This is a genomic window from Alphaproteobacteria bacterium GM7ARS4 (assembly GCA_014332745.1).
Classification (GTDB): domain Bacteria; phylum Pseudomonadota; class Alphaproteobacteria; order GM7ARS4; family GM7ARS4; genus GM7ARS4.
Genome location: JACONL010000001.1, coordinates 1 through 230,686, shown reverse-complemented (window position 1 = coordinate 230,686; position 230,686 = coordinate 1). Strand labels below are relative to the sequence as shown.

The following is a 230,686-nucleotide window of genomic DNA, read 5'->3' as shown; positions in this document are numbered from 1 at the left end:
CGAGTTCATTGATTCCTCTTTGTCATCATCTTGCCTTGTCCCATGTGGCGGTTGATTTTTCTTTTGACGATAAGGCGCGCACCGTCCATATCCAAGGGTCATGTCGTCTCTGGGGACGGACGGGGGCGGAAATGGAAGCCTTGACGGCTGTCTCTGTGGCAGCATTGACGCTCTATGACATGTGTAAAGCCTTAGATAAGGGCATAGTCATCACCGACATTATGCTTCTCGAGAAAAAGGGGGGGACATCAGGGACATACCGCCATGATACCTTTGCGTGAGGCCTATCATCGCCTAGACGAGGGATTGTTGCTGGCGTGGGGGCGCAAGGACAGGGCATGGGAGACAAGAGCGCTGAGGCAGTGTCGCGGGAGGGTCTTGGCCGAGTCGATTCATGCTGTCCGTCATGAGCCTCCCTGCGCTGTGTCGTCTATGGATGGGTATGGTGTCTCGCCATATTTTAGGCGTCATCAAGGCGTTTATGGCTGGACATTGGTGGGGGAGTCGCGGGCGGGCGTGCCTTATGATGTGTCATCCCCATTGGAGAGAGGGATGGCGGTGCGTCTTTATACGGGGGCTGTCGTTCCAGAAGGGAGCGACAGGGTGTTGCTCCAAGAGGATGCGCAAGAGAAGGACGGCATGGTGACATGCGCCCATGTACCGCCAAAGGGGGCTTATGTTCGTCAGCAAGGGAGCGCGATGAAAAAGGGGGATATGTTATTGACAGCTCCCCTATGGTTGCAGGCGCGTCATCTTCTGTTGCTGGCGTCTCTCAATCGGGCGACATTGTCTGTTTTTAAGAAGCCTCGTATTGCGTTGCTTGCCACTGGCGATGAATTGGCAATGCTTGGAGAGAGAGATGTGCCATCTCATCGTGTGATCGCCTCGACATTGGTGGGACTCGCTGCCTCTATCGAGGCGTGGGGGGGTGAGGTCGTGTATCAAGGTATTGTTCGTGACGATAGGCAAGCCTTCCGTGACGTGTTATGGGATGTGCTTTTGCCACAAGTGGACATGATTGTGACGACGGGAGGGGCGTCTGTGGGGCGCTATGATGTTGTGGCGCGTGTCCTTGAGGAGCAAGATGAAAAGGAGGCGTGTCTTTTTTTCCATAAAGTCGCCATACGTCCGGGCAAGCCTGTGCGTTTTGCTGTCATTGCAGGGTGTCCTCTCTTATGTCTTCCGGGCAATCCTGTATCGTCTATGGTATGTGGTCTTCTTTTTTTGCGTCCTATGATAAGGCGTTGGTTTGGTCTCTCTGGTGATTTATCGGGGTGGCGTTCTTACCCTCTGACGCGCGCCTTGCCTGAGGAGGGGACGCGCGAGCATTATCGTCGCGGGATGTTTGTGGGTGAGGGGGTGCGCGCCTTTTCCTCTCAGGATAGCGCAGGCCTGAAGGAATTTGCCCATGCCGACGTTATGATACGTAGACAAGCGGGCGCAGGTCCAGCCCGTGTGGGGGATATGGTCGATGGTCTTCCCCTTATCAGTGACGAGGGATGACAGGCTGGCGCTGTGGTTTAGCGGAGCATGCGCATGAGGTTTTTGAGTCCACTTTCATAGACGCCAACCATTGTTTTTTCGGCTTTCTCTTTCGACACGCCATCAGCGGGCTCAAAACGCGCTGTCCATATGACACGGGTGCGCGTTCCTTCATCCTCCACAGAGAGCGTAGAAATATAGTTTTTCACAGGAAAGGGGCCGTCAAGAATTTTGTATGTATAGGCATTGTTTTCACGATAATCGATGAGCTCTTCACGAACAATACGCCCATCCTTGAGGATAAGGAGGCGTGTTGGCACGTCAGCTCCCGCCATTTGTGTTGATGACACAGCAGGATGCCACCTCTCCATGGCGTTGAAATGTCCCATTCTGTCCCATACGACGTTCTTAGGCTGATTGATGACGACATCTCTCGACAGATTGATAGAGGCCGCCGCTGCTATCCCATTGAGGCTGAGGCATGACACGCCACATAACGACAGAAAAAAGCATAGAGAACACACACGACCTACATAGTGCCTCATCGCACACCTTCCTTTTTCTCAATGGTTAGCGTTTGGTTATAGGAGAAAGCCCTCGCCTATCGTATATCTGTGCTAAAGACATTGCAACGTGAAAGGACATTCTCTATGGTGGCTCTATGGTAAGGGACACAGACAAGAGAGGAGATGAATCGTGGGAAAAAAGCATTATTCTTACCGTGGGGCGGTGATAGCGTGCTGTCTTGTGATGGGATGTGGCAATCCATCTATGGAGGAGGCACAAGCCTATCATGACCTCATCAAGGATAAGCATGCGGTGCTAGGTTATGCCTTGATTACCCATGGTCAGCTCCTCGAGAGGCATGCCATCGATAGCAAGGCTATCGATACGGACGCTTTTAAGGCCCGAGAAGACGTTCTCTATGACTATCTTGAGGCGCTTGGCTCTGTGGAAGAGCTCAAGGGTTTAGTGCTTCCGTCAGAGTCTCTTATGCCTCTCCATGAGTCATTGGTGGAGAGCGTGCATTATCTCAAGGAGTCGGTGCGGGTTGTGGATGAAGGTGCGTATACCATGCGCGCCTCTTTCGATGCGGAGATTTTGTGGGAGGAGTCGCGCACGGCGTATTTAGACTTCACGGGCAGGATATTGTCGCTGACGGGGAGAGAGGAGGATGTGTTAGCCCCTGTGGACAGGACGCCTCCTGAGGCGGGAAAGGTGTTCATTCCTTCTTCGCCGTGACGATGATGGCTGAGGGGACGTTCGGTGCGTTGCGCGCTTCCCATGCGCGTCCTTCTCAGGCGCGTCCTTCTCAGGCGCGTCCTTCCCATGCGCGTCCTTCCCATGCGCGTCCTTCTCAGGGGTCAGAGGGCATGCTCTCAGCAGAAGAGGTTGAGTCTCTTTTTCGGCATTTCGAGGATGTCGATGCGTCACCGAAGGGCGAGCTGTTCTATACGAACAGCTATACCCTTTTGGTGGCTGTTGTGCTTTCGGCACAAGCGACAGATAAAGCTGTCAATGGCGCGACGAAGGGTTTTTTTGGAGAGCGCGACTCCCCTGAGAAAATGCTTCAATGGGGTCTCTCGAACTTACAGGATGCTATCAAGACCATAGGACTCTATAGGAGCAAGGCGCGCTATATCATGGCATTGAGCCGTCAGCTGTTAGAGAGACATGGCGGCGAGGTGCCGTGTGATAGGGATGCGCTACAGCGTCTTTCTGGGGTTGGGCGTAAGACCGCCAATGTCGTTCTGAATATCTTTTTTGGTATGCCGACGATTGCTGTTGATACCCATATTTTTAGAGTATCGAACAGGATGGGATTAGCGCGAGGAAAGACGCCGCAGGAGGTGGAAGAGGCGTTAGAGGCGCGTGTGCCTTCGTGGGCAAAGAAACGTTGTCACCATTGGCTTATTCTCCATGGGCGTTATACATGTCTTGCGCGCGTCCCTCGATGTGGGCGTTGCGTTGCCTATGATGTGTGCATGTGGCCGCATAAAGCAAAAAGATAGGGAGGACACCATGATGGGTGATAAACGCTACCATGTTGTTGGTATTGGCAATGCCGTTCTTGATGTGCTTGTGGATGTGGATGATGCCTTTTTGGCGAAGGCGGGCATTCTCAAACATCGCATGACGCTTGTTGGGGAAGAGGACTCCCAACGTCTCTATCGTCAGCTTGTCCCTCAATTAGAGATATGTGGTGGTTCTGTTGCCAATACGATGGTAGGGCTAGCATCATTGGGCGGGCGTTGTGCTTTTCTTGGCAAGGTTGCTGATGATGGGTTAGGCAGAGCATTCTCGGCAGATATGAGTCGTTGTGGTGTGACGTTCACTGTCAAGGCGTTGACGGGCTCTGTCTCGACGGCGCGTTGTTTAATTTTTGTGACTCCTGATGGTCATCGCAGTATGCAGACGTTCTTAGGGGCGAGCAGCTTTTTGGGCGTGGAGGATGTGGAGGATGGGCGTCCTATGTTAGAGGATACGTCCTATCTTTTTTTAGAGGGGTATCTGTGGAGCACAGACCATGGCGTGCCTCTTATGGAGAGGGCTGCCACCATTGTGCGTGGCGCTGGCGGGCAGGTTGTTTTTTCACTCTCTGATGTAGGGTTAGCCGAGACATATCGAGACGGGCTCATACCTTTCATCAAGGAGCATTGTGACATTGTGTTTGCCAACGAGCTAGAGGCCTATGCTCTCACGCGCACGCAGGATGTCGCACAAGCGCAAAAGGCGTGGCGTTCGTTCCATAGGCGTGGTCTCGCCATCATCACCCGTGGCGATAAGGGCTCTATCGTCATGGATATGGCCACAGAACATCATGACAAGGACGAGGCCATTGATGCTGTCGTCTGGAAGCGTGTCGTTGATAGCACGGGGGCTGGCGACCTCTATGCGGCAGGATTTTTACATGGGCTTGTGGGTGGGCATGCCCCATCTGTCTGTGGACATTATGGCGCTTTATGTGCGGCAGAGGTCATCAGTCATTTTGGCGCGCGTCCTCAGACGCCGCTCCTCGAGTTTTTAGACGCAAAAGCGTGAACGTCATGTCTGGTGCTTCGTGGCATCATATCTATGCCATTGTGGCATCGAGACGTCTCTTCGTTATTTTCCTTATGGGGGCGTCCAGTGGTTTGCCTCTCTTACTCACCAGTTCAACGCTCTATTGGCGTCTTGCCAGCGAAGGTGTTGATAAGACAACCATAGGATTTTATAGCCTTGTGGGTCTTCCCTACACGTTAAAATTCCTGTGGTCTTTCGTCTGTGATGGCGTGCGTTTTGACATGTCTTTTTTAGGGCATCGTCGTTCATGGATTATCATCACGCAATGCTGTCTCCTTGCCTCTTTGTTGCTTCTTGGGCGTATTAATCCCATCGAACAGCCTTATGGTGTGGCGTTGGCGGCATTGCTGGTGGCGTTTTGGTCGGCGAGTCAAGACATTGTCGTCGATGCCTATCGCATCGAGATGTTAGCGGCGGACGAACAAGCGGCGGGGTCCATGGCGACTCAATTGGGCTATCGTTTGGGATTGCTTGTATCGGGGGCTGGCGCCTTATTCTTGTCCGACCATATGGCGTGGCATCATGTCTATGATGTGATGGCGCTTTGTATGGTGGTGGGGATGGCGGCGGTGCTTCTTGCGCCATCGCCGCCACGTCCTGTGGGGGACGGGGGACGCCATATGCCATCCTCTTTCCAGAGGGTCGTCATGAGTCCCTTCATGCAGTTCATGGAAAAGCCCCATTGGTGTCTTTTGCTGATATTTATCGTCTTGTATAAATTGACGGATGCGACGTTAGGCGTGATGGCGAATCCTTTTTATTATGAATTGGGCTTTCAAGCATCGGAGGTCGCCCTTATCAGCAAGATTTATGGCGTGCTTGCTACATTGGCGGGGGTTGTCGTGGGGGGATTTCTTTGTTTGCGTTGGGGTCTCTATGGCGGGCTGTTGGCATGTGGTCTTGCGCAAATGTTATCGAATCTTGTGTTTATTTGGCAGGCGGCGGTTGGCAACCATGCGGGGTGGCTCTATGTGACGATCACCATCGAGAATATGACGGGTGGCATGGGCTCGGCAGCGTTTGTTGCCTTCCTATCGGCGCTCTGTCATCCTATGTGGGCGGCGACTCAGTATGCCCTCTTATCGTCTTTTATGGCATTCGGGAGGAATGTTTTATCGTCCTTCAGCGGTGTGTTTGCCGATATGTTGGGGTGGCCTCTGTTTTTCCTGTTTTCCGCCATCATTGCTCTCCCGTCCCTGTGGATGATGGTGGCATTACGTGCCACCTTTAGGCGTTGGCTTGCTTCAGAGTAGGTGTTTGCTGAACGGCACGCCTTTTCGATAGTAGAAAATAGACTCCGCCACATTTTTAAAGTGGTCGCCTATGCGCTCCATATCCTTAATGATAAAGATGAAATGGGTGCAGATGGCGACATGGGCTTTATCTTCTTTCAGGCAGAGGGATAAAGTCTTAAAATTGTCGACATAATGGTCGTTGATGGAGGCGTCCCGTTTCCATATGGTGACGGCGTGGCTGGCGGAGGGATTTTCTATGAGGCGTATCACGTCATGCCCCACAGAGAGGAGTTCTTGTGCCATCGATGCCATGCCAGGGACACAATGGTCAATACAGCGGTTACGGCGTTCTGCGTCTTTTTCCCCCAAGACGAGGGACACTTTTTTTGCGATATTAGAGGCATAATCGGCAATGCGTTCTATGTCGCTATTCATTTTGAGGCTGGCAATGATCATGCGTAGATCTGCGCCCATCGGTTGCCTCAGTGCGATCATGCGGATGGCGAGTTCTTCTCCTGATGCTTCGAGGGCGTCCACTTTGTCATCTTTTTTGACAACATGGCGCGCTTGCGTATCTTTCTTCTCTTTGAGCGCATCGACGCTCTGTTCCAGCATTTTTTGCGACTGACTCAACATCGTGATGGTGATATTGGAGAGTTTCTTCAGTTCGTCATCATAGGCAGAGACGATATGGTGTTGCGTTTTCATCATGGGGTTATCCGAATCGTCCTGTGATATAGCCATGGGTGCGTTCGTCCGTTGGGTGTGTGAAGATGGTGTCGGTGTCGTCGCACTCGACAAGTTTTCCTACATGGAAGAAGGCTGTTCGTTGTGATATGCGTGCGGCCTGTTGCATGGAGTGGGTTACGACAATGATAGTATATTCTTTTCCTAGTGTATCGATGAGGGATTCGATGCGCGCTGTGGCGATGGGGTCGAGGGCGGAGCATGGTTCATCCATGAGGATGACTTCTGGATTGACGGCGAGGGCGCGTGCGATACAGAGGCGTTGCTGTTGTCCGCCAGAGAGGCTGAGGGCGGGTTCATCGAGTCTGTCCTTGACGTCATCGAGGAGGGCTGCCTTATGGAGGCTTTCTTCCACGAGGGAGGCCAATTGCTTGTTATTGTGTGCGATGCCATGGATACGTGGTCCATAGGCGATATTGTCGAAGATAGAGCGCGGGAAAGGCGTTGGTTTTTGGAACACAATGCCGACTTTTCTTCGTAGTTCGAACACATTCATTTGTGTGCTATTGATGTCGATGCCGTCTAACAGGATAGAGCCTTTGACGTGGCATGTCTCTATTTCATCATTGATACGGTTGAGGCAACGTATGAATGTGGACTTTCCACAGCCTGAGGGTCCTATGAGGGCGAGCACCTCTTTTTCGAAAATGTCGATGGTGACATCATAGAGGGCGTGTTTTTCACCATAATAGACGTCGACGCTTTTGGCGATGAATTTGACTCTCTTTGTCATGACGTTATGTCCCTGATTCACGGGGCGATGGTAAAGCATTTACCACTTGATTTCAAATTTTTGTCTGAGATAGACGGCGGTAGCGTTCATGGTGATAAGGAAGAAGAGCAAGACGATAATGGAGGCGGCGGTGCGTTGGGCGAATCCGGGCTCGGGGGAGCCAGCCCATATGAAGGTTTGCACGGGCAAGGCGCTAGCGGGTTCGAGCAGTGATTGAGGATAATCAGCGACGAAGGCAAACATGCCGATCATGAGGAGAGGCGCTGTTTCGCCTAATGCTTGGGCGAGTCCTATGATAGCGCCTGTGGCGATGCCGGGCGTCGCAACGGGGAGGACATGGTGGAAAATGACTTGATGTTTTGAAGCGCCTAAGCCATAAGCAGACCATTTCAGGGATAAGGGAACGGCTTTCAGGACAGAACGCGCCGATATGATGACTGTGGGAAGTGTCATGAGGGACAAGACGAGCCCTCCTGTGAGCGGCGAGGAACGGGGAATGCCAAAGACATTGATAAAAATGGCGAGTCCGAGAATACCAAAGACAATAGATGGCACAGCGGCGAGATTATTGATATTCAATTCGAGAAGATAGATAAAGCGGTTATGTTTTGGCGCGAATTCCTCTAGGTAAATGGCAGCGCATACGCCTACGGGGACACTGACAAGGACAACGATGACCATCATAATGAGCGACCCCAAGAGGGCGATACCGATGCCGGCTGTCTCTGGCGAACTTGTCGCGCCATTGGTAAAGAAATCCCTATTGATATGCCAACGTAGGAATCCTCCTTCATCCAATGTGCGCACCCATGCGATGTGCTTATCCTTCACGAGCCTTTGCTCTTCGGGGAGGGACGAGTCATAACGCCCCTTCATAATGTTTTCCACCAACATGCTGGCGGGAATCCATAGGGAGAGAGGGGCGTCTTGGGCTTTCTGTTCTTGAGTGCGGCGTGCTTCTTGTAAGACATCGGGAGCGGCACGGCTCAAGAGCTGACGTCCCATGAGTCTGTCGGCTGTGTCGGTCACCCCTAATTTTTCATAGAGGGCGCTGTAGAGTGCTTTCCTGTAGGATTGTCCTTGTTCTTCTGTCATAGGGAAGGAGAGGGCAATATCATAGCGAAAGAACCCGCTGATGCCGTTTCCTAAGATAAAGGCAAAGAGGACGACAAGGAAAAAAAGACTGATAGCGGTGGCGAGACGCCCTAAAAAGTGGAAATGACGTTCTTTTGAGAGGCGTCTTTCTAAACCATGCGTGGATGGGCGTTTGTGCAAGAGGGGCATGGGATGTTGTCCTATGTGAGAGACATGTGAACGCTCTGTCAGTGATAGCGTTGCTGGTAGCGTCTCACAATGGAGAAGGCGACCATATTCATGGCGAATGTGAGAAGGAAGAGCGTCATGCCGAGGGCGAAGGACACGAGGGTTTGTGGCGTATCGAATTCGAAGTCGCCTGTGAGTTGGGACACAATTTTCACCGTCACCGTTGTCAAAGGTTCGAAGGGGTTGAGGGTGAGACGGGCAGCGATTCCTGCGGCCATCACGACAATCATGGTCTCGCCGACGGCGCGGGACAAGGTGAGGGTGAGCGCGCCGATGAGTCCGGGCAAGGCCGCTGGCAGGATAACGTATTTTATGGTCTCTGATTTTGTCGCGCCGATGCCATAGGAGCTCTCTATCATGGCGCGCGGCACCGCATGCATGACGTCTTCTGATAAGCTCGAGATGAAAGGAATGAGCATGATCCCCATGACAATCCCCGCTGTGAGGACACTTGTTGTGGCGATGTTGACGCCAATGGCATGGCCTGCTTGGTTGAGAAAAGGCCCAACCAATGTGATGGCAAAGAATCCATAGACAACGGTAGGAATGCCAGCGAGAATCTCCAAGAGGGGTTTCACAACCATACGTATGGCGCGAGAGGCATATTGATTGAGGTAAATCGCCGTCATGAAACCGATGGATGATGCAAAGAGGACGGCAATAAAAGAGATATAAAATGTCCCCCAGAGCAGAGGAAGAAAGCCAAAGGCGCCATGATTGTTGCTGTCTGTCGTGCTAAATTGAGGACTCCATGTCGTGCCAAAAAAGACGTCAAGGGGATGGATATGGAGAAAAAAACGAAGCGACTCGATGAGGAGAGAGAGCATAATGGCGAATGCCGTGAGCACAGAGACACATGTGCAGAGCAAGAGCACTATGGTGATGCCATGTCCCATGACGCGACGGACAGCGCTGGATGGACGCGCCATGTCATAGTGCCCTATGAGAAAGCATGCCACAGCGATAAACGCCAAGAGCACAAGGGACAGGACAAGGTGAGCCTCCTCGAAGACGGACAGGAGGAACAAGATACAGAGCGTCAGGACGAAGCTCGAAAAAAGAGGCATGAGCCATGAGGCATGGCGGGGGATATAGGGGTAGGCTTCTATATCAAAGAGATGCCTTCTCCCGTAAATGTAGGAAGAGACACTCACACCGATGACAATAAGAACAAGGAATAGAGCCATGACATTGGCCTATGAAAGGGTGCGCATTGTGCCTTGTGAGCCGCCTGTTCACATTGTTCCCTGTGGGATGGGTGATTTATGGCGAAGGCGTCTGGGACACATGGTCTTCTGTGTCTGTTGGTGGTTCTGTCTGTGGTTGGCTGGTCGATATGTTGCCTTTTTGTCCATGGCGCTTTTGGATACGGATTTTCCATGGGCGTAAGGAGTCATCGAGACGTGAGAATTTTGTGCGCATGAGCCATGCATCGATACCGCCATAGCGCTCGATGGTTTTTAGTCCTTTAGGCGTGGCTCGAAAACGAATGCGTTGTTCGAGAATTTCAGAATAGCGTGACGTTTTCTGTATGTTGGAGAGGAAGCGTTTGCGCACCTTGTTATGGGCGTGGCTCACCTTATTGCCTGTTTGGAATGTTTTATGGGTAATGGCGCATTTTCTTGTCATGGGCTCTGTCCTCTTTGGTATCGTTTTCTTGTGTCGACTATGTCACTAGGGAATAAAAACGATTTTCGTCAACCCCTAATATCGTTTTTTTCGCCATGGGCAAAAAGTTTTTCCATAATGGCATGGGCGGCATGGAGGGGTGTTGTTTTTTGCTGGTCGAGCTGCTGATAAGAGAGGTCGAGTTCTTTTTTGGCTTGAGGATGGTGGAAGAGTCGTTTTTCGAACAGGTCGTGGAGAACACGCCACATGCTTCTTTTATCTTGTTGTATGCGTTCTGTGCTTCGAAGGCGTCTATGGTCGGGGTGACTTTTAAACATGGCAATGGTTTGGATGACATGGTCGATTCCTGTTTTCTCGATGGATGAGACGGCGATACTCTGTGCTGTCCAATAGGGTCGTTTTGGCGGGAGGAGTTTCATGGCGGCGTGATACTCTTCGCTACTGCGCAAGGCATTGTGTTTCAGGGCGCCGTCGGCTTTATTGACAATAAGGATGTCTGTGACCTCAATGATACCGCGTTTGATTCCTTGTAGGGAGTCGCCGCTAGCGGGTGGCAGGACGAGCATAAAGAGGTCCACCATATCGGCGACAATGATTTCGCTTTGTCCGACGCCTACCGTTTCCACGATGATGACGTCATAGCCAGCGCTTTCACAAAGGGTGATGGCGTTATGGGTTTGGGGGGCGATACCGCCGAGGATGGCGCGGCTTGGTGAGGGGCGAATGAAGGCGTTGTCGCATGCCGCTAAGTGAGGCATACGGGTTTTGTCGCCAAGGATTGCGCCCCCGGCATGGGCGAGAGAGCCGTCATGACAGACGAGCATGCCATCTTGACGAACAAAACGTCCTTCTTTCGGCGCGGCGCTAGGGTCGACGGCAAGGACAGCAAGATGTTGGTCTTGTTGGATGATGGCACAGCCCAAGGCATCGATAAAGGTCGATTTTCCCGCTCCTGGTGGTCCGCTCATGCCAATACGCAAGGCCTCTTTTTTTGGCTGGCGGTGTAGCTGGTCTAGGAGACGGGACGCCTGCTGGACGTGGGTGGGATGTGTTGATTCGATGAGGGTAATGGCGCGGGACAGGGCGCGCCTCTCGCCACGTCTGAGGGCATTGACGCATGCCTCAAGGGAGTCATATCCTGCCACCATGGGGTGAGGTTTTCTTTTTAGGCTCGAACGCGTTTTTTCTGTTGGGGGTAAGCCGCCATGACTTTGTCGATGATATGTTGGGTGTCGAGTTTTGCCATCATGTATTGGGCGTCTGGTGAGGCGTGGGGAATAAAGACGTCGGGGAAATGCATAGAGCGTAGGCGTAGGCTTTCATCGAGGAGTCCTTGTTCACACAGGAAATGGCTCACATGGGCTGCGAATCCGCCAATAGAGCCTTCTTCGATGGTGAGGAGGAGTTCGTGATGTGTGGCCAATTGTCGTATGAGGTCTGTGTCGAGGGGTTTAGCGAATCGCGCGTCGGCCACTGTGCATGAGATACCGCGGGTGAGAAGTTTTTGTGCTGCTTTGACGGCTTTATGGACTCGAGGGCCGAGGGCGAGGAGGGCGACATGACTTCCCTCACAGAGAATGCGTCCCTTGCCTATGGGAAGTTTTGTTCCATGAGCAGGCATCTCAATGCCGATACCATTGCCCCTTGGATAACGGAAGGCGAAGGGACATGTATCCACATCGACGGATGTAGCGACAGCGTGCATGAGTTCTGCTTCATCGGAGGGTGCCATGACGATGAAATGCGGGAGTGTTGCCAGATAGGTAATATCGAAAGAGCCAGCATGGGTTGGTCCGTCAGCGCCCACATAGCCAGCGCGGTCGATGGCAAAACGCACAGGCAAGGATTGTAGCGCCACATCATGGACGACTTGATCATAGGCGCGTTGTAAGAATGTAGAGTAAATAGCGGCATAGGGTTTCATGCCTTCGGCGGCGAGGCCTGCACAGAATGTGACGGCATGTTGCTCGGCGATGCCTACATCGAAGCAACGTTTAGGAAAGGCCTTGCCAAACATATCTAAGCCCGTGCCAGAGGGCATGGCTGCTGTGACGGCGACGATACGTTCGTCCTTTTTCGCTTCCTTGATGAGGGATTGAGCGAACACTTTCGTGTAGCTTGGGATTGTCGAGGAGGATTTCTGTTGTTTTCCTGTGATGACATCGAATTTATTGACGCCATGGTATTTATCATCGCTGGCTTCAGCGGGGCTATAGCCATGGCCCTTATGGGTTACGACATGGAGCAGAACAGGTCCATCTTGCTTCGAGTCGCGAATGTTGCGTAAGACGGGGAGAAGATGGTTGATATTATGCCCATCGACGGGGCCTACATAGAAGAAGCCTAATTCTTCGAAGAGTGTTCCGCCTGTGATAAGGCCGCGGGCATATTCTTCGACGCGTCTCATGGCGCGTTCGACTCCTTTAGGGAAGTGGCGCGCCACATTGAGGGCCATACGGCGGATGGAGCAATAGGTTTTTCCTGAGATAAGGCGTGAGAGATAGGCGCTCATTGCGCCCACGGGGGGCGCGATGGACATATCGTTATCATTGAGGATGACGATAAGGCGTTCATCCATAGCACCAGCGTTATTGATGGCTTCGTAAGCCATGCCGGCGCTGATGGCGCCGTCGCCAATGACGGCAATAATATGGCGTTTTTCCTTGCGTATATCCCGTGCGACAGCCATGCCGAGGGCGGACGAGATAGAGGTTGAGCTGTGGGCAGCGCCAAAGGGGTCGTAAGGGCTTTCTGTCCGCTTTGTGAAGCCGTAGAGTCCGCCTTCTTGGCGTAGTGTGCGAATACGGTCGCGTCTTCCTGTGATGACTTTGTGAGGATAGCACTGATGTCCCACATCCCATATCAGCCTGTCTTCAGGGGTATGAAAGACATGGTGGAGGGCCACCGTTAATTCCACGACGCCTAATCCTGCCCCCAGATGTCCTCCCGTCACCGATACGGCATCGATGACGTCTTTGCGCAACTCGTCAGCGAGCTGTTTGAGTTCCTTGATGGAAAAATGCCTTAAATCCTCTGGGTAGGTGACCGTATCGAGGAGGGGTGTGGATGTAGGATTTTTCATAGGACTCCGACACAGAATATCCCTTATCGCCATACAGGGACAAGGCTAGAAACAGAGTTTCATGCTAAACGATATGATACGTAAAAAGCAAGGTTTTCATGGTCTCTGATATTTCTCTGCATAACAAGTTGACATAACTTCTTTATCGTCACTTAATAGGGGGAGGAGGGTCTTATGGAGTGTGGCTCTGTAAGTCTCTGTGGCATGTCTTTGGTCTATGGTCTGTTGAGCAACGAAGGAGGTCGTGAGGGAAGATGGATATGGAAGAGTGCGTGTTTTTTGAGAGGATGGCGGTGAAAACCCAAGATGGAGGGGGTGGAGGTGACCAGTCCCATGCGGATGTCCTTGTGGCTGAGCGTGTGCGTGCGAAGAAACCTTCTATGTATCGTGTGATCATGCTCAATGATGACTACACGCCTATGGAGTTTGTCGTTTATGCCCTCTGTCATTTTTTTCATAAGAGCCAGAAGGAGGCACAAGATATCATGTGGAAAGTCCATCGCCATGGACGTAGCCTGTGTGGTATCTATTCTTTCGAGATTGCGGAAAGCCGTAGCAAGAGGTTGATGGACTATGCGCGTCAATGCCAACATCCTTTGCGTTGTTATCTGGAGCGTGAGTGAGGGAGAGCGATGCTGTCTAGGCGTTTAGAAGAAAGTTTGCGTAAGGCTCTTGGTTTTGCGTCTGACAAGGGTAACGAGTATGCCACCCTTGAGCATCTTTTGTGGGCGTTGAGCGACGACAAGGATATTCTCAGGGTTTTTCGGGCGTGTGGCGTCAAGGATGTGCCGAAGCTGAGAAAGAAATTGGAGGCATTTATCGATAAGGAGTTGGAGCATATTGAGTCTTCTGAGTCGAGGGACGAGATTCTCTTAACCGAGAGTTTCAAGCGTGTTTTGAGGCGGGCGGCTCTTCATGCGCGTTCTTCTCGTCGTAAGGAGATGGATGCCGTCAACATTCTGGTCGCCTTATTTTCCGAGCGTGAATCCTATGCCGTCTATGTCTTACAAGAACAAGGGATGAACCGCTATAAGGTTGTCAATTATATCTCCCATGGTGATGTGCGGGATCGTCCTTTATCGCGTATGTCTGTCTCTTTGTTGGATGACAAGGAGGAAGAACAGAGTGAGGGGCATGATGACGAAGGGTCTCTTTCGAGGGAGGCGCGCAAGGCGTTGGCGATGTGGTGCACCAATTTGAACGAGAAGGCGCGTCAAGGCAAGATAGACCCTCTTATCGGTCGTACGTTTGAGATCGAGCGTTCTTTACAGATTCTTTGTCGTCGCACCAAGAACAACCCTCTCTTCATTGGTGAGCCCGGGGTCGGCAAGACAGCCCTTGCTGAGGGGTTAGCATTACGTATGGCACATCATCAGGTGCCAGCCGCCTTAGAGGATATGGAGATTTACTCTTTGGATATGGGGGCGTTATTGGCGGGGACTCGCTATCGTGGTGATTTTGAGGAGCGTCTCAAGGGTGTCGTGGCGGCTGTAGAGGAGCATGGGCGCGCCATTCTTTTCATCGATGAAATTCATACCCTTGTGGGTGCTGGCGCGACGAGTGGCGGCGCGATGGATGCGTCTAATCTGCTCAAGCCAGCCCTTGCCCAAGGGCAGCTACGTTGTATTGGCTCGACGACCCACAAGGAATACCGCCAGCATTTCGAAAAGGACAGGGCGCTTATCCGTCGTTTTCAGAAAATCGATGTGGACGAACCTTCCCAAGAGGATGCCATTAAAATCCTTCATGGCGTGAAGAAAGTTTATGAAGATCACCATCATGTGCGTTACAGCAAGAAGGCGTTGGAGAGTGCTGTGCGTTTGACGGCGCGCTATATGACCGATAGACGCCTGCCAGACAAAGCCATTGATATTATCGATGAAATAGGCGCGATCCACACATTGAAGAATGGCAAGAAAAGGACAAAAGTGCCAGCCTCCATCACGTCTCGAGACATTGAGGAGGTTGTGGCAAAGATTGCGAAAGTGCCGTCTCACCATGTCTCACAGACGGAGCGTCGTTCTGTTGTTGGCCTCGAAAAGAAGCTCAAAAAGCATGTCTATGGGCAGGATGATGCCCTGGTCACCCTTGCCTCCAGTGTGAAAATGGCGCGGGCGGGCTTACGGGACGAGACGAAGCCTCTTGGCTGTTATCTCTTTTGTGGTCCTACGGGCGTTGGCAAAACGGAGTCGGCGCGTTGTTTGGCGGAACAGATGCACATTCCCTTGATACGTTTCGATATGTCGGAATATATGGAGCGCCATGCCGTCTCTAAGCTCATTGGGGCGCCGCCGGGGTATGTTGGCTTCGACCAAGGGGGTATGCTCACCGATTCCGTCATAGAAAACCCTCATTGTGTTCTGTTGCTCGATGAAATCGAAAAGGCGCATCCCGACATCTTTAATATCTTGTTGCAAGTCATGGATTATGGTCGCCTGAAAGACCAAAATGGACGTCATGTCTGTTTTAGAAATCTCATTCTTGTGATGACGAGCAATGTGGGTGCAGAACGGCTTGGCAAACACGCCATTGGCTTTTCCCACGACAAACAGGGCGACCATGAGGAATCTCTTCGCCATGTGTTCTCTCCTGAATTTAGGAATCGTCTGGATGCCGTCATTACGTTCAAATCTCTCGATGAACCATCCATGAAGCGTGTTGTGGCGAAGCATATCGCCCTGTTGCAAAAGCAGTTAGAAGAGAAGAATATCGACCTCACATGTTCGCCAGCAGCCTATGGGTGGCTTCTCAAGAAGGGATTCAGTCATGCCTATGGTGCGAGGCCTTTGGCGCGCGTCATACAAAAATATATCAAAATGGCGCTGAGTGACGAAATCTTGAACGGCACATTAGAGAAGGGCGGTAAAGTTGCTATCGGTGTGAAACAGGGCACTCTGTCCTTTTCCTATGGTGAGAGGACAACAGACAAGCCTGTTACAGGCAAGCCTGTTGAGGCGAAAGCGCCTATGGAAGACGCTATACCACCATCATCGCCTCGGCATTGAGAGGCTAGGCCCCTCCTCATGCATTCGGTTGAGGCGTTACGTCATGCCATAGGGCGTGTTCCGCATTTTCCTAAAGAGGGGATTCTCTTTTATGATATTTCCCCGTTGTTGGTGCGTGCGGATTTGGGGCGTTCTGTGGTGGCGCATATGGAACGGCTTGTGACACCTTATGCGCCAACCATCATTGCTGGCGTTGAATCTCGAGGCTTCATCATGGCATCAGCCCTTGCTCTGCATATGGGGGTTGGTTTTCTCATGGTGCGGAAGAAAGGAAAATTACCGGGGCGTGTCCGTTCCCTTTCTTATTCTTTAGAGTATGGCCATGATTGTGTGGAGGCCCAAGAGGGTTTAGTGGACAAAGGCGCGTCGGTTGTCCTTGTGGATGACCTTATGGCGACGGGTGGCACATTATCGGCATGTGTGCGTTTGTTGGAGTCGATGGCACTGGATGTCAAGGCTGCTGTGACGTTGGTTGAGCTCACGTCTCTGAAAGGGCGAGAGTCCATCACGGTGCCTTTTTCCTCCGTCATCGAGATAGAGAAAGCAGGCGTCTAAGGATATAGGGGGGATATGGGGGGTGGCTATGGGAGAGAGAAGATACCTTCTATTTCCACGCATGCGCCAAGGGGGAGGGAGGACACGCCGACGACGCTACGGGCGTGCGGTTCTTCGAAGACGGAACGTATCAGGGTGGACGCGGCGTCCATGACATGAGTGATGTGTGGGGTGATATGCGGGGTGGCCTGTGTCTTTTGCGCGGCGCATGCGATGAATCCAGTGAGGCGCACACAGCGCATGGACGGGGACGGCTCGTGTTCGCATGCCGTATCCACATGGCTCAATATGTTCAAGGCGCAAAGATAGGCGGCATCGATGGCGTCATCGATAGAGATGGTGTCGCCCAGCTGTCCTTGATAGCGGAGTTTTCCCTTATCCATCGGCAACTGCCCTGAGATGAGAAGCGTGTCATTATGGCGCACCCATGGCGCATAAAGTGTCTTACGTGTTCCATTGTCTGGAAAAGCAAACCCTTGTTGTGCAAGTTTCTGCTCTATGAATGACGTCATCAACTACATCCCGTTGTTGCGCCACATGTGACGCATTTGAGGCATGTGCCATTGCGGACGAGGGTAAAATTGCCACATTCAGGGCATGCGTCTCCTTCATACCCTTGTATTTTTGCGTGTTGCTGGGCGGTTTCGTTTTCTGTGTGTTGTGCGATGAGCTGGAGTTTTTGTCGTCCATAGCCGCTGCCACCACTGCTTGCCTCTGTCTTGGTGGTGGCTATTGAGGACATAGCCTCTTTCTTTTGTTGGTGTATCTCTGTGTCCACCTCGTCAGACGTCCCTACGTAATCCATGGTCAGGGTTTTTGGATTGACGTGGGAGAGGTCGTCTCGTCCAAGATAGGTGATGGCGAGCTCTCGGAAAATGTAATCGAGGAGGGATGAAGAAAGTTTCAAGGTGTGGTTGCCTTCTACGATTCCTGATGGTTCGAATTTTGTCCCCACATAGGCTTCTACGAATTCTTCTAGGGGGACACCATATTGCAATCCGATGGAGATGGCCATGGCGAAGTTATTCATCAGGCTACGAAAGGCAGCGCCCTCTTTATGCATATCGATAAAGATTTCCCCCAATCGTCCTTCTTCATATTCTCCCGTTCGTAGATAGACTTTATGTCCTCCAATAACGGCTTTTTGTGTATAGCCTTTACGGCGGGTGGGGAGGGCGCGTCTCTTATTGCGTTGTGTTTTTTCGATGGTTTTCATAACGAGGCGTTGGACAAGTTGGGTGCGTTTTTCCTCTTCTGACAGCGCCATGTCGTCAGCCATAGTGATAGCGTTATCGTCTTTGAGGCTAGCATTGAGGGGCTGTGAGAGTTTGCTTCCGTCTCGATACAGGGCATTCGCCTTGAGTCCGAGACGCCATGACAAATGATAGGCGTGTTTGCAATCTTCGATGGATGCTTCATAGGGCATATTGATGGTTTTCGAGATAGCGCCACACACGAAGCTTTGGGCGCTTGCCACCATGCGGATATGGCTTTCAGTGGAGAGGAGGCGTTGCCCTTTATGTCCGCACCGATTGGCGCAATCGAAAATGGGGAGATGGTCTTCGCGGAGATGGGGCGCGCCCTCGATGGTCATAGCGCCACAGCAATGGAGATTGGCGTCTTCTATCTGGTCTTTGCTATAGCCCAAGGCATCGAGCATAGAAAATTGCGGGTCATCCAATTGTTGTTGGGTAAAGCCAAGGGTTTTTGTGCAGAAAGAGACGCCTAAATGGCGATGATTAAAGATAAATCGTATATCGAAGACGCTCTGCTTGAGAGACGATTCGATCCTGTTGAGGACATGGCGGGTAAAGCCCTTCTCACGGAGGCTTTCATGGTTGATATGGGGTGTATCCTTCAGACTCATAGAGCCTGTGATATAGCGCGTGATGTCGTCGATATGTTTTTTGCTGTAGCCTAATGTTGCCAACGCCAGTGGCACAGAACGATTGACGATGCGTAAATATCCTCCGCCGGCCATTTGTTTTAATTTGACGAGGGCAAAATCGGGTTCGATTCCCGTTGTATCGCAATCCATAAGCAAGCCTATGGTACCTGTGGGGGCGATACATGTCGTTTGTGCGTTTCTATAGCCGTCCCGTTGTCCATGGGCGTGTGCGTCTGTCCATGCGGTGCGCGCTGCATCGACAATCTTTGGGAAAGGACATGCGTCGCCATCTAATGCTTGTGGCATGACGGATAATCCCTTATAGGTCCCTGTCCCAAAGGCGGCTTGTTTGTGATTGTCGATGACGCGTCGCATCGCTGTGCGATTTTTGTCATATCCCGCAAAAGCGCCTAATTGGCGCGCCATTTCTGCGGATGTTTTATAGGCAATGCCTCCCATGAGCGCTGTGATAGCGCCGATGGTGCTTCGTCCCGCCTCACTATCATAGGCAATAGCGCATGCCATCAGAAAGCCCCCAGCATTGGCGTAACCTAAGCCTAAAGTGCGATATTTGAAGGAGTTCTCAGCGATCACTTTAGAAGGAAATTGCGCCATCGCCACAGAAATCTCTAGCGTCATCGTCCACAGACGGGATGCATACGTGAAGGCATCAATGCGAAAGTCGCCATCCGCTGTGCGAAACGCCATGAGGTTGAGGCTGGCGAGATTACATGCCGTATCATCGACGAACATATATTCGGAACATGGGTTTGACGCGCGAATGGGTCCCGCTTGAGGGCAACTATGCCATTCGTTGATGGTCGTATCGAATTGGACGCCAGGGTCGCCACCAGCCCACGCTGCATGGGCGATCTGGTCCCACAGGGCGCGCGCCTTGACCTTTTTAGCGGTCTTTCTATCTGTCCTACGGATGAGCTGCCAATCTCTATCTTTCTCGACGGCATGGAGAAAGTCATTGGACAGGCGCACCGAATTATTGGCATTTTGCCCTGAGACGGTGAGATAGGCCTCGCTATCCCAATCCACGTCATAGGTCTTGAATGTCAAGGAGGTAAAGCCTTGCTTGGCAAATTGGAGAGCGCGTTGGATATAGGATTCAGGCACAAGATGGAGACGCGCGTCGCGCAACGCATGGCGTAGCGTGGCATTGTGGCGTGGGCTAAAGCGCTGTTCATGGTCTGTTGTTCTTGTCTCTGTTGTGTCACCACATGCCGCCATGATTTTGTTGAGGCAACGCTGGGTGATGGTCGAGCCGACGACAAGGGCGACGACTTTCTGTTCTTCATATGTTTTCCAATTGATAAATTCCTCGATGTCTGGGTGGTCTATATCAACACAGACCATTTTTGCTGCCCGCCTTGTTGTTCCTCCCGATTTGACAGCGCCTGCCGCCCTGTCGCCCACACGCAAGAAACTCATCAAGCCAGAGGATTTGCCGCCGCCAGAGAGCGCTTCATCATGGGCGCGCACATGGGAAAAATTGCTTCCCGTACCAGAGCCGTATTTAAAGAGACGCGCCTCACGCACCCACAAATCCATGATACCGCCTTCATTGACGAGGTCATCCTGCACGCTCTGGATGAAACAGGCATGGGGTTGTGGATGAACATAGGACGTATCCGACTCGATGGCCTCCGCCTTGAGAGGAGACACATGCCGTGCAAGGGGATCTACATAATAATGTCCTTGCCCTTTGCCCTCGATGCCATAAGCCCAGTAAAGTCCCGTGTTGAACCATTGGGGTGAGTTGGGACTCGCCACCTGCATGCACATCATCCACCGCATCTCGTCATAATAGGTGCGCGCATCACTCTCTGTATCAAACATGCGCGTTTTCCATCCCCAGTATGTCCAAGCCCCTGCCATGCGGTCAAAGACAGCGCGTGCGTCTCTTTCGCCTCCGACAATCGTTCCCTTTTTTGCTTTTCGAGGCTGCAACCACGAAGGAATGCCGTCCTCTTCTCTCGCTTCTGTCTCAGCGGGTACACCGGCTTTGCGAAAGTACTTCTGTGATAAGATATTACACGCTATCTGCGACCAATGGGATGGCACCATAAATTGACGACAGGAAAACGCCACCACGCCATCGGGATTACGCATCTCGCTGGACGCTTCTCTAAATGGGATGTCCGCATAGGGGGACTGCCCTGGCTTGGTGAAAAAACGTTCAATATGCATCATCCATCCCGCGAATGTTAAAGAGATAACCTACAATATGCACACTCTATCCACAGCTGACGGCCCCTTATCCACAGAGTTACACACTATATCTTGTAGGTTGGTGGCATGGAAACGCCACATGTTCCATGTCACAATGTAGCATGATTGGCTTTTCGCATGATATGTGTTTTTGAAAAAAAACGGCGCCTCCATGTCCCTGCCCAATGTTTTTGTATGGCAACTGCTAAAAGTTCGTATCAACGGAGAGGATGGCGCTCAAACGATCACGTATCGAAAGTCCGTCATGGAGGGAGCTGACGTCGTCGCGCCTCAATCTAATCTGCGTTGTATTGAGTTGCTCGCCAATGGAGAGTTCTTCTTTTGCCCTATCGGCATTGAGTCTATTCAACCATGGGTATGCGTCTTGTCGCAACCAGTGATCATAGTGGAGGTGACGTTGATGTGACTCTATGGTGGCGATATAGACGGGAGGGGGAGGCTGGATGGACGTGCCTTCCACATAGAAGGGGTGAAAGAGGTCATGCATCATATGCATCATCCTCTGTTGTGATAACGACTTGTAATATCGATAGGGCGTTGAGACGAGGAGGACGATGTCTGTCTCTGAGACATTCACCTTATAGGTTTTTGTGGCGGTTGGGGTGTCGACAATGTCCTCCATGGAGGGCGTTGGATGAAGGTCGTTTTCCATCTCTTCCTGTCCGTTGTGTGTCTGAGGGCTGAGGGAGATAGCGAGGGATTGTAGGTCTGTGCCATGCTGTTGGTCATGATAGAGGTAAAAAGAGCCAATAAGGGCCATGAGGATGATAAGAAAGATCCCGCCTATGGTCCCGTGCCTCTTTTTGTCTTCGATGCTGTATTTTGTCTTTCCCATGGGCGTCTTATATGCGATGTATGAAGCGTTTGGCACTTGTCATGATGGTATCATAGTGAGAAGAGCGTCTAGACATCAAAATGTTTTTTTCATGGATAAGAGCACCCGCACGGCGTTTTTATTCTGTTGTTGATGGTTGGGGTTGAGGGTGTAATCGGTGCGGAGCGACAAGTGGTGATGGGCGTTGCGCCGTTGGTAGCCTATGCCAAGGCGTATTTCTCTGGCGTGTGGTGTCAAGGGGAGAGCGACATGGCGGTAGAGGGGGCCATGGGCGTTGCGCCAATGGGCATAATGGATGACGGCGCGTCCTGATTCGATATGGAGGGGTTGCTGGATATGAAGGAGGAGGGCATCATGGCGCGAGAACATCTCTTGTATATGCAAGGCGCTGTCGAAACGTGTGCTGATGATGGGTGTGATATGGGAGAGCATGCTGGCCTGCTGAGGTCGTGCCGTGCTTCTGCCGATGAATCCTTGACTGATAAGGGAGACACGAGGCGAGAAACGATACTCTTGTTGCATGCCCATAAAGAGCGTTTTTTCTGGCGTCATGGCGAGCGCCCCTGTGCCATAGCTGGCGAGAAGTGTTTCTTTTTCTTCAACGACACCGATGTGAAAGGCGAAAGGCTGTGAGGGGCTGTAATGGAGAACGCCACTCCATGGGCGTGAAGGTGAGGTTGGCGCAGCGGCGTGGCGTTCCGCTTCATAACGATGGAGGTTCAAGGTCATGCCCATTGTGCCATAGGGCGTTTTATAATGTTGGCTGAGTCCTATGCTCTTACCACGAGGACGAGAATCGAGCCCTTGGGACGCCAGCATCATATAGGGGTTGGTAAAGGCATGATGGTCGCCTAAGCTACTGGGGAGAAGATGACGAGTCCCATGGAAAACGCTGTTGCTGTCAAGGGATGGTCCGTGACTTATGGTGAAGTGCGCCTTACGGCTCTCTAACGAGAGCATAAAATCGGTGGAAGGCTGTCGATGTGCTCCGCCATAGACGGCAGGGGCAACATGCATTGTGAGGGTTGTCGGGGATATGCCTACAGCATGGGGGCTGAGGGGCATGGTCGTCTTTTTGCTTTTCTGTCTAAAAGAGTCGAAGATGGTCTCGACATGCTGGGCGAAGGAGGGGGAGGGAGGGGAGGCGATGATATAATCGCTTCGAAGAAGGAAAGCGGTATCGAGGTCGTCAAAGAATGTCAAGGCGCGGGGACCGAAGGCTGCTAAAGCGTCTCCCGCTGAGGGTGGAAGGGAGAGACGTGTTGTCATCACAGGGGCGCTCTCAGCGTCTTCAAATGTGCGCCCTCCAATAATGAAGCGCCCAAAAGGTCCTCTCTTGTACCTGTCCCCTATATCTTGGTGGGGTACTAAGGACGCTGCGATATCGAGGATTCCCGCTCCGTGGATTGTCTCCTCATAGTCATTGTCGTTGCCCGCATTGAATGTTTGCTTACGCATGATCTCCTCAGGGGAGTCCGTCATCATATCGATATCTAAATCATCGGTATCGTCGCTGTTGCTGGTGGGGTCGGAGTCGAAATTCTTGTCTGCTGTGCGCAGCATGCGTCTGACGAGCTGTTGCGCGCTCAAGCCTTGGTCGCCAAACCGCTCTATCAAGAGGGCGAGCGCCCCTGTCACGAGAGGGGCAGCGAAGGATGTTCCGCTTCCTGTCGTTGTGGTCTGTCCCCTGTCAGCGCCGTTGGTGAGGCGCACATCAACGCCGGGGGCGGCAATACAGTAATGCGCTGAGCCCATGCCACAACGGTTAGAAAAACCGGCGATTTTCCTATCCTTATCGACGGCGACAACGGCCACCATATGCCCTTCTAGTTCGGGAATGAGGAGGGGAAGTCCAGCGAGAAATTCTGGCGATGTGGCGGGGCTGATATTATTGGAATTGCCCGCTGCGAACACAAAAATCGTCTTACGGGTCGACGATGTGTCTTGCTTGAGGGCGGCAAGGATACGTGGGATGCTGTTTTCGACTTCGGTCTGTGAATAGTGGTCGATGAGTCCTGGTATGCCAAAACTGGCATTGACGACATCGGCGCGTATGGCTGAATTGGCTTTTCCTGTAAAAAGGTCAATGACGGCATGGGCGCATGTGCCGCCGATGCCCGTCTCACATCGGTCAAACCCTCCTAATTGACTGAGTGTTGTGAAGACACGTGTCATCCTTGGGACTGAGCGTGCGATGCCCGCCCCCACTGAGATGATGTCCGCATCGAAGGCGACACCCATCACCCCGCCTAACCCGTCATCGTGAAATGTTCCTGCCATGAGGGCTGCCACTTGTGTGCCATGGGGGTCGCGCGTTGTCGCTGCGTTAAAATAGCGAATTTTCTTGTCCTCGAGCTCTTTATTGTCCAAAAAGAGCGGTGTATCCCAAATGCCGAGGGTGACGCCATAACCGCTCACATAGCGTTGGAAGAGGAACATATCCTCGATGTTCTCGGGGTAAGGAGGTCGGCCTAAGAGTGGGTCTGTTCTCCTAGGGTCGGGATAAGGGGTGATGGTCGCACCGGGTCTTCTCGGGTGAGCGATGGGAAAGCCTGCTTGCCCTCCCTCAAGAAGCATGGCGGTGGGCGCATAGGCAGCGCCAGCGTTGATGAGACTCAGCGCATAGCCGTTGTCATCCATCCCATGACCAAATTCGGCAAACACACCCATACGCTGAGACATGGAGCGCGCCAGAGGAAACACATCCCCCGTGAGGTAGGATGTCCCGCCGTCTTGATTCTGCGTGGCTAAGAGGCCAACGGGCGTAATGATACCACCCCCTGATGGGGATGACCCGCCTCCACAATGGGACAGGGACACGACGACACAGACCATGCCACAGAGTCGGCAAAGAATATGACGCACGAGATTCATGGAGCATCGCATCGTTCGGGAGGTCTCTCTGTGTGAACAGGGCTGATACACAATCCTTATAGCATAGTGTGCATATTTTGCAAGGGAGGACATTAAGTGAAGTACCTGAGCGGGACGTTCATGAGGGGGGCGCGGATGTCTCTTAGGGTCTCTTAGGATGATGCGACACCATGGCGGGGCTATCGTCTTTTGTCTTTTGTGTTATGATGGCGGTGAAAATCTCTCTTTATATTCTTTTATCCTCTTGGTGTGATGGTGGCGTCTTCTTCTTCTTTTTCCTCTGGTGATATTGCCATTATTGGTGCGGGTCCTGTGGGGCTGTTTTCTGTTTTTGCCTGTGGGCAATTGGGCATGGCGTGTCATCTCTTTGACTCTTTACAGGAGGCTGGCGGGCAATGCGCGGCTCTCTATCCTGAGAAGCCTATCTATGATATTCCCGCCTATCCGTCCATCGAGGCGTCTGTTCTTATTGCTCAGCTCAAGGAACAGGCGTCGCCTTATGCGCCCCACTATCATTTAGGATGTCAGATCGCGGGTTTAGAGGTGGGTTCTGATGTCGTCACCTTGCGTGACCATACGGGTGAGACCTTTACTTTCAAGGCGGTGGTAATCGCGGCTGGCGGCGGCGCCTTTGTGCCAAACAAGCCTCCCATCGAGCATATCGAGGCGTATGAGGGCAAAAGCGTCTTTTATAGCGTGCAGGATGTGCGGCGTTTTCAGGGGCGGCGTGTTGTCATTATTGGCGGTGGTGATTCCGCTTTAGATTGGGCGTGCGCTTTAGCTGAGACGGCGCGTCATGTGACGTTGGTGCATCGGCGCGACAAATTTCGCGCCGTGCCAGAGACGGTGCGTATGGTTCATGAGAAAGCACAGCAAGGACAGATCGACGTGGTGACGCCTTATGTTCTTGAGTCTGTGGATGGCGATGTGGCACAAGGCACGCTCCGCGCTGTTGGTCTTAAGACACTCAAGGGAGAGAAAAAACGAGTCGACGCCGATGACATGCTGGCCTTCTTTGGTTTAGCGTCCCAGCTTGGGCCTATCAGCGGTTGGCGTCTTCAATTCGACAATCATCGCCTCTGCGTCAATGCCACAACCTTAGAGACGTCTCTGTCGCGTGTCTTTGCTGTTGGCGATATTGTGACGTATCCGCATAAGTTAAAACTCATCTTGTGTGGCTTTTCGGAAGCCGCCATGGCGGCACAATCCATCTATGCGTTGCTCCATGATGGGAAAAAACCGCGCTTTCAGTATTCGACGGCAAAAGGCGACCCCGCTCAGACGCCACGCTGAGTCCCACATGACATGTTTGAGGGGGCATGTCTGAGGCGGGCGTTTTTGAGATGGCGCTTTTTTAGTAGCGGTAGCTGTCGGATTTGTAAGGTCCTTCCACAGGCACACCGATATAGTCGGCTTGCTCTTGGGAGAGGGTAGAGAGGTGCGCATCGACTTTATCGAGATGGAGGCGCGCCACTTGTTCATCGAGGTGGCGTGGGAGGACATAGACTTTTTTCTCGTATTTTTTGTGATGTTGCCATAGCTCGATTTGTGCGAGGACTTGGTTAGAGAAGGATGCGCTCATGACAAAGCTAGGATGTCCTGTGGCACAGCCCAGATTGACGAGACGCCCTTCGGCCAAGAGGATGATGCGTTTGTTATCGGCAAAGCGTATTTCATCCACTTGTGGTTTGATGGATGTCCATGGCAGATTCCGTAAGGCCTCTACCTGAATTTCACTATCGAAATGCCCGATATTGCAGAGGATGGCTCTGTCTTTCATGGCGCGCATATGGTCGATGGTGATGACGTCTTTATTGCCTGTGGCGGTAATAAAAATATCGCCCATAGGGGCGGCTGTGTCCATGGTCACCACCGAGAATCCGTCCATAGCGGCTTGTAAGGCGCATATGGGGTCAATTTCGGTGATAGAGACTCGTGCGCCTTGCCCGCGCAAGGATTCGGCACATCCTTTTCCCACATCGCCATAGCCACAGATGACGGCAGATTTTCCGCCCAGCATGACGTCGGTGGCGCGTTTGATGCCGTCGATAAGGCTCTCACGACATCCATAGATATTGTCGAATTTAGACTTTGTGACGCTGTTATTGACGTCGAAGGCGGGCATGCCGAGCTGTCCTTTTTCTTGCATGTCATAGAGGCGCATGACGCCGGTGGTTGTTTCCTCTGAGACGCCGCGTATCTCTTTGAGAAGAGAGGGATGTTTCTCATGGACATAGAGCGTGAGGTCGCCGCCGTCATCTAACAGCATATTAGGACGCCATCCGTTTTTGCCATAGAGGCTTGCTTCAACGCATTGCCAGTATTCTTCCTCTGTTTCACCTTTCCATGCGAAGACGGGCGTTCCTGTGGCGGCGATGGCGGCGGCGGCATGGTCTTGGGTCGAGAAGATATTGCATGAACTCCAGCGTATGTCCGCCCCTAACGCTTGCAGAGTTTCGATAAGGACGGCTGTCTGTATGGTCATATGGAGACAGCCTGTGAGGCGCGCGCCTTTGAGGGGTTTTTTCTGTCCATAGTCTTGGCGGAGTGCCATGAGTCCGGGCATTTCACTTTCGGCAATATCGATTTCTTTGCGTCCCCATTCGGCAAGGGCCATATCGGCGACTTTATAATCGTTGCTGGTCTTAGTCTCTTGTGTCATAGATGTCTTCATAAGGGGTTGTCTCCTAAGGGGTGCATGGCTGTTCCCTACTATACAGATGTTATGGCCTGTCGGGGTGATGAAATTTCTCTAACAGCTGGATTATCTCGGTGTCATTGAGGGCTTTGAGGGCTTTATCCGCCAGTTGTTTCGCTTGACGGCTATCCGTATGGAGAATGCGTTGCTTGACGCGAGGCACGGCGGTCGGGTTCATGGAGAGTTCTTTCACGCCTAAACCGATGAGGAGGCCAGCATAGAAGGGGTCGCCTGCGATTTCTCCGCAGACAACGAGAGAGAGTTGATGTTTGTGGGCGGCTTGCGCTGATTGATGAATGAGGCGAAGGACAGCAGGATGGAGGGGTGTGTAGAGGTGAGCGACTTCTTCATTGCCGCGGTCAATGGCAAGGGTATACATGGTGAGGTCATTCGTGCCGATAGAGAAAAAGTCGCATAGGGGCGCAAGGGTGTCGGCAGCGACAGCAGCGCTGGGCGTTTCTATCATGATACCGATGGATGGCATGGGGCGCGGGAGAGGAATATGACGTCGGGTGAGGTCTTGTGCCACCTCGTCTATGATGGCGCGCGCTTGGATAATCTCTTGGGCGCAAGAAATCATAGGGAGCAAAATACGGCATTGTCCTGTGTATGGCTGTGCCTTTTCTCCCGTGCTGTTGTGATGCGCGCGCTGTGCGAAGGCGCGCAAGATGGCGGCCAATTGGACGCGGAAAATATGGGGATGTTTAAGGGCAAAACGAATGGCGCGTAAGCCCAGAGCAGGATTTTCACCTTTATCGCTGAGCATATCGCCCATAGATGTGGCCAGTTTTTCACCTCCCACATCGAGGGTGCGTATGGTGACGGGCCTATCGCCTATAGAGCAGACAATATCTTTGTAAAAGTGATATTGCTCTTCTTCATCGGGGAGGTCGTCACGATTCATATAGAGAAATTCACTACGCACCAACCCAATGCCTTCAGCCCCATGGGCGTCCACATGGGCGCATTCTCGGGGCAATTCGATATTGGCAAGGAGGTGAATATGCTGTTGGTCGGTTGTGCATGCTGGGCGTTTTTTGAGGGTGGCAAGGTGCTCTCGTTGCTGTTTTTCTTGGGAGCGTTTGCTGTGATAATGTTTGATGGTGTGGGCGTTGGGGCGTGTGATGATGAGGCCATTGTCGCCATCGAGGACAATTTGGTCGCCATTGCCTATGGATGTCGTCAATTGGTACACACCAAGAACAGCGGGAATCCCCAATGCCCTTGCCATAATGGCAGTATGGCTTTCCCGCCCGCCGCTCTCTGTGGCAATGGCAAGGACATGGAGGGGGTCGAGCAAGACGGTGTCGGCTGGCGTAAAATCTTGGGCGAGGAGGATATGACCGTGGGGATATTGTTGTGGCATAGGCGTCTCATGAGTTGAGGCGGGGCTTGTGGCGGTGGATGTCGCATCGATATGGCGGAGCAAGCGCATGCCTAATTCGCGCACATCTTCGGCTCTTGCCGAGAGATAGGGGTCTTTCATGGCTTGAAATTGCGAGGCGATATGCTCGATGGCTTCGAACGTAGCCCATGAGGCGTTCATGAGTTTTCCTGTGATATGGTGTTCCATGAGGCGCATGAGGCGCGAGCCATCGTCCAGCATATGGAGATGGGCGTCTAACAGCAGGGTGATCTCTCTTCCTATGCCTGAATTCAACAGGGAGGGGTAAAGGAGCGTTGACTTCTTCTTGAGGGCGAGGAGCGTTTTACGTGTGGCGGTGACGGCGCGCATGAGATGTTGGCGCGTGTCATCGCATGCTGTCGGGTCGATGGTGTATTTTTCTACTTTCGGGATATGGGCTTCTTGCACGGAGGCAGGCCCGATGGCAATGCCTGTGGAGACGCCAAGCCCCTGTAGACGTTGTTCTTTCTGGTCTGTCATCATTCCTCTTCACCGAATTTGTCGTGAATGAGTCGGGTGAGGGATTGCAGGACATCCTGTGCGTCTTCACCTTGGGCATGGATATGGATGACGCTTCCTTGCGTCGCGGCGAGCATCATCAAGCCTAAGATCGAGCGTCCATTGGCACATAATGTGCCACGGTATACGCGCACTTTGGCGTGATGGGCCATGGCGATATGCACGAATTTTGTGGCGGCGCGTGCATGGAGTCCCAATTTGTTGGTGATAGTGAGTTTTTTCGAGACAGACGGCATCTCTTGTTTGTCCATAGTGCCCTTCATGGCTTCTGTTATGGCTTATGGGTTTGTGTTTTGGGGTGTATCTGTTCTAACAGGGTCGATGCGAAACAGATACCTTTTCTCCCCGCCTCACATGCCTCCATGGCGATGTCGCGTAAACAACGTTTGTGCTTGGGTTCTCTACGTAAGGCGTCGACTTTGACGAGAAGAGGCAAGTTCACGCCGCTGAGGACGATGACGTCTTTCTTGTCCACCATATCCAGCGTGATGTTGGCGGGGGTGCTCCCAAAGACATCGCTGATAATAAGGACGCCTTCTCCCTCATTCATCGACTCTGACGCGTTGATGATGGCCTGCTGACTCGCTTCTACGTCTTCATAGTTTTCGATGCATATGGCTTTGATATTGTCTTGCCTGCCGACAATATGCTCTAGCGCTTCGATGAAGTCTAAGGCGAGGCGGCCATGGGTGACGAGGATGATACCTATCATGGGCTTGTGGACTCATGGTGTGTTGTTGGGCGCATAGGCGCGGAGCGCATAGAGAATCTTGATGGCTGCCGTATGTTCGAAGGCGCAACATGCGACGACAGGCACATGGAGACCCCACCATGTTTTTGTTTGGACGGGACATGGTGTTTCCATAGGGGCTTTGTCATGGAGCGTGACGAAGAGGTGCAAAGGGCTTTTTTTCTGGTAGGGCATGTCGAGCATGCCTATGCCACGCAATGCGAGTTTTCCCCATAATGGGTTATGGGGTTGTTCATCCATGATGTCTGGCACAGCGACAAAGAGTCGTCCCTCTTCTTTATAGAGGATGACCATGTCATCGGCTACGAGAATCGCGCCTCTATCGATAAGACAGAGGGCGGTTTCTGATTTCCCTTGTCCTGAGTCCCCTTGGAGCAAGATACCTTGCTGATGATAGCTGAGGGCGGTGGCATGGAGGATCTGGTGGTTATCGTGCATGGGAGGGTGGTTCAAGGGGTGGGCGGGGGCTTGTTGGATGCTGCTGGTAGACGTATCGTAAAACGGGCGCCTATCACGTTGTGATGGTGGTCTCTCCTATTTTCTGCCGTGAGTGTGCCATGGTGGGCGCGCACGATGTTGTAAGAGATGTTTAATCCTAACCCAGTATGGGCGCTTTTCTTATTTTTTTCTGAGCGTCTCTCACTATAGAATCTCTCGAAGAGTCGTGTCAAAGGCACAGATGGCAAGCCCGGTCCCTCATCATCGATATCGATACGTAGCATGGCGTCTTCTCGTGTGAGGCGATAGCGGATCACGGACGAGGGCGCTGTCAAAGACAGGGCGTTATCGAAGAGATTGCGGAAGACATGGACGAGGAAATCTTCGATGCCGAAGACAAGGAAAGGTTTTTGTTCTTTGCGGTCTGTTGTTGTGTCTTGGACGATGTCGCATCCTCCCATCATGGTGCTGAGGCGATAGCTGTCGATGAGCTTGCTGATAAGGGCGCTGATATCGATGGTTTGCGCGTGTGAGCGGTGGAGGTCTGTATCGAGTTTTGAGAGATAACCAATATCTGTCAAGAGGCGATGAATGCGTTGTATATCCTCTTCCATGATGGCGAAGAGTTGCTTACGTTTTTTTTCATCTTTCACATGTTTTTCCGTTTCTAAGGCGCTCTGGAGGGATGTGAGGGGATTTTTTATTTCGTGGATAATGTCGGCTGTGAATGATTCGATGTCGCCATAGCGTTTATAGAGGGTTTGGCTCATGCTCTGTAGGGTTGTGGCGAGGCTTCCTATTTCATCTTTACGTTGGCCGATATGGGGAATGTCGACGACGAGAGATTCTCTTTTTTGGACTCGTCTCATCATGGCGACAATGGTGCGGAGCGGGCGGGCGATATAGAGGGCGAGAGATAAGGAAGACAGCAAAGAAATAAGGAAGGCGACAGAGAAAATCATGCCCCAATGTTGATAGAGTTCCTGCATGGTGCGGCGCACGTGGGTATCGTCTCGGCTGAGATAGAGCATGCCGACAACGCTTTTATAGTATTGGACGGGCGTAGTGATATGAAATCTTGTGTTATGTCCTTGCTCATGGTGTATGGCGTGGGATGTCCGTCCTTGGGCGGCATGGTGGAGGAGCGTTTCTTTTTTCTTCTCGAAGGGGGGCATCGGTGATGGCGAAAAAAGATAGGCGCGCAACAGCGTGTATCGTTGCTGGATGAAGAGGATGGCGTTATCCCAAAGGGTGAGGTTTTTTTGGCGAGGGTGAGGGAGAGGCTCACGGGTGATTTTATAGGCGTTTCTTCCTACAAAGTCGCTATCCAACATGAGGATTCCCTTTGTATTGAAGAGTTGAATATGGGCGTCGATGCTTGCCTCCAGCTGTTTGATGATGGTGAGGCTACGGTTAGGCACGAGATAGGGCTTTTGGTCATGATGGATGGTCACAGCGCCTTCGCCAAGGGCGAGGGCGAGGGTATGCGCGCTTCGGGTTAAGGAGAGGAGTTCGTTATCGATGGCGCGTTGCTTGTCATCATCGAAATAGAAGAGCCCAAAGACGGGAATACACAGCACCAGCACGTTGATACCGATGCTGTAGCGCATGAGAGGCGATAACCATAGGGGCCTCTCCTGAGAGTCGTGGAGCGTGGTGTAAAAGGGGCGCTCAGACGGGTATTTTGCGTTCGCTGCTTCGGTATTTGCTGACCCCTCTGTGGTGGGGGCGCACCGAGAAGCGTCTGCCACGCTGTGCATAGGAGTCATGGACATTGTTGTAATAGCCGTCTACGAACTGCTCGCCCCCGCTTCGATATGTCACCTGTCCTCGCCCGTCATCGATGGCATAGTCGGCAGGTGGCATGCTGTCATCAATGGATATGCTGATGGCGACATGATAGTGCTCTTCGAGTCTTTGGATGGTATTTTTTCTATCATTGAGGAGAGTCGAGGCTGAGGCCAGAGGAATGGTGATATGATAGCGTTCGCTTCCCTTCTTTTGGAGAATGGTTTTGAGGGTGCGTTGCAAGGCATGGACCGTGATGACGGGACGCGGGACGACACCGCGCCCGAAGCAGTGGGGACATGGCGTATGATAGCTTTCCATGAAATTGGGGCCCACACGTTGGCGTGTGATCTCCATGACGCCGAAAGGGCTTATTTTTCCCATCTGTAGCCTTGCATGGTCTTGGGCGAGGGCGTCCCGTAGGGCTTTTTCCACGCGCGCATTGGCTTTTTGGTCTGCCATATCGATAAAGTCGATCATAATGAGCCCAGAGAGTTCTCTGAGTCGTATTTGTCTGGCGACGGCGACGGCGGCTTCCATATTGACGGAGAAGGCTGTGGATTCTATGTCCTTTTTTTTGCGTTGTTTTCCCGAGTTCACATCGATGACGACCATGGCTTCTGTCGTTTCGATGACGAGATACCCGCCCCCGGGCAGGGGGCATATTTTGCTGTGCAGGGCGTTGAGGGGTTCAGCCACGTCATAGGTTTCGAAGAGCTCGAGGGGTTCTTCACCCTTGAAGCGTTTGAGCGCCTTGACGTCATCCTTACGATATTTTTTCATCGTCTGGAGCATGGCGTCATAGGCTTTGCTGTCATTGACGATGATTTCGTCAATAGAGGGGCGGTAATAGTCGCGCACGACTCGTTTGAGGATATGCGCCTCTTGGTGAACGAGGAGAGGGGCGGAGGATTTTGTCACATGCTCTCGTATTTCATTCCATATGGTACAGAGATTCTTAAAGTCGCTGTCGATTTTCTTTTTATCGACGCCTTGGGCGGACGTGCGTATGGCGATGGCAAAGCCTTCTGGAACATTGAGGTCTTCAATGACGCCATAGAGTCTTTCCCGTTCCGTTTCGTCTTCGATTTTGTGAGAGATTCCATGGTTGTTTTTAGCATTAGGAAAAAGCACACAATAGACACCGGGGAGAGACAGGAATGTCGTCAAGGCTGCCCCTTTATTTCTGCGTCCTTCTTTGATGACTTGGACAAGCATGACTTGTCCCACTTGGACGGCATGCTGGATGAGCGCGCCGTTCTTTCTGGCTGTAGGCGTCCCTGTATCGCTCGCGTTTGTTTCGTCAAAGGTGCGCGTTGTGTTGTCATCGCCAAATTGTGATGCTTGGACGTCACGTTCATCGAGGAAGGCGACTTCCGCTTGTCCTGTTGCGTCTTGTGACGCTGATGGCACAAGGGGGTCTTCCTTGTAATAATCTTGATGAATTTCATGGAAGGAGAGAAAGCCTTGTCGGCTTTCGCCATATTCCACGAATGCGGCTTGCAATGATGGCTCGATATTATTGATTTTTGCCAGATAGATGTTGCCACGAGAGGACTCTTTCTGTTGATTCTCGTGATAGTAATGTTCGAAGACACCATCTTTACAGATGGCAACACGGATTTCTCCCCAATTGAGGCAATCCACAAGTATACGGTTTGTCATGAGTGTGCGCTCCCTATGTGTCAAACAGCAAAGGATAAGGCAAAATGTTCCCGCTCAATGCGGGCGACGATAGGACGATCGTCATGAAACAATGCGTGACATCTCTCTTCTTTCCCCCTTTGTCCTTTTCCTTCTGCTCTTCTCCTTTCTGCTTCTGTTGATTCTTTGCCCCCGTCTCCCTCCCCTGTTCTTATGCCCCTTTGTATGTCCTCTTGTTACGATATGATGAGACCATCTCTCCTGTTCCTCCTCTGTGTGTCCTCCCCCTGTGCCCCGCTATGCTTCTTGATGTTTTTAGCCTGTTGCGACGGGTATCGCAAGGGGGTTTTTGCGTGATGATTTAGGGGTTTTGGGGCAGATATTTTTGGATGGCGCGCGCTCGAAAGCCCAGTTGTTGGCGCAAGAAGATAGGTTCTTCGCATATATAGGGTGTGAGTCGTTGGCCTTCATCGAAGACGCGTGTAATCCATGCGAGGTCATACTCTGCCTCTTCATATTGGGGGTCATCGAGGGCGATGCCTTTTTTTCTGAGCTCTCTGACGACGGCGGCGGCTTCAGAGATTCGGCTCGAGAATGTTTTTTGTTTCTTGGCGAATTTCAGAATTCCTTCCAATTGCCGTTGGTAAGAGGCACTGAGGGTATCATAGAGGGCGGCGAAGAGGTCTAGCATATGGCGTGTTCTTTCCTGTGTGCTGAGGTCATCGGCAAAGGCATCGATGATGGCTTGGACTTGGTCTTCTGTCAGTGTGAGCTCTTTCAATTGGGCGAGAGGCGTCTCAAGGGTCGTATTTTCCCACCATGTGTCGATATGGGGTGTGATGTCGGGTCCCTGCCACACCGTCGATAGGGGGATGGTAGCGTTATAGACTTGGTCGCATGGCCAGTCAGCGGGCTGTTGTTGTGACACTGCGCTTCGTCCCCCTCCTGCCACAGCCTCTCCTATGGTGAGGGGCATAAGGAACAGCGCTATGGCCCATAAGCATGTGTGGCCTTTGTAGCATCCGTGTCTTGCGCCTTTATGCATGGGGAGGTTCTGTTGTCTATGGGGTTGTGCGTATGTCATGTGTATCAGCGTACGGAAAAGACGCCCTCCATGCCTCGAGACTCAAAGCCTTCGATGGTAAAGGGGTAGTCCCCCGTCCGTATGGGAACGAAGACGATGCTGACCTCGACTTCTTCATACTCTTCCTCAAATTCCAATGCCAAGAGTCCTGCGACGTTTAATTCGACACCTTCGGCTTCGATTTTACGAATCCATACATTTTGGAAAAATCTATCGGCTCGAAAGCGATATTCCTTAAAGCCGTGCGAGATGATGTCGAGAGCATAAGCTTTTCCCGTTTCCAGCGAGATGGTTTTTGGCTCAACGGCATAATCACTTTTGTCATTGCCTAATTGGAGAGAGATACCTGTCGCGCGAATGGCGAGGTCGCCTGTGCTATAGACATGTGTTGGTGTCGCCATCGTGGCAAGGGCAAAGAGTCCTATAGCGGGAAGGGTTATCAGCGGGCGATGGGTCATACGTGGCATGGTCATGGCGGGGATGGGGTGTGGTTCATACGCCGGCCTTACGGGCAAGGAATCCTCTGGATGGGTTATAACCATACAAGGCGAGGACGAGAAAGACAACCAAAAAGGCACAGACATAGAGGGTTGCTTGGGGGCTTATCTGACCATAGAGGGCAAAACGATTCATCTCGACAGCATAGGTAAAGGGGTTAGCATAGCAGATATAGGGCAACCAATCGCTTGTTTCCTCAATTTTATAGAGAGGATAGAGGGCGGAGGACGCAAAGAACATGGGGAAAATGACGAAATTCATGACACCAGCAAAGCCTTCTAGTTGTCTAATGGCCGAAGACAAGAACATGCCAAAGGCGCCCAGCATGAGTCCTGTGATAAAGAGGCTTGGCAGGAGAGAGACATAGCCTATGAAGGGAATATCCACATCCCACAGCATGGCGATGAGCAAAAAGGCATAGACTTGGATGATAGAGACAAAGGCGCCAGCGCTGAGTTTGCTGATGAGCAAGAAGCTACGTGGGAGGGGACTGACAAGCAAGATACGCATAGAGCCCATTTCCCTGTCATAGACCATAGAGAGGGAGCTCTGCATGCCATTAAAGAGCTGAATCATCGCGATAAGCCCAGGGATGATATAGACTTCGTAGGTGATGTAGGTTTCATAGGGTTCGATGATGGCGACGCCAAGCACCGAGCGAAATCCCGCAGCGAAAATAGCAAGCCATACGAGAGGACGCACAAGGGCAGAGAGAAAGCGCTCTTTCTGGTGGAGGAATCGCAAATTTTCACGCCAGATAATGCCCGTGCCACAGCGCATGTAATGGATGAGGGTGTGTCGTTGCATCGTCATGTGTGTTTGGGGGTGTGTGTGTGAGGGGTGTCTATGATATGGCGGAAGGCATCCTTGATGGACGATGTTTTGGTTGTCTTCATGATGTCATGAGGCGAGCTATGGGCTTTGAGGACACCTTTATCAAGGATAAGGATAAGACTCTGGTCGTCAATTTCTTGTATGAGGTGGGTTGCCCACAGGACAGAGAGCTGTTCTTTTGTGCAGAGGGAACGCACATGGGCGAGGATATGGTCGCGGCTGTTGATATCGAGGCCAACGGTGGGTTCATCGAGGAGGAGGAATTGTGGTTTATGGAGCAGGGCGCGAATGATTTCCACGCGCCGCCTTTGTCCGCCGGAGAGGAATCGGGTTTTTGTCTTGCGGTATTCTATGAGGTTCGCTTGTTCCAGCAAGTCGAGGCTACGTTGGGTGGCGTCTTTTTTGGACATGCCATGGAGAGAGGCGTGATAGAGCAAATTTTGTTGAGTCGTCAGGTCGAGGTCGAGGGTGATATGTTGAAAGACGACTCCTAAGGAGCGTAAGGCATGGCGATAATGTTTTGCAATGTCATGGCCGAACACAGAGATACGTCCCGTTTGCACGGCATAGAGATGGGTGATAAGGGAAAAAAGTGTCGTCTTGCCAGCCCCATTGAGTCCTAAAAGGACGTGAAAATGTCCTGTTTTCAATGTGAAAGACAGGTTCGACAAGGCATAGGGGCGAGAGGCGGACGAGGATGTGGGATAGCGATAGGAGACATCCTCTAGGCACAAGGCATGAGCAGGGGAATGAGCAGGCATGTTATTTGATGACGACTCCCCATGGGAAGCGTCCCACCCTGACGGATTTGATGACTTTGAGGTCATCCACATCGATAATGGAGATGTCATTGCTGACGCCATTGGTGCTGACAATTTTTTTCTGGTCGGGGGTAAAGGCGAGTTGCCACACCCTTTGGCCGACGAGAAGATAGGTGATGACGTCTTTTGTTTTTTGGTCGATGACGGCGATGCGGTTGGCAGGGCCTAAGGCGACGAAGGCATAGCGCCCGTCATCTGTCAGGCGCACGCCGACGGGTTGTATGGCTTCATCATTGACGCCGGGGATATCGAATCGTATGACATGGTCGATGGCGTATGTTTGCGGGTTGATGATAGAGACGGTGCCGCCAACCTCTGACGAGACCCAGACTTCTGTTCCTTCTTTGTTATAGATGGAGACACGAGGGCGCGCATCGACGAGGGTATTATGGATGACGTCGAGGTTTTGGGTATCGATAAAGTGCGCCATATTGGTTGTCTCAGAGGTATTGACGAGGATAGAGCCTTTGGGGTTAATGCCCATGCCTTCTGGCTCGACGCCGACGGGGATTTCTTCGATGACCATCTGTTCTGGCACATCGACGACGGTGACCATGTTATCATCTTCATTGGCGATAAACAGGGTGCGTCCATCGGGGTGAAGGATAAAGAGTTCGGGGTCGGGCCCTGAGGGGAGATAGCGGATGAGTTTTAATGTCTCGGCGTCGCGTATTTCGACTCTGTCGTCATCACTGGCGCATATATAGATGTGTTTTTTGTCGGCGCTGAGAATGATCCCTCTTGGGCGTCTTCCCACATCCACGTGGCGTATCAATGCGCCTTTATCCACGTCGACGATGGAGACGGTATTATCTTTTTCGTTGGTCACATAGGCGATAGCGCCTTCTGCCACGTGGGACATGCCATAGGGGGATATGCCATAGGACGTTATCAGGGCGAGGGTGAAGAGAAGGGCGTTTCTTGTCGGTATCTGCATGGGCGGGGGTTTGTCTTAGGGTTGACATGTGGAGAGGGGTTCGTCTGTTCCTAACGTATCCAATGGCGTGAGGGGATGCAAGTATCCCGCCATGGGCGCGACGGCGACGATGGAGCGGGGCGATGCGAGCAAGATAGGCTGGCGCAATTGTCCATTCCATGGGCGATAGGTGACTTTGATTCCTTTATAGGCGGCGATAGCGAATTCTTCGCTTTGCATATAGGCGAGGACATCTTGGGGCGAGGGGATGGCGTCTTTTTTGCTGATGCGTGTGAGTGTTTCTCCTACCGACCGCACGGCAACCCATGCGGCATAATCCCATTCGCCCATCCAACGGCGGGCGGTGCGGCGGAAACGATTTTGCATTTGCGCTGCGCCCCATCGTTCGTGGGTGCGATGCCATGACGTGGCGACAAGCCCTTGACTGCCTGCCATGAGTGTTGGTCGCCAACTATTCCAGAGAACATATTCACCGAATCTCCCTCTGACGTCTGCCATGAGCATGACGTCATGGGGTGGGGCGTGTTTTGTGAAGAGGGGGATTTCTGCCTTTGCTGTGCGCCTTATATCGGCTTCCGAGTCCCATATTTTTTCTTCGACAATATCACCGCCAAATTTCGAGGCGGCTCTTTTGAGGGCATTGGCAAAGGCTTCATCGTCTTGTTCGCTTCCCCTGATAAGAAGCCACTCTTTCCACCCTTTATAGACAAGAAATTGGATGATGGCGTCGGCGCGCATGGCGTCGCTCGGTATCACATGCAGGACATTGGGTCGGCATGCGTCGTTGCGTAAGGTGTCGTCTCTTGCTGAGATATTAAACAAGATTTTTCCTTGCGCTTCTTCTGTGTCAGCAAGGGTGAGGAGAGTCTCTTTCTCTACGGCAAGCAAGATATAATCGGTTTTTTGCGCCAGTTGGCGAAATGACGCCACGACATCGTCTTCTAGGGGGACAAAGACCTCTTCCAGACGATAGTCATGGCCGATAAAGACGCCAGTCGTATTGTTGTCTTCGATAGCGATTTGCGCGCCATAGAAGCCCTCCCTCTGAATGATGGGGTCAAGATTAGAGAGGGCGGGTGGAATATCCTTTTCTCTAACGAGGATACCGATGGTATGGACGGCATGCACAGGGGCTTTGAGCGGTGTTCTGCCTTGGGCTTCGCGTCTTTTTTCCCTCTCCAGTCGTCTTTTTTCATCTGCTTGGCGACGCTGTTCTAGCTCTTCTTCGGACAAAGCGCGAGCAAAGGCATGGTCGGACACAGAGATGACTCCTAAGGCAACACACCCTATGGCGAGGCATAGGACACACAGGACGGGGACGGGGAAAGCGCGCCCCCTCTCATGATGAGCCTCATGAGAGCATAAGGAAAATAGAGACATCCTCACCATCTTCTCCGTCTGTCCGTTACGTTCCCATAGATATTATGACGCCTATCATGTAGGATAGGCAAGGTGCTATGATAGCATATAGGCATATGGGGACATGGTAAGATTTTTTCAAATAATGATAAGGGATTAGAGGGACATGGCCATGACACGACGCACCGCCTCTTTTCAGCGTAAGACGAAAGAGACAGATATTCAAGGCGCGCTCACATTGGATGGTGAGGGTGTCTATGATATTGAGACGGGTATCGGCTTTTTAGACCATATGCTCGAGCAATGGGCGTGGCATGGCATGATGGATGTCTCCATCAAAGCCCAAGGCGACATCCATGTGGATTGTCATCACATGGCGGAAGATGTGGGGCTTGCCTTAGGGGATGCTTTGGCGCGCTCTTTAGGCGAGAAAAAAGGGATTATGCGCTATGGCTCTGTGCTTTCACCGATGGATGATGCGTTGGTGATGGTGGTGGTGGATTGCTCTGGGCGTGGGTGGCTTGGGTGGGATGTTCGATTCGCTGATGAACGGATAGGCGGCTTAGCCACATCATCGCTCAGGGAGTTCTGTAAAGCCTTTGCCGACCGTAGTCACATCACGCTCCATGTGCGTTTGCTCTGTGGGGTGAATGACCATCACATTGCCGAAGCCATTTTTAAGGGACTGGGGCGCGCCTTACGTCATGCTGTGGCCATCGATGGGCGACAAAAGGACCGCATTCCCTCGACAAAGGGACAATTATAGGCGTGTAGGAGGGTTTTCGTTCATGGCATCACTCTTTTCGACGCTCTATGTTCTCTATGAACGTACGGATAACACACATCATGACGGCGGGCATGATGACAGAGATGATGACATCAGCAGTGACATAAGCCGTGATGGGGGGCAAGCCCGTAAGTCTGTGGTTGTTATTCCCTGTGGTTTTAGTTTTGCGGCCTTTTTCTTCAAGGGGTTTTGGGCGCTATGGCATAGGATGTGGAGTGTTGCTATCACCTTGTTGGCGTTATCTAGTTCCGTGCAATCGTTGTTGGTGTGGTTTTATCTCTATGGCGGGACAAGGGCTGTCTTATTGTGGGGGTCGTTATTATGGATGGGCTATGGTCTTGTGGTGGGTTTGTATGCCCATGGGTGGCGTTCTTCCTTTTTGTATGAGGCTGGCTATCGTCCTGTTTCTGTGCGTGTGCGCTCGTCCCATCATGCTCTGACGTCTTCTTCTGTTCCCTTGTCTTAGATGTAACGCTATGAACAGGACGATAGCGCTTATCGACTACGGGTCGGGCAACATTCATTCGGCATGCAAGGCATGTGAGCGGGTTTTACGTGAGGAGACTCTGTTCAAGGGCTCTGTCCTATCTGCCAAAGAGCCCACAGCCTTAGAGGATGCGAGCCATATTATCCTACCGGGGGTTGGCGCTTTTGCTGATTGTTTGTCTCGTCTTGGGGGGCGCCAAGGCGCATGGGCGCAGGCGTTGGAGAGGCATGTGCGGGAAAAAGGCAAGGCGTTCTTAGGCATATGTGTTGGCATGCAGCTCTTAGCGACTCAAGGCTTTGAGTTTGGGTGTCATCAAGGGTTAGGGTGGCTGGATGGTGTGATACGTCCGTTTTCCTTTCCATCGGACGTCCGTCACGCCATGAAAATTCCCCATATGGGGTGGAACGCCCTTCATGTGCGCGACGACAAGAGGCATCACCCTCTTTTTAAGGATATACGTGATGGTTCTGATGTGTATTTCGTCCACTCTTACCACCTCCATGAGATGAAGGATGAGGATATTTTTGCCGATTGTCTCTATGGCGCGCGCTTTCCCGCATGGGTTGGCTATGACAATATCATTGGCACGCAATTTCATCCAGAGAAGAGTCAGCATGTGGGATTGACGTTCTTGCGTAATTTCATACGTTGGACTCCATGACGGATGATGTCCTCGATGCCCTCGATAATTGTGTATCCCGCCATTGATATGCGAGGGGGGCGTTGTGTGCGTTTGCGTCAAGGGGATTTTTCCCAAGAGACGGTGTATCACCATGACATTGTTGCCCAGGCGCGTTTTTTTTGGGAGAAGGGGGCGCGGTGGTTGCATATGGTCGATTTAGATGGTGCGGTGAAGGGACAAGGCGTGAATAGTCGTCATGTTGAGGCGGTCTTAGCGGCATGTCCTGGGCTCAATATCCAGTTGGGGGGAGGTATACGTAGCGTTGAGGATGCGGAGAGGTGGCTTGAGAAGGGTGTTGCCCATGTCGTTTTTGGCACATTCATAGCAGTGCTGATAGAATGTCGTGATGGGGGTGGGCGTGTGGTCTCGGAATTTGCGTCTCTCTGTGCGCGCTATCGGGGGCGCATCAATGTGTCGTTGGATTGTCGTGGGCGCTGTCTTGCCTATGGTGGTTGGAAGGAGCAGAGCGCCGTTTCTCTGTCTCATGCGGTGGATGTGCTGAAGGACTACGAGGTGGCCGCCATCATTTATACCGACATTCATCGAGATGGCGTGCTGGCGGGGCCTGACATAGAGGGTCTTTCTTATCTTGCCAGTCTGACGGATATTCCGTTGATTGCCTCTGGCGGTATTCGTTCCCTTGACGATATGCGTTGTTTGGCGACAAGTGGGGTCAAGACATTGCGTGGTATCATTAGCGGGCGCGCCTTTTATGCCCATCATGTCGCTATCGAGGAGGTGCTCAGCCTCTATCCCCATGCTTAAGAAGCGTATTGTTCCTTGTTTAGATGTTCATGGGGGCAGGGTTGTCAAAGGCACGCACTTTAAGGATTTGCGTGATGCGGGGGATCCTCTTGCCCAAGCCATGCGTTATGACCGTGAGGGTGCTGACGAGTTGGTGTTTCTTGACATCAGCGCCACGCATGAGGAGAGGGCGATCACGCGCCATAAGGTGCGTGAGGTGGCATCAGCCTGTTTCATGCCTCTGACTGTGGGGGGTGGCGTGCGCCAAGTGGAGGATGTCCGTATGTTATTGCGGGACGGGGCGGATAAAGTGGCCATGAATTCGTCGGCGGTGGCGACTCCTTCTCTTATCGATGAGGCATCGCGTTGTTTTGGCAGTCAATGTATCGTTGTTGCCATCGATGCGAAGCGTCGCCATCCCGACAAGCCAGAGGAGGGGTGGGATGTCTATACCCATGGGGGCAGGCGTCCTTGTGGTTTGGATGCGCATGCGTGGGCCTGTGAGGCGGCGCGGCGTGGTTGTGGCGAGATTCTTCTGACATCTATCGATAGGGATGGGAGCGGACAAGGATTCGACATTCCTCTCTTATCCTCTATCAGTGAGGCGGTGTCTGTTCCCATCATTGCGTCTGGCGGTGCTGGTCATCCGCGCCATGTGCTCGATGCCTTTACGTTGGGTGGTGTGCATGCGGCTCTTGCGGCTTCTATTTTTCATTTCGATAGGTGGACAATTCATGCTGTCAAGGCGTATATGGAAAAGAGAGGTATCCCTATGCGGATGGTGGCATAACATGGCGATATGTCGTATACTCATGGGCTCATGGGGGTTCATCATGGGTGTGTGTGAGGTGACAAGCGTATGGGAACGAAGGCAAAGAATGTGAAGGCAAAGAATGTTATGAAGGCGTTGAAAGAGGGGCGTTTTTCGGCGTCTGTGGAGGATGTTGTGGAGGGTTTAGCGCGCGGCGCGCACAGCACCCCCATGTCGCATGAGCGTCATGAGGCTGGGGAAGCTCTTGCGTTTGATGATGTGTTGTTGCTTCCGCAAGCGTCTGATGTTCTTCCCAGCGATACGAATACATCGAGTCATTTTTCGCGTCATATTCCTCTCCATGTGCCTCTTGTGTCGGCGGCGATGGACACGGTGACGGAGAGTGCCATGGCCATTGCGATGGCGCGGGAAGGCGGGATTGGCGTCATTCACAAAAACCTCAGTATTGAGCGTCACGTCGAGGAAGTTCGGCGCGTCAAGAAATACGAGTCAGGCATTGTCGTTGACCCATTGACGATCCATCCAGACCAATCTCTTGAGGAGGCGCTCTCCTTACAGCGACAGCACAACATTTCTGGCATTCCCGTTGTCTCACGGGACAAAGGCACGCTTGTGGGTATTCTCACCAATCGTGATATGCGTTTTGTGGATAATCCCAAGACACAGGTGAAGGATGTTATGACGACATCGAATCTTGTGACGGCGAAGAGGGACATCAGTTCCGAGCAAGCCATGCATCTGTTGCATAAGCATCGCATCGAGAAATTGTTGGTGGTGGATAGCGATTACCGCTGTGTTGGTTTGATAACGGTGAAGGATATTGAGAAATCGGCTGCCTTTCCCTATGCCAGCAAGGATTCGACGGGTCGTCTCTGTGTGGCGGCGGCGGTAGGTGTTCGTGGCGACTATATGGAGCGTGCGCGCCAGTTGGTGGCGGCGGCGGTGGATGCTCTTGTCATTGATTCGGCTCATGGTCATAGCCATTATGTTGTGGAGGCTGCCCGTTCATTGCGTCAATGCTATAAGGATGTGGATATTGTGGCAGGGAATGTCGTGACGCCGCAAGCGGCACGTGCGCTCATTGCTGTTGGTGTGGATGGCGTCAAATTGGGGATAGGGCCGGGCTCTATCTGTACGACGCGGATCATGGCGGGGGTTGGTTTGCCGCAGCTGACGGCGATTTTAGAGACGGCGCCTCTCTGTCGACAGCATGCGATTCCCTTGATTGCCGATGGAGGCGTGCGCCATTCTGGCGATATTGCCAAAGCGTTGGCGGCGGGGGCTGATAGTGTCATGGTGGGTTCTCTCTTTGCGGGGACGAAGGAGAGTCCGGGCGAGACGTTCCTTTATCAAGGACGCCATTACAAAGTCTATAGGGGCATGGGGTCGATGGCGGCGATGAAGGAAGGGGGCGGCGAGCGCTATTTTCAGGGGGATGCGCCTTACGGGCAGGAGTCCTATGAGAAAAAGTGGATTCCCGAGGGGGTGGAGGGGCAAGTGCCTTTACGCGGGACGTTGCGTGATGTGGTGTATCAGATGGTGGGTGGGCTCAAGACGGCGATGGGCTATGTGGGGGCAGCGACCCTCAGTCGCCTACGAGAGAGGGCTGTCTTTAGGCGCATGAGCCGTGCTGGGTTTCAAGAGGGCCATGTCCATGATGTGACGGTTGTGCGTGAGGCGCCTAACTATCCGACTCGTTCTTCTTAGGGATGATAGGGTGAGGAGACAACGATGATGTTATTGCAATCTATCACTGGTTGGCTTGAAAGGGGCGTGACTCGTCTTCTTTTTCTGTTGTTGAGTCTTCTTCTTGTGATGAGTTTTGCCCTTTGGGGTGTTGGCGATATTTTCACATCGTCCAATCGCGATGTTGTCGTGGCGAAGGTTGGTTCTGTGGAGATAAGGGGTGATGACTTTTTGCGCCTCTATAGTGTGCAGACCGAGAAGGTGCGTGAGGCGCTGGGGCGGGAGATGGATTATGACATGGGGAAGACGCTAGGATTTGTGGACACGGTGATGTCGGATTTAGTGGAGCGTGCGTTGTTTGACCAAGCGTCTCTCGATTTGGGGTTGGCGGCGAGTGATAGGGCGGCGCGCCAAGCCATTTTTTCTGCGCCTGAATTCCATGACGAGCGTGGTTTATTCAGTGAGATTAAGTTTCGCCAAGTCCTTAATGAGAATTTTTACACGGAGGAGAGTTTTGTCGAGGGGTTGCGTCAAGATATTCGTCGCCGTCAGCTGACGCATGCCATTGCTGGTTTTTTAGACATTCCCGAGACAATTCTTCATAGTGTCGTGGCGTTGCGCGCTCAAGCCCGTCGTGGTCGTAGTATGCTGTTGCCCCTTGAGTCTGTTCCTCTGCCGAAGGTCCCTTCTCTCGATGAACAGAAGGCGTGGTATGAAGAGCATAAGGAGCAATTCGTAGCACCCCCCTATCGTCATGTGCGTCTTTTGTCTCTGGATGTGCGTGATATGGAGGAGGATATGGCTATTGACGAAGCGCGTTTACGCGCCCTCTACAAGGAAAGGCGAGGCTATGCCTATACAAAGCCCGAGAAGCGCGACATCTACCAAATACTCAGCGACGATGAAGAGACATTACGCCGTGCCATCACGCTTATCAGAGGCGGTCAGGATTTTCTGGAAACGGCGGCGACATTATTCGATATGGAGGAAAAAGATGCCGAACTGGGATGGAACACAAAGCAAGAGGTGATCGCCGACCTTGCCGATGACGTGTTCTCTCTTGAGAAGGGTGAAGTCAGTGATGCTTTGAAGTCGCCTTTTGGCTGGCATGCCATTCTTGTCAACAATATCGAGGAAGAGGTTGTGCGTCCTTATGAAGAGGTGCGCGACCTCATACGTCAGGAGATTCTGTTGGATGAAGGCATGGATGCCGTGTTTGACCTCTATGGACAGATAGAGGATGCCTTTGCTGGCGGTGGGACGTTGGAGGATGCCTCTCATGTTGTCAATATCCCCCTTCAGGACATTCCCGCCATTGATGAACAGGGACATCATCCACAGGGCGAGGCGGTGGATGTGCCTCTCACCGAGAATGATAGGGTGCGTTTCCTACGTCTTGCGTTTGATTTACCTCTTGATGAAACAAGCCATGTTGTGGAGACAGAAACGGGGCTTTTTGTCTTGCGTGTCGATGGTGAAGAACCAGAGCGCCAAAGAGAATTTGCGGAGGCGCAACAAGACGTCATCGCGTCCATACAGCATGCGAGGCGGAAAGACATTCTGACGGCGCGCGCTAACGCCATTGTCACTGCTGTCAATAAAGGAGAACGTTTAGAGACATTTGCCCAACGTTATAAGAGTAACATCGTCCCTCTCAAGCCGTTCACCCGTTCCAATTTTGTCGAGGAAGAGGTGCCGGGGGAGATGGTCGAGAAGCTCTTCAATGCTGAGGAGGGCGATGCCGTCTTTGCCGACGTGAAAGGCGATGCCTATATGATTGCTGTCCTTGAAGAGATTATCGAGGCGGACGTGGATAATAGGGAGAAGGCAGACCCCATTGTCGAGTCGCTGGCGGGTGCTTTGCGTCGCGACCTCATGACGCAATATGCGCGTTATTTACGCTCGATATATTCTGTGTCTATTTTTGAGCGCGCCATAGAAGAGCTCTTATGAAAGGGGGGCGCATCGTCAATTGTTCCTATGACATCGTCCCATCACAGGCGGGACGTTGAGGGTAGGGTTGCTGTCATGTTGCGCGCGCCGTCATCATGTTATGAAGAGTTTGCCTCACGCTGGCAGGACAAGGGATGTGCCATTGTGTGGCGCACATTATGTTCTGATACACTGACGCCCGTGGCGGCATTGATGCGTCTGGGGAAGGACAAGGCGTGGACATTTTTATTGGAATCAGCATCCCATGGCGGGACGGAACGAGGACGTTACTCCGCCATTGGCATTGACCCCGATAGGGTGTGGCGTTGTTCGGGCAATCGCGCTGTCCTATGGGACTTTACAGACGCGACGCCTCGCCTTGTGCCACAAGGCGACGATGCGTTGGCGTCGCTGAGGCGTTTCATTGAGGAGTCACAGATGGACATTCCCGATGGGATGCCGTCTATTCTTGCTGGTGTCTTTGGTTATATGGGCTATGACATGGCACATCTCATGGAGCGTATCCGCCGTGAGGACACCCATCCTCAGGACAATGGCTTGGGAATCGATGACAGCCTATTGATGCGTCCACAGCGTATGCTTGTCTTTGATTGGGTTGAGGGTGTCTTATTCATTGCTTTTCTTTGTTGGCGTCGTGCTCACCAAACTGCCGAGTCGGCGCGTCTGGTGTGGGAGCGTGCCAACAGCGCCATTGATGAGACCATCTCAGTCGTGAATGCTGGACAAAATGCTGGACAGGGCGATGACGCCATGTTCATGGTCAAGGACCTCAAGGATGTGGGCGGGCATGCGATGGAGACACTTTTTTCCAATGTGGCGTCTAATATGACGCGGGAGGCATTCTGCGAAAAAGTGGACCATGTCAAGGACTATATCCATGCGGGTGATATTTTTCAGCTGGTGTTATCTCAGCGTTTTTCTATTGACTATCACGGGACGGCTTTTGCGTTTTATCGTGCGTTGCGTCGCCTGAATCCGTCACCTTTTTTGTTTTATTTTCACTTTGATGACATGGCGGTTGTGGGGGCGAGTCCTGAACTATTGGTGCGTTTGCATCGCTCTGTTGTGACGATACGTCCTGTGGCGGGCACGCGTCCTCGAGGCGCTAATGTGGCGGAGGACGAACGTCTACGCCGTGAATTAGAGCATGACCCTAAAGAATGCGCTGAGCATTTAATGCTCTTAGATTTAGGGCGCAATGATGTGGGGCGTGTTGCTGAGGGCGGGTCTGTCTCAGTCACCGAGCGGATGGTTGTAGAGAAATACTCCCATGTCATGCATATCGTGTCTAATGTTGAGGGGCGTTGCCTTCCCCATTGCCATGCCCTTGATGTTTTGATGGCGGGATTTCCAGCGGGTACCCTGAGCGGTGCGCCTAAGATACGCGCCATGGAGATTATCGACATGATGGAGCCATGCATGCGCGGTTTATATGGTGGCGGTGTGGGATATTTTTCTGCCAATGGCGATTTAGATAGTTGCATTGCCTTACGCACGGCCATCATCAAGGATGGCAAACTCTATATCCAAGCGGGAGGCGGGATTGTGGCGGATAGTCTAGCGCCCAACGAGTATGAAGAGACGCGCAACAAGGCGCGGGCGTTGCTCCATGCGGCCAGAGAGTCCGTTCTCTTCGAAGAGCCATAAGCCATAGGAGGGGGATATAGGGGGGTAGGGGGATGGCCTTTCTTCTTCTATGGGTTGCTGCGTGTATGGGCGTCTATCAGGATATGGTCGCGGGAATCCCTAATGGTATAGCGGGTGAGGCATGAGTCCACATGCGCCCATGATGTTTGTGCCCATACGGCATGCGCTTCTTGCCATGTGTCAAAAGGGCCGTGCCGTTGTTCTTTGGTGTCACTGGCGAGTGCGCGCCATGACGTATCGCGATAGAGGCCACCGACAACGAAGAAGGGGGGTGTTACGGCGAGACCCATAGGGCAAACAAGCCTTGTTGCTGATGCAAGAGGCGATGGAGAGGCGGGTTTAAGGCGCTTATCTCGCTTCTTTGTCCTTTTAGGAGCATCATGAGCGCTGTCTGTACCCATGTTGTCCATGTCATGTGTGTGTTGTGCCATGGCAAGGGAGGGAAAAAATGTTCTTCGCCATAGGTAATGTCATGGACATGGATAAGGGGGTCGAGGGCATGGGTATCGATGAGCCATGTGCGTGCGTCCTGTTCACCGCCCAGGGCATCGACAAGATTTTTCTCTATGGCTTGCGCGCCAAGGAGGATACGTCCGTCTTTCAAGGATGTGAGGGTGTCTTCGTCCAATTGGCGATGTTGGCGGACGAGGTCAAAGAAGAACAGCCGTGATTGTTCGATGATCTTGTTTGTTGCTGTGCGTGTTTTATCATCGATGGGTTCGAAGGGGTTAGGAACAGCCTTGAGGTCGCCACTTTTGAACGTTTCGGTGCTGATACCGATATTTTTGAGGAGTTCCAAGATATTGACTGTCTGGAGGATGACGCCAATAGAGCCAGTGATTGTGCCTTCATAGGCGAAGATGCGTTCGGCAGCGAGAGACGTCATGTAGGCAGCTGATGTGGCGAGCTCACCCATGACGACAACGACTGGTATATGGTTATCGTTGAGAGCCTTAAGGCTACGATAGAGGGCTTCGCCGCCAACGAGGGTGCCGCCCGGGCTATTGATATAGACGATGAGTCCTTGAGCCCAGCGGTCTTCTTTCAGAAATTCTATGGCGTGAAGGCGTTGTTGGTCATTCTCGATGAATCCTTCTATGTGTAGGCGGGCGATATAGGGGGCGAAAGATGCGCCATCACGGATGAACGATGACAATATGATGGCACATAGAAGGGCAAAAAAGGCGATGACGCGCCAGCGAGTCTTGCGTTGTGCCTCTTGAACATGTGTGACGATGTGGCGTGGAAACGCCTTGAGGATACCTTTCATGAGTCTTTGCGCGCTCTCTTTTTGGCGATTCTGTTAGGATGAAGGCGTCTCTTGTTTGGGTGTGTCGTCCCCTGTGTCGTCTTTTGTGTCGCTGTCGGTCTTGGCGCTTGCTTTTTGGGCTTTTGCAAGGGCTTTGGCAAAGAGATTTTCCTTCTTCGTATGGGTTGTGACGGTGCCATAAATTTCTAGGTCTTCTTGTTCTTTCTTCTCTTCCAGTTTTTTGATGGAGAGTTGCAAAGTCTTTTTCTTGCTATTGATCCCTGTGACGACGGCATCGATGGTATCGTCAACGTTATAGTGCGAGAGACTTTTCTGTTTTTCGTCTAGGGTGACTTCGCGCTTTTGGATTGTCCCTTTGAGGATACCATGGACGAGGACGGTTATGTCGTTGTCGTCAATGGCTTGGATGACACATGTGACGACGTCATCTTTCTTGGTTTTTTCTATGGCGACAAGGGTCGGGTCATCTTCCAGCTCTCTGATACTCAGTGAGACATGCTCTTTTTTGCCATTGATATCGATAATTTTTGCTTTGACGGTGTCGCCCTCTCGATAATTTTTAATGGCGTCTTTGCCGTCGGTGTTCCATGAGAGAGCGGATATGTGGACGAGTCCATCGATGGTGTCATCGATGGAGACGAAGAGTCCGATGTCAGAGGCGATATTGCGTATGCGTCCCTCAATGACGTCGCCGACGTTATGATTTTTTATAAACCTATCCCAAGGTTTAGGGATGCATTCCCGACGGCTGAGGCTGATACGTCTTTTTTCTCTGTCGATATTGATGACTTTGACGTCGATCATGTCGCCTTCCTTGAGGAGTTGTTGTGGTTGGATGTCGTGCTTTGCCCATGTCATTTCTGAAATATGCACCAATCCCTCTATTCCTTCCTCTAATTGGGTGAAAGCGCCATAATGGGTAATTTTCGTCACTTGTCCTTGCACTTGGCTTTTGATGGGGTATTTTTCCTCGACTCGCTCCCATGGGTCTTCTGTGAGATGTTTCATGCTGAGGCTGATACGCCTGCTCTCGGGGATGAAACGTATGACTTTGACTTTGATTTTTTCGCCTATTTTGAGGACATCTGATGGATGGCGTATGCGTTTCCATGCGATGTCTGTCATGTGCATGAGGCCATCGCTTCCCCCTAAGTCGATGAAAGCGCCATAATCGGTAATGTTTTTGATCGTGCCTGTGAGGATTTGTCCTTCTTTGAGGGTAGAGAAGAGTTCGTCCCGCGCCTTACTGCGTTCTTTTTCCAAGATGGCGCGTCTCGAGACAACCATATTATCGTGCTTCTTATCGATTTTGAGGATGATAAAGGAATGTCTTGTCTCTAACAGGTCATCGGCATTATCCACAGGATAGAGGCCCACTTGTGAGCCCGGCAGGAATGCCGACAATCCTTTGATTTTGACAATGAACCCTCCGCGCACTTGGCGTATGATGTCGCCTTTGACTTCCCTTTCATTGGCATAAATCTCTTCTATTTCTTCCCATGCCTTCTCGCGTAGGACACGTTGGCGGCTGAGGGTTGTCTCACCATATTTATTCTCAAGATACTCCACATAGACCTCGACTTCATCGCCCGGGGCGATGGATGTATATCCTTCATCTTCAAATTCTTGAAATTTGATATATCCTTCTGACTTCAATCCCACATCCACCAAGACTTGTCCGTTTTCTATGGAGACAACTTTCCCCATGACACGCACATTTTGTGCTTGGACATGCTGAGACTCTTTATAGAGCTGCGCGAAACTTTCTTCTGCCACGTCTTTTGACCTCTTTTTTCATCCGTTGGCGTCAATGTCTCCTCACGACTTCCCGTCATGAGTCTCATGCCTCGCTCCTCACGGCGTTCTCTCGAGACCTCTTGTCTTGAGGAGGCGACATGCCGTCTGCCATGTTTCTTCCTCGTCCATATGCGTGGAGTCGATCGTCAGCGCATCCTTTGCCTTGCGTAGAGGAGCAACGGGGCGCTCTCGATCCCATGCGTCTCGGCGGGACATATCATCCATGACATCGTCCATCCTAGTCGTTTTTGAGACATTGTGCAACTCTTTGTAGCGTCTTTTGGCGCGTATGGCAAGGGATGCGGTGAGATATATTTTATAGGGTGTATGGGGCAAGACGTCTGTGCCAATATCGCGTCCATCCATGACGCTTCCTCGTAAGGGGGCGGGCGGGTTGTTGGCGCGCGCTCTTTGTATGGGAAGCAGTGCCGTGCGTAGCGCCGCTGTTTGGGCGATCATGGATGCTTTTTGCGCGGTGCTTTCATGGCGTATGGCGGGGTGGGACTCTGAGGGCGCGCCAGCGGCGCGCAAGGGCGCAATGATATGGCGCTGTTCATCGGCTGTGAGTGATGTCCAGCATCGATTCCCTAACTGAATAGCAATGGCGCGATACATAAGACCGCTATCAATCCATTGTAGGCGATAATGGGCGGCGAGATGGCGGGCGAGGACGCCTTTGCCGCTGCCAGCGGGCCCATCGATGGCAATCATGATCGTATTCTGATGGCTGTTCATGGTATGTCTAGAGGGTGTTTCTAGAGGTGTTCTTGGTTGTGTGTCAGGGACATGAGGTTATGGGTACGGGGTTATGGGCACGCTGAGTTGAGCCATCGTGTCTTGGAAGTGAGGGAAACTGCTGTTGATGGTGGAGGCATTGGTGATACCGATGGCGCGTTGGGTATGTCCGCCTAAGGCATAGATGAGGAATGCCATCGCGATACGGTGGTCGCCTTGACTGGATAAGAGGATGGGTGTGTTCTCTGTTTTGTCCTTGTTGTCGGTTGTATGTTGTCCATGGACGATTAAGTCGTCGCCTTCGATGGAGGCTTGCGTTCCACATTGAGTCAAGCCTTGATAGAGGGCATAGAGGCGGTCGCTTTCTTTCATGCGGAGCTCGTTGAGTCCTCGAAATCGGCTGATGCCTTGGGCGTAGGCGGCGAGAATGGCAAGGATGGGGTATTCGTCGATCATAGAGGCGGTGTCGTCGGGGGATGTCTCGATGGCGTGTAGGGGGCGTGATGTGATGTGGAGAGTGCCTATTGTCTCACCGCATGTGGTGCGTGTGTCGTGATAAGTTACGTGCGCTCCCATTCTGTGAATGGCGCGAAAGAAGCCTATACGATGTGGGTTGAGAAGGACATCACGGAGACTCATGGGCGGGGCGTTTGGCGTGTGTCGATGGACAATGAGATGGGCGGCGGCGAGGAAGGCGGCGCTACTTGGGTCTGCTGGTATATCGAGGGCGCGCGCCTCGAGGCGCTGTTGTGATGCCATAGAGACCATGGGAATACCCTTATCTTTGTCGGTTGTGCTGAGGACGGACGCGCCGAAATGGCGAAGCATATGTTCTGTATGGTCTCGGGATGGAGATGGCTCTGTGATGTGCGTGAGACCAATGGCTTTCATGCCAGCGAGGAGGAGGGCCGATTTCACTTGCGCCGACGATATGGGCGACGCCCATTGGCATGCGAGGGCGGGTGTTGTGCCACGCACCGTCATCGGAAGGTAGCGTCCGTCCCGCAATGTGAAGGATGCTCCCGACTGCGAGAGGGGGACGCTGATACGCTCCATAGGACGTTGGCTCAGGGAATTGTCGCCTTCGAAGGTCACGACAATGGCTTGACTCGACACAACCCCCGCTAAGAGACGCGTTGCCGTGCCAGCATTCCCCATGAAGAGAGGCTCAGCGGGTGTCATAAAATAGCCACCTTCCCCGTACACATGCCAGCGGGAGGCGCTGTTCTGAGCGTCATCTTTCTCGATACGCACGCCCAGCGCGCGCAAGGCGTTCAGGGTTGCAAAAACATCGTCACTCTCGAGCAGATTGTCGATAGATGAACGTCCCCATGCCATGGAGGCGATGATCAACGCCCGATGGGACAGAGATTTATCGCTTGGCACACGTATTGTGCCAGCACAATGCTGGCCCGAAGGCAGGCATGCGCTATGGTATGGGCGAGCATAAAGGGTGTCTTTCATCAATCTATGGGACGTCATGGGGACGACATGGTGGACGTAGCGTCCATAAGATACTATCTTTTTTCTTAACAGTATGCATATATAGAGCGAGTGGCATGGGTGAGGCTATGTCTTATCGAGGGGCCATAGCTCAGTTGGGAGAGCGCTACAATGGCATTGTAGAGGTCGGGGGTTCGACCCCCCCTGGCTCCACACTCTTATCATGGGAGAGGCAACGTCGAGGAGAATGACTTATGGGTGGCGAGAGCATAGGATATTTGCTGTATATGCTCATCCTGTTAGCTCTGGTGCTACGTGGCATGTCGTTCATCACGTCTATGCCTCGAGGGGATATTCTCCGCTATGTCATGATATGGTGCGTTATTGCGGGGGTGTGCGCTTTTCTTTATGCTCTGTTGAGTGGTGTTCAGACAACGACATCACCCCATGAACCACGTTATGCTCTGTGAGGGACTGGCGGTCGATATGTGTCCTGCATGCTATGTCGAAAATGTGTATTGTGAGGGTGTCTATGGCGAGCGGACGTGGTGGAATGGTAGACACAAGGGACTTAAAATCCCTCGCTGAGTTTTCGGCATGCGAGTTCGAGTCTCGCCGTCCGCACTCTCGCACATAGCATACAGAGACGATAGGAGAAGCACATCATGGCGCATTCCTTGCCTTCTACCCCCCGTCAGCCATCATTGATAGACCCTCTTGGGCGTGCCATCACCTATATGCGCGTGTCGGTGACGGACCGATGTGACTTGCGTTGTCTCTATTGCATGAGCGAGTCCATGACGTTCCTGCCAAAGAAGGAGCTTTTGACGTTAGAGGAACTCTCTCGTCTGTGTCGTGTCTTCGTGGGGTTAGGCTTGAAAAAGGTGCGTATCACTGGTGGCGAGCCATTGGTGAGGCGAGGGATTATGGCGCTGTTTCGCGCCTTAGCGTCCATGCCGTTACAAGAGCTCACGCTCACGACCAATGGCACGCAACTGGGACGTTATGCCAAAGATCTCTATGGCTGTGGTGTGAGGCGCGTTAATGTGTCCCTTGACACCCTCAACCCCGTCCGCTTTCGTCAATTGACGAGGGGGGGTGATGTCCACCATGTCATATCGAACATTGACGAGGCGGCGGCATGCGGTTTAGCGATAAAGATTAATGTCGTGGCGTTGCGTGGTATCAACGACCATGAGAGTGATGCCATGATTCGTTGGTGCGCCGAGAGGGGATATGACCTCACCTTCATAGAAGTGATGCCGATGGGTGAGGTGGCGTCTTCTCGCCATGAGCAATTTGTCTCGCTGGACTCTCTCTATGATTCTGTTGAGAAACATTGGCGTCTACAGCCTGCTCAAGCGTGTGTCGCCCCTGCGCTTCAAGGGCCTGCTCGCCGCTATTGGCTTCCCGATGCGGGGATTCATGTGGGGTTTATCACGCCTCTCAGCCATCATTTTTGTGACACATGCAATCGCGTGCGCCTCACATGCACAGGCAAGCTCTATATGTGTCTTGCCCATGAAGACCATGCCTCCCTCAGAGATGTGCTTCGCGCCAGCCCCCCTGACGATGATACGGCGCTCGTCCATGCCATTCAAGGCGCTATCGCCCGTAAGCCATCACAGCATGACTTTGTCGCCCATATGCAAAAATCCCATGCGACGCTGACCCGTCATATGAATGTGACGGGAGGGTAGCGATGTCACACGGACTCACACGATGTCTCGATGGGAGATGATGTCGAGTCTTCCGACGTTACATTTTGTGGCGGGGGTGAGTCCAGCCGCTCGAGAGGCACAGCGTCTTCTTATCGCCCACTATGGTCAGAACGAGCCGTCTTCCTGTGATGTCATCGTTGTCCTTGGTGGTGATGGCGCGATGTTGCGCGCTCTCCATCACCATATGGAGTCGGATTGTCCCCTCTATGGCATGAATTGTGGTAAGGAAGGATTCTTAATGAATCCCTTCGTCATGGACGACCTGCCACAGCGTGTGCAACAGGCCAAGCCAACCCAACTCCATCCCCTCCATATGCGCTGTACGACCATTGATGGCAAAAACCATGACGCCCTTGCCATCAATGAAGTCTCTCTTTTGCGCGAATTAAGGCAAACAGCGCGTATTTGTCTCAGCATCGATGGCGTGGTTTGTCTCTCGGAACTCATATGTGATGGTGTGTTGGTGGCGACGCCTGCTGGTAGCACAGCCTATAACTTCTCTGCTAAAGGCCCTATCATTCCGTTGGATGCGGCCGTTTTGTCTATCACGCCTATCAGCGTCTTTCGTCCTCGACGTTGGCATGGGGCGCTCATTCCTCGTTATGCGACCATCCGTTTCGATATTCTCGAGAGTGAAAGACGACCCGTGAGCTGTGTGGCTGACCATGCGGAAATCCGCGATGTCGTCACAACGACCATCGAGGAACGTTGCGATATTGTAAAAACACTCCTCTTTGACCCAGGCCAAGAATTGGCGCGCCGTATCATTGCCGAGCAATTCGTCTTCTAAAGAAGCGCCTCACCAGCGTCATAACGACAAAAGAGGGACAAAAGGGCTAAAGGCGACACGTAAAGAAGACATAGAACCTTCATGGCGACCCTTTATGGCGACCCTTCATGGCTCTTCGGTGTCGAAGGATGAATTTCAGGCAATGGTATCCTTATCCCTATGCGCGACCCGTCAAACCCTCCCCATGCATCATCAGACATGCCTGTTGATACCGAGACCATGCCAGCGCAAGACCCTCCTGCCACCATCACAGAAGGAGAGACGCCCAGCGCAACAGACGAAGAGACGCCCAATGACACAGAAGGAGAGGCGCTTGCCCAACAGGCCCCCGCCCAACAAGCCCCCGCCCAAGCCCCTGCTCAGGCCCCTGCCCAAGCTATGGATGTCGTGGATACAGGACAAGGCACGGATGACGAGAGCGCGCCCCTTATCCCCACAGAGACTCTCCATGCGCTCGATGTGGATGTTCGTTTCGAGTTAGCGCGTTGGGAGACAACGGTAGGCGAGATACAAACATTGGCCGTAGGCAAACGTTTCACCATTCCCCGTGATGCCACACAGCATATGACACTTTTGAGTATGGGTGTTGCGATGGCGGAAGCGAAACTCCTTTCTCCTCAAGAGCTCGGCGCGAAGGACAAGGAACTCATTGTTGAGATTACAAAATTGGTGAGATGACAGACCTCCCCCAGACAACGAATATCCTCCTCCTTTTGTCGTTGGTATCGTTGATACCCATCGCCGTTCTCATGACGACATCCTTTGTCAAAATTGCCATTGTGCTTGCTCTTGTGCGGAATGCCTTAGGCGTGCAACAGATACCGCCAAATATGGCGCTCTATGGCCTTGCTTTAATACTGACCCTCTACATTATGGCGCCGACATTGAGCGCTATGGCAGAGCGCGCCCCGGGCAAGGACTTTAGCACATTGCAGAGTTCATACCATAGCGTCACCGACATCGCACAGCCTCTCAAAGGGTTTTTGGCAGAGCATACCCATAAGGAAGAGCACCGCTTTTTCTTAGAGACCATAAAGAGAATCTGGCCGCCAGAGATGGCAGAGTCTCTCCCAGAGGATAGTTTTGCGACTCTTATTCCCGCCTTTATGATAAGCGAATTGACGTCCGCCTTCGAGATAGGCTTTTTGCTCTATCTTCCTTTTATCGTTATCGACTTGATCGTCTCTAACTTGTTGCTTGCCATGGGCATGATGATGGTGTCGCCTCTCACCATCTCTCTCCCCTTGAAGCTGTTTCTCTTCGTTGTCGTGGATGGCTGGTCGCAATTGGCGCGTAGCCTCATTCTTACATACGGCGTGTAGTCCTATAGAGACATCCCCATAGAGAAATCCCTATAGAGAAAGCCCCATAGAGAAAGCTCATGAGTATCAACTACATCATTGAATACATGTCGGTGGCGTTGTTGCTTGTCTTGTATCTTTCTCTTCCGCCCATTGTCGTTGCTGCCTTGGTGGGTATCATCGTCAGCCTGTTGCAAGCCTTGACGCAAATTCAAGAGCAAACGCTCGCTTTCGGTATCAAATTGATTGCGGTGAGTTTTGCTATCTATGTGACATCGTCGACGGTAGGCGAGGAATTATATCAATTTACGCAGAATGCCTTTTATATGATTGCGCAGATTCGATAGGTGTCATGGTTGATTTGGAAGGCATAGAACAATTAGCGCCTTTCGTGAAGTCGCTCATGCTTGGCACGGCGCGCATGATTGGTTTTTTCTTGTTTCTTCCTGTGCTATCCCCGCAATGGGTGTCTGGCGCTATGCGCACGGCTGTCATCATCGCCTTATCGAGTCCTATTATTGTCCATGTCCATACCACGTTCCATGAGGCTGGTTTCACGAGTCACATATCCACCATGTTCTTTATTATCAAAGAAGTCGCCTTAGGGGTGTTATTGGGTTTTGGCTCAGCCTTGATATTTTGGGCTGTGCAGGCGTCTGGCTTTCTTATCGACAATCAAAGGGGGGCGACTATTGCCAGCTCCTATGACCCTCTCTCTGGCAATCAGGCATCGCCCATTGGCATGATGATGCTCAATGTCTTTATCATGTATTTCATCCTCTCTGGCGGCCTTCTCATCTTATTGTCGGCATTGTATATATCCTATGGCTTTTGGCCTGTGGAGTCGGTTTTTCCCCGTATCACCTTTTCTGTGGTGCTGTTTATGTTGGAGCGTCTTGATTTTTTGGCGCGTTTAGCGGTTCTTATTGCTGCGCCTGTCGTCATGACGATGATGCTCTCTGAATTTGCGTTGGCTTTGGTGAGTCGTTTTGCCACGCAACTCAACGTGTTTAGTGTGGCGTTTTCTATCAAGAGCGGGATCGCCATCTTCATGTTGTATCTTTATGTGGGTATTCTGTTCCCTTACCTCAGGCGAGAGTTTTTCGAGATAGAATTCACCATTGAAGCCCTCGAGGTGCTTGTCCAATGAGCGGACAGAGTAGCGGCGAAAAGACAGAACTGCCAACGCCGAAAAAAATACGTGATGCGCGTAAGAAGGGGCAAGTCGCTGTTAGCAAAGATTTTGCGTCTGCCATCCTGTTAGGGGCGTTGTTTGGGACGATGGCCTATCTTGGGAGCGATTGGGTCGATGCCTTAAGCACCATGATACAAAGCCCCGCCTATTTCTTGGACGAAGAATTCGACGTCGCACTGGGTCTCACCCTCGAGGCGGTCTTTGCTTTGGCCATGACGATCATTGCGCCAGTGATTCTTATCATCATTGTCATTGGCATTCTTGCCTATATGCTCCAATTCGGCCCTCTTATGGCGTTCGAAGCCCTCAAGCCAGACATGAATAAAATCAACCCTGTCAACAATGCCAAGAACATCTTTGGCAAAAAGAAACTCCTCGAGTTTCTTATGAATGTCCTCAAAGTCTTATTGCTCACCTTTGTTCTTTACCATGTCATTTTAGGGACGTTGCACGACATTCTTCATGCGCCGTCGGTGTGTGGTATCGTCTGTGTTCTTGTCTTATTCGCCTCGATGGTGGGGCAATTGGCCTTTTTTTCCGTGATGATTTTTGTTGTGATCGGCGCGGCGGATTTTCTTATCAAGAAAAAATTGCACACCAAGGACTTGATGATGACAAAGGATGAAGTGAAGCGTGAATATAAAGAGATGGAGGGAGACCCCCATATCAAGGGCAAACGCAAACAAATGTTCCAGGAGATCGCTATGAATCAGATGACAGAGAAAGTGAAGAAAGCGTCCGTCATTGTCACAAACCCCAAGCATATTGCGGTGGCACTCTATTATGAAAAGGGCAAGACACCCCTTCCCATTCTTCTTGCGAAGGGAGAGGGCGGAATGGCGCGCTTGATAACAGAGACAGCAACGAAGGAGGGCATTCCTATCATGCAGAATGTGCCTTTGGCGCGGTCCCTCTATAGTTCGGTGGAAGAAGAGAGCTATATTCCCTCTGACCTCATCGAGGAGGTTTCTGCCGTGTTCCGTTGGTTACAGAAACTCAAGCAAAGCCAATCCCCGTGAGTGGCGCATGCCCGTGCCATGTGTCATGTGCCATAGGCGTGATGCGGGCGTGACGCGCCTGTCATGGCGTTTTTAAGTCATGGCGTTTTAATATGTTTGTCTGTGTGGCTGTTGATTTCTTGGTAGAGTTTATGCGGGAGGGTGTCGTCTGGGTGACGCGTATTACGCCATGTGGTGCTTTGTGCGTCATAGCGATAATGGCTTGCCCCTGAGAAGGGAGAAGAGAGCCATAATTGTTGCATGGGTCGGTGTTTATTGAGAATCAATTGGCGTCCATCCCCCAAGTGAATGGTGAGGACATCGTCATCATCATCCACGTCTATATCGGCATCCTCTAAGGCTGTGCGTATGCTGTCCATGCACGACTCGGCAAGGGTGATGAATTGATGTTCATTCATTGAGAGGGGCATTGGGAGGGCATTGAGCGGGCATGTTTATTTTTTGATACGCAAGACAATGGTATCCGTATTGTCGTTGCGGCTGATAATGGAATAAGAGAGATTATTTTTTGGCATGCCTGTGTTGCTGATAATGACGTTGGCGACTTCACTAATTTTCTGTCGTGCGCGCGTCGTGTGTTCCTTTTGCTCGTCTGTGTTTGCGCCTTCTGGCGTGATAGCGCCAAGGATAAATTGACTATCGGCATCTTTAGCGAGGGCGGCTCTGACGGTCTGTAAGATACGTTCTTGGTAATCGTCCTTGTCCTCGTCAAAGGATATGGTGGCGAAGCCTCTTTTGATACGTTCACGCCGTTCTTTCTGCAAGACGCTGGAGAGGGTCGTTTTGAGGGCGGCGATGTTGCGCTGTCTGTTGGCGTCTGGCGCTTCCTCGGCGGCGAGAGCGCGTTCCCTGCGCGCTTTTTCCCTCTCAGCGCGAAGATTTTCCTTGATACGCTGGATAATTTCTTGGCGCAATTCGTCCTTATTGGCTTTGACGAGCCTTTCCTTGATCGTGGGTTTGCCTTCGGCAACGGCTTGTTCGTCACGTTCACGCGCCGTCTGTATGGTGTAGTCGGTGTCGATATAGCGGTCAGAGAAAAATCCGTTCTGTCCACAGGAGGGCAGAGCGACAAGGCTTAAGAGGCCTACGGAGAGTGTTGAGAGTGTTCTTGTCGGGCGTGTCTTCATTGTCGTGAACATATCAAGAGGATTGTGAAACGATGTTCTCTCTATCCTATAAAGAACTTTTTTCTGTCAATGTCAAGCTTGGCGTGTGTGCTGTGGGGGAGGCGGCCATATAATGTTGTCTTGTGGCATCGATGGTCTCTTGAGTGTAAAAATGCGTGAAGAGTTGTCTGGAACAGATATGGTCCATTTGTTCTTTGCTGAATGTCACGTTCTGTTTAAATTGAGTATAGATAGCGCTATGTGGCTTGTCGTCTGTTTTATTGAGTGTGTTCAAGTGAAGGTCGGCGAGTCCGAGAAAATTCTTGATGATATGCTCTTTAGCGACGTTGGGCAGTTCGCTCTGTAGGATAAGAAATTGAAGGTTATGACGCCTATGGACAAGGTATCCTTTGTCGCGAGGGAAGTCGAGAGCAAAGGCATCAAAATCGAAATAATGTTTAAGATTCCTATCGAACCATGTGGCGGCTGATGTTTCGATGTTGGGATAAACGCTAAAGAATCTTTTTTCCCATTCTTTGAGCGGGATAGTTTTAAGGAAATCCCGTGTATCGCCTTCGGCTTGGCGTTTTTTCAATTCTGCTTCCCATTCTGGCGCATATTCGTGGAGTCCATCGAAAAACCACGAGATACAGCGTTCGAGAGGGTTGCGAACGGGAATGATGAACGACATGGGGTATCCGCGTTCTGCCCATGCGAGGACAAAGTGATTCTTAGGCGTGCAACGTTGATGGTCGTTGAGGTGATGAAAATGGAGACTACATCCTTGATAGGAATGTTTTAGGGCTTGATGAATGGACGTTGAGCCAACCTTCCCCATTTGATAGACACAGACGAGGTTGATGACATGGCTTCGAAGGGCGCGTTCCATGCCATGTTTCACAATGGTGAGGTCGTAGGTGCTAAAGGCGACGTCGATATGCTGTTTTGTGTCGCCTTTTTTTGCTTGTGCAGGGATGATAAAGGGGTCGCCTTTTGTGGATGTTTTTTTGTGTGAGGGGTCGAATCGGTGGGCGCTGGCGACATCATAGAGGTAGGGCGTCAGCAGGCTTGTGATGTGCTCAGCGGTATAGAAATGTTGGCACATGGGGGACTCTTTGATGGCATTGATGACGTGCGGCGCGAAATGCTGATGTTCTTGCATGGCGTCATAGCATGCCTGATGCGCTTCCTTTGTCTCTTGTGTGCACGGCATGAGGGCGTCTGTTGCCTTGTCTTTTGGTGGTGTCTCCCATGTCTTGATGGAGAGGGCTTTTTGAATGATGCTGTCTCTTTTTTTATGGGGGATGTACGCTGAGAGAAAGAGGAATCGATGTTGTCCGTAATGGTAGAGAGCCCAGCCTCGTTCTTTTGGGAAAGGGTGGGCGTAGGGGTTGATACCAAAACCGCTGAGATAGGTCGATGCTATCCATGCGGTGGCTTGCTTGATTAATCTATGGCGTATGGTTTTATAGTGTTGTAGATTCTGTTGGAGCGATTTTTCCCTGTCATAGAGAGAGGCGAGGAACATACGAAAGCTTTGTTCGATGGGATGATAGAAGAGCGTGACACAAAAGAGGGAATGGAGCTTCACCCATTGTTTCATGAAGAGTTTCATGATGCTATATTGTCCGTCGGGCGTGCCATACATGGAGGCGACGGGCAGGGATGTGTTATGGCGTAAGGTATGATAGAGGTCGCAGAGGCTCTCATCATTTTGGGCGTGATGGAGTGCGATGATCGTGCGGGGCGGTTTCTTGTCCAGCGTCTTAAAGTCGGTAATATCGTCTCGAAAGGGTTCGATGGTGGCGTTGATGATATTGATTTCCTTCACCAGATGGGCGACATGGGGGAGGGAGATCATGGGTTTGAGCTTTTCTTGCATCGCCTGTGAGCTATTGAACGATTGAACGATTGTGAAGGAGTCAAAAATTGACTATACTTCTTCTCCACTACTTTAGCACGAAACGCGCCCGTAGCTCAATTGGATAGAGCGTCTGACTACGGATCAGGAGGTTGGGAGTTCGAGTCTTCCCGGGCGCGCATGCTGTGGTCTTTCATGCCCATAAACTGCGCATGTTGCCTCGATGGTGTCTGGTTCATAGAAGTGGCGGAAGAAGCGTGATGAGCGTAGAGCCTCCACTTGATTTTTGTCGAGGACGATATGCCTTTTCAGGCGTGTATAGAGTGATGCTGTGGGACGCAACGCTGTCACATTGGAACGTAGGACACACAGATCCTCTGCTTCGATAAAGGCGCGTATCATGTGCGTTTTCTGTGCGTCTGGACATTCGCTACGCATGAGGAGGAGCTTATGATGTCCTTGTTCATAAATGCTGTAGCCTTGATGGTGCGGGAATTCCCGCGCGTACACATCGATATGGAGATATTTTTCTATGTTGTTTTGATACCAATGTTCCGTTCGATGGAGGATGGCGTCATAGTGCTTGTGAAAGGCTTGGAGATATGGGCTGAGCTCTATGGCATTCATATCATGGTGCTGTTGTTGGAGTAAGGCATGTCCAGACGGGCTATAGGTTCTCAGATTATCGAAAAACCACGAGATGGCCTGTTCGAGGGGATTGCGCACGAGGGATATAGTATAGGTCGGGTGGTCTTGTATCCATTGTTTCACATACGTGTGGATATGGCGCGTCTTGTCTGGTGGTGAGGACAGATTGTGTGTATGGAAGACGGCGCCTCGATAGGAACGCACCATCGCGTCAAGGATGGCGGACGAGCCAACTTTTCCCATCTGATAGATAAGGGCGATGTTTGGATTCTTCGTCTTATGGATTTTCATGCGTAGGCCAGCGATTTGCTTTTTACTTTGCAGATAGGTGCGTATCCTTTTGAGGGAGCGCCTGTGTTTTTTTCGTGGCTGGCGGCGTTGATGTTGTCGTGTCTCTGTCAGAGAATAGAAATGTCGTGTGATATGGGATTTTTTGGCGGCTTTTCTCAAAGATTTTTTGGCGACTTTTTTGGCGCGACCATCGGCGTGTTTTTGGCGGTGTGTCTTGAGGGAGAGCGCTTGATAGCATGCCTTGAGGTATCCTTTCGCTGAGACGTTGCGGGCTGTGATGGCACAGAGGGGGATATCGAGGAAAGAGGCAAGAATGGATTCTTTTTCTCGATCCGGCAATTCGGAGCGAAAGACGAGCAGTCTATGGGCGCGATGATGGTACGTCTGGTATCCTCGTTGGGGGAAAGGCATGCGTAAGGCATCGATGTGAAAATGCCTACGTATGTTCTTATCAAACCATGTATCGTAATGTTCGATGGCAGGGGTGAGATGGTCTCTGAGGAATGACGTCCATAAATTTTTGATGTATTTTTTGTTTGGCCTTCTGTGTGGCTTCTGTCGACTCTTGTCGTCATGTGCGCTGATAGTGCGGGAATAGTCCCTGTTGATACGTTCTTTTTCTTGCTGAAAGAAGAAAGAGAGGCTCCATGGCAAGGGCTCTCTGATGGGCGTGATGATATGGACGGGATAGACCATTTTCCATAGGCGTATGAGCATGTGGCATAATTGGGGTTTCTCGTTATTCTTCAGGGCGTGGATATGGACGACAGCGCCTGGATAGTATCTTTTAACGGCATGCATAGTCGAGGTTGAGCCGACTCGTCCCACTTGATAGACAAGTGTCAAGGGATAGCTGTATCTTTGGGGGAAGGAGCGTATGATGTCGAGGCAGACCTTCATATCTTTTCGACGATATGTGTCGTCATGGTCATGGTCTGTATGGACATGGGTTCTAGGTGGGGTTCTAGGCGGCATGCTCGTCAATGTTTTTGTATATGGCATAGTATCCTTGTGAGGGACACTATATAGTAAAAGCATTCCATTCTACAGGATGGGTGCGTGCGTGTAAAGTCGGGAGTATGGCGAGGAGGTTTAACCATGGGCAAGACATCTGGTCGTTCTATGGGAGGGACGAGAGGCGCGTCATTCGATGCGTCCAGTGCGGGATTTTTGGAAGCCATGGGCGATGCCTATGTGCGCGATGCTTCTTCCGTGTCCCAAGAGTGGCGCGATTTTTTCGAGAGTCTCCATGGACGTCTCTCACAGGATAAAGGCGCGCAAGAGACAAGGCAACAGGACGGGCGTTATGACGACAGGATGTTGCGGGCGAGCATGGGGGCTGTGTTGTTTATTCAGGCGATGCGTGGGCGGGGGCATTATCTTGCCGATTTAGACCCGTTGGGACGGCGTGAGAGACGCCACCTTGATGATTTAGACCCGTCCCATTACGGGTTAGATGCGCATGATGATAAGACGGATGTCTATGTGGGTGGCTTTTTGGGTTGCCATGTGATGACGCCTCACCGCTTGGTATCCTGTTTGCGCCGCATTTATGGCGGCCATATCGCTGTGGAATATGCTCATGTGGATGACAAGGAACAGCGTCTCTGGCTACGTGACTCTATGGAGCAGGGGGTGGATTTTTCCTTGTCTCGTGAGGAATCGCTGTTAGCGCTCAAGAAGGTCAATGAAGGTGAGTTGTTCGAGCGTTTTCTCCATCGCGCCTATACGGGGACGAAGCGTTTCAGTTTAGAGGGAGGGGAGTCCTTGCTGGTGGCGTTAGAGTTTTTACTCAAATCGGCATGTGATGTTGGGACGAAGGATGTCGTGTTAGGGATGGCGCATCGTGGGCGTTTAAATGTTTTATCCCATATTATGGAGACGCCTTATGAGACGATGTTTTATCATTTTTCCGTGAATGAACAGAGTGGTGAGGGGCTTGAGGGCGAAGGTGATGTCAAATATCACATGGGGGCGTCAGCGGACAGGGTTTTTGCGGGCAAGGAGATTCATGTCTCTTTGGCGGCGAATCCTTCCCATTTAGAAGTCATCAATCCCGTTGTTTTAGGCAAGGTGAGGGCGAAGCAATGGCGTTATCATCAGCGTGATGATGGCGCATTAGACCGCTCTTTGGTGTTAGGGGTGTTGGTGCATGGGGATGCGGCCTTTGCGGGACAGGGCATTGTCACGGAGACGTTGGACCTTTCTGACCTCAAGGGCTATAGGACGGGTGGGACGGTGCATATCATTGTCAATAACCAGATAGGGTTTACGACAAGTCCTGTGGATGCGCGTTCATCGCCTTATTGTTCCGACCATGGCAAATCCATTGCCATTCCCATCATTCATGTGAATGGCGATGATGTGGTGCAAGTGGTGAGGGCGATGAAGATTGCTTCAGACTATCGTTATCGTTTTCAGCGCGATGTCATTGTCGATATGTATTGTTATCGCCGCCATGGCCATAGCGAGGTGGATGAGCCTTCTTTTACGCAACCTCTTATGTATCAGGCTATTCGTCGCCATAAGACGGTTCGAGACATTTTTGCGGAGGAATTGGTGTCATCGGGTGTCATCACGGCTGATGACGATAAGGCGCTTCAGGACACCCTGAGGCGTCGCATGCAGGAAGCGCAATCATCGCCGGCGACGAAGAAAGCGCCTCGTCCCGATTGGATGGAGGGGCGTTGGAAGGGGCGTTCGCCATCGAAGGCGCTCTTTAATGAAGATGGTGCGCCTCTCACCCATAAGGAACTCAAGGGGTTGGCGGCGACGTTATGTTCTTATCCTCGTGATTTTCATATCCACCCAAAGTTGAAGACGTTGTTATCGTCGCGCCTGCGCGCTGTTGCCTCTGGCAAGGGCATCGATTGGGCGACAGGTGAGTTATTGGCGTTTGCGTCTTTATTGAAGCAGGGGACGGGTTTACGTTTGAGCGGTCAGGATAGCGCTCGTGGCACGTTCGGTCAGCGCCATGCTGTGTTGATAGACCAGAAGGATGGGCGTTCTTATATGGCGCTTGCGCATGTGGGCGCTCGTGATACGCCTTGTGAGATTCTCAATTCCCCTTTATCTGAGGCTGGCGTTTTAGGATTCGAATATGGCTATAGTTTGGCAGAGCCGCACACGTTGGTGATATGGGAGGCGCAATTTGGCGATTTTGCTAATGGTGCGCAAGTCATGCTCGACCAATTCATCACGGCATCAGAGCAAAAATGGCTACGTATGTCGGGCTTGGTGCTGTTGCTTCCTCATGGCTATGAAGGACAAGGTCCAGACCACTCGTCGGCGCGTCTCGAACGTTACCTTCAGGCATGCGCTCAGACGAATATGGTTGTTGCCAATTGCACGACTCCCGCAAACTATTACCATCTCTTGCGCCGTCAGATGAGGCGTCCCTTCCGCCGTCCTTTGGTCATCATGGCGCCGAAATCGCTTCTACGGCACAAGGCATGTGTATCGTCCATTGCCGATTTTGAGTCGAAGGACGGGTATAAGCGCGTCTTACCAGAGCTGTCATTGACGACTCCTTCTTCTGTGCGCCATATTGTTTTATGTTCGGGGCGTGTGTACTATGATGTGATAGAGAGGCGCGACACGCAGAAAATCAACGATGTGGCGGTGCTTCGTGTCGAGCAGCTCTATCCCTTTCCCGCCTTAGACATCGAAGGGTATTTACGCGCCTATCCCCATGTGCCTCTCATATGGTGTCAGGAGGAGCCAGAGAATATGGGCGCATGGTCTTACATCGCGCCCCGTCTTCGAGAGCTCACATGGGTGCGACAGATGAAGGACAAAACAGGAACGGACAATATCTTCTATGTGGGAAGAAAGAGGTCAGCCGTGACGGCGACAGGCATGATGTTTCGCCATAAACGCGAATTGGAGAGTCTCTTACATCAGGTGTTTCATGGGCCTTTTGGGAAGCAGGAAGAACAGCGCAACAGAGTCGCCCCACCAGAGCGGGTGTCAGAACACACGCCAGCGCAAACATTGCCTTCACCAGCGCCTTCACCAGTGTCATGTGAGGCGCAAGGCGACAAGCAAGGCAGAACGAGAAAAACGAACGCGTCGCCTATGCCGGCGAAGCGTATGATGGAGGGTGTATCACCATGACAGTGCGCGTAGAAGTGCCAGCATTGGGTGAGTCCATTGCTGATGCCGATGTCTTAGAATGGCAAAAAAAAGAGGGGGAGACGTTAGAACAGGATGACCTCTTGTTATTGCTCGAGACAGAGAAGGTGACTCTAGAGATTTATGCGCCATCGGCGGGTGTCTTACAGAAAACCCACGTGCGTGTAGGCGACAAGGTGAAGGAAGGTGACATTCTTGCCGAGATTGATGCTCAAGGCACGCTCCGTGGCTCTGGCAAGGCAAAGACATCACAGCGGGATGTCCTCAAGACGATAGGGCGTGGCGGTGGGGAGAAGCCCGTTGCCGATACACAGCAAGACGCAAAGGCGCATGCGCCGCCACAATCCCCGCCGCCACCTTCCCCGCCCCCCTCCTCACCTCCTGTCCCACATGTCCCTGTTCAGGGTGTGCGTCCGCCTCTGCCGTCAGCGCAACGCCATATGGCACAAGAGGGTCAAGGCGCGTCTATGGCGCATGTGACGGGGACGGGGCGTGGCGGACAGGTCACGAAACAGGATGTGTTGTCGGCGCGTCTCCCTTCAGCGTCGCCAGCGTCGCCTATGGCGGACGGGGATGACGAGATGGAGCGCACGCCGTTATCGTCTTTGCGGCGTTTGGTGGCGATGAATTTAAAGACAGCGCAACGAGAGGCAGCGCTCTTGACGACATTCAACGAGATCGACATGAGTCGCGTCATCGCCTTGCGCCAAGCCTATCAGTCTATGTTTCAAGAGCGTTATGGCATCAAATTGGGTTTCAGTAGTTTTTTTGTCAAAGCCGTTGTGTCAGCATTGGCGTACAACCCCATCATCCATGCGTGGATAGATGGTGAGGAGAAAGTTCAACCGCGCCATGCCCATATTGGCATTGCTGTAGCGTCGCCTCAGGGGTTGATTGTTCCTGTGTTACGCTATGCCGACCGCATGGATTTTGCCCATATTGAGCGTTCTGTTGCTGACTATGTGGCGCGTGCGAAAACGCGGCGTTTGGACATGGCGTCTTTATCTGGTGGGACATTCACCATCACCAATGGCGGTGTTTTTGGCTCTCTGTTATCGACGCCTATTGTCAATCCTCCCCAGTCCGCCATTTTAGGCTTGCATGCCATTAAGGAGCGTCCCGTTGTGGTGGATGGCGACATCGTTGTGCGTCCTATGATGTATGTAGCGTTGACGTATGACCATCGTTTGATCGATGGGCGCGAGGCTGTCACCTTTCTTGCGCATGTGAAGCATGCCATTGAGTCTCCAGACCGCATGCTTTTAGGCGTATGACGGCATGCTGTATGATCTTGGCGTCATAGGGACGGGCCCCGGAGGTTTGGCGGCGGTGGCGGAGGCGCGCCGTCGGGGCTTGTCTGTTCTCTGTGTGGATAGGCGCGGGGCGGGGGGTGGTGTCTGTCTTCATGAGGGATGTATTCCGTCTAAAGTCTTGCTCCATGGGACTCACCTTTATCGCCATGCATGCGATGATTTGACCCATTGGGGGATAGGCGGAGGCAGTCGCTTAACGATGGACGTCAAGACGCTCATGGCGAAAAAGCGCGCTGTTATCGCTGGTTTGGCGCGTGGCGCTGACTCTCTCTTAAAAGGCGCGCATGCGCTCTCTGTGGCGGGGCATGCCTATGTGACGGGGCGAGATAAGGAGGGATTTTGCGTCTCTGTCCATAAAAAGGAGTCGAGAGACGACAAGGGGACGCTCTACCATGTGAGGACTCTTCTTATTGCCATAGGGAGTATGCCATCCCGTCTCGATGTTCTGCCGTCTGGTGTCATGGACTCCACGTCATGTCTTTCTCTGGACGCTGTACCAGAGCATTTGCTGGTGATAGGGGGCGGGTATATCGGCTTAGAGTTAGGCTCTGTGTGGCGTCGTTTAGGGGCGCGCGTCTCTGTCGTTGAGGCGCAGAAGCATATTTTGGCGGGTATGGATAAAGACATCCGCCAGGCCATGCATCGCGCGTTGACAAAGCAAGGCTTTTCTTGGCATATGGGCGTGCGCGTCGAGTCTTGTCATGTGGATAAGGGAGTCTATCATCTCACGCTAGGGCATGACGATAAGCGCCAAGAGACATTGCGCGCGTCCCATGTGTTGGTGGCTGTGGGGCGTATGGCGCACGAGACTGATATGGGGTTGCGGGCGATGGGTGTTGCCTATGACGAGAGAGGGTTCATCATTGTGGATGATGGGTTTCGCACCAATGTGGATGGCGTTTGCGCCATAGGTGATTGCATAGGGGGAAAGATGTTAGCCCATAAAGCATCTGGCGAAGGCGTGAGGGCTATCGAGTCGCTCTGTGGCGTTGTGTCTGACAGGTTGCAAGAAGAGCATATCCCTGCTGTCATCTATACGGACCCTGAGGCGGCGTCTGTGGGTTTATCGGAAGATGCTCTGGGCGACAGCCGTTGTGCCTATAAGAAGGGTGTCTGTTTTTTTCGCGCCAATGGACGGGCACATACGATAGGGGCGATGGGGGCGATGGATGGCTTTGTCAAAGTCTTGGCGTATGACGATGATAGGGTATGTGGGGTGCATATTGTGGGGACACAGGCGGGGGATATGATTGCTGAGGCGACACAAGCTTTGCGTTTTTCGGCGTCATGCGAGGACATCATGACGCAATGTCAGGCACATCCCACCTTGAGCGAGGCTTTTGTCGAGGCGGCTGCCGCGGCGTTCAGGGCGTCTCCCCATCATCCATGAGGCTTGAGCGTGCTCTATCGAGAATGGAGCGACATGTGAAGCGCGCCGCCCAACGACATGACGTCCCGCCGCGCTCGTTGTTACAAGATTCCGTGAGGGTTCGAAAACAGGCCATGGAGGCTTCTTCCGCCTCTTTCATGGTCTGGGGTATGTCATCCCCCACATGGTAAAAACATTCGAAGCCCCGCCTATCATTTTGCACACAACCATTGGCGCGTGTCGTCTCTTGCATGCTCTCAGCAAAGGAAGGATAGGGTGTCGCCCATAAAACCCCCCATAACATGGCCGATAACATACCCCCCCATGACATACCCCGTGACATCCATGGGCTACTCAAGAAAGAACGGAGGGTAAAAAAATGACGAGAAAAAAGGAACATAGGAGGGGGTGACTCTAGGGGTGAAGAGAAGACACAAGGTCATAGGGTGGTGTAGGACACAGAGAGGAGCATAGCATAGGGTCTGAGACGTGACAAGATATTTTTCTTGACAGAGAGGCTATCGAGGGGATTAAACTCATGGGCGAGGGAATTAAGCTCATGGGCGATGGATATGGATTCATCGTCTTTAAAAAGACTCATGAGAATGATATGGGAGGTAGTGACGTATGTTATGTGATGTTTCTCAAAGATGTTCCTATTGTAGGATGGTGGCGGGTATAGCCTTCATGATGTTTTTCATGATGTTTTTCATGGGGGGTGTCTTCATGGGGGGTGTCGGTTCTGCTTTTGCTGTTGAGGGTGGGTCAGCCAAGCCCTCAGCCGAGCCCTCAGCCAAGCCTATGGGGGGTGACGTTCAAGTGCTCTCCCTTCCCTATCCCTATTCTGGCGCATGTGATAAGAGGCCGAATTTACTAAAATATGCCGACCATGAAAAGCTTATCCATGAGACGTCCCCTTGTGTGACGCACTTGGAATGTGTGAGCATGGGGCGTAAGGGGGTGAATTTTAGGGTTCAGGGCGAGCGTCAGAGTTTTTGTGGCCATAACATACGTCCCAATGCGTGCGCCTCTCAGGGAAAGATTCTCAATGTGAGTGGTGATGGCTGTGTCTGGCCTTCTCAATGTGGCGATGGGGCGTTCCGTAATAGCGCGGGGACTCAGTGCGTTACGACATGCCCAGAGGGACGGGGCGTCAGTTTAGGGGAGGGTCCTGATAGACGATGTATTACGGTTTCACACCCCATCTATAGGAAGTACTCTGTGGAGTTCCGGCAAGCCTTTTGTCGAGGGTTGGGGCGTCTCTACGACATGAAGAGGCTGATGAGTCAAGGGCGTTGCGTCAGCGATGCGCAGATGTGTTCTGGCGACAAGGTTCAGGGGTTAGGTTCTTTGCGCCATGTGTGTGTTGCCCGTGCGTCTTGTCTCTCTGGTGGCGAGGGTCGTTTTATTCGTGACAAGGTATGCCATCCGCCGACGGCGCAATTCTGTTTAGAGCATGGCAATCGTGGCGTTGATATGTCGTTGGGCGTCTGTGTGGCGGGTGATGAGCATTGTGTTGCTGGTGTATCGCGTCCTGTGGGTGGGATGTGCGTGGCGTCATGTGCGTCATCGTCCCCTTATGTGTATGGTTTAGGCACAGAGAGTGACAAGAGCAAGTGTGTCTCTATGGAGCAATGTGTGGCGCAAGGAGGTTTGACGGCATCGGTGGGGCAAGAAAAAATATGTGCGACAGGGTGTGGCGTTTTGAGTGGTGTCGGGCCTTTTTTTGTGGATAGGCGCGCTCAAAGATGTATCACCGAGCAGGCATGCGTTGAGCAGAAGGGGATAGCGCGGACCTTCCCTAAGCGGAAGAATCAAAGACGGCTGAGAGTTTGTTCGCCTGCGGCGGAGGTCTCGGTGTCTTATGGCACTTCGAATGCCAAGCAAGCCGTTGAGGCATTGCGTGGGGAGGGTGGTGGCGATGTTTCAACGAATACGGGGGCGCAATATGGCGCGTTGGCGCGTCTTCGTAAGGAATTGGCTAAAGCGAAGTCATATGATGACCTGTACTTGAATCCGCGCGCAACGAGCAATTGGCAGGTGGCCCATGCGGTACGGGCGCGTTATGAATATGCCAATCAGCCGAGTCTAGACCAAGTGGGCGCGGCCTTTGCGTATACGAGGCGGGGGACTGGCGGCGGCGATGGCCATAATCTAGGGGCGGGCGCGCAGATACGTTATATCACGACCTATCGCTTCGATAAAACACACCCTGAATTCGTCCATGCCAACCTTGGCACGATTCGGACGGTGTCTAAGGATTCTTCCTATAAAGGGACAATATCGGCTGAAGAGATGGGCGTGATGTCTCTCATCAACGGCGCGCGCACCCCATCGACGTTGGTCAATTTGTAAACCTTGAAGACCGCGACCCATGGCCTTGCTCCCGATGCCACACTCCATGTCTATACGAGTCCTTCCATTCCTCCTGTGTCTGATACGCAGAGTGTGTATACGGATGACGTGATACGTCTTGCCCGTGGGGAGGCGATGACGCGCGATATTGTCGTTATCAGCAATCACATGCACTTACAAACGACCTTAGAGCGAGCCGTTCCCGCGACGCCGTTTTTTGTCAATCATGTGGCGCTGGGGGCTGGGTACGTGCCGCCTTCTTTAGAGCGTGTGCGGGGTTTTTACAAAGGCATTTATGGTGCCTTGATAGAGAATGTCGTGGACAAGGCGACGACGGCGCAAGAGAGAGCCTTGAAGCACAATCAAGACATCTATATCTTTGCGGGATGGGATAGGTCGGTGACGGGCGTTGGCGCTTTGGCGGGATTGCCTGGGGCGGTGGTTGATGGGAACGGGCGTTTTTTGTCCAAGAGCATCATCAAGCCTTATAGTATTGTTGGCGTTGGCGTCGATGGGTTTTCTGGTCGGTGTCTCGCTTTTTCCTTTTCCTACTGTCTGGCCACGCCCACAACATTTTACTATCGGGAGCGCCGTGAGCACAATGGCTCATATAAGACGAGCTTGACGTTGTCCTCCACGCGAGGGACTAACAATGCCGCTGCTGCCTTGATTGCTGGTGGCATTGCGCTCTTACAAGATGTTTTTGGCGACCAATTGAGCAGTGAGCGTCTTGTGGCGCGTCTGTTGGCGACGGCGTCGCGCTCTTATGACATTGATGGCGATGGCGACAATGATTATAACACGCTGTATCATGGGCAGGGTTTGATGGATTTAGAGTGCGCGACGCGCCCTATCACGTCTCTCACGAACACCCGTTGTCGTCCATATCCCTCGTCGCAGCAAGGAGGAGGACAATCCGCCCCGCCTTCACCGCCCTCATCCCTTGCGAGCCCATCTCTTTCATCCTGTGGTGTGGAAGGGTTGCGTCTTATCTTACAAGGGGATGTGTGTTCTTCCGCCTATATCGATATGACGCCTCTCATGGCGGGACGTGGCATGGGGATGCTCTATCTTGGCGCTGGTTTTGGTGATAGTTTGAGTGCGGTGGAGCATGGGCTCACATTATATGATGCCTTTGATACGCCATGGACGGCGCAAAATCGCTATACCCCCTATGCCCTCAGTATGAAGGCGCTGACCTATAGGCAAAAAGAGGGATGGACGACAGATGATAGGCTCAATTGGATTGATAGACAGATGGGAGTCTATGATACCGCCACGGGGCATAGGAGACCCCATAGGCGCTCTCATGTCTTCTGGAGGAATCAACGCACGTCTATGGTGGCAGAGGCGCGCGTCCACCATGTGGCGACCCGTCCCCATGCGTATGGCGTCTATGGGACAGGCTCTCTCCTCAACCGCCATGCCGCGCAGCTGGGGTGGCGTGCGCGCCTTGCCGTCTCTATGCCAACGCGCCGACAGCAAACCCTCTCTTTAGGGATTGCCAACGATATGCCTGTGACGTCTCTGTTGTTTTCCCACCATGAGCAAGACCATGAGGATGATGGGGCGTATGGCGCGTACCATGCGCTTCCCTATGGCGACATGGTGGGTGATGATGTGATGGCGGTGTCTCTGCACCATCGCTATGGCGAGAGCACAGACCATGCGGTGGGTGTGATGGTGGCGACTGATGAGGCGAAGGGGACGAGGTATGGGGCAGGGGCGTTGCGGACGAGGGGGACGCGTCTTGGGGTGGCGGAGTATGCTGTGCGCGGAGATGATATGGTCTATGGCGGGCTGATGGTGGGTGTCATAGACGAGTCGTCCCGCTTTCTCTCTGGCTATGGCACGGGGATTTTTTCCTTTGGTCGGAGCAGAACGCGCTTTTTTGGTGTGCGCGGGGCAAAGACGCTAGGCTCTGGTGCGGGGCGGACTCAATGGCGGGCTTTTTTCAACGCCTATGGTGGACGCACATCCATGAAAACGCCGCAGCCGACAAGTGTCATCTCGATGATGGAGGCATACACGTCCTCTATGGTCTTGGGGTTGACGGGACGTCATGTCTTTCACAAGGCCGACAGGCTTTCCTTATGGATGCGTCAACCTCTCAAGGTCGAGCGCTCCGTCATTGATATGCGCTACAAGACACCTTATGGCGACAGCCACCGCTTTGATGGCGCGCCGTCGGGACGGACTCTCGATATGGGAATTCACTATGGCATGGCGCTAGCGGCGGGGACATACGCCCATATGGCGTTGGACTATCGCCATGAGCCTTATCATAGCAAGGGTGAAGAGGATGCGTTTTTTGCCTTCCTGTCTCTCAAGAGGGTGTTTTAGCCTCTTGGGTGTGCTTGACGGTGGATACGGGCGAGGTGGGCGTAGTCCATGTGGAGATAGCGTTGGGTTGTGGAGAGAGATTCATGGCCAAGCATATCTTGGATATGGCGTAAGTCGCATCCTTGATGGAGGAGATGGGTGGCGAAGGCGTGGCGTAGACTATGGGGCGAGAGGGATGCGACCCCCAGTTGGTGTGCGTGGCGTTTGAGGATACGCCGAAAGACTGAAGCGTGGAGTTTCTCTCCTCTTTCTGCGGGAAAGAGCCATAGCGTGTGTTCCTTATGGCGTGGGATGACACGGATATAGTCGCCTATGACGTTGCGCACCCATGGGAGCAACGGAATGTTGCGTTGCTTATGTCCTTTTCCGTCTATGGTGATGTGGGATGGTCTGGTGTCTGTCATGCCTTGTATGGCGTGGCGTTTGAGGTTGAGCGCCTCACTGATACGCAAGCCGCCGCCGTAGAGGAGGGCGAGGAGCGCGCGATTGCGTCTCTGTATCCATAATGGCGGAGGTTTCGCTGTGGGCGTTGTCGCTGTCATCTCTTTGGGGGTGTCACATGTGGCACAGAGGAGGGTAAAGAGCGTGATGGGGGAAGGGACACGGGGCAATTGTGACGGCTTTGTGCGTGGCAATGTGGGCTGGTGGAAAGACATATGCGGGTGGCGTTTGCTGGTGAAACGTATAAAACTCCGCATGGAGGCGATGGCGCGGGCTGTGGATGACCTGTGATAGCCTTTTTGCTCACGCATGGCGACGAAGGCGCGAAAATCCGTGCGCGTCCATTGTCTCATGGGCATAGTCATGCCGTGATACTGCCTGAGGAAAGACAAGAATTGTGTTATGTCATTCCTATAGGCTTTGATGGTGTTGTGGGAAGAGCCTTGCTGTGCGCGCTCTGTCAGGAAGGCTTCGATGCTGTCATGCATGGGGACGTCTCGAAAGGAGGGCGACGTATCACAAAGACCATCACAAAGAAAAGGGATGTCATGGAACGAGGGACGATGGGCTTTCTTGTGACACTGTCATTATAGCGAGTTTTTATGATGCGGGTGCAAGTATTGTTGGCGTTGCCATTGGACAAGCTCTTCGACTACGAGGCGGAGTCATCTGTGGTGTGTGGGCAGTTGGTGCGCGCGCCTTTTGGTACGAGGCATGTTGTGGGCTGTGTATGGCATGTGGGGGGTGAGGGCGCGTATCGAGGGACGTTACGTTCGGTTTTGGCGTTGGAAGGGGACATCATTCTTGATAAGACGCTACGTGATTTTATCGATTGGAGCGCCGCATGGACGTGTGCGCCAAAAGGGGGATTCCTTAAAATGACGTTAGGGAGTATGGGTGGCAAGGGGTTTATCCCCTCGCCGCGACGCGACACACGCCTTGTGTTGTCTCAGGCGTATCAACAGGCCTATGCCTCTTCTTTGAGTGTCCAACAGAAGAAGGTTGTTTCCCATATGCGCGCTAGCGCTGTTGCCTATGGAAGTCAATCATCCCTTGCTAAAGCGTGTGGCGTGTCTGCGTCTGTTGTGTCGGGACTATGTCGTCAGAACATCATCACATCGGTATCATCCCAAGGGACACATGCCTCTGTCTCATCTTTGTCCCGTGGATGGTTTATGTCGTCGCCCCCATTATTGGGGCGTTTGAATCGGGAACAGCGGGCGGCCAGTGCCTCCTTGCGTGAAAGCCTCTGTGGCGGGTTTCGTGTGACGTTGTTGCAAGGGGTGACGGGCTCTGGCAAGACGTGGGTGTATCTGGATCTTGTGCGCGAGGTCTTGCGTACAGGCAAGCAAGGTTTGATTTTACTTCCCGAGATTTTATTGACGCATCACTGGTTAGAACATTGCCGTTCCATATTGGGTGTCGAGCCTCTTGTTTGGCATAGTGGTTTATCGTCTTCGACGCGGCGCGCCCTATGGCATCGCGTGGTGCGTGGTGAAGGTGATGTCGTTGTGGGTGCGCGTTCTGCCTTATTTCTTCCTTTAAAGCGTTTAGGGCTTATTGTCGTGGATGAAGAGCACGAGCCATCCTATAAGCAAGAGGATGGTGTCGTCTATCATGCGCGAGATTTAGCGATCGTGCGGGCGAAAGGTGTGCCATGTGGCGTGATTTTATCGTCTGCCACGCCGTCCATCGAGACCTATGTCAATGTGCGCCATAAGAAGTATCATCGCGTCTTATTACAGAAGCGTTTTCGCGAGGCGCGCCTTCCCCGCTGGCGTCTCATCGATATGCGTGAAGAGACTCTCCATAAGGGTGATTTCCTCTCGATGCCCCTGTTAGAGGGCATACAGCAACGTATGGAGAAGAAGGAACAGAGTTTGCTTTTTCTCAATAGGCGTGGTTATGCGCCTTTGACGGTATGTTCCCATTGTGGGACGTGGCTGACGGGTCCCCATTGCGAGAATCGCTTGGTGCAACACCGCCATGTGCCTAAGATGCTGTGCCATTATTGTGGGTATGACATGGCGATTCCGTCCCATTGTCCCCATTGTGGCGAGTCTGACACATGGCGTTCCTGTGGTCCGGGGGTGGATAGGATAGAGGAGGAGCTCAAGAGGCGTCTTCCCCATGCGCGGGTTTTGGTGCTTGCCAGCGACCGTATGAAGGGAAAACGCGCAGAGATGGAGGATGCGTTGGGGCGTATTGCGGGGATGGATGTGGATGTTGTTATTGGCACGCAAATGGCGGCAAAGGGACATCATTTCCCCGCCATGACATTGGTGGGGGTTGTGGATGCCGATATGGGCGCATGCCATGGCTCCTACGATTTACGTGTGGGCGAGCGTATGTTTCAGACTCTTCATCAAGTGGCGGGACGTGCTGGACGGGGGGAGAAGGAGGGTGAGGCGCTGGTACAGACCTATGATGTGGATAACGACATTTTTCGCGCCCTTATCAGCCATGACACGGAGCGTTTTTTGCGCCAAGAGTCCCAAGGGCGGGCGCGTTTTTCTCTTCCCCCCTATGGTTCTATGGCCGCGCTCATCCTCTCGTCGCCAAATGATACGCATGTGGAACAAGTAGCGCGCGCCTTAGCGCAAGAATTTCCCCATCAAGAAGGGATAAGCCTCTATGGGCCAACCCATGCGCCCATACGCATGATTGCTGGCCGACATCGTTGGCGGTTGCTGGTGAAATCTGACGCAAAACGTTCCCTTGCGCCCTTGATACGTGATTGGGTGGGGAGGCTGTCCCTTCCGTCATCGGTGCGCTGTGTTATCGATATTGACCCCCTATCCTTTTTTTAGATGTTTTTCTTAGAAAGAAAAGGCGTCGCAATAGGGCGGTTTTTGCAGATGTTTATGATGTTTGAATTCGCCATAGACATTCTCGTAGAGTGTTTTTTTGAAATCAATGACATGCTGAAGCAGATAGTCGAGGGACGCCCACTTATAGGCGCGAAATTCGGCAGGCGCATGGGCGTCTAGGGTAATCTCTGACTCGTCACCCACAAAATGGAAAGCGAACCATTTTTGCTGTTGTCCTCGATAACGGCCATTCCATACGTTCCCTCGCAAACGCGAAGGCAGGTCATATCGATACCATCGGCTACTTTCACAGAGGAGGACAAGGCTTGCCATGCCTGTTTCCTCACCGAGCTCACGGACGGCAGCATTGAGGGGATGTTCGTTGTCATCTACACCGCCCTGAGGCATTTGCCAAATATCATCTTTGGCGTCATGTCTTTGTCCGCAAAAGACATGGCCTTGGTGATTAAAGACCATCATGCCAACGCCAAGGCGATAAGCAGAAGGGGGATGTTTTTTGTTTTCAGCGCCTACTGACAGAAGGGTCATGGGCGGTGGCGTTCATTTTAGCGTCTTGGAAATAGTGGACGCCCCTGAGCAGGTCGATGGCGCGTAGAAGTTGGAAATCTTTTTGGCTCTCCGCGCTATAGTGGGTGCTGGTGGCGTTTGTCTCTGTGTCGTCTGAGGCGTCAGCGTCTTCGGTCTTATTGGTGGGGGCGCGCCTTTCAGCGTCTTCTTCCTCAGTTTCTTCTGGCAGAGGGATTTGTTCGACGACAATATCAGGTTCGATGCCTTTTTTATGGATGGAGCGTCCCGATGGCGTGTAATAGAGCGCCGTTGTCATGCGCACAGCGCTTGCTGGCGTGAGATTGCGTATGGTTTGCACCGAGCCTTTGCCAAAAGAACGCGTGCCGAGGACAATGGCGCGCTTATGGTCTTGTAATGCCCCAGCGACGATTTCCGATGCCGATGCCGAGCCTTGATTGATGAGGACAACGAGAGGGAGTCCATCGATAAGGTCGTCATTGGCGGCGTCCCAACGTGCGATACGCGCCTTGTTGCGTCCCCTTGTGGAGACAATCTCACCTGTGCTGAGGAAGGCATCGCTCACAGCGATGGCTTGGTCGAGCAAGCCCCCCGGATTGTTGCGTAGGTCGAGGATATAACCTTTGATACGGGGGTCATGGGTATCTTTCTTTGCTTTCTGTTCTTTGAGCTCGTCAATGGCGGTAATGAGCGTATCGCGCGTATTTTGATTAAAGTCGGTGATACGGATATATCCCACATCGCCTTCTAGGCGTCCTCTCACCGATTTTATTTTGATAATATCACGGACGATGGTGACGTCCCGTGGCTCTTCCTTGCCACGAAGGACTTTGATGACAATAGTCGTCCCTGGGTCGCCTCGCATGAGATTAACAGCTTCTTGCAGGGTCATGCCAAAGACGGGAGCGCCATCGATTTCGATAATGAGGTCATTGGACTGCAAGCCCGCACGGGCAGCAGGCGTATCATCGATAGGCGAGACAATCTTGACAACCCCTTCATCCATCGTGACGTTGATACCAAGCCCGCCAAACTTTCCTTTCGTGCGGATTTGCATATCTTCATAGAATTGCTCGTCCAAATAGGCAGAGTGCGGGTCCAGCGATTGCAACATGCCATTGATGGCCGCCCCCACCAACGCTTTCACGTCCACATCTTCTACATAGCCGTGCATGACCATATCGATGGCATTGCCAAAATCCTCTAAAGAGCGATACATGGCATCCTTTTTATCCTCCTTGGCAGCCGCCTCCGTCCCCTGTGGCGTCTCACCATAGGCGGGATGGCTAAGGAAAAATCCTAAACACAGCAAGAAGAGCATGAACGAACGACAAAAAAACATCTGTTTATGATGGCTAAAAGGTGAACAAGAACGTAGAGACATGAGCAGAACACACGTCTCTTATACCATATATATTCTTATAGGGACGTGAAAAGCTCACATGAGCATTTTTTTTCATATTTTATTGTCGCTGTCATGGCCTTGTCCTATGGAGGAGGAAAGCCACGCTACAGGGTCGATGGGGATTCCCCTGAGACGTAGCTCCATGTAGAGGCGTGGGGCGTTCTGTCCTTGGGCGACATCACTGGCGCGATGCATGAAGCCTATGGGCTGTCCTTGGGCGACTAGATCTTCCACTGAGACGAGAACGCCATGCATGCCTGAGACAATGCTCACAAGGTCTTGGTGGTGAGAGAGGATCACCATATGTCCATAGGTGCGAAATGTGCCAGCATAGAGAACTTTCCCATCATCGCATGCTTTGATTGTGGCGTTGAAGCCTGTTTCGATAACGACGCCTTCAGAGTATACATGGGGTGTTTTTTCTCGAAATCTATTGACGACTCTCCCTGTTGAGGGTGGTGTCAGTTTTCCCTTTGCCTGTTGGGCATGGCGGTATGGTGCGTGAAAAGACGGGCGTTCTTTGTGTTGAGGAGGGGGGCTCTTCTTGGCGTGTGTTGTGGGGGACGTGGGGGGAGGCGGTTTTTGTGGGGACGGGATGTCGTTGCTGGCGGCTGGTTCTTTGTTGTCTCGTTGTTCTCTTTCTTTGAGAGCTTGGCGTTGTCTTTGTTTTTCTTGTTCTTCGAGGATGAGTTTATCGATGAATTGGCGTAGGTCGCGTGCTTGGGCTTTGAGGGTTTCTGCTCGACGCAAGGCGACTGATGCGCTCTGGGTCATCTGTTGGCGATGCTGTCCTTTACGGGCAATGAGGAGCTGCATGGCGCGCTTTTCCTGTAGGAGTTCTTTTTCCAATTCCTGTAGGCGTTTTTGCTCGGTGCTTGTTTTCTCGATGAGGGCGTGTATGGATGTCATGGCGCGTTGATGGCGTGTGGCTTGAGCGACAAATTGGGGATAGAGCGTGCGTAACAGAATGGCGTGGCGTATGGATGTGTCGGCCTCTTTTGGTCGAAAGAAGGCAAAGGATGGCGGGCGTAAGGCGTAGTGCTGTAAGATGATGACAAGCCTATCGATGCTTTTTTTCTGTTCTTGTAGGAGCGTTTTTTGTTCTGATATGGCGAGGTGATAGGCTTCGATGAGGCGCTCGATAGCGCGTTGCTTTTGCGTTACATGCTGTTCTTGTGCTGTCTGGGCGTTCAATTCTAGGCGAAGGGCGGCGATTTCTTCCTCGATGGCGCGACTACGGGCTTGATACAGGCGATGACGTCCATAAGCCGCATCGATACGTTCTTGGATGTCTTGTAGGTTGCGTTTCGAATGCTCGAGGTCGTGCGTCACAAGGGGAAGGGTGTCATCGAGTCCGTGCGCTGTGCCTTCCTCCCCCTCTTGCGCCTCAACGTGCGCGCATGGCGTGAGAAGGACAGACAGACAGAACAAGGCATGGCACGTAGCATGTCTTGTGGCATGTCTTGTCGTTCTCATGGGGTTTCTTATCAATGTTTTATGAACATAAGTCATGGCACGGCGCATTTTTTGCGTATGTCTGTATGGAGGAGGGTTTGTCCCGACATGATACGTGGTGTCTCCATATGCATGAGGTGGAGGATTGTGGGGGCGATATCGATAAGGCTTCCTTGATGGTGTTTTTTGAGGAGGCGTTGCTGATGGGCGTTGTCATCCACAAGGATAAAGGGGACGGGGTTGAGGGTGTGCGCTGTATGGGGTTTGCGGCTCTTGGGTTGGAACATGCATTCAGCATTGCCATGGTCGGCTGTGATGATAGAGCAATACTGGTCGCGTTTTGCCGCTCTGAGCAGCTGTTTGAGGCATGTATCCACCGTCTCTAGGGCTTTGATGGTTGCTTGGAAACATCCTGTATGTCCCACCATATCGGCATTGGCGAAATTAACGACGATGAGGGCGTAGTGACGTGATGTCATGGCTTTGATGGCGGTATCGGTGATGAGCTGTGCGGACATGGATGGCGCAAGGTCATAGGTGCTGACTCGAGGGGAGGGGAGGAGTTGTCGTTCCTCGAGGGCGCATTGGCGGTCTTGTCCGCCATTAAAAAAATAGGTCACATGGGCGTATTTTTCTGTTTCGGCAATGCGTAATTGCCTCTTACGTTCTGTGGCGATGACGTCACCCAGTGTTTCTTTTGGGTAGAAGGGAGGAAACATGCGTTTCATAAAGCGATTGAGGCGTAAGGAGTATTCATTGATACCGAGGGCGATGGACAGAGCGGGCATGTGTGTGCGCGGGAATTGGTCGAAGTCGGGGTCGAGGAATGACAACATCAGTTGCCTGACTCTGTCGGCGCGGAAATGGGATAGGACGATACCATCACCCTCTGCCATGCCGTGATAGCCATTGGCGATAGAGGGGGGGACAAATTCATCGGTGATAGAGTCTCGATAGAATCTTTGGAGCGTTTCCTGAGGGTCGGTTTGCAGATGTTTGCCGATGCCTTTGGCGATGGCTTGCCATGCCTGTTGGGTGCGCGCCCATCGCCTATCCCTATCCATGGCGTAGTAGCGTCCGCTGATGCTTGCTAGCTGGGCATGCGGGTATTTTTTGAGGGTCTGTTGGAGATAGGTGAGAGAGCGCGGCGCGCTGAGGGGGTAGGTATCGCGCCCATCTAAAAAGGCATGGACACAGACTGGAACATGCTGTTGGGCGATCGCCTCGATGAGGGCGATGAGATGGTCTTGATGGCCATGGACACCGCCTGCCGAGAGAATACCCATGACATGCGCTGTCTTTTTGTTTCCTTTGAGGACAGCGATTGTCTCTTGGAGGGCATCATTGTGATAGAAAGAGCCTTTTTTTATGGAGGCATCGATATGGGGGAGGCTTTGCAAGACGATTCGTCCAGCGCCAATATGGACATGCCCGACTTCCGAATTACCGCATTGTCCTTCGGGAAGGCCGACATGGGGACCATCGGTATGGAGCTGGCAGTGGGGATAATGCTGAATGAGGGCGTCATAGGTGGGGGTATGGGCGTGGGCGACGGCATTGCCTTCAACGTCAGGTGATATGCCCCATCCATCGAGAATACAGAGAAGAACACGGGGCTGTTGGCGTGACATGGTGTCCTCTGAGCTTGGCGTGTGTCATGAGGATGAATCGAAGGACACATGGATGACTTCGTATTCCTTACTGCCTCTAGGGGTGTGGACTTCAACGGCATCACCGACCGTCTTGTTGAGGAGCGCCCGCGCCAGAGGCGATATAATAGAGATTTCTTGCTTCTCGACATTCGCTTCATCTTCGCCGACGATTTTATAGCGTTGCTCTTTCCCGCTTTCTTCGTCTCGTATTATGACGGTTGCGCCAAAGGTGACGGTCTTGCCTGAGAGGGACGCGGTGTCGATGACGTCGGCGCAACGAATTTTCTGTTCGAGGAGGCGTATACGCGCTTCGATGAGTCCTTGTTTCTCTCTTGCGGCGTGATACTCGGCATTTTCTGATAAATCACCATGCTCACGGGCCCTAGAGATAGCATCGACGATGTTAGGTCGCTCTGTATTTTTTAAATGCCCCAGTTCTTCTTGTAGACGCTCGTATCCTCTACGTGTCATGGGATAGGTTTCTGTCATGTGTCTCTCTCTTTGTTTGGGGGTCGTCTTACACGGCATGCCACTCTAGGCGATGACGTGAATAAAGTCAATATCTTCGTATCCAGCATGTCTTTATGTTTGTTGCAGATAGTCTTGTATGGGGCGGACAGAGAGGGGGTGTTCTGTGAGGGTGCAGATGGCTTTGACGACAGCATGGGCTGAGGCGAGGGTTGTGCAATAGGGTATTCTTGTGGCGATGGCGGCGCGCCTGAGGGTAAAACTATCGCGTATCGTTGTTGTTTTTTCGTTGCATGTGTTGATAACGAGGTGGATTGTGCCTCTGTAGATGGCATCGACAATATGGGGCGAGCCTTGGAAGACTTTATTGACGGTATGGGCGGGGAGATGATGGCTTTCCAGCCATTCTTTTGTGCCTCTTGTGGCGAGGAGCGAGAATCCTTTGTCGACGAGTGAGCGCGCTAGTTCTGCCGTGAGGGTCTTTTTATCGAAATCTTGCACCGACAGGAAGGCACAGCCCTTGGTGGGGAGTTCGCTATCGGCGCTCATTTGTGATTTAGCGAAGGCGCGCTCGAAGCTTGTGTCGATGCCCATGATTTCGCCTGTGGATTTCATTTCAGGGCCGAGCAATACGTCGCTATGGGGGAATTTCATGAAAGGAAAAATGGCTTCTTTGACGCTCCAATGTGTGAGAGATGGCGGGTCAAGGGTTTTATCATAGGCTGCCATGGCGTGTTTGAGGGATTGTCCTAGCATGATACGGGTGGCGATTTTTGCCATAGGGAGTCCTGATGCTTTGGCGACAAACGGCACGGTGCGGCTGGCGCGAGGATTTGCTTCGAGGACATAGATGGTATCGTCTTTGATGGCATATTGTATGTTGATAAGCCCGCGCACATGGAGATGTTGGGCGAGCATGTGACTCTGTTTGGTGATGGCGTCAATAATCTCTTGAGAGAGGGTGTGGGGCGGGAGAGAGCATGCGGAGTCGCCTGAATGCACGCCTGCCCGCTCGATATGTTCCATGATGGCGGCGACGTAGGTCTCTTTGCCGTCACAGAGGGCATCCACATCGACCTCGATGGCATCATGGAGGAAGGAGTCGAGCAAAATGGGATTGTCTTGTCCGCTCTCTTGGGCGATGTGATGCGCTTTTTGCATGTAGTGGCGGAGGCGGCCTTCGTCATAGATAATTTCCATGGCGCGTCCGCCAAGGACATAGGAGGGGCGCATGACGAGGGGATAGCGCAATGCGTCCGCTATAGTGATGGCTTCTTCTTCGCTGTGGGCGATAGCGTTAGGGGGTTGGTTGAGCTTTAATGTCTTGAGGAGCTCTTTGAATAATTGTCTATCTTCGGCAAGGTCGATGGAGGCAAGGGGTGTGCCAAGAATGGGGATGTCTCTTTCCACGAGGGGCTTGCTCAGCGACAGGGGTGTCTGGCCGCCAAATTGAACGAGGACACCTTTAAGAGTGCCTTGTTGGCGTTCCGTCTGGGCGATGGCAACGACATCTTCCGTTGTCAGAGGCTCGAAGTAGAGGCGATGGGCTGTATCGTAATCTGTGGACACCGTCTCAGGATTGCAATTGACCATGATACTCTCTAAGCCCATCTCACGGAGTGCTATGGCGGCATGGACACAGCAATAGTCGAATTCCACGCCTTGTCCGATACGATTCGCGCCACTTCCTAAAATGATGACTTTGTCCTTGTCTGTTGGCTGTGATTCACATGGCGATGGCGTCAAGGAGAATGTTTTCATGCGCCGTTGAGAGACAACGCCATGCCAACTGCTGTAAAGATAGGGGGTTGCCGAGTGAAACTCGCCGGCGCAACTATCCACGCGCCGATAGAGGGGCGTCAGCCTATGGCGCGCCTTGTAGGCTTCAATGGCATGGACGGGTTTGTCCACACATCGTGCGATAAACGTATCAGAAAAGCCCTTCTCCTTGAGAGCAATAAAGGCGTCTGGGTCATCAGGCAATCCCTCTTGTCTCAACATGGCTTCACATGTGACGAGGTCTTGAATTTGGTGAATGAACCATGGGTCATAACGGGACGCATCGTAAATCTCTTGCAGGGGGATATGGAGGCGCAAGGCGTGGGCTATCCATAAGAGACGTTCGGGGGTTGGCTTTTTAATATGCTCGATAATGTCATGGGGGGCGAGGGACGCATGGGCTTGTTGTGGCGGGCAGAGGCCATCGATACCAAGGTCGAGGGAACGCAAGGCTTTTTGTAGGGAGTCTTGAAAATGATGTCCTAGCGCCATGACTTCCCCTACAGACTTCATTTGGGTTGTGAGGATGGCCGGATTTTCGGGAAATTTCTCGAAGGCGAAGCGCGGGATTTTTGTCACCACATAGTCGATGGATGGCTCGAAACTGGCGGGGGTGACACGGGTAATGTCATTGACGATTTCATCTAAGTGGTAGCCTATGGCGAGTTGGGTTGCGACTTTAGCGATGGGGAATCCTGTCGCTTTTGATGCCAATGCCGATGAGCGCGAGACTCGTGGATTCATTTCGATGACGACCATGTCTCCATTTTTTGGATTGATAGCGAATTGGACGTTGGCGCCTCCTGTTTCGACGCCTATTTCGCGCAAGACATTGAGGGATGCGTCCCGCATGCGTTGATACTCTTTGTCTGTGAGCGTCAGGGCGGGGGCGACCGTGATGGAATCACCCGTATGGACGCCCATGGGGTCGATATTTTCTATGGAACAGACGATAATGGCGTTATCCTTTTTATCGCGTATGACTTCCATCTCGTATTCCTTCCAGCCGATGATGGACTCCTCGATGATGACGCTTGATTGCAAGGAGGCATCGATTCCCTGTTGGACGATATGTCGAAATTGTTCTTCATCATAGGCGATACCGCCACCACTTCCGCCTAGTGTGAAGGACGGGCGTATGATAAGAGGGTAGGGGTGATTTTTGGCAAAAGAGAGCGCGTCACTGAGGGACGAGACCTGCATGCCGGGCACTGTGGGAATGCCGATCTTTGTCATGGCAAGGCGAAAATCCTCTCGCGACTCTGCCTTTTGGATGGAGTCAATGCGCGCGCCGAGCATCTCTGTGGGCGCTTTTGCCATAACAGCTGTCTCATGGAGCATCATGGCGAGGTTGAGGGCTGTCTGCCCGCCCATAGTGGGAAGAAGGGCGTCTGGTTTTTCCTTTTCGATAATCTTGGAGACCATGTCGACGGTGAGTGGCTCGATATACGTCCTGTCCGCCATGTGGGGATCTGTCATGATCGTGGCAGGATTGGAATTGATGAGGATGACGCGATACCCTTCTGCCTTCAGGGTTTTACAGGCTTGCGTGCCAGAATAGTCGAATTCACATGCTTGTCCCACGATAATGGGGCCAGCGCCGATGACGAGAACAGACTCTATATCGGTGCGTTTAGGCATGTGTTCGCGCCAACGCTCTTTCCACCAACGTAATCATGTTGGACACGCCATAGAGGGCGATGAAAGACCCCATACGTGGCCCCGTATCCTGTCCTAAGAGGGTTTGATAGAGGCATGTAAACCATTCTTTTGTGCTTGGCATGTGCTGTTTGCCTAAGGCATAGAGGATATTTTGCCACATGACGGGATCTGTGAGGGGCTGTTCTTTCGTTTTGGCATTCATGTTGGTATAGGTGGCGGCGTTTTCTTGTCTTTGTTGTTTCAATTGATGGAGAAGGTCTGTCAAGGCTTTGCGTTCCTGTTCGTTAGGCGTGCGATATGTCCTATAGGGTTTTACAAAATTTTTGTAATAGACAAGGGCTTTTTCGATGAGTGTTGCGAGGAGCGGGTCTGTCGAGGCGTCGGCGTCTGGTGCTAGGGTGCGTATGAATCCCCATAGGACGTCCTTATGGTCGGCATGGCTTGCTGTGGCGAGATTGAGGATCATAGAAAATTCGGGACGTGGCTTGGACGGGGGTGGCGTTCCTGCGTGGACATGCCATACGGGATTGTTGAGCCGTTCAACGGGACTGAGCTGTGCATAGTCGTGGAGGTTTTTCAGATAATGGTCGATGGTGGAGGGAATGATACGGAGAGAGAGTTTCTTTGCGCGTTTTGGGTGTTGATACATGAAGAAAGACAGGCTTTCAGGGGGAGCATAGGTGAGCCACTCGTCGATACTGACGCCATTGCCCTTTGATTTTGAGATTTTTTCACCTTGAGCGTCGAGAAAGAGTTCATAGATGAAGCCTTGGGGAGGCTGTGCTTTGAGGAGGCGCGCAATTTTTGACGAGAGGACGTAGGACTCTGTGAGATCTTTTCCTGCCATTTCATAATTGACGTCCATAGCGACCCACCGCATGGCCCAGTCGACTTTCCATTGTAATTTGCATGCGCCTCCTAAGACGGAGCATGTCATGGTGTCTTTTGTTTTTGGATGGATATACGAGATTGTGTGCTTGTTTCTGTCTGTGTCTATCACGGGGACGTGGAGGACGTGGCCTGTGTGTGGACATATGGGTTGGAACGGACTATATGTTTGTTGGCGTTCATGGCCGAGGGTGGGGAGGATAATGTGGCGAATGTCGTCTAGGCGTGCGAGAATTTTTTTCAGCCAAGGGTCGTAGAGTCCTTTTGTATAATTGTCGTAGGCGCTTTGGAATTGATAGGAAAAGCCAAAGGAGTCGAGGAATTGTTTGAGCATGGCGTTATTATGTTCGCCGAAACTGCCATAGCGTTCATAGGGGTCGGGGATGGTGGCGAGAGGCTTACCGAGATGTTCTGTGAGCATGGTTTGTTGTGGCACATTGGATGGCACACGGCGTAAGGCGTCCATGTCGTCCGAGAAGGTAAAGAGTCGACATGGAATATCGGTGATATACCGCCATGCGTTTTGCACCATAGTGGTGCGCACGACTTCGGCAAATGTGCCGATATGGGGCAGGCCAGAGGGTCCGTAGCCGGTGGCGAAGAGGACATATCCTTTAGGGGGTGTTTTGTTGTTGAGGGATGTCAGCAAGCGTCGTGCTTCTTGGAAGGGCCATGCCGTGCTTGTTATGGTGTTGGAGGGGCTGGCGGAGGGTGTGATGGAGGAACGAGACGATGGCGTGGGCATAGCTTTCTCTAGGACGCATGGATATGGCGAAGACGAATAAGGCGTTTATACACCATTTTTCATGTGATATAGGGTATCATGCGTTTGTGCATGGCGTCTGTGCATGGCGTTTGTGCATGGAGTGATAAGGAGCATAGGATATGGCGGAGATTAAAGTCATCACGGCAAATGCTTTAGGGAGTGGCGAGGTTGTCTATTGGAAGGATGGCGAGTGGGTGTCATTTTTGGACGAGGCGAGGAAGTTAGACGATGATGAAGGCTGTCAAAAGGCGCTTGCTGAGGCGATGGAGGCGGAGAAACGTATGGAGATTGTGAGCCCCTATTGGATAGAGGTGGTGAGAGTGGGGGAGGATGACGTTCCCAACAAGGGTGTTATCAGCCATGACGTGCGGGGACGTTGGATACCGAAACGTTATCGGGAAGTCATACGGGCTTTTGGTCCCAGTGTTCATTTACATTTTGGCAAACAAGCGCAGTTGTCACTCATGCAAGAGAAGAAGGGTTAACGACGATGGACGATAAAAGAGGAGAGAGTCGGACGTATGTATCGCTATGATGAATTTGACCATAAGCTGGTGCGTGAGCGCGCTGAGCAGTTTGGCGAGCAGGTGAAGCGTCGTTTAGCGGGTGAGCTCAGCGAGGACGAGTTCAAGCCGTTGCGTCTTATGAATGGTTTGTATCTTCAGTTGCATGCCTATATGTTGCGTGTGGCGATACCCTATGGCGTCTTATCTTCCCGTCAGTTGCGTCAATTGGCGTATATTGCCAAGCGTTATGACAAGGATTATGGTCACTTCACCACGCGTCAAAACATTCAGTTTAACTGGCCAAAGTTGGAAGATGTGCCAGCGATTTTATCGGCATTGGCGTCAGTAGAGATGCATGCCATTCAGACGTCGGGCAATTGCATTCGTAACGTGACGGCAGACCATTATGCGGGGGCGGCGTTAGATGAAGTGGATGACCCGCGTCTTTACAGCGAGATTATTCGCCAATGGTCGACTTTTCATCCAGAGTTTTCGTTTTTACCGCGTAAATTTAAGATTGCGGTGACGGGATGTGCGCAAGACAGGGCGGCCATCAAGGTGCATGACATAGGGCTCGGTCTTATGCGTCGGGAGGATGGTCGTATTGGCGTGAATGTCGTTGTGGGGGGTGGGCAGGGACGCACGCCTTATATTGGCGCTGTTCTCAAGGAAGGTTTGCCTGTGAGCGATATGCTTTCTTATTTAGAGGCTATTTTGCGTGTTTATAATCAGTGGGGACGGCGCGACAATCTGTTCAAGGCGCGTATCAAAATTTTAGTGCATGCTTTAGGCGTGGACGAGATGAAGCGTCGTGTTGAGGAGGAGTGGATGCGTCTTCGTGACGGGGCGTTGCAGCTTCCTCAAGAGGAAGTCGACCGCATTCGTCAGTATTTTGCGCCGCCTCCCTTCGAGTCCATCACGACTCCTGTATCGTCCTTTGAGGATGCGAAGAGAGACGATGCCGATTTTGCCTTATGGGTGAGCCATAACGTAGCCCAGCACAGGCAAGCGGGCTATGCCATTGCCACCATCTCTCTGAAGGCCATGGGGGGTGTGCCGGGGGACATGTATTCCTATCAGATGGAGGGGCTAGCCGACTTAACCGAGCGTTATGCCTATGACGAGATTCGTGTGAGCCATGAACAGAATGTCGTCTGGCCGCATGTCAAGCAGGAGGACCTCTATACGTTATGGCGCGCATTGCGTCCCTTGGCTCTTGCCACGCCTAATCACGGGCTTATCACGGATATGATATGCTGTCCGGGCATGGATTATTGCGCCTTAGCGACGGCGCGTTCCATTCCCCTTGCTCAGAGGATTGCGTTACGTTTCAAGGACATGGAGCGTCAGCAGGAGATAGGGGCGATGAAGATCAAGATTTCTGGCTGTATCAATGCCTGTGGACATCACCATGTGGGTCATATAGGCATTTTAGGCGTTGATAGGCGTGGCGAGGAGTATTATCAATTGTCTCTTGGTGGACATGGGGGCATGGATGCGTCTTTGGGCGAGATTGTCGGTCCAGCCTTCCATGCTGATAACATTGTGGAGGCGGTGGAGAAGGTGATCGAGACTTATCTTGCGTCGAGACGTAACAAGAGGGAGAGTTTTTTAGAGACGTATCGGCGCGTCGGCATGCATCCTTTCAAGGAGCGTTTATATGGTTCTTCTTAGGCGCGGTGCGCTCGTCAAGGACGACCCATGGGTGTTTTTAGGAGATGACGCCCCTCTTGACGGGTGTCGTCATGCTGTTGTGACGTTCAGTCGTTGGCAGAAAGAGGGGCAAGAGCTGAGCGCAAAGCTTTCCCCGCGCCATGTGGGCGTGATGCTTATGGGTGAGGAGCATGCCGATGCCATAGAGGTGCTTGGTGCGTCATGTCATGGGGTGGGTATCATTGTGTTATCCATGCCAGCTTTTCGTGATGGGCGTGTTTTCTCAGCAGCGCGTCAGTTGCGTGAGCGTTTTGGCTATGGTGGGGAGCTACGTGTCAAGGGGCATGTTCTTCCCGACCAGCTCTATTTTCTTCATCGTTGTGGCGTCGATTCTTTTGAGGGTGATGAACGCCTGTCCGTGCGAGCGTGGGAACGGGCGATGTCGAGTTTCTCTTATGTGTATCAGCCGACATGGGACAGGCGTCCTACGGTGATGGCACAGCGCCATGCCTCGACCAGAGGCGATAAGGGCGGGGACAAGCAACAGCAACGTCATAAGAAAAAAGCGCAAGCGTTGCGAGAGAATCTTCACAAGCGCAAACATTATGCGCGCCAAAAGGGGGTGAAGACGACACCATGAGCCTTATGCCAGACAGGTGGATACGGGAGCGCGCCTTAGAGGACAAGATGATAGAGCCTTTTGAGGAGAGGCAGAAGCGTGATGGCGTGATTTCCTATGGCTTATCGTCTTATGGCTATGATGCGAGGGTGGCAGCAGACTTTAAGATTTTCACCAATGTCAATTCGACGACGATAGACCCTAAACATTTCAGCGACAACGCCCTTGTTGATAGGGCGCAAGAGACATGTATTATTCCGCCTAATAGTTTTGTTCTTGGGCGGACTGTGGAGTATTTTCGTATTCCGCGTGATGTTCTTGTCTTGTGTTTAGGCAAATCGACCTATGCGCGCTGTGGCATTATTGTCAATGTGACACCATTAGAGCCAGAGTGGGAAGGTTACGTAACGTTAGAGTTTTCTAATACGACGCCTCTTCCCGCCCGTCTTTATGGCAATGAAGGCGCTGTCCAGTTCATTTTTTTACGAGCGGAGACGGCATGTGAAGTCTCTTATGGCGACCGTCAAGGGAAGTATATGGGGCAGAAAGGCATCACCTTGCCGAAAATCTAGGGCGTTTGAGGGAGTCATGACGAGTGCGGAAGAGATAGCGCGTCATTTAGTGCGTTTTCGCAGTGTCACGCCAAAAGATGACGGGCTTATGGCGTGGGTGGCGTCTTTTTTGTCCGACAATGGTTTTGCTGTGTATCGGCATGGGTTTGGTGAGGGTGATGGGCGTGTGGAGAATCTCTATGGGCGTTTGCAGGGGCATAAGGAGGGGCGTGGCGGTAAGAGCGTGTTTGGTGCGCGAGATTTTGCCTTTGCGGGTCATAGTGATGTTGTGCCGGCGACAGAGACAGGCTGGTCTCACCCTCCTTTTGCGGGCATTGTCGAGTCGGGGGTGCTTTATGGGCGTGGCGCTGTGGATATGAAGGGGGCGGTGGCGTGCTTTTTGTCTGTATGTGCCGCCTTTGCGGCGACACGGGGCCGCGATTTTTCGGGCAGTCTAGGAATTTTCCTCACCAACGATGAAGAAGGCGAGGCAAAGCATGGCATGAAGCCTCTATGGGCGTGGGCGAAGGCGCATGGCTATCTTCCTGAGCTCTGTCTTTTAGGCGAGCCTTCCTCACAGCAGAAGGTGGGCGATTCCTATCGAGATAGGAGACGTGGGAGCGTTCATGGCTTTGTGGAGGCATGGGGGCAAAGCGGGCATAGCGCCTATCCGCGAGCGGGCGACAATCCGTTGGCGTCTTTGGTGACGTTATTTCATGCGTTAGGGGAGACATCCTTTTGGCATGAGGACGGCTTGAGAGGGGGTGATGGCGAGGACGTGGAAGACCCCGATGTTGCTTTGACACAATTGGAGTCATGTTCCAGCGTGGCGAATGTGACGCCAGACCATGCGCGTGGGCGTTTCAATATCCGTTTTGCTCTTCCTTGGCAGAGTCGTGCGATTCTTGAGAGGGTGGAGGCGTTATGCGAGGGGGTGCTGGGGTGTGGGCGTTATCGCTTACGGACTCATGTGAGTAGCGAAGCTTTTAGGAGCTGTGATAGGCGTTGGCTACCGTGGTTCTGTGATGTGTGTGAGGGGGTTGTGTCTATGCGTCCTCGACAGGGACGAGGCGGTGGGACGTCGGATGCGCGTTTCATGTATCATGAGTGCTCTGTTATCGAGTTAGGCCTTGTGGGCAAGAGCATGCATCGTGTGGATGAACATTGTTCCTTAGAGGATTTGTCTGTCTTGACGTCTCTTTATCGTTCTTTATTGGAGTCATTTTTTTCATGAGTGGTTCGCCCTTTACGTTGGCATTATTTTGGCGTGATTTTGTGCGCGGTATGGGTGGTGCGTGGCTCTTATTGAGGGGCGATGCTCGGCAAGGGTTGACCTATTTTGAGGCGTCTTATGAAGGTGCGCAACGTTCGTTGGGGGCGCTTCTTGTCGTCATGCCTTTTTACGTGTGGGCGTTGCGTTATGTGGAGACATTGTCGTTTTCTGGCGTGACCATGTTTGTTCTGATTCAGGTGATAGGGTGGCTTACGCTCATTATGGTGATGAAGCCGATCGTGGATGTATGGGGATGTGCGTCGCGTTATCTTTTGTTTGTGTCGGTGTATAATTGGTGTCGCGCTTTTCGCGGGATTGTTTTTTATCTTGTGTATGTGTGGACATACCCGTTGATGCATATGGGCTCTGAGTCATTTTTAGAGTCTGGTCCTTTTCCGCAGCTGGCTCTTTTTGTGTTTTTATGCGCTGTGCTTGTGTATCAATGGTTTGTGGCGAAGGCGGCGTTGTCTGTGAATTTTGGGCGTGCGTTTCTTGTGGTGTTATTGGAGGCTTTTGTGGAGTTTTGTGTATCGATTGTGTTTCATGGTCTCTTCATGGTGGGGGGTAGGTGATATGGCGGAGGTATAATCCGTGGGCTGGTGCTGTGGGTGTGGCGTGGTGGCGCTTTTTTGCGTTGAAGATGGCGCGTATTGTGTCTTGTGTATAGCGTCCCATGCCGACATAGACGAGGGTTGCGGTGAGTATGCGCACTTGTTTGTAGAGGAAGGATGGGGCGGTGGCATGGACACAGAGAATGCTTTCATGCTGTGAGACGTAGAGTGTATGGAGGTGACGTTGCGGGTTTTTTCCTTGACAGCCTGATGCCCTAAAGCTGGAGAAATCATGCCATCCTGTGAGGAGTTGGCATGCGTCATTCATATGATGGAGGTTGAGAGGGTGTCTCACATGCCATGCTCGTTGCCTTTCGAGGCTGGATGGCGCTTGTCTGTTGAGGATACGATAGAGGTAATGGCGCTCTGTGGCGTTGAACCGAGCGTGGAAATGGGGGGGAACGGGTGTGGCGTCTAAGACGACAAGGGCGTCATGGTGCTGTTGTCGTAGGTGGTCATTGACGCCATCTCTCATGGCGTGGGGTGTGAGAGAGGACAAGGGAGGCATATCCACATGGGCGACTTGTGCCAAGGCATGGACGCCACGGTCTGTTCGGCCAGCGGCGGTGATATGCTGTCCGCATAGAGGGTGGCGACAGAATGCGCGCAAGGCGTCATACAATGCCTCTTGTGCGGTGAGGGGTGTTTGAGCCTGTTTTTGCCAGCCATGGAAGGCTGTGCCATCATATTCGAGGGTTAATTTCCATCGTTGATAGGGGGAGGGCGCGTCCATTTAATGGAGGATAAAGTGGCGCACAGCGGGGTAGCCGCGTAAAAATTCGGCCGTTGTCATGGGTTTTTTTCCTTCTCGAAGGAGGGTATGGAGTTCGACGGCATCTTGTCCGCACGACACGAAACATCGTTCTCCCATGCGTGCGCATGTCCCGCTGTGTCCTGTTGTGCCTTGTGTGAAGGAGGCGCGTATGGGCGTTGGGAGCATGGCGAGGGGCATATAGGTGCTTTTGAGGATTTTGAGGCGTTTTTCTTGTGCGGGTTTGGTGGCTGGCTGTGTCGTATGTGGCGTGTAGAGACACCATGCGGTGGGTTTGGTGGCGAGGGCGCGTATATGGTTGTGGACGTCTAAGGCGGGTCGTTGCCATGGGATTCGTGCGTCCTGTGTCGTGATTTTATGGGCGTATGTGATGCCTTGTGCGGGTTGTTTGTGTGCTGTTGGTGGGTTATTGTGGGCGATGTCATCGAGGACGTTGCGCATGAGCTGTGCGCCTTCGTGGGCGAGCATGGTTTCCATGTCGTCGCCTGTGGCGTTTTGGTCGATGGGGCATGTTTTTTGGGCGAGAATATCGCCGCTATCACAGCGCAAGCTTGTTTTCATGATGGTGCATCCGCTCACATTGTCACCGGCCATCATGGCGCGTCTGATAGGCGATGCGCCGCGCCAACGGGGAAGCAGGGAGGGATGGATATTGAAACATCCATAGTGCGTCATGTCTAAGAATGCCTGAGGTAACATCACGCCATAGGATGCGATGACGACGGCATCGGCGCGCCATGCCTGACATGCGTGGATGACATCGTCATCGATAGTCTCTGGCGTCAAGATGGGAATGCCGAGATGGCGGGCTTGAGCGTGAATGATGGTGGGTTGTGGGCTTTGTGTTGGGCGCGCTCTGGCGGGTTTGCGTGTGATGACGGCGACGATGTCGTGGGCGCTTTCTTGTAAAAGCTGGAAAGCTGGTTGGCTGAAGGCGCTACTTCCCATAAAGAGCAGGCGCAGTCCTTTTTTTTGGGTCTGTCGTGGGGCATGCATGGGATAGGGGCGGGATGATGCTGTGTTTAGGGAAGGCGGTCTTGTTTTTTCTTGATTTTGGCGCATTTACGCAATGCCATGCGTTTTTTCAGGGGCGAGAGATAGTCGATAAACAGGACACCATTGAGATGGTCAATTTCATGTTGGTAACAACGGGCGATAAGACCGGAGGCGGCGCATGTCTGTGTCGTGAATTGGGAATCTTGGTAGCGTAGTTGGATATGGCGAGGGCGGGTGACGTTCTCATAATAGGTGGGGAGGGAGAGACATCCTTCATTGTCTTCGTCCACTTCTGTGCTGACAGACAAGATAACGGGATTGATGACGATGTAGGGGTCTATGGGACACATAGCGCTATCGATTTGCACGGCAAAGATACGTTTATTGATACCGATTTGCGGCGCTGAGAGTCCGATACCATTGTCGGTATGTCGTAGCGTCTCTGTGAGGTCACGTATAAGGGCGGGGAGTGTTCCATCGTCTGGTGTGATGGGGGCGCTGTGACGTGTGAGGCGCGGGTCGGGAGCGATAAGGATAGGGCGTATGCTCATGATGGGCGCATGGAGGGGGTCTCATGGTGTCTATGGGCGTGTGCTGGCAAAATTCTTTATATCACATGCGCGTGTTTTATGTATAAGAGAGTATGGGGACGATTGAAGGAGCGTATCATGAGAGGTTCTGGCTCGATGGGCGTTGTGCGTTCGATGCCTGCGTGTGTGAGCGCTATGTCTCTATCGGGGGCGCGTCTCTTTGTGCGTTGCGACTTTAATGTGCCGATGACGGATGACGGTCAGATACGTTCGAGGCGTCGTATTGAGCGCGTGCTTCCTGCTTTGCGTTCCTATCTCGAGCGGGGGGCGTCGTTGGTCGTGGTGTCCCATATGGGGCGTCCGCAACATCTCCCTTCCCACAAGCACCCCCCCAAGCGCATGAGTCGGGGGGATAAGAAGCTCTCTTTGCGCCCTGTTTTTGATGTTGTGCGCAAGGCTCTTGCGCCTTATCCATGCGTGTTTGTGAAGGCGTGCATAGGCGATGCTGTGAAGGCGCAAGCCCATAGGTTAGAGGCTGGTTCTGTTCTTATGTTAGAGAATGTGCGTTTTCATGAGGGGGAGGATGTCAATGGGGGGGACTTTGTGGAGGCTCTTCTCGAGAGCAGTGGCGCGACCCATTATGTCCATGAGGCGTTTTCATGTGCGCACAGGGCGCATGCGTCTACCTATGGTGTGGCGAAGCGTCTTCCCGCCTATGCTGGCGTCACCTTTTATGAAGAATTGTCGGCATTGGAGCGTTTTTTTTCTGGCGATGATGTGCCGCGTGTGGCGGTGGTGGGTGGGGCGAAGGTCTCGACGAAATTGGCGAGTCTTATGAATCTTGTTCGCCGTGTGGACAGCATGCTCATAGGCGGTGCGATGGCCCATAGTTTTTTGGTGGCGCGAGGCGTTCGTGTGTATGATTCTCTGTATGAAGAGGAGCGTTTGAAGGATGTGCAACGTGTCTGTGACGTGGCGTCGCAAGCGGGCTGTCAGCTTGTCATTCCCTGTGATGGTCGTGTATTGGATAAGGAGGGGGTGTGCCGTTATCGCCTCATCGAGGAATTACAAGAGGGAGATGCCATCATGGATATTGGCTGTAAGACGTTGGATATGTTTCGCGACCATCTCGATAAGGCGGCGACTGTTTTGTGGAATGGGCCTTTAGGGGCGTTTGAACGAGAAGATTTTTCCCATGGGACTCGTGAGATCGCTGATTTTTTGCGCGCCAAGACAACGTCAGGGCATATGCGTTCGGTCATAGGGGGAGGCGACACATTGGCGGCGGTGGAACGTGATGGCGATGACGAGACGATGGGTTTTTCCTATGCGTCTACGGCTGGCGGGGCGTTTCTCGAATGGTGCGAGGGCAAAACCCTACCGGGCATCGAAGTGCTGACAGGTGAGCGATAAAGACGGGTGATATGTGATGGCCTTGGTATCTATGCGACAGATTTTAGACCATGCGGCATCCCATGACTATGGGGTGGCAGCCTTTAACGTCAATAACATGGAGCAAGTGCAAGCGATTATGCGTGCTGCCCATAAGGCGGACTCGCCAGCGATTATTCAGGCGAGTCGAGGGGCGCGTCGCTATGCTGGCGATATTTTTTTGCGGGGGCTGTTACACTCTGCTGTTGCTCAATGGCCTCATGTGCCTGTTGCCATGCATTTAGACCATGGCAATGCGCCTGATACGTGCTTTTCCGCCATAGACCATGGCTTTTCATCGGTGATGATGGATGGTTCTTTAGAAGAGGATGGGGCGACTCCGTCTTCCTACGAGGATAATGTGCGTGTGACGCGCGCTGTTGTGGACTATGCGCACCCATTGGGTGTGACGGTTGAAGGCGAGTTAGGCTGTTTAGGCTCTCTTGAGAGCGGACGAGGGGAGGCAGAGGACGGGCATGGGGCGACGGCGACACTTGCGCGAGAGCAACTCTTAACCGACCCCGCGCAGGCGGCTGATTTTGTGGCGCGCACGCATGTTGATGCTTTAGCTGTGGCCATTGGCACGTCCCATGGCGCTTATAAGTTCACGCGTCGTCCTGATGGGGCTATTTTAGCGATGGATGTGGTGCGCGCCATCCATGCGCGCATTCCCCATACGCACCTTGTCATGCATGGCTCGTCCTCTGTGCCTCAAGAATGGCAAGATGTCATCAATCGCTATGGAGGACACATGCCCCAGACGTATGGTGTGCCTGTGGCAGAGATTTGTGAGGGGATTAAGCATGGCGTGCGTAAGATCAACATTGATACGGATTGTCGCATGGCGATCACAGGCACATGGCGTCGTATTGCCCATGAACATCCCAGCGAATTTGACCCTCGCCGTTTTTCCACGCCAGCGTATGAAGCGATGGAGGCTCTATGCGTGGAGCGTTATGAAGCCTTTGGTTCGGCAGGATGGGGGCGTAAGATAACGCCTATTCCTATGGAGCGTATGGCACAACGTTATGGCGGGTGAGTGGAGAGGTGGAGAACAAGACGATCATTGCGCCATCTCTCATCGCCGCTGATATGGGGTCATTGCGTCATGCGATGGAACAAGTGGATAAGGCGGGGGCGCAACAGATTCACCTCGACATCATGGACGGGCATTTCGTGCCATCGATGACGTTCGGGGCAAGGATGGTGCGGGATTTGCGTCCCCATAGTCGTTCTGTCTTTGATGTTCATCTCATGGTGGCGACTCCTTCGTCATGGGTGGATATGTTCATAGCAGTAGGCGGTGACATCATCAGTTTTCATGTGGAGGCGTGTGCGCAAGGCGCGCGGGATGCCTTGCCTTTATTGGCGCGCATTCGCCAGCATGGGAAAAAAGCGGGGATTGCTCTCAATCCAGAGACGCCCGTGCGGACGCTAGCGCCTCTTCTTCCCATGCTCGACCATGTCATTATCATGGGTGTCCACCCAGGCCGAAGCGGGCAAGCCTTTATCCCTTCGACGATGGAGAAGATTCGAGAGCTCAAAGCGCTGAGCATGTCCTCTTCGCTGTCGTTCGCCATCGAGGTTGATGGTGGTGTGTGTGAGGAGAATGCGGCGGCTCTTGTGTCTGATGGGGCGGATATGCTTGTGGGAGGTTCAAGTATTTTTTCTGCGGGTATCGAGCATGCGGCGGCGTCTTTTCATCGGTTGTGCCGTGCTGCTTCGACGACTCTTCTGGTGACATAGAGGGTGATGCGATGCGCATAACCCATGTGATCGATAAGGATAGTTTAGACAGGCATGCGCCATGGCTGTGTGAGATTTTCAGTGGCTTGACGGGGTTAGGTGTGCGTCAGCAATTGGTCGGTGTCGATGACGAGGCGTGGGTGCGTTGGTTTCACAGGAGTGGCGTGTTGTGCCATAGGCCCTTGATGAGCATGAACAGATTGTCTCTCATGGTGCCTTTTTTGGGATATAGGCGTTGGTTGTCTCGGCGTTTATCCCTCTTTGACTCGATGATGTTGATTGCGTGGGGCGAGCAAGCCCGTGACAGCGTGCGCCATTGGGAGAAGGAAGGCGTCATCAAATGCTGTGTGTTTTTAGATGAAATGCAGAATAAGGGTGGGCGTTGGGATTATCGCTTTGTCTATCAAGAGGCGCTCAGGCGTTCGCTGATTCATGAACAATGTGGCACAGAGGAGACAATTCAGTGTTTGCCTCTTGCCGTGTCAAAGCATGGGCGTCCATGCGTGTTGTCTGACCTTAAGAAACGCCATGCCATTCCGCACAGCGCCCTTGTGGCTGTTTTGCAAGCATCAAAATGGCGCGATGTGGATTTCGTGGCGCTGTTGATGGCGCTGAAGGACCAATCATCGTGGTATGTGTGGGTGGCGGTGGATAAGTCTTTGGTGCGTGATATCGAGTCGTTATCGGTACATTATGGTGTGCGTCCTCGCTTGCGTTTTGTCGAGGATGACGGGGAGACTCATGGGTCGTATGTGCAGGCGAGCGATGGCGTCATTTTTATGAACGAGGAGGACATTTTCCGCTTTGAGTTGGTGCGGGCGTGGGCTTATGGCAAAGCCGTCTTAGCGAACAAGCCTCTTCATCTGGATGGGCGTTTGGAGGGAGAAGGCATGGTGCGGTTGATAGAGCCTCAGAAACAAGCATGGAGTCAGGGTTTAGAGACCATGAGGCAAGGGAAGGCGCAGGGGATGGCGCAACGTGGCTATGATTTTTATGTCCAGCATTTCAAGCCGTCTGTAGCGCTTCCCCGTTGGCATGCCTGTTTTCGCGCCATTCTCGAGCGCCATACGTCAAAACAGGCGTCATAGATGGCAATGACGCGTCGCCCCGTGGCATGTCTCATTAAGGGAGGGCATGTTGTCGGTGTGTCGAGGATTGAGAAGGCGGACATTGCCATTGATGATGGCAAGATTGTCGCCATTGAGGCAGACATTGACGCTCATTGTGCGGGAGACGTCATCGATGCCCGTGGTTTACATATTCTTCCGGGCATTATCGATAGCCAGTGTGATATGCCGAACACCCATCCGCCCCTGACGAGTGAGGAGGCGTTCCATGACAAAATGGCGCGTAGCAAAGGCAGAATGTTTTGTGATTATGGGTTTTATGTGGGAGCAACGCGTCATAATCTGGCGATGCTCTCAGTCATAGAGCAGTGTGAAGGCTGTGCGGGGATTAAAATCTTCATGGGGAGTTCCACAGGCGACCTGTTGCTGGATGATGACTCGGTCATTGCGTCTGTTTTGCGTCAGACTCGAGGGCTTGTTGCCGTTCATAGTGAGGATGAAGCACGCCTGAGGGCGCGCGCTGGCTCTTTACAACAATGGGCGACATGGTGGGGCGAGGGGGCGCATCAACGTTGGCGGGATGTCAAGGTTGCCTTGTCATCGACGAAACGCCTTGTATCCCTTGTGCGTCAGACCCAACGTCCCGTCCATATTCTCCATGTGACGACAGAGGAAGAGCTCTTGTGGCTTGCGACCCTGTCCCCTGAGAGTCGCCGCCATATCAGCCTCGAGGTGACGCCGCACCATATGACATTTTGGACGCCAGATGTCTTACGCCATGCCCGTGCTTTGGGAAGTGGCCATTTTGCCATTGTCAATCCTCCGTTACGTGGGAAGCGCCATCATCGTGCTTTATGGCGGGCGGTGGCGTCGGGGCAGATAAGGACGATAGGCTCTGACCATGCTCCTCACAGGGTGGACGAGAAAACAGCCCATGCCTATCCTCACACCCCATCGGGTATGGGGGGGTTAGAGATGTGGGTGAGTGTCATGCTGACCCATTGCCATGAGGGGCGTCTATCACTTCCCGCCTTCGTGCGTATGACGTCGGCTCATGTGGCGACATTGTTTGGCATGGAAGGCAAGGGTTTTATCAAGGTGGGTTATGATGCCGATATGACGTTCATAGACTTGAAGGCGAGGAAGCGTTTGGATGTGGCACAATGTGCGAGCAAGGCGGGGTGGAGCATGTATCATGGCATGGAGGTTGTGGGTGTTGTCCGTATGACGATGATACGCGGACGTATGGTTATGCGGGAGGGACAGGTGTTAGGGGAGGCGCGAGGGCGTCCTTGTCGTTTTCTCCGTCCTCACGTCCCGTCATAGAGACATCCCGTCTCATCGGTATCGATGACGGTGATGCTTGTGAGGAGGGGGAGATGCGGTTGACAATGACGCCAGAACCATCGGGCGATATTTTCGTTGCTGGGTTTGTCAAGCCCGTCTATCTCGTTGAGATAGCGATGGTCTAGTTTTTCAATGAGCGGGTTGACGACATGGGCGATGTCTGAGTGATCTATAAGCCATCCTTCTTGTTCGTTGATAGGTCCTTTGAGGCGCACCTCAATTTTAAAGCTATGGCCATGGAGGCGAGAACACACATGGTCTGGTGGCATATGCGTCATGGCTCTGGCGGCGACAAAAGAGAAGCGGTGATAGATTTCGACAGATGATGTGGGCATGGGGGATGTCCTCTTGTTGTGGGTGAGTGTGTTAGGGGATATGTTGCCATTTATGGCTTTGCACGCTCAACCGCCATGGCGGCTGTGTTGCGCACAGGGCCATGGCATGGGCGATATGGCGGGTTTGCGCAGGCGCGTCTAAAGGTTGGATAAAGAAATGCTGAAAGTCCCATTGTGCCATCATACTTAACGTGTGGCGTGTGATGGTATGTTGTGGCATGACGACTTTCAGTTCGTGGCCTTTTTTTTGTGCGATGGTCGTATGGGCTTTAGGGCTGACACATATCCAATCGATGGGGAGGGTGATGGGGCGTGTGCCATTGGTTTCGATGGCAATATGGCAATGGTGCTTATGGAGGCTATGGATGAGGGCGGCGTCCAGTTGGAGGCTTGGTTCGCCTCCTGTGAGGATGATAAAGGGGCGTGCGTTTGGCGTGTGCGCTGTCTGTGGACGATAGGGGTGATGGTGCCAGCAATCGAGGAGTGTGCGCGCAAGGCTTTCACTGCTGGCGAATGTTCCTCCCCTTGGCCCATAAGCGCCCACAAATTGGGTATCGCACCATCGGCATATGGCGCGCTGTCGGTCTTTTTCCACGCCAGACCATAGGTTGCACCCTCGAAATCGGCAGAAGACACATGGCGTGCCACTATGCATGCCTTCGCCTTGCTTTGATGGGTAGATCTCGTGGACATGATAGGGCATGAGGGTGAGCTGTCGCTTGCTGGTCGTTTGGGACGCCATGTTATCCTTATGCTATCCCTACGTTATCCTTACGTTATCCTTTCAGGGCGGGGTCGTCCATAGCGCTGTCGGCAAAGCCTTTTGCGCGCCACCGACATGAGTCGCAGACCATGCAAGGCGTGCCAGAGGCGCTGGGGTTGTAACAGCTGAGGGTGAGGGCATAATCAACGCCTAAGGCATACCCTTTTTTGATAATGTCGGCTTTTGTCATATGGAGCAAAGGCGCTTTGAGGGCAATAGGGGGTGGTTGTTGCTGTTCTATGGCGTCGACACCTCTTTTTGTGGCAAGATTCGCCATCTTTTCCCATGATGTAAGGAAGGCGGGACGACAATCGGGGTATCCGCTATAATCGATGGCGTTAGCGCCTAGAAACAGGGTATCGATGGCGCGCGACTCCGCATAAGAGAGCGCATAGGCGAGAAAAAGGTTATTGCGGGCTGGCACATAGGTGGCGGGGATGGTGTCTGTGGATGGCGTCTCTTGAGGGGGAGGCATGGGGCGGTCAACGAGGGCGGTATGCTGAAAAATATCGGTGTGGATATGGATAATGGTGTGGGGACATTGGGCGTGATGCGCAATTTTTTTGGCATATGTCAATTCGATGGCATGCCTCTGTCCATAGTGGAAAGAGAGGGCATGCATGGCATATCCTTGTTGCTGGGCGATGGCGAGGGTCGTGGCAGAGTCGATGCCTCCGCTGAGGAGAATGACGGCTTGCGACATGGAAAGGCGCGCTGAAGGCGATAGAGAATGACAGGGACGAAAGAGACACAGAATAACGATAACACACGTCATGCCATCGTGTCTTATGCTTTGTCTCATGGTTTTGACGCCATTGGTTTCACCCGTCCTGTGTTGTCTCGACAGGTGCGCGCTGACATGCGCGCCTTTGTGGCACAAGGCAATTGTGGCGATATGACATGGTTGCAGGAGACTCTCTCTCAGCGCTTGAACCCACAGCAGTGCCTCCCTGACGTCAAGACGCTTGTCATGCTTGGGGTTGCCTATACACCACAGGCAGACCCGCTACGAGGATTACAAGAAAAGAGTCGGGGTGTCATCAGCGTTTATGCGCGCGGGCGTGACTATCACCATCTTATCAAGAAACGTCTCAAGGGGCTAGGGCGATGGGTGGCGCACCATTATGGGGGGGCGTGGCGGATATGTGTTGATACAGCGCCTGTGATGGAGAAGCCTCTTGCTCAGCAAGCAGGCATAGGGTGGCAAGGCAAGCATACCCATTTAGTGTCGAGGGCGTATGGCTCTTGGCTCTTTCTGGCATGCCTGATGACGACGCTTGACTTAGGGACATCAGAGTCGATTCCGCGTCAGCGGACACAGCGTGACACACGCCACGCTGGCCATTGTGGTCGTTGTCGTGCGTGCCTTGACATATGTCCGACAGATGCTCTTCCGTCGCCCCATCGGTTGGATGTTCATCGGTGCATTGCCTATCTCACCATCGAGCATAAAGGCGTGATCGAGCGTTCGCTACGTCCCATGATAGGGAATCGCATTTTTGGCTGTGATGATTGTTTGGCGGTCTGTCCATGGAACAAATTTGCCTATCGTTCCCATCAGATGTCCATCACCGACAGGTGGCATGGAGAACACGAGTCCCTTGCTTTTTTCGCGACCCTCAGTGAGGACTCTTTTCGCCAGTATTTTAGAGGCACGGCTATCGTGAGAACAGGCAGGGCGCGTTTTATGCGTAACGTATTGATCGCCATCGGCAATAGTGGCGACAGGACGTTGGTCTCATCTGTGGCGCTGATGCTTGATGATGCTGTGCCTTTGGTGAGGGCGATGGCGGTCTGGGCTTTGGCGCGCCTTGCGGATAGGGACATGGTCGCCATGTATCATGGGCGTTATGGCGCTGGCGAAACACATCCTATGGTGAGGGCGGAGTGGCGGGCGGAAGGCTTTACGTGACGTCATGTGTTGGTGTTATGGGCGTTGGTGTTACGGGCGTTGGTGTTATGGCACGGGCCATTGGGATGCTTCTGTGATGGCGTGGGCGAGGGCATCTTGAAGGGGTTTGTCGCTGGTGCTGTGTCCTGCCTTTTCGATGAGACGCACGTGACAATTGTCGCCAATGGCGTTTTTGAGGGCGTATGAGCAACGTGGCGGGCAGAGGAGGTCATAACGTCCACAGAGCATGATGATAGGCATATGGCGTAATGGGTCGGTGTTAGCGAGGAGAGGCGTCTCTTTGAGGAAAAAATCATGGCGGATATAGTGGCTCTCGATATAGGGCGTATTAGGCACGGGCGTTGTGAGGGGCTCTTGCGGGTTTATCGATGGCAATGTCGTTGTTTGTGGGTTGAGGAGGGCGAGGCTTTGTTCGCACCATCCCCATAGTCTGGCGGCATATTGGTGGATTGCTGGGTCGTCATGGGACAGGTCATCCATGAGTTTTTCGATGGGCGTCTGGGAGTGTGTGAGTGCGCATAATTGCTCCCATAAGTCGGGTCGAAAGAGTTGAGGCGCGTCGTAGAAAGCCCATTGCGTGTCTTCAGGGCGCGCAAGGAATGTCCCGCGTAAGACCATCCCGCGCACTCTGTGGGGATAGGCGCGGGCGTAGGCAAGGGCGAGGGTCGCGCCCCACGAGCCACCAACGACAACCCATGACTCGATGGCCCAATGCTCCCGTATCGCTTCGATATCCTCAATCAAGAGGGGTGTTGTATTCTCTTCGATGGATGTTTTTGGTGTGCTTTTCCCGCTTCCTCGTTGGTCGAAGAAGATGACGCGCCATGTCTTGGGGTCAAAAAGGGCTTTCTGTCCGTGATGGCAACCGCTGCCGGGCCCCCCATGGAGAAAGAGGGCGGGCGTGCCGCCTTCGATAGCGCCATAGCTCTCTCCATAGAGCGTGTGAAGAGGGCTGACATTGAGAAAAAAGGGAGTCGTCGATGCCTTACTGATAGGGTGCAGAGGCGATGATGTCTGTCTGTTCTTACGCCACAACATTATGATGGCATGGCGGGAGTGAACGTGTCATCGCATTCTTGTTCTAGCACATGGGCAAGACGAAGGAGAGTCCTCTCGTCAAAGCGGCGGCTGATGACATGGACGCCCAGAGGGAGTCGTTCTTTGTTATAACTTATGGGAACAGAGATAGCGGGCAGGCCAGCGAGGCTTGCAGGCACGGTGAGGATGTCATTGAGATACATGGTAATGGCGTCCATGTCTTTCATATCCAGTGGGAACGCGGCATTGGGTGTTGTGGGTGTGAGCAGGACGTCCACTTGTTTGAAGACATCGACAAAATCCTGTTGAACGCGGGCGCGCACTTTTGCCGCCTTGAGGTAATAGGCATCATAATAGCCCGCTGAGAGCACGTATGTCCCTATCATGAGCCGCCGCCGCACTTCCTCGCCAAACCCTTGAGAGCGCGTCTTTCGGTATAGGGTCTCTATGTCTTCTGTCTCTTGTGCGCGCATGCCATAGCGTATTCCGTCATAGCGTGCGAGATTGGACGATGCTTCGGCAGGGGCGATAATGTAATAGGCGGGAAGAGCATAGCGCGTATGGGGAAGGGACACATCGACCAGCTGTGCGCCTTGTCCTTTGAGGATGTCCATCGCCTTGTGCCAAGCCTCGATGATGGCGCTATCCACTTTCTCATGGTGATATTCTTTAGGGATACCGACACGCAAGGAAGCGATGTTTTTCCCAATGTCTTGGGTGATGTCCTCACAGGCATGGTGAGAGGATGTGGCGTCCTGTGGGTCGACTCCCCCGATGGCTTGTAGGATAAGGCCAGCATCGCGCACGGAGCGGGTGAAACATCCCGCTTGGTCGAGGGAAGACGCAAACGCCACCATGCCATAGCGCGAACACCGCCCATAGCTGGGTTTCAAGCCGACAACGCCACATAAGGAAGCGGGTTGTCGGATAGAACCGCCCGTATCAGAGCCAAGGGACGCCACGCATAAATCGTCCGCCACCGCCGCCGCCGAGCCACCAGAAGAACCACCAGCAGATAAGTCCTTATGGGGATGTGATGCGCTGTGCCACGGATTGACAACAGCGCCAAAACAGCCCGTATTGCTTGCCGACCCCATGGCGAATTCATCCATGTTCGTCTTGCCAAGGAGAATCGCCCCACAGCGCCATAAGCGTGACGTCACGGTGGACTCATAGGACGGAACAAAATCAGCAAGGATAGACGATGCCGCTGTCGTGCGTATACCCTTGCTACAAAATAAATCCTTGATGGCGAAGGGAATGCCTTCTAACAGGCCCACCTTGTCTTGTTTTTCCTTTGCGCGTCTCCTATCGCTGGCATCAGCTTGACGATAGGCATGGTCTTCACAGAGGGTGATATAGGCATTCGTCTCCTTGCGCTCCTTGATTCTATCGTAGTAATACTTTGTGAGTTCGCGGGCGCTGAACGTTTTTTTGCGTAGATGCTCGCACACCGCATGGAGAGTCATATGACGCATGGAGAGAGACACAAGACGATGGGGTGGGGTTATTCCTGAGGGTCGATGCTGGCGGGGACGATAAAAAACCCGTCCTCAGTATGGGGCGCTGTTCGCAAAATGTCCTCCCTCGTCACGTGATGTGCGACAATGTCTTCTTGGAGGATCATCGCATGGTCACTGAGCCCGTAGAGAGGCTCATGGGAGTCGCCATCGACCTCGTCCAATTGGGCAATCCATGCAAAAATCCCTTGTAAATTCTTCTGCCAAAAGGGGATGTCCTTATCCTCTATGTCTAATTTCGCCAGTTGGGCGATATGTTGGACTATGTGTTTATCGATAGGCATGGTATGTATGCTATGGAGTCTTACACGATAGGTGAAGGGATGGGAACAGGGATAGGGTTGTGTATAGACGAAAGGATGTGTGAATGCAAACGGTTCACAAGGCTGTTATGGGTGGATATGGGATAAAGGATGGATATGATGGCATGGGCTGAGGACGGCATACATGGGATAGACGGGATACACGGGACGGGGACGGCATACGGGGAGGGGCGTCTTATGGGTATCGATTACGGGCGTCGGCGTTCGGGCCTTGCCTTGAGTGACCGCCATTGGCGTGTGGCTGTGCCTTTGTCCACCATTGGCTCTGCCACATGGCCTATGCTCTATGGTGGCGTGCGTCTCGCCACAGAGTCGCATGATGTTTATGGCTTTGTGTTGGGCTTGCCCCATGCGCTAGATGGGACGGAAACAATGTCTTGTCAGACCATACGGCGATGGGGAAAGAAGCTTGGCGTATCTTTCCACAAGCCTGTCTTTTTTTGTGATGAACGATTCTCTACCCAAGCCGCCAAACGCGCCATACAACAGCGTTATGGGCACCAGCGCTATGGGCAACAACGCCACAGGGCAGACGCTATCCCACAGCATGTCAAGGGAGGATGGAAGAAGCACCGAGAGTCAGGAGTCCTTGATGCGATGGCGGCGACATGGATGTTGCAGACATTTTTGGACTCTCACCGCCATGCCTCTTCTCGCCATCATGCGATGACGGATATTCAAGGAGGAGAGAGCAGATGCAGCTAGCGGCGGTTCTTTTTGATGTAGATGGGACATTGGTGGCGAGCGAGGAGCTACACCGCCAGGCCTTCAATGCCGCCTTTCAAGAGTTTGGCGTGTCGTGGCATTGGGATAAGGCGCTCTATAAAGAGTTGCTGGCCATTGGCGGGGGCGCAGAACGCCTTCGTCACTATGTCGCGCGCACCGACCCGGATGTGCAACGCCGCGCCGATTTTAACAATTTTATCGATGGTGTGCATAAAGCAAAGAATCTCGCCTATGCCGAATTGCTGTCGAACAGCGGTATACGCCTCAGACCTGGGGTTGAGAGGCTTGTCCTCTCTTGTCGCGCCGAAGGCATCACCCTTGCCATCACGACATCCACCACACGGGAAAATGTCTCTATGATTATGGGTCGGGTGGCGGGAGGACGCCTCAAAGACGCCTTTCGAATCATAGGAGATGGCGACAGGGTGCGCGCGAAAAAACCTTCACCTGATATTTACCTATGGACGTTGGGTGAATTAGGGCTTCCTCCTCAGGCATGTCTTGCCTTTGAAGACACGCCACGGGGTGTGCGGGCAAGTCTTGCCGCTGGTATCCCTGCTATCGCCACCGTCACACCTTATACGGAAGATGAAGAATTTCTCGGCGCCCTTGCCGTCCTCAGCGATATGGGAGAGCATGAAAAACCCTTCCGCGTCCTCTCTGGTCAAACCTATGGCAAGCACTATGTGGATGTGGAGCTTTTACGCTTGTGGCATCGGAGCGCTCACCCTACGTTATTGGTAAGTAAGACAGAGTGATAGGGACGATGCCTATAAAAAATCTTTTCTGGAGCGTATGGCCGTGGTTATGTGCTGTCCTGTGGCTCTCTATGCCTATGACAGTTCTTCCCAATGTCGCATCCAATCCCATCGCTGGAGGAGGCCTTCCCCTCAAAAAGCCCGCCCAATTGTTCTTGGTGGCGGAGACTCTCAACATTGACAAAAAGCAAAAGGAATTGACCTTAGGCTTAAAGTTTCTACTGGATGACGGGTGGAAGACTTACTGGCGTAACCCGGGCGATGCGGGCTTGCCTATGCGCGTTCGTTGGAAAAAACGTGATAATGTGGAGAGCATTGCCCTCTTTTGGCCCTCACCGACGCGCTATGAAGAATACGGCTTGCAGTCTGTTGGCTATGAAAAGGAAGTCATCTTTCCCCTCGAGGTCACCATGCGTGAGGCTGGTCGTCCCATCACACTAGAAGCCGATATCAGCTATTTGGCGTGTCGAGACATATGCCTTCCCTTAGAGGATACGGTGTTTCTTCATGTCTCGGTGCTGGACGAGGATAACGTCCCTGCCAATACGCCTCGAGGCGTCCTTCCTTCGGGGGATGCTGATGCCATCGCGCATTATGCCTCCCTTGTGCCTGTGTCGGAGGACGAGTCGCCTATGCGTATCCATGCTGTTGGCGCAAGCGAGACGTCCCCATGGCAGCTACGTGTTGTTGCGCGCTCTCAGAGACCTTTTGACGCCCCTGATATTTTTGTCGAAGAGGAAAACGACTTATGGTTTTCCGAGCCCCACGTGACATTGCGCGAGGGAAGAAAAGTCGCCATTTTTCTCTTGGATGTCTCTGGTCAATCCTTGAGCAAGGGGCCGCCGTTGGGGGAACGTGACGTGCGCCTCACGATTGTTGATACCCACCAGAATATCGATACATGGCGTCGCGCTGACGGTTACTTTCCTCCAGCGCAAAAATCCGTGGCGGACATTGTGAAAGAGTCAGGCGAGGGGAGTGATATATCCGCCTATCTCACGATCATTGCCTTTGCCTTATTTGGTGGCTTCATTCTCAATTTCATGCCATGCGTGCTTCCCGTCTTGTCTTTGAAATTGGTTGGTATTGCCACAGCGAGCCATGACAAGACATTGGTGCGCGAAGGGTTTGCCGCATCGGTGTTAGGCATTCTCTTTTCTTTTGCGCTTCTTGGGGGTATCGTCTTGTCGCTTAAGGAACTAGGCATGTCGCTGGGGTGGGGTTTCCATTTTCAGCAACCCATCTTTATTATGGTGATGGCCTATGTGATGGTGATTTTTGCTTGTAACCTCTTAGGATGGTTCGAGATAGGTCTTCCGCGGTTCGTGCGCGCCATGCTTCCAGCAGGGGAAGGCAAGCGTTATAGCGTCCACTATGAAAATTTCTCCAATGGCGTGTTAGCGACGACGTTGGCGACACCTTGTTCTGCGCCTTTCTTAGGGACAGCTGTGGGGTTTGCGCTGGCGGGTGATGCGTTGGATATTATGATGGTGTTCCTCATGCTGGGGACAGGTTTTGCCATTCCGTGGCTCTTGGTCGTCCTGTTTCCCGGTGGTGGCGCGCGTTGGTTGCCACGCCCGGGTCCATGGATTATGTATTTCCGCCGCTCATTGAGTTTGCCTCTGTTCGCCACCGCCCTCTGGCTTGTGAGTATTTTACCTGAGGGGATTTTACAGGACTCCCTCCTGTTGATTGCCATATCCATGGTCGGTATTATCGCCCTCTTTTTCATCTACAGGAAACGAGCGAGTCGCCCCCTGTGGTTTTATGGCGCGGTGATGGGCGTTGTTGCCTTATCCACGTGGATGATCGATGATGATTTTTCGAAACGGGGATTATATGCCACGGAAAAGGAAATCCCGACGGTCCAAGCAGGAATCGATTGGACGAGCTTTGCGCCTGAAGAGATACAGGCGCGGGTTGCAGAAGGACATGTCGTCTTTGTGGACATCACAGCCGCTTGGTGTTTGACATGCAAGGCAAACAAATTGCTTGTCCTTGACGATGAAGACATCATCTCTCTATTCGTGCGTAACAAGATTATCGCACAGCAGGGGGATGTGACACTTCCAGATGCCGATATTGCGCAATGGATGGCGTCTTTGGGGCGCTATGGCGTGCCTCTCAATGTTGTCTTTGGCCCTAGGCGTCCTGAGGGCATTGTCCTTCCTGAGCTTCTCTCTGTCGATATCGTCACAAAAAGCTTGCGTGATGCTTCTGTTCAAGGTAGTCTTCAGTGATGGAGGGGCTCTTGGGGAATCGAAGGGGGTTGGAGGACGTAGGACGATGATAAGCATAGGTCAAAAAATTCCCAGCTGTTCCGTTTTTCGGTGGAGCGGTCAGGGTCCCGACAAGGTCGATAGTGAGACACTCTTCAAGGCGCAGAAGACTCTTCTCATTGCCGTGCCGGGGGGCTTTACGCCCACATGCAATGACCAGCTCCCTCACTACAAGGGATTGGCTGGCGATTTCAAGAAAAAGGGCATTGAGGCATTCTATTGTTTGGCGATCAATGATATTTTTGTCCTTCAAGAGTGGGCAAGGAGTCTTGGTATCGATGACACCATCCATATGATTGCTGATGGTAATGGCGACTTCACCCGCGCTGTCGATATGGTATGCGACCTGACGGCTATGGGCTTGGGGGTGCGTTCGAAGCGCTATACGGTTGTCATTGACGGCGGTTCTGTCACCCATCTCTTCAATGACGATGGTCCAGCCTTCGACAAGACCGAGGCATCGAAGGTTTTAGCGGGACTATAGGGTGTCTAGGGGGGTGTCTTGTGCGGGGAAAGGCTCTTATGGTGGGTGATGGCGTTTTTTGCCAGCATGTCCACATGCTCGTTATGGGCATTGTCCGCATGCCCCTTGACCCAATGCCATGTGATGTCATGGTTTTGGGATAGTCTATCGAGCTGTTGCCACATATCGACATTCTTTACCTTTGTTTTGGCGGATGTTTTCCATCCCTTTTTCTTCCACACGGGCATCCATGTCGTAATGCCTTGTTGTAGGTAACGGCTGTCGCTGTAGAGACTGACGCGTGCGCGGCGCTTGAGAGCCTGTAGGGCTTTGATAGCGGCGAGCATTTCCATGCGGTTATTGGTTGTGTGCGGGACGCTTCCGCTGATGCACTTACGTCGCCCAAGATATTGGAGGCATGCTGCCCATCCTCCGACGCCGGGGTTGCCAGAGCATGCGCCATCCGTATAGATAGAAACGACATGCTTGTCGATGGGCTTGTCAATGGGCGTGCCGACATGCGTGTCGATGGGGGTGTCTCTATTGGTATCGTGTGTCATAGCGTGCTTTGGTGGGTGATGGACAGAGGGTGGGGGTTTTGGCGATGATATGACAATTTGTCGGCATATTCCTGAGGGTTTTTATGGGGGAGGGGCGTATCGAATTGCTGTTCATCGATGAGACGCGACAGCAAGAAGGAGAGGGCTGCTCCCTGACAGAGAAGGGGCATGGCGTGTTTTTCCTTGTCTTGTAGGGGGCGCTGTTGTTCGTATCCGTTGAGTAAACATGCCACATAGCGCACATTCATATCTTGTGGCATATCTTGTGGCGAAGGGAAACACCATGCGTTGATAGCAATGGCAATATCATAGGCGAGGCTATCGGTGCATGCGAAATAGAAATCGATGATACCAGAGAGTTTGTCTCTTTGGAAGAAGACATTGTCGGGAAAGATATCGCCATGGATAATCCCTTGAGGGAGGGCGATGATGTCATCATGGCGCTGTTCCCATATGGTGAGGGTCTCGTCAATCATGGGGATGTGTGGGGTGGACGGGTCGAGTGTCTCTCGAAGGGCGCGCCATCCTTGCAAGGAAAAAGGGTTGTGACGTTGTTGCGTGAACGACATTCCTACATTGTGGAGGCATGCAAGATGGTATCCTATATCCCAACAATGGCGTTCTGTGACGTGTGTGATGGGATGTCCGTCTAGGAAGCTGGTGAGGGCGGCATGCTTGCCACAGAGGTGGGCGTGTGTCTCACCTTGCCGTGTTGTGATGGGGACGGGGCATGGGATGCCGTGGCGGCTCAGGTGGCGCATGAGGTCTAGAAAGAAAGGAATATCTCGAACGGCGATACGCCTCTCATGTTCGTAGAGCGTGAGAATAAGACGGCTGTTATCCTTAAAGAACAGCTGGTAGTTCGTGTTGGAGATGCCTTGGTCGATACCACGATAGCGGTCGATGGGCGCAAGAGCATACTGTTGAAGAAATCCTGCCAGTGCGCGGGTATCGATATGGGTGTAGACGGCCATAAAGGACGGGGGAGGACGAGGGAAACAGCTTATGGCTGATGGGAGGTGAGTTCCATCGTATACATGTTTTTACCGAAGAGTTGGGACGAGGTCGTTTCAGTGCGTTCCATCTTAACGAGTCCTACATTGGGCGCATACCAATTCGTCTCTGTGATAAGGACATCGATGGTGCCGATACCGCGTTCGCCCAAGAAGGAGGTTTTTCCTTCCCCTTGGACTCGCAACACATTGTCATAGCGTTGTCCGTGGAGGCGTAGCGTCACATCTGTCGCGTCGATGGTATAGCGCATGGCAAAGGGCACTGTCGCCCGCATATCCATGTCTGATGGCAGGCGTCTCACAAGGAGAAAGGTTTGGCTTGGCACATCCCATGCGTGTCCGGGTGTGAGGGGTTCGTGGAGGACAATACGTTGTGGCATGTCGAAGCGAACGATACTTCCTCCAGAGGCTTGAAAGGCGATACGTTGCGTTCCTTCCTCATTGTGGCGGTAGTAGTACAAGGTATCATTTTCGTGCTGTATGGGGGTGATGTTTTCATAGGTGATTTCGAGAGGCGCGCTTTGCCATGTCTCTCGTTCTCTTTGGGTGAGGGTGACGGGGGTGAGGCTACGTCTTATGCTCACCATATGCTCTTCGACTTCATAACCAGGTTTGAGGGTGATGTCATACTGCCATATCTGTCCGGGGGAGAGGGGAAAATATGACACATGGGCGTTTTGCTCACATGCGGGCAACAAGCCAATAAGGACAACATAGAAGAGGCGCGACATAGGCGGAGCGTCACTTTTCGGGGAGAAGGCGGGATGGCAAATCTTCAAAAGTGATTTTCATATCGGCCACAGACGTCATGTCGCGCCTTGTCGTCTGTTTATTGCGTTGTGTCTCATTCTCACTGGTTGTTCCCAGTTGGGGTTTCCCACTTTTCATGCGGTTGAGGGCTTGATTGATGTTGGTATGGAGTGTGCCATTATAGTCGAGGACAAAGGCTTGAGGTGTGCTGAGTCCAATATCGTCATGCATGGAACTGACCCATAGATAAATATGGCCTGGATGTTGTGTAATGGGATTCGGCTCATAGATTTGGGCGGCGACGAGGCGAAATTCACTGGGCAGCTCTTCGTGGCTTGGCCAGCCCGGCAGTTGTTTCAAGCCGTAATAGTGCATGATGTAAAAGAGCGCCATGCCAAGGGTGAGTGACGACTTGATGCCCCAATGGAGCGATGTGCGCATGTGGATGATGACGAGCACACATGCGACAAGGGTATAGCTGATAGAGAGAATGAGGATGGAGGTGAATGTATCATGCATGGTGCGGAGGGATTGGGACGTTATCCATGGTCTTGGTTACAGCCTGCCATATGAAATGCCTTCTGTTCGAGCAAAATTTTGTGATATACCAGAGCCAGTGACCTGTGGCATGCCCTCTTGACCTGTAGCATATATGGGTTTTTTCGAAAGCGCATGCCACATGTTCGGAAGCCAGCCCATAGGGGCTCATAGGCGGAGTATGGCATGGATCTTGTGGATACGTTGATTTCTTTTTTGTTCATCATTTTTTTGGTGGTGATGTTGCTTCCTTTATCGCTGATATCGGTGCTTGGGGCGTGGCTTATTCAGTGGTCTTCGCTCTTATTGTTGCGTTTTATGCCTCCTTTTTTCCAAGCATGGCGGGCATTTTTTGTCACATGGTTTGTCAGTTCGATTCTATGGTTTTATCTCGTCAGGTGGGGCATCGATGACGTCTCGTCATTATCGTCATGGTGGGATGGGGTGATTGTTTTTCACGAGTCTTTACGTTCTTACGTTGCGCCATTCGTGCCGTTTGCTGTTGCTGTGCTTTCCTATGGCTTTCTTCTTAAGGACAAGGAGGGTGAGCGTCTAGGCGTTGTGCGTGGCTTAGGCGTTGTCGTGGTATCGCAATGTATCATGGCTGGCGTCAGTTATGGCATGGGGTGGTGGCTTCAGAGTCTTCTTCCTACGGAGTCGGACTTGGGCGAGGTGACCCTGTGACCAATTGTTTAGGAAGCGTATTGATATTGGAGACTCTTCCGTTGGCGCTGAGGTTAAATCTGAGGGCTGTTTTTTCTTCGCCTGCCTCCTTGAGTGTGAGTTCTTTATAATAGAGGACGGTGAGTTGAGGATTGACGCGTTCCAGTTTGACTTTGACATCAACGGGTTTATAGGTTTGGGTGGCGTAATAGTGGATATTGACGACATATTGCCCTGGGACAATGCCGCGTAAGGTGACGATTTCTTGATTGAGGGGATTTTTCACCTCTTGTCCGTTGATGAGGAGTGTATCGTTGAGGGAGCCGCGGTCATCCCTATCGAGATGGAGGAGTCCTGCTTCATCATTGCGAAACCACACGGTATCGCCTTGGGGTGACTCGACCCAGAGATCAATATCATCGGGGCTAAAGTCTTCCCACGTAATGGTGATGATATATTCGGCTTTGACGACAACATTGCCTGTTTTGCTGATAGGGTTGATGAAAATGACGGCGATCATAAAGAGGAAGGTGACGCCAATAAGAGCATTAAATAAGAGGTCGGTGAACGGGTCTGTGCGCGCTTTGCTGTGTATGCGGGACGGCATGGGGCGTGTCGTTACCTATTCTTGGGTTGCGAGGGCGTGGGTTGCGAGGGGGTTGAGGAGGGATTGAGGAGGGCGATACGGCACATATGGTGTGCGAGACTCTGTCCACCTTTATCGAGGGGTCGATATTGAAAGATAACGAGGAGCGCGCAGATGAGTCCCACCAACGTTGTGTAGAGTGCTGTCGCCATGCCTGTTCCCATGGTGACGAGGAGCATGCGCACTGTGTCAATATCGAGGGAGTCGATGCGTGTGATGGTGCTCAGCATGATGATAAATCCGACGACGGTGCCAAGAAGCCCCAATTTGATCATGACATCGGCCATAAACCATCCATGTTCGGCATGGTCGTAGAGGGGTTGGAGATAGCGCTCTGTCATGTCATGGGAGGATATGCTGTCATGATAGTCTTGTTTTCGTTGGAGGATGGTATCGCGTAGGTAGTTATGGAGGGTTTTATGGGTGTGAAGGGGTGGGGCTTGGCCGTCTTGGGCGTGCCATGCGAGCGTGCCTTGTTGGTAGAGAATGGCTTGGTGGGGATGATGGGCGAGATAGGTTTCGATGGTCCGTGCTTGGTGCAGTTGCTGTGCGGTGTGGAAGCTGTGTATGCCACAATGGAGCGTGGTAGCAAAAAAGAGGATACTGATGATGATGGAGAGGAAGCTCTTATCGATAAGATAGAGGCGGGTCAAGACGCCGACATCCCAGACGATATAGAGGATGAACGTGTAGAGGCTCACCAACAGACACCATGTGATAAAGAGTTGGTGGGACGAGGAGTCTCTTGAGGGCATGGTGACGGCATTCACATTCATGGGTGCTCTTGTCCTATCTTTGTGATGATGGCGTTATGGAGGGTTGTGGACATTATCGTGTGACGGAGGAGCGTGCGGCGAGGCTACTGATGCCATGGATGGAGAGTGTTGCTTCGAGGAATCGTCTTTTGTAATCGGCCATCATCGTCAAGGTGATAAGAAGGGCAGAAAAGAGCAGGATACCCGTCAATTGGTGGGCGAGGGCGAGGGACGTAGGCACGCCTAAGAGGAGAGTGGCGATACCAAGGGTAAATTGAATGACGAGGAGCATGCTGACAATACGGGCGCCCCAACATAGGGGTGCTGGCTTGACATCATATGTCTCAATGCGTGCGACCCATGCCATGATGGTGATAAAGGTGAGGAGGCTCAACAGGCGGTGAGTCCATTGTATGGCAGCGGGTTCGAGGATGATGGCGTGATACCACGGTAGCGTTCCCTCTAATGGTGGCAAGAGACGACCATCCATGAGGGGATAGGTGGGATAGAGAAGCCCCGCCTTATAGCCAGCCACCAGCGCGCCGACAAACATTGTTGCAAAGAGCAGGAGAAAAGCACCATAACTATGCCAATGCATTGAGAGCGCGATATCATATTCGGGGGGTTTTTCATCTCCGTAAAAGCTCTTGTGAAAGCCATCATAGAACCACCAGCGCAAGCTTGCCCACAGGAGCGCCCCATAGAGGATGAGCGCCATACTCAGATGGAGGGCAAGGCGATAGGGACTCACAAAGGGTTGGTCTATCAACCCGCTCTGGACCATGAACCAACCGATATAGGCTTGCCCGCCACCGAGCGCCAAGAGCATGAAGAAAAACATGAGCCACTGGCGAGAAAAGTAACGCTGAAACGCAAACCAGAGCAGGGGGAGAAGAAAGACGGCACCGATAAGCCGTCCCATCATTCTATGGGTATACTCAACCCAATAAATGTCTTTGAACGCATCAAGAGAGACGGGATTGTCTTGGTAATGCGGGGTTGTCTTATAGGCTTCGAGAGACTCATGCCACGCCTGTTCGTTGAGAGGAGGGATAATCCCTGTGATGGGTTGCCATGTGGTGATAGAGAGTCCAGCGCCACTTAATCGGGTATAGCCCCCAATGGCGACCATGAAGACGATGAGAAGGCAACAGATGAAGAGCCATCCCCCTACCTGTCGCCTTTCTTCCTTTGTGCGTGAAAAATCTGATGTCATGATGGTCGGCGTATCAAAGGGTTATCCATCCCGTGCTGGCATGGAGTCAAGCAAAGAAACACCCTCCTTTATGCTCCTACATTATTTTTATGATGCCATGATGTCTAGAGCTATTTTGTGGGAAGGCTCATATTTCCCATGTTTTTATTGTAGAATATAATTATTCTACAATGTGATTGACATATATATTTTTTTCCCTTACGTTCGTATGACGTGAGGGTGGAGGGGGTTTTGTCGTCAATAGGTTGAAGTGATGTGATGATAAGGGTAAGGTGATGAGGGGTTCTTTTGTGGGTGATGAAGTGGTTGTGCGTGAGCTTGGTGCTGAGGAGTCTTTAGAGTCTTATACGTCTTCATTATGTGCGCGTTATGGGGATTTAGAAGGCGAGGCATTGTTGGAGGTCATGATAGAGGGTGCTTTTGCGGGCTCGATCATGGCGACGTCGTCTTTTGGGGCGGAGTCGGCTGTGCTTTTGGATATGGTTGCGAATGTGGATAAGGATTTACCTGTGATTTTTTTGGATACGGGCAAATTATTTGAGGAGACGTATAACTATGTCCATGTCGTTCAAGCCCATTTAGGTTTGCGTAACGTCCAGTTGTGCATGCCTTCTGAAGAGCGTCTCTCGGCGGAAGATAAGGCGGGTGATTTATGGCAGCGCGATGCCGATAGGTGCTGTCATATCAGGAAGGTTGAGCCTTTGCGCCGTGTGTTTGAGGAGCATGCCTATAAGGCGTGGATTACGGGTCGTAAGCGTTTTCATGGCGATTTGCGTCTTCGTTTGCAGACGATAGAGTATGTGGGTGGTATGGTCAAGATTAACCCTTTGGCGCATTGGTCGTTGGAGCGTATTCATAAGAGGTTTGAGGAGCGTGGTTTGCCTCTTCATCCTTTGGTGGGGAAGGGCTATCCGTCCATAGGGTGTTATCATTGCACGCATAGGGCGGAGGCTATTGACAATCCTCGGGCGGGTCGTTGGGCGGACAAGGCGAAGACGGAGTGTGGCATTCACCATGCGTCGTGGATGCAGGCGCGCAAGGAAGAGCTGTGAGTGTTGGGATGGATATGCTGAAGCGTCTCGAGGACGAGAGTATTTATATTTTGCGTGAGGCGTATCATGCCTTTGAGCGTCTTGCCATTTTGTGGTCTTTAGGCAAGGATTCTAATGTGATGATATGGCTTGCGAAGAAGGCGTTTTTTGGGCGTGTGCCTTTCCCGGCGGTGCATGTGGATACGGGCAAGAAGTTTAAGGAGATGTATGCTTTTCGTGACACCTATGCGAAGACGTGGAAATTGGACCTTGTGCGCGGTCTTTGTCCGGACTTGGGGACGATAGACGACACATTGACGCCGGCGGCGCGTTCAGCAGCCCGCAAGACGGAAGGGTTAAAGAACATTGTGCGTGAGAAGGGTTATCAAGGGTTGATTTTAGGGATTAGGCGTGATGAACAGGCGACTCGTGCTAAGGAGCGTTTTTTCTCTCCTCGTGGTGAGAGCGGGGCGTGGGACATTCGTGACCAGCCGCCTGAGTTTTGGGGGCAGTATAATACGTCCTTTTCTCCGAACACCCATGTGCGCGTTCATCCTTTATTGAGTTGGAGCGAGGTGGATATATGGCGTTATATCGAGCGCGAGTCGATTCCCGTTGTTGATTTATATTTCAGCAAGAAAGGCAAGCGTTATCGTTCTTTAGGGGATAAGGACATTACCCATCCCATAGACAGCGATGCCAAGACGGTGAAGGAGATTATTGCCGAATTGGAGACGACGAAGGTTTCGGAGAGGGCTGGCAGGGCGATGGACCATGAGCGTGAGGATGCCTTTGAGCGTTTGCGTGCTGATGGGTATATGTAGCGTGTTGTGAGCATGGTGTGCGTGGGGTTAAAAAATCTTGTCAACAGATGATAAGAAAATGATAAGAGGGAGGGGGGCGATGGCGATGAACAAGGACAAGAGAACAGGATGAGAGCGAGCAGAGAAGAAAAGAGCCTAGAGAATGTCGGTGTGTCTTCTTTTGGGGCGGGTGTTCGTCCTTTGCGCGTCGTCATGGTGGGTCATGTGGACCATGGGAAGTCGACTCTTGTGGGGCGTTTGTTTTACGAGACGAAGTCATTGCCTGAGGGGCGTTATGAAGCGATACAAGAGATGTGTCGTCGGCGTTCGATGCCCTTTGAGTGGGCATTTTTGACGGATTCTCTTCAGGCTGAGCGAGACCAAGGGATCACCATCGACACGACTCAGATATGGTTTAAGAGTGCGGTTCGTCCCTATGTCATTATTGATGCGCCTGGTCATCGTGAGTTTTTGAAGAACATGATTACGGGGGCGGCGTCGGCGGATGCTGTTGTTCTTCTTATCGATGCGGCGGAGGGTTTGCGTGAGCAATCTCGCCGTCATGCCTATCTTGTTCATATGTTGGGGATTAAGCAGCTCGTCATTGTCGTCAATAAGATGGACAAGGTTGCTTATGAAGAGAGTCGTTTTGTCGAGGTTGCCGCTGAGATTAAGGACTATGTGAAGACGTTGGGGTTGGTGGCGAAGCATATTGTTCCTGTGTCAGCTCAGCATGGCGACCATATGACGCGTGCTTCTGATAATATGGCTTGGTATAGGGGCAGGGTTTTTATTGATGCCTTAGATTCATTGGAGGCGACTCCGCCGGCCGAGGATCTTCCTTTGCGCTTTCATGTGCAGGATGTCTATAAGTTTGACGAGCGTCGTATCATTGTCGGTCGTATCGAGGGGGGGACGATGCGCTGTGGGGACAAGCTTCTCTTTTCGCCTGTGGGTTTAGAGGGTGAGGTGGCGTCTTTTGAGCATTGGCCGCAATTGCCGTCGACTCAGTCGATACAGGGGGCGGGGAGTGGCGAGTCTGTGGGTGTGACGTTGCGTGAGCAGCTTTTTGTTGAGCGCGGGATGGTGGGCAGTTTAAGGCGTGAGCCGCCGGGCTACACCCATGCGTTTAAGGCGGATGTTTTTTGGCTGTCGAAGAAGCCTCTTGTGCAGGGCAAGACGTATAGGATGCGTGTTGGGACAGCTGAGTATTCTGTGGAGTTATCGGATGTCTCGCGTGTGATCGATACGGATGATTTAGCGTCTCGTCATGAAGGGCGTCATATGATGGTGCCGTACAACAGCGTCGCGGAGGTGACGTTGCGTTCTCGTGAGTTGATGGCGTTGGATGACCATCAGGCGCATCCTCTTTCTGGGCGTTTTGTCTTGCGTGATGGCTATCACATTGCTGGTGGGGGCATTATTCGTTTGGATGATGTCCATGTCATGACGCCGCAAGAGGCGTTGCATGGCGGTGACCGCCATATCTACAAGGTAGAACATCGTGTGACGTCAGAGCATAGGGCGGTGCGTAATCACCATAAGGGCGGTGTGATATGGCTCACGGGGTTATCGGGGGCGGGCAAGAGCACCATTGCCATTGATGCGGAGCGGCGTTTATTTTTGAAGGGTTATCAGGTTTACGTTTTGGATGGTGATAATGTCCGTTATGGTTTGAATAAGGATTTAGGGTTCACGCCTGAGGATAGGGCGGAGAACATTCGCCGTGTGAGCGAGGTGGCGGCGTTGATGTGTGATGCGGGGTTCATTGTCATTGCGGCTTTCATTTCTCCCTATCGTGATGACAGGTTGTTAGCGGCGAAAGTATGCGGTTCGTATTTCCGTGAGGTTTATATCAAGGCGGATGTGGAGACATGTGAGGCGCGTGACCCTAAGGGTTTGTATAAGAAGGCGCGTAAGGGTGTCATTCCCATGTTTTCTGGCGTGTCGGCGCCTTATGAAGTGCCTTTGGAGCCAGATTTAATCATTGACACCCTTGACCTTAATTTGGGGGAGTCTGTTTCTCGCCTGATGGGTTACGTTGCTGACAATTTTGTCTTAGAGCGTGGCGTTCTTTAGGGTGTTTGTGTGAGGATGGATGAGTCTGTGAGGAAAACGCTAGGTTTTGGTATGACGTTCCATGACTTGTATGACCATGGGCGTCTTAAGGATTTGGATGATTGTTTCTTGGTTTTTTTAGAGTCGAGGGACAAGGGGTTGAGGGATGGTCTCTGTGCGGCGCGTCGCATTGTGTCTCGTGGGGGTTCTTTGGAGGACGAGTCGTCACTTTTGCTTGCCCTTGCGCCCCATCTTGAGGATTTCATAGCGTCTTTATTTTCCATTGAGGAGGCTGTGGAGTCGTTGCGTGTGCGTCATGGGGTAAGCGACCCCATTCATCGCTGTCGCCGTCTGTTTGTGCAGAGACGTGCGTTGAAGGCTTATGGCAAGGCGGAGGATGTAGCGGACTATGACGGGGAGAGGGGGCGTGGCGTTTTAGCGCAAGCTTTTGGCGAAGATATGTGTGACATGTCTTTTTCGACTCATGTCATGGCGTGGTGCGAGGATGAAGCGTCTCATGGCGTTTTGTTAGAGGAGGCGTTGCGTTATGCGGCGTGGGCGTGCTTGACGTGTGATGGCCGACAGGAACATCGTGAGAGCGCTCTTTTTTGGCATCCTCACCGCTTAGACTTTTCCCATTTGGTGGCATTGGAGGCGTCTATGGTGAATGGTACGTCGATGCGTCAGGGTGTTGCGGCGCATAGGCGTCAGCGCGAAGGCTTTGGGCTTACCGACGAGGGCATGACGCTGGAGAAGGCTTTGAGCCATGCCCACTATTGCATTTACTGCCATAAGCAAGGCAAAGATTCCTGTTCGAAGGGGTTTCGTGATGTGCGTGATGGCTCTGGTTTCAGGCAGAATGTTTTTGGCGAGCCTCTGACAGGCTGTCCTTTGGGCGAGAAAATATCGGAGATGAACATGCTGAAGGGGCAGGGCCTTGTCATTGGTGCGTTGGCGATGGTTGTTGTGGATAATCCGATGGTGGCGGGGACGGGTCACCGCATTTGTAATGATTGTATGAAGGCGTGTATCTACCAGAAGCAGGAGCCTGTTGATATTCCGCAGGTGGAGACGCGTGTTTTGAGGGATGTTTTATCTTTGCCGTGGGGTTTTGAGATTTACAGCGTTTTGACTCGTTGGAATCCTCTTAATGTGGGGCGTCCCTATGCTCGTCCCTATAGTGGTCGTCATGTGTTGGTGGTGGGTTTGGGTCCTGCTGGATATACATTGGCGCACCATTTAGCGAATGATGGGCATGGCGTTGTTGTTGTGGATGGTTTGAAGCTCGAGCCGTTGCCTGCGTCATTATGTGGCGTGGATAGTGCGGGTGTTCATGGGGCGTTTGAGCCGATAGAGGACATCACATCGTTATACGAGCCATTGGAGTCGCGTATTGGTGCGGGTTTTGGTGGCGTTGCCGAATATGGCATCACGGTGCGTTGGAACAAGAATTTTTTGCTTGTGTTGCGTTTATTGCTGGAGAGGCGTCGCCATGTGGCGTTATTTGGTGGTGTTCGTTTTGGGAGCACGTTATCGGTGGCGGATGCGTGGGATTTAGGCTTTGACCATATTGCTCTTTGTGCGGGGGCGGGCAAGCCGACGGTGATTGATATGCCGAATAAGTTAGCGTTTGGCGTTCGTCAGGCGTCAGATTTTTTGATGGCGTTGCAATTGACGGGGGCGGCGCGTGAGGATAGCCTTTCGAATTTACAATTATCGTTGCCTGTGGTGGTGATAGGGGGTGGTTTGACGGCGGTGGATACGGCAACGGAGGCGATGGCGTATTATGGTGTGCAGGTGAAGCGTTTTTGGCGTCGTTTTCGCGTGTTGTGCGATGAAGGCGTTGTGGGTGGTATGGAGGCACTCTTTGCTGAGGGCTACGAGCGCGAGACGGCGCGTGTATGGCTAGAGCATGGCAGGATTTTGTGTGAGGAGGAGGCGCGCGCCCGTGAGGAAGGCAGGGACGTTGACATCAAGACGTGGATCGATACATGGGGTGGCGTGTCTATGGTGTATAGGCGTTCTTTGGCAGAAGCGCCGAGCTATCGTCTCAACCATGAGGAGGTGCGCAAAGCTGTTGAAGAAGGCATTCATATTTTAGACCATCACGTGCCCTTGGCGGTGGAGGTGGATAAGGATGGGCATGCGTGTGGCTTGCGTGTGAAGGGGGCGGATGGTGAGGAGAGGGTATTGAAGGCGCGTTCGATTTTGGTAGCGGCGGGGACAAAGCCCAATGTCGTGCTGGCGCGTGAGGAGCAAGGCCTCTTTTCTTTGGAGGAGCGTGGTTTTTTCCAAGCGCTCTCTTTGGATGGCAAGAAGGTATCGCCTCAGGGTCATGCGAAGCCGAACAAAGTCTATGTGATGGCGTCCATTGACGATGAAGGGCGAGGGATAAGTTTTTTTGGCGATTTACATCCGTCCTATGCTGGCAATGTGGTGCGTGCGATGGCGAGTGCGAAGCAAGGCTATGGGGAGATTACCACATTGATGGCGCAAAAGCGTTTAGGTGCGCGCCATGATTGGTCAGTTTGGCAATCCTTATGTGCGAGGCTCAATAGTCTGTGGCGTGTGCGTGTGGTGTCGGTGGAGGTGTTAGCGCCAAAGATTGTGGAAGTTGTGTTAGAGGCGCGTGCGGCGGCGACACATTTCCGCCCTGGCCAATTTTTCCGTTTTCAAAACTATGAGTCCCATGCCATGCGCCGTCGTGGGACATGTTTAGGCATGGAGGGGTTAGCGTTGACGGGGGCGTGGGTGGATAAGGAGAAAGGCTTGCTATCGACCATTGTTTTAGAGATGGGTGGTTCGTCTGATTTGTGCCGTTTTTTGCGTCCCCATGAGCCTGTGGTGCTGATGGGGCCGACGGGGAGTCCTACCGAGTTAGCGGGGGGTGAGAGCGTTCTCTTGGTGGGTGGCGGGTTAGGCAATGCCGTTCTTTTTTCCATAGGGGAAGGGTTGCGTCAGCAAGGCTCGAAGGTTTTATATTTTGCGGGTTATCGCCGCATGCATGATCGTTACAAGGTGGATGTGATAGAGCGTGCAGCGGATAAGATTGTATGGTGTTGTGATGAAGGGCCGGGTTTTGAGGCTGGGCGTCCTCAGGATTTATCGTATGTAGGCAACATCGTGGAAGCGTTGCATGCCTATGGTGAGGGGCGTCTTGCTGGACAAGGGGGTGAGTCGTCTGGGGAGATGATGCCTTTGTCAGAGGTGGATAGGGTCATTGTCATAGGGTCGGACGGGATGATGGCGGCGGTGAAACAGGCGCGCCATGGCGTTTTAAAGCCTTATATGAAGGCGTCCCATGTGGCGATAGGGAGTATCAATTCGCCCATGCAATGTATGATGAAAGAGATTTGCGCTCAATGCCTTCAGGTTCACAGGGATTCGAAGACAGGCAAGGAGGACATTGTTTATTCGTGCTTTAATCAAGACCAACCGTTGGACAAGGTTGATTTCACATGTCTTCATGGGCGTTTGGAACAGAACAAGGTGCAAGAGACCCTCACAAAGGCGTGGTTGCGTTACTGCCTGCCCTCGCCATAAACATTTTTTATAGACAGACACAAAAAGCACCTTACAACGGGTTGACGAGTTGCAAGACTCGTAGGGATGTTGATAGGGTTGTGTGTCATGTTTCTTGTGCGTCCTTTTATCATGACGTTGGGCGTCGCCGTGCTTGCTTATGCCTGTGCGGGGGTCATGAGCGACCCGCCATCGCCTGAGATGATGGACGAGGGACAAAAGAGAGTCCCAAGCAACGAGGGTGATGAGACATCCCCTTCGATTCCTGCCGATAGCGAGCCCGTGAGTGCGCCCTTCCATCAAGAGATGAATGAGACACTCCCTTCGACTCCTACTGATAGTGAGCCCGATATACCCCTCTGGCTGATGTGGGCTTCTATGGCGCTTTCTGTCGTTCTCATGCTTATCCTTGTGCTGTTTTTGTTTTTGTATCGCAAGCGTCATGTTGTCATCGAAGGGCACGCTGTCATGACACCGCAAGCATGGGGGGAAGCACCCGCATCCCCTGTATTGTGGCAAGTGTCGAACGTGTTTTTGGGAAAAAACCCATTGCTGAGAAAAATGTGGATGAGGTCGTTGCCCTTGGTGCCGCTTTCTACGCTGCCTATAAGAGCGATAGACCAGAAGACCTAACGTCCGCCCAGCGACAAGCACTCAAGGGTAAGATTAAAGAGGTGGCGAATCACTATTATGGCACGCTGGCCTTGCGGGCTGGTGAGTTAGGTCGTCCAGAGCCATGTAACGACATTCTCATCAACAAGAACGACCAGATTCCCTGTTCCGTCACAAAGTCTTACTATACGGTGTCAGACGGGCAAACGAGTGTGGACTGTCGCGTCACGCAGTCTGTCATAAAGGAGGAGGGTCTTCGTAATTTGGAGATTATCCATGAAGGGTCTATGCCCCTTCCTCCCGATAGACCGTCGGGTCAAGAGATTAAGGTGACCTACAGTTATGATAGCAATCAAATCATGCATTGCTCTTTTGTCGATGTGGCGACGGGAAAGGAGAAGACCGTTGACCTAAAGCTTGGGAGCGATACCGGTGGCATCATCGTCGAGTAGAATATGGGCATACTTGACCTCCTATTATCCAGATTACGCATCGCTGACGACAGGCTGTTCAGTGAGGCAGACTCACCCATCGTCAAGAAAATTCAATTCAGGGGCGTTTTTCCCGTCGGCGATGAACCAAAGGAGGTGGGATTCGTGTTCTCGGTGTTTGCTGAGGACTCATCGGGCGCGCTTGCCCCCGTTTTTTCTATGGTCGATGCTTTCCAAGAGGATTTAACCCATGTGTATCACATGAAACGTCGCGTTGGTCGTGTCACGGAAGGCATGGTGGTAAGGGATTGGGTCACCATCGGGGCTGTCGTCCCGATGATTTTGCACCCTCCCTATGGTGGTGCTTGCGACCTCGTTGTGCGGGTGCGCCTTGTGGATTGGCAGGATGATATGAAGATAATAGCTGGTCATGTCCTCAACGAGGATGCTGTATTGTGGCAGAAGGACATCAGCTTTCACCATGTCTTTACCGACAAAGGCTATAAGGAAGCGATGAGAGACAGGGAGGAGGCGCAAGCCATCTCCATCAAAATTGCCGTTGAGGTGGCGATGGCAGATGGTGAATTGCACGAACGAGAGAAGGACGTGATACGCGCATGGGCGAACAAAGCCGTAGAGGGTTATTCCGAGGACAAGAAGAAGAGTCTCAAGGCGCTCTATAGGAAGGCATTGCAAGAGGGGTATGAAGACGCCACACGGGATGTCACAGCAGGTTTGCAAAGTCGTCAACAGGCGCGCCTTTCCCGCCTCTTAAGCCGTTTACGGGACATTGGTGAGAAAAAGGCCATGTATGATATGGTAGAGCTCGTCTATGACATCATGACGGCCGATGGCAAGATTGCCAAAGAAGAGATGGCGCTGGTGCGTTTCATAGAGAAGGGCGTGGACCTTGATACCAAAAAGCTTGAGGCAATACGGGATATAAAAATGATTGGTGCGGGCTCTCTTGACCTCTCAGGCGGAGAGCTCTCTCTTGAGGACAGGGTAGGGATAGACCCTCAGTGGGGGCATGATAAAATCATGGCGCATATCAAGCGCGAGCATGCAAAATGGAATGGCCGTCTTTCCACCCTCTCATCACCAGAGGAGCGAGCGCATGCCCAAAGAATGCTTGATGACCTTGGCAAGGCGCGTAAGAAGTATGGGAAGTGATTATGTTGATGCCAAGAGGCATGCGTCCGTCATTCGTTACAAGGAAGATAGGGAGAGACAGGGAGAGGCGCTGAGCGCATGGGACAACGATGTCATGGGGCAGAGGGATACGTTGTTGCGTTCCAGTCTCTTGATAAGTGAGCATGTGACGCCGACGTTGGCGCGCACACTCAATGTCGTTTGTGACAGGTTGTTTATTCCTCGCGAGAAGGTTGATGCGTTTATTAAGGAATCGCCAGAGATACAGGCTTCATGCCTTCACAGCAATGCGCGTTGCGTTCTCCAATTTTCTTCTGGGCTTGTTAATCTTCTCAGTGCTGAAGAATTTTCTTTTGTTATAGGGCATGAATTGGGGCATTTTTTGCTGATGCACAGGATTATGCGGGATGATACCATCTCTTTGGTGTTTTTTTCTCAGATGAGGGCGCAAGAAATATCAGCCGACCGTCTGGGGCTTGTGGCAGCGCAAAACCTCAACACAGCCATGCGCGCTATTATGAAAACCGTTTCTGGGTTGGGTGACCGCCATCTACACTATGATGTGCCTCACTTCATTGCCCAAGCAAAGAAAATAGAGAAGCCTTATGACAGCGAGGCACTCACCACGACACATCCTCCTATGGTGATAAGATGTCGCGCCCTTTTATGGTTTTCCACAGTGCATGCATGGAAGGATTATCCCGTGATGGAGAGGAGCGGTGAGATGGACACACTCGATGAAAAAGTGAAAAAGGAGCTCGACCCCTTTGTAGAAAAGGCTGTTCGTCAACATATTACTCAAGTGAAAGATGACATAAAGCTCTGGATGATTGTGCAAAAAATTGCTATGGATGGGCGTTTCGACAAGGATGAACAAAAAAAATTCAAGGAATGGTTCGGGGAGGATATGTTTGTAAAGGTGAGGAATCTTCTCATGTCGTCCACGAAAGAGCGTCTTGACGATAAAATCCAAAAGAACGTTGAGACCAGCATGGAGGCATTAAAGGGGATGACGGGCACTCGGTGTGCCCAACATTATGCTGACATAGAAGAGATTGTAGGAAAGTGGGTGACGTGAGGCGGGAGACATTGGCATGAGTCATGAGTCCTATGACGGGCTCGAGATTTTCTTGATATTTTTTCTTGACAGGTTTTTGTCTATGTCCTAGTTAAGGGGCAAGGTTAGCACTCTCGCTCTAGACTGCTAAATTTTATCGGTTATGGCGTGTGTCTGCTAACACGAGGTCTCTATGAATCATAAGATGTGAGGAGGATGGATGAAATTCAAACCGTTACATGACAGGGTGTTGGTTCGTCGTATCGAGGGTGACGAGAAGACAAAGGGTGGCATTATCATTCCGGACACGGCGAAGGAGAAGCCCAGTGAGGGTGAGATTATTGCGGTGGGTGATGGGGAGGTTCGTGATGATGGCAAGAGGGTTCCTTTGAATGTGAAGAAGGGCGACCGGATATTGTTTGGGAAATGGTCTGGCACAGAGGTCAAGATTGATGGCGAGGAGCTATTGATTATGAAGGAGTCTGATGTGTTGGGGATCATTGAGCAAGAAAAGAAAACTGCATAGTCTGTAGGAGGAGAATACAACAATGGCGAGTAAAGAAGTTCGTTTCAGTGAAGATGCCCGTGGCCGTTTAGTGAAGGGTGCGGACATATTGGCGGATGCGGTCAAGGTGACATTGGGTCCGAAGGGGCGCAATGTGGTGATAGACCGTTCCTTTGGGGCGCCGCGTATCACAAAGGATGGCGTGACGGTGGCCAAGGAGATAGAGCTTGGTGACAAGTTTGAGAATATGGGGGCTCAGATGTTGCGTGAGGTTGCGAGCAAGGCGTCTGACACGGCGGGCGATGGCACGACGACGGCGACGGTGTTAGCGCAAAGCATTTTGCGCGAGGGCATCAAGTCTGTGGCGGCGGGGATGAATCCTATGGATTTAAAGCGTGGCATTGATTTAGCGGTGGAGCGTGTTCTTGATGTTTTAAAGGGCAAGGCGAAGCGTGTTGACACGAATGAGGAGATTGCTCAGATAGGGACGATTTCTGCCAATGGCGAGGAGTCCATAGGCAATAAGATAGCCGAGGCGATGGAGCGTGTTGGCAAGGAGGGTGTCATCACGGTAGAGGAGTCGAAGGGGATAGAGACGGAGTTGGATGTTGTGGAGGGCATGCAATTTGACCGTGGCTATATTTCGCCTTATTTCATCACGAATGCGGACAAGATGTTGACGGAGATGGACAAGCCTTACATTTTGTTGCATGAGAGCAAGTTATCGAATTTGCAGAGCATGTTGCCTATTTTGGAGGCGGTTGTTCAATCGTCCCGTTCGTTGCTTGTCATAGCCGAGGATGTTGAGGGCGAGGCGTTGGCGACGTTGGTTGTCAATAAGTTGCGTGGTGGTTTAAAGGTTGCGGCGGTGAAGGCGCCGGGCTTTGGTGACAGGCGTAAGGCGATGTTAGAGGACATTGCTGTTTTGACGGGTGGTCAAGTCATCAGTGATGATTTGGGCATCAAGTTAGAGAATGTGCGTTTGGACATGTTGGGGCAGGCGAAGCGCATTGTGATCACCAAGGAGGAGACGACTGTTGTCGATGGTTCTGGCGAGAAGGGGCAGATCGATGCCCGTTGTGAGCAGATCCGTGCGCAGATAGAGGAGACGACCTCTGACTATGACAAGGAGAAGCTTCAAGAGCGTCTTGCCAAGTTATCGGGCGGTGTTGCCGTGTTGAGTGTTGGTGGTGCGACTGAGGTTGAGGTGAAAGAGCGCAAGGACCGTGTGGATGACGCCATGCATGCGACACGGGCAGCGGTGGAAGAGGGCGTTGTGCCGGGTGGTGGCACAGCTCTTTTATATGCCAGTCGTGTGTTGGAGTCTGTGAAAGGGGGCAATAGCGACCAAGACACGGGGATTGCCATTGTGCGCCGCGCGTTGCAGTCTCCTGTTCGTCAGATAGCTGAGAATGCGGGCGTTGAAGGCTCGATGGTTGTCAGCAAATTGCTTGAACAGCAGGACGAGAATCGTGGCTATGATGCGCAGAAGGGCAAATATACCGACCTTGTGCAAGCGGGCATCATTGACCCTGTGAAGGTTGTCCGCACGGCATTGCAGGATGCGGCGTCTGTGGCGGGTTTATTGCTGACGACAGAGGCGATGGTAGCGGAGAAGCCTGAGCCCAAGCCGGCGGCGCCAGATATGGGTGCTGGCGGTGGCATGGGGGGTTGGGGAGAGCCTTTACGGGCTCTCCCTTTTTTTATGGGAATTATGCTATGAACTCGTCCGCTTGCTCGGTTTGGATAAGAGGAATGTCCCACCAAACTTGCCAACTCATTTTTGGTCGTAGACTTAGCAACACCCCATAATCATTTTTTTGCTAAGGGTATTGTTACTTTTTATCGATGTCATGGAGCGCGTGGAAGGAGGTTGCGTCGTGAGAGAATAACCTGTATCAAGGGTAGGGGGTGTGGGCCTGTTGATAGGCGTGTGTTCTATGGCGACGATGTTTCATTTTAAGGGTAAGGAGTTCATCTATGCCCACCACCACAGCACACCCCATCGCACTCTCGATATTGTTCATAAAAAATCCCTTCCTGCGCAAGGGCAGAAGCCCTCTCTTGATGACAATCTCATCATTCACGGCGATAACCTTCATGCGTTGAAGTCGCTCCTGCCGCGCTATGCTGGACGGGTGAAATGCGTCTATATCGACCCGCCTTACAATACAGGAAACGAGAAGTGGTGTTATAATGATAAGGTCAATTCACCCTTGATGAAGCGCTGGCTCGAAGAAAATGGGGCGGTAGACAAAGAAGATTTAGAACGGCACGATAAATGGTGCTGTATGATGTGGCCTCGCCTTCAGCTGCTACGAGAACTCCTCAGGGATGATGGCGTCATTTTTATCAGCATTGACGATAACGAAGCGCATCACTTGCGCATGATGATGGACGAAATTTTTGGGGAGAAGAATTTTCTTGGTATGATTAGCGTTGCTAATAACTTAAAAGGACGCTCTGACGACAATTTTATCGCTACAGCCAATGACTATCTTATTGTTTACGCCAAAGACTCTAACGAATACGAGATGGGGGGATTACCATTATCAGACGAGCAAATTAAAGAATATAAACAAGAAGATGAATGGGGTGAGTATAAGGAGATTCCTTTTAGAAAAACAGGCAAAGGTTGGAGGCGTGAAGATAGAGAAGATATGTTCTACCCTATATATTTTTTCCCGGAAGGAAACAGAATCTCTCTAAAATCGAGAAAGGAAGCAATAGAAATTCTCCCTTTGACAAAAGAGGGAAAAGAGGGACGCTGGCGATGGGGAAAAGATACTTTTGAGAAAAGGAAAGAAAGAGACATCGTTATTAGAAAGGTAAGGGCAGGGGAGTGGCGTATTTTTTCTAAAATGCGTCTTTACGAGAATGGGGAAATGCGCACTTTATTACCCAAGTCGATATGGTTGGATAGAAATTATGATTCTTCTAAAGGGGGTCTGGCTTTGCGAGATATTTTAACCGGTGATTTTTTTGATAATGCTAAGCCTATGCGCACGATACGGGATGTTCTAACATGTGTTGGGGACAGGCATGCCATTGTTCTAGACTCCTTTGCTGGTTCGGGGACGACAGCCCATGCGGTCTTGGCACTGAATAAGGCGGATGGCGGCGACCGTCAATTTATCCTCGTGGAGTGTGAAGACTATGCTGATAGCGTCACGGCTGAGCGGGTGCGACGCGTGATACAGGGTGTGCCACATGCTAAAAACGAAGCGTTGCGCGCGGGATTGGGGGGCAGTTTCACCTATTGCGCGTTGGGGCGTGACATCAACACGGAAGAATTGCTTGCTGGCAAGAACATGCCGACATACGATGAATTTGCCAAGTATGTTTTCTACACGGCAACGGGCAAAACCATCGATACAGTGCCAACGAACCCCCGTGACTGGTTCGTTGGTGAGACAGAGTCGTATCGCATTCACTTAATCTATCGTCAAGATAGCGCCTTTTTACGCGGCAAAGAGTCAGCACTCACAAGTGACCTCGCGCACAGCATTGATACTCATCGCCATGGCAAAACGGCGTTGGTCTATGCGCCATGGAGTTTTATGCCACAAAAGGATCTTGTCCCTATGGGGATACGTTTTTGTCAATTGCCATGGTCTATCCACCGTGTTGCTGGTTAGTTATAGTGTGGGTGACATCTCATGGAGCTAAAGGATTATCAGGAGACCGTTTTAGAGCGTCTCACGATGTATCTTGATGCGCTGAACAGGCACAGGCTAGAGTCAGAAAGGCGAATCGCAGTCCTTAAAAAGGGCGCTGTTAAACCATGCCGTGACGACAGAGATTTTGCGACAAAATGTTGGCAAGAGCTTGTCAGAGACCTCCCACGGGTGGCGGGGAAGCACGGGGGATTATTCGAACAATCTTATAAGCCACGTTGGAGCGAAGATAACGAACCTATCCCCAATATATGCTTGCAGGTGCCGACAGCTGGGGGAAAAACATTACTCGCTGCCCACAGTGTCGAGCGTCTTCATTTAAGTGATCTCAAACGTCAGAACGGACTTGTCCTATGGATTGTTCCCAGTAGGACGATCTACAAACAAACGTGGAAACAGCTGGCGAATCGCTTGCACCCATATCGACAAACCCTCGACCGTGCCAGTGGCGGGCGTGTCAAGCTCATTGAGAAGCATGATTCCTTCAAGGCCGATGATGTGCGCACGCATTTATGCGTGATGCTTGTGATGCTCGCCGCGACGGGACGTAAAGAGCCAAGCGACTTTCTCAAAATCTATCGCGATAGTGGACATTACCCGAGCTTTTTCCCTAGGATGGATGATTTTCCTGAGAATAACAGACTTCTTAATGAACATCCAGACCTTGAGAGGGCGAATCTTGCCGACGATGCGCCCCTTGTTGGCATATCCATCAAGCATAGCCTGTTGAATGTTTTTAAGCTGTGTCGTCCCGTGATTGTGCTTGACGAGGGACATCGCGCCTATTCACAAGATAAACGCACGATTCTTAACCGCTTTAATCCCCATTTTATCTTAGAACTTTCCGCAACGCCCAATAATAAGGAACAGCTAAGCAATGTGCTGGTCAGCGTTTCTGGATTGGACCTCCATAAGGAGAAGATGATTAAATTGCCCGTCAATGTGCATTGTCTGGAAAACGTCGATTGGAAGGATACATTGAGGCGAGGCAATGAGTGTTTGCAGGAATTGCAAGTGAAAGCCGATGCGCTAGAACAGAAGCACGGACGCTATATTCGTCCTATTCTTCTGGTGCGTGCGGAACGCACAGGCAAGGACCAGCAAGATGGTGAGCATATTCACGCTGAAGATGTGCGTAAGGTATGTATAGAACAATTGGAAATGGCGCATGACGCTGTGCGGGTTAAGTCAGCCGATAAGGATGAATTGGCAGACCAAGACCTCCTAGAACGAGATAGTCCTGTGCGCGTGATCATTACGAAAGATGCTTTGCGTGAAGGGTGGGACTGTCCTTTTGCGTATGTTCTTGTCTTGCTCGACAATACAAAGGCGATGGTGTCATTGACACAAATGACGGGGCGTATCTTGCGTCAACCAGAGACGAAGGCTTGTCCTGAAGATTTTAAGGCGCTCAACGAGTGTCATATTTTTTGTTACAACCAGTCATTGGCGGATGCTGTCGCCAAGGTCAAGCAAGGTCTTGAGGGCGAGGGTTTATCAGGCATAGACGATATGGTCTATGCCCACGGCTTAGATGGTGATGGCGGGGGCGCTGATACAGCAGGGGAGGGAAGAGAGGTTATTTGGAGACGCCCCGCTTTTCGAGGGCAAAAAATCTTTCTACCAAAGGTTTTACATAAAGATGAAAAGAAAAAATGGCGGGACATTAACTATACAGGTGACATCCTCAATGCTCTTGATTGGGACTCTATTGACTATACAGGTGAGGTGTGTCTCGATGGTCTTGACAAGGCGCGGGAGCGCATTGCCTCCATAGATTTAAAGGGACAACAAGGGGATTTTTTTCGTTCTTTTGCGGCGAATCCTACGTCTTATGGTATCAGTGGCCCCATAAACGAACGGGACATCGCTATCGATAACACGCTTAGTGAAGGCTTTTTTTGTCGAGGCCTTATAGGCCTTGTGCCAAACCCGTGGCAAGCGTTTCGCATTGTGCGTAAGCTGCTGGATAATTTCCGTGAGCACGACACAGAGGAAAAGCTTTTTGATAGTCGTCTTCATGTTTTGGAAGCCATAAAGTGGAATCTGCGCGAGATTATCGAAAACGAGGCACAGAAGCTCTTTTGTCAAAAATTGAGGGATGGCGTGATAACATTTCATCTGGCGGTAAGTCATGATGAGCGCCTCAACGATGTCGTTCGTGAGTCACTGAACGTCATTCAAAGAGGGGATGTGCTGGACCAGGATAAGAATCTATATGAGAAAATTTTCTCTGATAGTCTTAACACGCTAGAAAAGAATTTTGCCATCCATGTTGATCGACATGAGGCGACTGTGTGGTGGCATCGCCTTGCTGCCCGTGGCGAGGGGTATCCCCTACAAGGGTGGCGTCGTCATAAAGTGTATCCTGATTTTCTTGTTTGCAAGCGCCCGGGCGATGATGGTAAAGAACAGCTCCTTGTTTTAGAAATAAAAGGCGACCATCTTGCGGGTAATACGGACACAAAATATAAGCAGAATCTCTTTAAGGTATTAGAGGGGGCGTATGAAAAAGCCATGCATGCGGGTCAATTCGACATGTTAGGTGAAGAAGGCAGACATGTCTCATGTCGTTTGCTGTTTGCGGAATCTTGGCGAGATGAGGTAAATCACATCCTTAGGTGATGGCGTCATGGACGTGAGGGATTTGCGTCACCTGAGGGTCTGCTTTTTTATCGATGTTTAGGTTTCGGGGAGGGTGTTTTATCGATGTCTTCATAGTCGTGAAGATTGTCATCATGGGTTTGTGTGGGAGAGGGAGGGGTTGGCGAAGAGGGGGATGTCGTCGACGGCGTTGTTGTCGGGGATGGTGTGTGTGCTTGTTGGGGAGGAAGAGGGAGTTCTGTGTGCCTGCGTGTTTCTCTGAGTCCGAGAGGGTTGCTTTCATGGGAGGGCGGTGTTGCCTCTGTCTCTTGTTGTCTGACAAGTTTTTGATAGGGGTTTTCCTTGTTGCGTGTTGAGGGGTCAAGGGGTTGGTAGTCGTGGCGTGGTGGCACGGGCGGGACGATAGGCTCGCTTGCTTGTTGTGGACGTCTTGTTTTTGGTGGGATATGGGGGAGGGATGTGTCCTCAGCGATGGTCGTGGCATGAGGTTGACGGGCTGCTGTGTTTTGGTAGTCGCTGGGCTTTCGTTTTGGCGGGAGTGCTGGTGCTGGCTCGCTATGTCGTCTGATGTGCGTAGGGGTTGGTGGCAAGGAGCGTTCGTCTTCTTGCAGGGCTGTCTGTTGGCGATGGGTGGCGATGGTGTGGTGTTTTGGGATATTTTGCGGTGACGAGGGTGCGTGTAGTTCTTCATAATCTGCGAGATTTTTTGGCGGTATGGGCGGTGCTGTGAGGTGGCGCGCGCGTTGCTTTGGTTTTGGTGTGCTACCGGGAGGGCCGCTTTTTTGGCTGGCATCGCTGGTCGTGGCATCGCTGGTCTGTGTCCTGTTGGTGGCCTCAGAGGAGGGTGAGGATGTGGATAGCCCGCCCCCCGACACATTCTGTGTGAGTTCTTCTGCTTTATGGAGGGTTTGGTTGATGGCGAGATGGTATGCGTCGATGGCATGTCGAAGGTCCTTGCCGGTGAGAGGCGCTTGGGCGGAGGTCGCTGCGCTACTGACGGGATGTCCTTGCAAATGTGTTGTGATACGTTCGGTGATATTCTTTTTGGAGACGCTGAGGAGTCGCCCGAACTCTTGATTGATGGTTTCGATGTCGTCGTGTCTCAGGGAGGAGAAGCGCTTATGCGTGTCGAAACTATTGATGAGGTCTTGGAATGTTTTTTGCATGGCGCGTTGAAAGGCGTCTTGTATGCCCATGCGGCTTGTTTTTTTATCGAGGATGTTGGCTTTTTCCACGGAGCGTCCGTCATGGACCAGCCTATAGACTTTGCGTTTTCCTAATTTACCGAAGGGGCCAGAGGGTTGTTGCGGGCTATGGGCGAGGGCAGAGTGATTGCTGAGCAGGCGTATGTTATGGTGTTGTTCGCTGACACCATAGAAATCGACAGGGAGATGAGATGTTTTTGCGGTGATAGGCATGACACAAGGGATAATGGTGATTGACAAGACAAGAGTCTATCATGGCGGTGGATGTCTTTTATGTGTCACGAATATGGTTTATGTGATAAAAAATCCTTATCTGTTGTGTCTATCGGGGAACGTTCGTGACGAAAAAAGAATTGGTAGACCAATTTAAGAAAGGCATTGCTCTCTTTTCTCTCTGGGATAAGACGTCTCGTTCTTTTTCTTAGACCTCACCTCTTGTCTCTTGGGCGTTGGCTGTCCAGTGAGGATTTTAAGAGGTGGACGCCTGTTCTCCCTCCATTGAGGACGAGGGGGTGGGAGCTGGCGACATCAATCAATCCATCAGGGACCAGACGGATGAATTGGCAAAATTTGCCAAGAAGGTAGCGAAAAGCAATACCGAAGCGCTCATCGAGGCGATACAGGAGGTGATGAAAGATTTCACTGTTATAATCAATGACCAATTGGGAGAGAGTTTTAAGGAATTAAAGGAGGCGACCAAAAATCTTGTTACATGGCAGGAAAATTACAAAGATGATATGGACTCTTTGCGTCAGGACCTCAAGGCTGTCATAAAAGCAACGCAAGAGGCGCGTCAAGTCATGGGAGACAGTGCTAATATCCTCAGCACTATTGCAACATCGATGACCGACATCAACGGTTCTCTATCAAAGATGAAGGAGCATATCGAAAAACTTTCGCCAGTCGTGCAAGTGATGGTGGAGTCCCTTAAAGCGTTTGCCGAGATGAAAGAACAAGCAAAACAAGCCATCCCCAAGTTGGAGGAAAGTGTCGAGCAAATGAACACAACTCTTGGCACGCACCTGGAAGCTTTCGAGAAGGAATTTAAAGATAAGCTAAAAGAGATGTCTGATGAATTAAAAAGTGCCCAAAACGAGTGGTCAGGCTCTTTGCGAACAGGAATAGAGGGCGTCCTTCAAAAGATGGCAAATGATTTAGGAAAAATCGTTAACAAAACCGTCGGTGATTATAAAACTCTCATCGATAAGATACATGCAGAACTAGGGAGGTTGGAGCGCGCATCGAGGGATGACAGAACCCTATGACGAGGACACCCGATTGGCTGAGAAAGTAGGAGAAAGATGAAGGAGGGTGGCTTTCTGTTGCCGACCTCATGGCGGGGTTGATGGTGGTGTTTCTTCTCATTGCTATCAGCTACAGAATTTCCGTCGATCGCGCCGACATTATTGCCAAGAAGAAAGAGGAGGAGATTTTTCGAGACTTGCAGGCGGAGTTTGCGGACGATCTCAAAGCGTGGGATGCCATCATTCCCGAGGATGCGACATTGACTATCCGTTTTCAATCCCCCACCATTTTATTCGAACAGGGCGGGGCAGAGCCCAATAAGAAATTCAAAGACATATTGCGTGATTTTTGCCCTCGCTATATCGAGGTGTTGTATCCCTTCAGGGGTGCTATTGACGAGATTCGTATCGAGGGGCATACCTCATCCGAATGGAAGGTTGGTTCAACCCTTTTAGATGCGTATATGGGGAATATGGAGTTATCCCAAAAGCGCGCTCTAAATGTGCTTGACTACTGCCGTCGCTTGGATGGCGTCGACTGCTACGGGAAGTGGATTGTCAAAACGGTCACCGCCAATGGCTTATCGTTCAGTCGTCTTATTAAGGATAAGCTTGGAAGAGAGGACCGAGAGGCCTCTCGTCGCGTCGACTTTGCTGTCAGAACGACTACCCGTGCTCGTCTGCAATAATTAAAAATTAAAGGACACATGGCCATGGACGTTTCCTTCGAGAAAATAAAAGAGGCCGTCAAACGTATGGGGGCGGAGGGCGCAGATCCAGGGCCGCCTATCAATTTTGCGCCGAAAAAAGATAGGCCTCGCCCTACGCCTGTGACCTTCACCATCAAGACACGTCAAGATTGGGACAAAATCAAGGAAGTTGGCGGCGTCCTTGTGGACGAGCATGGCAGAAGAATTGTCGTCCATATACGTGATTATTATGTCAAGAACAGGAGTGATGCGTTGGATGCCTTCATGAATGATATAGAGGCGCGACCCAAATTCCACGTCACAGAATGTGAGACTATTGCTGAGATGCGGAGGGCAGGGAGATTCGACAAACGATATGGGGTGCATTATAACCCTGATGGTCTTTTTGTTGTTTCACCAACCGAGAGGGGCGGGACGTGGATAAGCGATGAGAAACTACGCCTGAGGCCATGCCGGAATTGTCTCAAAAAGTTGGGCTATCAGGGCTATCCACCCTTTGTGTACCCCGTATGGTGGCGTTTTGCAACAAAGGGGATGAAAGAAAAGTGGCTGAAGCCGCGGCGGAGGGCACTGGCTCTCGCCATAGGGACAGACCCGCAAGCCTTCAAGGCCTTCATAGATATCTATTCTTTCACGGAAGACCCCCCTATTTATACAACAGAGACGATGCCTGAAAACAAGTATACATCCGATTGGCCTCGTATCTCAGAGAGAGTACGTAATAAAGCCCACTGGACATGTCAGCAGTGTGGTGTTGTTATCTCGCAAGACTTGAGGGAAGCGCTCCATGTTCACCATAAAAATGGCATGAGAAACGATAACAGCTCCTCTAACCTCGTTGTCCTCTGTGCCCTTTGTCACCAACAGCAACCACGGCATGGCCACATGTTCGTATCAGAGCGCGCCCGTGATGGGATTGAAAAGAGGCGAAGCGAGCAGGACATCCATGTTTAAAGACGCCGATCGCCTTGTTACGTCACTCTTCCTGGATGGTACTCAATGGGGGACGCGGTTTGGGATAGTCGACGTTGGCTTTGTGCTGTGTTGGCGGTGGTGGGGGCGGCCTGCGGGGTGGTGATGGACGAGCGTGGGTGGCAACGCGTGTCAAAGGGCTATGCGTTTTTTTAGGGACGGGTGGTGGTGTTGCCTCTGTCTCTGATGTCGTACGAGGGCCGGCGGGGACGAAGTCTGGATAGGGTGATGTGGAGGAGGGGGGGTTCATTTTTGCCGTCATCTCGTTTGCTTCATCGAGCAACGTCCCAAGGAGTTCGCTATAGGCATCGAAGACGTCGCGAAAATCTTGTCCGCTGAGGGAGACATCGGAGGCATATGAAGCGGTTAAGGACGCATTGAGCAATCCTTCTAATTTCTGGCTGACGAGGTTTTTGGTATTCTTCATCAATGCCCCGAAATCGCTCTCGAGGTCGTCGATGTCCTCTTGCTTTAAGGGCGACTCAGCGCGTGCCGCATCGAACTTGTTGATGGAGTCTTGGAGTGTTTGCCTCATGGCATCACTGAAGCTCTGACAGATATGGAGTCGGCTTTCTTGTTTGCTGAGCAGCTGTTTTTTATCGATGGAACGTCCATCGCTCACGACGTGGTAGACTTTCCGCGAGGCGAGAGTACCGCCAGTGGCGGCAGCGACGGCTGACGAAGAGACCATGCTTTTGATATTGCTAAAGGAAAGGTCTTTCTTTTCCCCATGGACGAGGGATTTTTTATCCTTTGTGAAGCGAATATGATCATGGTCGCTTGTGACAGCATAAAAATCTTTAGGAAGATAGGGTGGAGGAGTTGCGCTAGATGTAGGAGTAAGAGGCATGGGTCATATGGTGGTGAGAGAGTGTGTGTATGGGAGGGGTGTGCCATATCATCGTAAGAGAGATGGTGTCATCCTTCCGTTTCTATAGTGTCCTATGGGACATGGGCGTTGCAAAAAAGGCAGAAAGATGTGGTTGTCCTTCATAAATAGGATTATATACCTAATGATAGGACATCATGGAGGCGTGATGTGTGGTCTATGCGAGGGTGTATTGTGAGGTTGTATTGTGATAGTGATGCGTGCGATAGATTTTAATTCCCAAAGGGACAATTATGATTTTGGCGGTCAGATTGTCGGCAATGTGCAATGTTTTTCCACATGCGCATGGATGTTCATGGCGTATTATGCTCCTGCCATCGATGCGCGGGATGATAAGGGATTATGTCGCTATGTGGATGATGTGGAGACAAGTGTAGGGGAGGCGGGCTCAGCGGAAGCTATGATGAGGGAGGATAGGCGCATGCGTGACCTTGTGGCCAGGGGGACGAAGAGCATGTTTTTTTGGGCTATCCATCGCCATGCCATCGAGGGTTTTCTGCATCGAGAGGGTGTGAGAGGGCGTTGTGTCTTTTGTGAGACCATGACGTTGGATGATGTGGACTCTGTGTTGGAGGATGGGCCTGTGATCATGGGGACGACAGCATTGGGGGGATTAAAGGGCGGCCATGTCATTTTACTCATTTCGAAAGCGCGCCATAAGAACGCCTATTACGTGAATGATCCGTATGGGGATGCCCGCACCCGTTACCGCCAGCATGACGGGTGTGGTGTTTTGTATGCTCGTAAGAGGATAGAGCGACACGGGACACGCCATGGTCGGGTGTGCCGTTGCATGTTTTGGCAGTTTTGAGCGTGCGGGATTGTGATAGGAGTGTGAACGTGAGTCTCATATGTTGTTCACGTCGGCTCTTTATGTGTTAACATAGGGGGGAGGTTGTTTGTTGTTGTAAGCGTGTTATTGGCTGATGAAGATTCGTGTTTTAGGGTCAGGGGCTGGCGGTGGTATTCCGCAATGGAATTGTCATGGTGAGGTATCGCGTGCGGTGCGTTCTGGCGCACTGGGGACGAGTCCGCGCACGCAATCTTCTCTGGCGGTGTCAGCCGATGGCGAGCATTGGTTTTTATTGAATGCGTCGCCTGATTTAGGGGAACAGATTCGCAAGAACAGCGTGCTCCATCCACGAGGAGAGGCGTTGCGTCATAGTCCTATACAGGGTGTTGTGTTGACGAATGGTGATGTGGACCATGTGGCGGGCTTGCTTGTGTTGCGAGAGAGTCATCCTCTTGTTCTCTATGGGACGGAGCGCGTTTTAGGGTTTTTAGGTGAGAACAGCATCTTCAATGTGTTGTCACCTCACTATGTACAGCGTCAAGCTTTGTCTTTGGGGCAGTCTTTTCCCTTGCGTGATGCTCGAGGGGATATGTCGGGGGTGATGGTCGAGGCGTTTGCGGTGTCTGGCAAAGTCGCCTTATGGCAAGAAGACGAGAGCAAGGGTGACAATTTTGGCAGTGAGGAAGGTGATACGATCGCTCTCAAATTATGGCGCGAGGGTGCGGAACAAGACGCATGGTATTACATTCCCGCATGCGCGGCGATGACGCCAGACTTGGCGCGGCGTCTGACGGGGGCGTCTCTTGTTTTTTTTGATGGCACGTTATGGCGTGATGACGAGATGATCATAGCGGGTGTTGGCACGAAGACGGGAAGGCGGATGGGGCATATGAGTCAAACGGGTGAGCATGGGACATTGCGCGCCTTTGCTGATTTAGGCGTGAAGCGTAAAATTCTTATTCACATCAACACAACGAACCCTATAATAATAGAAGGGTCAGAGGAAAACCGCAAGGTGCGGGATGCGGGCTGGGAGATAGCCTATGATGGGATGGAGATAGGATGATGACGGATACAAAGAATGGTGTCGAAGCGAGTAACGTGATAGAGATGCGCAGTCGGTTGGCGCGCCGTTCTGAGAGTAATGCCTACGTGCCTTCTATGATGCCTTCCGTGCAGGGTGTCGATGACGAACAGCCTTACACGCCTAGCCAATTCGAAGCATGTTTGCGCGCCATCGGTGCGCGCTACTACCATGATAATCATCCCTTTCACCATTTGTTGCATAAGGGCAAGCTCAATAAGGGGCAAGTGCAGGCTTGGGCATTGAATCGCTATTATTATCAGGTGATGATTCCCGTGAAGGATGTCGCCTTGATGTCGAAGATGGCGGACCCGTGTCTCAGGCGTATTTGGATGAAGCGCGTTTTAGACCATGAGGGGCGTGATGGGTTAGAGGGTGGTATAGAGCGTTGGTATAAATTGACGGATGGTTTAGGTCTTATGCGTGACTATGTGATGTCGACGGCGGGTATTTTGCCGTCCACCCGTTTTGCGGTGGATGCCTATGTTCGTTTTGTTCGTGAGCGTCCCTTGTTGGAGGGGGTGACGTCCTCGTTGACGGAGTTATTTGCGCCATCCATTCACGAGGAGCGCATTGCTGGTATGTTAGGGCATTATGATTTTGCCGATGACGAGGTGCTTTCCTATTTCCGTAAGCGTCTCACCCAAGCGCCTGATGATGCGGCCTTTGTGTTGGACTATGCCATTAAGAATGCTCGAACGAGGAGTGACCAGGAGAGTGTCTGTGCTGCTCTCAAATTCAAGACGGATGTCTTGTGGGTTATGTTGGATGCCTTATATCATGCCTATATCAATGGTTTTATCCCTGAGGGCGCGTTTATGCCGGAGGATTTCGATGTCCGTCCCCGTTTCCGTAAGTGAGCATGTCATCGCCAGTTTATGCTCTTTTGTGCGTCTTCAGTATAACGAGCCGCGTCAAAAGTGGGTTATTCAGGGGCCCGAGCGCCTCTTGGAGCCAGACGAGACGTCTGTTGCTATTTTACAGAAATTGGATGGTAAGAAGTCGGTGGGCGAGATTATCGACATATTGGCGAAGGCTTATAAAGCGCCCCGTGAGACGATCAGTCGTGATGTCTGTGCGATGCTTCAGGGGCTTGCCGACAAGGGCTTTTTGGAGGTGAAAGGATGATGGAAACCCATGTCCGTGATGTTCGTACGGAAGACCGTCGCTATAAGTCTTTGGAGGCATTAGGCATTGGCATGCCGTTGGCGCTCTTGGCGGAGTTATCTCATCGCTGTCCCCTGCAATGTCCCTATTGCTCTAATCCTTTGGTGTTGGAGGAGCGTCGTCGAGAGATGGGGACAGAAGAGTGGCAACGGGTATTTCAGGAGGCTGCGCAATTGGGCATGCATCAAGTCCATGTGTCGGGGGGTGAGCCAACGGTGCGTAAGGATTTAGAGGAGCTCATCGAGGAATGTGATAGGGTAGGGCTTTATACCAATCTCATCACTTCTGGTGTCTTGCTGGACGAGGGGCGTTTGCGTCTTTTGAAGGAGAAGGGGCTCAACCATGTGCAGGTGAGTTTTCAAGATACAGACGAGGACAATGCCGACAGGATAGGAGGCTATAAGGGCGGACACCGCAAGAAAATAGAGGTATCGCGCATGGTGCGCGCCTTAGGCCTTCCGTTGACGGTGAATGCCGTCATGCATCGACAGAATTTGGAGCATGTGGAGGATTTCATCGAGTTGGCGCTCGTGTTAGGCGCGCAACGGATAGAGATAGCGCAAGTGCAGTATTATGGCTGGGCGCTCAAGAACAGGGCAGCGTTTATGCCGACCTACGCCCAATTAGAGAAGGCGACAGCGCAGGTAGAGGCAGCGCGAAAACGCCTTAAGGGGAGGTTAGAGATTGATTATGTCGTGCCTGATTACTATGCGCAAAGGCCTAAAAATTGCATGGGGGGATGGGGACGACAATTCATGTATGTTAATCCCTCAGGGGAGGTGTTGCCATGCCATGCGGCGCAATGTATTCCCCATCTCACGTTTGATTCGGTGCGGGAGCATTCATTGGCGTGGATATGGCGTCACTCTCATGCCTTTAACATATATCGTGGCACGGATTGGATGCCAGAGCCATGTCGCACATGCGATAGGCGAGAGATTGATTGGGGTGGCTGTCGTTGTCAGGCGATGGCGCTCACGGGCGATGCGGCGCAAACCGACCCAGCATGCGCGTTATCGCCTCGCCATCAAGAGATTTTTGATATGGCGTCGCTAGAGTCAGCGCAAGAGACGCCGCCTCCCTTTCTTTACCGTCGCATTGGTGTCTATCCTCAGTCCGTTGCGTGAGGCGTCCTCTCTCTTGATGGCGTATCCTTGTTGTTGCGCTTGCTCTCTATCTGAGTGCTAGCTCTTGTCACTCTTACGTTCAGTCGTGGCGGAGGCGTTCCCTTGGGACGTTGCTTGCTGGTCGAGGATACGGGGTGTGAGGGGTTCGTAATCTGTTGTCTGTGCCTTTCGGTTGCGTGTGGCGGGATTGAGAGGGACATAGTCCTTGTTATCGTCAACCCAGCTGCTTCTGTCTTCATATCCGCCGTCTTTCAGGGAACGTGGGCTGACATAATCTTGGGGCGGTTTAGGTAATTGGCGTGATGGTATGTTGAGCGATTTTTGGATATTCTGGGCGACGGAGTCGAGGATAGCGAGGGAGTGTGTAAATTGCTGATAGACGTCGTACATCTGTCTGCCTTTGAGGGATTTGCGCGAGACATCGCCTGTGTCAGGGTTAATTTGCAGGAGGTGACTCTTGATGGTGTCGTCTAGGGCGTCGTTTAATTTTTGCGCATGCTGGTCGAATGTCTTTGTCGAGTTTTCTTTCAACACCTCTCTTCGCAGGGTTTCGGTGGTGTCGTGCCACTGGTCGAGTTGGTCTTTTGATATGCCTTTTGGGAGTGCTTTTGCGGCATGTTTCTTCAAGTTCTTTGTATCGTCGCTCCACTGTTCGATGGCGCGTCTGTGTTGGTCGATGGCGCGTCGAAAATGGTGTGTCAGTTGGTGAGAGATAGCGACTCGGCTATCGTGGGGGGAGAGGAGTTTTTTTGGTGATATGGCACTTTGGGAGCGTGGGGGGAGGGTTGGCTTGCGTCCCTTTTTTGTCAATCCATGGGTGACGAAGGAGATTTTGCGTCCGAAGAAGCGTCGCAAGGCGACAAACGTCCCTTTTGTTGTTCGTTTTGATGGTTGAAAGGCAAGGTTGCCGTTGTCCGATTGGACACGGATGTCTCGTTCATAGCCTGTAATCTTGCCATAGGAAGGAGGAACGGGCATAGGATAGGAAGGAAGTCGTAACGTGCAGAGGAAGGTTGATGTCCTCTACGTGTCCTTTTTTCCAGAAAGGGATAATAATTTTTTACGCAAGATGTTTGACATATCCTTTATGCGTCCTTAGGCTTTGTGTCGAGTCATTATGGGTGGGGGACACGGCAGGAGCGCGACATGGAAACAGACGCGGAAACAACGGCGATGCATCGCACGTATGAATACAGGCTCTATCCTACGAAAAAGCAGGCGAAAGTGTTGCGCGCCTTTTTCAATTTCACGCGCGATTTATATAACGCCGCCTTGCAGGAGCGGATAGAGTGCTATCGCAAGACAGGCAAGACCATCACCCTCTATGACCAAAATAAGAGCCTCACAGAGATAAGGCAAGACAAGGATTGTGCTTGTGCGTGGATGTCTGTGACAATGCAACGAGGGGCATTGGCGCGGGTGAACAAGGCTCTCAAGGGGTTTTTTCGTCGGGTGAAGGCGGGGCAGACGCCGGGTTTCCCTCGTTTTAAGGGATGGCGGCGCTGGAAATCCATCGAGATAACCGAAAGCTATAGGCTAAAGGAAGGACGTCTTTTTGTGAAAGGCGTGCGAGGGGGTATGAGAACGAACATGGCGCGCCATAATATCATGCCAGAGGACGCAACACTTTGTGACTGCACCATCAAGCATACGCCTAAAGGCTATCGCCTGTTTGTGAGAGCATGTATCGGTGACGCGCCTACCCCTATGCCTAAGGGTGAGGTAAAACATGCCGTGGGGTGTGATGTGGGGATTAAGAGCTTCGTGATGACAGATAAAGGCGAGTCGTTTGATAGTCCGAACTGGTATCGCGAGGCAGAGAAGACGCTGGCAAGAAAACAGCAAGCGCTCTCCGCCGCCAAAAGGGGCACATGTCGGTGGCGACGCGCCTTGCGCGCCGTGCAGAAATGGCATAGCAAAGTGAGCCATCAGCGCAAGGATTTTCATCATAAACTCGCAAGGGAATTCGTGAAGAGATTTGACCTTCTTGTTTTTGAGGACCTGAGGATAGCCAATATGGCAAGAAATCACCGCTTGGCGAAATCAATCCATGATAAGGGATGGGCTGCCTTCATAGGAAAAGTTGCTTACAAAGCGGAAGAAGCTGGTAAGCATTTTGTGCAGGTTGACCCAAGAGGCACATCCCAAAAATGCTCGGGATGTGGGGCGGTTGTAGAAAAATCGTTAGATGAGAGGACACACCATTGTCATGTGTGTGGACTGACCATCGACCGAGATGAAAACGCCGCCAGAAATATCCTACGGCTCGGCGTGAGCCACTTCTCGCAAGAGAAGGAAGCCCTTGACGTCCTGCAAACAGGACGTTTGGCGGGAGCAACTCTATAGAGCCCGTTCAAACACAGGGAGCGTCGCACTTCTAGTCCTGTCTTATCTACTGCCATACCTCTATAGAGCCCGTTCAAACACAGGGAGCGTCGCACCCCTGAAAGTTATCCATGTGATGTATCGTCTCTATAGAGCCCGTTCAAACACAGGGAGCGTCGCACGTGGTTTAGGGTTTATTCATTTACCCGTCTTCTATAGAGCCCGTTCAAACACAGGGAGGCTGTTGTTTCTTAGGAGGCGTCTTCTATCTGTGAGAGGAGTCTCTGTATGACGCTCATGGAGATTTTATAATGTTCATAGGCATGGATAATCTCTTGGCCGCTGAGGGTTTGGGTTGCCCGTGGGTGGATGGGATGGTCTTCTGAATAGCACACAATATCTTTCACGTGGCTTTCGAAGGTTTTTTGGATGGCGTGCATTTTCGTGTCGAAGTCACGGGTGATCTGGCGCGCATTGTTGAACGTTATCGAGCGTCCCTTATCCTTCAGCAGAGTCCTCAGATGGTGGCGGTAGCGCGCCGCGCCAAAGGAAAAACTTTGGCGAAAAGCGCGATAAATACGTTCTCGGGCATCGCTCACTATCATCGCTTCGTCCTCGATGATGTGGCGTAGGGATAAAGGATAGAGCAATGCTTCCTCAGAGGCATGGATCATATGCTGTGTTGTCGCGTGTCCCGCTCTCTGGCTCTCCTCCTCAGAGGACGCAAGAATATCATGGTGTGCCATCGTCTTGCAAATATCATGCCACGTCTCTCGAAATGATGAGAGGAACGCCGACGGGTCCTCAGCAGGGAGAGGCATGTCGAAAAAATCTGCCGTTTGGGTCATGGGGGATTGATAAGACATGATAATTTCCGTATATCCTGGTCATATAATCGGTTGCGTGAAGAGAGTGTGGTCGCTATGGTTTGTGTCGTCTTTTAATAAAATGTTTATTTATTTTTAACGAGAGCCTAGAGAGCCTAAGGCGTTTGCTCCATAGACATAGGCGGTGTGTCCCTGTTAGGATGGGGTGCTTGTGCCATCAGGACATAGAGAGACATCTAATAAAGACAGACGACTATGGGTGACATTGTTGAATTATGGCAGAGAGGGGGTGTCATTTTGTATGTGCTTGGTTTTTTATCGTTCATGGCCATGGCCATTGTGTTTATGAAATTGTTGCATTTTTGGTCTATGGGGTTACGGCATATGGTTTTTTTTGACGATGCGATGGCGGCATTGGAGCGGGGTGACGTGCCTTCTGCTCTTGCGCGTCTTCGTCGTTCTCCTCACCCTGTTGCGAGCGTTTTAGGGGTGATGGTAGAGGGGCATATGAAGGGGATGGAGGCGGACATGCGGGATGCGACAGTCCAGCAGAGCATGCATAGTCAGTTACATCGTCTCAATGCCTATATTCCCCTCTTGGATGTCATCGCCCAGTTGTCGCCTCTTGTGGGTTTGCTTGGCACGGTGATAGGGATGATCGAGGCATTTAGCGCCCTTGAGCGTGTTGGTGTTCAGGCGGACCCGTCCATTTTTGCTGGTGGTATTTGGACGGCTCTCTTGACGACGGCGGCGGGATTGATGGTGGCTTTACCTGCCTTAGGATTTTTTCACCTCTTGCAAGCCATCGTGGAGCGCACCATGGTACGCATGGGTGATTGTGTGGCGTCCATGCGCGTCCTCTTGTCGTCAGTGTCCTAAGAGAGGGACATGTCCATGGTCTATGGAGGCAATGGCAAAGGCGCTGGGGGTGATGGCGCTCTGTATGCCATGTTGAGGAAGGCGCGTCCTATAGGCTTGGCAGCGCTTGTGGATATTGTCTTTCTTCTTCTTATTTTCTTTATGGTGGCAAGTGTTTTTAGCGAGGAGAGCATGCTCTATGTGGAGTCAGCAGAAAAGACAGGGCAGAGTGGCGCGCAGGACGCTATCACCTTTGTTTTGGATGAACAAGGGCGTCTGTTTTATGATGGCGTGTTGCACACGTCACAGCAAGCCGATGACGTTGTCCGTCGCCATGTGGCACAGAATCCCGACACACGCTTTCATGTCGAGACAGCGAACGAGACGCATGTGCAGGACACCGTGAGTCTCATGGATATTCTTGAGAAGGCGGGTGCGCGCCATGTGCGCATGACCTTATCACAACCGCCATCAGCGCCGTGACATGAGGGAACAGAGAACCTCTCCACAGCGAGCCATGATGTCGGTGCGTCTTGACCTTATTCCTCTTGTGAACATTGTTTTTTTGCTTCTCATGTTTTTTATTGTGAGCGGGCATATACGTGGGCGTATCGATGATGTTGATATTCCCGTATCGCCCTTCGAGCGTCCCACCTTCATCGGCACGGAGGAGGATATGACGCTCTACGTGAATAAGGCGGGACATATCCGTGTGGCTGACCGCCCCTTTATGCCATGGCAGGATGTGAAGGAGTCGCTGAGGCAAGACATTGCCAGCGTGAAGCAGGGAAGGATTGTTCTTGCTGTGGATGGGCATGCGCCCAGCGGCGTCTTGCATAAGATTCTTTCTTTTATGCAGACGACAGAAGACGACGTCCCCAGCCGCCTCTTTCTTGTGTTGTCTCGCACGGCGCAAACGCCGCCTCTTCCCGTCTCCTCGCCGTAGGATCATGTCTCAGTCCTCCCTTTATCATATGGGCGCTTTGTTGAGCCTCAGGCATGTCGTCTATGGATGTATGCTGTCCGTCATTGTTCATGGCATGGTGCTTGTTCCCTTTTTCATCAAGGCGCATCAAGCGCCTATCCCATTGGAGGCGCAACGTCCCTACGCCATGGCAGTATCCATGAGGGTGCTCTCACCGCCTCCCCCACGTCAGCGTCCAACGCAAGGACTGGAACGCCAAGACATAACGCCACAGGAACAGAGTCCTCGTTCGAGCCTAGCGCAATCCAGACAACAGAAAAAACGAGAGGAAAACTATCTCACAGGGATTTATCGCGCCATCGACCGCCATAAAATTTACCCAAGGGCGGCGTTGCGTCGCCATATGGAAGGCTCGATAACGATACGTCTCACCATTGGGCAGAACGGACATATCCTTCATATGGAGCTTGTCGACGAGGTGTCTTCCCTCTTTGCCGATGCCGCCCGTCAAGCCGTGCTTGATGCCGCCCCTTTCATGCCGTTTCCTTCTTCATGGACGAAAACATCCATAGACATTACCATTCCCATCCATTATCGTATCGCCCGTGAAGAGCCCCACAGCACACCATGAGTCATGGCAGACGTATGAACATCGTGACGAGGGGAGACGGAAAAGAGTTATTGCTATTATCGCTGTGGGTTTGTTATCTAGGAGAGAGGGCATGGTTGGGGGTGTAGCTCAGTTGGTTAGAGCGCTGGCCTGTCACGCCAGAGGTCGCGGGTTCGAGCCCCGTCACTCCCGCCACAGAAAAGGGAGGACAGCTGATGGAGGGAAGACATGAAAAAGAACAATAGCGCATGGAGCATATGGCGCATGGGGAGATGTGCTCTCTTGCCTGTTTTTCGACACATATATTGATGGTGGGGTGGTATGTCTCAATATCTATGGGTGAAGAACGCCAAGATGTGTTATACAAAATCTGTTCTCTCTATGCGGGGAGAGAGGACGACTCTCTCGTCTTGATAAGGTGATGTGATATGCCCGCCATTGCTGTCGACTATCTCCCTGTTTTTATTCTCATGGTCATTGTGTTTGCCCTTGCCGTTTTTGTCATGGTGGGGACGTATGTCGTGGGTGCGCAGAAGCCCGACAAGGACAAGAATGCGCCTTATGAATGCGGATTCGAGCCTTTTGATGATGCGCGGGGTGTTTTCAACGTGCGTTTCTATCTTGTGGCGATCCTCTTTATCATTTTTGATTTAGAGATAGCCTTTCTCTTTCCATGGGCGATTGTCCTGGAGGAGATTGGGTTGTTTGGTTTTGTCTCGATGATGGTGTTTCTTGCTGTGTTGACGGTGGGATTCATTTATGAATGGAAGAAGGGAGCGCTCACATGGGAATAAAGGACAGGGGAATAAAGGACGGGGGAGCAAAGGACGGGTTTTTTGCTAAAACGAGGCGACTATCTTCTTTGTCTCATGGGGAGTCTCATAAGGACTCTCAGGGAGAGAGGCGGGGGACGTGGTCGAGGCGTCCTCCTCTTGTGGCGCATGCGCCGTCGCATGCGAAGGACGGGCGGATTCCATCACGGGAGCTCACCGACAAGGGTTTTGTTGTGGCGCAATTGGACGAGATTATTGCGTGGGCGCGGACGGGCTCTCTCTGGCCGATGACGTTTGGTCTTGCATGCTGTGCGGTTGAGATGATGCAATCAGCGGCCAGTCGCTATGATTATGATAGGTTTGGCATTGTGTTTCGTCCTTCGCCGCGTCAATCTGATGTGATGATTGTTGCGGGGACGTTGACGAACAAGATGGCGCCGGCCTTGCGGCGCGTCTACGACCAGATGCCAGAGCCACGTTGGGTTCTCTCTATGGGCAGTTGTGCCAATGGTGGTGGGTATTACCATTACGCTTATTCTGTTGTGAGGGGATGTGATAGGATTGTGCCGGTGGATGTCTATGTGCCGGGCTGTCCGCCTACGGCTGAAGCGTTGCTGTATGGGCTGATGGTGCTTCAGCGTAAGATACGCCGTCAGGCGAAGGCGGGGTAGGCGATACGACCGATGAAAGCTGTTTTTGACGATATTATTCAGAGGGCGGAAGATAATTTTCCCCATATTTTGTTGAAGGCGCAGCACCATCGTGGCGAGCTCACCTTGCATGTTGCTGACGAGGAGCTTCCCGTCTTCATGACGTTTTTGCGTGATGATTCCAGCTGTTGTTTCGAGCAGCTCATTGACATATGTGGTGTGGATTATCCAGGGCGCAATCCGCGTTTTGATGTTGTCTATCACTTATTGAGCGTGATACAGAATGTGCGTGTGCGGGTTAAAGTATCTGTGGATGAAGATGGCACGATCCCCAGCATTGGTGGTGTGTTTCCTTGTGCGTCTTGGTATGAACGAGAGACGTGGGATATGTTTGGCATTTTATTTTCTTCCCATGCTGACTTGAGACGTCTCTTGACCGACTATGATTTTGAGGGTCATCCTTTGCGTAAAGACTTTCCTTTGAGCGGATATGTGGAGGTGCGTTATGACGAGGAGCAAAAGAAGGTGGTGTATGAACCGACGCGTCTTCCTCAAGCCTATCGCGACTTTGATTTTTTGAGTCCGTGGGAAGGCGAGGCAGGGCGACATAAGGATGATTTTGATGGGTGAGTCGTCTTATTGTTTGAATTTTGGCCCCCAGCATCCGGCGGCTCATGGCGTGTTGCGTTTGGTCTTGCAGCTTGATGGGGAAGTTGTGGAGCGCGCCGACCCCCATATTGGGTTGTTGCATCGGGGGACAGAGAAGCTCATTGAACATAAGACGTATCTTCAGGCGTTGCCTTATTTTGACCGTCTCGACTATGTGTCGCCCATGTGTCAGGAGCATGTATGGGCGTTGGCTGTAGAGCGCTTGTTAGACATTCACGTGCCTTTACGCGCCCAGTATATACGTGTCTTATTCAGTGAGATCACGCGTCTGTTGAACCATGGGTTGAATATCACGACCTATGCGTTAGATATCGGCGCGATCACGCCTTTTTTGTGGATGTTCGAGGAGCGTGAAGTCCTCATGGAGTTTTACGAGCGCGTTTCAGGTTCGAGGATGCATGCGGCTTATTTTCGTCCCGGTGGCGTTGCCCGTGATATGCCAGAGGGGTTACAAGGGGATATTGAGCTTTTCATCAAGCGTTTTCCTAAAGCCTTGCGTGACCTCGAGGGGTTGCTGAACGACAATCGCATTTTTCGTCAGCGGAGTGTTGATATTGGGCTCATGAGCGCTGATGATGCCATCAAGTGGGGGTTTACGGGGCCATGTTTGCGCGCATCGGGTGTCGTGTGGGATTTGCGGAAGTCACAGCCTTATGACGTTTATGATAAGGTTGATTTCGACATCCCTGTGGGTGAGAAAGGTGATTGCTATGACCGCTATTTGGTGAGGGTGGCGGAGATGTATCAGAGTGTGCGCATTATCGAGCAATGCCTGCAACAGATGCCGTCTGGTCCTGTCATGACACAGGATGGCAAGATTGCGCCGCCGCGACGGGAAGATATGAAAAAATCTATGGAAGCGCTCATCCATCACTTTAAATTATACAGCGAGGGTTACCATGTGCCAGCGGGTGAGATTTATGCCGCTGTGGAAGCGCCGAAGGGAGAGTTTGGCGTCTATCTCATTGCCGATGGGAGCAATCGTCCTTATCGTTGCAAAATCCGCGCGCCCAGTTTTGCCTTTTTACAGGCGTTGGACGAGATGTCGCGTGGGCATTTTCTTGCCGATGTGTCCGCCATCCTAGGGAGTCTTGATGTCGTGTTTGGAGAGATCGACCGATGAAGAAAAAGGCCAGCCAAGATGTGCGCCGAGAGTCCGTGGCGTCTGACACCCCTGTGCTTGTGGATGTCGCCCAGTTAGAAGAGCAGAAGAACGCTCTTATGCCGCACTATCCGCCCCATGGCGCCCAGAGCATGCTTCTTCCCCTCTTACATTATGCCCAAGACCATAGTGGCGGGTGGCTTCCGCCATTGGCGATGGAGAGGGTTGCGCATGTTCTTGGGCTTGCGCCCATACGGGTTTATGAAGTGGCGAGTTTCCATACCATGTTTCATCTCTCTCCCATGCCGAAGCATTGTCTTGGCGTGTGCATGTCTCTTCCCTGTTGGTTGGGTGGCAGTCGACAGCTGATGGAAGCGTGCCGCGCTATGCTCTGTGTCAAGGGACATCAAGGGCTCAGTCAAGATGGCACGATCTATCTGTTAGAGCAGGAGTGTTTAGGGGCATGCGTTGATGCGCCTGTTGTGACGATTGATGGGGCGTATAAGGCGAAGATGGATGAAGAGGCGATGGCGCGTCTTGTGGCGTCGCTGAACAAGGGTGAGGACGATGCTCAAAAAGGACAATAGGATTTTCACCAATCTCGATGGCGCAAGTGATTGGCGTTTAGCGGCGGCGCGTCAGCGTGGCGCTTGGAAGGATATTGCCTCGTTGATGGCGATACCGCCTCACGCGCTTATCGAGCGTATCAAGGAATCGGGATTGCGTGGGCGCGGCGGGGCGGGCTTTCCCACAGGGATGAAATGGTCGTTTATGCCAAAGGAGCGTGGCGTTCGTCCCCATTATCTTGTTATCAATGCCGATGAAGGGGAGCCGGGGACGTGCAAGGATAGGGATATTATGCGCTACGAGCCTCACACGTTGCTCGAGGGCTGTGTCTTATCGGCAAGGGCGCTCTTGGCGCGTGTCGTCTATATTTACATTCGAGGGGAGTTTGTGGAGGAAGCCCGCCGCGTCCAAGAGGCCATCGACGAGTGCTACGGGCAAGGTTTTTTAGGGAAGGATGCATGTGGCACAGGTGAGTCGTTGGATATTGTTCTTCATCGCGGGGCGGGGGCTTATATATGCGGTGAGGAGACAGCTCTTCTTGAGAGTTTAGAAGGAAGGCGTGGCATGCCGCGTCTCAAGCCACCTTTTCCAGCAGCGGTAGGGTTATATGGTTGTCCCACGACAATCAATAACGTAGAGACCATTGCTGTTGTGCCAGCGATTATCAGGCGTGGGGCGTCTTGGTTTGCTTCCCTTGGCCGTAAGAACAATACGGGGACAAAAATCTTTTGTCTCAGTGGCCATGTGGAGAAGCCTTGTGTTTTCGAGGAGGAGATGGGTATTCCCTTACGCACATTGATAGAGCATTATGCCGGCGGTGTTCGTGGAGGATGGGATAATTTGCTTGCGGTGATACCGGGCGGTGCGTCCGTGCCGTTGTTGCCAGCCGACATATGTGCCGATGTGCGTATGGATTTCGATTCGCTCAAGGAGCATCATTCTGGTTTAGGGACTGCTGCCGTCATCGTCATGGACAAGAGCACCGACATTGTCGACGCCATCGCCCAGCTCTCTATCTTTTACAAGAATGAGTCATGCGGGCAATGCACGCCATGTCGTGAGGGGACGGGATGGATGATGCGCACGATGGGGCGTTTGGTGACGGGCGAAGCGTCCCTTGCCGATGTGGACTTATTGGAGTCTGTGACTCATCAAGTGGAAGGCCACACCATATGCGCTTTTGGTGAGGCGGCGGCGTGGCCTATTCAGGGGTTGCTACGCCATTTTCGTCCTATGATTGAGCAACGTCTGAAGAAGGCGCATAGGGAAAAAGCCTCTCTTGCAAAACACTCAGCATGATCTCCATCGTACGAGCAGGATAAGAGGATAGGACACATGGCGCGTATCTTAATCAATAGACGGCAATATCAGGTGGAGGATGGCATCACCATTTTTCAAGCATGCCAGCAACAGGGCATAGAGATTCCCCATTTTTGCTATCATGAGCGCCTTGCCATTGCTGGCAATTGTCGTATGTGCCTTGTCCAGTTGGGTGATGTGCCAAAACCTGTGGCGTCATGTGCCATGCCAGTGTCGGACGGCATGGACATTCTCACGGAGAGTGATGTCGTGAAGAAAGCCCGCCATGGCGTCATGGAGTTCTTGTTGATTAATCACCCTTTAGATTGTCCCATTTGTGACCAGGGTGGCGAGTGTGACCTTCAAGACCAAGCGATGATGTATGGGCGTTTTCATAGCCGTTTCCCTGAGCATAAACGTGCTGTGCCTGAGAAGTCTTTTGGTCCTCTCATCAAGAGTTCTATGACGCGCTGTATTCATTGCACCCGTTGTGTGCGTTTTGCCACAGATATCGCGGGCGTCGAGGATTTAGGCACGTTGGGGCGGGGTGAGAATGCGGAAATTGGCACATATGTGCGTCTGGCGCTGACGTCTGAATTGTCGGGCAACATGATCGATTTATGTCCCGTGGGGGCATTGACATCAAAACCCTATGCCTTTCGGGCGCGTTCGTGGGAGTTAAAGAAGACAGAGAGTATCGATGTGATGGATGCTGTGGGCAGTCATATTCGTTTGGATTCGAGGGGACAAGAAGTCATGCGCGTTCTTCCGCGCCCATGTTCGGCGATCAACGAGGAATGGATTTCCGACAAGGTGCGTTTTTCTTATGATGGGCTCAGGAATCAGAGATTGGATAGGCATTGGGTGCGTGATGGCAAGGGTGTCTTACGCGTTGTCCAGAGGGAGACGGCCTTGCAGGCGGTGGCGGACAAGGTGAAGAAGACAAAGCCGTCGCGCATGGCGACTTTGGCGGGCGATTTAGCATGTTGCGAGTCTTTATTTGCCTTGAAGCGTTTCTTGGATGATGTGGGATGTCCCCATAGGGATTGTCGTCCGCCTTTTGTGCCTTCACCTCAGGGGCGTCGCGATTACGTGTTTAATACGACTATTGCGGGCATTGACGATGCTGATGGGTGTTTATTGATTGGCGCATATCCGCGTTTTGAGGCGACTCTCATCGAGGCGCGTTTGCGTCAGCGTTGGTTGCGTGGCGGGTTTGAGGGATGGTCTCTTGGCATGGTGCGGGAGGGGCGTTGGCCGCGCACCCATGTGGGCGATGGTCCGACAGCGTTACGTTCGATGGTGGAAGATGAACGCCACCCTGTTCGCCAAGCGCTCAAGGCATGTTCTCGTCCCATGCTCATTGTGGGTATGGGGGCGTTGATGCGTCCAGACAGCGAGGCGATATGGGCGCATGTCATGGCGCTTGCCCATGCGGTATCTGCGGTGAGGGACGGGTGGGATGGCGTCAATGTTCTTCCCTTATGGGCGTCGTCTGTGGGAGGGATGGATTTGGGCTTTATGCCGTCACAAGGCGGATGGTCGCGGGCCGTCATCGAAGACAAGGCAACCCGTGGCGCTGTGGATATGCTGTGGCTCTTGGGTGTCGATGATATACGTCCCCAAGCATTAGAGAAGCCTTTCGTTGTCTATCAGGGACATCATGGCGAGCGTGGCGCGCAGCATGCCGATGTCATTTTGCCAGCGCCAGCCTATAGTGAGAAGGACGCATGGTATATGAATATGGAGGGACGCCTGCAACGCACCTCGCCAGCGGTGATGCCTCTGGGCGATGCCTGTGAAGAGTGGGAGACCATCACAGCCCTTGCGAGTCAGCTGTCACTGCCTCACCGCTATGACGATAAGGCGTCTTTACGCAACGCCATCGCCGCGCACCATCCCGCCTTTGCCGAGAGAGTCGGGCGTATCTATAGGGAGAGAGGGCAGACGCCTCAGCATGGGCATGGCGATGGCGCGGGAACGGGAACGGGAACGAGCGCGCCAGTTCTCAAGCCTATGGACGAGGATGTGCCATTCGATACGCCTATCGAGAATTACTACCATACGAATATCATCGCCCGCGCCTCATCGACGATGGGGCAGTGTATCGACCAATTGGGGGGATATAAAGACGGGCGTCAAGGAGAGGGAGACAATGGCGTTGTTTCTTGAATTGGCGCTGGTCGTTGCCTTTGCTCTTGGGGCTGTGGTTGTCCTGTTATTGTCTGTGGCGTTGCTCACATGGTATGAACGGAAAGTCCTAGGGGCGATGCAATTGCGTAAAGGGCCCAATGTTGTCGGTCCTTTTGGGTTGTTGCAACCCCTTGCCGATGGCATTAAGATGTTTACGAAGGAGACGATCATTCCTACGGGGGCTCACAAGGGGTTATTTCTTCTTGCGCCCATTCTCACCTTTGGTCTTGCTTTGTTGGCGTGGGCTGTCATTCCTGTGGGGAATGGCGTTGTTCTTGCTGACATCAATGTGGGGGTTTTGTATGTTTTAGCGGTGTCTTCATTGGGTGTTTATGGTGTCATGGTGGCGGGTTGGGCCAGTGGGTCGCGTTATGCTCTCTTAGGGGCGTTGCGTTCAGCGGCGCAGATGATTTCCTATGAAGTCGCCATCGGTTTTGTGCTCGTGAGCGTGTTATTGCTTGGCAGGAGTCTCAATTTGTCGGACATTGTCGAGGCGCAGAGGGAGATGTGGTTTGCTGTGCCTCTTTTTCCGATGATGATTGTTTTTTTCATTTCTGTCTTGGCTGAGACGAATCGAGCGCCTTTTGATTTACCAGAGGCGGAAGCCGAGTTGGTGTCGGGCTACCATGTGGAATATAGTGGCATGGGGTTTGGGCTCTTTTTCATGGGTGAATATGCCAATATGATGCTGATGTCTGCCATGACGACACTCCTTTTTTTAGGTGGTTGGTATCCTCCTTTCGCCCATGATATGTTGTCGTTTATTCCCGGTCCTGTGTGGTTTATCCTCAAGCTTGTCTTTCTGTTGTTTATTTTTTTGTGGGTGCGTGCGAGTTTTCCCCGTTATCGTTATGACCAGCTGATGCGTTTAGGGTGGCAGGTGTTTCTTCCCTTGTCGTTATTGTGGCTTGTCGTTGTGGCGTCTTTGGTGACGTTTGGCGTGTTATAGAGGTTTTTGTCATGTGGCGTTCTCTGTGGTATAGGCTCTATGCCTTTTTCTTATTGGATATGCTCAAGGGGATGGCGTTGACGTTGCGTTATATGGTGCGTCCTAAGGTGACGTTGAACTATCCCTATGAGAAGGGGGCGCTATCGCCTCGTTTTCGCGGGGAGCATGCCTTGCGTCGCTATCCGTCGGGGGAGGAACGTTGCATTGCCTGTAAGCTCTGTGAGGCGGTGTGTCCAGCACAAGCCATCACCATAGAGGCATGTGAGCATGAGGATGGCTCGAGGCGGACGACACGCTACGATATTGATATGACGAAGTGTATTTATTGTGGGTTATGTGAGGAGTCATGTCCTGTGGATGCGATTGTGGAGGGGCCTAATTTTGAGTATGCGGTGGAGACACGGGAGGAGCTTATTTACGACAAGGCGCGTCTTTTAGCCAATGGCGATAGGTGGGAGAGCCAGATTGCTAGGCGTCTTGCCCATGAGGCGCGTTATCGCTAGGGGCAAGGAGCATGGTGGAGAGCCTCTTTTTTCATGTCATGGCGTGTGTTGCCATTGTGTCGTCGGTGGTGGTTGTCCTTGCGCGCCAGCCTGTTATCAGCGTGTTATCGCTCATCATGGTTTTTTTCAACGTGGCGGGCCTTTTTATTTTGTTGCGCGCCGAGTTTCTTGCCGTTCTTCTCGTCATTGTCTATGTGGGGGCGATCGCTGTTCTCTTTCTCTTTATGGTGATGGTTGTCGGGGCGGGTGCTGAGACACAGCATCGGCGACGTTATGCCTTTATGCCGTTAGCGGTGGTGTTAGCGGTGGTGTTGCTTGTGACGTTGGTGTTGTTTGCTGCTGTGAGCGCGTCCCAAGGCGAACGCCATGCCTTCACCGCGCCTCTCGTTGAGACGACCAATACCGAATCCCTAGGGTTGATTCTCTACACGACCTATATGCCTCTGTTTCAGCTGGCGGGGCTTATTTTGCTTATTGCTATGGTGGGCGCTATTCTCCTCACATGGACTCAGGGGGGGACTCAAGGGGGGACTCATGGGGGGACTCGGGGGGGGAGTCATGGGGAGAGTCAGACGGGGCGTGAGCGCCAAGCCCAGCATATCAAGAGGCAAGACCTTGTGGCACAAGCGTCAGAGGCGCGTAAAGTGCGCCTTGTCCATGTGAAGACGGGTTCAGGGGCGACGTGACAATGTATCCTTATGTTATTGGGACAGAGCATTACCTTATTGTGTCCACCATGCTGTTTATTATTGGCGTGTGGGGGATTGTTGTGAATCGCCGTCAAGTCATTTTCATGCTGTTGTGTCTGGAGCTCTCTATGTTGGCGGTCATCATGAATTTTGCTGTCTTTTCTTACAACAGGGCCGACATTTTTGGGCATGTGGCGGGGATTTTCATTTTGACGGTTGCGGCGGCGGAAGCGGCCATTGGTTTAGCGCTCGTTGTCGCTCTTTTTCGTTTAAATCCACGTTATGTCGATGTGGATGCTATGGACCATGTCAAGGATGACGAGACGACCATTGGCGCTGACACCAGAGAAGGCGCCAGAGAAGGCGCCAGAGAAGGCGCCAGAGAAGGCGCCAGAGAAGGCGCCAGAGAAGGCGCATGAGAGACGACTCATGAGAGGAGGATAATCATGGCACATTATGGGGCGTTCCTTGCTCTTGTGACGGTTTTTGCGCCTATGGTGGCGTCTCTTCTCGCCTTGTGCGCCTATGGGATGTGTCGCTTTAGAGAGAACGGGCGGGGCGCGTCATTCTGTCATGACATTGTGCCTCTGTTCATCTGTGTGATGCTTGCCTTCTCGGCTGTGGCTGGTGTTCTTCTCTTTATTCTTTTCCACCAAGACAGTACAGCCGTTCACCATGTGCCTTTATGGCGTTGGTTTCGTTCGGCTGACCTCGATGTGTTGTGGCGTCTGCGTATCGATGGGTTGTCCGTGGCGATGTTGGCGATGGTGTCATTCATCGCCACGTTGATACATATTTATGCTCTTCGTTATATGGACGAGGACAAGACAAGACTGCGCTTTTTTGCCTATATGGCGTTATTCACCTTCGCCATGCAGATGTTGGTCTCAGCAGACAATATGCTTCAGTTGTTTTTTGGTTGGGAGGGTGTCGGCTTATGTTCTTACCTTCTCATAGGCTATGACTATCATCGTCAGAAGGCGAATCAGGCGGCTATTAAGGCCTTTGTTGTGAATCGTCTTGGTGATTGGAGTTTTTTATTAGGGATTGTGTTGTTTGCTGTGTCTTATGGGAGCGTGGATATCGATGCGTTGTCCTCTCTATCGACGGGCGACAGTGACACGTTGTTTGTGTGGCAAGGCTATGGGATTGACCCCCTCACCATAGGCGCTTTATTGTTGTTTATTGGCGCGATGGCGAAATCGGCGCAATGGGGTCTCCATGTGTGGCTCGCTGATGCGATGGAGGGGCCTACGCCTGTTTCTGCTCTTATCCATGCGGCGACGATGGTGACAGCGGGGATTTTCATGGTGGCGCGTCTTTCCCCTGTTTTTGTCCAGTCGCCTCTTGTGTTGGATGTGATGGTCGTTGTTGGGAGTGTCACGGCGCTCCTTGCGTCTGCCGCGGCGGTGACGCAATATGATATGAAACGCGTCATCGCATGGTCCACATGCTCTCAGTTGGGATATATGGTCGTGGCATTGGGATTGACGGCATGGGGGGCGGCCATGTTTCACCTGATCACCCATGCGTTCTTCAAGGCACTGCTGTTCTTGGGGGCGGGCTCTGTCATTCACCATATGCGCCACGAGCAAGACATGCGGAAGATGGGACATTTGGGGGGAGAGATGCCCCTGACATGCGTTATGATGTGGATAGGCTGTTGCGCGCTCACGGGAATTCCTTTCTTGTCGGGTTTTTATTCGAAGGAATATATTATCGAGATAGGGTGGGGAGGGCATGGCGACATTGCCGAGATGGCGTTTCTCTGTTGCCTTTGTGCTGCCATGCTGACGGCATTTTATGCGACACGCATGATGATGATGACGTTTCATAGCCCTCATGCGTCGACAAAGGTGGGCGACTCGGGGATGTCCCCGCCTCATGACGCCCATCCTGTCATGCTTGTCCCGATGGCGGTGTTAGCGCTGTTTGCGCTCATTCTTGGGGCAGTTGGTAAGGCGTGGTTCGTTGGTGAGCAGGCGTCTGTTTTTTGGCGAGGGGCGCTCTTTGACAATCACGAGCAGATAGGACAGCGTGCAGAGCAAGCGCCTCACGCATGGCTTATGATGCCTGTGGTGTTGAGCATCGCCATGATGTCTCTTGCCGTTCTGTTTTATGGCTTTCTTCCCCGTTTCATGGCGTTTTTACAGCGCATGCCTGTGGCGTCTTGGTGTCATAGCCTGTTGACTCAGGGGTGGGGGATGGATAAGCTCTACGATGTCGCTGTTGTGCGTGTCGTGCGCGCATGGGCTTACGAGTGCATGACGACCGTCGAGCGGGATATTATCGATGCCTTTGGTCCTGATGGTGTCGCTGTGCGTGTGCGTCATATGGCGCGGTGGGTGGCGTTGAGCCATAGCGGGCGTTTGTATATTTATGCCTTTGTGATGGTGGGGGGCGTGTTGTCCTTCCTGTTATGGCTTGGGGCGGAATGGTCTCTTTTTTCTTTTGCGCCGTAATATGTTGAGACGATGACATTCGTTGATTTTCCCATTCTGTCGGTATTGATTTTTCTGCCTTTGGTGACGGCGCTCTTCATCATCCTTGTTCGCGGGCGGGAGGCGCGTGTCGCTTCGAACACGCGCTTTTTAGCCTTGTGGGGGGCGACAGCGCATCTTGGGCTCAGTTGTGTCCTTGCCTATGCTTTTGACTCTTCGCAAGCAGGCTATCAATTTGTCGAGACTCTCGAGTGGTTTGCGCCTTTTTCCATTGGCTATCATGTGGGTGTGGATGGGATTTCTCTGGGGCTTGTTGTCCTCACATCTTTTTTGACGTGGGCGTCATTGCTTGCCAGTCGGGCGATGACATATCGCGTGAAGGAGTATTTAGTGGCCTTTATGGTGTTAGAGAGTTTCACAACGGGGGCGTTGCTTTCTTTGGATTTAATCCCTTTCTACATTTTTTTCGAGGCTGTGTTAGTGCCTATGTTTTTTATCATTGGCATATGGGGTGGCGAGAGGAGGATTTATGCCACGTTTAAGTTTTTTCTGTATACGTTGACGGGTTCGCTCTTATTTTTTGTGGCCATTCTTGTGCTCTATCAGGAGATAGGGACGACAGATATGATCCTTATTGGTCGGGCTGGCGTTCCTGAGTCGTTGCAATATGGTTTATGGCTCGCTTTTTTTGCGTCATTTGCGGTGAAATTGCCTATGTGGCCTGTCCATAGTTGGTTGCCTTTAGCCCATGTGGAAGCACCAGCAGCTGGCTCTATGCTTTTGGCCGGGATTTTGCTGAAGCTGGGCGCTTATGGTTTTATGCGCCTGTCTCTTCCTCTCTTTCCCGATGCGAGTCTCTATTTCGCGCCGATGATGTATGTTTTGAGTATTATCGCGATCATCTACACGTCTCTTGTGGCGTGGCAACAGACAGATATGAAACGTTTGATTGCTTATGCGTCTATCGCCCACATGGGCTATGTGACACTGGGTATTTTTTCTTTCACTGAGCAGGGCATGCAAGGGGCGCTCATGCAGATGGTCAGTCATGGTGTCATTTCGGCCGCCTTGTTTATGGGGATAGGTCTTCTCTACGAGCAGACGCACAGCCGAGCGTTTTCTGTGTATGGCGGCGTGGCAAAGGTGATGCCGTTATTTGGCGTGATGATGATGGTCTATACGTTGGGGTCTGTTGGTTTACCGGGGACGAGCGGTTTCATTGGCGAGTTCATGACGTTGCATGGCGTGTGGGAGGCGCATTGGTTATGGGCGGCGCTGGCGGCAAGCGGTGTCGTGTTATCAGCTATGTATATGCTGGCGTTTTATCGCCGTGTGTTTTTCGGTGAGGTGACGCCTCAATGTATGGGGTTGTCGAAGGTTGCTCTTATCGATGCGTGTGTCTTGTGGATGTGGACGTTGCTTATTGTGGGGTTAGGCGTCTATCCCTTGCTCTATTTAGAGCTGGTGCAAGAGGCTGTCTCAGCGTTCACGCCCTTATTTGATAGGGCGTCTGTCATAAGGCAGGGGGGGTGACGTGTTTCCTGTTGCCGACTATCTTGCTCTTCTTCCCGAATTGGTTCTTGTGGCGACGGCGCTTCTGTTGTTGTTGCAAGGGGCGTTGTTTTCATCTTTTTCCAAGGCGAGTGCCCATGGATATGTCCTGTTGGCGATGATTACCGCGCAATTATTGCTGGTGTTTCTCTATGAGAAATCCTCGCCAGAGCCTTTTGGCGGTTTATTCATCCATGATGTCTTCGCTCAGTCGGCGCGCTCCATTGTGTTGATGGGGACGACTCTCTTATTGATTTTATCCCATCATGCTGACCGCAGGACGTGGTCTTATGAGATAGAACACCATGTCATTATTTTATTGATGAGCACCGCCATGATGCTCATGGTGTCGTCATCGAACATCTTGCTTCTTTACCTTGCTATGGAGTTGCAGGCTCTTTGTCTGTATGTGTTGGTCGCTATCAGGCATCGGTCGGTGATAGCGGTGGAGGCAGCCATGAAGTTTTTCATTTTAGGGGGGCTTGCGTCTCTTATCTTTTTATATGGCGCGAGTGTCATGTATGGGCTGAGCGGCTCTTTATTTTATGGGGATATATCCCAATGGTCTGAGTCGCTTTCATCACAGCCTTATGCGTTGGTGGCGTTTTATGTGGCATGCGTGATGGTCTTGTCGGCTATGGCCTTTAAGATGACAGCTGTTCCTTTTCATATGTGGGCGCCGGATGTCTATCAGGGGGCGAGCATGGGGGTGGTGGCGTTGATGTCGACGGTGTCGAAGCTTGTGGCGGTGTTTGTGTTTTTACGCTTGCTGGCGGTGGCTATGAGTCAATTCTTGGTGGTGGGCGAGACGATGGTGCTTGTGCTGTCGGTTTTATCCATGACGATAGGGAGTTTGGCGGCTTTAAGACAGCGCAATCTCAAACGTTTCATTGCCTATAGTGGGATTGCTCAGATGGGGTTTGCTCTTGTGGGGGCGGTGGCGTGGGCGGGGCATGGGTTTGAGGCTGTGTTTGTGTATATGATGATTTACTTCATCACGATGTTGGGTGTGTTTGCGGTATTGCTCAGTCTTTTAAGGAAGAGGGGCGAGGTTGAGACGATAGACGATTTAGCGGGGTTAGGCGTGTCCCATAAGGGGGTGGCGTGTGCTTTAGCGCTCTTCATGTTTTCTTTGGCGGGCATTCCGCCTTTTGCGGGTTTCTTTGGGAAATTATACGTTTTTGTGCCAGCGATTATGGAGGGGTATCGATGGTTTGTCGTATGGGCTGTGCTGATGAGTGTTATCAGCGCCGCCTATTATTTGCGGTTCATCAAAGTGATGTATATGGACCCTGTGGTGGGTGATGGCGTGTATCGGGAGAAGAGTGTCGAGGGGAATGTCGTTATCTTTTTGTCGGTATTATTCACGCTCTTATTTATTTTTGTGCCGCGTATTTTTTGGGATATGGCGCTTGTGTTATGGGCATCTTTTGGCGGTGGTTAGGCTATGGCGGTAAGCATTTATGCGTGATGCATAAACGTTGTGTGGGGAGCAGTAACGATGTGGCGCGACAGCGTCTACACTGGCCTATAGGAGAAGGAGGGCAAGGCGAAGGGCTTGTCATCAAAGTGGACAGGCAGCTGGCGGGGCGTGGTCGGCGTGGCAAGCGATGGGTATCGAGGCGTGGGAATCTTCATTGTTCTTTTGTCCTTGTGCCTTCTGTGTCGCAACGGCATTATCCTCAACTGAGTTTTATGGCAAGCCTTGCTCTCATGGAGACATTGCGGTCATTGTGTCGTCATCCCGCATGGTGGCGTCGCGTGTCGTGCAAATGGCCGAATGATGTGTTATGTGATGGCAAGAAGCTGGCGGGTATTCTTTTAGAGCATGGTTTGTATCGAGGGCGTTCTATGGTCATCATGGGGGTGGGGGTGAATGTCCGTTTTGCGCCGCCTCTCAGGCGTGTGACATCGTTGTATGCTTGTGGCATCATGTCGACGGAGGCAGAGGTTTTTAAGCGGTTTGCCCTTTTTTTCTGGCGACGTTATCGTCTTTGGCAGGAGAAGGAAGCACACGACATGGTCTATCAGGAATGGTTGTGTCATGCCTATCGCCTTGGTGGCTTCGTGCGGTTGCATATGGATGGAGAAAAGGTGGAAGGAATGTTCGAAGGCCTAACCTCTGATGGTCGTTTATGTGTGCGTATGCGCAATAGCGAGGTGCGTCATGTATCGTCAGCGCTTGTGGAGACGTAACGTGTGTGATGGACGATGTTTCTAGCCATTGATGTCGGCAACAGCGATGGCCATTGTGGTCTTTTCAGAGAGGATGGCGCTCTTGTCAAGACGTGGCGTTGGTCTGTGCGTAAGGCGTGTCAGAAAGACGAATATAGCGTCATGATGACAGGATTTTTATCGACGGTGGGTTGTGGGTTGGGTGATATAGAGGGTGTCATTATTGCCAGCGTTGTTCCCTCTGTGGAGCGTCCCCTCTCGGATTTTTGTCGTGATGATGTGGGTTGTCTTCCTTGTTATGTGTCCTATAAGATGGCGGGTGTTCCAGTCTTGGCTGTAGACCATCCGTCTATGGTGGGTGCTGACCGCCTTGCCAATGCCAAGGCGTTGGTGGAGGCGGGGCGTTTGCCCGCCCTTGCCATCGATTGTGGCACGGCGACGACGTTTGATGTTGTCGATGGAGAGGGGCATTATCGAGGGGGCGCGATCGCCCCTGGCTTTGGTGTGTCTATGCATGCCTTGGTGGGAAGCACAGCGCTTTTGTCGCCAGTATCCTTCGAGGGGTGTGGCATGCCGCCTGTGGTTGGGAGGAATACAGAGGATGCCTTGCGTTCTGGTCTCTATTGGGGGTATATAGGGTTGATAGAGGGCATTCTTCGTCGCGTGCGACAGCATTATTCCGACCTGCTTGTTGTGGGGTGCGGGGGCTATGGCGATTTTTTGACGCATGCGTGTTCTGGACTCATAGAACGTTATGATGCCCATTTGACCTTGAGAGGTTTGTGTCATTTATATAAGGCGCAAACAGACACAAAGACATGAGAGAGAGAAGACAGATGGATAGCGTGGTAAAAGGATATACTGATGGTTGATGCGAGACTGCCAACGCCTGATGACAAGGGTATGCTCTTTGTTCCCTTAGGGGGGTTGGGGGAAATAGGCATGAATTGCGCGTTATATGGCTATAAGGGGAAATGGTTAGGCGTTGATTTAGGGGTCACATTTGGTGATGGGCGGACACTGGGCATTGATGTCATCGTGCCTCAGTTGGATGTGTTATTGCCTCATAAGGACTCTTTGCTTGGTTTTGTGTTGACACATGGGCATGAAGACCATATTGGCGCTATTCCTTATGTATGGGATATGTTAGGGCGTCCTCGCCTGTGGGCGAATCCTCTGACCGCCACATTGATTGAGCGTAAGTTGAAGGATGCGGGCTTGTATAGGAAGGGTGGACTCAATGTTGTAGAGGCGGGACAGCGTTTTTCCGTTGAGGATTTCCGTGTGCAGATGATAGGGGTTAATCATTCCATTCCTCAGAGTTGCGCCTTGATGATAGAGACAGACTATGGTCGGATGATTCATAGCGGTGACTGGTATTTTGATAGTGAGCCGCTCAAAGCGCCAAAGGAGAGTCAGCAGGCGCTTCGTCGCGTGGCGGACAAGGATGGGGGCATTCTTGCCCTCATGTGTGATTCGACCAATGTTTTTGAAGAGAAGCATCATGGCACGGAAGCGGGTTTGCGTGAGGCGTTTGTCTCTTTGATAAAGGAGTATGAAGGCAGGCGTATCATTTTCACGTGCTTTGCGTCCAACATCACCCGTATCGAGAGTATTGCCAAGGCGGCTTTGTCTAATAAGCGCCATCCTGTGCTTGTGGGACGTTCCATGTATCGTTATCACCAAGCGGCGCTGAGGCATAAGAGCATCGAGGACATCATGTTCTTGGGCGAAGAGGAAGGGGCGAGGATGGAGCGTGGCATGGTCGTCTATATCTGCACGGGCTCTCAAGGGGAGCCGCGGGCTGTCATGAGTCGTCTTGCCTATGGCGGCCATGACAAGGTGAGGCTAGAGGAAGGCGATGTCGTTGTCTTTTCTTCTCGAGTCATTCCGGGTAACGAGAAGGCTGTTGGTGATATTTACAATCGTTTTCGTGCTCAAGGCATCCACATGGTGGATAGTGAGAGTCGATTCGTCCATGTGTCAGGCCATCCTCCGCGCTGTGATTTAGCGGCGATGTATGACGTTGTGTCGCCTCGCTTTATCGTGCCTGTGCATGGCGAGGACCGCCATTTATTAGCCCATAAAGAATTTGCTGAGGAGAAAGGCTATAAGACGCCATCGTCGCATGTGAGGAATGGCTCTGTTGTCTGTCTCTCGAAGGAGAAGGCGGAGGTGATAGGCTCTGTTCCCTATGGGCGGCGGGGTGTTTATGGTGGTTCTCTTGTCATGTTGGACAGCAAGACGGTGGCGCACAAGCAATCTCTCTTCGAGAGAGCCTTTGTGCATATGGTTGTGGCGGTGGATGACGAGGGGCGTTTGCGTGACGATATTGTGTTTCATGCGCCTACCATGTGGTATCATGAGGGTGATAACGAGAAACATATGGCGCAATGGCGTCACAAGGTGGAACGCGCGTATGATGCTATCGATGGGTCGGCGCGCAGCCATGATGTTCTCTTGAGGAATCTTTTACGAGAGGCGCTGAGCAAGATTATCAAGAAGCAGAATCGCTTGAATCCTGTGATCGATGTGAGCATTATGAGAGTATAAGGGTGTGTCATGATAAAGAATCTCAACCATGTGGCGGTCGTTGTTCCAGACCTACAAGAGGCGCGTCGGCGTTATCGCCATGTCTTAGGGGCGCGTGTGTCGGACATTCAAGAGTATCCCGACCATGGCGTCCAAGTCGTATTTGTGGAATTAGAGAATACAAAGATAGAGTTGCTTCATCCGTTAGGTGAGGAGTCGCCCATACGTGCTTTTTTAGAGAAACATCCGCAAGGAGGATTGCACCATCTCTGTTTGGCGGTGGATGATGTCTCCCATGCTGTTGCGACTGTGGAGGGGGAGGGTTTGCGTGTGTTAGGGGGGAAAGACGGCATTAAGAAGGGCGCTCATGACTATCAGGTGGCGTTTTTGCACCCTAGGGATTTCTGTGGTGTGTTGCTCGAACTTGAACAAGGATCTTATTGATATGGAGGTATGTTCGTGATGACATATGGTTGTATGACAAAATCTGTGGCGTTGATGCTGTCCCTGTGGATGGTGTGTGCTGCTGGCGATGGTATCGCTGGCGGGACGGGGCGTGATGATAATCCGTTGAGGACTCTGCCGCCGCGTCAGCCTCAGCTCTATCCCCATGGGCTGTATGTGGGGGCGTATGGCGGGTCGTCTTTTCCTGCGGGGACGTTTTCTTTCTCTCGTCAAGCCTTTGATAGTGGTGAGCGTGACATTGCTATCAGTGGTGGTGGTTTTTTAGGCTATGAGATGTTCATTCCCTATAGTTTTTATAGTTTATATGTCGCGCTGGAGGGTGTCATAGGCATTGATGATGCCCATATCGATGAGACGAGCATCAGGGTGCGCGGCAATCCACCAATGAATGTGATTGTCCGTGATGATGATGGCACAAATCCTAGAATGCGCAATGTCACCGATTTGCATGCCACGGCGCGAGAGGAGGTCGCGTATTTTTATGGCGCCGATGTGCGTTTTGGTTATAAGGATGGCGCATGGCTTGTCTATGTGTTGGGGGGATGGCAGCGTACGCGCCTTGAATGGACGGGGTCTTTGCGCGCCGATTATCGGGTTGGTGCTGACACCTTATTTGTCCGCAAGGACTCTATCAACGAGCGTTGGATTAATGGCGTGCGTTTTGGTGGCGGTCTTGAATATGCCATGCGCGGTCAGTGGTTTGTGCGCCTTGATTATGTCCATGCCTTTTATGCCGACAGGAAGGGCGCATTAGTCTTTGAGGTGCAAGAGGACAGCTCCTTTGTTATGGACTCCTCTCCCTACCTCTTAGAGCGTTCGGACAACCGCTTGCGCGTTTCTCTTGGCTATCGTTTTTAGGGGTGCGCATGCCATGAGATATGTTGTCTATTGCCTTGCCTGTGGCGTTTTCTTTCTATGGCAGGAAGGCGTTGTTGTGGCGGGCGCTGTGCCGTCAGAGCCGTCACAGCGTACCCTTCTTCAGGATGTAGAGATTTTTGATGGTCTTTATGGCGGTGTCGATGTGGATTATAATTTTGGGAGTGATGCCTCTTCGTCCCATGCCGAGCTATATTATGGGGCGTTGGTTGGTTGGGGACATCGTCTACATGGCGCGTCTCTTCAGGAGCTCAGTCGCCTTTACTATGGTGTAGAGATAGGCATTGGCGACAGCACTTTTATTGCGGCTGATAGGGCGCGAGGTTTTCGTCTCAGTGAGGGGTTTCGTTATGGCGTGTCTGGACGGGTGGGCTATATCATGCCGCGCCTCTTTCTGTTTGGGCGTATGATGCCTTATCTGGGGTTTGGTGTGCAACGTACGCGCTATCGCCAGCGTTTTGGTGGTGGGGCGTCTCTCACGTTCACACAAACGGAGCGTCGTTTTTCCTTTGGCAGTGAATGGGTGGGTGGGCGCTATGTGCGCACTTTTTTCCGCCTTCACTATACCTTGCGTCAAGGGGGACAGCGTTTCGATGGCATCACGTCGGATAACCAATTTGGTCTTATCACTGGCTATCGATTTTAGAGGAGAGTGTGCGGGCGACATGGCGTATGAATTGGTCGGTTGTATGCCATGTCTGGGCGGGGCTTGTGAGCAATGCTAAATCTTTCGTCATGATGCCTTGATGAAGGGTCTCCATGCAGGCTTGTTCTAGGAGGGCGCAAAATGTTTGGAGGGGCTGATGATGGTCGAAGCGTCCTCGCCACAACAAGCCACGACTCCATGCGAAGATAGAGGCAATAGGGTTTGTCGATGTCTCTAATCCTTGTTGATGTTGTCGAAAATGGTTTGTGACGGTGCCATGGGCGGCTTCACTCTCAACGATATTGCCGTCTTCTGTCATAAGAATCGACGTCATCATGCCGAGCGAGCCAAATCCTTGTGCCACCATATCCGACATGACGTCACCATCATAATTTTTACATGCCCATATGAAACCGCCATGACTCCGTAACGCCATGGCGACCATGTCGTCAATGAGACGATACTGATAAAAGATTTTTTTCTCCTGAAACGCCTGTCTGAATTCTGTTTCATAGATGTCGGCGAAGAGGGCGCGAAAGCGTCCGTCATAGACTCTGAGGATGGTATCTTTGCTGGCAAAGTAGACGGGGAGGGAGCGTTCCAAGCCGTAGCGAAAGCATGTGCGCGCAAAGGATATGATGGATGTGTCTTCATTGTAGAGTGCCATGGCGACGCCGTCGCTTGTGAACGTGTGTATAGCGTGGCGCTTGGCGTTTTGACTCCTTGTGTCTGCCATCTGGAGTTGTGTTCCTGCTGTTGTTGACATTTCTGTGGCGGCATATTGGTCGCCATAGGCGTGTCTGGCGATGATAATGGGTTGACGCCATTGGGGTATGGGGCTTGTGAGAACGGGAAAGACGATGGGTTCTCGAAAGACGATGCCATTGAGTCGTTGGCGTATGGTGCCATTGGGCGATGGGAGGAGTTGTTTGAGGTGAAATTCTTCTTGGCGTTGTGCATTGGCGGTAATGGTGGCGCATTTAATGCCGACGCCATGGCGGGCGATGGCGCGCGCCGCCTCGATGGTGACGGCGTCATCGGTGGCGTCTCGATGGAGAATACTTAAATCGAAGGAGAGGATGGGGAGGTCGAGGAATGGCAAGATAAGACATTCTTTTATTTTCTGCCAGAGAATCGCCGCCATTTCATCTCCTTCGAGGACGACAACAGGATTTTTCACACGAATTTTCTTAAAAGGCATGATAGTATCGGCAATGTGGATGGTGCGTGCGCATAGGCATTGTATGCGGGCGTGGCGTCTGTGTCATGGCGTTATGTCATGGGATTATGTCATGCCTTGTCATGGCGTCATATGAATGATTGTATATAAGAGTGAGCATGTCGAAAGAGTCTTCTACAAAAGGGACACAAGAGGGCGGGCAGAAGAAGGGGTCGAAGACGGAGTCTATGGGTGACCATAAGGGGCTTTTCGAGTCCATCCTTATGCTTTTTAAGAACGTCATGGTGCCGATGCACTCTGATGGTTGGGTCTTTATTTTAGTCTTTGGCGCTGTGTCTTATTTATTGGCGCTCATATCGTTGACCTTGGGCGCTTTTGGTTTTGTTCTGACGTTATGGTGTATCTATTTTTTTCGCGATCCTGAACGTGTGCCTCCCCAAGAGGTTGATGCCGTTGTCAGTAGCGCTGATGGCATGGTGCTTCCTGTTGTGCGCGCATCGCCTCCTGAGCAGGCGGGTTGTGCGGTGGGCGAGATGTATCGCGTCAGTGTTTTTATGAATCTCTTTAATGTTCATGTGAATAGGATGCCTGTGCGTGGTGTTGTTAAGAAAAAGGTGCATGTGAAGGGTGTTTTTATGAACGCTGTTTTGGAGCGTGCGAGTCTAAAAAATGAACGTGTCATCATGCATGTTGTGCGTGAGGATGGGGTGTCCTTTGTTGTGGTGCAGGTGGCGGGGTATGTGGCGCGTCGGATTCGCGCCGATGTGGAGGAGGGTGAGGATGTGGATATGGGGCAACGTTTTGGCATTATTCGCTTTGGCTCGAGGGTCGATATCTACATGCCTCTGGAGGCGACAATTCATGTCAGTGAGGGTCAGACGGCGATTGGTGGCGAGACGATTCTTGCGTCGATTCCTATGACACATGGTAAAAAAGTGGTAGAAGGAGAGAAGACGTGGGCGTCTTCTCAACCGAAAACGAAAACAGAGACGTCAGAGCATAAGGGGTCACCATCAAGGAGTCAGGGGTCGCCGTCAGGGTGAGGAAAGAGTAGGACATTTGCTATGTATATCAAATTGCGCGAATATCTCTATGATAGTGCTTGGGCTCGTTTTTTGACGAACGGGGTGACGCTCATGAATTTATCATGTGGCATTCTTTCTTTTTATTTTGCCTTGCATGGGGCGTGGGAGCATGCGGTGCTTGCCGTCATCATTGCGTCTGTGCTAGATAATATCGATGGGCGTTTAGCGCGTTCTTTAGGGGCGGGGACGGGCTTTGGCAAGGATTTAGATTCTCTTGCCGATGTCATTAGTTTTGGGTGTGTGCCAGCCTTTCTTCTCTACGAGTGGTCTCTTCGCCATGCGCCCCATGCCTTTATCGGTGTGGCGGCGTTATTTTATGTGATCTGTGCTGCTCTTCGTTTGGCGCGTTTTAATCAAGGGGGGAGCAAGAATTCCTCCCACCTTTATTTTAGCGGTTTATCTTCTCCTGGCGCCACAGGGTTTTGTATTTTCCCGATGATTCTCGTCTTTTATAGCGATGGTGTGTCCTATGTATCGCCATGGGTCTGTGCGTTGGTGCTGACGGTGAGTGGGATATTGATGTTGGCGCGTTTTCCTTCTTTTTCCCTTAAGAATCTTCGCCCGCTGGTAGGAAGGTCTGTCTATGTTCTTGCTGTGGCGCTGTTGCTCGCATGGATGAATTTTTGGCTCTTTATGCTCATGGTGATAGGGCTTTATGCCTTGTCTATTCCTGTGAGCATGATATGTGTGGCGTGGAGTCGTCCTAAGGGGGAGTCGTCCTAGGCGGACTCCTTTTTAGGTGATGGGGTGCGTGGGTTATCTGCTTGTTTGTATGTGATACGGCGGTTTTTCTGGTGCGCTTTTGTTGTTGTCTTTCTCTTTTTGAGCCATGCTCTTACCTTTCCTATGAAGGAGAGGATATGGGGGCGCGCTTTTTTCTCTGCCGTTTGTGCTTTATCGTACGTCTTTTGGGCCTGTTGGGCGATGTTCTGTGCTGTGTTCCGTATGGCGTCATAGCGCTCTTGACGTGAATATCCTTGCCATTGGGCGAACAGCATGAGGGCGCTCGGGGTGACGACCAGCGTGAGGATGGTGGCGAAGGCGAGTCCAAAGACGAGGCTTGTTGCCAATTGTTGCCAGAATTGGGAGGATGGGGCGCCTTGGGATATGTCGCGTTCGATAAAGTCGATATTGATACCGAGCATCACGGGAAGTAAGCCAAAAATAGTCGTGATGGTTGTCAGCAACACGGGACGTAGTCTTTGTATGCCTGTGCGGAGGATGGCGTCTCTTTCATCCTTGCAGTGCTGACGGACCTTCATCCATGTATCGATAAGGATGATGTTATTATTGACGACGATGCCAGCGAGGGCAATGATACCAATACCGCTCATGACGATACTGAAGGCAAGATTGGCAACGAGCAGTCCAAGGAAGACACCGATCGTGGACATAATGATCGTTGTGAGGATAAGGAATGTGCTAAAGAACGAGTTAAATTGGGCGATAAGAATGATCATGATGGAAAAGAGCGCGACGCCAAAGGCTTTTTGTAGGAAGGCAGCGGCTTTTTTTTGCTCTTCGTCCTCACCTTTGAATTGGACGGTGACACTTGGCGGGAACGTCATAGAGGCGAGCGTCTTTTTAAGGGGTTGGACAATATCATCGGCAAGGACACCAGAGGCCACATCGGCTTTAATGGTGACGGAACGCACCGAGTCTGTCCTACGTATGATACCCACTTTTTGATGGGGGACGCGTTCTGTGAAGTTGCTCACAGGGACATCCCCTTGTTGTGTTTTAAGGAAGAGGCGATTGAGTTCGTCAAGGTTGCGATTTTTTTCTGGAAAACGGATGCGGATATCGATTTCGTCAAAACTATCGTCAGGGCGGTATTCGGTGATTTTGATACCGCGGGTGATGAGTTGAACAGCTTGTCCGATGGTTGTGATGTCGGCGTTGGCGCGTGTCGCTTCGATGCGATTCACATCCATACGCCATTCTATGCCGGGGATGGAGAGTCCTTCATCGATATTGACGACATGGGGGTTTTTGCGTAGGCGTTCGATAATCTTGTCGGCGCTCCTTTGGAGTTCTTCGGGATTGAGGGCTGATATGCGTATCTGTATATCTTTTCCCACGGGGGGGCCGGCCTTTGGCTTTGTGATTTCGACGAAGAGACCGCGGTGCTTTTCGAGGCGTCTTTCCACCTCTTCGAGGATGACACTTGCTTTTGGTCTGCTCTGCCAATGGGCGAAGCTGATGAAGACTGAGCCAATAATGTCTTCTGGCTTATCTTGCCCGCCCCCGCTCTTCCCGGTGCGTGTGTAGAAGCTTTCGACTCCGTGCATATCGAGGATACTTTGTTCGATGCTCTGCATGATGGCGTCTTTTTCATAGACAGAGAGGTTGCCTCTGGCGTGGACTTGAAGAACGGCCGTGTCGGGTTCGACTTTTGGGAAAAACTCGACGCCTTTACCAAAGGACGCATACAGAAATTGCGTCAAGAACAATGCGCCCACGGCGAGCATGACGACACGGGCGGGATGGCGTAAACACATGGTCATAATCTGCAGGTATTTCGTTGCCCATGGCGACATATTGACGAATTTACCGCTTTCTCCTGCTTGCAATGTGCTGAGCGACTGGGCGTCGAGGGCGCCGGGCGCGCCAACATACGCGCCTATCGTTGGCACAAATAAGAGCGCCATAGCGAGGGATGCCGTCAAGACAACGATGAGGGTGAGAGGGAGATACACCATAAATTCACCGACAATGCCGGGCCAAAACAGCAAAGGCATGAACGCCGTCAGAGTCGTCATGGTCGAGACGATAACGGGTGTTCCCATACGTTTGCTGGCGAGAGCATAGGCTTGCTTACGGTCATGGCCTAAATGCATCATTCTGTCAGCATATTCCGTCACGACGATGACGCCATCCACGAGCATGCCCACCGTCAAGATGAGTGAGAAGAGGACAACGACATTGAGGGTGACACCGAGCAGGCCAAGGATAAAAATCCCGGCGAAGAAGGCGCCTGGGATCGAGACGCAGACGAGCAGAGACGCCCTCACGCCAAGGGCGATAATAGTAATGCCAATGACGAGAAGAACAGAGAGAATGACGCTATTTTGCAACTCACTGAGCATATCTTTGATACGTGTTGCCTTATTTTGCGTGTAGATGACGTTGATATTGCTTGGCATGCGCGTTTGTTCTTGCTGTACCAGCCGTTTGACATCGTCTATGGTGGCGACGATATTTTCTCCCGTGCGTTTTGATATTTCGATGGCGAGTGCTCTCTGTCCGTTGATGCGTGCGAAGCCTTTGGGGTCTTCGAATCCTTGTCGAATTTCGGCAATATCGCCTAAGGTGACGGCGGCATTGCGGTCGACTTTTATGGGGAGATTTTGGAATTCCTGTGCTGTTTCGATGAGTCCGGGCACTTTGATAGCGAAATTCCCTTGTCCGGCGTCGAGGACGCCGCTGGCGACGAGGATATTGCTACGGCTCAGGGTGGTGAGGACATCTTGTGCCGTCAAGCCATAGCTTTGTATTTTCAGCGGGTCAATGATGACGTCGACTTGTTGTTTGCGCTTTCCTACAATGTCGGCTTTCAGGACGCGAGGCAAGGCGCGTAGTTTTTGCTGTAGGGAGGTGGCGGTGGCGAGCAGGCTACGTTCGGGGATGTCGCCGGACAAGGTGACAACGAGGATAGGGAACAGGCTGAGATTGATTTCGCGTACGACGGGTTCTTCGGCGTCCTGTGGCAATTTGCTCTTTGCTGTATCGACATTGGCGCGCACGTCCGACAGAGCTTCATCAATATCCACGTCGGGATTGAATTCGAGGATGATATTTCCTCCGCCCTCGAAAGAGGAGGAGCGCATTTCTTTGATACCCTCGATGCTATTGAGTTCTTGCTCCATAGGTCTGACCAGCAAGCGTTCGGCATCTTCGGGGGATATGCCAAAATGGTTGACGGAGACGTAGATTGTCGGGATGGTGATGTCGGGTTCTGCTTCTCGCGGGATGGTTTGGAACGTGACGAGACCAGCAATGACAAGGAAGATGAGGGTCGACACCATGGCCCGTGCTGAACTTATGCATGTGTCGACGATGCTTGCCATGGTCTTATTGGACGCTATGTTCGGGTGTCAGGGGTTGGCTGTCGACATTGTCAGCATGGGGTTCGTGGTGAGAGGAGGCGACAAAGGGTCTATCATCTTCGAAGAAGGCTTGGACATGCTGTCCGTCATTGACGAAGTCTTGTCCTCTTGTCACAATATGCAATGTGTCTGGCAGTCCGCTCAGCCATAGTCCTTCTTGGGTATCGGCAATGAGGGTGACGGGGTAGAAGACAATTGTTTCTGTGTCATCGATGGCTTTGACGCCGATGACACCCTCATCGTTGATGGTGAGAGCAGAGTGTTTGACGTTGTGTGCCATGACGGCATCGAGGGCGATGTACATCTCTGCTGACAATCCAGCGGGGATTGTGTGTTGGGGGTTGTCGACTTCCGCTTCGATGCGAAACGTTCGTGTTTGTTCGTTGGCGGCTTGGGACGTGTAGCGTAGTGCGCCTTTCAATGTTGTGCCGTTGGCGAGGGTTGCTGTTACGTCTCCCTGTTCTTGCAGTCTGAGAATATCATCTTCGCTGACTTCAGCGGTGAGGAGAAGGGGGTCTAGGTCGACGATTGTTCCTGCTTGGTCTCCTTTTTTGAGGTAGCTTCCTAGTTCAGCGTGGCGTTCGATGAGGATACCATCGAAGGGTGCGCGTAGCGACATATGCTGGATGGCGTAGGTGATACGGCTCAAGGATGCTGTGGCGGCATAAAATTTCTTACGTGCGCCTGCGGTATTGAGTTGGGAGCGGTATCCCTTCACCGTGAGGTTTGCTGATGCGTCGTATTCGATACGTGCTTCTTCCAAGAATGCTTCGGCTTCTTTTTTTTGTTCGGGCAAGTCTTCTGGGTCTAATTGAATGATGATGTCGTCTTTTTTGACGATACGTCCCTTGTCGAAGAGGACATCGATGACGTGTCCTTCGCCCAGTGTGCGTAAGGGGACGATACGTGAGGGTTCTGTTTGTCCTCTGAGGATAATATGTTGGGCGTGAGGCTGTGCTTGTGAGGCTTTGATGACGACAGAGGGGCGTATCTCTGTTCCGTTGAGGACGGACGGCGTGTCTTCTTGAGAGAAGAGGCGTCCGCTCATAATCCATGTGCTGGCGAGGACAAACAGGCTGAGTGCGATGAAGCGTGGGGATTGCCAGATATGGCGTTTCTCCATCAATGTTTTATGGACGGCATGGCCGTGTTGTTTCACAATGGGGGCGTATTTTTTTCCTTGGGCGACGGCATCTTGGACGTGGCTTTGGAGATGGGTGAGAGCGCCATGGAGATGGTCGGTGACGTTGCGTTTTTTCGGTGAGGCTTTTGGCGCGGTTTTTTTTGCGTGTGCTTGGCCTGTGGTCGTCTGTCTTTTTTTCGTCATGTGTTCGTTGTGTGATGATGGATTGGTTTCCTGTTACGCTGTCGATAGGCGTTTTTGTTGGATGGCATCGATATCTCTTTGCGTGATGGATGTTCTTGGTCTTGGCTTATCGACTCTATAGTCTAACGTAATCGTTGTTGGTTTTCCGTCCATAAAAAGTATGCGGTCAGAGAGGAAGAGCGCTTCCTTAATATCGTGGGTAATAAAGAGGATCGTTGTGGGGTGCTTTGTCCATAAAGACAGGAGGATGGTGCGTAAGGATTGGGCGAGAGGGGGGTCAAGGGAGACGAAGGGTTCATCCATCAAGAGCAATTGGGGTTTGGTGATGAAGGCTCTTGCCAGAGCGACTCGTCTTTGCATGCCGCCAGACAATCGGTTGGGGAATTCCTTGTGGACATCGCCAAGGCCCATGGCGTGGAGGAGTTGTCGTGCTTCTTCTTTTGTGGCATGGCTGTTATCGGTGACGAGGGTCACATTATCCATGACGTTGAGCCATGGCATAAGGCGGGGTTCTTGGAAGACATAAGCGATTTTTTGTGAGGCGTGGGTATCGTGTGTTGCGAAGTCTATTGTTGCGTGGGGACATGGTTCGAGGCCAGCGATGATATTGAGCAAGGTTGTTTTTCCGCAACCAGATGGTCCAGAGAGGCACATGAACTCTTTTTCTCGTAGGGAGAATGTTATCGTGCCAAGGACGTGATGCTGTTGCCCTTCGGCTTTGATATAGGATTTTTCTTGAATATGGACGTTGAGTGTCATAGGCGCCATCGTGTGGCACGATGTTCGAAGGGGCGTATCATAAAAATATCAATGGCGAGGACGATGGCGACAAAGACGCATGTATAGGCGAGGATACTGGTGATATCGAAGAGGTGAAAATAGGTTTGTACTTGGAATCCGACTCCGTTGGGGCGGCCGAGCAATTCGACGACGAGGACAATTTTCCATATGAGCGAGAGGCCAGAGCGGGAGGCAGCCATGAAGGAGGGATAAATCTGTGGGAGGTAAACATATCTTAGTGTCGTGAGCAGGGGCAGTCTGTAGAGGTATGCCACATCGAGGAGTGCTTTGTCCACACTACGTGCGCCTTCCCGCATGATACTGACGACGAGGGGGACTTTATTGATAATGACGGCGAGGAGGGCGCTGAGTTCGTTGAGGCCAAACCAGAGAAAACAGAGGATGATGACAATAAGGGCGGGGACATTGAGGGCGATGATAAGCAGGTCGTCTAGTGCCGTGTTGATACGGGGAAAATGTCCCATGAGGATACCGATGATGGTGCCAAGGGCCATGGCGATGATGAAGGCTGTGAGGACGCGATAGAGGGTGATACCGATATGGTAAAACAAATCGCCCTGTTGGGTATGGTGCGTGATGGCATAGAGGACGGAGAATGGGCTAGGCAGGGATGTCTCATTATCGATAAGGGAGGCTGTGATGGTCCACATAGACAAGAAGACGATGATGGCAAGGAGTCGCACGGTCGAGCGATGGCGCAATAGGGGGAATTGGAACGCTCTCATGGTGTCTATGGAGGGCTATGGCCTGTTGCGCGTTTTTAGGGGGTATGGCGGGATGGCGCTTCTTCTGGTGTCGTCCCATGGGTCCAGAAAGTGCCTTCACTGATATGTTTGCTTTTTCCCACCAATTCTGTGCCTCCCAATGTGGCGACCAGTTGGAAGAGTTTTTCTGTGGCTTGTTGTTCTTCCGTGCCAAATTCTTTAGGGATTCCTTGCCTGTAGCCATCTCGTAATCGAATGAATGTTTTGTCATCTGGCGCATGCATGTGGGGTTTCAGGCGTTGCCATTCGTCGTCAGAGGTTGCCATGATGTGGAATGCTTGCTGAGATGCGCTCAAGAAGGCGTCAAGAAGGCGAGGGTTTTGTTGCGCCCATGGTTGAGAGAAAATCCATCCGTTGATAGGAATGGTGGGCGTAATGCCGAGTTCGGTGAGGATGGTGTGCATGGGGAAGGCTGTGTGATAGTCGTCATCGGCTTCTAGGCGCGCTTGGAAATGCCAGAAGGTGAGGACTCCGTCTATTTCGCCTCGTTTGAGGAGGGCGCTGAGAAGAGGCGGCGCGCCATAGACGACATCCACATGGTCTTCGATGTCTGTTCCTTTTTGTTGTAGACTATAGGCGCGCATGAGAAGCCAATTTTTATCGATTCTTCCCCCTGCCACACCGATTCTCTTATGAAAGAGTTCTTGGAGTTGTCCATGCTGTTGGGAAGACGATGCCATGACCAAGCCGCCGCTTGCTGTGGAGTAAGGCGCAAAATGAAAGAGTCGTCCGCTTGTGCGTTGTCGCGAGACCCAAAACCAATCGCCGACGATAATATCGGCGGCGCCTCCTTGCAAGGCGACACTGGCCGCATTTTTACTGGCAACGGGGAGAATATCGAGATGAAAGCCATGGGCTTTGTCTAGCTGATGGTGTTTGATGACATCGAGATGCCAGTTGACCGTGCCAAATTGGAGGCTTGCCACTTTGAGTGTGGGGAGTCCCTTTGTCTCGTCCGCCATGCTCTGAGGGGTTGGCATAAGGGACAGAGTCAGCAGGCAGAGGAAAAGTCCGTAAGAAAAAAGGCGTTCGACAATCATAGGGACGGCTATAATAGGGGTGGAGGCTGAGTGATGGATGCTACAGATATAGGGCCATAGAGCATAAACCGCAAACCCTATCGTTCATACATCTTTATGCAATTGTTATCCTTTTAGGTGATGCTGATGAAGAGATTGGATGTCAGGGGGTTGCGTTGTCCTCTTCCTGTGTTGAAGACGCATAGGATGATGAAGGCGCTACAAGCGGGCGAGACCCTAGAGGTGCTTGCCACGGATAAGGATGCGCCAAAAGATGTGCGTCACTATTGTCAGAACGGGGGGCATGCATGGCTTGGTGTTGAAACATGCGCGCAAGGCGACCGCCCCATTGAATTTATCATACGTCTTCGTAAAGGGACGGGAGGCGAGGCATGAGGACGCTGGGGAATACGTCATTACGCCATGGATGGACAACGGGAAGTTGTGCCACCGCAGCGTTACAGGCGTCTTACCGTTTGTTGATGGAGGACGAGGCGTGTCGCACAACGCGTATCCTGTTGCCACGGCCTGTCCATGACGATAAAGAAGCCACCTTCGCCATAGAGTCATCGGGGATAGACGTCAAAGGGAACAAACGGGAGGCATGGGCGTGTGTTATGAAAGACTCAGGCGATGACCCTGATGTGACCCATGGGGCGTTGGTGAAAGTATCCCTGACTTATGATTGGGACGATACCATGATGGATGGCGACAATTGCCGTGTCTTGTTTCATGGAGGCGAGGGTGTGGGCATGGTGACGAAGGCGGGACTTCCCCTTGCTGTGGGTGAGGCCGCCATTAATCCAGTGCCAAGGGCGATGATGACATCGTTTTTGCGGGCGCAACGGGGAGGGGAAGCACAGAGGATGAAAGGGGGGCGATGGACGTGGCATGTGACGATTCATGTGGAGGATGGGGCGCGTTTAGCGCAGAAGACGTGGAATGGTCGGTTAGGGATTGAGGGTGGTTTATCGATTTTAGGGACGAGGGGGATTGTTGTGCCTTATTCATGTTCGGCTTGGATTCATGCCATTCATCGGGGCATTGACGTTGCCGTTGCGCAGAACTATCACCATATTGCGGCGGCGACTGGCAGAACATCAGAGAGCGTTTTGCGTGAGCGTTACCATTTTCCTATGGATGCCATTATCGACATGGGTGATTTTGTGGGGGGCATGGTGAATTATATGCGTGGCAAGCCTATACGAAAACTCACATTATGTGGTGGTTTTGGCAAATTATCGAAATTGGCGGTTGGGGCGCGTGACCTTCATGTGCGGCGTTCGCGTGTGGATATGGATTTTTTGCGTCAATGCATGCGGGAGATAAAGGGGGAGCGGGACATCGGGAGTCGTCATCGGGAGGCGTCGTCGGCGTTAGCCTTGTGGGAGGAGGCGCATGCGCAAGGCGTGGCGTTAGGCGATAGGGTGGCGTGGGAAGCGGCGCGCATGCTCTCTCTATGGTTGAAGGAGAGCGCCATGCGTGAAGTGCATGTCATGGCCATCGACCGTTTAGGCTCTGTCATTGGCGAGGGCGTCTATGGCGTCTAAGGGGGTGTCTGTATGCGGGCATGTGTTGATATGTGCGGGGAGTGAGGAAGCGCGCCATGTGGCGATGTGCTTGCTACGTGATGGGCGTTACAAGGTGACATGTTCTTTGGCGGGTGTTGTGGCGCGTCCTCACCTGTTGCCTCTTTGTCGTTATCACATAGGGGGGTTTGGCGGTATCGCTGGTTTGTGTCGTTTTTTAGTGCGTGAGCGTGTTGATTGGGTGGTGGATGCCACCAGTCCCCATGCTGTGACGATGAAGGCGCATATTGTCCATGCGTGTCGTGTCTGTTCTGTGAAGCGTATTGCCTTATGGCGGCGGCCATGGCGGGCGGTTGCGGGTGACCGATGGGTGGAGGTTGCTGATAGTCGGAATGCTTCTGTCATGCTGTCGCGGCTCTTAGCGGGCGTTCCGTCCCACCGTCGCCATGTGTTTTTGACGATAGGGCGCAGGGACATGGCATCCTTTGACGGCGTTTCTTGTCGTTTTATCGTGCGTTCCATTGACAAGCCGTCTCGTCTTCCTATGGGGGGTTTGATGGCGAGCGTATGGGTGAGCGGGCGTCCTCCCTTTACGAAGGAACAAGACCATGAGATGATGGAGCGTTATGGCGTGTCCTTTGTTGTGAGTCGCAATAGTGGTGGGGATGCGACCTATGGCAAGATAGAGGCGGCGCGCATGAGGGGCATTCCCGTTGTCATGATACGTCCGCCGCCGCCGCCTCCGCCTCCTGTGGCGTCTAGCGTCGCGGGTTTGACAGCGCCTTTTATGTTGGGCAATGGGATTGAGGCAGGATGAGCACTCTGTGAAAGATGAGGGGAGGGAGCGGGAAGGGGCTCAGACTTTCTATGGTGAGGGTTTTTTGTGGGCTAATGCATGGGAAGAGAGAGAGGATGATGTCCGCAGGATAGGGTGGTGTGACCCATCGGTGAGGCACAGAGACGTCTTCCATCCATATGATGACGCCGCCATGGCGTTGTATCTCTTGTTTTTCTTGTGCGCTGAGGGAGGGGTGTATGGGATGGGATGGAACAACGGCGCGGGGGTGATGTGGTGCATAGAACCCGATATTGTTTGCTACCCAGAGATCGCCTAGCACATAGGGGATGGATGTTTGAAATCTGTCATACCATTCCTTATGGAGCGTCATGGCGAGGTCGTCCCCTGGGAATTGGGTGCGTTTGATGGTGTGTGCGATGACGGGCTTTCCCAGCTGTATGATGCTATAGGCGAGGATGGTGAGCAGGAGGACGGCACCCCATGCCATTTTGAATCGTGGAGTGAGGGCGATGCTGTTGGGTTGGATGAACAGGGTGAGGGCAATAAAGCCAGCGAAGAGGAAAAAGGGTGCAGCCCATGCTGAGCGTAGCTGTAAGCCGAAGACGAGAGAGAGCGAGACAGCCATGGCGAGAGGCATGCACCCTATGACATAGGCAAAGGCTCTTTCCTGTTGTTCTTCTTTCCAAAGTGAGAGGAAGGTTGCCTTTGACGGTATACGCCATGACCCCGCCAGAGGGAGCAAGAGCAAGAGGGGGGCGATAAGCATCAGCTGGGCGGCAAGAAACGCCAGGGGAGAGAGGATATGTCGTTGGACGAATGACTCTGTCACGCCATCATAGGCTCTTGCGAGGGCATAGCGCAAGGTGGGGAAATCATGCTCTATGAGCCACAGGACATGGGGGAAGAAGAGGAGAAGGGCGAGGGCAATGGCGAGATACAAGGCTTTTTCTTTCAGGAGATGGCGTTTCGATGGCGAGAGAGCGAGGAACAAGAGCATAGAGAGAACAAGCAATGCGGAGGTATATTTTGCCAGCATGGCGACAGCGACAGCGACACCCCATAACAGCCAGTCCACCCATGTGTTCTTGGTGATACAGCGATGAAAGGCGATGATGAGAAGCGCCCATAATGGCAGGAGAATGACATTATGATTAAATTCAGGGGTGAGGATGGTATGGTGAAGGATTGTTTGTGTGAGGAGTGTGCTGATGCAGGCGATTGTTGGCGTCTCATGGCGTCTTGTCCATGTCCACATGATGAACAGCATGAGTGTTGTGCTGATTTGGCTGAGGATGATATAGGGGGCGTGATGGTGAGGGAAGAGGACACCGATGATGTAGGCAATCCATGCCATGAGAGGTGGGTGGCTACTATTATTGGCGTATCCCCATTGGAGTTCGTAGCGGTCTTGATGTAGATAGATAACATCGATGGGGACATTGGGGCTGACGATGATAGGAATGATTGTCCATAAGGCGGCGTGGCTGAGGAGGGCGAAGAGAAAAAATCTATCTTCGGCTCTTGATGGCAGGACGTGCGTGAGCGTGAGGGATGACGGCATGGGGGAGGGGGTGTGGGGGGCTGTCACATGTCTTATGGTGTCTTGTGATGGTCATGACGTGTCTTTTGGGGGCGCGTCTGTTGGGACGGATGCCATGCGCGGACGAGGTAGAGGGGGCGTTGCTTGACTTCATTAAAGATACGTCCGATATATTCGCCAAGGATACCGATGGTAAACATCTGGACGCCGCCAATGAAGAGGATTGTCATCATGAGGGAGGGGTAACCGGGGACATCACTTCCATAGGCGATGGTTCGAAATAAGATGATACTTCCATAGGTGAGGGAAAAGAGCACAGCGCCTAGACCGAGGTAGGAGGCGATACGTAGGGGCGCTGTCGTAAAGCTTGTGATGGCTTCGATGGAGAGATGCCAGAGGGCGAAATAACTCCATTTTGACCGCCCTTTATGGCGTGGCTCTCGATGGTAGGGGACGGCATATTGTCGGTGTCCTATCCATGTGAAGAGTCCCTTCATGAATCGGTGTTTTTCTCGCAATGTTTTAATATCATCCAGTGCTTGTCGGTTCATGAGACGGAAATCGCCGGCATTATAGGGGATGACAGGGCGTGTTCTTGCCATGAGGCGATAGAAGAGGTGGGCGGTGAGGCGTTTGACGAGGGAGTCGCCTTGACGGGAGAGGCGTTGGGCGTAGACGACGTCGGCTTTATTCTCTTGCCATGGGGCGATGAGTTGAGGGATTAGTTCTGGTGGGTCTTGCAAGTCGGCGTCGATGACAATGGCGGCGTCGCCATGGCAGTAATCGATGCCAGCGGAGAGGGCGTGTTCCTTCCCAAAATTGCGCGAGAGGCGTAGGAGCGCGATACGTGGGTCTTTATGGGCTTGTTCTGTGACCCATTCAGCGGCCATATCGGTGCTTCCGTCATCGATATAGAGGATTTCCATACGGTAGGGGAGGGGTTTGAGCGTTTGGGTGAGGCGTTGGTGGAAGAGGGGGAGGTTATCATACTCGTTATAAAAGGGGATGATAATGGAGAGGGTAGGCTGTTGAGGCGATGACATGGTGTGCGTGGGGTGGGCGTATGGGGAATGGGGCGCTTAACCTGTCTTGGTCGTTGGGCGGAAAAGATGGCGGTATGTTGGGGCGTAGAGGGCGCTTTCGTGGATGGTGTGTTCTTTGTCATGGTCGATGATGAGGGATGGGCTGACGATGATAAGGGCTTGGCGTGTGATTTTATGGGGCTTCACCATGCGAGGGAGTCGTTCTAGGGGGGCTGTGATAATTTTTTCGTCCTTGTAAGAGACACGATAGACGACAGCGGAAGGGCATGTATTGCCATAGTGGGGGATAAGCATGGCGCACAGGGCGTTGAGGTGGCGTATGGAGAGATAGATAACGAGGCAGCAGCGTGTTTTAGCGTAATGGGCGAGCGATTCCTCTTGTGGCATGGGCGTTGCTTTTCCTAAGGCGCTACGGGTGAGGACGATGGTTTGGGTTGTGCGTGGCATGGTGAAACATTGTCCTAGACTGGCGGCGGCGGCGGCGAAGCTGGGGACACCGGGGGTAATGGTATAGGGGATATGATGTTTTTGCAAGAATCGTGCCTGTTCGTTGAGAGCGCCATAGAGGGAGGGGTCGCCTGAGTGCAGGCGTGCGATGTCGTGCCCTTGTTGATGGGCGTTTTGTATTGTTGCCATGATGTCTTTGAGGGTCATAGCAGAGCTATCGATGATGTGGGCGTGAGGCGGACATGACGTTGTGACGGCAGGATCTACGAGCGACCCAGCATAGAGGCATGTCTGACAATGCTGGAGAAGACGCCATCCCCGCAAGGTGATAAGATCTGGCGCGCCCGGTCCAGCGCCAATAAAATGGACGGTCATGAGATGATAGGGGGGATGGTGATAGGAGGCATATTATGGAGCGGGTGGTGTGATGGCATAGCCTCGAGGGGTATAGAGATATTGTTTTCCTTGATAGTCGAGGGTTTTTGTTTGTTCTGTGCCGATGAGGATAAGGGTGAGCATATCGATGGGGTGGGTGAGGAAGTCTTTGAGCGTGCTGATGGTGAGTGATTCGTCTTGGCGGTAGAGGTTGCGAGCAATGAGGACGCATGTCTCGCCATGGCGATGGTCTAGAAAGATGCGTTGGGCGTGGATAATAGCTTGGGTGCGTTCCTGTGAGCGTGGATTATAGAGTGCTGTCATGAAATCACCCATAGCGGCATGGAGCAAGCGTTTTTCTATGGTGGGCCATGGGGTGAGGAGATCTGAGAGGGATATGGCGCAAAAATCATAAGAGAGGGGTGCGCCCATGCGTGCGCTGGCGGCGTGCGCTGCTGTGACACCTGGATGGATGGACAGGCTAGGCAGTGGCTCTGTGCTGTCATCAGCCTGTAGGCACTGCATGGCGAGGGAAGCAAGGGCGTAGAGGGCGGGGTCGCCCGATGAGACAAGGCCTACATGGCGTCCTGTCTGTGCCAGTTGGATGGCGTGTTTGCATCGTTTTTCTTCTTCGCCAAGAGGGAAGGGGTGGCGTTGTTGGGTATGGAGCATGGGCTCGAGGAGATGAAGGTAGCGTTGATAGCCGACGACATCATCGCATGCTTGGAGCTGTTGGTGGGCGTCTATGGTGAGCATGGCGGTATGGCCGGGTCCTGTGCCGATGATGGCGATATGGCCATGTTTTTTTTGCTTGAGGGGCTGTGGGGCGACGGCGATGGCGAGGGTGATTTGTCCCGTGATGTGTTTTGGGATGAGGAGTTTGGCGGCTGGTCCAGCGCCTAACAGGGCGGCGCCTTCGGCAACGCCATAACATCCTGTGATAGCAAAGACATCGTTGGATGGCGTTTTGAGGCGGTCGGTGCATGTCAAGAGCTGTTCTGCCGAGTAGCATGTGAAGGGGCAAGCGAGGGTTTTTTGTAGGGCATGGATAGCGGGCTCATGGCGTTTGAGGGCGATGGAGAAAATGCCACCGATGGCTTTGAGGCTCAGATTATGGCGTTGGCAGACATCTTTGACAGCATGGAGGAGGGCTTGGGGGTCTGTGCCAGACTCACAGCCGATGCCGAGGGCGAGGCATTGTGGGACATAGGTCAAGAGGTTAGGGTTATCCGTTTTCACATGACGCCATTGGGTTGTGATGTGGAGATGGGACGATGGGTCATTGTCTGTTTTTATGTCTGTTTTTATGGCGGACAGCTGGCGGAGTGTGTTGTGCCATGTTGGCGGTAATCGTGTGCCTTCTGAGTCGTCATGGCTGATATGGAGGGGTGTGCCATTGACCAAGCGCCGTATCCATGCCTTATAGTGTTTTTTTGTTGCCAGTCGCCATCCTTCAGGGGGCGCATCGAAGGCAATATCATAGAGTGTGTCGCTGAGTGTAGAGATACAGGCGACACCATTGACGATGGATGCGATGGTACGGGCGAGGCTGTTGCTTGCTTGATGGCTTGATAAGAGAGGAATGACAAAAGGACGTTGCGTGTCCCTCTCACCATACATGGCGTGTGAGGGGGTGTGTGAGGGGGTATCGTGCGTGGCATTGTGGAGGGTCAGGGCGATGACGGGTGGATGGCGGGCGTTTTTCTCGATGAGGGGGGCGAGTAGACGGACAAGGATAGACACGGAACAAAGAGCAATGATGGCTGTCTTTTGGCGAAAGAGGGTGTGGAGACTCTCTTCGAGGGACGTATAAGGGATGGCGTCCTGTGGACAGCATGGATGGGGGGCGTAGAGGACGCTATGGGGGATATGGGCGCGTAGGGCGCGTCCCCGTTCGAGGGCGTGGCGTTGGGTGGTGATGATGGCAACGGGATGTGTCATGCGCTTCTATGGGGGGTAATGACAATAAGGGAAAAATAGGGGGCGGATGGCTTATCATAGGCGCAAAGGGGCATGGATGTCTGTTGTGGCGTTCCCACATGTTCAGCATAGAAGGCGCGTTCGATGGTCTTGTCTCCATGCTGTTCGAGCATACGTCTGAGTGTTTGGATATGCTTTCCTCCTTTGAGGATGACGATGGCTTCATGGCTGTTCAGAGGGTGGGCGAGTCGTGTGAGGGCTTGCTGTGCCGTCAAGATGGTGAGTGTTTCTTGTTTTTGGGCGAGGCATTGTTGGAGGTGAGCCGTCACAGCGCAGAAAGAGGGGATACCGGGGATGATATCGATGGCGCACGTATGGCGAAGACGTTCCATGAGATATGTGAAGCTGCCATAGAGGAGCGGGTCGCCAAGGGTGAGATAGGCCACGTCATGGCCTTGACAAAGATGGCGTTTCAGGCGTGAGGCGAGATGATCATAATGGCGCACGCGCTGTTGTTCTGTGTTCCCCATATCGATGGGCGTGCCATAGGTCATATGATGTTGTTGGCGTAGATGTTTGACGACATCAAAGCTCCTTGTATGCTGTGGGCTTTCTATCCATGCGAGAACATGGGCGCGTTCGATACAGGAGACAGCTTTGAGCGTCAAGAGTGACGGGTCACCGGGCCCCACGCCGACGCCATAGAGCGTGCCTGTTGTTGTGTGTGTTGCCTTATGTGTCATGCCTTACACAAGCTCCATTGGGTGACGGGGAGCATGGCATGCCATCGGTGATAAGAGCCAATGCCTTGTATGCTATGGGTCTGTATTTTTTGCAAGTTACCGCCATAGCGTTGATAGGCTTCGAAAAGAACATGGGCATGGTCTATGGTCACGCTATGGGAGACGAGATGTTGTCCTTGCTGGAGCATGCGATAGCATGTGTCGATGAGGGTTGGTTCGTTCAAGCCGCCGCCAATGAAGATGGCGTCTGGCTTTGTGTGGGGAGGCTTTATCTGTGACAAGATATGGGGAGCATGCCCTTGTAGGAGGGTGAGGGTTGGCGTGCCGAGCGCTCTGGCATTATGTCGAATATGCGCGCAGCGTTGGGGATTCTGTTCGATGGCGACGGCATGATTTTGATGGTGGAGGCGCATCCATTCGATGGCGATACTTCCGCTTCCGCTTCCTATGTCCCATAGGGTTTGGGCGGGGTGAGGGGACAGGGCAGAGACGGCGCTGGCGCGTATGGCTTGTTTTGTGAGCAATCCGTCATGGCGCCATGCCGTATCGGGGAGGGTCGTGAGAGTCGAGACGAGGGGCGCATGGGCGTTGTCGGTTTGGTGTGCGCATGGCCCACACTCGATAGCAAGGATTGTGAGGGGGTCGAGGGATGTCAGTGTGTGCGCCTCTTGTGCCGTGACGTGGATGTGTGATTCTTGGGGCGAGCCTAATTGGGACAAGACGATGATGGTCGTTGTGCGCATGCCATAATCACAGAGTGCTTGGGCGACAGCATGGAGGGTTGTGATGCCTTCGCTGAGGATGATGATACGTTGTTTGGGGCTGAGATAGCGTCTTATATGGTGTGGGTTTCGTCCATGGAGGGATAGGGGCGTGACATGCTGTTGTGTCCAGCCTAGTTTGGCGCATGCGAGGCTGATACTAGAGCGGGCGGGCATGATGGTAACCTGTTCTATGGGGATGATACGCAAGACACGGGTCGCGACTCCATAGTAGAGGGGGTCGCCACTGGCGAGGATGACGACGATAGTGTCTTTATAACGTCTGATATGGTGAATATCGTCGTCTATATGGCGACTCCAATGTCTGACATGAGGGGTTTTTTCGATGTCTGAGGCGAGCAGTTGGGCGAGTCGTGGGCTGGTGAGGATAACGTGGGCCTTGCGAATCACCGACAAGGCGTGATGGGTGAGGCTGGTGCGTCCGTCGGCGTCCACACCGATAATCCATAGCCATTTTGCCATCATATCATATGGAGGAGGGCATGGAGGGCGGCCACAGCCATGGCGCTTCCTCCTCTTTTTCCTTTCAAGGCGAGATAAGGAATGCTGTCGCCATAATTATCGATAAAGAGCTGTTTGGCGCGCGCCGCCCCGACAAAACCCACAGGAAAGGCGATGACGACAGCGGGGTAGGAGGATGGCTGAGTATGGCGCAAGTAATCCATAAGGCGAAAGAGGCATGTGGGGGCGTTGCCAATGACGACCATCTCTTGCGTCCATCCGTAGGTTTGATACCACCGCTCCACGAGAGCAGCGGAACGTGTTGTCTGTGTCGCATGGGCGTGTCGATGCACCGCCTCTGTTTTGATGAGGCTGATAATACGTTCATCGGGATGTATGTTGGCGCTTTTATGCAGGAGGTGACGATCGATTCCGCTTGCCACCATATCGCTATCGGTGAATATGCGACATCCCCGTGTGAGAGCCGCGCATGCTTGCGGGATAAAGGAGTCGTGCCAAGAGAGCTCATGGATAATGTCTTCCATGGCGCATGCTTGAATCAGTTTCGATGCCATGCGTTCCCATGGTGGCGTGAGGGTCGCAAGGGCGGGTGCGCATGCGCGTATACGTGCGAGGGAACATGCATGGATGGCCTGTCCATCACGGATATAGTGCGCTGATGGGGGAGGCCTATAGCCTCGACCACAGGGGGGTGGCGTGTCGTCATCTTTGAGACCGCCCTCATACGCATGGGGGGGCGCATGGGGAGGCGCATGGGGGGGTGTCATGTCTTTGTCATATCTTTGTCATAGAGACTCATGGAGAGGGGCCCTAGAGGATGGTCGGCATGGGGGTAGGGTGGGTGATGATGGGTATGCTGTTGGTGCGTATGGGTTTGTTCGCCTTCTGCATGGTCGTGATGGCTCATCTGTGCTGTTCCCACGTCATGTTCGAAGCCGACAATACGTTCTCGATATTTGCATAATTGGCAATTCATGGCATTATCTGGCGTGTGAATTTCTTGCAATCGTTGGAGGAAGGTCGAGACGACATCTGGATGATTATTCAGATAAGGCGCTTTGACGAATCGAGTCTGGGGATATTGTTTGGCGACGAGATCTGTATGGTGATAGATGCGTTGGACGAGGACGCCGTCAAAGAGCATATAGGGAAAGACAACGATTTGTTTCATCCCCAGTTTCACAGCTTTCTCTAGGGCGGGGGCGACGAGGGGGAACGTCATACCCGAGAAGGCGCTTTCTGCCCACCCGAATCCCATGCCTTCCCACAGCATGCGTGTGATTTTGGCGATATGGCTATTGGCGTCAGGGTCTGATGCGCCTCTTCCGACGACCATGAGGAGGGTATCGTGATAGGACACGGGTGAGGAGGCAAGGGACGAACGGATACGCGCTTCTGCGGCGCGCAGCATACCACTGGTGATTCCCAATTCTCGTCCCAAGATGATACGCATAGAGGGATGTTGAAGGGCATAGTTATTGAGGACGGAGGGGATGTCATTTTTGACGTGGCCTGCGGCGAACAGCATGGCGGGGAGGGCATGCACGATGGCGCACCCTTCATGGCGCAAGGCGTCTAAGCCGTCGCGTATGATGGGGCGAGCGAATTCTAAATAGCCATAACGCACGATGTTATCATCGAGGTGTTCTTCTATATCACGGGTGAGCTGGGCGAATTCGTCCAAGCCATGGGGGTGGCGTGTGCCATGACCACATATAAGAAGACCTTGTTTCATGATGCTCGTTGTTGAGGGAGGTTCTCTCGTTGTGCTAGGGTGGGTGACACCCATGATTGTTCGCCATCATCACCCTATGGAGTGCTGCATATGTCCACATGTCTCTATACCCATCCTTCATGTTTGCGTCACGAGACGGGACAAGGGCATCCTGAGCGTGTGGCGCGCTTGGAGCATATCATGGATTATCTGAGGGGGGAGCGTTTTTTAGAGCTTGTATGGGTTGAGTCTGTGGCGGTGGAGGAGGCAACATTGGCGCTTGTCCATCAGCCGTCCATGATACGCCATGTGATGCATGTCATAAGCCAAGTGCCTCAGCATGGTCTAGCGTTTCTTGATAGTGATACGTTGGTCTCAGCGGGGAGTCGTGAGGCTACCTTATGTGCGGTGGGCGCATCGGTGATGGCTGTTGATGCTGTCATGGCGGGTGAGGCGACAAATGCTTTTTGTGCGGTGCGTCCCCCGGGTCACCATGCCGAGCCTGAGCGGGCGATGGGTTTTTGCTTATTTAACAATGTTGCCATTGCTGCCTATCATGCCATCGAGGCTTATGGTCTGTCTCGCGTGGCGATCCTTGATTTTGACGTCCATCATGGCAATGGCACGCAAGCGGCTGTTGCTCATGACAAGAGAATTCTTTTTATGTCGACCCATCAATGGCCTTTTTATCCCTATACGGGACGTCGTGATGAGAAGGGTGCGGGCTTTGTCTATAACTATCCTTTGCCTCAAGGCACGGATGGTGATACGTTCCTATCGGTATGGCGTGAGGGGCTGGCCCATGTGCGGGCGTATCAGCCTCAGTTGATGTTATTGTCGGCTGGCTTTGATGCCCATGAGGACGACCCCCTTGGTGGTTTTCGTGTGAGCACCCAAGATTTTGCGCGCCTCACCATGCTCTTTGTGGAGGAGGCGCAAAAAATATGTCAAGGGCGTCTTGTGTCTATGCTTGAGGGAGGTTACAATCTGACTGCTTTAGCACAGAGTGCGGCGGCGCATGTGGGGGCGTTAATGAGTCATGAGCGTGTGAGAGGATAGGATGGACGCACAGGAACAGAATAATCAGCCCGTTGCTTCCTCGCCTGTTGACTCCCCCTCCGTTGAGTCCCCCCCCGTTGAGTCCCCCCCTGTTGAGTCCCCCCCTGTTGAGTCTATGAGTTTTGAGGATGCGTTGGGTGAGTTAGAGAGGCTTGTGAAGGCATTAGAGGGAGGTACGGTGATGTTAGATAAGGCTGTGGCGTATTATGAGCGTGGCATGCAATTATCGAAGCACTGCCAGAAGCAGTTAGCGGATGCCAAGGGGCGCATTGACAAGGTGCGATTGGAGTCTGGCAAGGCTGTTGGTTTAGAGTCTTTTACAAGCGAGCCATCATCATAATGGGTGATAGGGCATTGCAAGAGTCGTTGCTGCGCGTGAGTCATCAGGTGCGTTCCTGTATCCTGTCTCTTCTTCCTTCTGTGGGAGGGTTGGAGGGTCGTCTCTACGAGGCGATGGTCTATGTTGTGGAGGGTGGTGGCAAGGGCTTGCGTCCTTTTTTGGTTGTGGCGTCTTCACATATTTTTTCTGTGCGCGAGTCGTATGCCTTGCGTGTGGCGTCGGCTGTTGAGATGATTCACCATTATTCTTTAGTCCATGATGATTTGCCGGCGATGGATGATGATGATATGCGGCGTGGGCGTCCTTGTTGTCATATCCGTTATGACGAGGCGACGGCGATTCTTGTGGGCGATGGTTTGTTGACTCTTGCCTTTGAGCTTTTGAGTTCTGAGGAGACTCACCATGATGCTTCTGTGCGTTGTCGTTTGGTGCATGGCTTAGCGCGCCATGCGGGCATAAGGGGGATGGTAGGCGGGCAGATGGCCGACCTTGTGGCGCAATCCCATGACGAGGTGACGCGTTCTCATATCGAGTCGCTTCAGACAATGAAGACGGGGGCATTGCTTTTTTTCTCAGCGACGAGTGGTGGTCTTCTTGGTGGCGCATCGACAAAGGATATGGAGGCTTTAGAGTCTTATGGGCGCTGTATTGGTTTGGCGTTTCAAATTGCCGATGATATTTTGGATGCGGTGGGCGATGAAGAGGTGATGGGGAAGCGTGCGGGCAAGGATGACCATGCGCAAAAGGCGACGTTTGTCAAGGCGTTAGGCGTGGCGGGGGCGCAACGCAAAGCGCATGCGCTTGTTGCCGAGTCTATTGATGGTTTGGCGTGTTTTGGCAAAGAGGCGCAGCCTTTGCGAGATGTTGCGCTCTTTATCGTTGAGCGCCATGCCTAAGTGGCGCTGGAATGTCTCTGTCTTATGGATACACAGAAGCAGGCGTGGGCACAGCAATGGGTCGACTCTTACGTTCGGCAGGCAGGCTCTTCTTTTTATTGGGGCATGCGGTGTCTTCCTCGAGACAAGAGGCGTGCGATGTATGCTCTTTATGCCTTTTGTCGAGATGTGGATGATAGTGTCGATGATGAAGGGCTGGAGACACAGGAACGTCTGAGGCGGTTAGGAGACTGGTCACGGCGTCTTGATGTTCTCTATGGCGGGAAGACATATGGCGGGGAGACGGGTGACCATCCTCTCTTTCATGTCTTGGCATGGAGCATTCCCCGCTATGCCATGCCACGTCACGCCTTTATGGAGATTATTCGCGGGATGGAGATGGATATTGGTGTTTCTGTGCGCATGAAGGATATGGCGATGTTAGAGCGCTATTGTGATAGGGTGGCGGGGGCGGTGGGTGTGCTCTCGAGTCATATTTTTGGCGATGCGTCTGAGCATGCCTATCGCCATGCCTATGCTCTGGGCAGGGCGTTGCAGCTGACGAACATCTTGCGTGACCTCAGGGAAGATGGCGCTCGTGGCAGGTTGTATATCCCTTTGACGATGCTTGCGCCTTATGGGCTGACGGGTGAGGCTCTGTCCCAGCTCTTTTCCTCACAGCATTTTCCGTCCATTGCCTGTGCGCTTGTGTCTCATGCGCGCGATGCGTTTGCTTTGAGTGATAAATTATTCTGGCAGAGCGCCCATAGGCGCATGTGGCGTCCGGCGCGTTTTATGCGCCATGTGTATGGCGATATTTTGACGCTGTTATGTCGGCGTGGTTGGGCGACTCTCGAGCCTGTGGCGCGGCCAACGAATGTGGCTCTTGCGATGCATATGGCGCGCGCCTACCTTTTAGGGCGTTGACAATGGCATGCCTTGGCACAGCGCATATTATTGGTGGCGGGTTGGCGGGGCTTGCTTCCGCTGTGAGTCTTGCGTCACAGGGATGTCGCGTGCTTCTCTATGAAGCGTCCCCTTTTTTAGGCGGACGTTGTCGTTCCTACCATGATAGCACCCTCAACATCACCATCGATAATGGCAGTCATTTGGTGCTCAGCGGCAACGACCATGTCATGGGCTATGTGAACATGGTGGGTGCGCAAGACGAGCTCATCGTGCAAGAGCAAAGCCGTTTTGATTTTTACGATGTCCCCACGGGGCGTTGTGAGAGTCTGACCGTTGGCGATAAGAGTCGAGCCTTCTGGTTTGTGAAGAGGGAATGGGGTATGACGCCATCCACGTTATTGTCTTGTTTGTGGGCGTGTGCGCGCCATCGATGTTATGGGCGACATCATGTCGTCAGTGATGTCTTTTCCCCCCATGCGCTCTTTTTTAGGAAGTTCATAGACCCTCTTGCTGTGAGCGTGCTGAATACGGAGTCGTCCAAGGCGAGCATGCGCCTGTTATGGAATGTCTTGGTGAAGACGTTTTTTCGTGGCGCATCTCATTGTCGTCCATGTTATCCGCGTGAGAATTTAGGGGCGAGCTTTATCGCGCCAGCTCATGCGTATTTGCTACGCCATGGGGCGTCCATACGTTGTGGGATGCGTGTGCGGGGGTTAGGGTTTCAAGGGCGCTTTGTGTCATCATTATGCGGGCTCAATTTTTCTGTTCCCGTTGGCAGAGAGGAGCGTGTCATCATGGCGCTTCCTCCCTTTGCGGCGCGCGCTGTCTTGCCGTCCTTGTCTGTGCCAGAGGGGTATCGAGGTATCATCAATGTCCATTTCCTGATACCAAAGGGGCGCACGCCTCCACCTTTTCCCTCTATGGTGGGGATGCATGGCAGCAGAGGCCATTGGCTTTTTTGCCATAAGGACCATCTGTCGGTGACGATCAGTGCGGTGCAGGACTCGTGGGGAACGGAGAGGGACTCTTTTGTGCGCCAATTATGGCGTGATGTCTCTTTGACTCTTGGGTGGAAAAACGGTACAATGCCTCCCTATCGTTATCTCTGTGAGAAGAGAGCAACCTTTGTGCAATCGCCGCAAAACGAACATGCGAGAGGCAAAACCCAGACCCCATGGCACAATATGTTTTTAGCAGGTGATTGGACGGATACGGGACTGCCAGCGACCATTGAGGGGGCGATCATGTCTGGATTTCGCGCCGCGTCATGCGTTGTGTCCTCTGTTGGTTCTTCGTCAAGGAGTCAGACAGCGTGAGCGATAAGAAAGCATTTTTTCGCCATATTGACGATGCCATCGAGCGTGGGAAAAACGCCTTACGTGCCAAGCAACAGAGGGATGGCCATTGGGTTTTTCCGTTGGAGGCTGATGTGACGATTTCTGCTGAATATATTATGATGAATCGTTATTTAGGGATTAAGGATGTAGAGCGTGAGGGGCGTCTTGCGCGCCATATTCGCCGTACGCGTTCGCTGTCCCCTGAGGAGCATGGAGAGCGTGGGGAGCGTAAGGGGCATGGGGGGTGGGCGCTCTATTATGGTGGCGACATGGACCTCAGCGCCAGTGTCAAGGCGTATTTTGCTTTGAAGTTGATGGGTGATGACATCCATGCGCCGCATATGGCGCATGCGCGCCGTGCCATTCGGGCGATGGGAGGACTCACCCAATGCAATGTTTTCACGCGCATGTCCCTTGCTTTTCATGGGGTGCTTCCTTGGGAGGCGGTGCCGTCGATGCCTGTGGAGATAGTCCTTCTTCCGTCATGGTGTCCTTTTTCTCTAGGGAAGGTGTCTTATTGGTCGCGGGTTGTTCTCGTGCCGGTCTTGGCTTTGATGGCGTTGAAGCCACAAAGCAAAGGCGACCATGGGGTGACGTTGACAGAATTGAGGGTAGAAAAGGAGGGAGAGAAGGTTGCCTATATTAAAAATCATCGCGGGACGTGGCAGGGGGCGTTATTTGTCTATGTTGACGCCATCGTGAGACGCATCGAGCGTTTTTCGCCGCCCTTCCTACGCCGTCATGCCATCAACAAGGCGGTCGCATGGTCTATGGCGAGGCGTAATGGTCGCGATGGTTTAGGCGGTATTTTCCCCGCTATGATGAATTTTCTTATTCTTCTCGATGTGTTAGGGTATGGGAAGGACGATGAACGATACCAGGAGGCTCTTGAGGCGTTGCGTCTTCTCGTGTTTGATGATGTGGATGAAAGTTTTTGCCAGCCGTGTGTCTCTCCTGTGTGGGATAGTAGTTTAGCGCTTTTAGCGTTGGCCGAGGATGAGGGTGTTGCCTCTTCGTCCCATGAACGTGGCATGGCGTGGCTTCTTTCCAAAGAGGTGCGTGAGGCGGCAGGTGATTGGCGTGATAGGCGTCCTCACGTTGCGCCGGGGGGGTGGGCGTTCCAATATGGCAATGACTATTATCCCGATGTTGATGATACGGCTGTTGTTGCTATAGCGTTAGACAAGGCGCATGACCCGCGCTATGAGCCAGCCCTGAAACGCGCAGAGAGATGGATTATTGGCATGCAGAGCAAGAATGGCGGATGGGGTGCTTTTGATGCCGATAATACGAGTGCCTATCTCGACTATATTCCGTTTGCTGACCATGGGGCGTTGCGCGACCCTCCTACTGTTGATGTTTCAGCCCGCTGTTTAGGTTTTCTTGCTCAGAGGGGTTATACGAAGGAAGACGATGTCATCGCTAGATGCCTCGCCTTTTTACGGCGTGAGCAAGAGGAAGACGGCTCGTGGTTTGGTCGTTGGGGGACGAACTATATTTACGGCACATGGTCTGTTTTATCGGGTTTGCATGCCATTTCTGAGGATATGTCGTCTCCCTATATTCGTCGCGCTGTTCAGTGGTTGTGTGACCGCCAGAATGATGATGGCGGGTGGGGTGAAAGTGGGGCGAGTTATTGGCCTTCGAGACGAGATGAGGTGGTGGCCAGCACACCTTCACAGACAGCGTGGGCTATCATGGCGTTGATTGCCGCCCATGAAGTCTCTAGCGATGCTGTCAAGAGGGGGATTGAATGGCTCTTAGCGGCGCCTCGAGAGGAGGATGGGCGTTGGCGGGAAGATGACTATACCGCTGTGGGATTTCCGCGTGTCTTTTATTTGCGCTATCGTGGCTATAGTGTCTATTTTCCTCTTTGGGCGTTGTCGCGCTATCGGCGCATGATACAGAGCAACACGAAGGCGCTTGGACAAGGATTATGATGTCGCAAGACGCGTTTCGCCATATCGGTGTCATCGTTGGTTTTGCGCGTGAGGCGTCATGCCTAAAGCGTCATAAGCATTGTGGGCGTGATGTCCCTCTCTCGGTGGCGATGAGCGGGGCGGAAAAGAGCGGCGCGCTCAAGGCGGCGCAAACGCTTATTGATGGTGGTATCGATGCCTTGATGAGTTTTGGCGTTGCGGGTGGTTTGCAAGACGATGTTGCTGTGGGTGATGTCGTCTTTGCCGATAAAATCTACCATAAGGATGGCGTGTGGATGTGCCATAAGGCATGGTCGCATGCCTTATGGGCGCGGTATGCCTCTGTGCCTTTTGCGCGGCGTGGTTCTGTGTTTGGGAGCGATATTTTAGTGCCAGAGATAGCGGAAAAACGCGCCTTAGGGGAAAGGACGGGGGCGCTTGTTGTGGATATGGAGAGTCATATTGGCGCATGTCTAGCCCACCGCCATGGCATTCCCTTTATGGCGGTGCGCGCCGTTGTCGATAGGGTGGATAAGGCGATTCCTCCCGTTCTCTACCATGTCATTGCGCCTGATGGCTCTTATGATGTGGGGGGTGTGATGAAGGCGTTGCTGAGGCGTCCTTGGCAAGTGGGCAGTCTCATAAGCCTTGCCTATCACATGGAACGTGCGGAGTCAGCGTTGGTGCGTGTTATTCAACGCGGTTTGTTTTGATGGGGATGGCGTCGGGGCGCGGCTGTCTTGTTCTATGTCTGAGCGAATGTCATCGAGCATTTTCTGCACATGGCCGTCGAAGACATAGCGCGCTGTGCGTTGTTTGCTGATATCGATGTCTTTTGCCATGGGGCCTGTCGTTTTAGGCCATGTCCTCATGGCGACCTTTAGGGCGTTTAAGGGACGGGCGAAACTATCTTCAACGGCACTGGCCTCATAGCCACAATGGGCCATGCAGTTAGCGCATTTTTCATATTGTCCCGTTCCGTAGAGAGTCCAATCGGTTTCCTCCATGAGTTCTTTGAAGCTCGAGCAATATCCCTCTCCTAAGAGGTAGCATGGGCGTTGCCAGCCAAAGATGTTGCGCGTGGGATTTCCCCATGGTGTGCAATGGTAGGTTTGATTGCCAGCGAGAAAATCGAGATAGAGGCTTGAATGACTGAGGGGCCATGGTTTTTTCCCGCGAATGTTCCCATGAGTGCTTCCATGGGCGCCATGGCGGAAGAGAGAACGGAAGAGCGTGCGTGTCTTTTGCCTCTGTAGGAAATGCTCTTGGTCTGGTGCGCGTTCATAGGCGTAACCCGGCGAGACGGTGATGCCGTCTATGCCCATGGCGGTCATCGTATCGAAGAAACGCGCTGTGCGTTCGGCATCAACGCCGTCGAAGAGGGTGCAATTGACATTGACGCGAAATGAACGTTCCTGAGCGGCCTGTATGGCTTTAATAACCCTGTCATAGACACCATCTTGGCAGACGGCATCATCGTGAATTTCCCTATCGCCATCCAGATGGATAGAGAAGGCGAGGTAAGGGCTTGGTTCGAAGAGATGGAGTTTTTTCTCGAGCAAGAGAGCATTGGTGCATAGGTAGACGAATTTGCGCCTCTCAACGATTCCTCGCACGATGTCGCCGATGTCTTTATGCAAGAGAGGCTCACCGCCCGGGATGGAGACAACAGGTGCGCCACATTCATCGACCGCCTCGAGACATTCTTGCACGCTCATACGTTGTTGGAGGATTTCATCGGGATAGTCAATTTTGCCACAGCCAGCGCATGCGAGGTTACATCGAAAGAGAGGTTCGAGCATGAGGACAAGGGGATAACGCTTCACGCCCTTGATTTTTTGCGTCACGATATAGCGGGCGATAGAGAATTGTTGCTGAAGAGGGATTGCCATGAGAGATATTTTGTGAGAGATGTTCTGTTCTTTGCGGGAGAATAGTGATGGGGAGGGGTGTTTTATGCGGAGTGAGGAACGGCCATATTGACGGTGCGTAGCTCACTGGGCAGTTTAAAGACGACATTTTCCTCTTGTCCTTCCAGCGTTGATATTTCAATATCATGGTGATGGCTGAGCAATTCGATGAGTTCTTGGACGAGTTCATCAGGGGTTGATGCGCCAGATGTAATGCCGATGGTTTGAACGTTATCGAGCCATGAGGGTTGGAAACTATGAATATCTTCAATGAGGTGGGTTTGGACGCCGCTTTCTGAGCCTATTTCTTTGAGGCGATTGGAATTCGAACTATTATGGGCACCTACAACGAGGAGGAGGTCGATATGGTCCACAATGGCGCGCACGGCAGATTGCCTGTTTTGTGTGGCGTAGCATATATCTTTGACATCAGGTCCTATGATATTGGGGAATCGCTTTTTGAGGGCGCGTATGACGTCGCGCGTGTCATCCACAGAGAGTGTCGTTTGGCTGATATAGGCGAGTTTATTGGGATTTTTCACTTTGAGGGCGAGGGCGTCCTCAGGCGTTGAGACGAGATAGACGGTTCCATGGACGCGTCCCATTGTCCCTTCCACTTCGGGATGTCCCTCATGGCCAATGAGGACGACATCATAGCCATCGAGGGCATAACGTTGTCCTTCCTTATGGACTTTCGCCACGAGAGGGCATGTTGCATCGAGGACGGGTAATTCGCGTTGATGTGCAGCCTTCTCCACCCTTTCGGCAACGCCATGGGCGCTGAAGATGGTGACGCCTCCCTCAGGGATTTCATCCAGTTCCTCCACGAAGACGGCGCCTTTCGCTCTGAGGCTTTCCACGACTCGTTTGTTATGGACGATCTCATGGCGGACATAGACGGGTGGCCCATAGAGAGCAATGGCGCGTTCCACAATTTCTATGGCGCGTTCCACGCCAGCACAGAAGCCTCGAGGTTGGGCAAGAATGACTTTGATTTTATTTTTTTTCATATGAACAACAAGAGAAGACAAGAGAACACCGCCAAAGAATGCACCCTCTCAATATAGGATAGGCGTCTATGGCATGTCAAGGCTATGTGGGAAGATAATTGTTGCGGCGAAACCAAGCGACGGCCGTCTGAATGGCTTCGATGGCGGGACGCGGCGCGTATCCCAGCTCGTCAACGGCGCGTTGGCTAGAGAAGAACATATGTTTTTTTGCTAATTTAACCCCTGTGACGGTGAGAAGGGGTTCATACCCCTTATGGCGAAAGGAGGCCAGTGCCTCGTTGATGTAGGCAAAGGGCATGAGGACATGGCGCGGCAGACGCACGAAGGGTCCTCTATGCCCGCCCAATTTAGCGGCTGTGCGAAAGATGGCGCCGAGTTTCATATTTTCTCCGCCCAATATGTAGCGTCTTCCCACAATGCCTTTTTCCCATGCGAGGATATGTCCCATGGCGACGTCTTCGACATGGACGATATTGAGTCCGCTTTCCACATAGGCGGGCATGCGTCCTGAGGCGGCTTCCAAGATCATGCGTCCTGTGGCGGTTGGTCGTCGGTCGCGTCCGCCGACAGGCGCTGATGGATTGACGATAATGGCTTGTAACCCTTCTTTTGCCACGAGTTGTTGCGTTTCTTCTTCTGCAAGAAATTTCGATTTTTTGTAATCGCCCACCATGTCGTCAAAGGAGACGGGTGTCTCTTCGTCGGCACACAGCCTCTCACGGCTGTCGTCTTTGTTCCCATGCCCGCTCCCATGGGTGCCCTGGGGTATGGTGCCTAAGGTTGCCACGCTACTGGTATAGACGACCCGTTTGATGTTGGCGTCAATGCATGCGCGCATCAATTTTTTTGTGCCTTCCACATTGGTATGATAGATTTCTTGGGGATTTTTTGCCCACAGGCGATAATCGGCGGCGACATGGAAGACGCCATCGACGCCACGTAACGCTTGTTCGTAGTTGGCAGTATGGAGGTCGCCATGGACGGGTTGTATCTCTAATCCTGTGAGGTTGATGGCATGCTTTCCACGCATGAGGACAAGGACATGGGCGCCATAGTGGCAGAGCATATGCACGAGGTTAGAGCCGACGAACCCCGACCCTCCTGTTACAAAAAAGATTTTTCCAGTGAGGGAAGGGACAGGGCGATGATTGTATGTGTCGTTGGATTCTGTGTCATAAGGCATGATGGGGGACATGTGATAGGTCAAGAGATAGAGCTTTATGCTTTACACGATACGCTAAAACGGCAGATTTTGCAAATGCGGAAGGATGTCATGGCGGGCTTTATGAATATCGTGGGGGAAGTCAATTTCCATCCATGGCGTGCCTGTGACATCCTCGACGCCAAAGCATGGATGGTAGCGTCTATCGAGGACAAGCTGGCGTATGGCATCTTCATGGGGGGCATGGCGTTCGCCTGTGTCGATAAGGGCGCGTGTTTTATCCCATAGCGCATGGGTGAGGGCATCGTCGACTTTAAAGAAGCCAACGGACTCACCCAGCGTATCATAGCGGGATGTCGTGAGACGTTTTGCCATGTCGACAATGCGTCCTTCATAGAGAGCAATTTTCACAGGTTCGTCTCCCGCCTCCATGTTTCTATCCATCAAGAGACATCCTTTGTGGGGGGAATCTGTCAACCGCTGGATAAGACGCCCGTCATAGAGGACATCGCCATCCATGAGGAGCAGAGACTCTCCTTCTTGCAGATACGTGTTTATGGCATTGAGGCCACAGGCAAGGGAGAGGGCGCTTCCCAAAGCATAGTCGGCATTATAAGCCACATGGATATGGAGCGAGGGGAATCGTGGCACAAGGGAGTCGACGGCGTCCGTGACTTGTTCTTTTTGAAAGCCACAGACAATGACAACATGGCGGACGGGGTAGGCGGCGAGGATGCGCATGTGGCGTTCGAGGAGGGTAACGCCATCATACGCTAAGAGGATTTTGTGCTGACGGCATTGGGAGCGTAAGCCTCTGCCAGCGGCGAGCAAAAGAGCATGCATGGGACTCAAGGATAGGGTTTGCGTCACGTCCCTCTTATTATGCCATAAAAGGATGGTAAAATCTCTTGGGGAACAAGACATGATTCGACCCTTCTACGAAGAAGAGCGTGTTTATTTTTCAGACAAAATCAAAATAAAGCGTTGCAAAGGACCATACCCCAGACTCGCTATGGCAACAAACGCACCCGCCCCATCATACCCTAAAGAAAAAACATAGAAGGCAAGTCCAAGACCGACCATAGACAACAAGGTATCACGCTAATAGGCTCGACGTAATGTTTGTTCTTCTATGCGCCTCCTCTGTGCGCTATTTTCTTTTGTTTCTTCCCATACTTCCCGCGCCATCCCCGGCACAATATCGTCATAAAGCTTTAAGTCCTCAGGACTCGATGAAACGGGAAGAGGCTTTTCTTGTACTTGTCCTCGCACAACCACCTCTGTAGATTTCCTTTGTTGCTCACGAGGCGCAAGAGGGGTGCGTGTGCTAGGTTGCTCTGTCTTTTTTGCTGGTGGCGTTGCCATACATCATACAAGGGAGTCAGACAAAGGCGTTATGCCACTTTGGCGCGCCTCTTCCCTTTCCTCTGATGGGGATAGACTTTATGGCGAAGGCGACGGATGGCGCGTGCTTGCTCTGTATTGAGCCCGCCTTGTTCTAGGTCGCGCCCCGCACGATGATACATGGTAAATGCCATATCCATAAAGGTTTGTTGCCAATCCCGATGCATGGCCTCTACATCCATGGCTCTGTCCTCTGCCATCAATGTCTCCATGTCCGCCCTTTCTCCACCCCTCTCAATGGCATTGAAGCGTCGTTCGAAAAATGACATTCTTTCCTCGCACAAAGCGACACGCTGTTTGTAACAACGCAAGGCATAAGAACGCAGAGCATGTTTAACATGGTCGGGTGCTTTTTTCTTAGGTGTTCTTTTTGCGAACAAGGCGCGGCGTAACGTCATGATATTCCTTCTCTTTTTCACTATGGAATGCCCTTACGGCATCTTTCCATAACGTGATGTTAAGACAACTATGCCTTTGTGTCAAGAAGGGTGATTGATGTTATGACATTCTATGGCGTTGATGTTGCGCGCTTATTCTGTTTCCTCTTGCGATAGTTTTCGCGAATTTGCAGGAGGGCGGGCAGGAAGATAAGACTTGTGATGAGGACGGAGAGGAGGGCAATGAGGAGCATCAAGCCCATGCTGGCTGTGCCTCGATGGGGTGACAAGGCGAGAGAGCCAAATCCAGCCACGGTTGTCAGTGCGCTATAAAGGATAGCCCGTGGTGTCGAGCTGAGCATCATGGCTTTGACGGAGGCAGCCGTGCGCTCTCTCGACAGGAGGTAAATGCCATAGGAGACGCCTAAACTGAAGAGCAAGGGGAGGGCGATGATATTGGCAAAGTTAAGGGGAAGGTTAATGGCAACGGCGATGGCGACTGTCATGGTGGCTGCCATAAAGAGAGGGAGAAAGGCGAGGATACTATCCACGACTGCCCGTAGCGATAAGAGGAGTAAGATAAGGACGAAGCATATGGCGAGGGTGCCAGCCTCGACAAAGGCGCGTAGGACTTCTCGCTTGCCTTCAACGGTGATGACGGGGGGGCCTGTGGCGCTGGGAATTTCGTTGCGCACGGCGTCGACGAAGCGCGTCAGCTCTTCGGGACTATGGCGGACATCGGCAGAGGGGAGGACGGTGACGATATTGAAGCCGTCATCAGCGAGGGAGAAGAGGCGCAGAGATTTAGGCAAAGCCTGTATGGAGACGCTGGACTTCCCTATCAATGTGGGTTGGAGCGAGTCGCGCAAGAGCTCTAATTGTGTGGGCAAGCCGCGCAAGATCGCTTCCTCTATGCTGAGGAGGACGCTTGCATGGCGGTCTTTGATAGAGTCGAGGGCTTGCTGTAAGCCCGGATGTCCTGTTTGTGGCGCGCGTTCCAATTCGGCCCAGTCTTTGATGGTTTGGCGTCGTTGTTCTGACGAGAGGGGGTCGTTGTGTGCGATGAGTTCGAGGGATGGCAGGAGGAGGAATGCCGTTTCTTCGATAATAGGTCTTTTCGTGGCGATATTGTTTGGGAGGAAATCGGAAATTGTGTGGGCGACACTGACCTCAGGGAGAGCGTGGAGGGTGTCTTTGATTGTCTGTGCTTCTTTTTCATCTTTGGCGAGGATTTGTGCGGCATAGAGTTGTGACTCCCTGTCTTCGAGGAGGGTGAGCGTTGTTTTCACCGAGAGTGACTCTGGATCATAGAGGTAGAACGGGTCGAAATTCGTTTTATAGTGTGGGACGACAAGCAGAGACACGCTCATGATAAGGAAGCCTATACTGGTGAGGGCAACGGGATGATGTTCGATGAAACGATGAATGGGTGTTTCAGGAGTCGTCTCTGGCGGGAGTTTAGCGATAAAGGACGCTTTTCTGCAGAAGATGGAGAGCAAGGCGGGGAGGAGCGTAAGATTGGCGATATAGGCAATGGCGAGGCCGCCGCCAGCGATGACGCCCAGCTCTGACATGCCGACATAGTCAGTGGGGACAAAGGCAAGAAAGCCACCCGCTGCCGATATGGCGGCGAGGGTGAGGGGACGTTCGAGGGATATGACAGAGTCGTGGAGTCGCTGTTCTCCTGTGTGTTTAGGGTTTTCGATACTTGTCTCGAGATAGCGGAGGCATAATTGGATACCAAAATCGACGCCGATACCGATAAACAAAACGGCAAAGGCGGTGGAGATAAGATTGAGGTGACCGATGGCAGCAGCAGCATAGCCTGTCGTCAAGAGCAATCCCAGCATGAGGGAGAGCATGACGCACAAGGCGGCGCGCCATGAATGGAGTCCGCGTATGACGAGAAATGCCACCAGCACTAAGGCAAGAAGCCCAGCAACGGAAGCGCCCTGTATGACGCTTGCCTTTTCATCTTCTTCGAGGGCGACATTCCCGCTGAATCCGATCTCGAATTCCAGCGCCTCTTCTTTTTTGATACGCATGCCTTCTTGGGTGATGAAGTCGATGGCGTCTTTTGCTGGCGTGAGGGACGAAAAATCCAGTTGCGGGCTAGAGATGATAAGGAATCGTGTTCCCTCGTGGATCGAGTCATCTCCGAGACTCTTGCGCCAATTGATGGTTGGTGGCTTATGGCCGTCATGGACATCTCTCACGACGGTTGCAATATCCTGTTTCAATTCGTAGATACGTTCTTTTTCTTCGAAGGATGCCTCTTGCGCGTGCAGGTCGATGAGTTCGATGGCGCGATAAATTCCTTTGATATTGTTATCGCGACTGAGGGTGGCGATAAAGGGTTGGGCTTCGATGAGGGCGTCGCTGTAGTCGATGATGTCGTCTTTGTCGCGGAAAAGGAGGCTGTTATTGATGAAGTAGGGTTCGTGGGGCGCGCTGAAGACATTGAGGAAGAGGTCATCGCGCTCACGCATGGCGCGATAGAGGAGTCTTGATGCCTTATAGGAGGTCGTAAAACTCTCTCCACTGACAACGACGACGAGAACATCACGGGTCAAGGGAAAAATTTTCTTAAGACGTTCGCTATGGCGTCTAAAGTCCAGATGTTCTGCCAGCATGTCGCTGGTGGATGTATTCAGGGTGAGCTCTTTGGCGGCAAAATATGTCGTGAATGACGCTGCTGCCACCGCCACAGGAAGAACAAACCATCCATAGCGATAACACCATGTGGCGATGGCCGCGATCGAGCGTGTATATAATGCGCTCATAGGACGAAGGCGACACGGGTTGACATAAAATCCTCTACAAACTCTCAAAAGACCCTACAAAATGTACGGCATGACATAGTACATGACATAGTATATGTCCTTATACCATATTGTCCTTATGTGATGTAAGGGGTGACATGTAACTTTTTTTGTTGTATAATGCACAGCACGCATGTTGCGCATGCGTTTGATATGGTGTGTTTATAAGAAAGGGTGATGGTGATGTCGTTACGGAAGATTTTTGGTCATGCCTGTGTGCTGTGGGTCTGTTTTTTTCTGTTGGGTGGGGCTGAGAGTGAGGCTGGCGACAGCACGGGAGTCGAGGACGAGTCGTTGCGTGCGGCGGTGGCTGTGGTGGAGGATTTGCATAACACGCTCATTAAGAGCATGAAGGGTGGTGCGGGCGGCGCTGATTTTGTGGCGCGCTATGGTTTCATTAAGAAGGCTGTGGAGAGGGATTTTCACCTTCCTTTGATGGCGTCGGTGATAGCGGGATATTTTTGGCGTAGTGCCAGCGAGACTGATAAGACTGACTTTATCGAGGCATTTACGGAATTCACGGTAACAAATTACGCCTCTAATTTCATGTCGTATAGTGGGGAGTCGTTTACGACAAAGAAGTCTTTCTTTTTAGGGGATAGTCGGGATAGGGTGCGCGTGAACACGGCGCTCTATCGTGAGGAGAAAGCGCCTGCTATTCTTGACTATGCCTTGAGGCGTTTTGATGGCGATTGGTATATCGTGGATATTTTTTTGGATGGGCGTATCAGCGAGTTGGCGCGGAGGCGTTCTGAATATCGTTCTATAGACTCGGAAGGCATCGGTCTCAAGGCGCTCACTGCTCATTTACGCCGCACGAGTGACGAGAATGCGGAAGAGGCGGGAGGTCGCGTGCCGCGCGCCGATGGCGGATGAATGGCGCAAAGCGGGACGTCAAGGGCAAGGGAAGACACTAAATTGATGTCCTCTGTGCTTTCCTCTCACGGACATAAGAAGGGGGGCGGAGGCGTCAAGAGTCGCCTGTCATCGGCGCAGCGTCTGCGCGCGATGCTCTCAAGACAAAGCCTCTCTTTTCTCATGGAGGCACATAGCGGTTTGTCAGCAAAAATTGTGGAAGAGGCAGGCTGTGAGGGCATCTGGGCGTCTGGCCTTGCCATGTCGGCATCGATGGGGGTGCGCGACAGCAACGAAGCGTCATGGACACAGATATTGGAATGTTTAGAATTCATGGCAGACGCATGTTCTCTTCCCATTCTTCTTGATGGCGATACGGGCTATGGGAATTTCAATAATGCGCGGCGTTTGGTCAAAAAACTATGCCAGCGAGGCATTGCGGGGGTGTGTTTAGAGGATAAGCTGTTTCCTAAGACGAATTCTTTTATTGGTGCGCGCCATCCCCTTGCCGATGTGGAAGAGTTCTGTGGCAAGCTCCAGGCCATTCAGGAGACGAAGCCGTCTCAGGATTTTGTCTTAGTGGCGCGTGTAGAGGCGCTCATTGCGGGGCTTGGCATGGCGGAGGCGTTGAGGCGCGCTGAATGTTATCGTTTAGCGGGGGCAGATGCCATTCTCATCCATTCGAAGCGGCGAGACGCCCAAGAAGTCCTTGAATTTTCACGGGAATGGGCTAGCCGTTGTCCTCTTGTCATTGTGCCAACGAAATATATCCATACCGAGCCAACCCGCTATCAAGAGGCGGGAATCAGCATGGTCATTTGGGCAAATCATATGTTACGAGCGAGCATTCACGCCATGCAATCGGCATGCGCCGTTGTTCGTAAGACGGGAAGTCCCGCCATGTTAGAGGATACCATCGCCCCGATGGACGAGGTGTTTCGCCTCTCTGGCAATGACGAGTTGCGCCAAGCCGAACAACGTTATCTTCGCCACAGCGCGTCCCATTGTCATCGCGCCATTATCTTGGCGGCATCCCGTGGGCAGAAGCTCGACAGCCTCACGACAAAAATGCCAAAAGCCATGCTCGATGTGCGTGGCAAGCCCCTCCTTAAGAGGCTTGTGGATGTCTTCAAAAAAGCCTCTGTGTCCGACATCACTGTCGTCAGGGGATATGGCAAGGCCCATGTCGTTGTTGATGGCGTGACGATGGTTGATAATCCGCGCCATGCCGACTATGGCGAAGCATGGTCATTATTTTGCGCCAAAGAGCCGTTGCAAGAGAAAAGAGACGACCTCTTCATATGCTATGGCGATATTCTCTGTAAGCCCGCCCTCATCGATGCCATGGCGGAGAGTCATGGCGCTCTTGTCATGGCTGTCTGTCCTGTGGGGTGGCAGGAGCAGAGTCGACATTATCGTCGCGCTGATGACAAGCGTGATTGGGTGTGTGTCTCACGCCCCTATGATGGCGACTATTTTTCGTCAGACAAAGAAACATATCTCACCGCCTTCTGTGAGGATAACGTCTGTGATAAGACGAAAGTGCCATCCTCTCAAGGAGAGTGGTTAGGCGTTGTCAGAGTGCGTGGGGAAGGACATGCTCTTCTGTGGCAGGAACTCTGTGCTATGGAAAAAGACGGAACGATACGGACGAGTGCTGGTGATATGCCCATGCTCTTTCGCCGTTTGCTCAAGCGAGGGGTGCGCGTCCATGTTCTCTATAATACGTTCCCATGGCTTGATATTGATGATATTTACGACCTTGCCGAAGCGCGCAATCAAAATCCGTGATGATTTAACGTCATGATTGCCGCCCAAGATTTTTTTTCTGCCCTCAAAGCGTATCATTATCGTTTTTTTTGTGGTGTTCCTTGCTCTTATCTGACGCCTCTTATCAACGCCACCATTTCTGACGAGACGCTCACCTATGTTGGTGCGACCAATGAAGGCGAAGCCGTGGCGATGGCCTTAGGGGCGCGTGTTGCTGGTGTTCCTAGCGTCTTCATGTGTCAAAATTCTGGCTTAGGGAATGGCGTGAGTCCGTTGACATCATTGGCTGAGCCTTTTCGTATTCCTCTTTTATGTATCGTCACATGGCGCGGTGAAGACCAGCGCCATGCCGAGCCACAGCATGAAAAGATGGGGCAGATAACCCATGACCTCATCACCCTCATGGGGCTAGGAATGTGCCCTTTTCCTAAAAAGAAAGAAGACATTGTCCCATGTCTCCATAAGGCAGAACAGCACTATAAAACCCATGCCACGCCCTTTGTGCTTGTGATGTCGCAAGGGGATGTGAAGAAAGAAACCTTGCGAGAGAAGGCGTGGCGCGCCCGCCCTAAGGGGCATATCCATGATTTTCGAGAGAGGAAGGAGAGCGTGCCTTCGCGTTTCGAGACTCTACGCCATGTGCGCGCCATCGTCCCGCGCCATTGTCCCCTGATAGCGACCACAGGAAAATGCGGGCGCGAGCTCTTCACCATCGAAGACCATGACGCCCACTTCTATCAAGTAGGGGCGATGGGATATGCCAGCGCTTTTGCTTTTGGTGTCGCTCTTCACACAGAGAGAGACGTCATCGTGTTAGATGGGGATGGCGCTGCCTTGATGCACATGGGCTCGATGGCGACTATTGGCGCTTATGCGCCGCCTCACTACACCCATATTGTCTTGGATAACGCATGCCATGACTCCACAGGCGGACAAAGCACCATCTCACCCATGATTGATTTTTGTGCCATCGCACAAGCTTGCGGTTATCGCCATATTTATCAAAGCGACTCCCTTGCGTCCCTAGAGACATGCTACACGCACCGCCAAGCCTGTCGCCATAGCGGACAAGAGGGTGCGCAAGGTCCTGCCTTCATTCATATGCGGATACAGGCGGGGTCTATAGCGCCCTTAGGCAGGCCATCGGTGGATACGCCGTCATTGGCAAAACGCTTCAGCGCTTTTTTACAACAGACGGCATAAGTGATGTGACGCTATCGATAAAGGCGCGCATGTCATGGGCGTGGATTTGGCCAATACACCCCACGCGGAAATAGCCCGTTTCATGGGTTTTCTTGTGATAGATGAGAAAACCCTTTTTGTAGAGGGCATCATAGAATGTCTGAAACGCAAAAGGCGGAGGCGGGATATGGAAACTCACGATAATTCCAGAGAAGAGCGAGTCATCGAGAGTCGTTTGAAAGCCTAAGGCGCGCATGCCTTGGACGAGGATGGATTGATTCTCTTGGTAGCGTCGGAGGCGGGCAGCGCATCCTCCTTCCTGTTCGTGGAGACTCAGGGCCTGTTCGAGGGCAGCGACAACTTGCACCGGCGGTGTATAGAGAAATTGTCCATGCTCTTCCATGTGGCGATGATGGGCGAGGACGTCAAAGCACAGGGAGTGAGTCTGTCTATGGAGTGTATCCCGATGGGCGATAATAAAGGCGAGACCGGGCGTGCTTTCGAGGCATTTGTTGGCGGACGAGACGAGGGCAAGACTTTTCTCGTAGGGGGGGGCGGGCATGGTAATGGCATGGGCGCCGAAGCTGCTCATGGNNCATAGCGTTGGGCGATGGCGAGCACCTCTTCATAGGGATTGAGCATACCGCTTGATGTCTCACAATGGGTCATGGCGATATGGGTGATGGCGGGATTGTCCCGTATGCTCTCCTCGATACGTTGGGTATCGATGGGGGCGTGAGGGTCATGGTCTTGGCGGATATATGGCAGGCCGATGGCATGGGCGCATGTGGCCATACGTATGCTGTAAGTGCCATTGGCGATGACGAGGAGCATGTCATCAGGCGTGAGAGTGCTACGCAAGAGGGCTTCGATACTATACGTGCCACTTCCGGGCATGAGCGTGACGATAATGTTCGGTGTTGCCGCCACCATGCGGCGAAGGGCGATGCGTATGGCGTTGATGGTGTGAGAAAAGCGCGTATCGCGCGAGGGATAGTCGTAGAGCATACGCTGGCGGGTGGCGTCTGCTGTCGTGAGAGGACCGGGTGTCATGAGGAGGGGTGTCTTCCTCTTGCTGTCGCCCTCCTTGTTGCTCCCCTTGTCGCCCCCCTTGCCGCCCCCCTTGCCGCCAGTGTGTGCTGTCATATGGGTGTTGTCATATGGTTGTTGTCACGGCATTATTATGGCTCTTCACTGACGTTGTGAGGGCGCTTATCGATAATCTTATCGATAAGGCCAAAGCGTTTGGCTTCGTCAGGGGCCATGAAGGTATCGCGGTCGAGGGCTTTTTCGATGATGTCGATGGACTTTTTTGTATGTCGGACGTAGAGGGCGTTGAGGCGTGAGCGTAGAGAGATAATCTCGCGGGCATGGATTTCAATATCGGAGGCTTGTCCTTGGAATCCTCCAGACGGCTGATGGACCATGATACGGGAGTGGGGAAGACTATAGCGTTTCCCGTCAGTGCCACATGACAACAACAGAGACGCCATGCTTGCTGCCATGCCGACACAGACCGTGCTGATGTCGGGGTGGATATAGTGCATGGTATCGTAAATGGCTAATCCCGCTGAGACTTCGCCGCCCGGCGAATTGATATAGAAAGAGATGTCTTTTTTGGGATTTTCTGACTCCAGATAGAGCAATTGGGCGCAGATAAGGCTTGCCATCGTCCCATGGATGGGGCCTGTGAGGAAGATGATACGTTCTTTGAGGAGGCGTGAATAAATATCATAGGCGCGTTCGCCACGTGGGGTTTGCTCGACGACCATAGGCACGAGCGTATTCATTGTTGGCCATGTTGGCGGATGTGAAGAAACAGACATGAGGGGAATCGATGGGGTGGTGTGTATGATGGTGTCAGTGAAAGGCTCTCTATGGCGATGTGATAAGGGACGGGGTGTTACCTGTATCGGGGCGGGGGCTGGTATCGGTATGGGCGTCTTGTTCTGAGGGGGGTGTCGTGTTTGGTATAGCCATAAGTTTATGGAAAGGCAAGGAGATGTCTCTGATACGGACATGCTTGAGGATAAAATTCTCTACGTGATGTTCGGTGATAGACAGGGAGAGGCGATATGTCAGTTCGTATGTTTCTTCGTCACTGAGGGGTTCTTGTCGGTGGTTTAGGATGGCGCGCATGTGTTTTTCGACATCCTCTTTGCTGGCGTAGAGTCTGTGTTGTTGGGCGAGATGTCGATAGAGGGCGCTCAATCGTAGCTGTTGTGTCAGTCTGTTTTTTTGCTCTGGTGACGAGCATTCTTTCGTGGCGTCATGGACATAGCGCTCAGGCAGCTCAACCGACACGTGGCGTTGTAGGGCGTTGCGTAAGGCGTGGCTGAGCAGGGCGTTGCGTGTCTCTATTCCTTTCTGTGTGAGGAGGGCGTGGAGTTTCCCATCGAGGTCATCGCGACTTTGTGCTTGGAGGATACGGACAAGGTCGTCATCATGGCATGGGCGAGGGCGACGCAAGGACACAACATGGCCTCTGATATGGATATTCTGTGTGGGGGATGAGGAGTCGGAGGGAGGGACATGGGTTGTCAAGTCGAAGGAGTCGCCGACGCGCTTACCCATGAGGGTGCGAATAATCTGTTGTCGCCATAGGGGCATGGGCGAGGATGGTGTCTGGACGGGAGGTGTCTGGGCGGGAGGTGTCTGGGCGTGATGGGTTGATGTGCTGTCCGTGATGTCGATGAGGTCGACGTGCCATGTGCCTTTTTGCGTTGTGGCGGGCGCTTTATCCTGTTTTTGGGTTGTGGCGGGTGTGATGGTGGCGTCTATGGAGACGCGGTCCCCTTGTTGGGCGTGATGGTGCGTGGGGGCGTCTTCATATTGGGGATGTTGCGCTTTCAAGGCAGTCATCGCATGGTGGACATCCTGAGGCGTTGGCGCTGTTGGATTATAGCGTTCGATGGCGATGGCGTCATAGCTGATCGTCGGGATATGGGCTGTCTGTAGGCGTATCTCCATATCGAGGGGCGTCTCTGGTGCTAGCGGGCGTTTATGCGTGATGTGCGGCGACGTCAAGGGCACGAGGGCATAGTTCTGTGTGATATGTTGGGTGACATGCTGGCATGTTTGTTCTGTGAGCTCTTGGTAAAGTGTTTTGGCGTAGCGTTGTTTGATGACATGGAGGGGAATTTTACCAGGGCGAAATCCTTTGAGTTTTATGGTCTGTGCGTGCTGTTTGATACGTTCATCGAGGCGTTGCGTCATGACATGGGCAGGTATTTGCACGTGAAAGACGTGCTCTGTGGGCGAGGAGTCTTGTTTTTCAACGGCTATATCTTTGAGGGCGACAGCGTGGGCGGGGGCGCGCTGTGACGGGGTGGTCTCTTTTTGTGGTGAGGGTGTGTGTTCTGTCATCCTAGCACGTATACATATATGTGTGTTGCTTGATGGTTGGTGCGGGTGAAGGGACTCGAACCCCTATGACCGAGGTCACTGGTACCTAAAACCAGCGCGTCTACCAATTCCGCCACACCCGCCTTATCCCCCTCCCCGCCTCATGTCGTGTCTCCTGTCGTGTCTCATGTCGTGTCTTTCTTCTCCCTTCCGTGTCACCCGCTGTTCTGTGCTGAGGCCCATCAAGGGGGTGAGGAGACGTGGGAGGGGACGTGCGTATGGTCTCATGGTGCTTCTATATGTATCGCATATGTTGCCATCTCGCAAGGGCTATGGGGAGAAAAGAGAGGATATGGGATGGATTGACGGGGTGGGCGCTATGGCGAAGGGCTTCGATGGCGGCGTCAGCGTGGCAGTAAATGGCAGCGGCGCTTTTGAGGAAGGGATCATGGACGGGGTTTGATGCGCACAGGCCAGCAAGGATGCCGCTGAGTATATCGCCACTGCCAGCGGTCGCAAGAGCAGAACTCGTATGGGCGTTGATGATGATACGCCCATCATGGTGAGCAACCACACTATCTGTGCCTTTGAGGATAAGGGTTGCGCGCATGAGCGATGCGATTTTTTGCGCCCATTGCCACTTGCTCTGTTGTCGCTGTTGGAGGTGATGCCAACAGCGCAAGGCTTCGCCTATATGCGGTGTCAAGATAAGTGTAAAGTGTCTTTCCTGTCGAGAGAGCCATGCCATCAAGGGGGGGTGGAGCATGCCCGCATCGAGGATAAGGGTAGGCGGATATGGCGTCCTTTGGCTTTTTGCGTTGAGGCGGTGGATGGTCGTGCGTAACAGGCGAAACAATGCGCCAAAGGGACGGCGCATGGCGCTCTGTTTGGTGATAAGCCCGGGCCCTAGGACGTAGCTTGTGCCATGCGCATCGTCAAGCCATGACGCCCACATCGTTGGTGATTGTGTGAAGAGCTGCTTATGGCATGTCTCAGGTGTATCGCTGGCAAGACGCACCATGCCCACGTCACAGAGGGCGGCAGAACAAGCAGTGAGACGGCTTGCGCCGATGGAGGTGAGAGGAAAACGCCCATAGTCGCCATAGACAGAGACAACCCCGCGCCGATATTTATGGTCGTCATAACGGGTCTGGCGTTCTATGACGTGACGCCACTGACGTGGCGTATTCATGCGGAGGGATGGTCCATGGCGGGTGGCATGACGGAGGCATGCATGGTGATGCTGTGACGTTGCTTCGTCCAGAAGGTTGGCAACATAGACAGCGCCACAATGGGCTTTAGCGGGATAGAGAAGGTGGGCGGGCTTGAGGCTAAAAAACGTGATGGTGCGCGTGGCGTAGGGGGCGTTCCCTTGATGGGTGTTATCAGAGACGACCCTTCCCGTATCGCTATGAAGGCCGCTTGGCATATCGATGGCGAGGACGAGGCTCTGGCATTGATTGAGGCGTTCGATGGTGAGGGCGGGTATCGAACAAAGGGGACGTGTGAGACCGATACCGAATAGGCCATCGATAAACAGATGGCGCTGGAAAGAGTCTTGCTCTTGCAAGAGCGCCGTCAAGGAGAGGGACTGACCATCCCAGCGTTTTGCCATTGTTGCCGCATCACCGGCAAAATGTTCGGTGAGAAGGGCACACCGTGCGTTGACGCCTTGCTGACGGAGGAGGCGGGCGCATGCCAAGCCGTCACCGCCATTATTGCCGGGCCCCACAAGGACCGTCACATGGGTTTTTGTGCTGTGGGCAAGCATCTTTTGCGCATGGCGACACACATGGCGGGCGGCGTTCTCCATCAGTGTGAGGGAAGGCGCATGGTGAGCGATGGCGTAGGCATCAGCGTCACGGCTTTGTGCTTGCGTCAAAAGCATGTCCGTGTCTGGACTATGAAGGGCATGGAGTCGAGCGGCGCAAGAGTCTTGCATGGCATACGTCATGTGCGTTATAGTCGTTCCTCTGATGTGCCTAAAGGAACGGAGTGTCATGTATTCTATACGTTATGATTGGACGCAAGAGGAAATAAACGCCCTATTATTGTCGCCTCTCTTTCCGCTCTTGGATAGGGCGAGAGCGATCCACAAACATTACCATGACGATGACGTCCAGCTGGCCAATTTGCTGAGTATCAAGACTGGCGGGTGTACAGAGGATTGCGCCTATTGTTCGCAATCGGTGTGCCACAAGACGTTTGTCAAGGCAACGCCTCTTCTGTCGGTAGAAGAGGTTGCAGACAAGGCGCGAGACGCTCAAGCCCAAGGGGCGACGCGTTTCTGTATGGGGGCGGCATGGCGCGAGGCGCGTGACGGCAGGGCGTTTGAGAGGATACTGGCGATGATACGGGCGGTGCGCCGTTTAGGCATGGAGGCATGTGCCACCTTAGGCATGCTGACCCAAGCCCAAGCCCATGCGTTGGCGGACGCTGGTTTAACCGCTTACAACCATAATCTGGACACAGCGCCTTCCTTTTATGGAGAGATTATCACGACGAGGACCTACGAAGACCGCTTACGCACCCTTGACCATGTACGGCAGGCGGGGATGCATGTCTGTTGTGGGGGCATTATCGGTATGGGTGAGACATGGCAACAGCGCGCCGAACTTTTAGCGGTGCTCAGTGGCTTTTCGCCTCATCCCGAGAGTGTTCCTATCAATGCGCTTGTGGCGGTGGCGGGGACGCCTCTTGCCGCCATGCCTCCCGTTGCGTCTTTTGATATGGTGCGCATGTGCGCTGTGGCGCGTATCACCATGCCAAAGGCGCGCGTACGCCTCTCCGCTGGACGCAAGGCGCTCAGCCTCGAAGCGCAGACATTGTGCTTTATGGCGGGGGCGAATTCCATCTTTTTTGGCGACAAGCTCCTCACCACCGATAATCAAGCCTATGATGACGATAAACGTTTGCTCGAGACACTGGGCTTGCACCCCTCCCAATCGCGTGCCACGTCAGAGGCTATCCCGCACCATAGCGCGATCTAGGGATATAAGAGAGGGGAAAGAACAAGCAAGAAGAGACAGCCTCCCCATGAAATACCTCATGACACAGGCACAACACAGGGCATAACGTATACAAGATATGTATACAAGGAAGCCCTTTTTGTTACATATATACTATAGAGCGGGGGTATTGCTGTCTGGCGCATAGGCACGTCCCTATGCAGTCACAGAGGAGACCATGACCATGCCGAACGAGAATCGCCCCATAGACCATTTACTGAAGACACTAGGCGAGTCCATAGGACTCGATTCTTTACATTTTGACGACAATGATGGATGTCTCTTGCAATTCGATGACACGATAACGTTGCTGTTACTTTATGACGCTCCCCAAGATGACGTGTATTTGTTTAGTTTTGTGCAAGAAATCCCCGCTGACCATCGGGAGAAAGTCCTTATCCGTTTGCTCGAAGCGAACTACCGATGGCAAGAGACGGCGGGGGCGACATTGAGTTTGAACCCAGGCAGTGAGAGTGTCGTCTTGACGAGGCAGGTGAGTGCTAACGGCTTAGACCTTCCTCAATTGGAAAAACTCATCGGCGATTTTGTCGATAACGTCGAGAAATGGTCACGTTACCTTGACAATCCCGCTCAAGGTGTGTTATCCTCGCCCGAACGTTCCCAGGAGTCGCCTGTCAGCAATGGAAAGCGCGATAACGGCAAGGATATGCCTATGATACGGGCGTGAGAGCGTGGGGGGACAATCGATGAATAAAGAGGATACGCAATGATAGGATGTCAAGGTGGCGTGTGTGGACGTGGACGTTCGCCGCGGTATTATGTTTGGTATGTCGCTTTAGGGATGATGTTGTCGTCAGTGTGGGGCGAGGGACTCCATGCGGAGACGGGGGACGACATTATGGCAAAAGTCTATGAACAGGCGAGACTACACAAGGACCAGCAAGCAGACGTCCAGCTCATCATTGCCGATGACGAAGGGCGTGAGCGTGAGCGTTTTTTCACGTTACGGAGCAAGATTTTTTCTGGACGGACAAAGAGTCTCGTCAAATTCTACGAACCCGCCAGCGTGCGTGGCACGGCTCTTCTCAGTGAGACCCTTGACGAGGAGTCCCATCCATCGCAGTGGATTTATCTTCCCGCCTTTCGTTCCATCAAGCAGCTCAATAGTGATGACCAAAATAAGAGTTTTGTAGGCTCTGACTTCACCAATGGTGATGTGGCAGGACGCAAAGTCGAGAGGGACACACACAAGATTATCGAGGACAAGGACAAAGTCGTCATTATCGAAAGCACGCCTAAGGATAAGGATGATTATTATGCCAAATTGGAAGTCCATGTCTTGCGCGCCATCTCGATTCCTGTGCGTATCGTCTTTTATGATAGAACGGGTGAGCGATTAAAGACACTCAACAATAAGGGGATACAAAAGATTAAAGGCATGTATACGGTGGTGGAGTCCGTCATGGAGAACCACCAGACTGGAGGTAAAAGCACCCTTATCAAGAGCAATATCGATTACGACACCGTCATCGATGAACAGCTCGTAGGCTTTAAGGGTTTGCAGATGTAGCGTCCCCAGCGGGACGATTCTGTCTGGGGGTGTCATCCGCCCGCCACCTCTCATGCGATGATGGCCTAAGGAGAGAGGCGGATAGCACGAACCATGAAAGAGGGCATAATGCGGGGGCGTCTTGGGCGCGCCTGTCATGGTGTGGCGACCATCGTGATGGTGGCGTCTTGTGCCTATAGCCTCATGGCGCGCCATGGCGTTGCCAACGAGGGCGTTGCCAACGAGGGCGTTGCCGACGAGAGCGTTGCCAACGAGAAGGGGGAGTCTGAGGCGACCTCCTATGACTTCAGTGACGATGACCTCAGCATCTATGGTATTGTCATAGAAGACGAGTCGTCCCTCGACATGGAGTCCATGATGAGCTTTCAGTGGCTTGAGGATGTAGCAAGGCGTCATTTTGGCACGTTGGGAGGGCATTATCATCTGGGGGAGGGATATTACAGGCGCAATGCGTCCCTATACACGGGGTTTGATGTTCCTTTCGCTAAGGGCGGGCGTCTTTACGTGGCGGGCTATGTGCGTGATAGTAGCATAGGGTTTACCCAAGAGGTTCTTCCGACCCTTGCCTCGACCATCGAGCTTATCGACCCAGACATTCTTCAGCGTTCGCTCCGTTTCAGTGCGTTCGACCAAGGCGTTGCCGATGCCTTTATAGAGTATGCCGTGACCGATGACATCGTCATCACCATAGGGCGCAAGCGTGTTTTATGGGGGCAATTCGACCTTTTTTCGCCTCTTAATATCCTTCTTCCTTTGAATAGTGAGCGTCCGTCTTCCGATGTCGAGAAAATCAATGTCGTCCTGCCACAAGACCAAGTAGCGCTCACCTATTATGTGGACGAGCATATGCATGTGGAAGCTTATTACTTCTACCGCACACAGATAGACCCCATATTGACCCGCGCCATTGGCGCATCCCAAGATTTAATCTATGAATTGCATGACGAGAATTTTTCCGTTCTTGACTTGCATCCTTCAAAGCACCGCGATATCGAGCGGCATAACAACTATGCGTTGCGTTTGCTCTATTATGGAGAGGGTGGCATATGGGGGTTGACCTATCGTGAGGGACATCGCGCCTATTATGGCGTGCAAGGGCGAATCGAGGTTGTGCCGCCTATACGAGAGGGAGAAGTCACCTATAATGTTCTTCGTGACATCGATTTACCGAAGGTGAGGCAGTGGGCCCTTGAGGCAGCTATTCCCTTTGGGGCATGGATTGTGAAAATGGAATCTGTCTATCAAAAGAGCGCCATAGACCTGTATGGCGCGAGTTACGCCTCACGGGATGACATCCTACCATTCTTATGGGGAGAGGCGTTGCCGACACTACGCGACTATCTCACAGAAGTCGTTGAGGATAATGGCGGGCGTTTGTTCTTTGATGTGGAGAGGGTATCTCTTGCCATGGGCGTTGATGCGCGCTTATCGTCCTTCGACATAAACCTCATGGTATCCATGACATATACACACTATGACGACAAGGAGAACAGATTGCGAAGACTATCCAATCGTCTCAGTATCAAGGGTTTGAATCGTTTCGATATTGTGCCTGGTGTCCATGTGTCCTATCGTTTTGGCGATGAAGACAAATATCGTGTCGGCGTTGGCTGGGGCCATATTGGCCATGCCTTTGGCATTTTTTCTTATACGCGGTGGCGTTTCCGCGACAATATCGAGCTATCGCTGTCTTTTGAGTCCTTGCAGTATGCGACGGATTCGTTGCTGAGTAAAATCCATGACGGCACGCCATTCCGTCAAGGCATTTACATTGAACGGCAGGCGCGTAACTATGGGGGACATATGGGATTAACCTATCATTTTTAGGAGCATGACATGAGGGACAAGATGTTTAGCGTCTATAAAAGGACATTCAGTATCATCGGTATTGGGCTATGGGGCGTCTGTGTGGCGCTTCTGGCCTATCCAGCGAAGGATTTGACCTTCAACAATGACACATGGCTCGAGAAAGATAGTCCAAGGCGGGTGCATTTCGACAATTTTGTTGATGAATTCGAGAAGGGGGAGTCCATGCTCATCATTGTCGAGCTGACAGAGACATTCTTTACCGACTCCCTATGGGAGTCTCTCTATGATTTTGGCAAGGACCTAGAGGCTGTAGACGGAGTCCTTGATGTGCAGTCGCCCTTACAAGCCGTCATCATTATCGACACAGGCGATGCTTTAGAGATACGTCCTTTCCAAGAGGCTTATCGTCTTGGCTTTCTTGCCGATATGGATGCTTATCGCCAGACGTTCAACGAGTCCCCCTATCGAGGCAGGCTGTTATCTGATGACGAGCGTTTGGTTGTTTTCCGCCTTCGCGCCGATGTTGTCCGCAACTTTGCGAAACGCGCCCACGTCGTTGATGGCGTGCGTCGCGTCATCGCTGACCATCACCTCACAGAACAAACCTACATCGTTGGCGACATTGCTCTCAAGCATGCCTTGAATGACGCCACGAAAAACAACTTTGGCAAATTGCTTCTTTATGCCGCCTTGGTGCTGTTGTTCTTTTTACGTTTCGCCTGTGGTTCATGGGCGCGCGCTGTGTGGCAGTGGGTTGTGGCCGCTGGCGTCGTCGCCGTCAGTCTGGGTGTCATGCAATTATGGGACCATAGCATGAATGCCGTCTCTCTTGCTTTGCCAGTGATGGTCGCTGTCATTGGCATTGCTGATGGCTTACACATCATGGCACGTTGGGATATGAGCGGGGGGGACATCAACCGCAGTGATACAGGCGCAATCCTTGCTCAGCGTCTTGCTCTCACCATAGAGGAGACGTGGCGTCCATGTCTCTTTGCCAGTCTCACATCAGCTGTTGGCTTTGGCTCTTTTGTTGTCAGTGAATTGGTGCCATTGAGTCACTTTGGTATGGATGCCTTTGTGGCCATTTTATTGGCCTATCCCCTCATCGTGTCGGCATTGTGGTTATGGCTTCCTTTGGAGGAATCGTTTCGCATGGGGCGTGATGGCGCGCCTTCCCCGCCACAAAAAGCGCCACAAGGTATAGCGTGGGATTGGGATGCGTTCACAGAGCGAGTCCACCGCCTCAGTGAGCGCTATACCCGAGCGACTCTGACATTGAGCATGGGCTCTGTGCTTATTCTTGTCTCTGGCTTGTCTTTCCTCTATACCGAGACAAATTTCCTCTCAGTCTTTTTTGCGGAGAGCAGTCGTATCAAACAAGGTTTTAACAAGGTTGATGACTCATTGGGGGGGTCTGGTCGGGTTGATGTCATCGTTGATAAGGGGCGCGCTGAGGCCTATCGGGAGGTTGATGCCTTTGACGATGTGCGGCGATTGAGCGAGCGTTTCTCTGTTCTTCCCCATGTAGGCAATGTGGAGAGCTATCTTTTACCCGTGGGCATGGTGCATCGCGCCTTTGCGGGGGAGGATGGCTTTCCCAAAGACGATGCCACGCTCTCTCAGGAACTCTTATTTTTAGAATTCTCAAGGAGCGAATCGACTCGTGATGTCCTTGCCTCTTACGTCGACTTTAACTACGAGAAGGCGCGTTTGAGTCTACAGACTCCCGACCTTGATTCTCACCAATTGGGGGCGCTCATCGAGTCGGTGCGTTCTGTCTCAGGCGTGGATGACACAGAAGACAGCGAGAGCGTCATCGTCACGGGCTTTGGCGTCTTCATCCATACGTTGAGCGACCATGTGTTGACGACACAAGCACAGAGTTTGCTTCTCACCTTGAGTTTGATAGGCTTGTTGTTGCTCGCGCAATTTGGCTTAAAAGTAGGCGCTGTGGGTTTTTGTGCTAACCTGATGCCATTGGCGGCGACGGGTGGCCTTGTCTCGTGGCTTGGCTACCCTTACGACTTTGCGACAATTTTAATTGCCAGTTTGACATTGGGGTTGTGTGTGGATGACACCATCCACTTGCTTCACCATTATAAAAAGCATGTGTCTGAGGGGCGGGGTGAGGCATGGGCGCGCCATCACGCCTTGCGCACAACGATCGCCCCGATCATCTGGACGAGTTTTTTGTTTTGCTGTGGTTTGGCTGTCATCGGCTTATCCGAATTGGTTGTCATGCAACGTTTTGCGGCTTTTACCATCTTTGGTCTCTTCATGGCGATTTTCTCGAGCATCGTCTTTCTTCCCGCCTTATTGGCATGGCAAAAAAAGACTTGACAAGCGCCAACAGCTCCTGTAGAAAAGGAAAGGCAGAGGAGGTGTAACATCATAAAGAGGAATGTCTTATGAAAAGAGGATTGATAGGTACTTATATTGTCAGCGTCATCGTCAGTGGCGCGCTGGTCGCCCCCGCCTATGCGGTGGAGGACTTGGCGGAGTATGATGTCATTGTTGGCGAAGGCGACTCTCAGCCCAAGGCGCGACGCGGCTCAGGCGAGAGGGACGTGTTAGATTATACGATCTTCGATGTGGGGGCGTATTACACGGGTGGCGCTGTTGATAGACTTTTCGCAGGCACGGAGATAGGCCTCGATGTGCCTTTTAATAACAATCGGGGACGCATTCACCTTGTGGGCGAATTTGCCCGTTCATCCATCAAGCTCACACAAGAGCGTGAGATAAGAGGTGGTGACGCACGGGGTGAATGTCTTGATAGAAATGGCGCTGATGGTGTTGGTGGTGATGTCTCCTTCACTGACACCCAGTGTGGCAGTGTGACGGCGGCGGCTCTGGCGGATGCTCTTGGCTTTCCTGCGACGCGTGAGTTAGATGTGGATGTGAATGACCTCGATATTGCCGATGCCTATCTTCAGTATGCGTTGCTCAATAATGTCGTTGTGGATGTCGGGCGTAAGCGTTTGGTGTGGGGGCAATTCGACCTCTTTTCGCCGGTGAGCATATTGCTCCCTTTAAAGTTTCAAAACAATGCGGTGGACTTTAAGAAGGCGAATTTCATTATGCCTCAGGACCGCGCCTCCCTCTCATGGTTTGCGACCGAACGTTTAGAGCTTCAGGGGCACTTCTTCTTGAGTGTAAAAATTGACCCCTTGCTGGAGTCCGTCATAGACGAGGTAGATGAAGACCATGATGTGGAAGACCATAAGCAATATGCCGGGCGTCTTCTCTATCGTCCCGATTGGGGAACGCTGGGCTTCACGTTCTATCGTGGGCGTTCGGGCCTCTTCTTCTATGACAATGCGCGCTTAGTCAATGGCGAGGTTGAAAGGTCTGTGGACTTGCCTCCTATGACGGCCTATGCCGTTGAAATGGCGATTCCAACGGGGAATTGGGTATGGAAGGCAGAAGCTGTCTTACAGGACACCCGTGATGATGTGAGCGCTGTCCCCGCCTTCGATGCGACCCTTGGTGGCGACCCTCCGATGTATACAGGCGGTTTTGGTGGAGATGGGCATCTGGACTATATCAACTATGTCCTTAACCAGAATGGTGGCTCTTTTACAACGGAAGTGCAACGTCTCATTGCGGGTATCGGGTTTGACACGCGTTTGGATAGATGGCTCATCAATTTTGGGGTGTATCTCATCCAAGATTCTTATGACTCGAAGGGGGACGAGCTACGACGCCTCGAGGAAGCGTCAGGGCGTGAGGCCAGTGATGACGGCTTCTTTTTCCCGTCTCTCAATGTCGTCCGTTTCTTTGGCGACCAAGACCGCTATCGGCTAGGAATCACGGGAGGCTTCTTAGGCCCCATTCTCGGTGTTTCAGTCTATGGTTCTATGCGTTTTGGCGATAATTTGAACCTTTATGGCGGCGGTGAATTCATCTCGACAGTCGCTGATGGTTACTTAAACGAGGCCAATGACGAAGAAGGAAGCAATTTTATCCGCTATGATTTAGAGGATGATATTGGCATAGGCTTCCGCTTTGGAGCGCGCTACAGCTTCTAACGAGCAGAGACCTCACACACAGACCCCACACACAGACCTCTCATGAGGGGCGCATATGTGTGTGGGGAAAGGGCGGGGGCATAGGGGGATACAATAACGTTCTTGAGGGGCTTGCCTTCGTGCGGGACACGGGGTATGGTGGCCTATGAAAGGGGCGTCATATGGTGTATATGTTTTGTGTCGATAGGCGGGAGGTTTCCGATGGCTAGGCTCTTAAAGTATGGCGTGAAAGGGGGTTGCGCCTTTCGTGTCTTATGGATGGTGGGGTGTATGTTGGTGGTGGCGGATGCCCATGCCCATGGGCCGACTCGTATGAAGGTGACGGAGAAAGTCGTCATCGATGCGCCCGCCCAGTTTGTGTGGTCCAAGATAGGGGCGTTTGATGCCATCGCCCAGTGGCATCCGGCGGTACAGGAATCACCCTCTAATGAAGGGAATCAGGCGGGAGCGGTGCGCCGCCTTGTCTTGAATGACGGCGGCGTGTTGCGCGAGGAGCTAGAGAGTTATAGCGACAAGGGCATGACATATACCTATCGTATCATCGAGGGGATTCCCGATGTCTTGCCTGTCAATAGTTACAAATCATGGTTTAGAGTCTCTATCCTTGATGACAACAAAAGCGAGGTAGAGTGGAAGGGTGCGTTCTATCGGGGATTTATGGGGAACAATCCGCCTCCTGAGCTCAATGACGATGCGTCCCGTGAGGTCATCTTAGCCGTTTATCGCAGCGGGCTTGAGGGCCTTAAAGCCTATGTTGAGGCGGCGCGTTGAGAGCCATGCTCTTGCGTGGTGGGCTTTTGCGTGGTGGGTTGATGGGTGTGGCATTTTTGGTGGCAGGCTTGATGGCGAGTCTGTTTGCGTTTGCCGAGACAAGAGCTCTTGAGGGGGGGCGTCACGACTATGCTGTTGTCACATCTCAGGGGAGTAGCACCCTGTCATTGATTGACCGAGAGCGTCATGGCGTTGTTGCTGAGATTGCTGTGCCTTTGAGTCCAGCGGGTGTGGCGGTGGCTGGCCGTTATGCCTATATTGCCAGCACGAAGGCGCGCGCGATCACGCAATGGGATTTATGGCAGAGGCGTCTTGTGGCGCGTCGTGACATGGCAAGCGAGCCGTTAGGCATTGCCGTTCATAAGGACAAACTGGCGGTTGCCATGTGGTATGATGGCGAGGTGATGATTTTAGACGCCCATGACCTCACCATCGAGTCTGTTATCAAGGTTGGCGTAGAGCCAGCGGGTGTTGATTTTAAGGCGGATGGCGCTATGCTCTATGTGTCGAATCGGGGCGATGACTCGCTTTCTGTCATCCATATGGGCATGATGAAGGAGATAGAGCGTGTTCCTGTGGGTGATGCGCCTTTTGGGGTGACGATAGACGATGAAGGACGCTATATTTATGTTGCTAATGTGCGTAGTCATTCGGTATCGGTGGTGGAGGCGGAGAGCTATCGTCTGAGAGGGCATATTGCTGTGGGGAGTCGTCCCTACGCCATTGCCGTTGAGAGAGGGGGGCGGCGCGCCTTTGTCACGAATCAAGATGAGGGAAGCATATCCGTCATCGATGGGGAGGCGATGGCGGAGAGACAGCGTGTTCATGTGGGGGGGTATCCAGAGGGGATAGAGCTCGATGAAGAGCGCGGTCTCATGTATGTTGCCAATTGGTTGGATGATGAAGTCATTCTCATGGATGTGAAGGGTTTGCGTGTTGATAGGCGTATTGCTGTGGGTGAGGGGGTGCGCGCCTTTGGCCGTTTTTTGACGTGGCAGTGAGCACATGGATTTTGCGGGGATTTTGAGGGGATTGTGAGGAGCTTGTGAGGATTCCGTGACGTGTTAGAGAAAGGACAAATGGCCTTATGGCGTGATGCTGCCCATGCGTTGCGTTTTTTGAGTGCTGATGCTGTCGAGCGGGCGGGGTCGGGACATCCGGGCATGCCTATGGGGTTTGCCGATGTTCTTATGATTCTTGCGCGAGATTTTCTTCATATTGACCCTGATGTGCCTCATTGGTTGGATAGGGACAGGGTGATATTGTCAGCGGGGCATGGCTCGATGGCGCTCTATAGCTTGGCCTATCTTTTAGGCTATAAAGATATGGACATAGAGCAGCTCAAGAATTTTAGACAATTAGGCGCAAGAACAGCAGGACATCCTGAGCGTGGTATGGCATCTATTGTCGAGACGACGACGGGGCCTCTCTCTCATGGACTAGGGAATGGCGTGGGCTGTGCCTTAGCTGAACGGCTGTTGGCGCAGAGGTGGGGGCGCGACTTGGTGGACCATGACACGTATGTCATTGTGGGCGATGGCTGTTTGATGGAGGGGCTATCCCACGAGGCATGCGCCTTAGCGGGTCATTGGGGCTTGGGACGATTGATTGTTCTCTTTGATGATAATGGTGTCACCATAGATGGCGAGACGTCTCTTGCCACCAGTGAGGACATACGCGCTCGTTTGCAATCTTATGGTTGGCACGTCATGGATGTCGATGGCTATGACGAGGCGGGTATCCATGCCAGCATCCATGAGGCGCGTGGCGTAGAGGACAGGCCTTCGTTCATAGCGTTACGCACGACCATAGGGTTTGGCGCGTCGTCGAAGGCAGGGACGTGTCAAGCCCATGGCAGTCCTTTGGGGGCGCAAGCATTGCGTGAGGCGCGCCGCGCCTTAAGCTGGCCTCACGAGCCTTTTACGATTCCAGAGGAGATCATGGCGCTTTGGCGTTCCATACCAGCGCGTGCGCAAAAGAGACGCAAAGAATGGGAGGCGCGCCTTGCGTCTCACAAATATCGAGATGATTTTATGGCGATGATGGGCATGGGTCATGTCGAGGGTCAAGGGGCGACGGCGTCATCACCTTACGACAAGGCGCTTCATCGCGTCAAGAGGCATTTAGGGACACAGCGTCCCTCATGGGCAACGAGACGGAGTTCTCAAGACGTCTTGTCCGCCTTGATACAAGAGGGAAAGACGAGGATGGACGTCCCTCTTTTGATAGGAGGATCAGCCGACCTCAGTGGTTCGAACGGGACGTATACGGAACATCACAAGGTGATAACGAAGGGTGATATGGCGGGTAACTATCTTCACTATGGTGTCAGGGAGCATGGGATGGCGTCTATCATGAACGGGCTCAGTGTCCATGGGGGGATTATTCCTTACGGAGGCACATTCCTTGTGTTTTCTGATTATATGAAAGCGGGTATACGTCTCTCAGCGCTTATGGGTTGTCACGTAATATATGTGATGACGCATGACTCCATTGGCGTTGGCGAGGATGGGCCGACACACCAGCCTGTGGAGCATATGATAGGGTTGCGTTCCATTCCTAACCTCTATGTGTTTCGTCCAGCCGATGGCGTTGAGGTTGTGGAATGTTGGCAGCTAGCATTATCCTTGAAGGGTGCGTCCGTCTTGGTTTTATCGCGCCAAAAGCTGGAGGCGTTGCGCGCCTATGGCGAGTCTAACCTATCGAGGGCGGGCGGGTATATCATGCATGACAGCGAAGGGAGTCCTTTGCGTGTTGTTTTGCTATCGTCAGGGTCAGAGCTACAGATAGCCGTCAGAGTGCGTGAGCGTTTGCAACGTGAGGGCATAGGGTGTCGTGTTGTCTCTATGCCATGTTGGCGTCTTTTTGATGCTTTGGATGAAGAGGAGCGTGTGCGCATATTGGGGGAGGGATGTATGCGTGTGGCGGTGGAGGCCGCTGGCATGGCGGGATGGGAGCGTTATACGTTGGGACATAAGAGTGGCGGTGGCGATATGCTTGGCATGGAGGGTTTTGGGGCGTCTGCCCCGGGCCCTGATGTCTATAAGCATTGTGCCATCACGGACGAGGCGCTCTATCGACGTGTCCATGCACTTTTGGCGCATGCTTGACATCATGTGAATTGTTACCCATAATGGACACCCATGCGGTGGCACATGGTGCTATGAGGGCGCAATAAGAAGGAGAGGAAACAATGGGCGAGAGCATGGGGCGTGTGATGAATGTCAGGGGGTGTTGTCTGTGGATGGCGCTGGTTCTAGCCGCCTGTGGCGGCGGGGGTGGAGGCGGTGGCGGAGGCGGAGGCGGTCCTAGTCCTACGGTGCGTTCTATCGATGGCATTCCCGTTGTTGGCGGGATGCCAAGGGGTGTGATAGAGGGCAGAGCCTTTGCTATTTTTGGTCATGATGGCGGTGTCGTTGCTTTCGTTAACAACGGCGCGATTATTGCCTCTGACGGCACGGTGCTTGGCAGTATAGAGGCGGTGCCGTCTTCGGTGGTGGGCGCGACGGAGACGGGGACACATGGCGTGTCTTTGTTCGTCTCACCTGTCAGTTGACGTGTTGTCGAGCGAGGGGGCTTGGAGCTTGGTGTCGATAATTGCTTGACGCATCGCAATGTGGATATTGTCTGTATGCGAGGCAATCAGGTTGTTGGGGCGGGGGGTGTCTTTTTCAAGCAGAGCGATGCGATCAGCGGTGTGCGCTATATTGTGGCGACTCGTGATGTGGGAGGCAATGACCCTTTGGGCGCAAGGCGTACGGGGGATGATGAAGGCACGTCCTATATTGTGGGCTTAAACAGCGCAGGGGAAGCGGAAACTATCGATGGCGTGACCGTGGCCTTGCTTGATAGCCGTAATGGGCGTGTTCTTGCGCGTCTTTTTGGCCGTTGTACGGGCGATGACCTTGTAGACAGGGCGGGTGGCAGTTGGCGGTGTATCAGCCGTGCCACGTGCGCGGCGCGCAACTATAGGCGCGTTGCTGGTGATTGTGTTCGTTATCAAGAGGATGAATGCGCCAGTGAACAAGGATTTTATCAGGGGAAATGTGTGACGCCTCGCCTTCTTGCTCATTGTGCCATCCGTGGCCTTGTGTTGAATCCTGGTGCGAATCGCTGTGACATGGGGAGTAGCATACGATGTCCCACTGGGCAACTCTATCACACGGCGCGCCGTCAATGTGTCAATGCCCGTGGTGACCCGATGACGTGTCTCAGCTATGGCTTTGGTCATTCCACAGGGCGAGGCGTTGCCATGTGCTCTGCCATGCCTGATGCCATACAATGCGACAATAGCGGGGGTGTTCTCGATTCTGTTTCTGGTTCTACCACCAATGGACAATGTATCATAGCAACGACCGCCTGCACGGATGTAGGCTATCAAGCAAAAGATATGCGCTGTGTTGCCAGTGTGGCGGGGGATTGTGCGGGGACTCAAGGGTTTGACAATGGCAAATGTGTGACGCCCACATTGCCTCTCCAGTGCGCCAATCGGGAGAGGACGCCTTCTACGTTTTTCGTTCTTAATGTCACGGGGAATGGCTGTGAGACACATAGCGCATGTGCTGATGCTGGGTATCGCATCGATAATTTTGCTTGTAAGGCGTACGAGGCGGGCGATTGCACAGGCACGCAAGGATTTGACAATGGCAGATGTGTGACGCCTACATTGCCTACCCAGTGCGCCCATCGGGAAAGGACGGCTTCTGATGTGTTTTTCGTTCTTAACATGATGGGGAATGGCTGTCAGACAAACACGTCATGCGCCAATGCTGGCTATCGCGTTGATAATTTTACCTGTAAGGCGAGCAGGGCGGAGGATTGTTTAGGGAGTGAGGGTTTTAATGGCGTTGATAAATGTCTTGTTGCGCCCAGCACCGTCGCCCATTGCACCAATCGCGGCGCATACATCCTCAACGTTACCCAAGATGGTTGTGTCATGAGCGACAATTGTGGCACAGGCAATGTCGTCAATCTGGCTGGCGACGCATGTATTGTCCGCCTCACCAATGCCGATTGTGATAGTCGTTCAGGGGATATGTCCACCCGTGTCAATCATGCAGGGAATAATTGTGAGCCTCATACAATCGGCCCATGTGATGAAGGCTTTACCCTGAATGGAGCGCGCAATGCTTGTGTTGCGGTTGCTGGTCTTCCCATGACATGTCTTACCTTTGGGTTAGGACATCCAGACGGGAGTGGCATGAA

The 230,686-nt window shown here is 52.4% G+C and carries 209 protein-coding genes, 5 tRNA genes, 2 pseudogenes and 1 CRISPR repeat array (1 of these 217 cut by a window edge); of the genes and pseudogenes, 125 read left to right on the top strand and 91 right to left on the bottom strand.

Features of this window, described 5'->3' with window-relative positions:
- On the top strand, positions 1-281 hold the 3' portion of the coding sequence (gene moaC, locus GDA54_01080) for a cyclic pyranopterin monophosphate synthase MoaC (GenBank protein ID MBC6496907.1). The gene continues 223 nt to the left of window position 1, outside the view; only the last 281 of its 504 coding nucleotides appear in the window; the start codon falls outside the window, past its left edge; its stop codon occupies positions 279-281.
- Positions 265-1,503, top strand: a complete 1,239-nt coding sequence (locus GDA54_01075; GenBank protein ID MBC6496906.1) for a molybdopterin molybdotransferase MoeA — start codon at positions 265-267, stop codon at positions 1,501-1,503. The genes moaC and GDA54_01075 overlap by 17 nt, the downstream gene beginning before the upstream one ends.
- 17 nt (positions 1,504-1,520) lie before the next feature.
- Here the strand turns inward: GDA54_01075 and GDA54_01070 are convergent, their stop codons facing one another.
- Entirely contained in the window at positions 1,521-2,027 is a 507-nt protein-coding gene (locus tag GDA54_01070) for an SRPBCC family protein (protein MBC6496905.1), read from the bottom strand.
- A 151-nt stretch (positions 2,028-2,178) separates the two neighbouring features.
- Here GDA54_01070 and GDA54_01065 point away from each other — a divergent pair, with 151 nt between their 5' ends.
- The 4 genes from GDA54_01065 to GDA54_01050 are packed head-to-tail and all read left to right on the top strand — an operon-like array spanning position 2,179 to position 5,798.
- The gene (locus GDA54_01065; GenBank protein ID MBC6496904.1) at positions 2,179-2,724 is read left to right on the top strand and encodes a hypothetical protein; all 546 of its coding nucleotides are present in this window, start codon (positions 2,179-2,181) and stop codon (positions 2,722-2,724) included.
- Positions 2,725-2,729: 5 nt separating this feature from the next.
- Positions 2,730-3,494, top strand: coding sequence for an endonuclease III (gene nth, locus GDA54_01060; protein MBC6496903.1), 765 nt, complete (start codon positions 2,730-2,732; stop codon positions 3,492-3,494).
- A gap of 10 nt (positions 3,495-3,504) precedes the next feature.
- On the top strand, positions 3,505-4,524 hold the full coding sequence (locus GDA54_01055; protein ID MBC6496902.1) for an adenosine kinase: 1,020 nt from the start codon (positions 3,505-3,507) through the stop codon (positions 4,522-4,524).
- A 5-nt stretch (positions 4,525-4,529) separates the two neighbouring features.
- The gene (locus tag GDA54_01050; protein ID MBC6496901.1) at positions 4,530-5,798 is read left to right on the top strand and encodes an MFS transporter; all 1,269 of its coding nucleotides are present in this window, start codon (positions 4,530-4,532) and stop codon (positions 5,796-5,798) included.
- Here GDA54_01050 and phoU read toward each other — a convergent pair.
- The 7 genes from phoU to GDA54_01015 form a co-directional block, all read right to left on the bottom strand.
- On the bottom strand, positions 5,790-6,524 hold the full coding sequence (gene phoU, locus GDA54_01045; protein MBC6496900.1) for a phosphate signaling complex protein PhoU: 735 nt from the start codon (positions 6,522-6,524) through the stop codon (positions 5,790-5,792). The genes GDA54_01050 and phoU overlap by 9 nt on opposite strands.
- Positions 6,496-7,299, bottom strand: coding sequence for a phosphate ABC transporter ATP-binding protein (locus GDA54_01040; protein ID MBC6496899.1), 804 nt, complete (start codon positions 7,297-7,299; stop codon positions 6,496-6,498). Before GDA54_01040 ends, phoU begins: the two co-directional genes overlap by 29 nt.
- Entirely contained in the window at positions 7,300-8,544 is a 1,245-nt protein-coding gene (pstA, locus tag GDA54_01035) for a phosphate ABC transporter permease PstA (GenBank protein ID MBC6496898.1), read from the bottom strand. It lies immediately after the preceding gene.
- A gap of 38 nt (positions 8,545-8,582) precedes the next feature.
- Positions 8,583-9,770, bottom strand: a complete 1,188-nt coding sequence (gene pstC, locus GDA54_01030) for a phosphate ABC transporter permease subunit PstC (GenBank protein MBC6496897.1) — start codon at positions 9,768-9,770, stop codon at positions 8,583-8,585.
- 76 nt (positions 9,771-9,846) lie between these two features.
- A complete protein-coding gene (locus GDA54_01025) occupies positions 9,847-10,212 on the bottom strand; it encodes a 50S ribosomal protein L28 (protein ID MBC6496896.1) in 366 nt (121 codons plus the stop codon).
- Between the two features lie 68 nt (positions 10,213-10,280).
- On the bottom strand, positions 10,281-11,360 hold the full coding sequence (locus GDA54_01020) for a methylmalonyl Co-A mutase-associated GTPase MeaB (protein ID MBC6496895.1): 1,080 nt from the start codon (positions 11,358-11,360) through the stop codon (positions 10,281-10,283).
- A 17-nt stretch (positions 11,361-11,377) separates the two neighbouring features.
- Positions 11,378-13,294, bottom strand: a complete 1,917-nt coding sequence (locus GDA54_01015; GenBank protein ID MBC6496894.1) for a 1-deoxy-D-xylulose-5-phosphate synthase — start codon at positions 13,292-13,294, stop codon at positions 11,378-11,380.
- Positions 13,295-13,554: 260 nt separating this feature from the next.
- Here GDA54_01015 and clpS point away from each other — a divergent pair, with 260 nt between their 5' ends.
- From clpS to GDA54_01000, 3 genes are read left to right on the top strand one after another with little or no spacing between them, the layout of a single operon-like run.
- Positions 13,555-13,917: an ATP-dependent Clp protease adapter ClpS gene (clpS, locus tag GDA54_01010; protein MBC6496893.1), complete on the top strand. Its 363-nt coding sequence runs from the start codon at positions 13,555-13,557 to the stop codon at positions 13,915-13,917.
- Positions 13,918-13,926: 9 nt separating this feature from the next.
- Positions 13,927-16,299: an ATP-dependent Clp protease ATP-binding subunit ClpA gene (clpA, locus tag GDA54_01005; GenBank protein ID MBC6496892.1), complete on the top strand. Its 2,373-nt coding sequence runs from the start codon at positions 13,927-13,929 to the stop codon at positions 16,297-16,299.
- A gap of 18 nt (positions 16,300-16,317) precedes the next feature.
- Positions 16,318-16,854, top strand: coding sequence for an adenine phosphoribosyltransferase (locus tag GDA54_01000; GenBank protein ID MBC6496891.1), 537 nt, complete (start codon positions 16,318-16,320; stop codon positions 16,852-16,854).
- A 26-nt stretch (positions 16,855-16,880) separates the two neighbouring features.
- Here GDA54_01000 and GDA54_00995 read toward each other — a convergent pair whose 3' ends face one another.
- The 4 genes from GDA54_00995 to GDA54_00980 form a co-directional block, all read right to left on the bottom strand.
- A complete protein-coding gene (locus GDA54_00995) occupies positions 16,881-17,366 on the bottom strand; it encodes a RidA family protein (GenBank protein MBC6496890.1) in 486 nt (161 codons plus the stop codon).
- Positions 17,366-20,941 (bottom strand): vitamin B12-dependent ribonucleotide reductase, encoded by a 3,576-nt coding sequence (locus tag GDA54_00990; protein ID MBC6496889.1) that lies wholly within the window; start codon positions 20,939-20,941, stop codon positions 17,366-17,368. Before GDA54_00990 ends, GDA54_00995 begins: the two co-directional genes overlap by 1 nt.
- A gap of 226 nt (positions 20,942-21,167) precedes the next feature.
- Positions 21,168-21,818: a hypothetical protein gene (locus GDA54_00985; GenBank protein MBC6496888.1), complete on the bottom strand. Its 651-nt coding sequence runs from the start codon at positions 21,816-21,818 to the stop codon at positions 21,168-21,170.
- Positions 21,819-21,893: 75 nt separating this feature from the next.
- Positions 21,894-24,692, bottom strand: a complete 2,799-nt coding sequence (locus GDA54_00980) for a S8 family serine peptidase (GenBank protein MBC6496887.1) — start codon at positions 24,690-24,692, stop codon at positions 21,894-21,896.
- Positions 24,693-24,944: 252 nt separating this feature from the next.
- Between GDA54_00980 and GDA54_00975 the strand changes: the two genes are divergently transcribed.
- Complete coding sequence (locus tag GDA54_00975) at positions 24,945-25,985, top strand: NAD(P)/FAD-dependent oxidoreductase (GenBank protein MBC6496886.1); 1,041 nt, start codon at positions 24,945-24,947, stop codon at positions 25,983-25,985.
- A 61-nt stretch (positions 25,986-26,046) separates the two neighbouring features.
- Here GDA54_00975 and GDA54_00970 read toward each other — a convergent pair whose 3' ends face one another.
- The 13 genes from GDA54_00970 to GDA54_00910 form a co-directional block, all read right to left on the bottom strand.
- A complete protein-coding gene (locus GDA54_00970) occupies positions 26,047-27,354 on the bottom strand; it encodes an adenosylhomocysteinase (protein MBC6496885.1) in 1,308 nt (435 codons plus the stop codon).
- 61 nt (positions 27,355-27,415) lie between these two features.
- Positions 27,416-29,278, bottom strand: coding sequence for a phosphoenolpyruvate--protein phosphotransferase (ptsP, locus tag GDA54_00965; protein ID MBC6496884.1), 1,863 nt, complete (start codon positions 29,276-29,278; stop codon positions 27,416-27,418).
- Positions 29,275-29,550, bottom strand: a complete 276-nt coding sequence (locus tag GDA54_00960; GenBank protein ID MBC6496883.1) for an HPr family phosphocarrier protein — start codon at positions 29,548-29,550, stop codon at positions 29,275-29,277. The genes ptsP and GDA54_00960 overlap by 4 nt, the downstream gene beginning before the upstream one ends.
- Positions 29,551-29,585: 35 nt before the next feature.
- A complete protein-coding gene (locus GDA54_00955) occupies positions 29,586-30,026 on the bottom strand; it encodes a PTS fructose transporter subunit IIA (protein ID MBC6496882.1) in 441 nt (146 codons plus the stop codon).
- A 12-nt stretch (positions 30,027-30,038) separates the two neighbouring features.
- Positions 30,039-30,503, bottom strand: a complete 465-nt coding sequence (locus GDA54_00950) for an HPr kinase/phosphatase C-terminal domain-containing protein (protein ID MBC6496881.1) — start codon at positions 30,501-30,503, stop codon at positions 30,039-30,041.
- 11 nt (positions 30,504-30,514) lie between these two features.
- Positions 30,515-32,254 carry a HAMP domain-containing histidine kinase gene (locus GDA54_00945; protein ID MBC6496880.1) on the bottom strand — a complete coding sequence of 580 codons (1,740 nt, stop codon included), beginning with the start codon at positions 32,252-32,254 and terminating at the stop codon, positions 30,515-30,517.
- Complete coding sequence (locus GDA54_00940) at positions 32,175-33,956, bottom strand: Rne/Rng family ribonuclease (protein MBC6496879.1); 1,782 nt, start codon at positions 33,954-33,956, stop codon at positions 32,175-32,177. The genes GDA54_00945 and GDA54_00940 overlap by 80 nt, the downstream gene beginning before the upstream one ends.
- Positions 33,957-34,296: 340 nt before the next feature.
- Positions 34,297-34,911 (bottom strand): hypothetical protein, encoded by a 615-nt coding sequence (locus tag GDA54_00935; protein ID MBC6496878.1) that lies wholly within the window; start codon positions 34,909-34,911, stop codon positions 34,297-34,299.
- A gap of 113 nt (positions 34,912-35,024) precedes the next feature.
- On the bottom strand, positions 35,025-35,486 hold the full coding sequence (locus GDA54_00930) for a copper-binding protein (GenBank protein ID MBC6496877.1): 462 nt from the start codon (positions 35,484-35,486) through the stop codon (positions 35,025-35,027).
- 25 nt (positions 35,487-35,511) lie between these two features.
- The gene (locus GDA54_00925; protein ID MBC6496876.1) at positions 35,512-36,330 is read right to left on the bottom strand and encodes an ABC transporter permease; all 819 of its coding nucleotides are present in this window, start codon (positions 36,328-36,330) and stop codon (positions 35,512-35,514) included.
- Complete coding sequence (locus GDA54_00920; protein MBC6496875.1) at positions 36,327-37,112, bottom strand: ATP-binding cassette domain-containing protein; 786 nt, start codon at positions 37,110-37,112, stop codon at positions 36,327-36,329. Before GDA54_00920 ends, GDA54_00925 begins: the two co-directional genes overlap by 4 nt.
- A gap of 1 nt (position 37,113) precedes the next feature.
- Positions 37,114-38,109 carry a PQQ-dependent catabolism-associated beta-propeller protein gene (locus tag GDA54_00915; GenBank protein MBC6496874.1) on the bottom strand — a complete coding sequence of 332 codons (996 nt, stop codon included), beginning with the start codon at positions 38,107-38,109 and terminating at the stop codon, positions 37,114-37,116.
- A 15-nt stretch (positions 38,110-38,124) separates the two neighbouring features.
- Complete coding sequence (locus GDA54_00910; protein ID MBC6496873.1) at positions 38,125-39,489, bottom strand: ABC transporter substrate-binding protein; 1,365 nt, start codon at positions 39,487-39,489, stop codon at positions 38,125-38,127.
- 151 nt (positions 39,490-39,640) lie between these two features.
- On the opposite strand from GDA54_00910, the gene hisB reads away from it, so the two are divergent.
- The 8 genes from hisB (at position 39,641) to GDA54_00870 (ending at position 48,226) form a co-directional block, all read left to right on the top strand.
- Positions 39,641-40,234 carry an imidazoleglycerol-phosphate dehydratase HisB gene (hisB, locus tag GDA54_00905; GenBank protein MBC6496872.1) on the top strand — a complete coding sequence of 198 codons (594 nt, stop codon included), beginning with the start codon at positions 39,641-39,643 and terminating at the stop codon, positions 40,232-40,234.
- Between the two features lie 22 nt (positions 40,235-40,256).
- Complete coding sequence (locus GDA54_00900; protein MBC6496871.1) at positions 40,257-40,721, top strand: DUF2628 domain-containing protein; 465 nt, start codon at positions 40,257-40,259, stop codon at positions 40,719-40,721.
- A 10-nt stretch (positions 40,722-40,731) separates the two neighbouring features.
- Positions 40,732-41,403: an imidazole glycerol phosphate synthase subunit HisH gene (gene hisH / locus GDA54_00895; protein ID MBC6496870.1), complete on the top strand. Its 672-nt coding sequence runs from the start codon at positions 40,732-40,734 to the stop codon at positions 41,401-41,403.
- Positions 41,404-41,418: 15 nt separating this feature from the next.
- The gene (locus GDA54_00890; GenBank protein MBC6496869.1) at positions 41,419-42,189 is read left to right on the top strand and encodes a 1-(5-phosphoribosyl)-5-[(5-phosphoribosylamino)methylideneamino] imidazole-4-carboxamide isomerase; all 771 of its coding nucleotides are present in this window, start codon (positions 41,419-41,421) and stop codon (positions 42,187-42,189) included.
- Positions 42,182-42,958, top strand: a complete 777-nt coding sequence (gene hisF / locus GDA54_00885) for an imidazole glycerol phosphate synthase subunit HisF (GenBank protein ID MBC6496868.1) — start codon at positions 42,182-42,184, stop codon at positions 42,956-42,958. The genes GDA54_00890 and hisF overlap by 8 nt, the downstream gene beginning before the upstream one ends.
- Before the next feature lie 192 nt (positions 42,959-43,150).
- Positions 43,151-44,647 carry an IMP dehydrogenase gene (gene guaB, locus GDA54_00880; GenBank protein MBC6496867.1) on the top strand — a complete coding sequence of 499 codons (1,497 nt, stop codon included), beginning with the start codon at positions 43,151-43,153 and terminating at the stop codon, positions 44,645-44,647.
- Positions 44,648-44,671: 24 nt separating this feature from the next.
- The gene (locus GDA54_00875) at positions 44,672-46,579 is read left to right on the top strand and encodes a SurA N-terminal domain-containing protein (GenBank protein ID MBC6496866.1); all 1,908 of its coding nucleotides are present in this window, start codon (positions 44,672-44,674) and stop codon (positions 46,577-46,579) included.
- Between the two features lie 75 nt (positions 46,580-46,654).
- Positions 46,655-48,226, top strand: a complete 1,572-nt coding sequence (locus tag GDA54_00870; protein MBC6496865.1) for a chorismate-binding protein — start codon at positions 46,655-46,657, stop codon at positions 48,224-48,226.
- Between the two features lie 47 nt (positions 48,227-48,273).
- Here the strand turns inward: GDA54_00870 and GDA54_00865 are convergent, their stop codons facing one another.
- The 5 genes from GDA54_00865 to aroA all read right to left on the bottom strand — a co-directional run bounded on the left by GDA54_00865 (position 48,274) and on the right by aroA (position 53,492).
- Positions 48,274-48,516 (bottom strand): hypothetical protein, encoded by a 243-nt coding sequence (locus GDA54_00865; GenBank protein MBC6496864.1) that lies wholly within the window; start codon positions 48,514-48,516, stop codon positions 48,274-48,276.
- Complete coding sequence (gene sppA, locus GDA54_00860) at positions 48,501-49,496, bottom strand: signal peptide peptidase SppA (GenBank protein MBC6496863.1); 996 nt, start codon at positions 49,494-49,496, stop codon at positions 48,501-48,503. The genes GDA54_00865 and sppA overlap by 16 nt, the downstream gene beginning before the upstream one ends.
- Positions 49,497-49,529: 33 nt before the next feature.
- Entirely contained in the window at positions 49,530-51,272 is a 1,743-nt protein-coding gene (locus GDA54_00855) for a 30S ribosomal protein S1 (GenBank protein MBC6496862.1), read from the bottom strand.
- A 78-nt stretch (positions 51,273-51,350) separates the two neighbouring features.
- Positions 51,351-52,028: a (d)CMP kinase gene (locus GDA54_00850; protein MBC6496861.1), complete on the bottom strand. Its 678-nt coding sequence runs from the start codon at positions 52,026-52,028 to the stop codon at positions 51,351-51,353.
- Positions 52,029-52,085: 57 nt separating this feature from the next.
- Positions 52,086-53,492 (bottom strand): 3-phosphoshikimate 1-carboxyvinyltransferase, encoded by a 1,407-nt coding sequence (gene aroA / locus GDA54_00845; protein ID MBC6496860.1) that lies wholly within the window; start codon positions 53,490-53,492, stop codon positions 52,086-52,088.
- A gap of 119 nt (positions 53,493-53,611) precedes the next feature.
- On the opposite strand from aroA, the gene GDA54_00840 reads away from it, so the two are divergent.
- The 10 genes from GDA54_00840 (at position 53,612) to sctU (ending at position 59,497) form a co-directional block, all read left to right on the top strand.
- Positions 53,612-53,684, top strand: a tRNA-Ala gene (locus GDA54_00840).
- Positions 53,685-53,725: 41 nt separating this feature from the next.
- Positions 53,726-53,941 carry a hypothetical protein gene (locus tag GDA54_00835; protein ID MBC6496859.1) on the top strand — a complete coding sequence of 72 codons (216 nt, stop codon included), beginning with the start codon at positions 53,726-53,728 and terminating at the stop codon, positions 53,939-53,941.
- A gap of 69 nt (positions 53,942-54,010) precedes the next feature.
- A tRNA-Leu gene (locus GDA54_00830) sits at positions 54,011-54,095 on the top strand.
- A gap of 41 nt (positions 54,096-54,136) precedes the next feature.
- Entirely contained in the window at positions 54,137-55,171 is a 1,035-nt protein-coding gene (moaA, locus tag GDA54_00825; protein ID MBC6496858.1) for a GTP 3',8-cyclase MoaA, read from the top strand.
- A gap of 22 nt (positions 55,172-55,193) precedes the next feature.
- Positions 55,194-55,982, top strand: coding sequence for an NAD kinase (locus GDA54_00820; protein ID MBC6496857.1), 789 nt, complete (start codon positions 55,194-55,196; stop codon positions 55,980-55,982).
- Positions 55,983-56,180: 198 nt separating this feature from the next.
- Positions 56,181-56,660, top strand: coding sequence for a FliM/FliN family flagellar motor switch protein (locus GDA54_00815; GenBank protein MBC6496856.1), 480 nt, complete (start codon positions 56,181-56,183; stop codon positions 56,658-56,660).
- Positions 56,657-57,304 carry a type III secretion system export apparatus subunit SctR gene (gene sctR / locus GDA54_00810; protein ID MBC6496855.1) on the top strand — a complete coding sequence of 216 codons (648 nt, stop codon included), beginning with the start codon at positions 56,657-56,659 and terminating at the stop codon, positions 57,302-57,304. Before GDA54_00815 ends, sctR begins: the two co-directional genes overlap by 4 nt.
- A 59-nt stretch (positions 57,305-57,363) precedes the next feature.
- The gene (gene sctS, locus GDA54_00805) at positions 57,364-57,630 is read left to right on the top strand and encodes a type III secretion system export apparatus subunit SctS (protein MBC6496854.1); all 267 of its coding nucleotides are present in this window, start codon (positions 57,364-57,366) and stop codon (positions 57,628-57,630) included.
- 5 nt (positions 57,631-57,635) lie between these two features.
- Positions 57,636-58,433: a type III secretion system export apparatus subunit SctT gene (gene sctT, locus GDA54_00800; protein ID MBC6496853.1), complete on the top strand. Its 798-nt coding sequence runs from the start codon at positions 57,636-57,638 to the stop codon at positions 58,431-58,433.
- A complete protein-coding gene (gene sctU, locus GDA54_00795) occupies positions 58,430-59,497 on the top strand; it encodes a type III secretion system export apparatus subunit SctU (GenBank protein MBC6496852.1) in 1,068 nt (355 codons plus the stop codon). The genes sctT and sctU overlap by 4 nt, the downstream gene beginning before the upstream one ends.
- Before the next feature lie 77 nt (positions 59,498-59,574).
- On the opposite strand, the gene cyaY is transcribed toward sctU, so the two are convergent.
- The 3 genes from cyaY to GDA54_00780 are packed head-to-tail and all read right to left on the bottom strand — an operon-like array spanning position 59,575 to position 62,464.
- On the bottom strand, positions 59,575-59,907 hold the full coding sequence (gene cyaY, locus GDA54_00790; GenBank protein ID MBC6496851.1) for an iron donor protein CyaY: 333 nt from the start codon (positions 59,905-59,907) through the stop codon (positions 59,575-59,577).
- A 24-nt stretch (positions 59,908-59,931) separates the two neighbouring features.
- The gene (locus tag GDA54_00785; protein ID MBC6496850.1) at positions 59,932-60,636 is read right to left on the bottom strand and encodes a hypothetical protein; all 705 of its coding nucleotides are present in this window, start codon (positions 60,634-60,636) and stop codon (positions 59,932-59,934) included.
- A gap of 34 nt (positions 60,637-60,670) precedes the next feature.
- Positions 60,671-62,464, bottom strand: coding sequence for a hypothetical protein (locus GDA54_00780; protein MBC6496849.1), 1,794 nt, complete (start codon positions 62,462-62,464; stop codon positions 60,671-60,673).
- 105 nt (positions 62,465-62,569) lie between these two features.
- Here GDA54_00780 and GDA54_00775 point away from each other — a divergent pair.
- Positions 62,570-62,643: transfer RNA gene (locus GDA54_00775), tRNA-Arg, on the top strand.
- Here the strand turns inward: GDA54_00775 and GDA54_00770 are convergent.
- A complete protein-coding gene (locus tag GDA54_00770; protein MBC6496848.1) occupies positions 62,609-64,378 on the bottom strand; it encodes a hypothetical protein in 1,770 nt (589 codons plus the stop codon). The two genes, GDA54_00775 and GDA54_00770, sit on opposite strands and share 35 nt — an antisense overlap.
- 123 nt (positions 64,379-64,501) lie before the next feature.
- On the opposite strand from GDA54_00770, the gene GDA54_00765 reads away from it, so the two are divergent.
- The 3 genes from GDA54_00765 to GDA54_00755 are packed head-to-tail and all read left to right on the top strand — an operon-like array spanning position 64,502 to position 70,240.
- Positions 64,502-67,519 (top strand): 2-oxoglutarate dehydrogenase E1 component, encoded by a 3,018-nt coding sequence (locus tag GDA54_00765; GenBank protein MBC6496847.1) that lies wholly within the window; start codon positions 64,502-64,504, stop codon positions 67,517-67,519.
- Positions 67,516-68,811: a 2-oxoglutarate dehydrogenase complex dihydrolipoyllysine-residue succinyltransferase gene (gene odhB / locus GDA54_00760; protein ID MBC6496846.1), complete on the top strand. Its 1,296-nt coding sequence runs from the start codon at positions 67,516-67,518 to the stop codon at positions 68,809-68,811. The genes GDA54_00765 and odhB overlap by 4 nt, the downstream gene beginning before the upstream one ends.
- Positions 68,812-68,815: 4 nt before the next feature.
- Positions 68,816-70,240 carry an NAD(P)/FAD-dependent oxidoreductase gene (locus GDA54_00755; protein MBC6496845.1) on the top strand — a complete coding sequence of 475 codons (1,425 nt, stop codon included), beginning with the start codon at positions 68,816-68,818 and terminating at the stop codon, positions 70,238-70,240.
- Here GDA54_00755 and GDA54_00750 read toward each other — a convergent pair.
- Positions 70,215-70,535: a hypothetical protein gene (locus GDA54_00750; protein ID MBC6496844.1), complete on the bottom strand. Its 321-nt coding sequence runs from the start codon at positions 70,533-70,535 to the stop codon at positions 70,215-70,217. The genes GDA54_00755 and GDA54_00750 overlap by 26 nt on opposite strands.
- A 123-nt stretch (positions 70,536-70,658) precedes the next feature.
- Entirely contained in the window at positions 70,659-70,820 is a 162-nt protein-coding gene (locus tag GDA54_00745) for a hypothetical protein (GenBank protein MBC6496843.1), read from the bottom strand.
- A gap of 98 nt (positions 70,821-70,918) precedes the next feature.
- Here GDA54_00745 and GDA54_00740 point away from each other — a divergent pair, with 98 nt between their 5' ends.
- On the top strand, positions 70,919-72,574 hold the full coding sequence (locus GDA54_00740; GenBank protein MBC6496842.1) for a hypothetical protein: 1,656 nt from the start codon (positions 70,919-70,921) through the stop codon (positions 72,572-72,574).
- A gap of 3 nt (positions 72,575-72,577) precedes the next feature.
- Entirely contained in the window at positions 72,578-74,917 is a 2,340-nt protein-coding gene (locus GDA54_00735) for a hypothetical protein (protein ID MBC6496841.1), read from the top strand.
- Here the strand turns inward: GDA54_00735 and GDA54_00730 are convergent.
- On the bottom strand, positions 74,914-75,669 hold the full coding sequence (locus tag GDA54_00730) for a tyrosine-type recombinase/integrase (protein ID MBC6496840.1): 756 nt from the start codon (positions 75,667-75,669) through the stop codon (positions 74,914-74,916). The two genes, GDA54_00735 and GDA54_00730, sit on opposite strands and share 4 nt — an antisense overlap.
- 57 nt (positions 75,670-75,726) lie before the next feature.
- Here GDA54_00730 and GDA54_00725 point away from each other — a divergent pair, with 57 nt between their 5' ends.
- The gene (locus GDA54_00725; GenBank protein ID MBC6496839.1) at positions 75,727-75,951 is read left to right on the top strand and encodes a hypothetical protein; all 225 of its coding nucleotides are present in this window, start codon (positions 75,727-75,729) and stop codon (positions 75,949-75,951) included.
- A gap of 9 nt (positions 75,952-75,960) precedes the next feature.
- Entirely contained in the window at positions 75,961-78,168 is a 2,208-nt protein-coding gene (gene priA / locus GDA54_00720) for a primosomal protein N' (protein ID MBC6496838.1), read from the top strand.
- Between the two features lie 9 nt (positions 78,169-78,177).
- Here priA and GDA54_00715 read toward each other — a convergent pair whose 3' ends face one another.
- The 7 genes from GDA54_00715 to GDA54_00685 all read right to left on the bottom strand — a co-directional run bounded on the left by GDA54_00715 (position 78,178) and on the right by GDA54_00685 (position 88,768).
- Positions 78,178-78,717, bottom strand: coding sequence for an RNA pyrophosphohydrolase (locus GDA54_00715; protein MBC6496837.1), 540 nt, complete (start codon positions 78,715-78,717; stop codon positions 78,178-78,180).
- On the bottom strand, positions 78,692-80,035 hold the full coding sequence (locus GDA54_00710; protein ID MBC6496836.1) for a S41 family peptidase: 1,344 nt from the start codon (positions 80,033-80,035) through the stop codon (positions 78,692-78,694). The genes GDA54_00715 and GDA54_00710 overlap by 26 nt, the downstream gene beginning before the upstream one ends.
- Before the next feature lie 135 nt (positions 80,036-80,170).
- Positions 80,171-81,595 (bottom strand): peptidoglycan DD-metalloendopeptidase family protein, encoded by a 1,425-nt coding sequence (locus tag GDA54_00705; protein MBC6496835.1) that lies wholly within the window; start codon positions 81,593-81,595, stop codon positions 80,171-80,173.
- 32 nt (positions 81,596-81,627) lie between these two features.
- Positions 81,628-83,205, bottom strand: coding sequence for a 2,3-bisphosphoglycerate-independent phosphoglycerate mutase (locus tag GDA54_00700; GenBank protein MBC6496834.1), 1,578 nt, complete (start codon positions 83,203-83,205; stop codon positions 81,628-81,630).
- Positions 83,206-83,229: 24 nt separating this feature from the next.
- On the bottom strand, positions 83,230-83,715 hold the full coding sequence (greA, locus tag GDA54_00695) for a transcription elongation factor GreA (GenBank protein ID MBC6496833.1): 486 nt from the start codon (positions 83,713-83,715) through the stop codon (positions 83,230-83,232).
- A 93-nt stretch (positions 83,716-83,808) separates the two neighbouring features.
- Positions 83,809-87,114: a carbamoyl-phosphate synthase large subunit gene (gene carB / locus GDA54_00690; GenBank protein MBC6496832.1), complete on the bottom strand. Its 3,306-nt coding sequence runs from the start codon at positions 87,112-87,114 to the stop codon at positions 83,809-83,811.
- Positions 87,107-88,768: a lysine--tRNA ligase gene (locus GDA54_00685; GenBank protein ID MBC6496831.1), complete on the bottom strand. Its 1,662-nt coding sequence runs from the start codon at positions 88,766-88,768 to the stop codon at positions 87,107-87,109. The genes carB and GDA54_00685 overlap by 8 nt, the downstream gene beginning before the upstream one ends.
- A 149-nt stretch (positions 88,769-88,917) precedes the next feature.
- Between GDA54_00685 and GDA54_00680 the strand changes: the two genes are divergently transcribed.
- Genes GDA54_00680 through GDA54_00655 form a run of 6 tightly spaced genes read left to right on the top strand, consistent with a single transcriptional unit; the run spans position 88,918 to position 93,963 of the window.
- Positions 88,918-89,274 (top strand): DUF2849 domain-containing protein, encoded by a 357-nt coding sequence (locus tag GDA54_00680; GenBank protein ID MBC6496830.1) that lies wholly within the window; start codon positions 88,918-88,920, stop codon positions 89,272-89,274.
- A gap of 36 nt (positions 89,275-89,310) precedes the next feature.
- The gene (locus GDA54_00675; GenBank protein MBC6496829.1) at positions 89,311-90,969 is read left to right on the top strand and encodes a nitrite/sulfite reductase; all 1,659 of its coding nucleotides are present in this window, start codon (positions 89,311-89,313) and stop codon (positions 90,967-90,969) included.
- A complete protein-coding gene (locus GDA54_00670) occupies positions 90,956-91,588 on the top strand; it encodes a DUF934 domain-containing protein (protein MBC6496828.1) in 633 nt (210 codons plus the stop codon). The genes GDA54_00675 and GDA54_00670 overlap by 14 nt, the downstream gene beginning before the upstream one ends.
- The gene (locus GDA54_00665) at positions 91,585-92,139 is read left to right on the top strand and encodes a dCTP deaminase (GenBank protein ID MBC6496827.1); all 555 of its coding nucleotides are present in this window, start codon (positions 91,585-91,587) and stop codon (positions 92,137-92,139) included. Before GDA54_00670 ends, GDA54_00665 begins: the two co-directional genes overlap by 4 nt.
- A 16-nt stretch (positions 92,140-92,155) precedes the next feature.
- Positions 92,156-93,352, top strand: coding sequence for a succinyl-diaminopimelate desuccinylase (dapE, locus tag GDA54_00660; protein ID MBC6496826.1), 1,197 nt, complete (start codon positions 92,156-92,158; stop codon positions 93,350-93,352).
- The gene (locus GDA54_00655; protein MBC6496825.1) at positions 93,349-93,963 is read left to right on the top strand and encodes a hypothetical protein; all 615 of its coding nucleotides are present in this window, start codon (positions 93,349-93,351) and stop codon (positions 93,961-93,963) included. The genes dapE and GDA54_00655 overlap by 4 nt, the downstream gene beginning before the upstream one ends.
- Here GDA54_00655 and truA read toward each other — a convergent pair.
- Genes truA through def form a run of 3 tightly spaced genes read right to left on the bottom strand, consistent with a single transcriptional unit; the run spans position 93,944 to position 96,321 of the window.
- A complete protein-coding gene (gene truA / locus GDA54_00650; protein MBC6496824.1) occupies positions 93,944-94,735 on the bottom strand; it encodes a tRNA pseudouridine(38-40) synthase TruA in 792 nt (263 codons plus the stop codon). The two genes, GDA54_00655 and truA, sit on opposite strands and share 20 nt — an antisense overlap.
- On the bottom strand, positions 94,736-95,836 hold the full coding sequence (locus tag GDA54_00645) for a methionyl-tRNA formyltransferase (protein MBC6496823.1): 1,101 nt from the start codon (positions 95,834-95,836) through the stop codon (positions 94,736-94,738).
- Positions 95,797-96,321 (bottom strand): peptide deformylase, encoded by a 525-nt coding sequence (def, locus tag GDA54_00640; protein ID MBC6496822.1) that lies wholly within the window; start codon positions 96,319-96,321, stop codon positions 95,797-95,799. Before def ends, GDA54_00645 begins: the two co-directional genes overlap by 40 nt.
- A 117-nt stretch (positions 96,322-96,438) precedes the next feature.
- Between def and GDA54_00635 the strand changes: the two genes are divergently transcribed.
- The 5 genes from GDA54_00635 to GDA54_00615 are packed head-to-tail and all read left to right on the top strand — an operon-like array spanning position 96,439 to position 101,870.
- A complete protein-coding gene (locus tag GDA54_00635) occupies positions 96,439-97,713 on the top strand; it encodes a phosphoglycerate kinase (GenBank protein ID MBC6496821.1) in 1,275 nt (424 codons plus the stop codon).
- 16 nt (positions 97,714-97,729) lie between these two features.
- Positions 97,730-98,770, top strand: a complete 1,041-nt coding sequence (locus tag GDA54_00630) for a fructose-bisphosphate aldolase class II (protein ID MBC6496820.1) — start codon at positions 97,730-97,732, stop codon at positions 98,768-98,770.
- A complete protein-coding gene (rpe, locus tag GDA54_00625; protein ID MBC6496819.1) occupies positions 98,767-99,477 on the top strand; it encodes a ribulose-phosphate 3-epimerase in 711 nt (236 codons plus the stop codon). Before GDA54_00630 ends, rpe begins: the two co-directional genes overlap by 4 nt.
- 11 nt (positions 99,478-99,488) lie before the next feature.
- A complete protein-coding gene (locus GDA54_00620) occupies positions 99,489-100,565 on the top strand; it encodes a hypothetical protein (protein MBC6496818.1) in 1,077 nt (358 codons plus the stop codon).
- Positions 100,566-101,870, top strand: a complete 1,305-nt coding sequence (locus GDA54_00615; protein ID MBC6496817.1) for an amidohydrolase family protein — start codon at positions 100,566-100,568, stop codon at positions 101,868-101,870.
- On the opposite strand, the gene GDA54_00610 is transcribed toward GDA54_00615, so the two are convergent.
- The 3 genes from GDA54_00610 to queC form a co-directional block, all read right to left on the bottom strand.
- Positions 101,855-102,226 carry a 6-pyruvoyl tetrahydropterin synthase family protein gene (locus tag GDA54_00610; GenBank protein ID MBC6496816.1) on the bottom strand — a complete coding sequence of 124 codons (372 nt, stop codon included), beginning with the start codon at positions 102,224-102,226 and terminating at the stop codon, positions 101,855-101,857. The genes GDA54_00615 and GDA54_00610 overlap by 16 nt on opposite strands.
- A 31-nt stretch (positions 102,227-102,257) precedes the next feature.
- Positions 102,258-102,929, bottom strand: coding sequence for a 7-carboxy-7-deazaguanine synthase (queE, locus tag GDA54_00605; GenBank protein MBC6496815.1), 672 nt, complete (start codon positions 102,927-102,929; stop codon positions 102,258-102,260).
- Positions 102,930-103,002: 73 nt separating this feature from the next.
- A complete protein-coding gene (queC, locus tag GDA54_00600) occupies positions 103,003-103,692 on the bottom strand; it encodes a 7-cyano-7-deazaguanine synthase QueC (GenBank protein ID MBC6496814.1) in 690 nt (229 codons plus the stop codon).
- Positions 103,693-103,719: 27 nt separating this feature from the next.
- Here queC and queG point away from each other — a divergent pair, with 27 nt between their 5' ends.
- Complete coding sequence (queG, locus tag GDA54_00595) at positions 103,720-104,901, top strand: tRNA epoxyqueuosine(34) reductase QueG (protein MBC6496813.1); 1,182 nt, start codon at positions 103,720-103,722, stop codon at positions 104,899-104,901.
- 45 nt (positions 104,902-104,946) lie between these two features.
- Here queG and GDA54_00590 read toward each other — a convergent pair whose 3' ends face one another.
- From GDA54_00590 to gatC, 3 genes are read right to left on the bottom strand one after another with little or no spacing between them, the layout of a single operon-like run.
- A complete protein-coding gene (locus GDA54_00590; protein ID MBC6496812.1) occupies positions 104,947-105,939 on the bottom strand; it encodes an alpha/beta fold hydrolase in 993 nt (330 codons plus the stop codon).
- Positions 105,939-107,417, bottom strand: coding sequence for an Asp-tRNA(Asn)/Glu-tRNA(Gln) amidotransferase subunit GatA (gene gatA, locus GDA54_00585; GenBank protein ID MBC6496811.1), 1,479 nt, complete (start codon positions 107,415-107,417; stop codon positions 105,939-105,941). The genes GDA54_00590 and gatA overlap by 1 nt, the downstream gene beginning before the upstream one ends.
- A gap of 29 nt (positions 107,418-107,446) precedes the next feature.
- Positions 107,447-107,743 (bottom strand): Asp-tRNA(Asn)/Glu-tRNA(Gln) amidotransferase subunit GatC, encoded by a 297-nt coding sequence (gene gatC / locus GDA54_00580; GenBank protein ID MBC6496810.1) that lies wholly within the window; start codon positions 107,741-107,743, stop codon positions 107,447-107,449.
- A gap of 135 nt (positions 107,744-107,878) precedes the next feature.
- On the opposite strand from gatC, the gene ruvX reads away from it, so the two are divergent.
- The 4 genes from ruvX to GDA54_00560 are packed head-to-tail and all read left to right on the top strand — an operon-like array spanning position 107,879 to position 112,029.
- Positions 107,879-108,487 carry a Holliday junction resolvase RuvX gene (ruvX, locus tag GDA54_00575; protein MBC6496809.1) on the top strand — a complete coding sequence of 203 codons (609 nt, stop codon included), beginning with the start codon at positions 107,879-107,881 and terminating at the stop codon, positions 108,485-108,487.
- Entirely contained in the window at positions 108,478-109,266 is a 789-nt protein-coding gene (locus tag GDA54_00570) for an HAD-IA family hydrolase (GenBank protein ID MBC6496808.1), read from the top strand. Before ruvX ends, GDA54_00570 begins: the two co-directional genes overlap by 10 nt.
- An 8-nt stretch (positions 109,267-109,274) precedes the next feature.
- Complete coding sequence (locus tag GDA54_00565; protein MBC6496807.1) at positions 109,275-111,506, top strand: thioredoxin family protein; 2,232 nt, start codon at positions 109,275-109,277, stop codon at positions 111,504-111,506.
- A 46-nt stretch (positions 111,507-111,552) separates the two neighbouring features.
- On the top strand, positions 111,553-112,029 hold the full coding sequence (locus GDA54_00560; GenBank protein MBC6496806.1) for a peroxiredoxin: 477 nt from the start codon (positions 111,553-111,555) through the stop codon (positions 112,027-112,029).
- A 5-nt stretch (positions 112,030-112,034) separates the two neighbouring features.
- Here the strand turns inward: GDA54_00560 and rnhA are convergent, their stop codons facing one another.
- The 4 genes from rnhA to GDA54_00540 are packed head-to-tail and all read right to left on the bottom strand — an operon-like array spanning position 112,035 to position 114,850.
- Positions 112,035-112,568 (bottom strand): ribonuclease HI, encoded by a 534-nt coding sequence (gene rnhA, locus GDA54_00555; protein MBC6496805.1) that lies wholly within the window; start codon positions 112,566-112,568, stop codon positions 112,035-112,037.
- Positions 112,565-113,542, bottom strand: a complete 978-nt coding sequence (locus GDA54_00550; GenBank protein ID MBC6496804.1) for a homoserine kinase — start codon at positions 113,540-113,542, stop codon at positions 112,565-112,567. The genes rnhA and GDA54_00550 overlap by 4 nt, the downstream gene beginning before the upstream one ends.
- A gap of 29 nt (positions 113,543-113,571) precedes the next feature.
- Entirely contained in the window at positions 113,572-114,312 is a 741-nt protein-coding gene (locus GDA54_00545) for a hypothetical protein (GenBank protein ID MBC6496803.1), read from the bottom strand.
- Positions 114,313-114,322: 10 nt separating this feature from the next.
- The gene (locus GDA54_00540; protein ID MBC6496802.1) at positions 114,323-114,850 is read right to left on the bottom strand and encodes a hypothetical protein; all 528 of its coding nucleotides are present in this window, start codon (positions 114,848-114,850) and stop codon (positions 114,323-114,325) included.
- A 204-nt stretch (positions 114,851-115,054) separates the two neighbouring features.
- On the opposite strand from GDA54_00540, the gene GDA54_00535 reads away from it, so the two are divergent.
- Positions 115,055-115,552 carry a hypothetical protein gene (locus tag GDA54_00535; GenBank protein ID MBC6496801.1) on the top strand — a complete coding sequence of 166 codons (498 nt, stop codon included), beginning with the start codon at positions 115,055-115,057 and terminating at the stop codon, positions 115,550-115,552.
- On the opposite strand, the gene GDA54_00530 is transcribed toward GDA54_00535, so the two are convergent.
- From GDA54_00530 to GDA54_00520, 3 genes are read right to left on the bottom strand one after another with little or no spacing between them, the layout of a single operon-like run.
- The gene (locus GDA54_00530) at positions 115,518-116,138 is read right to left on the bottom strand and encodes a hypothetical protein (GenBank protein MBC6496800.1); all 621 of its coding nucleotides are present in this window, start codon (positions 116,136-116,138) and stop codon (positions 115,518-115,520) included. The two genes, GDA54_00535 and GDA54_00530, sit on opposite strands and share 35 nt — an antisense overlap.
- Before the next feature lie 11 nt (positions 116,139-116,149).
- Positions 116,150-116,953, bottom strand: coding sequence for a MotA/TolQ/ExbB proton channel family protein (locus tag GDA54_00525; protein MBC6496799.1), 804 nt, complete (start codon positions 116,951-116,953; stop codon positions 116,150-116,152).
- A 52-nt stretch (positions 116,954-117,005) separates the two neighbouring features.
- Positions 117,006-118,148, bottom strand: a complete 1,143-nt coding sequence (locus GDA54_00520) for a COX15/CtaA family protein (GenBank protein ID MBC6496798.1) — start codon at positions 118,146-118,148, stop codon at positions 117,006-117,008.
- A 275-nt stretch (positions 118,149-118,423) separates the two neighbouring features.
- Here GDA54_00520 and GDA54_00515 point away from each other — a divergent pair, with 275 nt between their 5' ends.
- The 11 genes from GDA54_00515 (at position 118,424) to GDA54_00465 (ending at position 135,621) form a co-directional block, all read left to right on the top strand.
- Positions 118,424-119,200 (top strand): phosphoadenylyl-sulfate reductase, encoded by a 777-nt coding sequence (locus tag GDA54_00515; protein ID MBC6496797.1) that lies wholly within the window; start codon positions 118,424-118,426, stop codon positions 119,198-119,200.
- An 8-nt stretch (positions 119,201-119,208) separates the two neighbouring features.
- Positions 119,209-120,003, top strand: a complete 795-nt coding sequence (locus tag GDA54_00510; protein ID MBC6496796.1) for a sulfate adenylyltransferase subunit 2 — start codon at positions 119,209-119,211, stop codon at positions 120,001-120,003.
- Between the two features lie 108 nt (positions 120,004-120,111).
- A complete protein-coding gene (cysC, locus tag GDA54_00505) occupies positions 120,112-122,061 on the top strand; it encodes an adenylyl-sulfate kinase (GenBank protein MBC6496795.1) in 1,950 nt (649 codons plus the stop codon).
- A 15-nt stretch (positions 122,062-122,076) separates the two neighbouring features.
- On the top strand, positions 122,077-125,583 hold the full coding sequence (locus tag GDA54_00500; protein ID MBC6496794.1) for an FAD-dependent oxidoreductase: 3,507 nt from the start codon (positions 122,077-122,079) through the stop codon (positions 125,581-125,583).
- Between the two features lie 491 nt (positions 125,584-126,074).
- Positions 126,075-126,626 (top strand): Hsp70 family protein, encoded by a 552-nt coding sequence (locus tag GDA54_00495; GenBank protein MBC6496793.1) that lies wholly within the window; start codon positions 126,075-126,077, stop codon positions 126,624-126,626.
- A gap of 3 nt (positions 126,627-126,629) precedes the next feature.
- Positions 126,630-127,778 (top strand): TerB family tellurite resistance protein, encoded by a 1,149-nt coding sequence (locus GDA54_00490; protein ID MBC6496792.1) that lies wholly within the window; start codon positions 126,630-126,632, stop codon positions 127,776-127,778.
- Entirely contained in the window at positions 127,747-128,835 is a 1,089-nt protein-coding gene (locus tag GDA54_00485) for a M48 family metallopeptidase (protein MBC6496791.1), read from the top strand. The genes GDA54_00490 and GDA54_00485 overlap by 32 nt, the downstream gene beginning before the upstream one ends.
- A 199-nt stretch (positions 128,836-129,034) precedes the next feature.
- Positions 129,035-129,340, top strand: a complete 306-nt coding sequence (groES, locus tag GDA54_00480; protein ID MBC6496790.1) for a co-chaperone GroES — start codon at positions 129,035-129,037, stop codon at positions 129,338-129,340.
- A gap of 22 nt (positions 129,341-129,362) precedes the next feature.
- Complete coding sequence (gene groL / locus GDA54_00475) at positions 129,363-131,042, top strand: chaperonin GroEL (protein MBC6496789.1); 1,680 nt, start codon at positions 129,363-129,365, stop codon at positions 131,040-131,042.
- Between the two features lie 217 nt (positions 131,043-131,259).
- A complete protein-coding gene (locus tag GDA54_00470) occupies positions 131,260-132,957 on the top strand; it encodes a site-specific DNA-methyltransferase (protein ID MBC6496788.1) in 1,698 nt (565 codons plus the stop codon).
- Between the two features lie 21 nt (positions 132,958-132,978).
- Entirely contained in the window at positions 132,979-135,621 is a 2,643-nt protein-coding gene (locus GDA54_00465) for a DEAD/DEAH box helicase family protein (protein ID MBC6496787.1), read from the top strand.
- A 47-nt stretch (positions 135,622-135,668) separates the two neighbouring features.
- Here the strand turns inward: GDA54_00465 and GDA54_00460 are convergent, their stop codons facing one another.
- A complete protein-coding gene (locus GDA54_00460; protein MBC6496786.1) occupies positions 135,669-137,045 on the bottom strand; it encodes a hypothetical protein in 1,377 nt (458 codons plus the stop codon).
- Positions 137,046-137,281: 236 nt separating this feature from the next.
- On the opposite strand from GDA54_00460, the gene GDA54_00455 reads away from it, so the two are divergent.
- The 3 genes from GDA54_00455 to GDA54_00445 all read left to right on the top strand — a co-directional run bounded on the left by GDA54_00455 (position 137,282) and on the right by GDA54_00445 (position 139,713).
- Positions 137,282-138,070: a hypothetical protein gene (locus tag GDA54_00455; GenBank protein MBC6496785.1), complete on the top strand. Its 789-nt coding sequence runs from the start codon at positions 137,282-137,284 to the stop codon at positions 138,068-138,070.
- A gap of 80 nt (positions 138,071-138,150) precedes the next feature.
- On the top strand, positions 138,151-138,738 hold the full coding sequence (locus GDA54_00450) for an OmpA family protein (protein MBC6496784.1): 588 nt from the start codon (positions 138,151-138,153) through the stop codon (positions 138,736-138,738).
- A gap of 24 nt (positions 138,739-138,762) precedes the next feature.
- Positions 138,763-139,713, top strand: a complete 951-nt coding sequence (locus GDA54_00445; protein MBC6496783.1) for an HNH endonuclease — start codon at positions 138,763-138,765, stop codon at positions 139,711-139,713.
- 22 nt (positions 139,714-139,735) lie between these two features.
- Here GDA54_00445 and GDA54_00440 read toward each other — a convergent pair whose 3' ends face one another.
- Positions 139,736-140,581: a hypothetical protein gene (locus GDA54_00440; protein MBC6496782.1), complete on the bottom strand. Its 846-nt coding sequence runs from the start codon at positions 140,579-140,581 to the stop codon at positions 139,736-139,738.
- Between the two features lie 235 nt (positions 140,582-140,816).
- Between GDA54_00440 and GDA54_00435 the strand changes: the two genes are divergently transcribed.
- From GDA54_00435 to pqqE, 5 genes are all read left to right on the top strand, one after another.
- On the top strand, positions 140,817-141,431 hold the full coding sequence (locus GDA54_00435; protein ID MBC6496781.1) for a hypothetical protein: 615 nt from the start codon (positions 140,817-140,819) through the stop codon (positions 141,429-141,431).
- 115 nt (positions 141,432-141,546) lie between these two features.
- The gene (pqqB, locus tag GDA54_00430; GenBank protein MBC6496780.1) at positions 141,547-142,479 is read left to right on the top strand and encodes a pyrroloquinoline quinone biosynthesis protein PqqB; all 933 of its coding nucleotides are present in this window, start codon (positions 141,547-141,549) and stop codon (positions 142,477-142,479) included.
- 98 nt (positions 142,480-142,577) lie between these two features.
- A complete protein-coding gene (pqqC, locus tag GDA54_00425) occupies positions 142,578-143,357 on the top strand; it encodes a pyrroloquinoline-quinone synthase PqqC (GenBank protein ID MBC6496779.1) in 780 nt (259 codons plus the stop codon).
- Positions 143,332-143,625: a pyrroloquinoline quinone biosynthesis peptide chaperone PqqD gene (pqqD, locus tag GDA54_00420; GenBank protein MBC6496778.1), complete on the top strand. Its 294-nt coding sequence runs from the start codon at positions 143,332-143,334 to the stop codon at positions 143,623-143,625. Before pqqC ends, pqqD begins: the two co-directional genes overlap by 26 nt.
- A complete protein-coding gene (pqqE, locus tag GDA54_00415; GenBank protein MBC6496777.1) occupies positions 143,622-144,791 on the top strand; it encodes a pyrroloquinoline quinone biosynthesis protein PqqE in 1,170 nt (389 codons plus the stop codon). Before pqqD ends, pqqE begins: the two co-directional genes overlap by 4 nt.
- Before the next feature lie 57 nt (positions 144,792-144,848).
- Here pqqE and GDA54_00410 read toward each other — a convergent pair whose 3' ends face one another.
- Positions 144,849-145,769 (bottom strand): hypothetical protein, encoded by a 921-nt coding sequence (locus GDA54_00410; GenBank protein ID MBC6496776.1) that lies wholly within the window; start codon positions 145,767-145,769, stop codon positions 144,849-144,851.
- Between the two features lie 168 nt (positions 145,770-145,937).
- Here GDA54_00410 and GDA54_00405 point away from each other — a divergent pair.
- A pseudogene (locus tag GDA54_00405) lies at positions 145,938-146,102 on the top strand (helix-turn-helix domain-containing protein).
- 72 nt (positions 146,103-146,174) lie between these two features.
- A pseudogene (tnpB, locus tag GDA54_00400) lies at positions 146,175-147,056 on the top strand (IS200/IS605 family element transposase accessory protein TnpB).
- A 73-nt stretch (positions 147,057-147,129) separates the two neighbouring features.
- Positions 147,130-147,364: direct repeats of the CRISPR family, unit length 37 nt; unit sequence CTCTATAGAGCCCGTTCAAACACAGGGAGCGTCGCAC.
- 3 nt (positions 147,365-147,367) lie between these two features.
- Here the strand turns inward: tnpB and GDA54_00395 are convergent.
- Positions 147,368-147,964, bottom strand: a complete 597-nt coding sequence (locus GDA54_00395) for a hypothetical protein (GenBank protein ID MBC6496775.1) — start codon at positions 147,962-147,964, stop codon at positions 147,368-147,370.
- Positions 147,965-148,198: 234 nt separating this feature from the next.
- Here GDA54_00395 and GDA54_00390 point away from each other — a divergent pair, with 234 nt between their 5' ends.
- The 25 genes from GDA54_00390 (at position 148,199) to GDA54_00270 (ending at position 170,416) form a co-directional block, all read left to right on the top strand.
- The gene (locus GDA54_00390) at positions 148,199-148,822 is read left to right on the top strand and encodes a MotA/TolQ/ExbB proton channel family protein (GenBank protein MBC6496774.1); all 624 of its coding nucleotides are present in this window, start codon (positions 148,199-148,201) and stop codon (positions 148,820-148,822) included.
- A 9-nt stretch (positions 148,823-148,831) separates the two neighbouring features.
- Complete coding sequence (locus GDA54_00385; protein ID MBC6496773.1) at positions 148,832-149,284, top strand: biopolymer transporter ExbD; 453 nt, start codon at positions 148,832-148,834, stop codon at positions 149,282-149,284.
- 34 nt (positions 149,285-149,318) lie between these two features.
- A complete protein-coding gene (locus GDA54_00380) occupies positions 149,319-149,747 on the top strand; it encodes a biopolymer transporter ExbD (protein MBC6496772.1) in 429 nt (142 codons plus the stop codon).
- A 4-nt stretch (positions 149,748-149,751) separates the two neighbouring features.
- Complete coding sequence (locus tag GDA54_00375) at positions 149,752-150,357, top strand: energy transducer TonB (GenBank protein MBC6496771.1); 606 nt, start codon at positions 149,752-149,754, stop codon at positions 150,355-150,357.
- Between the two features lie 97 nt (positions 150,358-150,454).
- A tRNA-Asp gene (locus GDA54_00370) sits at positions 150,455-150,531 on the top strand.
- A gap of 233 nt (positions 150,532-150,764) precedes the next feature.
- Entirely contained in the window at positions 150,765-151,130 is a 366-nt protein-coding gene (locus GDA54_00365) for an NADH-quinone oxidoreductase subunit A (GenBank protein ID MBC6496770.1), read from the top strand.
- Positions 151,131-151,306: 176 nt separating this feature from the next.
- Positions 151,307-151,780, top strand: a complete 474-nt coding sequence (locus tag GDA54_00360; protein ID MBC6496769.1) for an NADH-quinone oxidoreductase subunit B — start codon at positions 151,307-151,309, stop codon at positions 151,778-151,780.
- Between the two features lie 12 nt (positions 151,781-151,792).
- Positions 151,793-152,389: an NADH-quinone oxidoreductase subunit C gene (locus GDA54_00355; protein MBC6496768.1), complete on the top strand. Its 597-nt coding sequence runs from the start codon at positions 151,793-151,795 to the stop codon at positions 152,387-152,389.
- Positions 152,382-153,551 (top strand): NADH-quinone oxidoreductase subunit D, encoded by a 1,170-nt coding sequence (locus GDA54_00350; GenBank protein MBC6496767.1) that lies wholly within the window; start codon positions 152,382-152,384, stop codon positions 153,549-153,551. The genes GDA54_00355 and GDA54_00350 overlap by 8 nt, the downstream gene beginning before the upstream one ends.
- The gene (locus GDA54_00345; GenBank protein ID MBC6496766.1) at positions 153,548-154,117 is read left to right on the top strand and encodes an NAD(P)H-dependent oxidoreductase subunit E; all 570 of its coding nucleotides are present in this window, start codon (positions 153,548-153,550) and stop codon (positions 154,115-154,117) included. The genes GDA54_00350 and GDA54_00345 overlap by 4 nt, the downstream gene beginning before the upstream one ends.
- Complete coding sequence (gene nuoF / locus GDA54_00340; GenBank protein ID MBC6496765.1) at positions 154,098-155,396, top strand: NADH-quinone oxidoreductase subunit NuoF; 1,299 nt, start codon at positions 154,098-154,100, stop codon at positions 155,394-155,396. The genes GDA54_00345 and nuoF overlap by 20 nt, the downstream gene beginning before the upstream one ends.
- Positions 155,397-155,432: 36 nt before the next feature.
- A complete protein-coding gene (locus tag GDA54_00335; protein MBC6496764.1) occupies positions 155,433-157,568 on the top strand; it encodes an NADH-quinone oxidoreductase subunit G in 2,136 nt (711 codons plus the stop codon).
- Positions 157,552-158,538, top strand: coding sequence for an NADH-quinone oxidoreductase subunit NuoH (gene nuoH / locus GDA54_00330; protein MBC6496763.1), 987 nt, complete (start codon positions 157,552-157,554; stop codon positions 158,536-158,538). The genes GDA54_00335 and nuoH overlap by 17 nt, the downstream gene beginning before the upstream one ends.
- An 11-nt stretch (positions 158,539-158,549) precedes the next feature.
- The gene (nuoI, locus tag GDA54_00325) at positions 158,550-159,041 is read left to right on the top strand and encodes an NADH-quinone oxidoreductase subunit NuoI (protein MBC6496762.1); all 492 of its coding nucleotides are present in this window, start codon (positions 158,550-158,552) and stop codon (positions 159,039-159,041) included.
- An 11-nt stretch (positions 159,042-159,052) separates the two neighbouring features.
- Entirely contained in the window at positions 159,053-159,727 is a 675-nt protein-coding gene (locus GDA54_00320; protein ID MBC6496761.1) for an NADH-quinone oxidoreductase subunit J, read from the top strand.
- 2 nt (positions 159,728-159,729) lie between these two features.
- The gene (nuoK, locus tag GDA54_00315; protein MBC6496760.1) at positions 159,730-160,149 is read left to right on the top strand and encodes an NADH-quinone oxidoreductase subunit NuoK; all 420 of its coding nucleotides are present in this window, start codon (positions 159,730-159,732) and stop codon (positions 160,147-160,149) included.
- Between the two features lie 27 nt (positions 160,150-160,176).
- A complete protein-coding gene (gene nuoL, locus GDA54_00310) occupies positions 160,177-162,192 on the top strand; it encodes an NADH-quinone oxidoreductase subunit L (GenBank protein ID MBC6496759.1) in 2,016 nt (671 codons plus the stop codon).
- A gap of 12 nt (positions 162,193-162,204) precedes the next feature.
- Positions 162,205-163,704: an NADH-quinone oxidoreductase subunit M gene (locus GDA54_00305; protein ID MBC6496758.1), complete on the top strand. Its 1,500-nt coding sequence runs from the start codon at positions 162,205-162,207 to the stop codon at positions 163,702-163,704.
- A gap of 1 nt (position 163,705) precedes the next feature.
- Complete coding sequence (locus GDA54_00300; GenBank protein ID MBC6496757.1) at positions 163,706-165,166, top strand: NADH-quinone oxidoreductase subunit N; 1,461 nt, start codon at positions 163,706-163,708, stop codon at positions 165,164-165,166.
- Positions 165,142-165,918 carry a biotin--[acetyl-CoA-carboxylase] ligase gene (locus tag GDA54_00295; protein ID MBC6496756.1) on the top strand — a complete coding sequence of 259 codons (777 nt, stop codon included), beginning with the start codon at positions 165,142-165,144 and terminating at the stop codon, positions 165,916-165,918. Before GDA54_00300 ends, GDA54_00295 begins: the two co-directional genes overlap by 25 nt.
- A gap of 15 nt (positions 165,919-165,933) precedes the next feature.
- On the top strand, positions 165,934-166,719 hold the full coding sequence (locus GDA54_00290) for a type III pantothenate kinase (GenBank protein MBC6496755.1): 786 nt from the start codon (positions 165,934-165,936) through the stop codon (positions 166,717-166,719).
- Between the two features lie 42 nt (positions 166,720-166,761).
- The gene (locus GDA54_00285) at positions 166,762-168,450 is read left to right on the top strand and encodes a ribonuclease J (GenBank protein MBC6496754.1); all 1,689 of its coding nucleotides are present in this window, start codon (positions 166,762-166,764) and stop codon (positions 168,448-168,450) included.
- Positions 168,451-168,459: 9 nt separating this feature from the next.
- On the top strand, positions 168,460-168,873 hold the full coding sequence (mce, locus tag GDA54_00280) for a methylmalonyl-CoA epimerase (GenBank protein ID MBC6496753.1): 414 nt from the start codon (positions 168,460-168,462) through the stop codon (positions 168,871-168,873).
- A 33-nt stretch (positions 168,874-168,906) separates the two neighbouring features.
- A complete protein-coding gene (locus GDA54_00275) occupies positions 168,907-169,752 on the top strand; it encodes an outer membrane beta-barrel protein (GenBank protein MBC6496752.1) in 846 nt (281 codons plus the stop codon).
- A gap of 13 nt (positions 169,753-169,765) precedes the next feature.
- On the top strand, positions 169,766-170,416 hold the full coding sequence (locus GDA54_00270; GenBank protein ID MBC6496751.1) for a hypothetical protein: 651 nt from the start codon (positions 169,766-169,768) through the stop codon (positions 170,414-170,416).
- Here the strand turns inward: GDA54_00270 and GDA54_00265 are convergent.
- Positions 170,397-171,617, bottom strand: coding sequence for an NADP-dependent isocitrate dehydrogenase (locus GDA54_00265; GenBank protein ID MBC6496750.1), 1,221 nt, complete (start codon positions 171,615-171,617; stop codon positions 170,397-170,399). The genes GDA54_00270 and GDA54_00265 overlap by 20 nt on opposite strands.
- Before the next feature lie 242 nt (positions 171,618-171,859).
- Between GDA54_00265 and GDA54_00260 the strand changes: the two genes are divergently transcribed.
- Both GDA54_00260 and GDA54_00255 read left to right on the top strand, forming a co-directional pair.
- Complete coding sequence (locus GDA54_00260) at positions 171,860-172,639, top strand: phosphatidylserine decarboxylase family protein (GenBank protein MBC6496749.1); 780 nt, start codon at positions 171,860-171,862, stop codon at positions 172,637-172,639.
- 21 nt (positions 172,640-172,660) lie between these two features.
- Positions 172,661-173,404, top strand: coding sequence for a CDP-alcohol phosphatidyltransferase family protein (locus GDA54_00255; protein ID MBC6496748.1), 744 nt, complete (start codon positions 172,661-172,663; stop codon positions 173,402-173,404).
- Here the strand turns inward: GDA54_00255 and GDA54_00250 are convergent.
- The 5 genes from GDA54_00250 to GDA54_00230 are packed head-to-tail and all read right to left on the bottom strand — an operon-like array spanning position 173,401 to position 180,722.
- A complete protein-coding gene (locus GDA54_00250; protein ID MBC6496747.1) occupies positions 173,401-176,709 on the bottom strand; it encodes an efflux RND transporter permease subunit in 3,309 nt (1,102 codons plus the stop codon). The two genes, GDA54_00255 and GDA54_00250, sit on opposite strands and share 4 nt — an antisense overlap.
- A 46-nt stretch (positions 176,710-176,755) precedes the next feature.
- On the bottom strand, positions 176,756-178,117 hold the full coding sequence (locus GDA54_00245; GenBank protein MBC6496746.1) for an efflux RND transporter periplasmic adaptor subunit: 1,362 nt from the start codon (positions 178,115-178,117) through the stop codon (positions 176,756-176,758).
- A 33-nt stretch (positions 178,118-178,150) separates the two neighbouring features.
- Positions 178,151-178,876 (bottom strand): ABC transporter ATP-binding protein, encoded by a 726-nt coding sequence (locus GDA54_00240; protein ID MBC6496745.1) that lies wholly within the window; start codon positions 178,874-178,876, stop codon positions 178,151-178,153.
- The gene (locus GDA54_00235) at positions 178,873-179,643 is read right to left on the bottom strand and encodes an ABC transporter permease (protein MBC6496744.1); all 771 of its coding nucleotides are present in this window, start codon (positions 179,641-179,643) and stop codon (positions 178,873-178,875) included. Before GDA54_00235 ends, GDA54_00240 begins: the two co-directional genes overlap by 4 nt.
- A 35-nt stretch (positions 179,644-179,678) precedes the next feature.
- Positions 179,679-180,722, bottom strand: a complete 1,044-nt coding sequence (locus tag GDA54_00230; protein MBC6496743.1) for an ABC transporter substrate-binding protein — start codon at positions 180,720-180,722, stop codon at positions 179,679-179,681.
- Between the two features lie 120 nt (positions 180,723-180,842).
- Here GDA54_00230 and GDA54_00225 point away from each other — a divergent pair, with 120 nt between their 5' ends.
- Genes GDA54_00225 through GDA54_00215 form a run of 3 tightly spaced genes read left to right on the top strand, consistent with a single transcriptional unit; the run spans position 180,843 to position 183,047 of the window.
- Complete coding sequence (locus tag GDA54_00225) at positions 180,843-181,097, top strand: sulfurtransferase TusA family protein (protein MBC6496742.1); 255 nt, start codon at positions 180,843-180,845, stop codon at positions 181,095-181,097.
- A complete protein-coding gene (locus tag GDA54_00220) occupies positions 181,094-182,251 on the top strand; it encodes a cobalt-precorrin-5B (C(1))-methyltransferase (GenBank protein ID MBC6496741.1) in 1,158 nt (385 codons plus the stop codon). Before GDA54_00225 ends, GDA54_00220 begins: the two co-directional genes overlap by 4 nt.
- Entirely contained in the window at positions 182,241-183,047 is an 807-nt protein-coding gene (locus GDA54_00215; protein MBC6496740.1) for a precorrin-6A/cobalt-precorrin-6A reductase, read from the top strand. Before GDA54_00220 ends, GDA54_00215 begins: the two co-directional genes overlap by 11 nt.
- Here the strand turns inward: GDA54_00215 and GDA54_00210 are convergent.
- Genes GDA54_00210 through GDA54_00175 form a run of 8 tightly spaced genes read right to left on the bottom strand, consistent with a single transcriptional unit; the run spans position 183,016 to position 192,076 of the window.
- Positions 183,016-184,617 carry a glycosyltransferase family 39 protein gene (locus tag GDA54_00210; GenBank protein MBC6496739.1) on the bottom strand — a complete coding sequence of 534 codons (1,602 nt, stop codon included), beginning with the start codon at positions 184,615-184,617 and terminating at the stop codon, positions 183,016-183,018. The genes GDA54_00215 and GDA54_00210 overlap by 32 nt on opposite strands.
- A 5-nt stretch (positions 184,618-184,622) precedes the next feature.
- Positions 184,623-185,612, bottom strand: coding sequence for a glycosyltransferase family 2 protein (locus GDA54_00205; GenBank protein MBC6496738.1), 990 nt, complete (start codon positions 185,610-185,612; stop codon positions 184,623-184,625).
- 36 nt (positions 185,613-185,648) lie between these two features.
- A complete protein-coding gene (cobM, locus tag GDA54_00200; protein MBC6496737.1) occupies positions 185,649-186,434 on the bottom strand; it encodes a precorrin-4 C(11)-methyltransferase in 786 nt (261 codons plus the stop codon).
- 33 nt (positions 186,435-186,467) lie between these two features.
- A complete protein-coding gene (gene cobJ, locus GDA54_00195) occupies positions 186,468-188,375 on the bottom strand; it encodes a precorrin-3B C(17)-methyltransferase (GenBank protein MBC6496736.1) in 1,908 nt (635 codons plus the stop codon).
- Positions 188,372-189,097 carry a precorrin-2 C(20)-methyltransferase gene (cobI, locus tag GDA54_00190; GenBank protein ID MBC6496735.1) on the bottom strand — a complete coding sequence of 242 codons (726 nt, stop codon included), beginning with the start codon at positions 189,095-189,097 and terminating at the stop codon, positions 188,372-188,374. The genes cobJ and cobI overlap by 4 nt, the downstream gene beginning before the upstream one ends.
- Complete coding sequence (cbiE, locus tag GDA54_00185) at positions 189,094-190,344, bottom strand: precorrin-6y C5,15-methyltransferase (decarboxylating) subunit CbiE (GenBank protein ID MBC6496734.1); 1,251 nt, start codon at positions 190,342-190,344, stop codon at positions 189,094-189,096. Before cbiE ends, cobI begins: the two co-directional genes overlap by 4 nt.
- On the bottom strand, positions 190,341-191,108 hold the full coding sequence (locus tag GDA54_00180) for a precorrin-8X methylmutase (GenBank protein MBC6496733.1): 768 nt from the start codon (positions 191,106-191,108) through the stop codon (positions 190,341-190,343). The genes cbiE and GDA54_00180 overlap by 4 nt, the downstream gene beginning before the upstream one ends.
- A complete protein-coding gene (locus GDA54_00175; GenBank protein MBC6496732.1) occupies positions 191,105-192,076 on the bottom strand; it encodes a sirohydrochlorin chelatase in 972 nt (323 codons plus the stop codon). Before GDA54_00175 ends, GDA54_00180 begins: the two co-directional genes overlap by 4 nt.
- Before the next feature lie 90 nt (positions 192,077-192,166).
- Between GDA54_00175 and GDA54_00170 the strand changes: the two genes are divergently transcribed.
- From GDA54_00170 to GDA54_00140, 7 genes are read left to right on the top strand one after another with little or no spacing between them, the layout of a single operon-like run.
- The gene (locus GDA54_00170; protein ID MBC6496731.1) at positions 192,167-193,114 is read left to right on the top strand and encodes a histone deacetylase family protein; all 948 of its coding nucleotides are present in this window, start codon (positions 192,167-192,169) and stop codon (positions 193,112-193,114) included.
- Position 193,115: 1 nt separating this feature from the next.
- The gene (locus tag GDA54_00165; protein MBC6496730.1) at positions 193,116-193,454 is read left to right on the top strand and encodes an exodeoxyribonuclease VII small subunit; all 339 of its coding nucleotides are present in this window, start codon (positions 193,116-193,118) and stop codon (positions 193,452-193,454) included.
- Positions 193,454-194,350, top strand: coding sequence for a polyprenyl synthetase family protein (locus GDA54_00160; protein MBC6496729.1), 897 nt, complete (start codon positions 193,454-193,456; stop codon positions 194,348-194,350). The genes GDA54_00165 and GDA54_00160 overlap by 1 nt, the downstream gene beginning before the upstream one ends.
- Before the next feature lie 24 nt (positions 194,351-194,374).
- Positions 194,375-195,256: a squalene/phytoene synthase family protein gene (locus GDA54_00155; GenBank protein MBC6496728.1), complete on the top strand. Its 882-nt coding sequence runs from the start codon at positions 194,375-194,377 to the stop codon at positions 195,254-195,256.
- Between the two features lie 2 nt (positions 195,257-195,258).
- Positions 195,259-196,554, top strand: a complete 1,296-nt coding sequence (locus GDA54_00150; protein MBC6496727.1) for an FAD-dependent oxidoreductase — start codon at positions 195,259-195,261, stop codon at positions 196,552-196,554.
- Positions 196,506-198,515, top strand: coding sequence for a squalene--hopene cyclase (gene shc, locus GDA54_00145; GenBank protein MBC6496726.1), 2,010 nt, complete (start codon positions 196,506-196,508; stop codon positions 198,513-198,515). Before GDA54_00150 ends, shc begins: the two co-directional genes overlap by 49 nt.
- Positions 198,512-199,207 (top strand): squalene--hopene cyclase, encoded by a 696-nt coding sequence (locus tag GDA54_00140; protein MBC6496725.1) that lies wholly within the window; start codon positions 198,512-198,514, stop codon positions 199,205-199,207. Before shc ends, GDA54_00140 begins: the two co-directional genes overlap by 4 nt.
- On the opposite strand, the gene hpnH is transcribed toward GDA54_00140, so the two are convergent.
- From hpnH to GDA54_00105, 7 genes are all read right to left on the bottom strand, one after another.
- Positions 199,169-200,386 (bottom strand): adenosyl-hopene transferase HpnH, encoded by a 1,218-nt coding sequence (gene hpnH, locus GDA54_00135; protein ID MBC6496724.1) that lies wholly within the window; start codon positions 200,384-200,386, stop codon positions 199,169-199,171. The two genes, GDA54_00140 and hpnH, sit on opposite strands and share 39 nt — an antisense overlap.
- Positions 200,387-200,448: 62 nt before the next feature.
- On the bottom strand, positions 200,449-201,414 hold the full coding sequence (gene ispH, locus GDA54_00130) for a 4-hydroxy-3-methylbut-2-enyl diphosphate reductase (protein MBC6496723.1): 966 nt from the start codon (positions 201,412-201,414) through the stop codon (positions 200,449-200,451).
- A gap of 82 nt (positions 201,415-201,496) precedes the next feature.
- A complete protein-coding gene (locus GDA54_00125; protein MBC6496722.1) occupies positions 201,497-202,597 on the bottom strand; it encodes an NAD-dependent epimerase/dehydratase family protein in 1,101 nt (366 codons plus the stop codon).
- A 54-nt stretch (positions 202,598-202,651) separates the two neighbouring features.
- A complete protein-coding gene (locus GDA54_00120; GenBank protein MBC6496721.1) occupies positions 202,652-203,419 on the bottom strand; it encodes a phosphocholine cytidylyltransferase family protein in 768 nt (255 codons plus the stop codon).
- A 258-nt stretch (positions 203,420-203,677) separates the two neighbouring features.
- Positions 203,678-203,941 (bottom strand): DUF2335 domain-containing protein, encoded by a 264-nt coding sequence (locus tag GDA54_00115; protein ID MBC6496720.1) that lies wholly within the window; start codon positions 203,939-203,941, stop codon positions 203,678-203,680.
- A 29-nt stretch (positions 203,942-203,970) separates the two neighbouring features.
- Complete coding sequence (locus tag GDA54_00110) at positions 203,971-204,399, bottom strand: hypothetical protein (GenBank protein ID MBC6496719.1); 429 nt, start codon at positions 204,397-204,399, stop codon at positions 203,971-203,973.
- A gap of 89 nt (positions 204,400-204,488) precedes the next feature.
- Complete coding sequence (locus tag GDA54_00105; protein ID MBC6496718.1) at positions 204,489-207,140, bottom strand: MMPL family transporter; 2,652 nt, start codon at positions 207,138-207,140, stop codon at positions 204,489-204,491.
- A 222-nt stretch (positions 207,141-207,362) separates the two neighbouring features.
- Between GDA54_00105 and GDA54_00100 the strand changes: the two genes are divergently transcribed.
- Genes GDA54_00100 through aepY form a run of 3 tightly spaced genes read left to right on the top strand, consistent with a single transcriptional unit; the run spans position 207,363 to position 211,007 of the window.
- Positions 207,363-208,055, top strand: a complete 693-nt coding sequence (locus tag GDA54_00100) for an ABC transporter substrate-binding protein (protein ID MBC6496717.1) — start codon at positions 207,363-207,365, stop codon at positions 208,053-208,055.
- Positions 208,056-208,100: 45 nt separating this feature from the next.
- Positions 208,101-209,825, top strand: coding sequence for a phosphoenolpyruvate mutase (gene aepX / locus GDA54_00095; GenBank protein MBC6496716.1), 1,725 nt, complete (start codon positions 208,101-208,103; stop codon positions 209,823-209,825).
- 12 nt (positions 209,826-209,837) lie between these two features.
- Positions 209,838-211,007, top strand: a complete 1,170-nt coding sequence (gene aepY, locus GDA54_00090) for a phosphonopyruvate decarboxylase (protein MBC6496715.1) — start codon at positions 209,838-209,840, stop codon at positions 211,005-211,007.
- Here the strand turns inward: aepY and GDA54_00085 are convergent.
- The 6 genes from GDA54_00085 to GDA54_00060 all read right to left on the bottom strand — a co-directional run bounded on the left by GDA54_00085 (position 210,979) and on the right by GDA54_00060 (position 216,273).
- Positions 210,979-211,578, bottom strand: coding sequence for a hypothetical protein (locus GDA54_00085; GenBank protein MBC6496714.1), 600 nt, complete (start codon positions 211,576-211,578; stop codon positions 210,979-210,981). The two genes, aepY and GDA54_00085, sit on opposite strands and share 29 nt — an antisense overlap.
- Entirely contained in the window at positions 211,575-212,132 is a 558-nt protein-coding gene (locus tag GDA54_00080; protein ID MBC6496713.1) for an aminotransferase class V-fold PLP-dependent enzyme, read from the bottom strand. Before GDA54_00080 ends, GDA54_00085 begins: the two co-directional genes overlap by 4 nt.
- Before the next feature lie 35 nt (positions 212,133-212,167).
- Entirely contained in the window at positions 212,168-212,812 is a 645-nt protein-coding gene (locus GDA54_00075) for an ATP-dependent Clp protease proteolytic subunit (protein MBC6496712.1), read from the bottom strand.
- Positions 212,813-212,861: 49 nt separating this feature from the next.
- Complete coding sequence (locus GDA54_00070) at positions 212,862-214,352, bottom strand: hypothetical protein (protein ID MBC6496711.1); 1,491 nt, start codon at positions 214,350-214,352, stop codon at positions 212,862-212,864.
- 37 nt (positions 214,353-214,389) lie between these two features.
- Positions 214,390-214,474: transfer RNA gene (locus GDA54_00065), tRNA-Leu, on the bottom strand.
- A gap of 152 nt (positions 214,475-214,626) precedes the next feature.
- Entirely contained in the window at positions 214,627-216,273 is a 1,647-nt protein-coding gene (locus GDA54_00060; GenBank protein ID MBC6496710.1) for an NAD(P)H-hydrate epimerase, read from the bottom strand.
- Between the two features lie 58 nt (positions 216,274-216,331).
- Here GDA54_00060 and bioB point away from each other — a divergent pair, with 58 nt between their 5' ends.
- The 11 genes from bioB to GDA54_00005 form a co-directional block, all read left to right on the top strand.
- The gene (gene bioB / locus GDA54_00055) at positions 216,332-217,321 is read left to right on the top strand and encodes a biotin synthase BioB (protein ID MBC6496709.1); all 990 of its coding nucleotides are present in this window, start codon (positions 216,332-216,334) and stop codon (positions 217,319-217,321) included.
- A 202-nt stretch (positions 217,322-217,523) separates the two neighbouring features.
- On the top strand, positions 217,524-218,027 hold the full coding sequence (locus GDA54_00050) for a type III secretion system chaperone (protein ID MBC6496708.1): 504 nt from the start codon (positions 217,524-217,526) through the stop codon (positions 218,025-218,027).
- A gap of 39 nt (positions 218,028-218,066) precedes the next feature.
- The gene (locus tag GDA54_00045; protein MBC6496707.1) at positions 218,067-218,870 is read left to right on the top strand and encodes an outer membrane lipoprotein-sorting protein; all 804 of its coding nucleotides are present in this window, start codon (positions 218,067-218,069) and stop codon (positions 218,868-218,870) included.
- A gap of 108 nt (positions 218,871-218,978) precedes the next feature.
- Entirely contained in the window at positions 218,979-220,697 is a 1,719-nt protein-coding gene (locus GDA54_00040; GenBank protein MBC6496706.1) for a hypothetical protein, read from the top strand.
- 9 nt (positions 220,698-220,706) lie between these two features.
- Complete coding sequence (locus GDA54_00035) at positions 220,707-223,019, top strand: MMPL family transporter (GenBank protein ID MBC6496705.1); 2,313 nt, start codon at positions 220,707-220,709, stop codon at positions 223,017-223,019.
- A gap of 80 nt (positions 223,020-223,099) precedes the next feature.
- Complete coding sequence (locus GDA54_00030; GenBank protein MBC6496704.1) at positions 223,100-224,710, top strand: hypothetical protein; 1,611 nt, start codon at positions 223,100-223,102, stop codon at positions 224,708-224,710.
- Between the two features lie 258 nt (positions 224,711-224,968).
- Positions 224,969-225,481: an SRPBCC family protein gene (locus tag GDA54_00025; protein MBC6496703.1), complete on the top strand. Its 513-nt coding sequence runs from the start codon at positions 224,969-224,971 to the stop codon at positions 225,479-225,481.
- 5 nt (positions 225,482-225,486) lie between these two features.
- The gene (locus tag GDA54_00020) at positions 225,487-226,482 is read left to right on the top strand and encodes a beta-propeller fold lactonase family protein (GenBank protein ID MBC6496702.1); all 996 of its coding nucleotides are present in this window, start codon (positions 225,487-225,489) and stop codon (positions 226,480-226,482) included.
- 78 nt (positions 226,483-226,560) lie between these two features.
- Entirely contained in the window at positions 226,561-228,591 is a 2,031-nt protein-coding gene (gene tkt, locus GDA54_00015; GenBank protein MBC6496701.1) for a transketolase, read from the top strand.
- Between the two features lie 83 nt (positions 228,592-228,674).
- Positions 228,675-229,037, top strand: a complete 363-nt coding sequence (locus tag GDA54_00010; protein ID MBC6496700.1) for a hypothetical protein — start codon at positions 228,675-228,677, stop codon at positions 229,035-229,037.
- A gap of 21 nt (positions 229,038-229,058) precedes the next feature.
- Positions 229,059-230,686 (top strand): hypothetical protein (locus GDA54_00005; protein MBC6496699.1); only part of this gene is annotated, 1,628 nt, incomplete at its 3' end.

What these genes read in the sequence shown, in the direction of transcription:
- GDA54_01075 (MBC6496906.1), top strand. Translation starts at nt 265, where the DNA reads ATGATACCTTTGCGTGAGGCCTATCATCGCCTAGACGAGGGATTGTTG.
- GDA54_01070 (MBC6496905.1), bottom strand. Translation starts at nt 2,027, where the DNA reads ATGAGGCACTATGTAGGTCGTGTGTGTTCTCTATGCTTTTTTCTGTCG.
- nth (MBC6496903.1), top strand. Translation starts at nt 2,730, where the DNA reads ATGGCTGAGGGGACGTTCGGTGCGTTGCGCGCTTCCCATGCGCGTCCT.
- GDA54_01055 (MBC6496902.1), top strand. Translation starts at nt 3,505, where the DNA reads ATGATGGGTGATAAACGCTACCATGTTGTTGGTATTGGCAATGCCGTT.
- GDA54_01050 (MBC6496901.1), top strand. Translation starts at nt 4,530, where the DNA reads ATGTCTGGTGCTTCGTGGCATCATATCTATGCCATTGTGGCATCGAGA.
- phoU (MBC6496900.1), bottom strand. Translation starts at nt 6,524, where the DNA reads ATGGCTATATCACAGGACGATTCGGATAACCCCATGATGAAAACGCAA.
- GDA54_01040 (MBC6496899.1), bottom strand. Translation starts at nt 7,299, where the DNA reads ATGCTTTACCATCGCCCCGTGAATCAGGGACATAACGTCATGACAAAG.
- pstA (MBC6496898.1), bottom strand. Translation starts at nt 8,544, where the DNA reads ATGCCCCTCTTGCACAAACGCCCATCCACGCATGGTTTAGAAAGACGC.
- pstC (MBC6496897.1), bottom strand. Translation starts at nt 9,770, where the DNA reads ATGGCTCTATTCCTTGTTCTTATTGTCATCGGTGTGAGTGTCTCTTCC.
- GDA54_01025 (MBC6496896.1), bottom strand. Translation starts at nt 10,212, where the DNA reads ATGACAAGAAAATGCGCCATTACCCATAAAACATTCCAAACAGGCAAT.
- GDA54_01020 (MBC6496895.1), bottom strand. Translation starts at nt 11,360, where the DNA reads ATGGTGGCAGGATATGACTCCCTTGAGGCATGCGTCAATGCCCTCAGA.
- GDA54_01015 (MBC6496894.1), bottom strand. Translation starts at nt 13,294, where the DNA reads ATGAAAAATCCTACATCCACACCCCTCCTCGATACGGTCACCTACCCA.
- clpS (MBC6496893.1), top strand. Translation starts at nt 13,555, where the DNA reads ATGGAAGAGTGCGTGTTTTTTGAGAGGATGGCGGTGAAAACCCAAGAT.
- clpA (MBC6496892.1), top strand. Translation starts at nt 13,927, where the DNA reads ATGCTGTCTAGGCGTTTAGAAGAAAGTTTGCGTAAGGCTCTTGGTTTT.
- GDA54_01000 (MBC6496891.1), top strand. Translation starts at nt 16,318, where the DNA reads ATGCATTCGGTTGAGGCGTTACGTCATGCCATAGGGCGTGTTCCGCAT.
- GDA54_00995 (MBC6496890.1), bottom strand. Translation starts at nt 17,366, where the DNA reads ATGACGTCATTCATAGAGCAGAAACTTGCACAACAAGGGTTTGCTTTT.
- GDA54_00990 (MBC6496889.1), bottom strand. Translation starts at nt 20,941, where the DNA reads ATGCATATTGAACGTTTTTTCACCAAGCCAGGGCAGTCCCCCTATGCG.
- GDA54_00985 (MBC6496888.1), bottom strand. Translation starts at nt 21,818, where the DNA reads ATGGGAAAGACAAAATACAGCATCGAAGACAAAAAGAGGCACGGGACC.
- GDA54_00980 (MBC6496887.1), bottom strand. Translation starts at nt 24,692, where the DNA reads ATGAATCTCGTGCGTCATATTCTTTGCCGACTCTGTGGCATGGTCTGT.
- GDA54_00975 (MBC6496886.1), top strand. Translation starts at nt 24,945, where the DNA reads ATGGTGGCGTCTTCTTCTTCTTTTTCCTCTGGTGATATTGCCATTATT.
- GDA54_00970 (MBC6496885.1), bottom strand. Translation starts at nt 27,354, where the DNA reads ATGACACAAGAGACTAAGACCAGCAACGATTATAAAGTCGCCGATATG.
- ptsP (MBC6496884.1), bottom strand. Translation starts at nt 29,278, where the DNA reads ATGATGACAGACCAGAAAGAACAACGTCTACAGGGGCTTGGCGTCTCC.
- GDA54_00960 (MBC6496883.1), bottom strand. Translation starts at nt 29,550, where the DNA reads ATGCCGTCTGTCTCGAAAAAACTCACTATCACCAACAAATTGGGACTC.
- GDA54_00955 (MBC6496882.1), bottom strand. Translation starts at nt 30,026, where the DNA reads ATGATAGGTATCATCCTCGTCACCCATGGCCGCCTCGCCTTAGACTTC.
- GDA54_00950 (MBC6496881.1), bottom strand. Translation starts at nt 30,503, where the DNA reads ATGCACGATAACCACCAGATCCTCCATGCCACCGCCCTCAGCTATCAT.
- GDA54_00940 (MBC6496879.1), bottom strand. Translation starts at nt 33,956, where the DNA reads ATGACAAACCGTATACTTGTGGATTGCCTCAATTGGGGAGAAATCCGT.
- GDA54_00935 (MBC6496878.1), bottom strand. Translation starts at nt 34,911, where the DNA reads ATGCCCCTCACCATAGGAGAGGCTGTGGCAGGAGGGGGACGAAGCGCA.
- GDA54_00930 (MBC6496877.1), bottom strand. Translation starts at nt 35,486, where the DNA reads ATGCCACGTATGACCCATCGCCCGCTGATAACCCTTCCCGCTATAGGA.
- GDA54_00925 (MBC6496876.1), bottom strand. Translation starts at nt 36,330, where the DNA reads ATGACGATGCAACGACACACCCTCATCCATTACATGCGCTGTGGCACG.
- GDA54_00920 (MBC6496875.1), bottom strand. Translation starts at nt 37,112, where the DNA reads ATGCCTGCTCATTCCCCTGCTCATGCCTTGTGCCTAGAGGATGTCTCC.
- GDA54_00915 (MBC6496874.1), bottom strand. Translation starts at nt 38,109, where the DNA reads ATGCAGATACCGACAAGAAACGCCCTTCTCTTCACCCTCGCCCTGATA.
- GDA54_00910 (MBC6496873.1), bottom strand. Translation starts at nt 39,489, where the DNA reads ATGTCTCTATTTTCCTTATGCTCTCATGAGGCTCATCATGAGAGGGGG.
- hisB (MBC6496872.1), top strand. Translation starts at nt 39,641, where the DNA reads ATGACACGACGCACCGCCTCTTTTCAGCGTAAGACGAAAGAGACAGAT.
- GDA54_00900 (MBC6496871.1), top strand. Translation starts at nt 40,257, where the DNA reads ATGGCATCACTCTTTTCGACGCTCTATGTTCTCTATGAACGTACGGAT.
- hisH (MBC6496870.1), top strand. Translation starts at nt 40,732, where the DNA reads ATGAACAGGACGATAGCGCTTATCGACTACGGGTCGGGCAACATTCAT.
- GDA54_00890 (MBC6496869.1), top strand. Translation starts at nt 41,419, where the DNA reads ATGCCCTCGATAATTGTGTATCCCGCCATTGATATGCGAGGGGGGCGT.
- hisF (MBC6496868.1), top strand. Translation starts at nt 42,182, where the DNA reads ATGCTTAAGAAGCGTATTGTTCCTTGTTTAGATGTTCATGGGGGCAGG.
- guaB (MBC6496867.1), top strand. Translation starts at nt 43,151, where the DNA reads ATGTCGCATGAGCGTCATGAGGCTGGGGAAGCTCTTGCGTTTGATGAT.
- GDA54_00875 (MBC6496866.1), top strand. Translation starts at nt 44,672, where the DNA reads ATGATGTTATTGCAATCTATCACTGGTTGGCTTGAAAGGGGCGTGACT.
- GDA54_00870 (MBC6496865.1), top strand. Translation starts at nt 46,655, where the DNA reads ATGTTGCGCGCGCCGTCATCATGTTATGAAGAGTTTGCCTCACGCTGG.
- GDA54_00865 (MBC6496864.1), bottom strand. Translation starts at nt 48,516, where the DNA reads ATGGGTCTCGCCGTAACACCCCCCTTCTTCGTTGTCGGTGGCCTCTAT.
- sppA (MBC6496863.1), bottom strand. Translation starts at nt 49,496, where the DNA reads ATGAAAGGTATCCTCAAGGCGTTTCCACGCCACATCGTCACACATGTT.
- GDA54_00850 (MBC6496861.1), bottom strand. Translation starts at nt 52,028, where the DNA reads ATGAACAGCCATCAGAATACGATCATGATTGCCATCGATGGGCCCGCT.
- aroA (MBC6496860.1), bottom strand. Translation starts at nt 53,492, where the DNA reads ATGAAAGACACCCTTTATGCTCGCCCATACCATAGCGCATGCCTGCCT.
- GDA54_00835 (MBC6496859.1), top strand. Translation starts at nt 53,726, where the DNA reads ATGGGTGGCGAGAGCATAGGATATTTGCTGTATATGCTCATCCTGTTA.
- moaA (MBC6496858.1), top strand. Translation starts at nt 54,137, where the DNA reads ATGGCGCATTCCTTGCCTTCTACCCCCCGTCAGCCATCATTGATAGAC.
- GDA54_00820 (MBC6496857.1), top strand. Translation starts at nt 55,194, where the DNA reads ATGTCTCGATGGGAGATGATGTCGAGTCTTCCGACGTTACATTTTGTG.
- GDA54_00815 (MBC6496856.1), top strand. Translation starts at nt 56,181, where the DNA reads ATGCCTGTTGATACCGAGACCATGCCAGCGCAAGACCCTCCTGCCACC.
- sctR (MBC6496855.1), top strand. Translation starts at nt 56,657, where the DNA reads ATGACAGACCTCCCCCAGACAACGAATATCCTCCTCCTTTTGTCGTTG.
- sctS (MBC6496854.1), top strand. Translation starts at nt 57,364, where the DNA reads ATGAGTATCAACTACATCATTGAATACATGTCGGTGGCGTTGTTGCTT.
- sctT (MBC6496853.1), top strand. Translation starts at nt 57,636, where the DNA reads ATGGTTGATTTGGAAGGCATAGAACAATTAGCGCCTTTCGTGAAGTCG.
- sctU (MBC6496852.1), top strand. Translation starts at nt 58,430, where the DNA reads ATGAGCGGACAGAGTAGCGGCGAAAAGACAGAACTGCCAACGCCGAAA.
- cyaY (MBC6496851.1), bottom strand. Translation starts at nt 59,907, where the DNA reads ATGCCCCTCTCAATGAATGAACATCAATTCATCACCCTTGCCGAGTCG.
- GDA54_00785 (MBC6496850.1), bottom strand. Translation starts at nt 60,636, where the DNA reads ATGTTCACGACAATGAAGACACGCCCGACAAGAACACTCTCAACACTC.
- GDA54_00780 (MBC6496849.1), bottom strand. Translation starts at nt 62,464, where the DNA reads ATGATCTCCCTCCCCCATGTCGCCCATCTGGTGAAGGAAATCAATATC.
- GDA54_00770 (MBC6496848.1), bottom strand. Translation starts at nt 64,378, where the DNA reads ATGCCGCCTAGAACCCCACCTAGAACCCATGTCCATACAGACCATGAC.
- GDA54_00765 (MBC6496847.1), top strand. Translation starts at nt 64,502, where the DNA reads ATGGGCAAGACATCTGGTCGTTCTATGGGAGGGACGAGAGGCGCGTCA.
- odhB (MBC6496846.1), top strand. Translation starts at nt 67,516, where the DNA reads ATGACAGTGCGCGTAGAAGTGCCAGCATTGGGTGAGTCCATTGCTGAT.
- GDA54_00755 (MBC6496845.1), top strand. Translation starts at nt 68,816, where the DNA reads ATGCTGTATGATCTTGGCGTCATAGGGACGGGCCCCGGAGGTTTGGCG.
- GDA54_00750 (MBC6496844.1), bottom strand. Translation starts at nt 70,535, where the DNA reads ATGTTATCGGCCATGTTATGGGGGGTTTTATGGGCGACACCCTATCCT.
- GDA54_00745 (MBC6496843.1), bottom strand. Translation starts at nt 70,820, where the DNA reads ATGAGTCTTTTTAAAGACGATGAATCCATATCCATCGCCCATGAGCTT.
- GDA54_00740 (MBC6496842.1), top strand. Translation starts at nt 70,919, where the DNA reads ATGATGTTTTTCATGGGGGGTGTCTTCATGGGGGGTGTCGGTTCTGCT.
- GDA54_00730 (MBC6496840.1), bottom strand. Translation starts at nt 75,669, where the DNA reads ATGCGTGAGCAAAAAGGCTATCACAGGTCATCCACAGCCCGCGCCATC.
- priA (MBC6496838.1), top strand. Translation starts at nt 75,961, where the DNA reads ATGATGCGGGTGCAAGTATTGTTGGCGTTGCCATTGGACAAGCTCTTC.
- GDA54_00715 (MBC6496837.1), bottom strand. Translation starts at nt 78,717, where the DNA reads ATGACCCTTCTGTCAGTAGGCGCTGAAAACAAAAAACATCCCCCTTCT.
- GDA54_00710 (MBC6496836.1), bottom strand. Translation starts at nt 80,035, where the DNA reads ATGCTCTTCTTGCTGTGTTTAGGATTTTTCCTTAGCCATCCCGCCTAT.
- GDA54_00705 (MBC6496835.1), bottom strand. Translation starts at nt 81,595, where the DNA reads ATGAGAACGACAAGACATGCCACAAGACATGCTACGTGCCATGCCTTG.
- GDA54_00700 (MBC6496834.1), bottom strand. Translation starts at nt 83,205, where the DNA reads ATGTCACGCCAACAGCCCCGTGTTCTTCTCTGTATTCTCGATGGATGG.
- greA (MBC6496833.1), bottom strand. Translation starts at nt 83,715, where the DNA reads ATGACAGAAACCTATCCCATGACACGTAGAGGATACGAGCGTCTACAA.
- carB (MBC6496832.1), bottom strand. Translation starts at nt 87,114, where the DNA reads ATGCCTAAACGCACCGATATAGAGTCTGTTCTCGTCATCGGCGCTGGC.
- GDA54_00685 (MBC6496831.1), bottom strand. Translation starts at nt 88,768, where the DNA reads ATGCCCACGCCATCGTCTCGTTCCTCCATCACACCCTCCGCCAGCCCC.
- GDA54_00675 (MBC6496829.1), top strand. Translation starts at nt 89,311, where the DNA reads ATGTATCGCTATGATGAATTTGACCATAAGCTGGTGCGTGAGCGCGCT.
- GDA54_00670 (MBC6496828.1), top strand. Translation starts at nt 90,956, where the DNA reads ATGGTTCTTCTTAGGCGCGGTGCGCTCGTCAAGGACGACCCATGGGTG.
- GDA54_00665 (MBC6496827.1), top strand. Translation starts at nt 91,585, where the DNA reads ATGAGCCTTATGCCAGACAGGTGGATACGGGAGCGCGCCTTAGAGGAC.
- dapE (MBC6496826.1), top strand. Translation starts at nt 92,156, where the DNA reads ATGACGAGTGCGGAAGAGATAGCGCGTCATTTAGTGCGTTTTCGCAGT.
- GDA54_00655 (MBC6496825.1), top strand. Translation starts at nt 93,349, where the DNA reads ATGAGTGGTTCGCCCTTTACGTTGGCATTATTTTGGCGTGATTTTGTG.
- truA (MBC6496824.1), bottom strand. Translation starts at nt 94,735, where the DNA reads ATGGACGCGCCCTCCCCCTATCAACGATGGAAATTAACCCTCGAATAT.
- GDA54_00645 (MBC6496823.1), bottom strand. Translation starts at nt 95,836, where the DNA reads ATGCGCCAAAATCAAGAAAAAACAAGACCGCCTTCCCTAAACACAGCA.
- def (MBC6496822.1), bottom strand. Translation starts at nt 96,321, where the DNA reads ATGAGCATACGCCCTATCCTTATCGCTCCCGACCCGCGCCTCACACGT.
- GDA54_00635 (MBC6496821.1), top strand. Translation starts at nt 96,439, where the DNA reads ATGAGAGGTTCTGGCTCGATGGGCGTTGTGCGTTCGATGCCTGCGTGT.
- GDA54_00630 (MBC6496820.1), top strand. Translation starts at nt 97,730, where the DNA reads ATGGCCTTGGTATCTATGCGACAGATTTTAGACCATGCGGCATCCCAT.
- GDA54_00620 (MBC6496818.1), top strand. Translation starts at nt 99,489, where the DNA reads ATGCGCATAACCCATGTGATCGATAAGGATAGTTTAGACAGGCATGCG.
- GDA54_00615 (MBC6496817.1), top strand. Translation starts at nt 100,566, where the DNA reads ATGGCAATGACGCGTCGCCCCGTGGCATGTCTCATTAAGGGAGGGCAT.
- GDA54_00610 (MBC6496816.1), bottom strand. Translation starts at nt 102,226, where the DNA reads ATGCCCACATCATCTGTCGAAATCTATCACCGCTTCTCTTTTGTCGCC.
- queE (MBC6496815.1), bottom strand. Translation starts at nt 102,929, where the DNA reads ATGCCCTATCATGTCCACGAGATCTACCCATCAAAGCAAGGCGAAGGC.
- queC (MBC6496814.1), bottom strand. Translation starts at nt 103,692, where the DNA reads ATGTCGCAAGCCGTCATTCTCCTCAGCGGAGGCATCGACTCTGCCACG.
- queG (MBC6496813.1), top strand. Translation starts at nt 103,720, where the DNA reads ATGACAGGGACGAAAGAGACACAGAATAACGATAACACACGTCATGCC.
- GDA54_00590 (MBC6496812.1), bottom strand. Translation starts at nt 105,939, where the DNA reads ATGTTGTGGCGTAAGAACAGACAGACATCATCGCCTCTGCACCCTATC.
- gatA (MBC6496811.1), bottom strand. Translation starts at nt 107,417, where the DNA reads ATGCGTCATATGACTCTCCATGCGGTGTGCGAGCATCTACGCAAAAAA.
- gatC (MBC6496810.1), bottom strand. Translation starts at nt 107,743, where the DNA reads ATGCCTATCGATAAACACATAGTCCAACATATCGCCCAACTGGCGAAA.
- ruvX (MBC6496809.1), top strand. Translation starts at nt 107,879, where the DNA reads ATGATGGCATGGGCTGAGGACGGCATACATGGGATAGACGGGATACAC.
- GDA54_00570 (MBC6496808.1), top strand. Translation starts at nt 108,478, where the DNA reads ATGCAGCTAGCGGCGGTTCTTTTTGATGTAGATGGGACATTGGTGGCG.
- GDA54_00565 (MBC6496807.1), top strand. Translation starts at nt 109,275, where the DNA reads ATGCCTATAAAAAATCTTTTCTGGAGCGTATGGCCGTGGTTATGTGCT.
- GDA54_00560 (MBC6496806.1), top strand. Translation starts at nt 111,553, where the DNA reads ATGATAAGCATAGGTCAAAAAATTCCCAGCTGTTCCGTTTTTCGGTGG.
- rnhA (MBC6496805.1), bottom strand. Translation starts at nt 112,568, where the DNA reads ATGACACACGATACCAATAGAGACACCCCCATCGACACGCATGTCGGC.
- GDA54_00550 (MBC6496804.1), bottom strand. Translation starts at nt 113,542, where the DNA reads ATGGCCGTCTACACCCATATCGATACCCGCGCACTGGCAGGATTTCTT.
- GDA54_00545 (MBC6496803.1), bottom strand. Translation starts at nt 114,312, where the DNA reads ATGTCGCGCCTCTTCTATGTTGTCCTTATTGGCTTGTTGCCCGCATGT.
- GDA54_00540 (MBC6496802.1), bottom strand. Translation starts at nt 114,850, where the DNA reads ATGCATGATACATTCACCTCCATCCTCATTCTCTCTATCAGCTATACC.
- GDA54_00535 (MBC6496801.1), top strand. Translation starts at nt 115,055, where the DNA reads ATGGATCTTGTGGATACGTTGATTTCTTTTTTGTTCATCATTTTTTTG.
- GDA54_00530 (MBC6496800.1), bottom strand. Translation starts at nt 116,138, where the DNA reads ATGCCGTCCCGCATACACAGCAAAGCGCGCACAGACCCGTTCACCGAC.
- GDA54_00525 (MBC6496799.1), bottom strand. Translation starts at nt 116,953, where the DNA reads ATGAATGTGAATGCCGTCACCATGCCCTCAAGAGACTCCTCGTCCCAC.
- GDA54_00520 (MBC6496798.1), bottom strand. Translation starts at nt 118,148, where the DNA reads ATGACATCAGATTTTTCACGCACAAAGGAAGAAAGGCGACAGGTAGGG.
- GDA54_00515 (MBC6496797.1), top strand. Translation starts at nt 118,424, where the DNA reads ATGAGGGGTTCTTTTGTGGGTGATGAAGTGGTTGTGCGTGAGCTTGGT.
- GDA54_00510 (MBC6496796.1), top strand. Translation starts at nt 119,209, where the DNA reads ATGGATATGCTGAAGCGTCTCGAGGACGAGAGTATTTATATTTTGCGT.
- cysC (MBC6496795.1), top strand. Translation starts at nt 120,112, where the DNA reads ATGAGAGCGAGCAGAGAAGAAAAGAGCCTAGAGAATGTCGGTGTGTCT.
- GDA54_00500 (MBC6496794.1), top strand. Translation starts at nt 122,077, where the DNA reads ATGGATGAGTCTGTGAGGAAAACGCTAGGTTTTGGTATGACGTTCCAT.
- GDA54_00490 (MBC6496792.1), top strand. Translation starts at nt 126,630, where the DNA reads ATGGGCATACTTGACCTCCTATTATCCAGATTACGCATCGCTGACGAC.
- groES (MBC6496790.1), top strand. Translation starts at nt 129,035, where the DNA reads ATGAAATTCAAACCGTTACATGACAGGGTGTTGGTTCGTCGTATCGAG.
- groL (MBC6496789.1), top strand. Translation starts at nt 129,363, where the DNA reads ATGGCGAGTAAAGAAGTTCGTTTCAGTGAAGATGCCCGTGGCCGTTTA.
- GDA54_00470 (MBC6496788.1), top strand. Translation starts at nt 131,260, where the DNA reads ATGGCGACGATGTTTCATTTTAAGGGTAAGGAGTTCATCTATGCCCAC.
- GDA54_00465 (MBC6496787.1), top strand. Translation starts at nt 132,979, where the DNA reads ATGGAGCTAAAGGATTATCAGGAGACCGTTTTAGAGCGTCTCACGATG.
- GDA54_00450 (MBC6496784.1), top strand. Translation starts at nt 138,151, where the DNA reads ATGGTGGTGTTTCTTCTCATTGCTATCAGCTACAGAATTTCCGTCGAT.
- GDA54_00445 (MBC6496783.1), top strand. Translation starts at nt 138,763, where the DNA reads ATGGACGTTTCCTTCGAGAAAATAAAAGAGGCCGTCAAACGTATGGGG.
- GDA54_00440 (MBC6496782.1), bottom strand. Translation starts at nt 140,581, where the DNA reads ATGCCTCTTACTCCTACATCTAGCGCAACTCCTCCACCCTATCTTCCT.
- GDA54_00435 (MBC6496781.1), top strand. Translation starts at nt 140,817, where the DNA reads ATGCGTGCGATAGATTTTAATTCCCAAAGGGACAATTATGATTTTGGC.
- pqqB (MBC6496780.1), top strand. Translation starts at nt 141,547, where the DNA reads ATGAAGATTCGTGTTTTAGGGTCAGGGGCTGGCGGTGGTATTCCGCAA.
- pqqC (MBC6496779.1), top strand. Translation starts at nt 142,578, where the DNA reads ATGCCTTCCGTGCAGGGTGTCGATGACGAACAGCCTTACACGCCTAGC.
- pqqD (MBC6496778.1), top strand. Translation starts at nt 143,332, where the DNA reads ATGTCCGTCCCCGTTTCCGTAAGTGAGCATGTCATCGCCAGTTTATGC.
- pqqE (MBC6496777.1), top strand. Translation starts at nt 143,622, where the DNA reads ATGATGGAAACCCATGTCCGTGATGTTCGTACGGAAGACCGTCGCTAT.
- GDA54_00410 (MBC6496776.1), bottom strand. Translation starts at nt 145,769, where the DNA reads ATGCCCGTTCCTCCTTCCTATGGCAAGATTACAGGCTATGAACGAGAC.
- GDA54_00395 (MBC6496775.1), bottom strand. Translation starts at nt 147,964, where the DNA reads ATGACCCAAACGGCAGATTTTTTCGACATGCCTCTCCCTGCTGAGGAC.
- GDA54_00390 (MBC6496774.1), top strand. Translation starts at nt 148,199, where the DNA reads ATGGGTGACATTGTTGAATTATGGCAGAGAGGGGGTGTCATTTTGTAT.
- GDA54_00385 (MBC6496773.1), top strand. Translation starts at nt 148,832, where the DNA reads ATGTCCATGGTCTATGGAGGCAATGGCAAAGGCGCTGGGGGTGATGGC.
- GDA54_00380 (MBC6496772.1), top strand. Translation starts at nt 149,319, where the DNA reads ATGATGTCGGTGCGTCTTGACCTTATTCCTCTTGTGAACATTGTTTTT.
- GDA54_00375 (MBC6496771.1), top strand. Translation starts at nt 149,752, where the DNA reads ATGTCTCAGTCCTCCCTTTATCATATGGGCGCTTTGTTGAGCCTCAGG.
- GDA54_00365 (MBC6496770.1), top strand. Translation starts at nt 150,765, where the DNA reads ATGCCCGCCATTGCTGTCGACTATCTCCCTGTTTTTATTCTCATGGTC.
- GDA54_00355 (MBC6496768.1), top strand. Translation starts at nt 151,793, where the DNA reads ATGAAAGCTGTTTTTGACGATATTATTCAGAGGGCGGAAGATAATTTT.
- GDA54_00350 (MBC6496767.1), top strand. Translation starts at nt 152,382, where the DNA reads ATGGGTGAGTCGTCTTATTGTTTGAATTTTGGCCCCCAGCATCCGGCG.
- GDA54_00345 (MBC6496766.1), top strand. Translation starts at nt 153,548, where the DNA reads ATGAAGAAAAAGGCCAGCCAAGATGTGCGCCGAGAGTCCGTGGCGTCT.
- nuoF (MBC6496765.1), top strand. Translation starts at nt 154,098, where the DNA reads ATGCTCAAAAAGGACAATAGGATTTTCACCAATCTCGATGGCGCAAGT.
- GDA54_00335 (MBC6496764.1), top strand. Translation starts at nt 155,433, where the DNA reads ATGGCGCGTATCTTAATCAATAGACGGCAATATCAGGTGGAGGATGGC.
- nuoH (MBC6496763.1), top strand. Translation starts at nt 157,552, where the DNA reads ATGGCGTTGTTTCTTGAATTGGCGCTGGTCGTTGCCTTTGCTCTTGGG.
- nuoI (MBC6496762.1), top strand. Translation starts at nt 158,550, where the DNA reads ATGTGGCGTTCTCTGTGGTATAGGCTCTATGCCTTTTTCTTATTGGAT.
- GDA54_00320 (MBC6496761.1), top strand. Translation starts at nt 159,053, where the DNA reads ATGGTGGAGAGCCTCTTTTTTCATGTCATGGCGTGTGTTGCCATTGTG.
- nuoK (MBC6496760.1), top strand. Translation starts at nt 159,730, where the DNA reads ATGTATCCTTATGTTATTGGGACAGAGCATTACCTTATTGTGTCCACC.
- nuoL (MBC6496759.1), top strand. Translation starts at nt 160,177, where the DNA reads ATGGCACATTATGGGGCGTTCCTTGCTCTTGTGACGGTTTTTGCGCCT.
- GDA54_00305 (MBC6496758.1), top strand. Translation starts at nt 162,205, where the DNA reads ATGACATTCGTTGATTTTCCCATTCTGTCGGTATTGATTTTTCTGCCT.
- GDA54_00295 (MBC6496756.1), top strand. Translation starts at nt 165,142, where the DNA reads ATGGGCATCTTTTGGCGGTGGTTAGGCTATGGCGGTAAGCATTTATGC.
- GDA54_00290 (MBC6496755.1), top strand. Translation starts at nt 165,934, where the DNA reads ATGTTTCTAGCCATTGATGTCGGCAACAGCGATGGCCATTGTGGTCTT.
- GDA54_00285 (MBC6496754.1), top strand. Translation starts at nt 166,762, where the DNA reads ATGGTTGATGCGAGACTGCCAACGCCTGATGACAAGGGTATGCTCTTT.
- mce (MBC6496753.1), top strand. Translation starts at nt 168,460, where the DNA reads ATGATAAAGAATCTCAACCATGTGGCGGTCGTTGTTCCAGACCTACAA.
- GDA54_00275 (MBC6496752.1), top strand. Translation starts at nt 168,907, where the DNA reads ATGACAAAATCTGTGGCGTTGATGCTGTCCCTGTGGATGGTGTGTGCT.
- GDA54_00270 (MBC6496751.1), top strand. Translation starts at nt 169,766, where the DNA reads ATGAGATATGTTGTCTATTGCCTTGCCTGTGGCGTTTTCTTTCTATGG.
- GDA54_00265 (MBC6496750.1), bottom strand. Translation starts at nt 171,617, where the DNA reads ATGCCTTTTAAGAAAATTCGTGTGAAAAATCCTGTTGTCGTCCTCGAA.
- GDA54_00260 (MBC6496749.1), top strand. Translation starts at nt 171,860, where the DNA reads ATGCTTTTTAAGAACGTCATGGTGCCGATGCACTCTGATGGTTGGGTC.
- GDA54_00255 (MBC6496748.1), top strand. Translation starts at nt 172,661, where the DNA reads ATGTATATCAAATTGCGCGAATATCTCTATGATAGTGCTTGGGCTCGT.
- GDA54_00250 (MBC6496747.1), bottom strand. Translation starts at nt 176,709, where the DNA reads ATGGTGTCGACCCTCATCTTCCTTGTCATTGCTGGTCTCGTCACGTTC.
- GDA54_00245 (MBC6496746.1), bottom strand. Translation starts at nt 178,117, where the DNA reads ATGACGAAAAAAAGACAGACGACCACAGGCCAAGCACACGCAAAAAAA.
- GDA54_00240 (MBC6496745.1), bottom strand. Translation starts at nt 178,876, where the DNA reads ATGACACTCAACGTCCATATTCAAGAAAAATCCTATATCAAAGCCGAA.
- GDA54_00235 (MBC6496744.1), bottom strand. Translation starts at nt 179,643, where the DNA reads ATGAGAGCGTTCCAATTCCCCCTATTGCGCCATCGCTCGACCGTGCGA.
- GDA54_00230 (MBC6496743.1), bottom strand. Translation starts at nt 180,722, where the DNA reads ATGATTGTCGAACGCCTTTTTTCTTACGGACTTTTCCTCTGCCTGCTG.
- GDA54_00225 (MBC6496742.1), top strand. Translation starts at nt 180,843, where the DNA reads ATGCTGATGAAGAGATTGGATGTCAGGGGGTTGCGTTGTCCTCTTCCT.
- GDA54_00220 (MBC6496741.1), top strand. Translation starts at nt 181,094, where the DNA reads ATGAGGACGCTGGGGAATACGTCATTACGCCATGGATGGACAACGGGA.
- GDA54_00215 (MBC6496740.1), top strand. Translation starts at nt 182,241, where the DNA reads ATGGCGTCTAAGGGGGTGTCTGTATGCGGGCATGTGTTGATATGTGCG.
- GDA54_00205 (MBC6496738.1), bottom strand. Translation starts at nt 185,612, where the DNA reads ATGTCATCGCCTCAACAGCCTACCCTCTCCATTATCATCCCCTTTTAT.
- cobM (MBC6496737.1), bottom strand. Translation starts at nt 186,434, where the DNA reads ATGACCGTCCATTTTATTGGCGCTGGACCGGGCGCGCCAGATCTTATC.
- cobJ (MBC6496736.1), bottom strand. Translation starts at nt 188,375, where the DNA reads ATGACACATCCCGTTGCCATCATCACCACCCAACGCCACGCCCTCGAA.
- cobI (MBC6496735.1), bottom strand. Translation starts at nt 189,097, where the DNA reads ATGACACATAAGGCAACACACACAACAACAGGCACGCTCTATGGCGTC.
- cbiE (MBC6496734.1), bottom strand. Translation starts at nt 190,344, where the DNA reads ATGATGGCAAAATGGCTATGGATTATCGGTGTGGACGCCGACGGACGC.
- GDA54_00180 (MBC6496733.1), bottom strand. Translation starts at nt 191,108, where the DNA reads ATGACACCCCCCCATGCGCCTCCCCATGCGCCCCCCCATGCGTATGAG.
- GDA54_00175 (MBC6496732.1), bottom strand. Translation starts at nt 192,076, where the DNA reads ATGAAACAAGGTCTTCTTATATGTGGTCATGGCACACGCCACCCCCAT.
- GDA54_00170 (MBC6496731.1), top strand. Translation starts at nt 192,167, where the DNA reads ATGTCCACATGTCTCTATACCCATCCTTCATGTTTGCGTCACGAGACG.
- GDA54_00165 (MBC6496730.1), top strand. Translation starts at nt 193,116, where the DNA reads ATGGACGCACAGGAACAGAATAATCAGCCCGTTGCTTCCTCGCCTGTT.
- GDA54_00160 (MBC6496729.1), top strand. Translation starts at nt 193,454, where the DNA reads ATGGGTGATAGGGCATTGCAAGAGTCGTTGCTGCGCGTGAGTCATCAG.
- GDA54_00155 (MBC6496728.1), top strand. Translation starts at nt 194,375, where the DNA reads ATGGATACACAGAAGCAGGCGTGGGCACAGCAATGGGTCGACTCTTAC.
- GDA54_00150 (MBC6496727.1), top strand. Translation starts at nt 195,259, where the DNA reads ATGGCATGCCTTGGCACAGCGCATATTATTGGTGGCGGGTTGGCGGGG.
- shc (MBC6496726.1), top strand. Translation starts at nt 196,506, where the DNA reads ATGCGTTGTGTCCTCTGTTGGTTCTTCGTCAAGGAGTCAGACAGCGTG.
- GDA54_00140 (MBC6496725.1), top strand. Translation starts at nt 198,512, where the DNA reads ATGATGTCGCAAGACGCGTTTCGCCATATCGGTGTCATCGTTGGTTTT.
- hpnH (MBC6496724.1), bottom strand. Translation starts at nt 200,386, where the DNA reads ATGGCAATCCCTCTTCAGCAACAATTCTCTATCGCCCGCTATATCGTG.
- ispH (MBC6496723.1), bottom strand. Translation starts at nt 201,414, where the DNA reads ATGAAAAAAAATAAAATCAAAGTCATTCTTGCCCAACCTCGAGGCTTC.
- GDA54_00125 (MBC6496722.1), bottom strand. Translation starts at nt 202,597, where the DNA reads ATGCCTTATGACACAGAATCCAACGACACATACAATCATCGCCCTGTC.
- GDA54_00120 (MBC6496721.1), bottom strand. Translation starts at nt 203,419, where the DNA reads ATGCATGCTCTTTTGCTCGCCGCTGGCAGAGGCTTACGCTCCCAATGC.
- GDA54_00115 (MBC6496720.1), bottom strand. Translation starts at nt 203,941, where the DNA reads ATGGCAACGCCACCAGCAAAAAAGACAGAGCAACCTAGCACACGCACC.
- GDA54_00105 (MBC6496718.1), bottom strand. Translation starts at nt 207,140, where the DNA reads ATGAGCGCATTATATACACGCTCGATCGCGGCCATCGCCACATGGTGT.
- GDA54_00100 (MBC6496717.1), top strand. Translation starts at nt 207,363, where the DNA reads ATGTCGTTACGGAAGATTTTTGGTCATGCCTGTGTGCTGTGGGTCTGT.
- aepX (MBC6496716.1), top strand. Translation starts at nt 208,101, where the DNA reads ATGTCCTCTGTGCTTTCCTCTCACGGACATAAGAAGGGGGGCGGAGGC.
- aepY (MBC6496715.1), top strand. Translation starts at nt 209,838, where the DNA reads ATGATTGCCGCCCAAGATTTTTTTTCTGCCCTCAAAGCGTATCATTAT.
- GDA54_00085 (MBC6496714.1), bottom strand. Translation starts at nt 211,578, where the DNA reads ATGAGCAGCTTCGGCGCCCATGCCATTACCATGCCCGCCCCCCCCTAC.
- GDA54_00075 (MBC6496712.1), bottom strand. Translation starts at nt 212,812, where the DNA reads ATGTCTGTTTCTTCACATCCGCCAACATGGCCAACAATGAATACGCTC.
- GDA54_00070 (MBC6496711.1), bottom strand. Translation starts at nt 214,352, where the DNA reads ATGACAGAACACACACCCTCACCACAAAAAGAGACCACCCCGTCACAG.
- GDA54_00060 (MBC6496710.1), bottom strand. Translation starts at nt 216,273, where the DNA reads ATGCAAGACTCTTGCGCCGCTCGACTCCATGCCCTTCATAGTCCAGAC.
- bioB (MBC6496709.1), top strand. Translation starts at nt 216,332, where the DNA reads ATGTATTCTATACGTTATGATTGGACGCAAGAGGAAATAAACGCCCTA.
- GDA54_00050 (MBC6496708.1), top strand. Translation starts at nt 217,524, where the DNA reads ATGCCGAACGAGAATCGCCCCATAGACCATTTACTGAAGACACTAGGC.
- GDA54_00045 (MBC6496707.1), top strand. Translation starts at nt 218,067, where the DNA reads ATGATAGGATGTCAAGGTGGCGTGTGTGGACGTGGACGTTCGCCGCGG.
- GDA54_00040 (MBC6496706.1), top strand. Translation starts at nt 218,979, where the DNA reads ATGCGGGGGCGTCTTGGGCGCGCCTGTCATGGTGTGGCGACCATCGTG.
- GDA54_00035 (MBC6496705.1), top strand. Translation starts at nt 220,707, where the DNA reads ATGAGGGACAAGATGTTTAGCGTCTATAAAAGGACATTCAGTATCATC.
- GDA54_00025 (MBC6496703.1), top strand. Translation starts at nt 224,969, where the DNA reads ATGGTGGGGTGTATGTTGGTGGTGGCGGATGCCCATGCCCATGGGCCG.
- GDA54_00020 (MBC6496702.1), top strand. Translation starts at nt 225,487, where the DNA reads ATGCTCTTGCGTGGTGGGCTTTTGCGTGGTGGGTTGATGGGTGTGGCA.
- tkt (MBC6496701.1), top strand. Translation starts at nt 226,561, where the DNA reads ATGGCCTTATGGCGTGATGCTGCCCATGCGTTGCGTTTTTTGAGTGCT.
- GDA54_00010 (MBC6496700.1), top strand. Translation starts at nt 228,675, where the DNA reads ATGGGCGAGAGCATGGGGCGTGTGATGAATGTCAGGGGGTGTTGTCTG.